This is a genomic window from Pseudomonas sp. ADAK2 TE3594 (assembly GCF_053628675.1).
In genome coordinates, this window is the sequence record NZ_JBRJGV010000001.1 from 3,008,890 (window position 1) to 3,239,575 (window position 230,686).

A 230,686-nucleotide genomic window follows, 5' to 3' on the forward strand; every position below is an offset into this window, starting at 1 on the left:
TCGCCACCTACCCAGAGCTGTTTCTCACCCCGGGCGACGAGAATGATGCTTGGCTCGACCATGCAGACGACGGGCGGCGATGGATGTTCGCGCCTGAAAAAGCCGAGGCCCGCAATGGGCGCTCCGTAATCACCTGGTTTCGGAATCTGCGCGCCGATGATCTGTGCAAGCGTTTCTTGCGGCGATGTCTGTTGCGGCGCGGTGTCGTGTTTGATCGTCATGTTCGTCTTGTACCTCTTCGCTGAACTCTAACTCGCCAGTTCACGACCGTCCTGCAAAAAAACAGAGACTCATAGAATCAGGCAAGTAATCCAGCGCAATGCACTACAGAGAGTCTGGGTCGCGCCGGAGAATGTTCATCCGATACATCCATCTAGGAATTTCCCATGACGACAACGCCACATTGGCTGATTAAGCGCCTGGGTCAAAACACTCCAGCAAACTGCAACTCAATCGAAAGGAATATCCGGTGAAAGGAATTTTTCTTGCCCTGGGGCTTCTCGTTACCTCTTTTTCTTCAATGGGAGCCGATATGTCAAACGGCGCGGACAATTTTTATAAAAGCGAGAAAGTGACCATTGAAAAGGTCACCTTCAAAAATCAATACGGTATGAAGGTGGCGGGCAACCTGTTCACCCCGAAAGACCTCGGCCCCAAATCCAGGAACGCCGCCATCATCGTCGGCCACCCCATGGGGGCGGTGAAGGAGCAGAGTGCCAACTTGTACGCCACTAAAATGGCCGAACAAGGATTTGTCACGCTGTCTCTGGATTTGTCCTTCTGGGGCGAAAGCGAGGGCACGCCTCGCCATGCAGTCTCGCCAGATATCTACGCGGAAGACTTCAGTGCCGCTGTGGACTTTCTCGGCACTCGACCGATTGTCGACCGTGAGCGAATCGGCGTCCTGGGCATCTGCGGAAGTGGCAGCTTCGCTATCAGTGCCGCCAAGATTGATGCGCGTCTGAAAGCCATCGCCACCGTTAGCATGTACGACATGGGCGCGGCCAATCGAAATGGCCTCAAGCACGGCGTAACGGCCGAACAACGCCAGCAGATCATTCGCGAAGCGAGCCTGCAGCGCTATGCAGAGTTCCAGGGCGGTGAAACCCGCTACACCGGCGGCACGCCGCTCAAACTGACCGGCAATGCCGTGGGCGACGAGTTCTTCGATTTCTATCGCACGCCACGAGGCGAAGTCACGCCGGCTGGAGCATCGGCGCAGACGACCACCATGCCGACGCAGACCAGCAACGTGAAGTTCATGAACTTTTATCCGTTCAATGACATCGAGAGCATCTCACCGCGCCCACTGCTGCTCATTGCCGGCGCCCAGGCACACTCACGCGAGTTCAGTGAGGATGCCTACAAGCGAGCCGCCGAGCCTAAAGAGCTGCTCATCATTCCAGATGCCGGACACGTGGATCTTTACGACCGGGTCAACCTCATTCCATTCGCCAAGTTGACTACGTTCTTCAAAAGCAACCTGAAGTAGCCTGATCGTGCCCTTGCCGGGCACCGGTTCTCTCGTAGCCTCGTTCCCGAGGCTGCAACGCTTCGCGCAATACAGGATTTAAACAATGACTGATCACCTCCTCCCGGTGCCTCATAAATCATGGGGCGCCGTGTTCGCCATGTCGCTCGCCGCCTTCGTGCTGGTGGCATCGGAGTTCATGCCCGTCAGCCTTCTGACACCGATTGCCGCAGATCTACACGTCACCGAGGGACAAGCCGGCCAGGGAATCTCCGTCTCGGGTTTGTTTGCCTTGTTTACCAGTCTTCTGATCGCATCGGTGGCTGCGCGGGTTGACCGCAAACCGCTGCTCCTTTCACTGACACTGCTTATGATTCTCTCTGGAACAGTGGTCGCGTTCGCGCCGAACTACTGGGTGTTCATGATCGGCCGCGCGCTGATCGGTGTGGCGATAGGTGGGTTCTGGTCATTGTCCGCGGCGACCGCCATGCGCCTGGTGCCTGATGACCAGATCACTCGCGCAATGGCAATCGTCAACGGCGGCAACGCTTTGGCAACAGTGATTGCCGCGCCATTGGGTAGTTTTCTCGGCGCCTTGATCGGCTGGCGCGGTGCATTCTTGTGCGTTATCCCGGTTGCGGTAGTCGCCTCTGTCTGGCTTCTGAATAGTCTTCCAGCGATGAAGTCGCAAAGCGGTTCAGGCACTGGCAATGTCTTCAGGTTGATGAAAAGCCTACCGGTCGCATTAGGCATGGTGGCGGTCGCCGTCTTCTTCATGGGCCAGTTCATGCTGTTTACCTATTTGCGCCCGTTCCTTGAAACGGTCACGCACGTCAGTGTTTCCATGCTGTCGCTGATGTTACTTGTCCTGGGGCTGGCGGGCTTCGCGGGAACCCTCCTGATTGAAGCGCTGTTGAAAAATGGCCTGCATCGAACCCTCGTCGTCATCCCGATCCTGATGGCGGTGATTGCACTGGCACTTGTTGCATTCGGTAGCTCAGCGGCCACCACGACTGTCTTGCTTGGCCTCTGGGGACTGGTTGCGACGGCTGCACCCGTGGGATGGTGGACATGGCTGGCCAGAACGCTGCCAGACGCCGCTGAAGCGGGAGGCGGCTTAATGGTGGCGATCATCCAACTGGCAATAGCGTCTGGCGCAACCGTTGGCGGGCTGGTCTTTGACCTGAGCGGCTATCGAGCGACCTTTGAGTTGAGCGCCACGTTGCTGGGCGTGGCAGCCGTTCTTGCCTTCCTGGCTGCACGGGCAGCATCGCGGGAACGCCACAAGATGCGCCAAGGCATGTCTTGTGGTTTCGGTTGAGCATACGCTTGGTGCAGATAGCCGTAGATATAGATCCTCAGGAGGACAGCAGGATGGTAAACCGGCCAACCAGTATCTGCCGATATGGCGCTTTCAAAACTCGGCTTGACCAAGTCGAGTTCGTCTGGCGATCTATGTCAGCGATACCCATCCGGTGCGCGTAGTTCGCAGCTATAACCTGTTTACAGCAATCGCATGCGTTTAATGTCCCGCTGCGGCGGCTCTCCGAACAGGCGGCTGTATTCTCGACTGAACTGCGACGAGCTTTCATAGCCCACCAACCCTCCCGCACTGCTCGCGTCGACATTCTGACTCAGCATCAACTGTCGAGCCGCTTGCAGCCGCAATTGCTTCTGATACTGCAGCGGACTCATGCCGGTTACGGCACGGAAATGCTGGCGAAAGGTAGACGGACTCATGTGGGCATTCGCCGCCAAGTCGTCCATGCGTAGCGCATGGCGAAAGTTGAGTTTCAGCCAGGCAAGTGTCTTGGCGATGTGTTGGCTCGGTGAGCCCGCGGCGACGACATGTAGCAACTGCGAACCATGAGCACCGCTTAACAGGCGAGCAATGATCTCTTCCTTGATCAGCGGCGCGAGTGTTTCAAGCAGTTCCGGCTCGCTGAGTAATCCGACCAAACGCCCCAGTGCATCAAGCACCCCGGCGTCCAGTGCCTGTACGGTGATTGGCCGGAACCCTTCATCCTTCATGCGCTGTGACAACCGCATGCGCTCGGCGAGCTGTATCACCGTGGCGCTGTCGAACGTGAGCATCATGCCCAGGAACGGTTGTGTGCCGCTCGCCTGAGTCACATGTGAAATGACCGGCAGGTCAACGCTGGTAACCATGGACTGACCAGGCGCGTAACCAAGCACCTCCTCCCCCACCATGACCTGCTTGCAGCCTTGCAAGGTCACACCAATGCCCAGTCCGTAAATACAGTGCACAGGCGCAGTGGCAGATTTGCGTCGATGCAGGCTCAGGCCGGGAACAGCGGTGAGCAGGTCGCAATCACTGCGCACAATCTGGCTGACGACGCCGGCGAGACGACTTGTGTCGCTGACAATTTGGTGACTTTTGGTAGCAGGCTGCACAGTGGTCTCCTTGAAAACACGAGGTCTATAGCGGGTCTCGAACGACACCATTTCTGACACGAGCAATGTCTGCCATGACCGCCAGGGCAAACTCAACTGGCCCAGTTCTCCAGCCAATACGCATAAGGGGTTGGCAGTACCGCCGAAGGATTCTGAATGCTCAGGGCTCGTGCCGCCTGAAACGGCCAATGCGGATTCGCCAGTAAACTGCGAGCGAAACACACCAGGTCGAGCTGCCCATTACGCACAAAATCATCCGCTTGCCTGGCATCGGTGATCATCCAGCTGGTGCCCACCGGCAGGCCTGCTTTCGCGCGAACCTTCTCGGCATAAGGCACCATGAAGTTCGGTGCCCAAGGCACGGGTTCACCTGCGGTAGAGAGCGCCAGAGAGACGTCGACAAAATCGACCCCTGCCCCTTTCAGCCAATCCAGCACCTGAATCGACTCGGACAAAGACTGCTCAGCCTCCTCACCAAATTCCACCACGCCCAGACGTACCGCCAGGGGTAAATGGGCCGGCCAGACTCGCTTGACCGCGGCCACGGTCTCAATCAGGAACCGCGCCCGGTTCTCCAGGTCTCCCCCGTAGCGGTCGGTGCGAAGGTTAGCGTGCCGAGACAAAAAGCTCTGGCCAAGAAAGCCGTGAGCGAAATGCAGCTCCAGCCATTCAAACCCCGCCTCCAACGCCCGGACTGCAGCTCTGGCGAAATCGTGTTGTGTGCGCTGAATGTCTTCGCGTGTCATCTCCCCGGGAATATGAGGGGTACCGGGCATAAAGGGCAATGCGCTAGGTGCGATCGGCTGCCAGGCATGAGGATCGGATTCCGGCAGGGGTGCCCCGCCTTGCCAAGGCGCTGTGCAACCGGCTTTACGTCCAGCATGCCCCAGCTGAATGCCTGCCACTGCTCCAGCCGCCTTGATGGAATGTGCCACAGATGCAAAACCAGGTATTTGTGAGTCACTCCATAGCCCGGCATCACCCAAGGTTATCCGCCCCCTCGGTGAGACGGCCGTAGCCTCGACCATCACCAGACCAACGCCACCCTTGGCCAGGGTTTCATAGTGAGTCTGATGCCATTCATTCAGCACCCCGTCACGTGCCTGGTACTGACACATCGGCGAAGCAACGATACGGTTACGCAGAGTGACGTCTTTCAGGGTATAGGGCGTGAAAAGAGAGGTCATCTTGCGGTCCTGCTTCGTTGATCAGAATGGCCACAGTATGAGGCGGCTCCGGCATCAGCCGATTGCCTGATTGACGCTTTTGTTTGCACGATTCAACGGGGTTTTGTAACGCTGACTTGCCATAGCCATATATTACAAAGTAATTCAGGCCGTCTTAATGCCTAATCCAATGAATCCGCTCTACAGTCGATGAAAGATGTAGTCGACGTGCGGCCGATCATCCAGAGCAACACCCGCCGCTTGCAGTTGCCGGTGTAACTCAGGGTCATCGATTCGTATTTTCCAGTCGTGGCTTGTCGGTGCCCTCATCCCGACGTCTTAATGATGAATTGCCGTCAGGCAATGTGCTTGTCGAACCAGTCCAGGATCCGTTGAGGGTGCTGCCCGAAGTAGTTGTAACCCTGAAATCTAAGGTCTGTTCCTTCGATCCAGAACAGCTCTTTGTCTTTGGAAGACAAGGTGTCGAAGATCTCCTGAACGTTGGCGGGCTTGGTCAGGAAGTCATTGCGCACTTGAGCGACAAAGGTCGGCAAGGTCACAGCCTTGGCATATTCCATGGGCCAGACATCCGCCAGGTGGTAGCCGGTGCGCCGGTGCAGCGCGGCATCGAAGCGTTCGACGCCATTAGCAATTTTTTGCCGCTCCACCGCAGTTTCCACAAACACCCTTGGCGTTACCGGCTGCAGCGCCACCAGCGCTTTGACGTGTTTGAATTCTTTCGGGTGCTTCTTGATCCCGACGATGGTGGCGTTGGCACCCAGACAGCGGCTGTACAGCACCGTCTTCATGTTTTTTGTATCCGGTCGGGATTTGGCGTAGCGCAGCGAACCCACCACATCGCGGTATTCCAGCACTCCGTGACCGTTGACGCCGCCACTGCCCATGCCGCTACGACCATGATTGCGCAGGTCGTAGGCAATGATGTTGTAGCCCGCATCATGCAAGGCCTTGTACTCCGGGAGGAAGTTCACCTCGAAGCCGCCGAAGTCGGTCCAGGGCGCCAGGTGCCCAGGGTAACCATAACGGTTGCACGGCATCGGATGATTGCAGATCACCAAACGGTTGGATTTACCAGGAATGAACCAGCCTTCAATGGTCACGCCATCCATTGCCGGGAAGAAGATTTCCTCGTACTCCATGCCGTATTCGTTCGGCCAGCGCAGAATCGGCGTACGTGTCGAGTGCGCCATCAAATCGGCGAGACCGTTAATGAACGCGTCGGATGGGTCTTGTGTGGTGACGGTCATGTTTTGTTGCTCCGCAGCTTGGGCAAAGGACAGTGTCGAGGCGATCACAGGCAGTGTGGCCAGCGCTGCTCCGACTTTGAGCATGTTGCGACGGCTTTGCGAAGGCGCGTTGGCGGGGGGAAATAGCATATCGAGTGGCTTGGCCATATCAGGCTCCGGACATCTGCTGAAGGGGTTGGGACTGCAAAGACCTGGCGTCGGATTACTGTGGTGCAGGCACATAACCTTCGGTTATCACGACGGAGCCTTCAGTCGCGGCCATTCGTAGTTTTTTAGCCGCGGTGTACTCCGGCGAGTTGTAGAACCGCTGAGCCTCGGCAAGGCTTGGAAACTCGGCAATGGCCATCACCGACTTGGGTTGTCCTTCAACAGCCGTGGCATTGAGGTTGAAAACAATCACCTTGCCACCGTACTTCGGTGCCAGCGGACCTGCGGCTTCCATGTAGCGTTGGAAGGTCGCCTGATCGTTGATCTGGTAGTTGGCGATCATGTAGCCGTGCGGCGTTGGATCCTGCGCCAGACAGAGACCGGCAAACGCGAACGTGATTGCAGCGACAGAAGCCGTGACCCGTTTTTTCATCGTAAGAACTCCCATGAATTTGAATAACAGAACGAAACCCCAGATGAGCCGGATCGGTCATCGATGAGGCCATCGTGGTTTTCAAAGTATGTGAGGGTGTGCCAGGAGGGAGTTGCCGGTTCTGCTGCTTCTACTGTCTGATTCAGCGAATTGACGCTAAACAGGTGTCCGCTTACGGATGCATGGACACCTGAGGTCGACGGTGAACCTATAGCGGTACTGCACCGATCTGCTGAAGCAGACCCAGCAGGTCAGGCTGACCATGCTCTTCAACTATTTGACCATCGGCGAACCGATAGAAATTGACCGCCTTGACCTCGATAGTCTTTCCGGAAGGTGGAACACCCAGGAAGCTGCCAAGATGCGTACCGCGCATGGTAAAGCGCGCGGCCACCCTGTCACCTTCAACAATCAGTTCTTCAAGCGTCCACTGAATATCCGGAAAGCCTGCGCGCATCATCGCAATGATCTCCTGATAGCCGTCCGGCCCCTGCAAAGGCTCAGAACGCCCCGGAACGAAAAACGTCGCCTGCGGGGAGATCAGCTCCCCGGCCAACTCATCGCTCGCGGTGTTTATGAAATCAGTGAAGCGCTTCATCAGAAGCTTTTTTGATCCCGTTTGCATGTTGGTTTCCTCTTTCTATGTCAGTCGCTTGTAAACGGCCGGCGATGGATGAGATGTTGACGAGAGTCACGCATCATCGTGAGCAAGAGAGGACGACAATTTACGATAGGCGTCGGCCTGTGCCAGTAGCGTATTGGCCTTGGCTTCGAAGGTCTGCAACGCATCAGCGCCCGCGGCGAAACGAACCGGCGGCTCGTCGAGCCCTGCAAGCTGCACAATCGCGTCGGCGAGCTTGGCAGGATCACCGCCCTGCTTGCCGTCCATGCCACTCCAGGCCGTGACGGTCTCGCGCGTCCGCTGGGCATAGTCGTTGATGGAGGGGAGCGCGTAGGTGGTGGAATCGGCTGTCAGCAGTTCTGTGCGGAAGAACCCGGGCTCGACCAACATCGTGCGAATGCCGAAGGGGGCGATCTCTGGCGCGAGCGACTCGATCCAGCCTTCGAGGCCGAACTTCGCCGCCGCATAGGCCGTGCAGAACATGCCGCCAGCGATGCCCGCCGTGGAGGAAATGGTCAGCAACAGACCGGAGCGCTGCTTGCGCATCACCGGCAACGCTGCACGAGCGACGTTCATCGGCCCGAACAGCAACGTTTCTATCTGGCTGCGCACCTGTTCCGGGCTGAGCTCTTCGAAGAAGCCCGCATAGAAGTTACCCGCGTTGTTGACCAGTACGTCAATCCGCCCGAACTTGCCGATGGCGGCCTTGACCGCGTCTTGGGCATCATCGGGACGGGTAACGTCGAGCTTGAGGGTCAGCAAGTCTTCATGCTCGCCGATTGCCGCCAGCACTTTGCCGGCATCACGACCTGTGGCAACGACGGCATGGCCGACAGCGAGCGCCGCTTTGGCGATGTCTACACCCAGTCCACGGCCTGCACCGGTGATGAACCAAACTTTTTTCTCAGTCATGTGATTGTTCCTTTTCTAACGAGTGCCGCTATCGATGTGGTTTTCGTGGAAGAAGGCCGGGGCAAGAAGTTCAGACGGGCGATTACAAACCGCAAGTAACGACAGTGTAGCGATTCGGATCTCCTGGTCCTCCACCAGGTTTTGAAGTATGCGTCGACCAATAGCTCAAAGAGTTGCCCGATCTACCTCTTTCATTGCCTGATTCAATCACCGATTGAAGAGTTTCAAGCGTCTTGGTCGCGCTCGTGACGCTTAGCTCATTCGTCAAATTGGGCAATCATTGAAGCGGATCGCGCAATCGATCCAGGAAGTATGGCGCTACAGTAGGCAAACGCCCGGAACACGGATCCCACTCATTCATGGAGAGCTGTCCCACTATGAGCGTCCTCAACATCAATGGCCGTGACTACACGGTTGACGTAGACCCAGGCACCCCGATTCTCTGGACTCTGCGTGACGTGCTGGGCATGACCGGCACCAAGTTTGGCTGCGGGGCAGCACTGTGCGGCGCTTGTACTGTTCACCTTGATGGCCAGGCCATTCGTTCCTGCGTCACGCCTATCGTGGCTGCTGAGGGCAGGAAGATCACCACCATCGAAGCAGCAACCAATGGCAGTGACCCGGTGGGTACAGCCGTACACGAGGCATGGGTCAAACACGACGTCGCGCAATGCGGTTATTGCCAGAGTGGCCAGATCATGAGCGCGACGGCTTTCCTCAAGGCCCAACCCAAGGGCAAGCAGCCCACGGCAGCCGAGATCGACTCGGCCATGGCTGGCAACATCTGCCGCTGTGGCACTTACGCTCGTATCCGCGCGGCGGTGGCCGACGCCGCCAAAGCCCTCGCCTGACTGGAGCTTGCCATGTTCAACGACCTCTACCCGGACGAGCTCCCCCGCGTATTGCAACACATGCTCGAGCGCGACCAGATCGACGGCCCCACCACACTCCCCCGCCGCAGCTTCCTGAAAATCCTTGGTGTCGGCGGCCTGGCGCTGGGGGCATTTCCGCACCTGGCCCTGGCGCAACAGCCTGGCGACAACCGCGCAGCGCCTCTCAAGCCGAGTCAGCAACCCTCGGCATTCGTGCAGATAGCGCCCAATGGGGAAGTCACCGTAACCATCAACCGGTTGGAGTTCGGCCAGGGCGTGCAGACTGGCCTACCGATGATCCTCGCAGAAGAGCTTGATGCCGATTGGAATCTCGTGCGCAGCCGCAATGGTACAAGCGACATCGCCTACCAGGACCCACTCTTTGGCATGCACCTTACTGGCGGTTCCAACTCGATCAAGAACAGCTATACCCAGTACCGCGAACTGGGTGCCCGCGCTAGGGCCATGTTGCTCGCCGCGGCGGCCACGCGCTGGAATGTGGATGTCGCCAGCCTGAGCACGCAATCTGGAATGGTGTTCGGCCCGGCGGGCCGCAAAGCGGGCTATGGTGAGTTGGCCGAGGCCGCGATGGCGCTGCCCGTGCCCGATACGATCACGCTCAAAGACCCCAAAGACTTCCGAATCATTGGCCATGCCACCACCCGCATCGATGCCAAAGCCAAGAGCAGTGGCCAGCAGGATTTCGGCATCGACATGAAACTGCCGGGACAGCTAACTGCCGTGGTGGCCAGACCGCCGGTATTCGGTGCCAAAATTGCGTCTTTAGATGACAGCGCTGCACGTGCCATTAAAGGCGTGAAAGCGGTGCTGCGCGTCCCACTCGATGGGGGGGCCGAAGGCGTGGCCGTCATCGCTGACGGTTACTGGCAAGCCAAACAAGGGCGTGATGCACTGAAACTGCAATGGGATACGTCGACTGTTGAGAAAGTCGATAGCGAAAAGCAGCTGGTCGACTACCGGGAGCTCGCGGGTCGTCCTGGTCCAACGCTATTCGAGGCGGACATGGCGCCATTGGAAACAGCACCGCATCGATTAGAGGCCGAGTTCGTGTTTCCTTACCTGGCCCATGCGCCAATGGAGCCGTTGAACTGCACAGTCAAACTGTCCGAAGAACGCTGCGAGTTATGGGTGGGCACCCAGTTTGCCGGGGCCGACAGCGCCGCGGCCGCACGTGTACTGAACCTCAAGCCCGAGCAAATTCAAATTAATGTGCAGACGGCTGGCGGCGGCTTTGGCCGGCGCGGCATAGCCACCAGCGACATTGTGGTGCTGGCATGCGAGGTGGCCAAGGCCGCGCGAACGGCCGGTTTGAATGTACCGGTGCGCACGCTGTGGAGCCGCGAAGACGACATCAAGGGCGGCTATTACCGCCCTATGCATCTACACCGCGCTCATATCGGTTTTGACGATACCGGCAAGGTGCTGGCGTGGGATCACGTCGTGGTAGGACAGTCCATCATCAGTGGCACCATGTTCGGTGGACGGGTGAAGAACGGCATAGACCCCACGGCAACGGAAGGTATGCGCGATCCCTACCCACTGCCAATGCGCCTGACGGTGCATCACCCAAAACTCAACGTGCCGGTGTTGTGGTGGCGTAGTGTGGGCTCCACCCACACAGCCTTCGTGATGGAGACATTGATCGATGAGATCGCCCGAACCACCAAACAGGATCCAGTGGCTTACAGGATGAAACTGTTTGCCGATAAAAGTCCGCGTCATCGCGCTGCGTTGCAACTGGCGGTGGACAAGAGCGAGTACGGCAAACGCGAGCTGCCTGCTGGTCGAGCTTGGGGCATTGCGGTACACGAGTCATTCAGTTCGGTAGTCGCATACGTTGTGCAAGCCTCGGTGCAGAACGGCCGTCCGGTACTGCACCATGTCACCGCAGGCGTCCACTGCAACCTCGTCGTCAACCCGCGCAGTGTCGAGGCCCAAGTACAAGGGGCCGCCCTTATGGGGCTGTCAATGTGCCTGCCGAGCGGAGCCATCACCTTGAAAGAGGGTGTCGTGCAACAGAGTAATTTTGCTGATTTCAGCGTTCCGCGCATCACCGATATGCCGGAGTTTTCCATTCATGTCGTGCCAAGCGCCGAGCCACCCACCGGGATGGGCGAACCCGGCCTGCCGCCGTTGGCCCCCGCCTTTGCGAATGCGCTCGCACGCCTCACCGGTAAGCCGGTGCGTGAGTTGCCTTTCAAGCTGACGTGACAGGGCTGGGGGGTATGGCCTATGGCTAAAGCTTTGTGGTGAGGTGAACGGCGAGAGGACGCGGTGGCGTCCTATCCACCAGGCTTGCTTGCTTATCCGCTGTTTCGGTTTGACCCGTATTGTCAGGACGGATCTTGAACCAGATGGCGTACATCGCCGGCAGGAACACCAGCGTCATGATGGTGCCGACGAACGTACCTCCGATCAGCGTGTAGGCCAGCGTCCCCCAGAAGACGGAATGGGTCAGCGGAATGAACGCAAGGATTGCCGCGAGTGCTGTCAGCAGTACCGGGCGGGCACGCTGTACCGTGGCTTCGACCACTGCGTGAAACGGGTCCAGCCCTTCTTGCGCGTTGTGATGAATTTGCCCAATCAGAATCAGCGTATTGCGCATCAAAATGCCCGACAGCGCGATCAGCCCGACCAGCGCGTTGATTCCAAACGGCTGATGGAAGATCAGTAGCGTCGGCACCACGCCAATCAATCCCAGCGGCGAGGTGAAGAACACCATGATCATTGCCGAGATCGAACGCACCTGGACAATGATGATCAACAGCGTCAGGGCAATCATGATGGGCACCAGCGGCACTATCGCCTGGCCGGCCTTGCCCGATTCCTCGATCGCACCCGCCTGCTCGATCCGATAGCCGCCGGGGAGCGTGTCGATAATCGGCTGCAGTTGCTTGCCGATCACACCCGATACATCGGGCGGCTGAAGGCCTTCGGCAATGTCGCCGCGCACGGTGATAGTCGGCGTGCGGTCACGGCGCCTAAGGATCGGATCCTCCATACGCACATCCACCTCTCCAACCTGGGACAGAGGGATACGCTGCCCCGCCGCTCCCACCAATGTGAAGCCCTCAATCCGGGCGGGATCGAGCCGGATGTCACCCGCGGCGCGACCAACCACCTGCACTGAACGAATGTCTTCACGAACCGCCGTGATCGGCACCCCGGCCAGCAGGAATTGCAACTGCTGGGCGACTGCACTGGATGTCAGTCCAACCGCCTGCAAGCGATCCTGATCCAAGCTGAAATGCAGCGTCGGCGTCAGAGGGCCCCAGTCGCTGTTGACCGTCCTCATCATCGGGCTGGCTTGCATGACATCTTGTACACGGCCCGCAATCTCGCGCAGCTTCGTCGGGTCAGGCCCCATTACCCGGTAGGCCACCGGGAATGGTGAATAGGGACCAAACACAATTTGAGTCGCCCTGACTCGGGCCTCTGGAGCGAGCCCTGCAGCGACCGCTTCGCGAAGACGGAACTTGAGGGTTTCACGTGCCTCCTGACTGTCCGTCAGCACCACGATCTTGGCGAACGATGGGTCGGGCAGTTCTGGCGCCATCGCCAGGAAGAAACGCGGCGCGCCCTGCCCGATATAGGCCGTGATGACTTTTGCCTCTTCCTGCTTTTGCAGCCAGGCCTCGACCTTTGCGGCAGTGGCACTGGTCTGCTCGATGGAGGTTCCGTAGGGCATTTGCACCTCGACCATCACCTCGGGACGGTCCGAGGTCGGGAAGAACTGCTTCTTCACCAGGCTCATGCCCAGAACTGCCACGAAAAACAGCGTGATAACCGTGCCAGCCACCAGCCATTTGCGGGCGATGACGCGTGTCAGAACCCGACGGAAGCGGTTGTAACGGGGGGTGTTGTAGATAGCCGCATGCCCACCCTCTACCTTCTTGATGTCTGGCAACAACTTCACTCCCAGGTAAGGGGTGAAAGCCACCGCGACGACCCAGGAAGCGATCAGAGCAATACCGACGATCCAGAACATGTTGCTGGTGTACTCGCCGGCAGTGGACTGGGCGAAACCGTTGGGCATGAAGCCAATCGCCGTTACCAGCGTACCGGAAAGCATCGGCGCGGCCGTATGACTCCAGGCATACGCGGAGGCTTTGATTCGGTCGTAGCCCTCCTCCATTTTCACTACCATCATTTCGATAGCAATGATCGCGTCGTCCACCAGCAGTCCGAGCGCCAAGATCAACGAGCCAAGGGTAATACGATCAAAGTTCTTTCCGGTGGCCGCCATCACCACAAACACTATCGCCAGCGTCAACGGTACCGCCGCAGCGACCACGACGCCTACACGCCAGCCCATGCTGAGAAAGCAGACAAGCATCACCACGAGCAGCGCGACAAAAAATTTGACCATGAACTCGCCGACAGCCGAGTCAATGTTCACGGCTTGATCAGTGACCTTGGTCAGCGTCATGCCCAGCGGCATGCCTTCATTTATCTTCGTCGTTTCGGCGTCCAGCGCCTTGCCCAGGTCCAGGCCATTCCAGCCCTCGCGCATTATGACCCCCAGCAACAAGGCCTCTTCGCCGTTGTTGCGCACCAGGAAGGTGGCAGGGTCTTCGTAGCCTCGTTCAACCGTCGCCACGTCCGAGAGCTTCAACGTGCGCCCCTGAATCGCCAGGGGCGTGTCACGAATTTTCTCCAATTTATCGAAAGCGCCATCCAGCCGGAGGAAGACCTGTGGCCCATTGGTTTCGATCGAACCGGCGGGCGTGAGCACGTTTTGATTATTCAGAGCGGCAAAGATGTCCTGAGGTGATACGCCCAAGGTGGCCAATCGATCATGCGAAAAGGAAACAAAGATACGTTCGGGCTGCTCCCCAATAATGTTGACCTTCTTCACGCCCGGCACATGCAACAGTTGTTGGCGCAAGGACTCAGCATCACGCACCAACAGTCGCTGCGGCTCGCCCTTGGCTTTCAAGGCGAACAGCGCAAACGTCACGTCCGAATACTCGTCGTTGACCAATGGCCCGATCACACCCGCCGGTAGCTTGGTGGCTTCGTCGTCCAACTTTTTGCGCGCCTGATAAAACTCTTCCTGCACCTGTGAGGGTGGCGTGCGATCCAACAACGACACCATGGTGAAAGCGAGACCGGGCCGTGTATAGGTTTCCGTGCGGTCGTACCATTTCAGTTCTTGCAGGCGTTTTTCAAGTGGCTCTGCTACCTGATCCTGCATCTCCTGCGCCGTGGCGCCCGGCCACGCGGTAATGACCGTCAACTGCTTGACCGTAAACGGAGGATCTTCCGCACGCCCCAGCTTGAAGAACGCCAGGGTGCCTGCAACGGCAATCAGGAAGATCAGAAATACCGTGATCGATCGCTCGCGAACGGCGATCGCGGAAAGATTGAAGCGCCCCTCGCTCATGGACGACCCCCGGCGACTTTGACGTCATCCTGTTGAGGCAATCTCACCTCTTCACCTTCGCGCAACAGATGTGCGCCTAACGCTACGATCTGCTCGCCGACTTTGAGGTCGCCCGCGACTCGCACTGTGTCGTCGCTCAAGCCCAGGACTTGTACAGGTCGCCAGGCCACCTTCGCCGGTGTACCGGCGATCACCCACACACCCGTGCCGTGGCCTGGGTCATAAACGGCAGCGATCGGTACTTGCAGCCCCTGCCCTTGCGTGGCGCCTTCAGCGATCCGAAGCGTGACGGTCGAACCTATCGGTGCATTGGCCAGCGCACCCTCAAGCACATACCGCGCCTCGAAGGTGCGTGTCATGCGGTCGGCCGAGTCAGACAGCAGCCTCAGCTTCGCTGTAACAGCATCCGTGGTATTGCCATAAAGCGTCGCCTGAGCGGTGGATCCTGCTGCGGGGCGCAACGTCTCGGGCAGGTGCACGATGGCTTCGCGCTGCCCTGCCCGCGCCAGTCGAACCACGGGCTGTCCCGGGCTGACAACTTGTCCGGGCTCGGCGAGCGTCTCCACCACCACGCCGTCGGAATCGGCAAGCAGCACCGCATAACCAGAAGCGTTACGGGCAACGTCAGCCTGCGCTTCAGCGGCGCCAAGCTGCGCCTTTGCGGTATCCGCTGCGGCTTTGATCTGGTCATAGGCCGATGCAGAAATAGCGCCTGCGGCAACCAGACTGCGGTATCGCGCCTCGTCATCTGCTGTCTGCTTGGCTCGGGCCCGAGCGGCTATGACCGACTCTTGCTGTGCTCGCGCCTGCAACCCCAGGTCGATTGGGTCGAGGCGCATGAGTGGCTGACCACGTTTAACGGTCTGGCCGGTATCCACCAACCGCTCAAGGATCTTGCCCGAGACCCGAAAGCCCAGGTCGCCCTGCACACGGGCAGCCACCACGCCCGTGAAAGAACGTGAAGTGTCGGAGGAACCCTGAACCGTTCCAGGCCTTACCAGAGGAGCATGCGTGCGCGGATCGTCAACGTTGGATGAGTCGCCACATGCCGTCACGACGAGAGGCAACAAGCAAACGGCAATGGGGAAAGGTCGAAGCCGGCGCATAGGTTCCCTTACTTGAAAATAGGACGAGCACCAGATTCTCAGCCTAGTGACCATATATGTCAACAGTCACAAACCATGAAACATCCAGCTTCTCAAACTCAATACAGGAACCGCCGCTGCAAAGGATAAAGCCAACAATCCGCTCAAATCGCCTTAATTGACAGGATGTGACTATTGCGTAATATGGTCACAAATATCCTCGATTGAAGGAATCTCAATGCCTCCCCTCCGTCCAATTGCTCTTTTGGTCATCGCCGGCTTATTGGCAGGTTGCGCGGTCGGTCCGGACTACCATCGTCCCGACGCTCCGCTTTCGGATCATTACTTGGGTCAGCCTGCTGTCGAACAGCGACCTGGAGCGACGCCGACCAGCCTTGTAGCGTGGTGGGAAGGCTTTGGCGATCCAGTGCTGACCGACTTCATCTCCAAGGCGCTTGAGCAGAACCTGGACCTGGCACAGGCGTCGGCGCGAGTCACGCAGGCACGGGCCGGACTCGGTGCTGCAAATGCCGCTTTACTGCCCTCGGGGAACATCAGCGGACAGGCCGCGCGCTCCTACCAGTCAATCGAGACGCCACTCGGCCAGGTGTTGAACTCAACGCCTGGCTATGATCGGTACGGAAGTTCCTACGAGGCCAACCTCGATGCCAGCTGGGAGGTGGACGTCTTTGGCGGACTGCGACGCGGACGCGAGGCTGCACTGGCCGAGTACCAGGCTTCCGAGGCGGGCGTCGCTGCCACACGATTGGCCATCGCCGCGCAGACCGCCGATATCTACATCACTATCCGCGGATTGCAGACCCGGCTGGACATTGCGAACCGACAAGTCAAAACGCAGCAGGAGCTACTAGAGAAAGTCCAATTGCTCTACAGCAAGGGGCTCGCCGCCAACTATCAGGTTCGTCAGACCGAGGGGGCGCTATCGCAGGTCCAGGCGACAGTGCCGGTCCTGCAGACCGGTCTGGATGCTGCCATGAATGCACTGGATGTCATGCTCGGCACGCCGCCAGGCACTCATCGCACGCAACTGGCAAGTACGGGGAGCATTCCTGTAGCGCCGCAGTTAAAGGCCATGGGAACGCCGGCCGATTTGCTGCGCCGCAGGCCAGATCTCATTGTGGCCGAGCGCCGTCTTGCGGCCTCAAACGCACGCATCGGGGAGGCGATTGCCGAGTACTACCCGAAATTCTCCCTTAGCGCATTGCTGGGCAGTGCCACAGCTGTATCCGCAGGCAATCTTTTTACCGGCGGCGCCAGCCAGTCGGCGGGCGTATTGGGACTGCGCTGGAGACTCTTCGACTTCGGTCGCATAAACGCCCAAATCGACCAAGCCAAGGGACAGGAAGCCGAAACCCTGGCCGCTTACCGTCAGTCTGTGCTGCGCGCCACCGAGGATGTCGAGAACGCATTCTCCGCACTGGTGAATCGGGAAGCTCAAGCAACCACCCTCACCGGGGGGGAGGCATCTCTGACACAGGCTCGCCAATCGTCGTTCATTGCCTATGAGAAAGGCACGGCCAGCCTGATCGATGTCCTGCACGCTGACGAGACGATGCTGCAGGCTTCTGATGCTCGGGCGCAAGCGCGAACGGAATCGGCACGGGCGGCGGTCGCGGCATTCAAAGCGCTTGGTGGTGGTTGGCAACCTCCTGAAGCCCAGCCTGTTGCGACACGATGACCTGACCAGGTGAGCTCAATAGAAACCAACCGGAGTACAGCGAAAATGAAATTGAACGAGAATTCCTGGGTGCTCATCACCGGAGCATCAAGCGGATTTGGCGAGGAGTTTGCCCGGCAATACGCAGCGCAGGGAAAATCGCTCGTTCTGGTAGCAAGAAGGCTGAGTAAGCTCGAAGCGCTATCGGCGCAGTTGCGCGAACGCTTCGGTGTTGATGTGATCGTCGAACAAGTAGACCTGTCCTCGATCCCGGCGATTATCGATCTGCATGAGCGACTCAGCGAACGCAATATAGTGATCGATGTGCTCATCAACAATGCGGGTCATGGATTGCAGGGGCCTTTCCTGGATCAACCTCTGGATGAGTCCCTGACCATGATTGATTTGGATATCGCCAGCCTGACAGCCCTGACACGCCTTTTCGCGGCCGACATGCGAGCCCGCAAACGTGGGCAAATCCTGATGGTCGCAAGCTTGCTGTCCTTCCAGGGCGTGAAGAATTTCGCCGTTTACTCTGCCGCGAAAGCCTATGTTTTTCGCTTCTCTGATGCGCTTCATCGTGAACTGAAAAATGACGGTGTCGTCGTTACCGCACTTTGCCCTGGGATGTCAGATACCGGATTTGCAGAAAGCGCCAAACAACGGATCACACCGGCCTTGAAAATGGTGATGATGCAGCCTCAACCCGTCGTGCGTGCAGGAATCCGCGCACTGCAAGCCGGACGCATGAGTGTGGTGCCGGGTTTTGGCAACAAGGCCATCACTGTCTTGACGTGGGCCACGCCACGTCGGTTTCATCAGAGCCTTATGGCACAGGTGATGGGAGTCTGAGGGGGGTGACAAAGAGGTCTTTTACCTCAGGGGAAAGGCCCGAGATGTGTTCTTGAAGGTCGGGAGGCAACACGTGCTCCCGACAGGACATTTATCGTGTAACAGCACTCAATTAGAAGCGGTAACTAACAGACGTACCGAGCCCGCTCGCACTGTTCTTATATTTGGCACTGTATGCACCTCTGTTCGCAGAGGCGTCGTTGATCTGCACGCTCTCCTCCCATAGGTAGGAATAAGCAACATCGATCGTGACATTGCCCACCGGCGTCCAGCCAGCACCGAAGCTGACAACCTTCCGATCGCCCGTAGGAATGCGCGGTCCACGATGGGTGTTATTGGCCGGTGACTGATCGACCGAAAAGCCTGCGCGAAGTACCCATTGGTTGTTCAGTTGATATGCCGCACCGATAGCATGAGCCCACGTATCGTGCCAATTCTGTTCTTCGGTAATAGTGCCCAGCGCGCCGCTCAACGCAGGGGGTAAACCCGTGTTCTCAATAGTTAACGCTTTGAAGCGGCTCCAGCGAGTCCAGGTGCTCCCCACGTATAGGGTCCAGTCGTCATTAAGCTGATGAGTCACCGAGAAATCCACTGACTCCGGGGTATCCACATCCAGCGAAGCGTCATAACTGCGGCCGCTGACCCCCAACACGCTAAAGATGCCGTCAGTGACCTTGGTCTTGGCATCCAATTGATAACTGACCTTGGAATGGTAGGTCATGCCCAAACGGGTTCGGTCTGTAGCCTGCACCAAGATACCGGCGTTAAAACCCAGGGCCGTGTCGTCACCCGTGCTTTTGAGTTTTCCGTCATTGCGACCAGGGCTAAGCGGATTGGGCACCATGCCGGAAATTTCACCACCGATACGGTTGATGGTCGGACCGAACCCGATCGAAACGTTGTCGTTGAAGGCATAGCTGACAGTGGGCTGGAACGTAAGGGTCGTGACTTCGCTTTTGTTGGCGTAGTAACGCCCGGCGAAACCGCTGCCATAGTCAGTCATCAGACCGAAAGGCACATAAAAACCTACACCGAACGCCCAATGCTCATCGATCGGTTTGACGTAGTAACCCATAGGCACGGTGGTGGTTGGCACCATGTCGCCGTCTTCCTCGCCGCCGAATGTACTGCGGGTGTGGCTTATGTCGGACTTGGCGAAAAGAGTCGCCGCCCCCACGCTGACCTGTTCTCTTTTCAAGCGAGACATGCCCGCAGGGTTACCGAAGACCGTACTCGCATCTTCAGCGGCGGAAGAGCGACCGGCAAACCCGGATCCCATCCCGCTGATGCTTTGTTCATTGAGAGCGAAGCCACTTGCAAAAACGTTTGAGGATGCGAGCACGACAGCAAGGCCAAATGGGGTCTTGAGCACTATTTTTTTCATTGTTTGAACTCTATGGGTATCACTGAGATGAAGCATTAGAAGCGATGGATCACCATATTTATTCATGTGACCATATCAGTCAATGGTCACATCACGGATAAATAAAATGCCCTTCGACGGATGGAAGAAGGGCAAAGTGAAAAGCCGTTCGGGATCTGACGCGTACCGCCGTATGCGATAAACCTTTAGTCAAAGGTCAAGGCATGAGGCTACGCAAGATGAGGTTGGAGGTTAGCGTGGGCGCCTCCTCGACGAAATCGAGGTTGTACTGCAGCAGCAAAGGGTTGACGAATGGCCGCAGCGCGAGATGTATCGCTTCTACTGTCTCGTCCAGCGGAGTCTTGCGTTCAAATTCGCCACTCTCTCGCCCCTCTCGCACGATTTGCAACACGAAGCGTTTGATGCGTGCGTCATAAGCCTGCGAACTGGGCCAGCTTTCCGACGCCGCGAACGCTGCGATGTCATAGAGTTTTCGGTCGTTGAAGAACAGATTCACACCGGTGGCGATCACCGTTTTGACCAAACGTCGAAAACGCTCCGTCGGCGACAGGTCTTCTACATTGATAGCCTGCTCCACAGCCGCGACGATTTCTGCCAGACAATTTGCGCAGATGGCTTCACCGATCGCCTGCTTGGAATCAAAAAATTTGTAGATGTAGGCCTTGGAAAACCCGATGGCCTTGGCCAGATCGGAAACCGTGGTTTTGCCGTAGCCGTATTGACTGAAGTGTTCGTTGGCCGCCGCGACAATCTGGTCTCGAATGTCGTGATCGACTGGGCCACGGGGGCTGGGCGAAGATGAAGATATCGATGGCTGATTCATGGGAACAGCTTACTCACCCTATCGAAGACTGACAACTTGTGACCGATAAGATATATAGTCACAAATCAGCCGGCAATCCGCTAAACGCTCTTGTAGATCCTGCGCCATGCGTGCTGGTTCGTATGAATCAATCGCCGTGTTGACGCCTTATGGGACTGCATCAGGCGTTTGACGAGTGTCGGGGTCTATACTGATTTCGCCCTTTTAATCAGATCCCCCCTTAACCACCGCACAGCCCACCAGGCAGAACACGTGAACCATTCGACACTTACTGCCGCGCTGCTCTGTCTATTACTCGGCAATCCCGTCAGGGCCGAGCAGTATCAAGTCGTTACTGAAGAGTGGGCGCCGTACAACTACCAGGAGAACAATCAGCTCACTGGCATGGCCACGGAGATCGTTCGGGGCATAATGGCGATGACCGGGGATGACTTTGAGGTGCTGCTGCTGCCCAGTATGCGAAGCACCCTCGCATTGAAGACCCGGCCCAGGACCATAATGTATTCCCTATTCCGCACGGCGGAGCGCGAACCGTTATACAAGTGGGTCGGACCGATCGTGGAAGAGTCCATTCACCCCTATCAGTTAGCCAATGCGCAGCAGCCGGTGAATTCCTTGGAGCAGCTACTGCACGCCCCACGGATCACAACGAGACATGCCGGCCTGATACCCGAGATTCTGCAGGCGCGGGGCTTCAACAACCTCGAAAAAAGTGCGACCGAGAGCCAGCAGCTCTATCGCATGCTGCTAGCCGGGCGCACCGACATCATCATTGGCGACACTGATGCGGGGGTGGCTTATTACAGCCGCCAATTGAACATCGCCCCCGGTACGCTGCGGCAGATTCCCATCGAGCTCTATCGCTCATCGCTGTACATCGCCTTCAGCCGCGACTGTGACGACGAACTGGTAGCCGCCTGGGCCAGCGCCCTGGAGCAACTGCGCCACTCGGGCGAGTTGCGGCGCATCCAGGATCGATACAATCACCCCATAGGGCAATGAAAGCGCGGAAGCGCAAATCGGGCATCCTGCGTCCCCTCGGTGTCTCGGTGCCAAGTAAGCTGAGCCATTAATGCCCGGGCATTGGACTTCTTGGGCGTTTTACATCGCGTTTTCTCCTTACCGAGTCAGGGCTCGCAATGCGGCTCGGTTGAGGCAACCGGGGCGTACGCAGTAACAGACTGATTTCCGCTGCGCTGACCGCTCTGCTGAAAAAGTGGCCTTGAATTTCATCGCAGCCGTTTTCACGCAGGAAGGTTTGCTGCTCTTCGGTTTCGACACCTTCGGCAATGACCTTCAGGTTCAGTTTGTGCCCCAACGAAATCACTGCGGTGGCGATGGCTTTGTCGTTCTCGTTGTCGGGCAGATCGCGCACGAAAGACTGGTCGATCTTGAGTCTCGCGATCGGGAAGCTTTTCAATGCTGCGAGGCTGGAGTAGCCAGTGCCGAAGTCGTCGATCGAGAGACTGATCCCCATTGATTGCAGTTCCTTCATTTTGCTGATGGCTTGCTGAAGGTCTTGCATGATCAGACTTTCGGTCAGCTCCAGCTCAAGGTACATCGGGTCCAGTCCGGTTTCTTGCAAAGCATGCCTCACCCGGTCGATCAGGTCCCTTTCGATGAACTGGCGTGCTGAAATATTCACCGACATGGTGATCGGCGGCCAGCCCGCATCCTGCCAGTCCTTGTTCTGTCTGCACGCGGCATGAATCACCCAGTCGCCAATGGGCACGATCAACCCGGTCTCTTCGGCCTGCGGAATGAATTTGATTGGAGACACCATGCCGAGCTCGGGGTGCTGCCAGCGGATCAGTGCCTCTACGCCGATAATCTGACCTGACTGCAAATCCACCTGTGGCTGGTACAGCAGCAGGAACTCGTCATGGTTGAGTGCGTTTCGAAGCCCGTCTTGCATCGCGAGCTTGCCCTGAACCTTGTTATTCATCTCGCTCGTATAGAACTGGTAGCTGTTGCGACCCAGCTCCTTGGCCCGGTACATGGCGGCGTCCGCGTTGCTGAGCAACGTCTCGGTATCGCTGCCGTCGGCGGGATAGGTGGCCAACCCCATGCTGCAGGTGACGTGGAGTGTATGTCCGCTGAGCTGAATCGGCCGCAGGATGGCTTCCTGGATTTTGTGCAGGGCTGGAGTAACGCCGTCGAGGTCTGAGGGCTGGTCGAACAGGACGATCACAAACTCATCGCCACCCAACCGCACGACGGTGTCGGTGCGGCGTACACACCCCAGCATGCGCTGGGCGACGGTTTTCAGCAGTTCGTCTCCAGCACTGTGCCCAAGGCTGTCATTCACCAGTTTGAATTTGTCCAGATCGAGAAACACCACCGTCACCAACCGGCTGTAGCGCTGAGCATAAAGTATTGCCTGCTTGAGACGGTCTTCGAGCAGTGTGCGATTCGGTAGCCCGGTCAGTGCGTCATGGTCGCCCATATAGCGAATGCGCTTTTCGGTAAGTTGGCGTTCTATCGCAATGCCGGCAAGCGGTGTCGCCATGTCGATCAGACGAGTCTCGGTCGAGCTGGGGCTGCGTACGGTGTTGGAATACAAGGCAAACGTACCCAATACCTTTCGCTCATGGGACAGAATCGGCGTCGACCAGCAGGCGCGAAATCCATAGGGCGCAGCGGCTGAACGGTACTCCTCCCACAGCGGATCCAGCTCGATATCCGTGACGATGACCGGTTCTCGTCGATACACCGCGGTGCCGCATGAACCGACGTTCGGACCAATCGCAATCCCGTCAATGAGCTGGTTATAGGCTTTCGGCAAACTGGGCGCAGCCCCGTGCAGCAGGTGCTTGCCATCCTCATCCAGCACCAGGATGGACACCATCATCCCCTCCAGTTGGGACTCGACCAGGTGAGCCAGGCTGTCGAGGACTTCTGCAAGCTCGGTGCTCCTGGCGATCAGCTCCAGGACATGACCTTGTCCGGCACGGATGACGGCTTCTTGCTCTAATCGGCTGTTTTGCAAGGCGAGCCGTTCTGTGGCGATACTCAATTGAACCGTTCTTTTTTCCAGCTGAAGTCGGTCTTTGAGGAATTGATTCACCGCGCGAGCCATGTTGCCGATCTCGTCCTTCCTATGTTCCGCCATCATCAAATGCGTTTTGTCAGTGCGTTCCTGACGCAATTGCCGGCTTATTTCATTCAGACGCACGAGAACATGACGGCCCATGAAGACTCGGGTCACGAACCAGGCGAACACCAGGCTGGCGCCCAACATGATCAGCACCCATTGCTGGCTACGATTTGAGTCCTCGACCAGGCGCTGCAGGGCTTCGCGATAGTCTTCGGTGTAAGCACCGGATTGCGCACGGGCCACCGCGACCAGAACCCCGGCCTCGCTCTTCAGTTCCTCATTGACGCGCTGTATGACGTTGTGCTGATTGATGAGCCTCAGGCGCAGGGAGAAGAGATCGGGCGTCTCCACATTAACGTCGGGTAACTTGCCTGTGGTGCGTGACAGGCGCTCATATCGGATCCGCAGCCGTTGCACGGCATCACTGTCGACAGCCTGCGGCAGATCGAAAAGTAACACCGCCAGTTCCAGGCTGGCCCGGGTCTGGGTCGCGGTTAACCAGGCGGTGTGATCCTCCATGGTTTGCTTGAAGGTGACCTCGGTTTGCAGCAGGCTTTCTCGCAGCTGCGCAACGATGTTGGCGGTATTGCGGAACATCTGACTCGACTGATGCATGTCGAGTATCGCCACGCCACTGTTCGCGGCAGTCAGCTGCTGCACCAGTTGATCAAGGGCTTCAAGCTGTTCGACGGTCGCCGCATAGCTTGAACGCAGGGTGTCGGGGGATCGGGTTGTCAGAAGCTGATCGGTCTGGCGTTCGATCAGCAAGGTGCGCTGCAGCATGTCTTGCCCATTTTGCATGCGGACCAGTCGTTCATCCGTCAACTGGCGGGTGGCGCTGTTTGACGTGCGCAAGGCGTAGACCGCAGTTGCACCCATCGCCAGGATCAGCAGCGCCAGCGTCAGAAACGCCAGTGTGAACTGTGCGCGTAGCGATTGCGGCAATAGCTGGCGTCCGAGCCGGGAAGAAACGTCCAATGTCAGGGATTCCATTGGTGGCGATAGATATCTCGATAGCCATTGTCAGGGTCGTACTGGAATTTCTTCCCGCCGTCGAAGGCAATATTGTCGGCATTGACCAGGTGAATCGGCGCAATGAAGCCGCTCACCGGCTGGCCTGCAAACAGCCGGTTCAATTCATCCATCACTTGCCAGCCATGCAGGTTGAGCGGCTCGGCCACGGTGACGGTCTGGTAGGTTTTTGCCTGTATGCGCAAGAAAGCCGAAGCGCTGCCATCACCGGCAGACAACAGACTGATGCCGTCACTGGGTATTGCCGCGTTGGTCAATGAGGCAATCGAGTAGTCGAAATAGATATCGTTGATGGCCAGCGTGTGGGTCCAGCGCTTGCCATAGCGCTGAAGCAGCTCCCTGGTGATCGCCGGCATCTTCTCGCCGCTTTCGGAGATCGCGACATCGCGCACTTCCAGCAACGTACATTCCCGACAGGCCCGAATGACGTTTTCCATGGCCTTGGCTTTCGCCATGGCGATGCTGTACCTGGAGTCGGTCAGGATGACCACGCCGGCGTGTCCATTTGACTGTGCCACTGCCGCCATGGCCGTGAGGCGAGCCACTTCGAGCGGGTCGGTCGTGACGTTCATGGCCACCGGCGTGCCGTCAATCGGACCGGGGCTTGCCCCGGCGTGCCAGCCAACCACCGGCACATCCCTGTTGGCGAAGAGGATCAGCGCCGCATTGTTCTCAAGGGCATCGGAGCCGCACAGGATGAGGCCATCGGGTTTGGCTGCCAGGGCATCGGCAAAGGCCTTTGCGCGCCCGGCCGATGATCCGGCGCCATCGAATATCTTCAGCGTCCAGCCCATCACCTTGGCTGCCTCGCGAGCGCCCTGCGCGACACCGACAATTCCTCCGTTACGCAAATCTTCTGCGACAAGGGCAATGCTCTTGCCCCGCAGGGCTTGCGGGCCGGACTCAGGGCCGCTCCAGCGAATGGCTTCGAGGGTGGACCTGGAAACGATTTCCTGCGCTTGCATCACCGTAACCGTGGTGTTTTCGACACCCATTGCGGTTGGCAGGTTCTGGCCGTATCCCGGAGTTGCCGCGAATAGACTGAAAACCGTAATTGAAGCCATCCAGAGTAGCCAGGGCCTGGGTAAACAGGGCCTGATCAGACAGGTTCGATCACCGCATGTGATGCCGGGTCTGGAGCTGATGGCGCGATCATAGTCTGGCATGGCGTCCCTTTTTGCCAAGAGTGCAGCGTTAACTATCCGAAAGGATAGTCGGTTCTGCTGTCATCAGGTCTTTTGTGGGAAAAGTACGCGATATAGCCTGATACAAGCTTCTTATTCTTTTAAAGAAGTACAAATTGATTTTATAGTGCGTTTCAATCTATGCGCTGGAGTTGATGCAGAAACGTCCCTTCAATTTGTTCAGGAGCCATGATGTCCGATCCAAAACCTCTGTTGTTTGCACTCTACGAACAAGCCAGTGTGGGCTGTGGAGGTGCGCCGAGCCTCTGGACGCATCCGGCTGACGAGCGCCTGGCAATCAACTCGTTGGGCTACTGGTCGAACCTGGCGCGCATTGCTGACCAGGCCAACCTCGATATGCTGTTCTTCGGCGACGTGCTGGGTTTCTACGACGTCTTTGGCGGCAATGCCGATGCCGCGATGAAATGGGCTGTGGAAGCTCCGGCCAACGATCCGTTGATGATCATTCCCGCCCTGGCCGCGGTCACCGAAAACCTTGCGTTCGGCGTCACGGTCACCACCAGCTATGAACACCCCTTCTCCCATGCTCGGCGTTTCAGCACCCTGGACCACCTCACCAATGGCCGGGTGGGCTGGAACATCGTGACCTCTTATCTGTCCAGCGCCGCGCGTAACTTCGGCCTTGAACAGATGATCAAGCACGATGACCGCTACGAACGCGCCGAAGAATTTCTCGATGTGGTGTACAAGCTGTGGGAAGGCAGTTGGGCCGACGATGCGGTGGTCGCGGACAAAGCTCATCAGCTGTATGCCCGGGGTGATCGGGTACGGCCGATCAACCACGTCGGCGAGCACTATCGAGTCGCCGGGCCGCACCTCACCTCACCGTCGCCGCAGCGCACACCGCTACTGATCCAGGCCGGCTGGTCGGGGCGCGGTCGCGAGTTCGCCGCCAAGCACGCCGAGCTGATCTTCATCGCCAAATCCAACCCTGAGGAAATCCGTCAGGGCCTGGAGGACATATGGGCCAAAGCCCAGGCTCTCGGTCGCCAGCGTGAGGATGTGAAGTCCCTGACCGTATTGCGCATCGTCACCGCCAAAACCGAAATTGAAGCCCAGCGCAAATATGACGCGTTGCAAAGCAACTACCATCTTCAAGCGCAACTGGTCAGTTATGCGGGCGACACGGGCATCGATATCAGTCGCTATGCCGACAGCGATGCATTGTCGACCCACACCGAAGGGCTGACGTCCTATGTCATGCACCCCGATGGCAGTGGTAAGCCGTTGACCGCCGGGGATGTGAAGCAACGTTTTGCCAAGGTCACCCGCGGCAGCGATCTGATCCTGGTGGGCACCCCGCAACAGGTAGCCGACCGGATCGAAGAACACGCACGCATTTCCGGCACCAGCGGCTACATGATCAATCCGTTGATCAGCCCTGGCACACTCGAAGATTTCGTGGAGTTGATCATTCCCGAATTACACAAGCGCGGCCTCTACAGAACCCAGCCGCAAAGCGGTACCTTCAGGTCCAGGTTAAGGGAGGACGGCAGCAGCCATTTACCCGACTCGGCTTATGGCGCTTCATTCCGCTTCGGCAAGGCGCTTTAGCCCGAAGGCGACTGCTCGAGCGTTATCAAGCGCGCAGAATCACCGATGCCGCCATGAGTGCTCAGCGCTGTTCTTTTCACACCAATCGAATGAGCAAAAACACCAACAGCACATTCAATACGGCCAGCGAACTCAGGCCCGCCAGCACACCGCCAGCGCCCCAGGTCTGTAACAGGTAACCGCCCGCAAGGGGGGTCAAGGCCTGACCGATGAGCGAAGGCCGAGCCATGCGTCCCATCAGCAAAACATAATGGGTGGGCGACATCAGGGCCAGTGGCAGCAGGCCTCGAACGATCGCCCGCAAACCATTACCCGCGCCGTAGATTACCAGCCCCAGCGCGGTCATTGCCGGCGCGATGGTCACCAGCAACAGACCGATTGCCACGAATACCACGCTGATCAATGTCGTCCAGATCGGGTGTCGCTTTCGCGAAAAAACTTGTAGAACGCGTGAGCCGACCTGGCTCGGCCCCAGCAAGGCGCTCAGCCCGATGGCGGCTGCAAGCGAGTAGCCCTGCCCCTGCAACAATGAAATCAGCTGGACAGATATCGCCGTCATGATCACTGCACCCAACGCGAAAATCAGCGTAAGCAACAGGTAGATCCGCCGGTCGATTGAGAGGTTTTCATCACTCATTGCACGGCTTTTTGCGAATGGCCCCGCGCCACGCGCCAGCACCCAGAGATAAAGCGGTGCCACGGCAATGACCAATAGCACCCCATAAGCCACGCACGTCGTGCGCCAGCCAACGTGCTCGATGACCAGCGCAACCGCGGGCCATGACAGCGTTGTCGCAAACCCTGAAATAAGCGTGATCCCGGTAATCGCACTGCCCGCCCGCTCCCCGTATAGAGAACCTAACGCGGCGAATAGCGCTTCATACAGCCCCAGCGCCATACCGACGCCAATCACTGCCCAAGACAAAAGAAACATCGGCAACGAGGTCGAACTCGCCATCAGAAACAGCCCGATGGCGACGCCCAGGCCGCTACTGGCCAGGATGGGGCGGCCGCCATAGCGAGCAATAAGCCGGCTGGTCAATGGCGCCAGCATTGCAGAAACCAGAATGCTCAGCGACAGCGCGCCATACACCCATTGGCTGGCCCAACCGGTCTCTTTCATGATCGGATCGGCCATGACGGCCATCAGGAAGAACGAACCTCCCCAGACCAGCACTTGCAGCATCCCCAATATAAAAATGCCGAATACGCTTGGCAGTCGCGTTTGATGGTTCAAGACAGTGTCATCAGTGGTGAGAAAAAGCAGAAGTCGTGAGCAGTTGCGCAACTACGGGTAGGGGCTAACCGATTGGTCGATGGCTCAAAGCATGTGTCCAGCCCAGATCTTGCGATTGACCAGGTCGACAGCAATTTCGATGAAGGCGTCTCCAACGAATTTGGCAGCCGGGCTGACGCGCCTGTCCGCCGGAAAAACCTGAACCAGTTTGCGCATGGGCACTGGATCGATCAGCGGCGCCGCACACAGCACGCCGGCTTCGACTTGGGCGTAAATCGACGCCAGTGGTAACGCCGTCATACCGAAGCCATTGCGAACCAGATCGATCATCGCGCCGAACGAGTCGGCCTCAACACTGGTCTTGAGCTTGATCCCGACCTCTCTGGCACAGTTATCCAGAATGACCCGAAGGCCATGCCGGGCACTTGGCAATACCAGTTGCTGCTCGGCCAGGGAGGCAAAGGTTACCGGCGTGTCGATGCGCAGGTTGGCGCTGGCGGGGCCGACCAGTAGCAGGTTTTCCATCATCACCGGCACAATCCTGAGCGTATGCAGGGGTTGCGGATCGTAGGAAATGGCCAGTTCCAATTCGCCGCGCTGCACCCAGTCCAGCAGATAGCCGCTGTAAGCCGAGGAAAATCGGACGGCCAGATTGGGATGCGCCTCGCGGATCTTGCGCACCAGCGGTACGGTGACAATCTCGGCAACCGTCGGCGTCGTACCGATGACCACCGTTCCACGAAAAGACGATCGGCCACCGACAACCGAGCTTCTGATCGATTCCATTTCCTCCATGATTCGGGTGGCATGGGCCAGCACTTCCCGACCGACGTCGGTAATTTCCATCCCGCGCCCGTGTCGTTCGAACAGGTAGGCGCCGAGCTCTTTCTCCAACATTCTGATTTGGCGGCTAAGGGCCGGTTGCGCGATGTGAAGCCGATCCGAGGCCTTGCTGAGACTGCCCAGCTCGGCCACATGAATCAGGGTTTTGAGTTGAACGACATCCATTACCAGGCCAGTCAGCATCGAGGTCGGCGCGATATGCGTCGAAAGTGCTGTGAGTGTAATCGCATTTGCGCACCTTGGAATGCCCCGCAAACCGCGTGTCATGAGGCCTCAAGGCTTTCGAGCAGCCTGTATACCCCAGCCCGCCGGGGCTGCACGCCAAGCTATAGAATTTAGGTATATCAGTTAGGCCCGCCTGACGACTTATTACCCTCCTCACTCTGCGGTAGCGTGCAATCAACGTCGGCGCCAAAGAGCGCTCGACTCACTACAAGAATAAGATTCGAGGGCTCGCGCCATGATGTTCAATGCTTCGCCTTACCTGACTTGTCCGATTTCCCCGGGCCACGTACAGCTCACCACACTCGTGCATCCTCCCTCCTCCTTCCCTTCAGAAAACCCGGCAGTGAGCGGGTTCGCGCCTCTTCGTTAAGCCCAACAACCCATCGAGCCAGTCACGTCGGACACGCATCAGCGTGCTCCTCGTATCGCCTCGCCTTGAAGAAAGGGTGAACAACATGTCCGCATTAATCACAGACGCCAAAGACCACGCAGCCGAAACCGCTCCGATGAAAGCGCCAAACCGCGTAAAAGCCATCATGGGTGCCTGCTCGGGCAATCTGGTGGAGTGGTACGATTTTTTCATTTACGCCTACACCGCCATTTACTTTGCCGCTTCGTTTTTCCCCAAAGGCGACACCACCAGCCAACTACTGGCAACCGCCGGGGTTTTCGCCGTTGGCTTTTTCATGCGCCCGCTCGGTGGCTGGATTTTCGGCTGGATCGCTGACACTCGCGGCCGCAAGGTATCGATGATTATCTCGGTGTTCATGATGTGCGCCGGCTCACTGCTGATCGCCGTCATGCCAACCTACGCGACCATAGGGGTCGCGGCACCGATTCTGCTCGTGGTGGCCAGGCTGATCCAGGGCCTGTCCGTCGGTGCGGAGTACGGCACCGGCGCCACCTACATCAGCGAAATCGCGACACCGGGCCGCCGCTGTTTCTATGGATCGTTCCAGTACTTCACCATCATTGCCGGGCAGCTGTTGGCCTTGATGACCGTGGTCATTCTCCAGCAAACCCTGACCGGCGAGGAGTTGCGCGAATGGGGCTGGAGGATTCCGTTCTTCATCGGCGCCCTGAGCTCGATCGTCGTGGTGTATCTGCGGCGCGCCATGCATGAAACCGCGACCAAAAAAGACATGAACCGTAAAGATGCCGGCTCTCTGCGCGGCATGTTCAAACACAAACGGGCGGTCGCCCTGGTAGTGGCGTTCACCATCGGCGGTTCGCTGTACTTCTATACCTTCACCACCTACATGCAGAAGTTCCTGGTGATCTCCGCTGGCTTCAGCCCGGAAACGGTGAGTTTCATCATGACCGCCGCCCTGGTCGGCTTCATGCTCTGCCAGCCACTGTTTGGCTTGCTCGCTGACCGTATCGGGATCAAAGCGCACATGCTGATGTTTTCCGGATTGGCCATGCTGCTGGTGATCCCCCTGCTCTATTCGCTGCAGTCAGTCAGCAGCCCGTTTACGGCGTTCCTGCTGGTGTTTGGCGGCCTGGCCATTGCGTCGCTCTACACTCCGATTGCCGGGATCGTCAAAGCTGAACTGTTCCCGCCTGCGGTGCGTGCGCTGGGCGTAGGCTTTCCGTATGCCGTCGGCAACGCGGCATTCGGTGGCACTGCCGAGTACGTGGCCCTGTCACTCCGATCACAGGGTGTCGAGGCGTATTTTTTCTTCTATGTCGCCGCGGTAGTGACCATCACCTTCATCGCTGCGATGTTGATGCCGAATCTGTCGCGCTATGGGTACATCAGCGGTAGCGGTGAGATCGAAGAGCGCACAGGGCTAAAGAGTTGTTCAAAACCGAGTGCCGCCAGGGTCTGACCATTACAACAGCAGATTGAAAAGCACCCATCGGGTACCCGGCCATGGCCGGGTTTTGCTGTTTATCAGTCGCGCCAACTCGATGCTCTTGGTCAATAATGGCGCACTTTTTCTCAACTGAGCCCGAGTGATGATCACGTTCAAGCAACTGGAATCCATCTACTGGATTGTTTGGAAGCCTTACAGAATGTAGTCACACCACATATCAGCGACAACCTGGGGCGTCACATCGGTACCCGGAGTCTGACGCGCTACAATGTCCCGGTGTCCATCGGCGGGATGATCATCAACCCGGGCGACATCATTGTCGGTGACGAAGATGGACTGGTTGCCCTCTCTCCCGAACACGCCGAACACGCCGAACAGGTTCTGTTCAAAGCGCGAGAGCACGATGCCCACGAACAACAGGTCATAGCCGAAATCGCCACTGGCGCCATCGACCAGTCATGGCTGGACAAGGTGCTGGAAAAGGCCGGCCTGGCGAACTGAAAAACGCTTCGCAATCACGTTCTGCACAGACTTCACAGCGCCATCCAGCCGGGCCCCCAGCCTAATGCCGGTAAGTTAAGAGGCGACGAAATCCTGTGGGAGCGTGGCTTGCCCGCGAAGAATGCACCGCGGTTTTTCAGGTACTGCGCGTCATCGTTCTTCGCGGGCAAGCCGCGCTCCCACAGGTTCTGCGTCTTAACTTGCCGGCATTGGTCCCCTGCCCGGTTTTTTATGTGCTGTTGCATCCAGTGCCTTTGCGAAACAAGTGGCCGCCCCTTACGTTCGAATAAACGACAAAGGGTGAGCAGCCACGTGTGTGAATGCTCACCCTTTGATCTTGAAGACGCACCGATAACAGGTCAGACCGTCAGCGGTTTTTCTCCTGTGTCACCCTGAACATCCAGTGCAGCGGCATGACGCTCAGCCTCGTCCTCACTCACCAACTCGCCCTCCCATTTGGCCACCACCGCCGTGGCGATGGAGTTGCCCACCGCGTTGGTGGCCGAGCGGCCCATGTCGAGGAAGGTGTCGATTCCCAGAATCAGCAGCAAACCGGCTTCGGGAATATCGAACTGGGTCAGGGTCGCGGCAATCACTACCAGCGAAGCGCGCGGCACGCCGGCCATGCCTTTGGAGGTCAGCATCAACGTCAACAGCATGGTGATCTGCGTACCGATGGACATCTCGATGCCATAGGCCTGAGCGATGAACAGCACAGCAAACGTGCAGTACATCATCGAGCCATCGAGGTTGAAGGAGTACCCCATGGGCATGACGAAACTCGAGATCCTGCGCTTGACCCCGAAACGATCCAGCGCATGAAGAATCTTCGGGTAAGCCGACTCGGAACTGGCCGTGGCGAAAGACAGCAGGAAAGCTTCCCTGATCAGCACCACCAGTTTGAACACGCGCCGCCCCAGGAACATCCAACCGGCAAACATCAGCATTGCCCAGAGCACGATCAACCCGAAATAGAAGTCACGCATGAAGACCGCGAATTTCACCAGAATGTAGAGTCCGTTGACCGCCACGGTCGCGGCCATGGCCGCCATCACCGCCAGCGGCGCGAGTTTCATCACGTAACCGGTGACTTTCAACATCGCGTGAGACAAATCCTCTATGACATTGATCAGTCCTTGGGCCTTCTTGCCTAGAGAGGCCAACGCCACGCCAAAAAACAGCGAGAACACCACGATCTGCAGAATTTCATTAGTGGCCATGGCCTCCGCGAAAGACCTGGGCACCAAATGCGTCGCGAAATCCTTCAGGGTGAACACTGACGTTTGCAGGTTGGTCGCACTCGTCACCTCTGGTAATGGCAAGCCCAGGTTGTGCCCGGGTTGCAGCAGGTTGGCCATGACCAACCCCACCGACAGCGAAATCAACGACGCGGTGACGAACCAGCCCAGCGCCTTGCAAAAGACCCGGCCCACAGCGCTTGCATCGCCCATGTGAGCGATGCCCACCACCAGCGTAGAAAACACCAAGGGGCCGATGAGCATTTTGATCAGACGTAGGAAAATGTCGGAGATGATCGAGATGTAACCGGCGACTCGGGTCGCCGCCGCTTTGTCCGGGAAGTTGAGGAAAATCATGTAGCCGATAACGATCCCCAGCAGCATGGCGATCAAGATGCCTGCCGCAGCCGGTAACCTGTTTTTCATAACGCACCTGTTGTCGTATTTTCTGGAAAGTAGCCTGGACAAGCGCCCGCGTGATCACGCGATGGCGCTGAAAAACGCAAGGTCAGCCGCAGTGCTACGGAATGAAAAAGGCAAGTGCAAAGTGCCTGTAACGGCAGGTCGAGGATGGATGCGGGCGGAACAGGTCATGGACAGAGGACAGGACGGGGCAAGCCAACTGCAGGAAGCTGTCATACATAGGTGCAATCCTCGGATCTTATAGTTGTGGTTGCATCGGTTACGCGCTGTACCGACGTAGCCGGAAAACTACGCGAGTCCTGTTCCCCCAATAAGAGCCGATCGCGCTCTACCAGATATGCCCAAAAGCTATGGCGCCGTGCTCAAGCTCAGCGTTTTCGTGAATGGCAAACACTCAGTTTTCCTCTTCCCATAATTCGTGGTTATCGCCGATCACTGCTGCGCACGCATCCGCCGTCCAGCTATACAAAACGGGCATATCTCAAAGACAAAAACGGTAGTCGTCGTTCTCCTCCAGCGCTCCCAGAATGAGTGAAAACACAAAAGCAGCACTGCTTGGGAGATAGGCATGTCAACAGAAGCTGAACAAACCGTGGGGCAGGATTGGCAGGAGGACGTGTTCCGCGTGCTCAAGGCCCACGACGTCAAACACGTGGTCTTCGTACCGGACGCAGGTCACTCGGCGGCGATCCGCATGTCGTACGCAGACCCGGACATCAAGGCCGTTGTCCTCACCACTGAAGAAGAAGGCATCGGCTACCTCGCCGGCGCCTGGTTGGGCGGTGAGCGCGGCGCCCTCTTGATGCAGTCCAGCGGTGTCGGTAACTGCATCAACACCCTGGCCCTTCAAGTCTGTGCCGGCTTCCCGCTGCTGATGGTGGTCACCATGCGCGGCGACTGGGCCGAATTCAACGCGTGGCAGAACCCCATGGGCCAGGCCACCGAAGCCTCCCTGAACCTGATGAAAGTGATGACCTGGCGCGCGGACGTTCCCGAAGACGTCGCCCCGTTGCTGCACGGTGCCGCGACCATGGCCTTCAACGGTGATTCCGCCACTGCCCTGCTGCTCGGCCAGCGCCTGATTGGAGAAAAGAAATGGGTCAAGTAAGCGCAAACCACACCCTGTGCCGTCGCGAAGTGGTCAAGGCCTTGCTGGCCGACCGCAAAGACGTGCTGGTCGTGACCGGCCTGGGATCGGCGTCCTATGACGTCATGGCGGCCGGTGACAATGATCTGAATTACTACCTCTGGGCCGCCATGGGCAGTGCGATCACGGTGGGCCTGGGCCTGGCCAATGCCCAGCCGGACAAATCGGTGGTGGTGGTCACCGGTGACGGTGAGTTGCTCATGGGCTTCGGCGCGCTGGCGACCGTCGCGCTGCAAAAGCCCGCCAACTTGACCATTGCTGTGTTGGACAACGGTCACTTTGGCGAAACCGGCATGCAGGTCAGCCACGCGGGGTTTGGCATTTCCCTGGACCAGGTGGCGAAGACTTGCGGCTTCAGCTGGACCGATGAAATCCGCGATATGGAAGGCGTACACGACTTGCGCGAGCGCTTTGCAACTCGCGATGGCGTCAAGCTCGCGACGATCAAGATCAAAGCGGAAAACCCGCCACGTGTACTGCCACCGCGCGACGGTCACTACATCAAGAATCGCTTTCGTGCTGCCCTGGGTTTCAACCCGATCTGATTGCTCTATGCCGGACCCGGTCACGCAGGGCAAATGCCGTGCGTGACGCACTGAGGAGAATAATAATGACCGACCGCAACGCTGAAGAACTCAATGCCATCCGCGAAGGCGTACGTGCCCTGTGCGCCGAATTCGATGCCGCCTACTGGCGCAAAGTCGACGAAGAAAAAGGCTTTCCGGAAACCTTCGTCAAGGCCCTGACTGATGCCGGTTGGCTGGCTGCGATGATCCCGACCGAATATGGCGGCTCTGGCCTTGGGTTGGCCGAGGCCTCTGTGATCCTTGAAGAAGTGAACCGCTGCGGCGGCAACTCCGGCACCGTTCACGGCCAGATGTACAACATGTTCACCCTGCTGCGACACGGCAGCGAAGCACAGAAAAGCTACTACCTGCCGAAACTCGCCAGCGGTGAATTGCGCCTGCAATCGATGGGCGTGACCGAGCCCACCACCGGCACCGACACCACCAAAATCAAGACCACCGCCGTACGCAAAGGCGACAAATACGTGATCAACGGGCAGAAAGTATGGATCTCGCGGATCCAGCATTCCGACCTGATGATCCTGCTGGCGCGCACCACACCGTTGGCCGATGTACAGAAAAAATCCGAAGGCATGTCGATCTTCCTCGTGGACCTGCGCGAGGCCATCGGCAACGGTCTGACCGTGCAACCCATCGCGAACATGGTCAACCACGAGACCAACGAGTTGTTCTTCGACAACCTGGAAATTCCCGCCGACAGCCTGATCGGCGAGGAAGGCAAAGGCTTCAGGTACATCCTCGACGGCCTGAATGCCGAACGCACCCTGATCGCTGCCGAATGCATCGGTGACGGTCGCTGGTTTATCGAGAAGGCCAGTGCTTATGCCCGCGACCGCGTGGTATTCGGGCGCCCGATCGGGCAGAACCAGGGCGTGCAGTTTCCGATTGCCGAAGCGCACATCGAAATCGAGGCGGCCGACCTGATGCGCTGGCGTGCCTGCGAGGAATACGACAGCGGCATCAACGCCGGGGCCAGCGCCAACATGGCCAAGTACCTGGCGGCCAAGGCCTCCTGGGAAGCCGCCAACGCTTGCTTGCAGACCCACGGCGGTTTTGGCTTCGCCTGCGAGTACGACGTCGAGCGCAAATTCCGTGAAACCCGCCTGTATCAGGTCGCGCCCATCTCCACCAACCTGATCCTGTCATACGTGGCCGAACACCTGCTCGAGCTGCCGCGCTCTTTCTAATAACAAGAGAGATAACACCATGAGCCAGCCCAAAGGCATCCGCCCGCTCGATGGCATTACTGTCGTCAGCCTTGAGCATGCCATTGCAGCGCCCTTCTGCACCCGACAACTGGCCGACCTTGGCGCCCGCGTGATCAAGGTCGAACGTCCGGGCACAGGCGATTTCGCCCGGGGTTACGACCAACGCGTCAACGGTCTGGCCTCGCACTTCGTCTGGACCAATCGTTCGAAAGAAAGCCTGACCCTGGACTTGAAGCAAGACTCGGCCACCGAGGTACTGGACAGTTTGCTGACCACCGCCGATGTGCTCGTGCAGAACCTGGCACCCGGTGCCGCCGCACGAATGGGGCTGTCATTCGAGGCTTTGCATCAGCGCTTTCCGCGGCTGATTGTCTGCGACATTTCCGGCTATGGCGTCGGTGGCCCCTATGAAAAGAAGAAAGCCTACGACCTGTTGATTCAGAGCGAAGGTGGTTTTCTGTCGGTGACCGGCGGCCCGGGCGAGGAAGAAATGGCCAAGGCCGGTTGTTCGATCGCCGACATCGCGGCCGGCATGTACGCCTACACCGCAATTCTGTCGGCGCTGTTGTTGCGTGAACGTACCGGCGAAGGCAGCCACCTCGATGTGTCGATGCTGGAAAGCCTGGTCGAGTGGATGAACTACCCGATGTACTACGCCTACGACGGCGCCCCTCCACCACCTCGCGCCGGCGCCGCGCACGCCACTATTTATCCCTACGGCCCCTTCCCGATCGGCGACGGCACCACCGTGATGCTGGGTTTGCAGAACGAGCGTGAATGGCAGCTGTTTTGCGAGAAGGTGCTCCTTACACCCGAACTGGCCAAAGACGAGCGTTTCTCGGCCAACTTCAAGCGGGTCGAAAACCGTCACGCGCTACGGCAACTCATCGTTGAAGCGTTCTCCACGCTCAATTTCGATGCCGTGTTTGATCGGCTGGAGCATGCGCAGATCGCCAACGCCCGGGTCAATGACATGCAGGGGGTTTGGGACCATCCACAACTCAAGGCACGTGATCGCTGGCGGGAAGTCGAGACCTCTGCCGGCACCGTGCCAAGCCTGATACCGCCCGGCAGCAACAGCGCTTTTGAACCGCGTATGGATGCTGTGCCCGCCCTTGGTCAACACACCGAACAGGTGCTCAGGGAACTGGGGCTGGGAACGGGCCGCATCGAACAAATGCGCGCAGCCGGGGCTATCTGACAGCAACGATCAACTATTTTCGAGTGAACACTGCCCAATGAAGATCCTGGTAGCTGTGAAACGCGTGGTCGATTACAACGTGAAAGTTCGCGTCAAGGCGGACAATTCCGGCGTCGACCTTGCCAACGTCAAGATGTCGATGAACCCGTTCTGTGAAATCGCCGTGGAAGAAGCCGTACGTCTGAAAGAGAAAGGCGTTGCGACTGAAATCGTCGTCGTCTCCATCGGCCCGTCCACCGCTCAAGAGCAACTGCGCACCGCGCTGGCTCTGGGTGCCGACCGCGCCATCCTCGTCGAATCCGCTGAAGATCTGACTTCCCTGGCGGTTGCCAAGTTGTTGAAAGCTGTTGTCGACAAGGAACAGCCGCAGCTGGTGATCCTCGGCAAACAAGCCATCGACAGCGACAACAACCAGACTGGCCAGATGCTCGCTGCACTGAGCGGCTACGGTCAGGGCACGTTCGCTTCGAAAGTCGAAGTGTCCGGCGACAGCGTTGCCGTGACCCGCGAAATCGACGGCGGCGCGCAGACGGTTTCCCTGAAGCTGCCGGCCATCGTCACCACCGACCTGCGTTTGAACGAGCCGCGCTACGCGTCTCTGCCAAACATCATGAAAGCCAAGAAGAAGCCTCTCGAAGTAGTGACTGCGGGCGCTTTGGGCGTTTCCACCGCCTCCACCCACTCGACCCTGAAAGTCGAAGCGCCGGCTGCACGCAGCGCGGGTATCAAGGTCAAGTCGGTGGCTGAACTGGTGGAAAAACTCAAGAACGAAGCGAAGGTAATCTAATCATGACTATCTTGGTAATCGCTGAGCACGACAACAAGGTTGTGGCTCCTGCCACTCTGAACACCGTAGCTGCCGCCGCCAAAATCGGTGGTGATATCCATGTGCTGGTTGCCGGTGCAGGTGTTGGTGCAGTGGCTGAAGCCGCTGCGAAAATCGCGGGTGTGGCAAAAGTGCTGGTGGCCGACAACGCCGCCTACGCGTATCAACTGCCGGAAAACGTTGCCCCGTTAGTAGCAGGTCTGGTTATCGAGCAGCGCACGATTTACAGCCATGTGCTGGCCTCGGCTACCTCCAACGGCAAAAACATCCTGCCGCGCGTTGCCGCTCAGCTGGACGTTGACCAGATCTCCGAGATCATCTCGGTCGAAAGCGCCAGCACCTTCAAGCGCCCGATCTACGCCGGTAACGCCATCGCCACTGTTCAATCGAACGCTGCGGTCAAAGTGATCACCGTGCGTGCCACCGGTTTCGACCCGGTGGCTGCTGAAGGTGGTTCTGCGGCTGTTGAAGCCGTTGGCGCTGCTCACGATGCGGGTATTTCCAGCTTCGTCGGTGAAGAATTGGCCAAGTCCGATCGTCCGGAACTGACCGCTGCCAAGATCGTCGTTTCCGGCGGTCGCGGCATGCAGAACGGCGATAACTTCAAACACCTGTACGCCTTGGCTGACAAGCTGGGCGCTGCCGTCGGTGCTTCCCGCGCCGCGGTCGACGCAGGTTTTGTACCCAACGACATGCAGGTCGGCCAGACCGGCAAGATCGTTGCTCCACAGCTGTACATCGCGGTCGGTATTTCCGGCGCGATCCAGCACCTGGCCGGCATGAAAGACTCCAAGGTGATCGTTGCGATCAACAAGGACGAAGAGGCGCCGATCTTCCAGGTGGCTGATTACGGCCTGGTGGCGGACTTGTTCGAAGCGATTCCAGAACTCACCTCGGTGGTCTGAAAGGAGTAAACGCCATGAGCAACCTTGATATTTCTGCTTGGATCGGCCGAGTCGAAGAAAGCCGCGACCAGATCAGCTACAACTTGGTCAAGCGCATTGCTGCGACACTCGGCGAAGCTGCACCGCAACCTGGTGAAACGCTGCCACCCCTGTGGCATTGGGCATTCTTCCAGGAGCCGGTTGCCGAGGACGGACTCGGCCAGGACGGCCATCCGGCGCGCGGTGGTTTCCTGCCACCGGCAGACAAGCGCAACCGCATGTGGGCAGGCAGCCGGCTAACGTTCAACCGCCCCTTGCGCGTCGAAGCCCAGGTCGATCACCTCTCAACGATACTCAAGGTCGAGGAGAAACACGGACGCACCGGCTCGCTGCTGTTCGTCACCGTGCGCCATGAATTTTTCCAGGAGGGTGAGTGCGCATTGGTCGATGAGCAGGACATCGTCTACCGCGAACCCACCCCACCCAAGCTTGGCGGCACCGAACCACTGGCGGCCGGTCAGTGGCGCGAGCCGGTAGTTCCCAGTGCAACACTGCTGTTTCGTTATTCCGCGGTGACCTTCAATGGCCACCGGATTCACTATGACTGGCCGTACGTGACCGAGACCGAAGGGTATCCGGGCCTGGTGGTGCACGGCCCGCTGATCGCCACCTTGAACCTGCGCGCGTTCATGCGCACACACCCTGGGGTAACCCTCAAGCGCTTCAGTTTCCGTGGTGTGCGGCCACTGATTTCGCCTCAGCCGTTCGAAGTCGGCGGCCGGGTGATCGAGCCAGGCAAGGCTGAGGTCTGGGCGGGCAATCAGGACGGCACCGCGCAGATCGGTGAAGTCGAGTTCAGCCAGGGAGAAACACCATGAGTCCATCGATTGTGCGCTCCGCCCTGTTTGTGCCGGCCACCCGTCCAGAGCGCATCCCCAAAGCCATCGCCACTGGCGCGGACCGGGTGATTGTCGACCTGGAAGATGCCGTGCAGGAAAACCTCAAAGAGCAGGCCCGGGATAACCTTGAGCGCTTCTTGAGTGAGCACCCCGAAGCTCAAGTGCTGGTTAGGGTGAATGCCCCGGAGCACTGGGCGCACACTGCGGACCTGGATCTTTGCCGTCGGCATGCCGGCGTGACCGCCATTCTGCTGCCCAAAGCAGAAAGTGCGGCGCAGGTGTCCACCGCCTTTAGCACCGGCAAACCGGTCTGGCCAATCATCGAGAGCGCCAAAGGCCTGGCTGCACTCCACTCGATTGCCGGCGCCCAAGGCGTTGAGCGCTTGTCGTTCGGCAGCCTCGATCTGGGCCTGGACCTGAACCTGACCACCAGCAGTCGTGCCGCCGAAGAAGTGCTCAGTCACGCCCGCTACGCCGTGTTGCTCTGCACGCGTGTCGCTGGACTGGCCCCGGCGCTGGATGGTGTCTTTCCCTCAATCGCAGATACCGCGGGCCTGCACAATACCGTTCAATTTGCCCGCGACATGGGCTTTGGCGGCGCACTGTGCATCCATCCGAGCCAGGTGGCGATCATCCATCAGGCGTTAAAGCCCAGCCCTGAAGAACTGCTCTGGGCGCAACGCATTGTCGAAGCCGCCAGCTCAGGTGACGGCGTCTTCGTGCTGGATGGGCAAATGGTCGACGCTCCAGTCATTGGTCGCGCGCATTCCATCTTGGCGCGCGCGACTTGACTCAACGGCGGCGCTTTTGCTTTGAAGCTGCGTACTCATTCCTACCTCACAGGACGGTGTCATGACTAACGTTTCTGGCCTTACCCATGCCATTTCGATCAACCCCGCCAACGGCGAGCAGATCGGTCACTACCCTTTCGAATCCGCCTCGACACTGGACGCCGCCCTCACCCGCGCCGCTGCCGGGTTCCGCGTTTGGCGCAGCAAACCCGTTGATCAACGCTCGCAATTGTTGATCGCCTTGGCACAGGCATTGCGCGACAACGCCGCCGCGATGGCGAATATGATCACCCTGGAAATGGGTAAGCCCACCACACAGGCACGCGGTGAAATTGAAAAGTGTGCGCAGCTCTGCGAGTGGTACGCCGAACACGGCCCCGCCATGCTGACCGCCGAACCGACACAGGTCGAGGGTGGCAAGGCACGCATTGAATATCGTCCACTGGGCCCGATTCTCGCCGTGATGCCGTGGAACTTTCCCATCTGGCAGGTGCTGCGTGGCGCCGTTCCAGCGTTGATCGCTGGCAACACTTACGTCCTCAAGCATGCGCCCAACGTGATGGGCTGCGCCTATCTGCTGCTGGATGCCTTCAAGCAAGCCGACTTCCCCGAAGGTGTCTTCGAGGTCATCAATGTCACGCCGGACGGCGTCTCGACCGCAATCGCTGATCCACGCATCGCCGCGGTGACGCTCACCGGCAGTGTTCGCGCCGGCATGGCCATCGGCGCACAGGCCGGAGCAGCCTTGAAGAAGTGTGTATTGGAATTGGGCGGCTCCGATCCGTTCATTGTGCTCAACGATGCCGACCTCGACGAAGCGGTCAAAGCTGCCGTCATCGGCCGCTATCAGAATACCGGGCAAGTCTGCGCGGCCGCCAAACGTCTGATTGTCGAGCAAGGCGTTGTCGAGGCGTTCACCCACAAGTTCGTTGAAGCAACCCGCGAGTTGGTCGTCGGCGATCCATTGGCTGTAGACACCTACATCGGCCCCATGGCTCGCTTCGATCTTCGTGATGAGCTGGATCGTCAGGTCCAGGAGACCCTGGAAGAAGGCGCGACATTGTTAATGGGCGGCAAGAAGGCTGAAGGCCCTGGCAACTTTTATGAGCCCACCGTATTCGCAGATGTCACCGACCGGATGACCTCGTTCAAACAGGAGTTGTTTGGGCCGGTCGCCTCGATCATCACCGCGCGCGATGCAGCCCACGCGCTAGAGCTGGCCAATGATAGTGAGTTCGGACTTGCCTCAACGATTTACACTCGCGATGTCGAGCTTGCCAAAAAGCTGGCGGGCGAACTGGAAACCGGCGGTGTGTTCATCAATGGCTATTGCGCAACCGACCCACGTGTCACCTTCGGCGGCGTGAAGAAAAGCGGCTTCGGCCGGGAGCTTTCACATTTCGGGGTCCGTGAGTTCTGCAATGCGCAGACGGTGTGGCTGGACCGCCGCTGATTGCATCGACGATCAATGTTTTGCGACTCAATCAACATCCCAACGACTCTATCTGGCTTACCTGCGAGCCGATGGAGGTTCGCGCCGGCACCGACACCTCGCTTACGCGGGTCGGTGCCGGTGTTCGGTGCGGCGAAACCGCACTTCGCTTATCTGTTCGTCCCCTCCTGCATCGTGGCGCGCTCAGTCAATTCTGGCCGTTGCGCTCAAGCACCACAAACGCCCCAGAATTAAAGTCGAAGCGCCAGGGGTAGCTACCCCGCTCACAATTCCAAGAATAGAGCCACTTCGATGAGCCTGACAAAATCCCTGCCAGCATGCCTGGCACTCAGCTTCGCATCGTTTGCTACCTATGCAGCAGATGGCCCTCCACCACCTTCGGTGAATGAGCCAAGCGGTATCAACCTGGGCGGCACCAGCTTTTACGACGGTTTCGCGGGACCGCCCGGCTTATCACATCTGACCTATCTGAAATTCAGCACCGCACGCAGCATCAAGGACAACGCAGGCAAGGATAATGGCGCCTTCGATAACCCGAAGATCAACATCATCACGCTGATCAATCAGCTGAGCTATTACTCGCCTGACTCCATCGGAGGCGGTGCGCACCTGGGTTGGAGTCTGTTGGTGCCAATCGTCTCCCTGGACGGTGACTTTGGTGACAACGGCCCCAAGCTCCAGGATAACGGCACCGGCCTTGGTGATATCGTCGTGGGGCCTCAGATCCAGTTCGATCCGATCGTAAATGCCCAAGGCAGGCCCGTCTTTGTGCAGCGCCTGGCCTTCGATACCATCCTTCCAACCGGTAAATACGACAAACATAAAGACCTGAACCCAGGCTCCAACTTCTTCTCTCTGAACCCTTACTGGGCAGCGACCTGGATGCCAGCTCCTCGTTGGGAGGTGAGCTGGCGGCTGCATTACCTGTACAACTTCAAGAACAACGACCCCGCTAGTAGTTCAACGCAATCCTTCGAAGGACAGCCTGTACGCGACACCCAGGCAGGACAGTCGGCGTGGGCCAACTTCACAGCCTCCTATGAAGTGGTCCCCAACGTATCGGTCGGCATCAACGGGTACTACTTCAGGCAACTATCAGATGACGATGTCAACGGGAGTCGGCTGAGCGACTCTCGGGAAAAGGTTTTGGGCATCGGCCCGGGCCTGTTCTGGAAAATCAGCGATGGCCAAGGCTTTTGGCTGAACACCTATAAAGAGACCGGCGTCGAGAACCGCGCCGGAACGGATTACGCCGTCCAGATTCGTTACGCCCACAAGTTCTGACTGACGTGTGCGCCCGCCCATGCATGAGGAGCGGGCTCCTTTACCCGAGGTGATGCTTCATGAACGCGCTCGAATCCATCGACAGCAAAAAATCATTGGCCGCTGTTTGCCTGATGATGGTCATATCTCTAGGAACGCTACAGATCCAGCCTATCCTGGGCGGAGCTTTTATCGATCAACTCGACTTGCCGCTTAATGCAATAGGCGCCATTTTCGCAGCAGAACTTATGGCAATGGCGGTCGCTTGCGGCGTTTGCGCCATGTTGATGGTGAACGTCGACCGACGCCGCTTCGCCTTGGTTGCCTTGCTGATCCTGGTATCAGGTAATCTAGCCAGTACTCAGTTCCACAGCCAGACTTCGTTACTCATTTGCAGAATGATCTGTGGCGCAAGCGGTGGCGCTGTCATGGCGGTTGTCTACGCCACGGCAGCCCTGCGCACATCTAAAGATGCCACTTTCGCGGTCATCAATATCGGCAACCTCCTCTGGGGCATGCTGCTCGTGACCTCCATGCCTATGATCCTGAAATCATATGGCGTGAATGGTGCGTTTTCCCTATTGGCTATCACCAGCGTGCTCTCGGTGCCGGGTTGCTTGAGAGTGCCCAAGCGCTACCCTGAAACACATCGCTTGGCGATCGGTTCGGTCCAGCCATTTGGTCTCACATCCATGCTGTTAATCATGCTTTTTGTGCTTCTGTTTTTTGGGCATTCCGCTCTGTGGGTTTACCAAGAGCGCATCGGCAAAAGCATTGGCCTGGAGCCGCAGCAGATTGGCGGGATTCTGGGCGGCAGCATCCTTGCCGGTGCCCTTGGGGCAGGTCTTGCCGGGCTAATCGGACGGCGCCTGGGTTTGCTGTTTCCGCAGCTATTAAGCTTCGGTACAGCCTTGTTGGCGACACTGGTCATGGTCTATGGCAATAGTCCCATTGCTTTTGTCGCCACTGCCTGCCTGATCCATATGGTGTGGTTTTTCAGCCTGCCTTACCTGCTTTCCATGGCGGCCGAACTGGACCCTTCCGGCCGACTGGCCGGACTAGGTAACGCCGCCATTTTTATCGGCCAGGGGCTCGGCCCGTTTGGTGCAGCACTTGTCGTCGGTGAGGGACATTTCCGGGCAGTCGGATGGCTGGCTGCCTCAGCCTATTTGATAGCCCTGGTTATCTCGTGCCTGGTCGTTGCGCGCTTTCGTCGAGGCGTGAAGCCTTCCGGGCCAGCAATCCCCTCAGTCAGCCTGAAATCACCCGGGAGGATGGTGGCTGCTGATGACCCATCCCATCAATGAACAAAGATGCCCATCTTTAGAGGTTGTCCTGATGACCAGCCAATTTCCCCAAACCCCTGAATTTTCCGGCGCTCTTTATACGCCCAGCCGCGTGGAAGCAGAGGTGTTCGACCTCGAGATTGAAGGCTCCCTTCCCGCCTCGATCCGTGGGACTTTTTATCAGGTCGCGCCAGACCCGCAGTACCCGCCGATGCTGGGCAACGATATCTTTTTCAACGGTGACGGGATGGTCAGCGGCTTCAACTTCGCCGACGGCGGGGTCTCGATGCGACGCCGCTACGTGAAGACTGATCGTTTGCTGGCTCAGCGCCGTGAAGGTCGTTCGCTCAATGGCATCTATCGAAACGTCTACACCAATGACCCGCTCGCGGCGAAGAACAACACGACCGCGAACACCACCGTGGTGCCGCACAATGGTGTCCTGCTTGCGCTCAAAGAAGATGCCATGCCCTGGGCAATGGATCTCGAAACGCTGGAGACCCTTGGCGAATGGAATTTTGACGACCAAGTCAAATCAGCGACATTCACAGCCCATCCCAAGCTCGACCCGGCAACAGGAAACCTCTTGGCATTCAGCTATGAAGCCAAAGGGGACGGCACGCCTGACCTGGCCTATTTCGAAATCTCGCCGGACGGGAAACTACTGCATGAGATCTGGTTCCAGGCACCATATTCCGCCATGGTTCATGATTTTGCGGTGACCGAACGCTACGTAGTGTTCCCATTGATTCCGTTGACGGTGGACGTCGAACGCATGAAAAACGGGGGGCCGCATTTTCAATGGCAACCCGATCTACCTCAGCTTTTCGCCGTGGTGCCACGGGATGGCCGCGCGGAAGATGTTCGTTGGTTCAAGGGCCCGAAGGACGGCTTCCAAGGCCATACGCTCAATGCCTTCGATGACAATGGCAAGGTTTATGTAGACATGCCGGTTACCGGCGGGAACATCTTCTACTTCTTTCCACAGGCGGACGGTCATGTCCCGCCACCCGAAACGCTGGCGGCCTGCCTGATGCGCTGGACCTTCGACCTGAGCGGTGCGCAGGATGACATTCAACCGCAGCCATTGACTGACTATCCCTGCGAGTTTCCAAGGTGTGATGACCGCTACATCGGTCGAAAGTACGAACACGGCTTCATACTCGCCTTTGATCCAGAGCGCCCATACAACCCTGCGAATGGACCGATGCCGTTTCAATTCTTCAACCTGCTGGCTCACGTGAACCTGAAAACAGGAACCACCGACGCCTGGTTCCCCGGTGACAGCGGATGCTTCCAGGAGCCCATTTTCATTCCGCGCTCCCCTGATGCGGCGGAAGCAGATGGCTATGTCGTTGCCCTTCTCAATCTCATCGCAGAAGGTCGTAGTGAGCTCGTGGTTCTGGATTCTCGTGACATGGAGAGCGGCCCCATTGCACGAATCAAAATCCCATTCCGGATGCGCATGTCGTTGCACGGTTGCTGGGCACCGAGCAAAAAATGAAGCAATGAACTGTCCGCTGAAATGACCAGAAGTCTGTGATTAACCCAGCCGGAATGCGGCTTCTATTCTTCTGAGTCACAGCATCGCCGACCGCATGACATGTCCCGTATTGCCTGTTCCTGAGGGTCGGCAAAGCGCTGCCTATAACGCACAAAAATGCATTATTTCTGTATTGTGGGATTTATTAGAAATCCCACTTTACAGGATTAAATTACACAACTAGATTGAACCTCAGCCGCCGCGACTTACCCACGGCCATAGTCGCATGAGCAATGCCGAGCCTTTTTGCACCCCGTGCGCATGCACTGATCCTCTATCAAGGAGCACTCAATGAAACTCGCGAGCTTTATTGTTCAAGGCCGTAGCACTTACGGTGTTGTCAACGGCGATCAGGTTGTTGACCTGGAATCGCTCAAACACACCTTCGGCACCGATCTCAAGCAAGCCATTGCCAACAACCGTCTGGCCGATCTGACCAGCGTCGTCCTGGCGAGCCTGCCGCGCATCCCTCTGGCTGAAGTGACCTTTCTGCCCGTTATCCCGAACCCGGGCAAAGTGCTGTGCATTGGCATCAACTACGCCACTCATGTGCGTGAAACCGGTCGTGAGATGCCGACCTACCCGATGATTTTTACCCGCTTCGCCGACAGCCAGACCGCCCATCTGCAACCCATCATTCGGCCCAAAGCCTCACACAAGCTTGATTTTGAAGGCGAGCTGGCGGTGGTGATCGGTAAACCGGCGCGTCACGTCAAACAAGCCGACGCGCTGGACTACGTAGCCGGTTACGCCTGCTACAACGATGGCAGCGTTCGCGACTGGCAGAAGCACACCATTCAGTTCATACCGGGCAAGAACTTCCCGAACACCGGCGGCTTTGGCCCTTGGCTGGTTACCAGCGACGAGATCGGTGATCCGCAGGACTTGGAGCTGACCACCCGCCTGAATGGCGAAGTGATGCAGCACACCAGCACCAGCGACATGATTTTCGATGTCCGCACGCTGATCGAATACTGCTCCACCTTCACCGAACTGGCTCCCGGCGACGTGATAGTCAGTGGTACCACCGGTGGCGTCGGCGCTTTCCGTGAGCCGCCGGTATGGATGAAGCCGGGCGATGAAGTCGAGATCGAGATTTCACGAATCGGCATCCTGCGCAACAGCATCGTCGACGAGCACTAAGCAATGGACAGACTACCTGAATCACAACAACTGCCAGATCAGGATACCGACACCAAAGGGTCGAGCCTGGAACGCATGCTGCGGGTACTCGATCTGTTCACCGAAGAGAGTCCGATCTGGGCTGTCGACGACATGGTCTGCGCATTGGGGTTTACCCGCTCTACCGTCTACCGCTATGTGCGTGAACTGGCCGAGGCGAACTTGTTGTTCCAGGTCGAAGCTGGGCGTTACGCGCTGGGTGCCCGGATCATTACCTGGGACCGCCAGTTGCGGCTGAGCGATCCGCTGGTGCGCGCCGCACAATCACTGGAGCCGGGCTTCCCACGCTGGAGCGAGCAGCAAGTCTGGCTGATCTGCCGACTGTTCAAAGACCAGGTGGTCTGTATTCATCAGCACGGCGACTTGTTCAGCGAGGTCAGCTATTCACGCGGTTCACCGAGGCCGTTGTTCCTGGGCGCGACCTCCAAGGCAATCCTCGCCAACATGAATGCGCGCCAGCACAGTCAGCTATTTCTTGAAAACCCCGATGAGGTGCGCGCCAGCAACCTTGGCCAGACCTGGGAACAGTTCCGCCGTTCGCTGCAGCAATTACGTCGTCAGGGATATGTTGCCAGCGCAGGCGAGGTCGACCCGGGCGTCTACGGGTTGGCCGCCCCCATATTCGATGGCGATGGCAAAGTCGTCGGCAGCATCAGCTGCGTTCGCCCGATTCAAGAACGTCACAGTGCTCAGGAAGAAGGACAGGGACAGCAAATCCTTGCCCTGGCGCAGAAGCTGTCGCAGCTCATGGTGGCACTCGCCAACCGTCCCAAGCAATTGGACTGAGCCCTCCGTAAGGGAATAACAATGACAACCCTCAACAGTATCAACACCGACGTGCTGATCATCGGCGCCGGTCCTACGGGACTGACCCTGGCTAACCTGCTTGGCCAGGCCGGTGTGAACACATTGATCATTGATCGCAAGCCCGGGACCGTGACCGAACCTCGTGCTGTCTCGATCGATGATGAATCCCTGCGCACCATGCAGGCCGTCGGGCTGGATGAAGCCGTATTGCGTGATGTGGTGCCTGGCTACGGCGTGCACTATTTCACTCGGCCCGGTGGCCGCTGCTTCGGCAAAGTCGAGCCTACTGGCAAGTTGTATGGGTTCCCCAAGCGCAATGCCTTTCGCCAGCCACTGTTCGAGGGCACCCTGAAGACAGGCCTCGAACGCTTTGCCAGCCTGATGGCGCGGTTCAGCCACGAGCTGCTGGAATTCAGTCAAGACCACCACGGCGTGCGCGCGCTGATTCGTGACGCCGATGGCGAGATGATGGAAGTCAACGCGGCCTATCTGGTCGCCTGCGACGGCGGCCGTAGCCCAGTGCGCAAGCAACTCGGAATCGAGATGGTTGGCTCGAGCTTCTCCTCGCGCTGGCTGGTGGTCGACACCGATCAAGATGACGATCCATTCTGGCAAACACGCGTGTACTGCGATGCACGCCGTCCTGTCGTAGAAGTGCCAGGCCCCCACCGTACCCGCCGCTTCGAGTTTCTGCTCAAGCCGCAAGAAACGGATGAACAAGTGCTCAGCGACACTCGCCTGCAAGCGTTGCTTCAGCCCTTCAAGGGCAACACCCCGGCATCCATCGTGCGCAAGACCGTTTACACCTTCCACGCCCGGGTTGCCGAGCGCTGGCAAGTGGACCGCGTGTTTCTCGCCGGCGATGCCGCCCATCTGACCCCGCCTTATGCCGGACAAGGCATGAACAGCGGTGTTCGCGATGCCCATAACCTGGCCTGGAAACTGATTGGCGTGCTGAAGGGCAAAATGGCTGAAACGGCTCTGCTGTCTTACGAAAGCGAGCGTCGCAATCACGCCTGGGCACTGATCAGACTGGCCTTGAACCTCGGCGTGGTCATGGCGCCGGCAACCGTCTTGCGCGCTCGCTTGATCAGCGGTGCATTCGCGCTGATCGGCCTGTTGCCACCGTTGCGGGACTATTTCCTGCAAATGCGCTTCAAGCCTAAACCTCGATTCACCAAAGGGCTGGTACTGACCGAAGGTGAAGCCGGAAAACTGTCCTGCGGGCACATGTTCCCTCAACCGATGCTCACCGATGCCCAGGGCCAGGCATCTCTGCTCGATGACTCGATCGGCGCCGGCTTCGCCTTGATTCAGTACGGCGACCACACCCGCCAACGCATCGATGAACTCCAGCATGGCTTCTGGTTCCACCTGGAAGCCAAACGCATTCTGATCCTTCCCGAGCATGTCAAAACCATGCCTTCGATGCCTGGTTGCACGGTGCTTCATGACCGCCAGGGGTTGCTCAAAGAAATACTGGGTGATTCAAGCAAGTTTTTGCTGCTGCGCCCGGATCGCTATATCGCCGCCATCTTCGACAAGGCCGGCGAAACGAAGGCGGCCGAGTCGTTGCAGTCGTTGTTCGGCATCGCCTCGGCGATCCCCCCCGAAGCCGAGACGCGCATCACGCCAGTCTTTCATTGACCCCTTAAAGTCACCGAGGTGTTTATGCAAACCCTACAGACCTGCACCCCTGCGCGCCTGTGCTACCTGCACCTGGCGAGCAAAGAGCCGCAACGACAAATCGATTTCTATCGGCGGATGCTGGACATGGACGGCCTGGCGCAACCCGATGGCAGCTGGATACTCAGCGGCCCAAAACGCGCCATGCTCGTGTCGCCCGCCGATCACAGTGGCCTGCTCGCAACGGCCTATGACCTGGGCGATCAGGCTCGGCTGGGAGAACTGCGCGCTCGCCTGATCGAGCACGACTGTGCTGTCGAAGACATCGACTCACCGTTGCTCGAACCGGGTGCCTTACTGATTCGTGACCCTCAGGGCCGGCAAACGATATTTGGCGTATCTCGCACTGATTCCGGTGTCGACCGACAAGGCATGCCGGGCCGCCTGCAGCATGTGGTATTCCAAACCACTGAACTGGAGGCCATGATCGATTTCTACGTCAATACGGTCGGGTTTACCGTCTCGGACAATGTCGTCGATGAGCAGACCGGCCAGCTCATGGTGTGCTTCCTGCGCTCGGATGATGAGCATCATTCTCTGGCGTTTTTCCGCGGTTCGAACAACGAATGGGATCACCACTGTTACGAAACCAACGAATGGAATGACATCCGCGACTGGGGTGATCGCTTCGCCAAGGAACGTATCACCATCTTCTTCGGCCCCGGCCGACATGGGCCGGGCAACAATCTGTTCTTCATGGTGGTCGATGCCGATCGTAACCGTCTGGAGTTTTCGGCCGAACTGGAAATGACCGATGCCGCCCGCCAACCCGGTGTCTGGCCGCAAGGGGAATACACGCTCAACTCCTGGGGACGCGCCTGGATCAGGAGCTGAGCACTTTTTTACAGACAAGGTTTTGCATCATCAACTTCCTTAATCGACGCGGCCACCTGCCTCCAAAGGTAAGACTATGACGACTCGACATTTCACCCCCTACTCCATCAACGGCGACCAATACATCAACGGCACCTGGCGTGCCGGTCGCTCCTCACGGCGCCTGGATGACCGCAATCCCTTCAATGGCGAACAACTGCTGGAAATGCCGCTGGCGTCGATTGCCGATCTCGATGATGCCTATCAGGCTGCACATCGTGCGCAAACGGCGTGGGCACAGCTGCATCCAACACAGCGCAGCGCCCAACTGGAAAAACTGGCTCAGGTCATCCAGAGCCGCCGCGACGAAATCATCGACTGGCTGATTCGGGAGTCCGGCAGCACGCGCATCAAAGCGAGCATGGAATGGCAATTCACCCTGAACCTTGTTCGTGAGTGCGCAACGTTGCCGATGCAGGTTGAAGGACGGATCCTGACCAGCTACAAGCCCGGCGAACAGAGCTTTGTCTTTCGTGAACCACTGGGTGTGGTCGGTGTTATCAGTCCGTGGAATTTTCCTTTGTATCTGAGCATGCGTTCGGTGGTACCGGCACTCGCGCTCGGCAATACGATAGTGCTCAAGCCCGCCAGCGACACGGCGGTGACCGGAGGCCTGCTGATTGCCCACCTGTTCGAAGAAGCAGGCTTCCCGAATGGATCGCTCAATGTCGTGGTAGGCGCAGGTTCGGAGATTGGCGATGCCTTCGTCGAACACCCGGTACCGAGCCTGATCTCTTTCACCGGCTCAACGGATGTGGGTCGCAATGTCGGCCGTATCGCAACCGGTGGCAAACACATCAAACGCGTTGCGCTGGAGCTGGGCGGCAACGCTCCGCTGGTGGTCCTGGATGATGCGGATATTGAAATCGCGGCGCACGCCGCGGTGGTTGGGCGCTTCCTGCATCAAGGCCAGATTTGCATGAGCGTCAACCGGGTGATCGTCGACCGCTCGCTGTATGCAGACTTCACGGCGCTGGTCGTGGAGCGAGTGCGCAATCTCAAGACCGGCGACCCGGCCAATGCAGACACGGTGATTGGACCCGTGGTCAATCAGAACCAGCTCGATGGCCTGCTCCGTAAAATCGATACTGCTGAAAACGCGGGCCTCAAACGGCTCTGTGGAGGCCCGGTATCCGGGCTGGTGCTGCCTGCCCATGTCTTCGGTGAGGTGGGGGCCGATCAGGAACTGGCGCGCGATGAAACCTTCGGGCCCTTGCTGCCGCTACTGATCGCAGAAAACGAAGCCCATGCCCTGGAATTGGCTAACGCCAGCGAGTATGGCCTGTCCAGCGCGGTGTTCACCCGGGACATGGCCCGCGGCTTGAACTTTGCCCGTGGCATCGTGGCGGGCATGACCCATATCAACGACATCACCGTCGATGATCAGCCCAATGCGCCCTTCGGTGGTGAAAAGAACTCAGGCCTCGGACGCTTCAATGGTCACTACGCCCTGGATGAGTTCACCCGTGCCCATTGGGTCACCTGGCAGCCCGGGGGCCATAACTACCCCTTCTGATCATTTGCTAATACTGATTCGGCCAGGATTGGGCAAGCTCCTTTGCCCAATCGACAAAAAACAATAAAAAAATAGAGGCGAAAAATGAGCAATTTAGCCTGTGTGTCCACCGATCAAATCGTTCACTCCGACCGGCTGATGAAGTGGAAAGAGTTCATGAGTGATCACCTGGGCCGCACTCCGGACTACATCAAGCGCCTTGAATCTACGTTCATCGACCCGTTGCATAACAACAACTTTCAGGGGCGGCTGGAATATGGAGACCTGGGTCAGCTGCGTTTCTGTCGAATGACCGCCAGTGCCCATCGATATTCACGCCATCTGAGCAAAGCGGTCGACTCGCTCGACACCCCGCGCATGTTGATACTGCAGATTGCCGGTGTCAGTCATTTCGAGCAAGGTCGACACACCAGCGCGTTAGCGCCTGACGAGATGCTACTGGTCGACAGCGGCCAGCCTTTCAGCGTCACCAGTACTCAAGGCTGCGAACATTTCATCCTGCTTTTCCAGGGGAGGAGCGAACTGCTCACGCAAGCGGGCGATGTTCATCTTAACGGTCGCAATGGGCTGGGCCGAATGCTGATGCATCTCGTCAGTGATGCTTACAACCAATACCCCCTGCTCAATAACAACTCGGCCGGGCTGATCGGCGACAGTATCGTGGGGCTTCTGGATAACGTTCTGAAGAATAAACAGGAAGAAAAGCAGCTCGAACACGACTTCCGCTTCTTCAAGCAGAACCGCCTCAAGGCCTATATCGAGCGCCACCTGGCCGACCGCGACCTGACCATCGAACGCATCGCCAACGCAGAGCAATGCTCGGTGCGCAGCTTGCACCGAGCGTTTCAAGATGAGCTTGGCTGCAGCATCAGCGAATACATCTGGCAACGGCGTTTGTCGCGTTGCGCCGAAGATCTGCGCAACCGGGAACATGCCCATCGCTCACTCACCGAGATTGCCTTTGCCTGGGGCTATGGCAGCAGTGCGCACTTCAGCAGACATTTCAAATCGGCGTTCGGCATGTCGCCTCGGCTGTTCCGTGATACCGCGAGCGACATCAGGGTGGAATCGACCGCTGCATAAGTCTGTTTCCTTGCAAGTTGCGGGGCTGCCCAGGAGCATATGGCGCCGAACGTCACAACGTTCAGCGCCATCCACCTCACGCCCGAGAGGCTTTTTCAAGACTTGGCAGCAAGGAACTGGCCGACACCGATGACGGAGCCGAGATAACTTCTGCCCGCCCTGCCTCGGACTTCTCCTCTTCGACCTCGCCATTCAGCGCCTTGTGCATTTTCACGGTGTCCAGCGCCCCGACCCATTTGGCGATGGCCATGGTGCCGACGCCGTTGCCGATGGTGTTGGTGATCGCCCGTGCTTCCGACATGAACCGGTCGACACCCAGCAGCAACACCATACCCGCCACCGGAATGGTGCCCAGGGAAGATAACGTCGCTGCAAGAATGATGAATCCTGAACCGGTGACGCCCGCAGAGCCTTTGGACGTGAACATCAACACCGCCAGTACGATCAATTGATCCGTCAGGGTGAGCGGCGTGTTCGTTGCCTGGGCGATGAAGATCGCGGCGATGGTGTAGTAGATCGCCTGACCATCCGGGTTAAAGGTCAAACCGGAGGGAATGATCATCCCGGCAACGGGCTTGGAAACACCGGCCTTTTCCATCTTGGAAATCATCTGCGGCAACACCGATTCCGAAGAGCTGGTGCCCAGCACGGTGAACAGTTCCTCCTTGATGAATTTCAGAAACTTCCACAGGCTGAAACCGCTGTAACGGCAGATCGGCCCGAGTACAAAGATCACGAACACCGCGCAAGTCAGGTAGACGCAGGCCATCAGCTTGCCAAGGGAGAACAGCGAGCCGAAGCCGTATTTGCCGATGGTGAAAGCGATTGCGCCAAATGCACCGATCGGGGCCAGGCGCATGACCATGTTGACGATGCGAAACATCCCCTGCATCAGGCTATCCAGCGTGTCGACGAAAGCTTTGCCGCGAGGCCCCGCATGCGCCAGAGCAACGCCAAGCAGGATGGAGAACAGCAAGATTTGCAGCACGTTGCCCTTGGCGAAGGCATCCACGATGGTGTCGGGGATGATGTTCATTACAAAGTCCATGAACGACGCGTGTTTCACCGCTGTGGTGTAGGTGGCCAGGCTGGAAGTGTCCAGCGTGGCGACATCGATGTTCATGCCTGCACCGGGTTTGAACACATCGACGACGACCAGGCCGACGACCAGCGCCAACGTGGACACCACTTCGAAATAGAGCAGTGCACGAAAGCCGACACGGCCCAGCTCCTTCATGTTTTCCATGCGTGCAATACCAGTGACGACCGTCAGGAAGATCACCGGCGCAAGGAGCATTTTGATCAGTTTGATAAAAGCGTCGCCCAAGGGTTTGAGCGCTGTTCCGGTTTCGGGAATGAGCACCCCGACAATAGCGCCGAGGATCACGGCGATAAGAACTTGTACGTAGAGTTTGCCAACTATTCTTTTCATGACAGGGCCCTGATTTTTTATTGTTGTCAGGAAATGCCAAGGGGTCCGATCAGTGATCAGCCCCTTGGTGTTGTGCCGCAGTACTACTTTGAATCAGCGAAAAACATCAGCGATTGATCAACTCGATCACGGCATCGGTGACCTGCCGGGTGGTGGCCTTTCCGCCCAGATCAGGGGTATGCAAACCGCTTTCGGTCACGGCTTCGATGGCCGACATCAGCTGTTTCGCCGCAGCCGCTTCGCCGAGATGTTCGAGCATCATGGCGGCCGTCCAGAACGTCGCGATCGGGTTGGCAACACCTTTGCCGGTGATGTCGAAGGCCGAGCCATGGATGGGTTCGAACATCGACGGAAATTTGCGCGAGGGGTTCAAGTTGGCGGTCGGCGCAATGCCCAGGCTGCCCGACAGGGCCGCGGCCAGATCGGACAGGATGTCGGCGTGCAGGTTAGTGGCGACGATCACATCCAGCGTCGACGGCTTGAGCACCATGCGCGTGGTCACGGCATCGACCAGTTCCTTGTCGATCTTCACATCCGGAAAATCCTTGGCGACCTCGTAGAAAATCTCATCCCACAGCACCATGCCATGACGCTGAGCGTTGGATTTGGTGACCATGGTCAGGTGTTTGCGCGGACGGCTTTGTGCCAGTTCGAAAGCAAAGCGATGAATGCGCTCTACCCCGACACGGGTGAACACCGACACTTCGGTGGCGACTTCTTCAGGCAGCCCCCGATGGACACGACCGCCGTTGCCGGAGTACTCGCCCTCGGAGTTTTCACGCACCACCACCCAATCGATTTGATCACCATTGAGCAGCGGGCTTTTTACCCCCGGCAACACGCGAGCCGGGCGCACGTTGGCGTATTGGTCAAAGCCCTGGCAGATCGGCAGGCGCAGGCCCCACAGCGAAATGTGATCCGGTACGTTGAGCGCACCGACAGCACCGAAGAAAATGGCGTCGAAGGTTTTCAGTTCTTCCAGGCCACCCTCCGGGATGTAGTAGCCGTTTTTCAGGTAGTTATCGGAGTTCCAATCGAAGTGTTTGAAATCCAGCTCAAAACCGGATTTTTTCGACAGGGCTTGCAGCACCTCGACGCCAGCAGCGATCACTTCCACACCAATACCATCACCGGGTACCGCAGCAATTTTGTATGCGCTCATTGGTCAACTCCACTCTCGTTACGTTCTTGTTGTTTCCGTCGGACCGGACTGTCCAAGCGGTGTGTGAACGGAGTATATGTAGTGAACAAAGAGGTGTGAGTTACTCCAAATCACTACATCCATAACTTTGAGTTACGAATGAGCCAGACACTGGATTTGTCTTTTTTCTACCTGTTGGCCAACAAGGGAAGCCTGGCAGCGACCGCACGCGAGCTGGGTGTTACGCCGCCGGCGGTGAGCAAACGCTTGAGCGCACTGGAGGCCCGGCTTGGCATACGCCTGGTCAACCGCACCACGCGGTCGATGAGCCTGACCTCGGAAGGTGAGCTGTATTTCTCCCACGCCGCGCGCATCCTGACGCAGATCGATGAGGTTGAGCAGCTGATCAGCAACAGCCGCGCAACCCCCAAGGGTTTGATTCGCGTCAACGCTTCGCTGGGGTTCGGTCGTCGTTACATCGGCCCGGCATTGGCCGCGTTCTTCGCCCTCTACCCTGAGGTGGAAATTCAGCTGGAGATCAGCGACCACCCGCTGGATCTGGCGACTCACGGGTTTGATCTGGGCATCCGTTTCGGCACGCTGCCGGACGCCACTTTTCACGCACGAAAGATTGCCTCCAATCGCCGTTTGTTATGTGCCTCGCCGCTGTACCTGGAAAAGCATGGCGTACCCCTGCGCCTGACGGATTTACAGCAACACAACTGCATCTTCCTGCGGCAAAACGAAACGCCGTACGGCGTGTGGAGTTTTGCCCACGGAGGGCGCACACAAAACATCAAAGTACGCGGCGCCTTAGGCTGCAACGACGGTGAAGTGGCCTTGAATTGGGCGCTGGAAGGCTACGGAATTCTGCTTCGCGCCGAATGGGACATCGCCCGTTACGTGCGCAGTGGCCGCTTGCGCCTGGTCCTGGAGGACCAGACACCGACCCGTGCAGATGTCTACGCCGTGTACCCGCAACAGCTGCACCTGTCGGCACGCGTGCGCTGCCTGATCGACTTCCTGGTCGAGCGCTTCAAGCACATCGATCACCTGGATGAAGCGCAATAGTCTATGCATCGCATTGGACCTGACAGCTCGCCGACGTCTGAGCGTCGTCGAAATGACCGTTATTGATCCGCCGCATAGATGATGGTTTGCGCACTGTCGGATGTAACAAGGCGGCGGGTGAAGTAGGTATCGCCTTCATCTGTCTGGATCTCGTAGTCGACCTTGCTGGCGACACGGCCCGATGCGCCGCAATGCTTGATGATTTTCAGCACCCGCTGAAACTTCACGCTCTGAGTACCGTTCTGGGCAGGGCCAGTGAGTACATTGACCGTTTGAAACCAGCCCTCATTCTTCTTGTTCGACACGAGGGTGCCGGTGAGTGCCTCAAAGCGCTCCAGACGGGTAAAGCCCCAGAGTGTCTGTTCCTCAACCGCTTTGCCTTGGGCTGTGGAGCCAGTGAATACAAACAGATTGATGGCCGGATTGTCTTCGCAAAAGAAGTCATAGGGCACAAGCCCGTCAACCATTTTCTTGCCGGGAACGAAACCCTTTTTATGAACCAGAAACATGACCACCTCCACTCTAAAACACCAGCAAACGCTGAGTAAGTTTGAGCGGGAAGTCTACTGAGACGGGGCGTACAGAGCCGTCAAGCCAATGTAATATCGTGTAAAGATCACGCCCGATGGGGCAAGCTGATTTCCACCATCAACCCACCGGATGGCTCGTTGCGCGCCATGATCGTGCCGCCGTGTATTTCCACAGCCCTTGAAGCAATCGCCAGGCCCAGCCCGAAACCGGCACTGGCCTCGTTCAGGCCGCGCTCGAACGGGTGGAAAATGTCCTGCAGTCGCTCGTTTTCAACACCCGGCCCCCGATCGGTAATCTGCACCGTCAGGTAGTCTGCATCGGGATTGACCTCAGCCACTACAACAACAGCCGTGTTCGGCTTGGTATAGCGCACCGCGTTTCGAATGACGTTCTCGAAACACCGATACAGCAGTTCGCCGCTGACACGACTGACAAAGGCCGGGCTCGCCTGCAGGCTTACCCGACAACCTTTCATTTGCGCCTCGAATTGAGCGTCCTCGACGATCACCGACAGCAACTCGACGATATCGATTGGCTCGCGCTCGATACTCTCGGGCCGACCCTGCATGCGCGCCAGGGTCAACAACGCCTCGATCAGCGTATCCATACGCACCGATTCGCGCTGGATGCGCTCCACCATTTCCTGGCGTGCCGGATCTTGCTGCAACAGCCCGATGGCCGCTTGCATGCGCGTCAACGGTGAGCGCAGTTCGTGAGAGATGTCGTGCAACAGGTGTTGCTGGGCCTCCACCAGCAGTTTCAGCTGGTTGGCCATTCGGTCGCAGTCCTCGGCCAGATCGACGATTTCATCGCGGCGCCCACCCATCATCGGCTTGACCCGGGTTTCGAAGCGCCCCTGGGCCACGTCGCTCATTGCTCGCCGAAGATAGGCCAACGGCCATGCCAGGTAGTACGCCAGATACCCACTGAACAGCGCACTCATCACCGTGCCGATGATCAGCGGAATCGAGCGCCCTGGCCCTCCTCTATCACCTTCTTTGCCAGGGGACTGTGAAGACCTGAGCGACAGCGTGGCACCGTCCTTGCTGATGACCGATCGCTCATAAGCCGGATGCGGAACCGGCGATCCCGCCAGCAGTTGACCTGCACTGTCATACACGCCAATGGTCTGGTCATCCGGATGCTCCCACACCGTCAGCAACTGCCGGCCGGACTCGGCACCAAACTGTCGCAGCAGCTGTTCTTCGCTGGCCAGGATAGCCTCCAGATGAGGGTCTCCCGGCCCGAAACTGCCCAGCACCAGAATGCCCAGCCCGACCAGAAACGTCAGGCTGGTGGCCAGCCAAAACGCCAGGAACAGCTTCCAGAACAGCCGGCTGGGCTTGGTCATTCGGCGATCAACAAGTAACCGAGGCCACGCACGCTCTGAATCCAGGCCTTGGTGTCGGGGCGCGGGCCCAGCTTCTGGCGAATGCTGCTGATGTGCACGTCGATGCGCCGGTCGTAGCGGGTCAACGGACACCCCAAGGCATTGAGCGACAGATCCTGTTTGCTCACCACCTGCCCGGCACAACGGGCCAGCTCTTCGAGCAAGCTGAACTCGGTACTGGTCAACCCCGGGTCGCGCCCCAGCCAGAGGGCCTGGCGCTTGCCGGGCCACAAAACCAGCGGGCCGGTCCTGATCACTTCGGTGGTTGGCTGATCCGCCGGCTGCGTCCGGCGCATGATTGCCCGCAAACGCGCCACCAATTCCCCCGGCGAGCTGGGCTTGGGCACATAGTCATCGGCGCCCAGTTCCAGGCCGGTGATCTTGTCTATGTTGTCGCCTCGGGCGGTCAGCAACACGACCGGCACCTGGCTCGCAGCCCGAATGCGCCTGAGCACCTCGATACCCGACAGCCGCGGCAGCATCACGTCAAGCACCACAATGCTGTAGCGCCCGGAAAGCGCTTGAACCTCGCCCTCCTCGCCCGTGTGCACCGCAGTCGCCTCAAAGCCTTCACGCTCCAGGTATTGGCTGAGCATTCCAGTCAGTTCCTGGTCGTCGTCGACTAGCAATACGGAGATCATGGGGAGCTCTTGAGTGTGTGTCCGCGCATTATCGCCATTGCACTGCGCACCGTCATCGCCCCGGGTCAACCTTTACCTAACTTGACACTTGGTTAACCGCACCAAACGCACCGAGCTTTTATGCTTCACCTCCACCAGCCTGCTCGCTCAGCGGACTCGTCTTGCTGCGAGATATCCGCGCCCGCCTACGCTGCTTGTCGATGTGTTCTGGATAAGATCTTGATGAATTTTTCGCGCCTGCTCTGCTCGGCTGCACTGCTACTCAACGCCACACTTGTGCATGCTCAAGGCTTCAAAATTTCCGATATTCGCATCAACGGCCTTCAGCGGGTTTCCGCTGGGAGTGTGTTCGGTGCCTTGCCGTTGAACGTCGGTGATGACGCGGATGAGCGCCGCTTGGTGGAGTCCACCCGCGCGCTGTTCAAGACCGGTTTCTTTCAGGATATCCAACTGGGGCACGAGGGTAATGTCCTGGTCATCACGGTGGTCGAGCGTCCTTCGATCGCCAGTATCGAGATCGAAGGCAACAAGGCGATCTCCACTGAAGACCTGATGAAGGGCCTCAAACAATCCGGTCTGGCCGAAGGCGAGATCTTCCAGCGCGCCACCCTCGAAGGTGTGCGTAACGAGCTGCAGCGTCAATACGTCGCTCAGGGCCGCTATTCGGCTACCGTCGATACCGAAGTGGCGCCGCAGCCGCGTAACCGTGTGGGCCTGAAGGTCAACATCAACGAAGGCACCGTTGCGGCCATCCAGCACATCAACGTGGTGGGCAATACCGTCTTCACCGAAGAGCAATTGACCGATCAATTCACCCTCAAGACCAGCAACTGGCTGTCGTTCTTCAAGAACGATGACAAGTACGCCCGTGAAAAACTCTCCGGTGACCTGGAGCGTCTGCGTTCCTACTATCTGGATCGCGGCTATATCAATATGGATATCACGTCGACCCAGGTGTCGATCACCCCGGACAAGAAACACGTCTATATCACCGTCAACATCAACGAAGGCGAGAAGTACACCGTTCGTGACGTCAAGCTCAGCGGCGACCTGAAAGTGCCTGAAGACCAGGTCAAGTCCCTGCTGCTGGTTCAGAAAGGCCAGGAGTTCTCGCGCAAGCTGATGACCACCACGTCCGAACTGATCACCCGTCGCTTGGGCAACGAGGGTTACACCTTCGCCAACGTCAACGGCGTGCCGACCCCGCACAATGACGACCACACGGTCGACATCACGTTCGCTGTCGATCCGGGCAAGCGTGCCTACGTGAACCGCATCAACTACTGGGGCAACACCAAGACCGACGACAAAGTACTGCGCCGTGAGATGCGTCAGATGGAAGGTGGCTGGGCTTCGACCTACCTGATCGACCAGTCCAAGACCCGTTTGGAGCGTCTGGGCTTTTTCAAGGAAGTCAACGTCGAAACCCCAGCGGTAGCGGGTGTGGATGATCAGGTAGACGTGAACTACAGCGTTGAAGAGCAGGCGTCCGGCTCGATCACTGCCAGCGTCGGTTTCTCCCAGAGCTCCGGTCTTATCCTCGGCGGTTCGATCACCCAGAACAACTTTCTCGGCACCGGCAACTATGCCAGCCTGGGCCTGACTCGCTCGTCTTACCAAAGCAAGTACAACGTCGGCTTCACCGACCCCTACTTCACGCCGGACGGGGTGAGCCTGGGCTACAACCTGTTCTACAACGCCACTGACTACAACGAATATTACGATGACGACTATTCGTACTATTCCATCAATAGTTATGGTGCCGGAACAACAGTCGGCTACCCGATCAATGAAACCTCACGGCTGAGCTTCGGCGTGACGGTGCAACATGACAGCATCGAACCAGGCACCTACAGCGCCGATGAGATCTATGACTTCATCGAACGTGAAGGCAAAGAATTCAACAACCTCAAGGCTAACCTCGGTTGGTCGGAGTCGACCCTGAACCGCAGCGTACTGGCCACCCGCGGCCATTCGCAAAACCTGAACCTGATGATGACAGTGCCCGGCAGCGACCTGAATTTCTACAAGCTCGACTACACCGGGCAAGCCTTCTTCCCGGTCACCGACGCCACCTCGCTGCGGTTCCATACCAAGCTCGGCTACGGCAACAGCTACGGCTCGACAGACGGCCTGCCGTTCTATGAAAACTACACCGCCGGAGGCGAAGGTTCGGTGCGCGGCTTCGAAAGCGGCACCCTCGGCCCACGCAACACGCCGGCCACTGGCACCTATGCCAGCGCCGGGCAGGCGTATTATTCCGACCGGGACACCGATTCGCTGGGCGGCAACATCCTCATCACCGGCGGCGTTGAATACCTGTTTCCGATGCCCTTCATCAAAGACAACAAATCGGTGCGCACTTCGGTGTTCTGGGACGTTGGCAGCGTCTACTCCAACAAATGCCACCTTAGCACCACCCAGGGTTGCGACGGGGTCGACCTCGACCAGATGGCCAGTTCGGTAGGGGTTGGGGTTACCTGGTATAGCCCGTTGGGGCCATTGAGCGCTAACGTGGCATTCCCGGTGCGCACACCCGAAAATGCTGATACACAGGTGTTTCAGTTTTCCTTGGGGCAGACGTTTTGAGCTGAGCAATGCAGGCATGGGTGAATGCGCCTCAACCCATGCAGTTGCGGTATGGCCGTCGGGGTTCCATGCGCTAGCGGAGATCGCTCGCCAAACGCGGCCTCCCCCATAATTCACCGCCCCCCATCCAATGCAATAAACCCGAATCCTATTTCGCCGTAATCACCGACAGCCTGGTAATCCCCGCCCGCTCGATCGAGGCCATCGCCCGCGCTACTTCGCCATAATTCACCCCGTTGTCCGCCTGCAGCTGCACGCGCACATCGGGGTTTTTCGCCTTGGCCGCCTGCAGGTTGAACTCGAGCAGATCCGCCTGGATCTCGTCCTTGTTGATAAACACCTTACCCTTATCATCGATGCTCACCACCAGCGGGTCTTTCTGTTCCACCGGTGCCACCGACTCGGTCTTCGGCAGGTTGATCGGGATTGCGTTGGTCAGCAGTGGCGCGGTGACGATAAACACCACCAGCAGCACCAGCATCACGTCCACCAGTGGCGTAACGTTGATCTCGCTGAGCACTTCATCGCTGTCTTGTGTGGAGAAGGCCATTTCAGGAGGCCTCCTTGACTTGCTGTCCGGCGACGGTCGCGCCTGATTTGCTCAGGACCGGGTGCAGTAGCACGCGGAACGCGTTTTTTTGCGCCAGGCTGTAGAAGTCGTGGGCGAAGTCGTCGAGGTCGGCGGCGGTCAGCTTCAGGCGACGCAAAAAGTAGTTGTAGACCAGCACCGCGGGCACCGCGACGGCAATCCCGACACCGGTAGCGACGAGTGCGGCACCGATGGGCCCAGCCACGGTTTCCAGACTCGCCGAGCCCGCTGCACTGATGCCTTTCAACGCCGACATGATCCCCCACACAGTGCCGAAAAGACCGATAAAGGGCGAGGTGCTGCCGATACTGGCGAGGATCGCCAGGCCGCTTTCCAGCGAGCGACGTTCCCGCACGATCTGCTGGCGCAGCGCGCGTTCGAGGCGGTCTTGATGGTTGATCGACTGACTGAGATCGGTGTTCTGGTTGTCGCTGACTTGAATCGCCGCATAACCGGCCAGCGCGACGCGGGCTGCCGCGCCGGGTTGGTTGTGGGCAAGTTCGGCTGCCGAGTCGAGGCTGGAGGCCGCCCAAAAGTGTTTATGGAATTTTCGATCCTGCGTCTTGAGCCGGGTGAACTGCACGCCCTTGAGCAAGGCCAGGCCCCAGGTGGCCACGGAAAAGAGGATCAACAGCCAGATGACGGTATGTTCGATGGATTCGAAGGGGGATGCGATCAGGTTCATGGTCAGGCTCTCCAACAAGGCTATGGATCGGTTGTAGCGATGCGCCTTTTGTCAGGTGGCCCGCGGTTCTATCGATGGGGTTGAGTCACTTGATTTTGAAGTCGATGGGCACGCTGACCCAGCCGTCCTGGGCAATATCGCCCTGCTTGGCCGGGACGAAACTCCAGCGCTTGACCGCCGCCAGTGCGGCGTCATCGAGTTGATCTCGGCCACTGCTTTTCTGGATCTGGATTTCACCGGGTTTGCCGCTGGCCAGGACATGCACCCGCAGCAGCACCGTGCCTTCCCAGCCGCGACGCATCGCCAGCGAGGGGTATTCCGGCGCCGGGTTCTTCAGGTAACCGGCGCTGGCCGACGCCGGGGTCACCGGTTTCGGTGCAGGCGGTGCTGGGGGTGCAGGCGTGGCGACCGGTTGTGGCGGCGCGGGCGGCGCCGGTGCTTGCTCTACTGGCTTGGCCACGGGTTTAGGCAGCGGTTTAACCACGGGTTTTGGTTTGGGAATGGGCTTGGGTGGCGGTGGTTTCACAGCCAGCTCATCTTCAACCGGCGGTGGTGGTTCGACCACGGGCAGGGGAATCGGCTCGGGCGGTGGCGGCACCACCACCGGTGGTGCCGGCTGCGAGAACTCGATAGTCATCGGCGGAATTTCCGGTGGCACCACTGGCAATGTCGGCGGCGGTGTCTGGTTGACCCAGACAATCACCGCGCCATGCAGCACCAGCGCGAACACGCCCAGCAAGACCCCTTCACGACGACTCAACACACGCTTGGGCGTGCTGTGCAGCCGCGACAGTGCCAGGGGTTCGCGGAAAACCCGGCCAAGGTCGAGCAGCTCGCCACCGGGTGCCGGGTGCCGAAACACCTCTAGGGCACTTGCAGCGCTCTGGACATTGCCCATTCATTGACTCCTGTAAACATTCAAATTGAACACGCGCCTGGACCCGGACTAACGTGCCGGCTCCGATTGCGTCAATGTCAAAGGCACCAGGGAAAACACTTGATCATCCGTCAGCTTTTGCACATCGACACGATGGGGGAAAATGTTCTTTTCCACGAACAAGTCATCGACTTGCTGTAGCGCCTGAACATCCCGTGGTTCGAGCGGCAACAGCGCTTCGTCACCCCAGCTGCGTAGTCGCTGCGAGACTTCCAGTGGAATATCGTTGACCTTGGCGAACACCCGCGCATATTCGTCGGGGTGTTGCCGGGCCCATTCGAAGGCCTTGGCGAAACGCTGCAACACGTCGCTAAGTGCTTTGCGCTTGAGTGGGTCGGTGAGCACTTCATCGGAAGCCGTGATGAAGGTCAGCCCGGTGTTGATCCCCTCGCCGCTGATCAATACCCGTGCGCCCTGCTGCTCGGCAAATGCCTGATAGATACCGAAGGTGGCCCAGGCTTCGATCTTGCCGGCATTGAATGCGGATAAAGCGTCGGTCGGCAGGACGAACCCGACCTTGACGTCCTGTTCATCAACGCCCGCGTTGGCCAGCGCGCGAATCAACAGGTATTGGGAAATGCTGCCGCGGGCCGAAGACACCACGACATTGTGGCCTTTCAAATCGGCAACGGTGCGGATATCCGAATCGGCTGGAACCAGGATCGCAATGCCCCTTGATTGACTGCGCCGTACCGCGACGATGCGCAGTGGCGTGCCCCCGGTCGCGGCGGCAAGCACCGGGGTGTCACCGGCCGGCCCCAGATCGACGGCACCGGCGCGCAAGGCTTCGAACAAGGGAGCGGCCCCCTGGAAGTTCGCCCATTCAACTTTGTAGTCGATGCCCTCCAACGCATTCGCCGCCTCGACCACGGTGCGCAAGCCCTTGGCTTGATCGCCCAGAATCAGCTTCACACCGGACAAGTCTGACTTGGCAGCGAATGCAGATTGGGGCACGACCGTGTCACCGCAACCGCCGAGCAACAACGCGACGCTGGACAACAACACCAACGCAGATTTCCGAACGAGGATCGGCATAACAGAACATTCCCGTATCAATGAATTGGAAGCTGCGTCAGCCATGGGCAAAACGCCGGACAGTGCTGTTCGTGAGCTGACGTTCAGCCACGGCAACGGTTTCCACTTCAACCCCCAACAAACTCAGCAAGCGCGCGCGGATTTCCTGAAAACCCTCCTGACCGGTGTCTCGAGCTCGCGGCAGATCGATCGACAATTGTTCGGCGATCTTGCCGTTGGCCAGCACGATCACCCGGTCGGCCAGCAGGATGGCTTCGTCCACGTCATGGGTGACCAGCAGCACCGCCGGGTTGTGTTTGCGCCACAACTCGATGATCAGCCGATGCATGCGAATCCGGGTCAGTGCGTCGAGCGCGGCGAAGGGTTCGTCGAGCAGCAACAGCTTGGGCTCGCGCACCAGCCCACGGGCCAGTGCCACGCGTTGCGCTTCGCCACCGGAGAGCGTGGCCGGGTAAGCTTCAAGCCTATGGGCCAGGCCCACTTCCGTCAGCGCCTGCACCGCACGAGCCTTGGCGTCCGGGGTGTGCAGACCGAGAATCACGTTCTTCCAGGCGCGCTTCCACGGCATCAATCGGGGCTCCTGAAATACCGCGGCCCGTGCCTTGGGCACCAGCAGCTGACCGCTGTCGATACTGTCCAGGCCGGCCAGGCTGCGCAGCAAGGTGGTCTTGCCCGAACCGCTGGCCCCGAGCAGCGCGACGAATTCGCCCGGTGCGATGTCCAGGTCCAGGCCATCGATGACCCGTTGCTGGCCGAATTGGCGCACCACATTACGCAGTTGTACCGGTGCTTCCGACTGCAGGTTTTTTGCGGCGATAGTCGACATGTCAGTTCCTCACAAAAGAAGGGCGCCAGGCCAGGGCAAAACGCTCGAGCGTGCGGATCAGTCCGTCGATCAATAAGCCGAGGACGCTGTAAATAAGCAGGCAGATAACAATCACGTCGGTGCGCATAAAGTCCCGCGCATCACTGGCCAGAAAACCGATGCCGGCGGTGGTGTTGATCTGTTCGACGAACACCAGGGCCAGCCAGGAAATCCCCAGCGAGTAACGCAAGCCAACAAAGAATGAGGGCAATGACCCCGGCAGGATCACATGCCAGATCAACTCGCGACGATTCAGGCCCAGGGTGTTGGCGGCCTCGATCAATTTGGGGTCGATGTTGCGAATCCCGGCGAACAGGTTCAGGTACACCGGGAAGGTCGTACCGGTGACGATCAGCGCGATCTTGGTGAACTCGCCGATGCCGAACCAGAGGATGAACAACGGCACCAGTGCCAGGGAAGGAATGGTGCGCAACATCTGCATCGGCGAATCGAGGATTACCTCACCGCGCTTGGACAAACCGGTGATCAGTGCCGCGACGACGCCGACGCTGACGCCGATACTCAGGCCCAGTAGCGCGCGCTGCAGCGACACCAGCAAATGCTTGCCCAGCTCCCCGGAGACGATCATCGCCCAGAGGGTGCCGCCGATTTGCGAGGGTGCGGCGATGATCCGTTGTGGGATCAGGCCGAGCTGCGACGCCAGTTCCCACAAGAGCAGCAACGCAATCGGACTGAGCAAGCGCAGAAAGACTTCGGGAGTTCGCCAGTTGTGTAGCCAGCCGGGGATCAGCTTCGACGCACCCTGGTTTTCAATAGCCTTGCTGACGGAAAACGAGCTACTCGTGCTCTGCGTATCGAAGGTCTTTTCGGTCATCAGGCTTCCTTCCTCATCAAGAATATGGCTTCGGATTCATGCTATTCGCATAAAAAACGCCAGTGAAATTCTTTTTGGGAATAACCTAATATGATTAAAAATCAGATAGAAAATAATCCAGATAAATTATTTGCATAATTAAACCCTGCAACGCACGTCCTGTGGCGGATGCATTCCTGACGCCGATTAAAATGCGTATTGCTGATATCTGCAATTTTGCATGATTCATTTAATTAATAATTAACTTAGAACAAAACGGCATTTCACAGCCCTGCCCCGCGGCGCCTACTTTCGACGTCACAGACCGACCCCCTGCCCGGTGGAGGCTTGAATCACGCCTATCCAAAGACAAGGAACCCAGCATGAGCATCGAATTTATCGGTTACATCGGTGGCCACCAATCCTCGGAAACCCAGCCGCGCAGCGGCCCGGTGTTGCAGCCCGAATATGTGGAGACCGTCGCCCGCGCCCATGAGGAAGCCGGCTTCGACCGCGCCCTGGTGGCGTTCCACTCCAACAGTCCGGACAGCACGCTGATTGCCTCCCATGCCGCCAGTGTGACGAAAAAGCTGAAGTTCCTGATTGCCCATCGACCGGGATTCGCCGCCCCTACCCTGGCCGCACGACAGTTCACCACCCTCGACGTGTTCAATGGTGGGCGCACTGCCGTGCATATCATCACCGGCGGCGATGATCGCGAATTACGCGCCGATGGAAGCTACATCGGCAAAGACGAGCGCTACGCCCGTACCGATGAATACCTCGACGTGCTACGCCAGGAATGGACCCACGAAAAGCCCTTCGACTATCAGGGCAAGTACTACCAGGTCGAGGGTGCGCACTCGCAAGTGAAGTCGCCACAACAGCCACACATACCGCTGTATTTTGGTGGCTCATCGGCGGCGGCCATCGCGGTGGCGGGCAAGCATGCGGACGTTTACGCACTGTGGGGCGAAACCTATGAACAGGTGCACGAAGTGGTGAATCAGGTGCGCGCCGAGGCGGCCAAACATGGGCGCAGCATTCGCTTCAGCCTGTCGTTGCGACCGATTCTGGCCGACACCGAAGCGCAAGCCTGGGAACGTGCCGAACGCATCCTGCAACAAGCCACAGCATTGGCCGAACAGAACGGTTTTGTTCGTCGCGAACCACCGAACGAAGGCTCCCGGCGCTTGCTGGCGGCCGCAGCCCAGGGCTCGCGTCTGGATAAGCGCCTGTGGACCGGGATCGCCGGCCTGCTCGGCGCACAAGGCAATTCGACCTCGCTGGTCGGCACCCCGGAACAAGTGGCCGAAGCCCTGCTCGACTACTACGACCTGGGCATCACCACGTTCCTGATCCGCGGCTTTGACCCACTTGATGACGCCATCGATTATGGCAAACGCCTGATCCCGCTGACCCGTCAACTGGTGGCCGAACGTGAACGGCAAGCGGCGGAAAAAGTCGCGTAAAGCACTGAGCATGTAGGGTGTTCGCAAGGATTGTGTTCACCACCAATCCCTGTAGGAGCAAAGCTTGCTCGCGAAGACGGTCTGTCAGTCAACATCTCTGTTGAATGTGCCGCCGTCTTCGCGAGCAAGCTTTGCTCCTACATATTGATCGGCAGTGATCACAAGTTTGGTGTCTGACACATCACCTCTGTGTTCACCTGGGATATCTGGCTCAGTTCTTGTAATCGGTATCACTGCGCTCCAACTGCCGAATCAGCGCATCCCAGTGCCGCGCAACACCCGGCCCGTCACCACTTTTGAATACCTCGGCCTGCTTCTCGACCTTGGCCACCACTTCGGCCGGCGGGAAGATCAAGTCGGCATTGCCACCGGCCTGCGCCGCGATCTGAATGTTGCAGGCACGTTCCAGGCCGTGCAGTTGCTGGAAGGCGTGTTCAACGCTGACACCGGCGGTCAGCAGCCCGTGGTTGCGCAGGATCAGCACGCTTTTGTCCCCCAGGTCCGCTACCAGTCGTTCACGCTCGTCCAGGTCCAGGGCGATGCCTTCGTAACCGTGATAGGCCACCCGCCCGGAAAAACCGATGGAATGCTGCGAGATCGGCAACAGCCCATCGCGTTGCGCCGATACCGCGATGCCGTCGCGGGTGTGGGTATGCAGGACCGCTTGCAGGTCGGGACGCGCGCCGTGAATGGCGCTGTGGATCACATACCCGGCGTAGTTGATGCCCAGGCCGGTCGGGTCGTCGACGATAGTGCCGTCGATGTCGACCTTGACCAGGTTGGACGCAGTAATTTCATCGAACAACAACCCGAAGGCATTGATCAGGAAATGTTCCTCAGGCCCCGGCACCCGCGCGGAAAAGTGCGTGTAGATGTGGTCAGTCCACTTGAACAACGCCGCCAACCGATAGGCTGCGGCCAGTTTGACCCGCACTTCCCATTCTTCGGGAGTGACGCGTTGGCGAACATTTTTCGAGACGCTGGATAACGGGCTGACGCTGCTCATGGCTAAACTTCCTGGATGGCCTTAAGGATTTCCAGCCAGCCTAGGGGATGTCAAAAAATAATAAAAAGCACATTTTAATCTAAGCTAATTATTATTTTTTTTTATTATAAACCGCCCTCCACGCTGATCACGCCGCGCTTTTGATCTTCTGCAACGATCCAGCGACCAGTTTGCCAAAGGCATCGACCGGCCCTTGCAGGTTGCCGAGAAAGTGCGGGTAAATCAGCCACAGGTCCATCAGCGGTTTGAAATCCTTGAGCGGCATCACCGCCAACTGATCGAAATGCGCACTGCGCTCCAGCAACGGACGCGGTACCAGGCCGAGCCCCATCCCGTCGGCGACCAGGCCCAACTGCAACTCGGTACCGAAGGTTTCCAGATTGACCCTCAGAGCCAGCCCCTGGTCAGACAAGGTTCGTTGCAACCCGGCGCGAAAACCGCAGCCGTCAGGGTTGAGAATCCAGCCACTCTGGTAAACGTCGGCGAGTTTGCACGCACGCTTGGACACTTGCGCCTTGGCGCAGACCACCACCAGCTCCATCTTGCCGATGGACTCACCGACGATGTTGTCCGGGAAAATCTTGCCCGCCGGGAACAGCGCCGCCGCAGCATCCAGTTCACCGCGCTCGATCTTGCCGACCAGTTGACTGCCCCACCCTGTTGCCACCTGCGCGCGCAATTCGGGGTATTCGACGCGCAGGTGCTTGAGGGCATCGAGCAGCACCACATCGCCTATGGTTTGCGGAACGCCCAGGCGCAACAGCCCGGTGGGCGGCGCGTCGGTGGCCACCAGTTCGCGCAATGCGTCCATTTCCCGCAGGATCAAACGGCACTGTTCGTACACCCGCGTGCCGATCAACGTGGGCTTGAGCGGCTTGGTGTTGCGGTCGAAAAGCTCCACGCCCAATGCTTGCTCGAAGTTCTGCACACGCCGGGTAATGGCCGGTTGGGTCAACTGCAACGACTCGGCCGCATGGCTGATGGACTGGCAACGAATCACTTCGACGAAGGCATCGATATCATCAATTTTCATTTGGCCCGCACATAGAGAACAGTCAATAAAATGTCTGAAAAGCATAGTTCTATTGCCTGAATCTGGATAGCCCGGAGCGCTCCCCTGCCCCTATCGATAACGTCTAACGCTATTCAATCGAGTTCTTAATTCCTTTCAGCTATAACCTAATTATTAAAAAATAGCATATTAAGCACAATCATTATGCTTAGATAATCACAACAACCTTCGAAACGAACGATGGAATCGCCATGACCCAGGCCCGACACCCAGAGAGACTCAGAGCATTCATAGGCGCCCTGGCTGAACTGATCGACAGCCACCCGCGCGAGGGTGACCTGTTGCATCGCGGTGGCAAGTTGCTCAGCCAACTGGTCAGCCACGACGACTGGCTGCCGGAAGACTTTGCCCGCCCTGATCCGCAGCATTATCAACAATACCTGTTGCATGCCGATTCACGGCAGCGCTTCAGCGTCGTCAGTTTTGTCTGGGGGCCGGGGCAACGCACGCCAATCCACGATCATCGGGTCTGGGGCCTGATCGGCATGTTGCGCGGTGCCGAATATTCCCAAGGTTTCGCCCGCCACACCGATGGCACGCTGGTGGCCGAGGGCAACCGGATTCAGCTGCAACCCGGTCAGGTCGAAGCGGTGTCGCCCAAGATTGGCGACATTCATCAAGTCAGCAATGCCTTTGATGATCAGGTGTCCATCAGCATCCATGTCTATGGCGCCAACATCGGCGCCGTGCGCCGCGCGGTGTATCAGCCCGACGGCAGCGAAAAACTGTTTATCTCCGGTTATTCCAACGCCTTTCTCCCCAACATCTGGGATCTGTCCAAAGAGAGCCAAGCCTTATGAGTACAAGCCCTGTAAAAAAAGAGCTGATCCGCTCCTTCGCCGAGATTCGAAAGGCACTGTTGAACAAAGAAGAACTGGCCCTCGTCGATGTGCGTGAAGAAGCGCCCTTCGCTGAGGCGCACCCGTTGTTCGCCGCCAACATTCCACTGTCCAGGCTTGAGCTGGAGGTGTACTCGCGGATCCCGCGGCTGGATACCCCGGTGACCATCTACGACAACGGCGAAGGTCTCGCACAGATCGCCGCTCAGAGCTTGCAAGAGCTCGGCTACATCAATGTCGGCTTGCTGGAGGGTGGCCTGGACGGTTGGCGCCGCGCCGGTGGCGAGCTGTTTATCGACGTCAACGTGCCGAGCAAAGCCTTTGGCGAACTGGTGGAGAGCCAGCGTCACACGCCATCCCTGGCGGCGGAAGAAGTGCAGGCACTGCTCGACAGCGAAGCCGATGTGGTGGTGCTCGACGCCCGGCGTTTCGATGAATACCAGACCATGAGCATTCCCACCGGGATCAGCGTACCCGGGGCCGAATTGGTCTTGCGCGCTCGGGAACTGGCGCCGGACCCGGCAACGCGGATCATCGTCAACTGCGCCGGTCGCACCCGCAGCATCATCGGCACTCAGTCGTTGATCAATTCCGGTATCGCCAACCCGGTTTCAGCCTTGCGCAACGGCACCATCGGCTGGACCCTGGCCGGTCAAAAACTACAACACGGCCAGTCACGCCGGTTCGCGCCGACCAGCGAAGAACACCGACACATCGCCGCCCAGGATGCCCGTCGCGTCGCCGACAAAGCGCTGGTCGGTCGCGCAACCCTGGCCGACTTGCAAGGCTGGCAACAAGAAGCAACCCGCAGCACCTATCTGTTCGACGTCCGCACCCCGGAGGAATTTGAAACCGGCCACCTGCCCTCGTCCCGCTCGACACCGGGCGGCCAACTGGTGCAGGAAACCGATCACTTTGCCAGCGTGCGCGGCGCGCGCCTGGTGCTGGTCGATGACGATGGCGTGAGGGCCAACATGTCGGCGTCCTGGCTTTCGCAATTGGGGTGGGAGGTGCATGTGCTGGATGACGTGCAGCCTGCGCATTTCAGCGAAAAAGGTGCCTGGCAGGCGCCGGTCCCCACGCCGCGGCAAGCCGAGGAAATCAGCCCCGAAACCCTGGCCGAATGGCTGACCCATGGCGACAGTGTGGTGCTGGATTTCACCAGCAGCGCCAACTACGTCAAACGCCATATCCCCGGTGCATGGTGGGCACTGCGCGGGCAATTGCGCGAAGCCCTGGCCAACGTACCGGCCGCACAACGCTACGTGCTGACCTGTGGCAGCAGCCAATTGGCACGGCTGGCTGTCGCTGATGTCGAGGCCCTGACCGGCAAGCCGGTGTTCCTGCTCAAGGGCGGCACGGCCAGCTGGATCGCTGCGCAACTGCCACTGCAAGACGGTGAAACTCATCTGGCTTCATCGCGCATTGATCGCTATCGCCGCCCCTATGAAGGCACCGACAGTCCTCGCGAAGCAATGCAAGCCTATCTGGACTGGGAATATGGATTGGTGGCGCAACTGGCCCGCGACGCCACCCATGGCTTTTTTGTGATCTGAGCCCTTAAGGCTTCTGCACCGTATACCGGGCAGCGCCGTTTGATACGCCCAACGTTGAATTCAGCCCGACCCCTTTCTCCAGGCGGAGGTGACAAGAAGCATCAAGACCCGCCTGGAGCATGCAATTATGAGTTTCACCCAGCCGTTCAAACATCTGCTGATCGCCACCGCCCTCACCTTTGGCGCCGTCACTAACGCCGCCGACCTGCAACCGCTGTTGGTGGCCAATCAAAAGTCCACGATCAAGGTACTGCTGGAGGTTTCCGGTGAACTGAAAAATGTGCCCTACCGGATCCAGTTCTCCGAGTTCCCCGCCGCCGCGCCGTTAGGTGAAGCGTTGAACGCTGGAGCGGTGGACATCGGCGCCCTGGGCGATGCGCCTTATGTGTTCGCCCTCGGCGCCGGTGCGCCGCTCAAAGTGGTCAGCATCATTCATGCCGAGGGGCGCAATACCACTGCCATTCTTGTGCCCAAGGATTCACCGATCAAGGATGTCTCAGGCCTCAAGGGCAAGCGCATCGTCACCACGCGCGGCTCGATCGGGCACTACCTGGCCATCAAGGCCCTGCGCGACGCCGGCCTGAGTACCCAGGATGTGCAGTTCGTTTTCCTGCTGCCCAGCGAGTCAAGACTGGTGCTGGATAACGGCACCGCGGATGCCTGGTCCACGTGGGATCCCTACACCACCGTCGTCACCTCTCAGAGTCAGGCCAGGATCCTGGTCAGCGGCAGCAACCTGCTGAGCAATCACCTTTATCTCGCAGCCACCGACCAGGCCATCGTCGACAAGCGCCAGCAACTGGACGACTTCGTCGCCCGGGTCGACCGGGCCTATCGCTGGAGCAACGAGCACCCCAATGAGTACGCCGCCGCCCAGGCCAAAATCACCGGCCTGCCCCTGGCGGTGCATGTGGCCGTGGCCAAGGCGACCCACATGCAACCGGTGGTGATTGACGACGCGGTCGTCAGCGGCTTGCAGGCCACCGCCGACATCTATCAGGAAGAAGGCTTGCTGACCCGACACATCGACGTCTCCCAAGGCTTCGACAAGAGCTTCAACACCAAACGTCCCCCACTTACCCAGGCTTCGCGCTAAAGGAGTAGAACCATGAGCAAACAACGCCAACTCAAACTCGGGGCGATGGTCCATGGCGTCGGCCATGGTTGGGGCGAATGGCGCCACCCGCAAGCCCTGCCCAATGCCAGCGTGAATTTCGGTTTCTATCAGCAGCAAACGCAATTGGCTGAAGCGGCGAAGTTCGACTTCGTGTTTATCGCCGACAGCCTGCACATCCATGAGAAGTCGAGCCCGCACTACCTCAATCGCTTCGAGCCGCTGACCATCCTCTCGGCGCTGGCCGCGACCACTCGCCACATCGGTCTGGTGGCAACCGTCACCGTCAGCTACACCGAACCGTTCCAGGTGGCGCGCCAGTTTGCGTCCCTGGACCACATCAGCGGCGGTCGTGCCGGCTGGAACGTGGTGACCTCCTGGCTCAGCGGCACCGCCGATAATTTCGGCAAGGCCGAGCACCCGCCCCATGCGGTGCGCTACCGCATCGCCAAGGAGCATGTGTATGTGGTCAAGGGGTTGTGGGATTCCTGGGAGGACGACGCCTTCGCCTACAACAAGCAAAGCGGCGAGTTTTTCACCCCCGGCAAACTGCATGCGCTGGAGCACAAAGGTGAATTTTTCTCGGTGAAAGGCCCGCTCAACATCGCCCGCTCCCGGCAAGGTCAGCCGGTGATTTTCCAGGCCGGCACCTCTGAGGACGGACGTAATTTCGCCGCGGCGAATTCCGATGCGATTTTCGTCAGCCCCGAGGGGTTCGACGAAGCACGCGCCTATTATCAGGACCTGAAAAAGCGCGCCAGTGGCTTCGGCCGGGATGCACAAAAGCTGTCGATCCTGCCGGGCATCCGTCCGATCGTTGGCCGCGATGAAGCAGAAGTTGAAAGCCGCTATCAGCAAGCGGTGGAACTGGTGAGTATTGAGGATGCGATTGTCGCCCTCGGCAGGCCGTTCAATGACCATGATTTCAGCCAATACCCATTGGATGCGCCATTCCCCGAGCTGGGTGACTTAGGCTCCAATAGCCAGAAAGGCGGTTCGGACCGGATCAAACAACTGGCCAAAGACGAAGGCCTGACCTTGCGCGAAGTGGCCCTGCGTTTCTCCCGGCCACGGCGGGATTTCGTCGGCACACCCGAGCAGGTTGCCGATGCCATTCAAATTTGGTTCGAAGAAGGCGCATCTGACGGTTTCATCATTAATTCGGTGCTGCCGGACGGTCTGCAATATTTCACCGAGCTCGTGGTGCCGGTGCTGCAACAGCGCGGTCTGTTTCGCGATGAATACAGCGGCACGACCCTGCGCGACAACCTTGGGCTTGAGGCACCCGCCAACCGTTACACAACCGCCCAGGTTCACCAGAAGAGCGAGGCACTGGCATGAGCGAATCCTTTAATCGCCTGCCAGGGCAGTTCAATCGTCGCGGCTTCCTGACGGCCAGTTCGATTGCCCTCGGGGCGCTGGGGCTGTCCTCGATGGGATTGGCTTCGCGTGCGTTCGCGCAAAACACCTCGCTTTCGGAACTGACCCTGGGCGTCGCCACTTATCGCGGCCAGGAGTCGTATTTCACCGAAGACGCCGGCACCGCTAACCGCCCTTACAAAGTCGATTACGCGGAATTTGCCGGCGGCAACCTGATCGTCGAAGCGCTGGCCTCGGGCAGCCTGGACATTGGTTCCATGAGTGAGATCCCACCGATCTTCTCTATCCAGAGCCATCGCCAACCGCGACTCATCGCAGTGATACAAGGCGACGTGAACAACCAGGTGTTCCTGATTCCCAAGGACTCGAAACTCGAATCGGTCGGGCAGTTGCGCGGCAAACGGGTCGGGTACGTGCGCTCGACCACCTCGCATTACTTTCTGATCAAGGCACTGAAAGAACAGGGCCTGACGATGAACGACATCACGGCGGTAGCACTCACGCCGCAGGATGGTTTCAGTGCTTTCCAGAGCGGTCAGCTCGATGCCTGGGTGATTTATGGGGTGTTTATCCAGTTGGCGAAATTCCGCAGTGGCGCCCGGGTGTTGAAAACAGCTGAGGGTTATTTGTCCGGCAACTACTTGATGGCCGCGCGCCCCGCAGCCCTCGAAGACCCGCTGCGCAAACAAGCGATTCAGGACTACTTGCAGCGCACGGCGCGCACGCTGGAATGGATCAATAACAACCCCGAACCCTGGGCCGCCAAATCCGCGCAGCTACTGGGCGTCGACAAAGCGGTGTTTCTCGACATGTACAACAGCCGCAGCCAGCCGTGGAAAGTCATCGAGGTGGACGACCAGGCGATAGCCTCGCAACAGGAGGTCGCGGATTTGTTCTTCGCTGCGGGTGTGTTGAGCGAACGGCTGGATGTCAGTCCGTTGTGGGACCGGCAGTTCAAGTTGTTGCCGATATGAGCCCTAAAGTCGCCCCCTCGCCACAGTTGGTTACGGTGGCCCCCAACCATTGCTGCTCACACTTTTTGATCGAGTGAATCCACCATGAGCCTTTCTTCTCAACACCCGCCCTTGCTGCGATCGGTCGAGGCGGCGAACTTCGAAGCCTTGCTGGAAACCATCGGTGCACAACTCGGCGCCACGGCGCACCTTTATGACGAAAGCGGCGCCTTCCCCCAGGACAATTTCAAGCTGCTGCAGGAGCACGGCCTGGTCGCGCTGACCGTGCCCAAAGCCCTCGGCGGTGGTGGCGCGAATCTGGCCCAGGCACGCAAGGCGATCAGCGCAATCGCCAAGGGTGAACCCTCGACGGCGTTGATCCTGGTGATGCAGTACATCCAGCACGCACGCCTGCAAGACAGTAAAACCTGGCCCGAAGCATTGCGCCTGCAAGTGGCGCAAGACGCCGTCCAGCAAGGCGCGTTGATCAACGCCCTGCGGGTCGAGCCCGACCTCGGCACCCCGGCTCGCGGTGGCTTGCCAGCGACCGTTGCCCGGCGCACCTCCGCCGGTTGGCGCATCAGTGGCCGAAAAATATACTCCACCGGCAGTCATGGCCTGACATGGTTCAGCGTCTGGGCGCGCAGCACCGATGAAGATCCGCTGGTCGGTGCCTGGCTGGTGCACAAGGACACACCCGGCATCAGCATCATCGAGGATTGGGACCATCTGGGTATGCGCGCCACGTGCAGCCACGAAGTGGTGTTCGACAATGTGCTGGTGCCGCTGGATCATGCCGTCAGCGTCAGCCCCTGGAGCGCGCCGCAACCCGAACTCGATGGCGACGGCTTCCTGTGGATGTCGGTGTTGCTCTCGTCGGTTTACGACGGCGTCGCCCAAGCCGCTCGCGACTGGTTGGTGGGTTGGCTGGAACAACGCAAGCCATCCAACCTCGGCGCGTCGCTCTCCACCCTTCCGCGCTTTCAGGAAACCGTCGGGCACATCGACACGCTGTTGTTCGCCAACCGCAGCCTGCTGGATTGCGCCGCCGAAGGACGCACGCCGGCCATTAACGCCGCGCAACTGAAGTACCTGGTGACCGGCAACGCCATCCGCGCCGTCGAGTTGGCCATCGAGGCGTCTGGCAACCCCGGCCTGTCCCGCACAAATCCGCTGCAACGGCATTACCGCGATGTGCTGTGCAGCCGTGTTCACACGCCGCAGAACGATGCCGTGCTGCAAGGTGTCGGCAGAGCGGTCTTCGCCCAGCACCAGCAAAAGGAACGCCCATGAGCCAGCTCATTATCGCCAGCCAACTGGATGAAGACTTCAACGATGTGATTCGTCAGCGCCTCGCACACACGCATCCTGACGCCCGATTAATCGATGTGCCAAGCGGCGTACCCAGCGACCTGCCGACTGAAGTCAGTATTTTGCTGGCGCGGCCAATCAATGTTCGCGGCTATCTGGCGCCGGACACACCGCCGCCGGGTTGGCCCTACGGTTTGAAGTGGGTTCAGGTGGTGTCTTCCGGCATCGACTTCTACCCCCAATGGCTGTTCAACGGCCCGCCGGTGAGCACTTCCCGGGGCAGCGCCGCCGAGAACATCGCCGAGTTCGCCCTGGCCGCGATCTTCGCTGCCGCCAAGCGTCTGCCGGACATTTGGGTGCATGACTCGCAATGGAATTTCACCGCACTGACGCCGCTCAAGGGCACCACCTTAGGGATTCTCGGCTTCGGTGCCATCGGCCGCAGCCTGGCGAGCAAGGCCCACGCCTTGGGCATCAATGTGCTGGCGTTGCGTCAGAGTCAGACGCCGTTCGAGGTGGAAGGCGTCGAAGCCGCGCGCGATATCCATGACCTGTTTGCCCGTTCCGACCATCTGGTGCTGGCCGCGCCGTTGACCGGCGCGACCCGGCATATCGTCAACAGCGCGGTGCTCGCCAGCGCCAAACCCGGCCTGCATCTGATCAATATCGCCCGCGGCGGTCTGCTGGATCACGGGGCGTTGCTTGAAGCACTGGACAGCGGAGCGATCGGCCTGGCTTCGCTGGACGTCACCGATCCCGAGCCACTGCCCGAAGGACATCCGTTCTACACCCATCCACGGGTGCGCTTGTCACCCCATACCTCGGCGATTTCCACCAACAGTGGCCATGAGATAGCTGACAGTTTCCTGGCCAACCTTGAGCGTTATCTCAACGGTTTGGCGTTGCAGAATCAGGCGAACGTACAACGCGGGTATTGAATCCAGCTGGTCTACCGTCTTCGCGGGCAAGCCACGTTCCTGTAGGAGCGAGGCTTGCCCGCGAATGCGTTTTAACTGCCCACATAAACATCAGCTTTACGCATTTCAAAACAATACTTAATGTCAATTTTTTATAATTAACTTATAACCAATCGGACTTTTACAGCGCCTTATTATACAAATACTGTTACAACCATCACCGACCCCTGACCAGGTGGAGGCCCACGGAACTGCACGTTTTTCCGGCCGACACCACTCCACGGTCAACTGCCACACCCACAACCTGAAAACGGCTCAAGCCCCCCGCCGCCATGGCTTTCGAAACATGGCCCCGGCAACGCTTTGCCCAAAAAAACATAACGACGCCAACGCTGCGCTTACACACTTGGGGTTCACCATGCACAACACCTTCACTGCAAACCGTTTGACGCTGGCCGTGTCGCTGGCGATGTTCGGGTTGTCGGCCCACGCCGAAGAAAACACCATGGATGGTGCCCTCCCCGTTGTCACAGTCACCGCCGAACACCACAGCGAAGACCTGCAAAAAACCCCGCTGGCGATTTCCGCGTTCGACGAAAAAGCCCTGGACGACAAGCAGATCAAAAGCATCCGCGACCTCTCCGGGCAAGTGCCGAACCTGACCCTCAGCCGCCAGTCGATCTCCTACAGCGCCCAGACCTACGGGATTCGTGGCATCGGCGAAACCGATCCGATCCAGGAATCCGCCGTCGCGGTGTACGCCGATGACCTGTACATCCCGCGCGCCATTTCCTCGATGCTCGACTTCAACGACGTCGAGCGCGTCGAAGTGTTGCGCGGCCCGCAAGGCACGCTGTATGGACGCAACAGCAGCGCCGGCGCGATCCGCGTGATCACCCGCGATCCGACCCAGGAAACCCGGGGTTTCTTCGAGCTCGGTGCCGGCAACTACAACGCGCAGAACGGCCGATTGCTGATCAGTGGCCCGCTGGTGGACAACGCGTTGTTCGGCAGTTTTTCGGCGATTCGCCTGACCCGTGACGGCACCGTCTCCAACCCGACCCGTGGCGAGGATGTGAACAACGTCGACATCCAGTCCTACCGCGGCAAGTTGCGCTTCAACCCGATCGATTCGCCGTGGGATGTGCAACTGACCCTGGCCGGTACCTTCGACCGTGGCGACACCACCAGCTATACACCGTTCGATGCCGACGGCCACTTCGATAAATTCAAGAGCTACAGCAGCCTCGACCCGAAGAACCGTCTCGACCAAGGCAGCTCGGTGCTGCGCGCAATCTACGCCATCGACGACCACTTGAACTTCAAATCGGTGACCGCTTATTCGGCGTTCAACCAGCCGGTGGACTATGACAACTCGGGCCAGGCAGCACTGATCCAGCAAAACCTGATCACCTACAAGCAGGACTACGCTACCCAGGAATTCCAGCTCAACGGCGACTACGACAAATTCAGCTTCAGCACCGGCCTGTACCTGTACCGCGAAAAATTCGAAGCCGACCGCGACAACCTCACCTATTCCGTGGCGCGCAATCGGGTGATTGGCCAGGGTCAATACAGCACAACCAACACTGAAAGCTACGCGTTGTACGGCCAGGGCAGTTACAAGATCACCCCACAGTTGTCGCTGATCGCCGGGCTGCGCTTCACCCGCGAACACAAGAACTTCGACTACACCAACTACGCGATCAACACTAACCGGCAGATCACCGGAACCAACTTCAGCGCCAATTCGAGCAAATCGTGGCAGTCCACCAGCCCCAAACTCGGCTTCGAATACGCCTGGACGCCGCACCTCAATCAGTACGCCTACGTCGCCAAAGGCTTCAAGGCCGGCGGCTACGACAACCGTGCGCCAACCCGGGCCGCCGCTGAGCAAGCGTTCTCGCCGGAAGACGTGACGACCTGGGAAACCGGCTTCAAAGGTGACTTCTTCGATCAGCGCCTGCGGGCCAACGTCGCGCTGTTCTACAACGACTACAAGGACTTGCAGACCAACGCCTACGACCCGGCGCTGGGTGTCAGCCTGCGGACCAACGTCGGCCAGGCACACACCTATGGCGTAGAACTGGAAACCCTGACTGCGCTGACCCGCGATCTGCAACTGACCGCCAATGTCGGCTACCTGGAAAGCCAGTACGACGACTTCGAGAATGCCAGCGGCGCCGGTGTCGATGCCAACGGCAAGCAGTTGGTGTTCTCGCCGCGCTGGAACGCCAGCGTCGGCCTCAACTACACCATCCCGGCCGGACTGCCCGGTACCTGGCTGGCGGGCACCGATGCGCAGTTCCAGACCAAGTCCTACGCCAACGCGCTCAACGACGACGTCCAGGAAATCCCCCAGCAGACCTTCTGGAACGCCAACACCCGTTACCTCTCCGGCGACGGTCACTGGACCACCACGCTGGCCGTGAAAAACCTGCTCGATCGCGCCTACCCGCAGTCGGTCGGCTACGTGCCCTCCAGTGGCGCCCGCTTCTACTCCATCAACGACCCGCGAACCCTCTTGTTGTCCGTGCGCTACGACCTCTGATCCCTGACGCGCCCCTACACCGGATTCCTTACCGCTTGAACGCAAGGAGCACCACGATGGCTGTTACCCGTAGAGAACTGATTTCCCGTATTGCCGCCGTCGGTGGCTATTCCGCCGCTGTCAGCGCCCTCGGTGCATTGGGGCTCACGCCTCAGGCCGTGGCGGCAACATTCAATCCGCTGCAACTGGGCAGCAGTGGCAAAGGCAAGCACGTGGTGGTGGTCGGTGCCGGTATATCCGGACTGGTCAGCGCCTACGAGCTGCGCAAGGCTGGCTTCACCGTGGCCATTCTCGAAGCGCGCGAGCGAGTGGGTGGACGCAACTGGACGCTGCGGCGCGGCACCAAGGTCGATTTCGACGATGGCATCAGCCAGACCGTCGACTTCGATGACGGGCAGTTTTTCAACGCCGGTCCCGCGCGTATTCCCAGCCATCACCAGACGATCCTCGGCTACTGCCGCGAACTGGGTGTCGAGCTGCAAGTGCTGGTCAACAGCAGCCGCAATGCGCTGGCCTTGCCCGATCCGAGCAAACCGGCATTCCAGTTACGCCAGGCGGTCAACGACACCCGCGGCCAACTGTCTGAATTGCTGGCGCGCACCGTCAGCCGCAAGGCCCTGGACCAGGACTTGAGCGTCGATGATCGCAAGGCGCTGCTCAATTTCCTCAAGGTCTATGGCGATCTCAACGCCGACTTCAAATACAAGGGCTCGGTGCGCTCGGGGTACACCCGCATTCCAGGTGCCGGCGATCAAACCGGCATCACCCGTGCGCCGCTGGAGCTACAGACCCTGCTCAATCCCAAGCTCTGGGGCGCGTTGGTGTTCGATGAGATCCCGGAGTTTTCCTCGACCATGTTCCAACCGGTTGGCGGCATGGACCGGATTCCCTACGCGTTCTACGACAAGCTCAAGGATACGGTGCGTTTCAACGCCGAGGTCAGCGACATTCAGACCTCCGAAAACGGCAGCCGCATCACCTACCGGGACCGCAAGACCGGCACCACCCAGACGCTGAGCGCCGATTACGCCATCGTCACGGTCCCCTTGCCGTTGCTGGCCAAGCTGCCGAGTAACTTCAGCCAGCCGTTCAAGCAAGCGATTCTCAGCGCGCAAAGCGATCAGGCCAACAAAGTCGCCTGGCAGTCGCCGCGTTTCTGGGAAACCGACTTCAACATCTACGGCGGATTGTCGTACCTGGACCATGAAGTCAAAGGTTTGTGGTACCCCAGCGACCGGTTGAACAGCGCCCAAGGGATTCTGGTCGCGGCCTACAACACCAGTGAATCGGCCCAGGCCTTCAGCAAGAAATCCCTCGCCGAGCAGTTCGCCTCCTCGCGGCAAGCGGTCGAACTACTGCACCCCGGCCACAGCACCAAGCTGCAAAAACCGGTGGCCATCAACTGGGCCAAGGTGCCCTTCAGCAAAGGCCCGTGGATCGTCAACGACGAGGTCGGCGAGAGCGCTTACCAAATCCTCAACGAGCCTCAGGGCCGCACGTACCTGGCCAGCGACGCCCTCGCCCATGGCGGCGTCGGCATTTGGCAGAACAGCGCAGCCGACTCGGCGCGACGCATCGTTTCCCTGATCGGCCGCCATGCCGAACGCCAGCAACCGGGCGTTGCCGCCTGATTTTTTCAATAAGGAACTGACCGATGAAAACCATGACTTTGCTCACAGGACTCCTCATGACCGCCACCGCCCTCAGCAGCCACGCCGACGAGATCAAACGCATCGCCCTGCCCAACTCCAGTTTCCCGATTTCGCTGGCGGTGTCGGTTCCGGCACAGACCGACCTGCTGTTTGTCAGCGGCCTGCTCGCCGACCTGCACGACCCGAAAGCACCGAAGGATTCCTTCGCTGCCTATGGCGACACCGCGACCCAGACCACCTCGATTCTCAACAAGCTCAAAGGCGTACTGCAAAGCCAAGGACTGGACCTGGGTGATGTGGTGCAACTTCGGGTGTTTCTGGTGGGCGATCCGGCCAAGGGCGGCAAGCTCGATTTCGCCGGGCTGCAGGAAGGCTATACGCCGTTCTTCGGCAGCGCCGCGCAACCGAACAAACCGGCACGCACCGCCGTGCAGGTAGTCGCCCTGCCGCTACCGGGCGGGCTGGTCGAAATCGAAGCCGTCGCCGCTCGCAAGAAGTGACACGGACCTTAGCCGACATTCAGGAGCTTCACTCTCATGCTCAACTGCCAAACACGCGCCGCGCCTGCCTACCGCCCGTTATTGCTGCCGCTGTCGATTGCCTGTGGCCTGGCCTCGTTCAACATCGAGGCCGCCGAAAGCAGCTCACCGACTCTCGACACGGTAGTCGTCACGGGTAACCGTGGCACCGTCCAACGCACCGTCACCACCAGCCCGACTCCGATCGACGTGGTGACCGGCGAACAATTGCGTTCGGTGGGCAAACCGAGCCTGTTGGAGGCGCTGAGCAAGTTCATCCCATCCTTCAACCTGCCCGACCGCGCCGGTTGGGATGCCAGCGGCGTGGTTCGCTCGGCTACCCTGCGGGGGCTGACAGCGTCCCATGTGTTGGTGCTGGTCAACGGCAAGCGCCGGCATACCAGCGCCACGTTGAACATCAACGGCATCAACAGCGGCGCGGCACCCAGCGACCTCGACCTGATCCCGGTGGCGTCCATCGATCACATCGAGGTGTTGCGCGATGGCGCAGCGGCACAGTACGGCTCGGATGCCATTTCCGGGGTGATCAACATCATCCTCAAGCAAACCACCGGCGGCAGTTCCGACACCACCCTCGGCCAGGGCTATGACGGCAAACGCGGGACCGCGCAGGAGGCGCTCAATTATGGTTTTCAAGTCGGCGAAGCCGGTGTACTCAATGTCTCGCTCGACACCCGCTATCAGGAACGCGACAACAAGGCCGGCAGCAACGGCTACAGTGCGCATTACTATCCGCAAGCCGACGGTTCGCCCGACCCACGCGAGGCCGATGCCAGCCACCACACTTACAAGGGTTACGGACTGCCCCGCAGCCAACTGGCCGATGTCGCCTACAACTTCGACCTGCCGTTGAACGATGCCGTCACGCTCTACTCGTTCTCGACCCTGGCCACCCGGGAGAACAATGACGGCCAGAATTTCCGCCTGCCCAGCGGCCGCAATACCATCACCACCGGTCCCAACGGTTACCCCGACGGTTACAGCCCCTACTGGCTGATCAACGAAACCGACTTCCAGTCCGCCTTCGGCGCCAAGGGCGAGGATTTCGGCGGCTGGGCCTGGGACCTGAGCAGCACCTACGGGCGTAACTACGCCAAGCAACGCACCTACAACAACCAGAACCCGTCGCTGGGCGAAAACACCCCGAACAAGTTCACCTCCGGCATTTACATCGCGGATCAATTGACCAGTAATCTGGATCTGAAAAACAGCTATGAAATCGGCCTGGCCAAGCCGCTGGATGTCGCCTTCGGCTTCGAGCACCGACGTGAAAGCTACGAGACCCGCGCCGGCTCCGAAGCCTCGTATATCGATGGCGGTTACGTGTTCCCCGCCGGCCATCCGCGCGCCGGGCAGCGTCCCGATCCGGGCGCCCAGGTCACCAACGGCATTACTCCTGAAGACGCACAGAAAGTCAGCCGCAACAGCGTCGCCAGCTACATCGACCTGGGTTTCTACCCCGTCGAGCAGTGGTACCTCGGCGTCGCCGCACGGTACGAGCATTACAACGAAGGCGTCGGTGGCACCCGCAGCGGCAAACTCAGCACCCGCTACGAATTCAACCCGGTGTTTTCGGTGCGCGGCACCGTCAGTAATGGCTTTCGCGCGCCGTCGCTGGCCAATCAGATTTTCACCGCGCGCTCGACCGGGTTCGACACCATTAATGGCGTCTACCAGTCTTACAACTACGTGGTTCTGCCGGTGGATTCGGCCGGCGCCCAGGCCCTTGGGGCCGAGTCGTTGAAACCCGAACGCTCGACCAACTTCAGTCTCGGTTTCGCCCTGACTCCCAGTGAAGACCTGAGCCTGACCGTGGACGGCTACGTCATCAACCTGCGCGACCGCCTGGTGCTCAGCGAACGTTTCCAGGGCCCGGGCGTCGCCGCCCTGCTCGACAGCATTGGCGTGCCGGCCACCGCCGGTGCGCAGTACTTCACCAACGGCGCCAACACCCGGACGTCCGGGGTCGATGTGGTCGGCAATTACCGGCAGAACCTGAACCAGTTCGGCTCGGTGAGATGGACTGCGGCACTGAACTACAACCACACGAAAATCCTCAGCGTCAACGACACACCGTCACAACTGACCGCCCTGGGCGACTTCCAGCTGCTCGGACGCCAATCGCGAGCACTGATTACCAAAACCTCCCCCAGCAGCAAGATGATCTTCTCCGCCGACTGGGCGATCAGCGACTTCGACGTCAACCTGCGGCTGACCCGTTATGGCACCTACACCGAGGTCAACAGCTCGAGCGATCCAAGCCTGGATCGCGAGTATTCGGCCAAATGGATCACCGACCTCGACGTGGCCTATGCGCTCAACAAACAACTGACCGTCGCCGTCGGCGCGCAGAACCTGTTCGACAAGTACCCGGACCATATCGGCGTAAGCAACTCTTCGTTCGGCGATAACTGGGGCAGTTTTTCACCCTTCGGCTTCACCGGCGGTTACTACTACACCCGCGTGCAATACGCGTTCTGATGCCTGCAAAGTCGCCTAAGCTAATACTCAAAAAATATTTATAAATCGGTTTTTAGAACAATAGGATTCATAGGTGGTTACCCCTCCCTTACTAATTGTCGAGCATGCCATGTCGAAACTCATCAAGAACCCCGGGGCGATATTCCGTCGTCCTGTCCTGGCCGGCCTGGTCGTTGCGCTGGCCTTGTCGTCTCTGACACTCCCGGCTCAGGCCCGGGAAAAGCTACGCATCGGTTACCAGAAGTCATCGACCCTGATCACTCTGCTGAAAACCCAAGGCAAGCTGGACAAGGCACTCGCCCAGGCGAACATCGACGTGAGCTGGCATGAGTTCCCCAGTGGCTTGCCACTGCTGGAGGCGTTGAATGTCGGCAATATTGATGTCAGCGCCGACGTGGCGGATACCGTGCCGATATTTGCTCAGGCTGCACAGGCCAGGCTGACTTACTTTGCGCAAGAGGCACCCTCGCCTTCAGCCCAGGCAATCGTCGTGCGAAACGATTCGCCGTTGCAGCAACTGGCAGATTTAAAAGGCAAAAAAGTCGCGGTAACCAAGGCGGCCGGAGCCCACTATTTGTTGATCGCGGCCCTGAATAAGGCGGGCCTGAAGTTTTCTGACATACAACCTGCATACCTGTCACCCGCCGATGGCCGGGCGGCTTTCGAAAATCAGAAGGTCGACGCCTGGGTCACATGGGAACCCTTCCTCAGCGGCGTGCAGCGTCAACTACCGACGCGCACCCTGGCCGACGGCAGTGGCTTGGCCAGCTACAAGCGTTATTACCTGACCAGCACGAGCTACGCCAAGGCGCACCCTGAAGTCCTCAAGCTGGTTTACGAGCAACTGCATGAAGCCGGTAATTGGGTTAAAAACCATCCCCGTGATGCGGCTCAAGTCCTGGGGCCGCTGTGGGGCGACCTCGATGTGGAAACAGTCGAAGCAGCCAACGCCCATCGCAGTTACCAGATACAACCGGTGAAAGCCGATCAGTTGGGCGAACAGCAGAAAATTGCCGATGCTTTTTTTGCCGCGGGCTTATTGCCCAAGGCGGTAGATGCCCACGATGTAGAGATCTGGAAACCCGTTAGCCAATAGTACGGCCGAGCGCGTCCGAAGCATTGTGCAAAGGTAACGAATTCATGTGGCCTCGATCGATTCTCGATGGAATGACAATCCAGGGTGTCGACCCAAAGGCTTCCTTCCTGGATATCCTTGTTTGGGCGATGGCGGCCACGCACTGACGAAAATACACCCCCCATCCGTGCGGGCTGCGATGCATCGTTCAACTCAGTCTGCGGCGATCTGCGCTCCTCCCTTGCGCGGCTCGGCACTGAAAAACAGAACTTTGATCACGATGACAAATACGGCCAGCGCCGCAAATAGCAAACCACTGTACAGGGTGCCCTGCAAACCCATGCGCGCCAGGAACCACCCACCCGTCGTTGACCCGATCGTCACCCCCAGGTTGATGAACGAGATATAAATGCCGGTGGCGAATTCGGGCGCTTCCGGCGCTTCGGAGGTCAGCCATATCTGCGTGACGATCAGCCCGCTGGTATGGGTCGCGCCCCAGATCACCACAATAATCAACATTGTCATCAGGGACGGACCGGCGAACAGGTACAACAGCCCATAGGCACCGGCCAGCAGGATCGGGTGCAGGAGCGTTGTCCGGACCATGTTCTGCCCGATCAGCTTGCCGGCATACAGATTGCCCGCGACGCCGCCAATACCGAAGATCACCAACAGGATGCTGATCATCTGCGCGCTCATGCCCGCTTCCTTGGCCAGGTACTCGGCCGAGTAGCTGTACGCGGAAAACATCGCGGCGAAAATCAGCGTCGAGGCGGTGATGTTCAGCCAGAGTGGAAATTTACGCAAAATAGCCAACTGCTCTTTGTAGGAAATGCGGGTTTTATCGGGGGCGTCCGGCAGCCGGGCAATGATCCCCAGGCCGGCAATGCAGTTGACCACCGCACAGAACAGAAACGAGGCCTCATAGGAAAACTGCGCCGCGATCAGTGTCGTCAACGGCACCCCCAACACCATGCCCATACTGGTACCGACAAAGGCCTTGGCGGCTGCACGGGTTGATTCCTGCGGTGGGTACAGCGAAACGGCTGCGACAAAGGCCAGGGAAAAGTACACAGGGTGAAACAGCGCCGGGATGATGCGCAGCACCATCAGCGACTCAAAGTTGGGCGCATAGGCCGACAACACACTGGTGCCGGCAAAAATGAACAACGCAATAGTGAGGATTTTTTTACGGTTGAAGCGTGACAGCAGCAGCACCATGATCGGGCCGAATACCGCAATGATCAGCGCGAACAACCCCACCAACAGGCCGGCCTGGGATGCACTGATCGAGAAGCGCTCGATAATCACCGGAAGAATCCCGACGACACCGAACTCAATGGTGTAAACCCCAAACAGGCCCAGTGCGAGAAAGTAGATCGGATGGAGCATTTTCATGATTCGGACTCCAGCGTGACCACGACTTTGCCAAACTGCTCGCCCGCTTCCAGGTACTGATGGGCGGCGACGACCGGCACCACCGCCAGTTCGGCATAGCTGCCCCATTGCGCGATAGAGGCGGCTAACCGCACAACGCGCGTCATTGTCTGTCCTCGTATTCCCCGTAAACGGCGTTGCAAAGGTCAACGGTGAACTGACCGAACATGCCTTCGAAGGCGGTATTGGTGAAGGCAACGACCGTCAATTGTTCGACCGGGTCGACAAACCAGGAGTGTCCGTAGGCACCGCCCAACCGCCAGCTGCCAACCGATTCGGCTGTCTGTGCGGCGGTCGGGTCCTTGAGCACGGTAAAGCCCAGACCGAAGCCGCGACCGGGCCAGTTTTCCAGTTCGAGCTCGCCGGTCTGGTTGCTGGTCATTTCCTCGACCAGCGCTTTAGGTAACAACGGCGCGCCCCCTTTGCGCAGGGTTTCGAGCAACTGGAGGAATTCACCGGCGCTGCCGATCAAGCCCGAGCCACCTGAGTTGAAAGCCTGTGGATCGAGGGCCCGGCCCGGCTCCAGCTTGATGCCGGCAGTGCCTTCAAAAACCGGCACCACTTCCAGTTCTTTCATGCGCCGCGGTTGAGGCTGATCATTCAGGTATGCCGGGCTCAGGCGGCTGGCGTCAGACACGCTGAAACCGACATCGCCCAAGCCCAGTGGCTTGGCAATCAGTGTGTCGATGGCGACAGCCAGCGAAGTACCGGTGACCGCCGCGATCACGCCACCCAGCACATCGGTCGCAATCGAGTAGCCCCACGAGCTGCCCGGTTTGTACAACAAGGGCGCGTGGCTCAGGCGACGCAGGTTTTCTTCCAGCGTCAGGTTGCTGCGCTCCATGCCATCGGACACACCGGCATCGCGATAAGGGCCACCTTGATCGCTTTCCAGAAAACCATACGTAAAGCCGGCGGTATGGCTCAGCAACTGGCGCACCGTGATCGTCGCCGGCTGGCCGTCGCTCAGCGTTGGCTTGAAGTAAGGCAACCAGCGGGTGATATCGTCATCCAGGTTGAGTTTGCCCTGGCCGATCAGTGCCAGTGCCGCCACCGAAACGATCGGCTTGGATACCGAAGACAGCCTAAACAAGGCATCCTCACGCATCGGTAACTGCGCCTCACGGTCGGCCAACCCGGCCGCGCGCTGGTAAATGAGCTTGCCACGGTGAGCCACCAGTACCACCGCGCCCACCAGGCGCTGATCGTGCAGGGTCTGCTCCAGCACCGTGTCGATGCGCGAAGCCAGCTGGACGGGTGCAAACGAGCGTAGAGACTGTAATGGGCGAAGCGGTTCGTTGACTGACATTGGCGGACCTGAATAGTTGAATGAATGACTCGATGTCTCGATGGTAGAGCCGGCCGTTGTCGGGAAACAGAGGTTACAATTCCGAGGTCCACGGACCTTTTTGTCCGCAATCAAAGGAGTGAGTGTTGGATAAGCTCAATGGCATCACGGTGTTCGTGCAGGTCGCCGAAAGCCTCAGTTTTGTTGGGGCCGGCCGCTTGTTGGGGATCTCCGCCTCGGCGGTGGGCAAGAGCATCGCGCGCATGGAAGAGAAACTCGGTGCACGCCTGTTCCATCGCAATACCCGCAGCATCAACCTGACCAGCGAAGGCTCGTTGTTTCTGGAGCGCTGCCGTCGGGTGCTCAACGAACTGGAAGCTGCCGAGCAGGAACTCTCCAGCGCCAGCGAGACACCCCGAGGTAAATTGCGCATCAGCCTGCCGCTGCTGGGTAACGTCCTGTTCATGCAGCTCTCGCGATTCATGCAGCGCTATCCGCAAATCCAGCTGGAACTGGACTTCACCGATCGGCTGGTGGACGTGGTCGAGGAAGGTTTCGACGCCGTGGTGCGTACCGGTCAGTTGCACGACTCCCGGTTAATGGCCAGGAAACTCGACAGCTTCAGCTTCTACCTCGTCGGCGCCCCCCGTTACTTTGCGAGCCACGGCTACCCGCAGAATGTCGAGCAACTGCAGGAACACCACTGCCTGCATTACAAACTGCCCTCCACGGGCAAACTGGAAAAATGGCCACTGTCGGGGCTTGCCGAAGGCACCGAGTTGAAAGTACCGGCCACGATGGTCTGCAATAACCTTGAAATGCTGATCCACATGGCCCGCCAAGGACTGGGCCTTGCCTGCGTCCCGGAGTTTGCGGTGCGCGAGGCACTGGCGGCCGGAGAGCTGGTGTCGATACTGTCCGATCAAGTGCTGCGCACGCTGGACATCCAGGTGGTATGGCCGTCAAGCCGCTACCTGACGCCGAAGTTGCGAGCGTTTATTGATTTTGTTTGTGATGGGGGTATTTGAGACCAGGCTGATTTGCATTTGCAAATCCGATGTCACGCCGCAGCTTTTAAACCGCCACTATTTATCCGTGAATGAAACACCCCATCGGTTGCATCCAGCCTTTGGGGTGCAATTCATCAAACATCCAGCCGCAGAAGCAACCATCAGGCTGCCGGCATCAACTCCCGCGTAAGCCACGTCGCCAGCCGCGAAATCATCAGCGTCCAGTCAGATCATGTTCATTGAGCAACGGCCGGAAAAATGCCATGGCCGCCTCGCGGGCCTGCAACAAGGTGAGCGTAAGGGACGGTCTGGGGGTCAGGATGGTTCACGCGGAAAAATAGGTCGAACGCTACGCCGGCCTGGAATACAAACACCAGGAGATGGGCCAGCCCAACCTCAGCACTGAGCGTCGCGATCTGGTGGTGCGCTGGATCAGCACCGTCGGCAACTACGACTACATGGCCGAAGCCTATTCGTTGGGCTGGAATAGCGGATGCAGGTCCTTCTACTTAGCAAAAAATAGATAGTCAGAGGATGTCGCGCAACTCAAGGGGCAAGCGTTCTTCTCTCGATAGGGACTGACAAAACAATGCTTGTACGTGTTTCACCGTACGCGTTGATCCTCGCAATGACATTCTCGATATCGGCCATTGACTTGGCATAGATCCTGATCAGGTAGGAGTCGTTACCCGTGATGTGTAGACACTCAACGACTTCGGGTATGTCGTTGAGCGTCGCTATCAATTTGGATTTCGCCGGCTTGAGGGTGGTGATGCCGACGACAGCAGATATGCCAAACCCTAGCTTGGTTGGATCTAACTGAGCGCTATAGCCCTTGATGACCCCGGAGTCTTCGAGTTTTCGCAGCCGATCAGTGGTGGCGGGAATAGAAAGACCCGCGTGCCTGGACAGCTCTGTGATGGAAATGCGACCACAGTCCTGCACCTTTCCCAGGATTTTTGTGTCTATACGATCCATGTACGTTTCCCCAGTAAAAAGTATAAATTTTAATGAAAAGCATGTGTTTTTCATTAAAAAATAATGCACCAAAATAAAGCGCAGTGCTAGTCTATTTACAGCCCGACAAAGCCTAAAAAGAATCCGGGAAATCAATAGCCCTAATCTTTAGCGTTACGCACCGCATAATAAAAAATTTCCTTCAGGGATGGTGTTCGTATGGAAGATGAAAAAATAAAGTGTGCAAAAAAGTCCTGTCCATCATTCACCAAGTATATTGGGACGGAAGTCCTAGGTTTTCGCAACTTCAAGATGGATCAGGTGTTCATGTATCTGGCTGGCGTCACCCTGTTCTCGGTGGGCGCCAAGTTTTTCATAGTCAGTCGACTGGGAACTGATCCTTTAGATGTCCTGATCATTTCAATCAATAAAATACTCATCCTCGGAATGGGTGTTTGTTCGGGCATCGTTGCTATATTCTTTCTGCTGTGGTGGATGCTCTGGAACAAGAAATACCCTCCGATAAGTCCCTTTATTACAACTACGCTTACCGGCCTGCTAATAGACCTCTGGTCTGTGCTGGGGCTTGGAGAGTATTTGATTGCCAGAGTGGATGAGTACACGATATTAGCGATGGGACTGATCTTGTGTGCTTATTCATCCGCACTGATCATCATGAGCGGTATTGGTATCAGAATCATGGACCTCGTGGTGCTTACCATGGTTTCCAAATGGGCGTGGTCATTCACCAAGGCTAAAATGATCATTGAAGTTGGAATCTTTTCGACCGGGTGGCTTTTAGGTGGGCCGTTCGGTGTGGGAACGATTGCATTTTTGTTGGTCATAGGCCCTCTAATACAGCCGTTCATGAATATAAATACCAGGCGCTTTTCACTTAAGAATTATGGATTAACCAGCGCTTCTTCTGCCTACCCATAACGACGAGAGGTATTGCGGCCACCGTGGCTGTGGGATTATTTTGCCTCGACAATTTTAACCGGTGATGTTGACAGTAACTTCCGAGATGAGGAGTGAGTAATGGAAAATACAAAAAATAAAAACTGGACCTTGGAAAGCATGCCCGCAAAGCTGGAAGAAATACTTCCTGACGGTAGTGTAAAGTGTCATCTTTCCCCTCGAAACTGTGTCATCCAGGAAGGTAAGGTAGGTTTTTGCAAGGTGCGCGGAAACAGAGGGGGTCGGTTAGTTACATTGAATTATGGTAAAGGCGTTCACAGTACCGAAGAGACGATCGAAACCGAGGCGGTATTCCACTTTGCTCCCGGAGAGCGAATCCTTTCCTTAGGCAATATCGGCTGCATGCTTAACTGCGGCTACTGTCACAACTGGAAGACCTCCCAGGCCAAATATGTGACAGACAAAGACGTGTACTACTATACCCCTGAACAGGTGGTGGAAACTGCACTAAAGCATGGTATACGCGTCATCTCCTGGACTTATAACGACCCTGTTGTCTGGCATGAGTTCATCCTCGACACGGCAAAGCTGGCAAAGGAAGCGGGGTTGATCAACTTATATAAATCTGCATTTTTTATCAGTGAAGAAGCCATTGATGAACTATTGCCGGTCATTGATATATTCTCCATTTCGCTAAAATCCATTTCCCCTGAATACTACCGAAAAGTCACAACAGGCTGGGTAGAGCCCGTTCTGGCCGGCATCAAGAAAGTATACGATGCGGGTAAATATGTTGAAGTCAGCACTTTGATGGTGACCGACATCAGTGACGATGAGGATACCGCCAGGAAGATTAGCCAGTGGGTATTGGATGAACTGGGCCCGAATGTACCGCTCCACTTTGTAAGGTTTCACCCCGATTATAAAATGAGTAATAGCATCCGGACCCCCGTGGACAGACTCCTGAAGGCTCGAGACATCGCTCGGAGCATGGGGGTTGAGCATGTTTATCTGGGAAACGTGAATGATGTCGAGGGCACCAATACCAGTTGCAATAACTGTAACGCTCTACTCGTTACCCGCTACGGTTTGAATGCTGACATCATCGGACTGGATAGCAATGGTTGCTGTACTCAGTGTGGGCACGATGCACATTTCAAGTTACTTGGCGAACACAAAGTGAACATTCCTGTTGAACTGCAAGAGGATGCGTTGACCGCTTACGAGAAGCGAAAGTTCGAGTGGCATGGGGATATCGTATCGCTGCATGCCCAAGTGCTGAATACTGAAGGCTTTGAACAGACCGTCTACCTGCGGCGCAATTATACCGACGGGCTTAACAGTGATTGGAAATCACTGACATTGCGGCCGTACGAAAGCTATCGATTCATTGTCGCCAAGGCGCGAATTGATGAATCCGGCCCTGAGGTCTGGCTTCCCAAGGGAGTTAACTCAAATCTTCATGAAGTATTCGACAGGGCCCACTTCCCCACCGAGTCGATTGAAGAGATTGGTATTTCGCAAAATGACATCACACCGACAATTGGTTATGAAGGCAAGCAGAACATGTATGAGCAGATTATCAAACTGGTCAACAAGTCATGAATGTGTCTACTGAAATACTCCATATCAAGGTCGATGACCGAGAGGCCCATCCATCTGTGACGCCTATTTATCAGTGCAGCGCTTTTAGCGCTGACTCGGCGTTCTTCTACTCGAGAAAAGCCAATCCCAACGTGACTGAGCTGGAACAGGTTGTCGCTTCCTTGGAAGGCAGCGAATACGCCTTGGCCTACAGCACCGGAATGAGTGCCATCTACATGGTTTTGGAGCTGCTGAAACCGGGTGGGTCGCTGGTGATCAACAAATACATCTATGGCTGTTCTTATAAACTGTTTCAGCGATATGCTGCACGTATCGGTGCGCAGCTGACGATTCTGGATCTCACCACAGAAAGTGGGTTGGAAGCGTTGCCATCAAACGTGGATATGGTCATTTTCGAAACGCCGACCAATCCCTTCCTGAAAGATATTGATATTCATGCGGTCAGCAGGGCGGTTAAGCAAAACAACCCACAGGCCCTGGTAGTCGTTGATAACACTTGGGCCACTCCAATCTTTCAAAAACCTCTAAACTTTGGCGCCGACATTTCTCTGTACAGTGCAACGAAGTATTTCTCCGGGCATAGCGATGTCATGGGTGGCCTGGTGCTTATCAACAGTGAAATGATTTATAAGCGCCTGCTCGAAGGTCGTTTTTATTCAGGCTCAATATTAGCCCCTTATAGCGCATGGTTGCTTCGCAGAAGCATGCAGACGTTTAACCTACGCATGGAGAAACACAGTAATACTACCTCCAGCATGCTCAACTACCTGCAGGAACTGCCCTTTATTGAGCATGTTTATTATCCGCGAATCGATGGCAAACAATTGACCGGATATGGTGGCATTGTGTTTGTTGATATTCGGCCCGATCTGGTTCCCTTTTACAAAATCTTCACCAGCGCCCTCAAATGGTTTGGAACGGGCACGGGAATGGCCTGTGTCACGTCGATGGTTGCTCAACCCTTTAGTGGGAGCCATGCCTCAATGACTGAGCAGGAAAAAGCGGACATGGGAATTGAAAAGGGTTTGGTTCGATTGTGTTTTGGTTTAGAAGCCCTTGAGGATCTTAAAGAGGATCTGCTTCAAGCATTCGAAACCATGGAAAACATGGCGAATCGAGAACATGCACTTAAACCTGCGTAGTTGATGTTAATCATGAGCAACGAGCTTTCAACGGCTCGTTGCTTTTTTTATGGAGACGCGAAATTGTCCATTGCATTCGAAAAAACGATATTCGAAGACCCTACTCTGAACGTTATCCATCTTCTAAATTCCATTTCCAATGAAAATCCAGAGGCTATTTCTCTGGCTTCCGGTCGACCTGATGATGAGCAATGCGACCACTCCCTCATCGATAAGGGCCTGGCCAGCTATGCACGATACATCGCCGATACGGAACATTCACTTGCGACACACCTTTGCCAATATGGAAAAACCGCCGGGATTATCAATGAGATAATCGCCAAATACTTGCAGGTGGATGAAGGGATAAAAATTTTCACCCCTGAAAGTATTGTCGTGTGTATGGGGTTTCAAGAAGCTGCCACCTTGACACTGTTAGCCATTTTTGAAGGGGGCGGGGTTTTATTAGTGCCTGACCCTGTGTTTTCCGGGATAACCGGTATTGCGAAATTATTAAGAATAAAAATTGTACCCGTTCCCATGGACACCCTCCTCGATCCCTCTGCCCTGCGTAAGGTAGCTAAGGAGCTGGAGTCCAGAGGGGAAAAGATAAAAGCGCTGTACGCGATTTCAGATTTTAGTAACCCTACTGCTGACAGCCTTTCCTATGAAGACAGGAAGGCTATGCTCTCCTTGGCCAATGAAATTGACTTTTTAATCCTGGAGGACAATGCCTACAGCTACTTCAGGTACGAGGGAGATAAAATCCCTTCGATGAAGTCGATCGACAGTAGTCGAGTGTTCCTTCTTGGCTCTTTTGCAAAGTCGATTTTTCCGGGATTGCGTATGGGCTATATAGTCGCTCCGGAGGGCGCCGGGGTGATGTCCTTTAGCAGTAGATTATGCAAAGCCAAAAGCTTGATCACGGTCAATACACCTGCCCTGTGTCAAGCGGTTGTTGGAGGTTTGTTGATAGAGAACAATTACTCTTTAAAAAACCTGAACCAACCAAGAGTGTTGTCTTACACGAAAAAAAGAAACTGCATGATTGAATGCCTTGAACGTGAATTCCCGTTCAAGGATAATTCTCGAAGAACTGTCACCTGGAACCATCCGACTGGTGGTTTTTTCATCAATGTACAGTTGCCTTTCGCCTTTGAATATTCTGAAATGTGCGAGTGTGCCAGGAGTTTCAAGGTTATTGTATTTCCCACTTCCTTGTTTTCACTGACGAATGAGGCTGTTACTCAGGTCAGATTGTCGTTTAGTAATGCGACAGAATCAGAAATCCAACAAGCGATAGGCCGCCTCAGGGCGTACATTGAATTTAGAATGCAGTAAAGCATCCTCCCGTGGGCCTTGGGGATTGATGCCAAGGCGTGTTGATCAGTCAATGAGAAACAAGCCTTGTATGACTTTCCGCTCAGGTACCTGTGGCGAGTATAACGCCAGTGGCTACCTGATAGGCGCCCAGGATGCTTATGGTTGACCCGGAAAAATAGTTGATCAACCTAAGCTTTGATTGGGAGATCCGGGTCTTGAATATGGAGGAGAATCCGCTCAACCCCAGCCACCAGACAGCCGAGCCTAGAAATATACCGATCACCATAGGCAACACTGAGTGCTGACTGCTTTGATCATTGACCATGCCGTCACTCATGGCGGCAAATATCGCAATAAACGACAAGATGGTCATTGGGTTTGACAGTGTCAAAAACAGTGTAGTCGAGTAGGCTTTGAACATGTTGGCTCGCTCACCCGCCAGGGCTGTTGTGCTCCCTTTCGATCTTATTGTTTGATAACCAATGTACGCGAGGAACACTCCCCCGAAAATACACAACCATGGTTTGAAGCTAATGAGCGTCGCTATGATAGCTGTAATCCCCAGCGCACCGATAAATCCATAGATCGAATCAGCGGTAGCCGCCCCCAATCCTGTCGCGAAACCTGCTCTCCATCCCAGCATAAGGCTCCTCTGTATGCACAACAGCCCAATGGGCCCCACAGGGGCTGCAATACAAAGCCCAATGACCATTGACTTAACGAAAATCAACATAGATGCACCTCCGTAATTGATGCTGAAAGGTTAGGGGAAGTGCACTTTTTTATGAATTAATTATTAATCTTCACACAGGCTTTTCCGATAATTTTGCACGAAGTATTCTTGTTTTTCCTTCATTACTAAGGTGCAGCGGTGTCCTGGGCACCGGATACTCTCGATACCTATCCGGCACTGGAAGTCCGTCCGATGGACACTTGAAGTGGCTGGCGGATGCTGATCCGAAGACCTGAAATTAGCTTACGAGATGCTCGTGCTCAGCGTGATGTTGCGAGGGCGCTGGTCGCCAGGGGCATCGATCCGCGTGTCCATCGGCAGCTGGCAATCGATAGATCGGTTTCGTCTCTGAAGCATTGGCTGGTGCAGGATAGGTACCGAGAGAAATACGCGGTTGTTTATCGGGTTTGGCGTGTCGGACCGCGGTCTTGGTGAGAGCCATCGCACACGCCACGAGAAAGCCGATCTGCCGAACACCGGATTGATGTACTGGAGAATGTGCCCATGGGGCTGGATCTGAGTGTTTTCAGGGGGAACGCGGCAAAAGTCAAAGAAAGACTTTTCTCTGGACGAAAAAAATGGACCTCTTTTCAGAGATCCATTTTTTAATGCTTGGAGCGGGAAACGAGACTCGCATCTAGCGTCCGACCCATTGAAATCTAAGGGGTTTCTTTTCTTGCCGAAGCCGGAAAAGACTCAATTCTGGACTTGTTTTCGGGGTGTTTCAAGAGCGAAAAATGGGTAATTCTAAGCAAGGCTATTGGATTCTACCCATAGCCAATGGACGAATGATCATCAAGCTGGCAGTGTCATTTTCACAGGATCAATAGGGTATGAGCCCCCCCGAAAAGACGTCCCAACCTCCCACGCTCACCAGTCAACTCACAACCGACGAATATCGACCACCGCAGGCAACTCTTCGGGCTGGTAGACCATGAGCAGATGTTCTGGAGCCCTCTCCCGCTCAGGATCGATGGCCGCTCGGAAGGATTGGATTAAATACTTGGCGATAGGGGCGCGGACGTTAAAAACCGTTGCTGCAGTACCCCCCATGTATTCCTCACGGACCATACGGGCCTGCTCGGCCGACAGATCCCTGTGTGGCACCAGACGCACTGCAACTATCCTGTGCCAATCTACGTCTCGATCCAGCCCTGGGAGGTCGGCGTCTTCAGATGCACTTACCGCCGAAATTCGGCCAAGATTTAGGTCGCAGAATGCCTCGGCTTTCGAACAGTACGCCCGGATGTGCCACCGCGGTCCCGTTTGAATAAGCGAGTGCGGGCGAATTACTCGTTCATGTGCTTCAGGATTACTCATGGAGCGATAGAGCACTCTGATGCAGCGTCCTAACCGCATTGCACGGTGAACCTGAGCGAACAGCGGGTGCCGGATCGATGTGGCATCGACCTGAATGCTTTCAACCGCCACACCTGCGGATACTGCATCTAGGCTTCCAATCGCTCCGATGAGTCTCTGGTACTCATCGAAAGTGCCACGGGTGAGTGTAGGACGTAGGCTCCAAGAACCCACATAGCTCTTGCTACCACTATCGGGCTCGCAAGCATCCGGATACTCTGCCCGAAACCCCGCAATGTCCCGGCTGGCCAACGTCTCGTGGATGTTGAACAGGTCAAGCAGTCGGGAGCGCGAAACGCGCCCTTCCCAGAGGAGCAGAATCTCGATAGGGTTCGATCAATCTTCCTCAACTTACGCGAGGTCTCTGCCGGGAAGGCTCCCATTCTTGAAGCACTGTGTCAGGCGACCTGAATCGGCGTCATGGATCTGAGCACGGTCGCTTTACTCAACCGAATGAAGGGGATCTGGAATACATTGAGGAGTTGAGCCGAAAGCATTACCCCGGCGAGAGATTCACGCTAAGCGTGCCGCAGTATAGATTTCCCGCGCAGAGCCCGGCGACTCTTATGAGCATTCATAGGTTCTCAGCCTCCCGTCATGAACGGGGGTTCACCTTGATAACGCCACCGAAGGCCACTTTATGCTTGGGCTTGACCAACCGAATAGCCTTGTACTGACCATCCGCCGTTGTTTCAACGAGCATGCCGTCCATGACTTCCATCACAGTGAGTCCGGCAGCCAGCGCATTGATATAGCACCGTATTGATCGCGCCTTTCACCATGGCTGGAATTTTTTCTTCCAGCCGACTCACCAGTTCATCAACTAACGTTTGATTGACGCTCATAACGAGCTCCGCATCCTAGGCCAGCACGGAGCCAGCCATCGTGTTGTTGCTGCGTTCTGGGACAAGCACCGCCCCTTCCTTGGGACGCATACGAGACGTGTTTGACCGTCGATGCTACATCAAGCTTGTACGGAAATTACTACCAATGCCCCCCATAAAAGCCCGCCGTCTTCAGCAAGATCTAATGACTAAGGGGTGGCAGTTCCGGCCTCAGAGAAGCGAATTCCACGGGCACTGCTCGGTCATTTTGACTCAGCTTTTTCCCGCGATGATGACGACCCCAATCCGGTCTGCCAGATCTAGCACCGTGTCGAACACAGTCGAGTCTTCGGTCAAGCTGCGTGACGCCCCCTGCGGATGGAGCGCACCGTCAGGAATCCGGTCACCGAAGAGAACCACCGCACGTGCCGAATCATCTTGTCGCGATACCCAAGACAGCCCCTGCACATCCGGGCATTGACGGTGGATCGCCTGAGCCCATTTGCGCGTCGCAGGGTACTGATCTTTCTCAGTGTCGATCAATTGTTTGCGCGTGATGCCCAATTTGCGCAGGGGGACACTGGACAGATCAACCAGGTGCAGCGGTTGGCTAACCTGGACGGCTGAATGCACCTGCCCAGCCAACTTGCCTTTATCGAAGCTCTTGAAGCCAGCCGTGTGGGGGACGTCGTGGAAAACGGTCTCCATCAAGGCGCACTCGACTGTCGTGCCGCCATACAAGGTGGGAATCGCTCGCCCCTGATCATCCTGGATCGGGCTGAAGCGTGCATTGCCGTGCACACCGGGATTGAATTGATCGGGCTTATATTTATCCTGATGCACACGATGGAGCACGTCGCCTTTAGCAAGCACCGTGAAAGTAACGTGCAGTGTAGCCGCGGGAGCCGGGCTGAGGGCCGACGCCAAATCGGTGGCCGGTGTCGCCATGCTATCGCTGGACTCGGTAAGCTGCTTAGCCATGGACAATGCCCTGGATCTCATCCAGCGCGGCAGCAATCACCTGATCAGGCGCCGATGCCAGCAGGTCCTGGGGCCTTTTGCCGCCCAGAAAACTGTTATCTGAACGGAACCAGTAAGCCATACCCCAGCCGTCCTTGTGTCCAGCGAAAGTATCAATGACTTTGGCTAATGCCTTGAGCGGCCGATAGCCCGCGTCCGGATCCAAGCCGTAACCAGGGAAATAATCGACTCCCCCGTGATTGATGGCAAAAATCTGCCCCTGCTTTTTCCACTTGTTGGGCTGGGCACTTGGGTTGCGGGTACTCAGCTGGGCCACTTGCGCGATGTCCGCGGCGTTCAACCAGTCACCGCTTTCCAACACTGCCTTGCGGGCCTGGACCAGCATTGCCGCTTCCTTGAGCAGGCGAGGCGAAGGCGGCTTACGCGTCACAAACACCTCGGCCAGTCGCTCTAGCGACTTCGGGTCCTGACGCTCCTGTAGCACTTCGTACATCGAAGAAGCCACATTGGCGAAGTTTTCCGCCAACGCCTCAAATACATTGAGGTTGACCTGATCGAAAGACACGACCAGCACTCGATCCGCATGTGAGCGGCTCAAGCTAGCCCGCGCCTCCTTGGGCGTACCCACCAAAGTGGAGACGCCCGATTGCTCTGTAACGCTCATGGAAAATCTCCTCACCAGTTATCTACATTATCCAATCCTAGCATATCTTTGATAACCCTAGCTCTGACCTAACCCCCATTCGTCTGCATGTATAGATAGGTTTGAGGGGAGCGCGCCGTGCCGTCGATCAGCGCCGATGGCTCAGGGGCAAGAAGCTTAAAGACACGATCGACTTTCAGGTGTTGCGAGCGATCTCGCTCAAAACCTGCAATGCTGAATCGAAAGAGTTGGCATAACCCAATTCAGCACTGCTTGGATTCACAGCGCACCACGACGTCAAATCTTCCGGCGGGCCCGCCCCCTCCCCCCCCCTAGGACTGAAGACCTGCACCACATCGACCTAGAAAGGTGCTTTCCGGTCACGCTGATCGCGGGGAACCATACCCTTCGCGTCCAGCTCGTACACCGACGGATCCTCAATCAAGTTGCATAAAACCCCTGTGAAACAAGCGCCCCCTCAGAAGCACTCTCTCAAAACAACTTTTCGTAGCAGCGCACTGGCAAATGGGCGCATTGAGCAATACCCTGCCCGTACCGACCCAACGTTACGAGCTGAAACATGTCAGGGATTGCCATATTTGAAAGCCCACGTTGGCTACGAGATCTTCTCCGCTTTCTGCCGCTGAAGAGCCAATTCGTCTTGTCAGGCAACATCCGCGACCTGCAGGCCAGTGAAGTGGCGCCCGGCACGGTGACCGCACAGAGCTTCAACCAAACCCTCTGTAATGCCCTGCTCGATGCCGGCTACGCCCAGATCATCGCCTGGGATCCGGTGGCCGGTTTCCGTGCAGTCGGCAAACCTGGCTCCGACCCTGAGGCCGGCCAGACGTTGCTGCAGGAACTTGGCCTGACTCCGGTAAATGGCGCAGCACCCGCAGGTATCGACCTGCTGGGCGCCACCCTGCCGCGGCTGGTGGGTCGTGCTGGCGAACCTGTCGCACTGATCATTGATTTTGCCTCACGGCTGGTGGTTCGCAACGACTCCCTCAGTGCGACTGAACACCAGCTCTTCACCCAGGCCCTGGTGCAATCCCATCAGGCTCGCAGCCGTCCGGCCACGGAGCAGCGCAAACCGTTCTTCAATACCCTACTGTGGCTGGTGGAAAAAGAAGGTGATTTGCCCGACTGGTTGTTGGTCGATAACCCCCGCCTGCGCCACATTCCCGTGTCCAAACCCGATCAACTGGCCCGCCGCGCATTGGCGCCGGCGCTGCTCAAAGGGCTCAGTGGCAGCCAGGGCGCTAGCGAAGAGATCATGAATCAAGCCGTGGATGCCTTCGTACAGAACACCGAAGGATTGCTACTGCTCGATCTCAGTGCCATTGCGCAACTGGCGCGGGTCGAGGGCGTATCCATGCCGCAGATTGCAGACGCAGTGCGCCGCTACAAGATCGGTGTCACCGAGGATCCGTGGCTGAAGATCGACCGTCAGCGTATCCGGCATGCGGACGCGCTCGTCCACCAGCGGGTCAAAGGCCAGGAACATGCAGTGACGCACATGCTCGACATCGTCAAGCGCGCGATGACAGGCGTCGGCGCCAGTCGCAAGGGTAACCGGCCCCGGGGCGTAGCCTTTCTTGCTGGACCGACCGGCGTGGGCAAGACCGAACTCGCCAAAACGATTACAAGCCTGCTGTTCGGCGACGAAAGTGCATACATCCGCTTCGACATGTCGGAGTTCAGCGCCGAACATGCCGATCAACGCCTTATCGGCGCACCGCCCGGCTACGTCGGCTATGACGTCGGCGGCGAGCTGACCAATGCCATCCGCGAGAAGCCATTCAGCGTGGTGCTCTTCGATGAAATCGAAAAAGCCCACCCGCGAATCCTCGACAAGTTTCTGCAGATCCTCGATGACGGCGTGCTGACTTCAGGACGCGGTGATCGGGTGTATTTTTCAGAGGCCCTGATCGTATTCACCTCCAACCTGGGCATCTATCGCCAGGGCGACAATGGCGAACGTGTCGCCAACGTCCTGCCGGGCGAAGCCTTCGAGCAGGTCCAGGACAAGGTGCACAGCGAGATCGACCGCTATTTCAAGCTAGTGCTCAACCGACCGGAAATCCTCAATCGAATCGGCGAGAACATCATCGTCTTCGACTTCATCCGCGAAGACGTTGCCGTGCAAATCTTCGAACAGATGGTTAACGCCACCTTCGACGACCTGCAGGGACAGAACCTGTTTATCGAATTGGCCCCCCAGGCGCGCCAGACCCTGCACGACCTCTGCCTGCAGGACCTGTCCAACGGTGGCCGGGGCATCCGCAACCAGTTAGAGGCACGCCTGCTCAATCCCCTGTCCCGGGCGCTGTTCGATCAGGACGCGCAACCGGGCGAGCACTTCACGATCACCGAGTTGGACATCACCGGACTGAAGATGGAACGTCGCTGAACATGGACCTTAGCCTGTCGCGCATGCATTTTCCGGTCACTACCCTCGGGCCGGGGCGACGTATTGGTATCTGGTTCCAGGGCTGCAGCATCCGCTGTCCAGGCTGCATTTCTGCCGATACCTGGGGCCCCGGGCACCGACGTTTGTCGCTGGAGCAACTGCTTGAACAGATAACCCCTTGGCTGCACGAGGCCGAAGGAATCACCATTTCCGGAGGGGAACCGTTCGACCAGTTCGACGCCCTGCGATCGCTGCTCGAAGGCCTGCGTCGGTTCAGCGAGCTCGACATCCTGGTCTACAGTGGCTACTCCCTGGAGCAACTCGACGAGCCGTTGCTACAGACCAAGGGCTTGATAGATGCCTTGATCAGCGATCCCTATATCGAAGCACTCAGTCAGACCATGGCCTTGCGCGGCAGTGACAATCAACGCGTGAGCCTGCTCACGCCACTGGGCCGGGCACGCCTGGGTCATTACGAACGTCTGCTCGAACCCACCGACAAGGCGCTCGACTTGATGTTTGACGAAAATGGCAGCGTCTGGATGGCCGGCATCCCGCGACGTGACGACCTATTGCACTTACGCGATCTGCTGCATGAACAAGGCCATCATTTACAGATCAGCGCACACGCGTCGCGACGCCGCTGAGTGGAGCACACCCCATGATACGTTTTTGCCCCAACTGCAAAACCGAGCGCGCCCTCCAGGAAATGTTCTGCGAAGGGCTCATTGAGCACCAACCCTGTGGTTGGGACCTCGCTGGCGAACCCATTCATGCCGCCGGTTGGCGGCCGCAAGCCGTCGTCACTGAGGAAACCCTCCCGCCGGTCAGTCCGACTCAGGGGAATCCCCCTGACCTGCTCTGCGAAAATGGTCACCCGATGGTCGATGGCGACCTGATGTGCCTTGAATGTGGCAGCTCACCTGCGCAAGCAACGTCCTACGACGCACAGCCAGACAGCAGCGAACCAGAGGGCACCCCCCAGACCCTGATCGATCGTTGGCGCCTGATCCGTCAGATCAGCAGCACCGACGGCATGCGAGAACGATACCTCGCCAAGCACGAGGAAACAGCGCAACAGGCGGTCCTGACCCTGTATCGACCCGGCGCCGAACCGGACCCGGCGATCTATGATGTGATCCGCCGACTGCCACGCGAGCACGTACCCGAAATCATTGCCACCGGCCGCTGGGATGACCGTGCCTATGAGGTCATTGAAGAACTCACCGGCGGGACCCTGGCAGAACTTGGCAGCGTGATCCGCGACAGCGACAGCGTGCACCATGTGGTCAACGAACTGGGCGTAGCGCTGCATGCTTTCAATGAGGCCGGCCTGCGCCATCGTGACCTGCGCCCAGCCAGCCTGCTGGTACGTTCCCGCCAACCGCTGGACCTGGTTATCAGCGGCTTCGGCTCGGCACGCCTGTCTGAGTTCGACCTGGACATCGTGTCGCCACTGGAAACCAGCCGCTACATGGCGCCCGAAGCCATCGCAGGCGGCGTTGCGGCTGCCTCGGACTGGTGGAGCCTGGGCATGATCCTGCTCGAGCAACTGACCCAGGGCGCCTGCTTCGACGGCATCAATGCCAATGCATTTCTTATTCACGTACTGGCTAACGGAGTACCGATCCCCGACGACCTCGATCCGCGTCTGAACCTGCTGCTGCGAGGTCTGCTGGCACGCGACCGTCATCAGCGCTGGCAATGGCTGCAGGTCGAAGGCTGGCTCAACGGTGTTACGGTCGAGGCTCCAGCCTCTTCCGTCCAGCAAACGGACGATGGTGAAGGCGCCACCCTACTGCTGGGCGATCGCCGCTTCCACAAGCCCGGCGTATTCGCCCTGGCGGCAGCCCAGGCGGATAACTGGCAACAAGCTCTGGACCATTTGCTGCGCGGTGTGATCGTGACGTGGGCCGAGCAGGCCGGTCTCGCCCCTTCTCTGGTCGCCGGCTTGCGTCAGGTCGTTCAGCACGAGGGGATTGAGGACGACTTCCGTCTAATGCTGGCGCTGAGAATCCTCAATCCGGAAATCCCGTTGATTCATCGTGGCGACATCGTCACACCAGGATGGCTACTGGAGCACCCACTGGAAGGCTATCGCCTGATCAGCGGGTCGGTCCCGGACCTGCTGGAGCAATTGCAGACCGACAACTGGCTGTCGCGTCTCAAATCCCGCGCCGAAAACGTACGTCAGCGTGCCCTGCACCAACACATCGAATTGGTCGAAGAGCAACTGCGGATATTCCTGCTGTCGACCTCGCGAGCCAAGCTGTCCACGCAATGGCAAGAGCGCCAACGCCTGTTTCCAGACACCGACCATCCGGGACTGGGCTCTCTGTCGGAGCGTCGGGTGATCGCCGAAGAAGACCTGATCGTGCTGCTCAGCGCGGCGATCAGTCAGTTCCGTTCGGGGGCTTCGATTGTAGAGGCCGCCGCCGAGCTGGCCAGGGCTGCCGATGTTGGTTGGTTCGACTCCGAAGCGGCGACCCAACTGCTGTTGCATTCGCGACTTGAGCTGTACCGCAGTGTCGATGAGCGCATCCAAGGCTTTGCACGTTGTGGCGTGCCGGTAGTAGACGAGTGGGCCGAGCAGTTCCGTCTGGAGCGACGTATGCCGTTGGCCCAGGCACTGGTGTTGCTGGCCATCCCGTCCAGTCATTGGCTGGAACCACAGAAACAGCAGTACGTCTCACAGATCCTCGACTTCTTTGAGAAGAAGGTGGTGACCGCAGTGATGCGCGGACCACTGGTGCGTATGAGCATCGGCAAGACCACCGCACGGGTCGACATCAGTGAACTGAACAGCGAGCGCAGTCCGGCGGCGGCTTTGCTAGATCACCTGTTGCAACGTAATGCCCGGGCAGTGAACCTTGACCCAGAGAGTTTTCAGCTCAACGGCCAGCTGGAATCGCGCCTGCATGCCCTGTACCGGCAAAGCGCGCTGTACAAACGCGACACCGGCATCGACGGCCTGTACCTGGGCTTCCCTTTCCTGCTCAATCGCGACCCTCGCGGCACCACGCGTACGCGGATTATCCCACTGCTGCTGTGGCCAGTGAAGCTGCTGCTGGAGCTGGGCTCTCGTGGTCACGCCGCCTTGGCGTTCGACAGTGAGCGTGAGGAAGTGCGGCTCAACCCCGCGCTGGAAAGCGTGCTCGGTGCCGAAACCTGCAAACGCTGGCGCAAGACCGCCGATGAACTGCTGGGCCGCTCGTCAATTCGTGCGGCGGATGTGATGGACGCCTTCGGCATGCTCGCCACCATTCGCTCACGCACCCTTGGCAACCTGCCCGCCAGCACCGTGGAGATCGCGCCCTACCAAGACGAGCTGGACTGCGCGGCGGTGCTGTTTCACGTGACCTTCATGGGGCAAGCCATCGGTGAAGACCTGCGCCAACTGAAAACCCTGTCTCCCGCCGGTACCGGCCTGGAAACGGCGTTGCGCCTCAAGACTGCCGACGAAACCGGCCACGAGACACCGCCAGGCGAGCTGCAACGCTACTTCACCGTGGCCAGCGATCCCTCCCAGGAAGCGGCCGTGATCCAGGCCCGACAAAGCCCGGGACTGCTGGTCGAGGGACCGCCCGGAACCGGCAAGAGCCAGACCATCGTCAATATGGTCGCTGACGCCATCGGCCGCCAGCGCAGCTTGCTCATCGTCTGTCAGAAGCATGCGGCGCTTGAAGTGGTGTACAAACGCCTGGTCGCCGAAGGCCTTGGCCAACGCATCGTCATGCTCAATGACGTCAACCGCGACCGAGAGCCCGTCATCCGCGGTATTCGAGAACAACTGGAAAGCCTGTTCACGAACGGCAGCCAGGCGCAGGGCTGGCAGCGCCAGCGCGAACAGGTCGCGGCTCGCATCGAGGCCCTGGAGGGTGAGCTCGACCGCTTCCACCAGAGCCTGCATCGCCTGGATGAAAATACCGGCCTCAGTTATCGCAGGCTGCTCGGCGAGCTGATTGAATTGGAATCCGGCCCTGCCCCGCTTGAGTTTCCGGCCCTGCGCCAACGCCTGGCCTCCCTGGAGCTCGCTAGCCTGACCCGCTTGGAAGAAAGCTGCGCCCCTCTGATTCGCCTGTGGTTACCCGCACGCTACGAAGGCAGTCCATTGGCCCAGTTGCAGTCGTTCGCCGCCGACCGGGCGACTTTGCAGGCCTTCACCGACAATCTGCAAAGTTTCACCCAAGCCGAACACAACCGTCAGGCCACGCTGCAAGCACACCCTGCCAGCTTCGAAATCGACGACCCAGCGCCGTACCGTAACTGGATAGCGGCCCATGTCGCAGCTCTACTCGACCTGGAGCAAGAGCAACGTCTGCGCCTTGCGCGGTGGCTACCGCTTTTCCGCAGCCGCGAAGCGGGCCAACCCCCACGGGGAGAGTCTATTCTCGGCGAACTACAGCAACTGGATCAGCAACTCGGCCAACTGGATCAGGACCACTACGCGCCCGCCTTATCACCGGCCCTCTGCCTGCTCGAAAACAAGGCCCTCAGGCATCTGGATCAAGACTGTACCAAGGTTATGGCTGCCCGATCCTGGTTGGCGAACATCAATCCGCTGCATCTGCTGCGGCGCAAGCGACTGCGCAACTTCCTTCAGGGCCAGGGGGAAAGCCGTGTTATTGAAGCACTACCAGCCCTACAGGCAGCCATCCGCCTTGAAAGCCAGTGGCGACCATTGCGCGCCGAGCTGAGTACCCTGCGTCAGGCGTTGGAGCTGGAAACGGTGAGCAGGCAAGCCTGCCTGGAATTAATCAGCTTCGTGAAGAGTGACATCCGCCACCTCCTGGAAATTCAGGCACTGGCCCTGGCCTTGGCGCAATCGCCCCGCGACCGGCAGGCAGACGAGGCCGCCCTCGCAGGCGACAAGCAACATCTCGAGGCGCTGCTCAGCGATCTCGATGCTTCGCTGATGCGCCATGGCGTTCGCCAATCCAGCCTCGAGCAACTCAAGGTACTCGGCGATTGGCTGGGCGAAGAACTGGTGCAGCAACTGCAGCACGCCATCGAGCACAATCTGAGCAATCAACTGCCTCTTGATCGGGTGCATGAAGCTCTGCCCTTCCTGGCCGCCTACCAGACATTCCGCGGGCGCGCCGCTCAGTTGACAGCCGCCGACCTCGAGCTGCTCGCATTGCTACGCCAACGCCAGGGAGAGTTGGACAACATTGCGCCCGAGCAGCTTGAAGCCTCGGTGCGGCGCCTGCTCAACCGCGAAGCTCGCCTGGGTTGGAAACACCGCGTCGAGCAAACCAATCCCGAACTGCTGTTCAGCCAGGACGAAGCCCGCGCCAAAGTCGCCAGCCTCGCGCAAGCCGATGCGCAGATGCGGTTGCTCAATCGCGAGCTGCTGGCCAAAGCCATCAACCTTGATCACCTGGGTAATCGCAAACAATGGGAGGATGTCACTCGCCTGACTGGCAAACGCTCGCGGCGCCTGCGTGAATTCATCGAACTGGGCAGTAACCTCGGCTTGATGAGCCTGCGTCCGGTGTGGCTGATGAACCCGGACGTCGCCAGTCGTGTACTGCCACTTAAGGCAGGCCTATTCGATACTGTCATCTATGACGAAGCCTCGCAGATGCCGGTTGAATTCGCCCTGCCGACCCTGTTCCGCGGCCAGGTCACTGTTGTCAGCGGCGATGAGAAGCAAATGCCCCCGACGGCATTCTTTTCCAGTCGTATCGAAAGCGACGAAGCCGAAGTGTTCGACGGCGACACTCCTGATGAAGACGCGGATGAGGAACAGCGCGAAGCGTTCGAAGATACATGGAACCGTCGTGAGATCAAGGATTGCCCCGACCTGCTGCAACTGGCGCGCAACGCCCTGCCCAGCACCACATTGCAGATCCATTACCGTTCGGCCTACCGTGAACTGATCGGCTTTTCCAACGCCTCATTCTATGGCAATCGCCTGAACGTTCCGGTCCGTCACCCGCAGGCGAACATCCAGCGCATTAAGCCGCTGGAGCTGATCCAGGTCGGTGGGCTGTATCAGAACCAGAGTAACGCCCAGGAAGCCGAACGGGTCGTCGAGTACCTGAGCGAATTGTGGCAGGAGCCCTACGACCAGCGCCCTTCGGTGGGTGTCGTCACCTTCAACCGCAAGCAGGCCGACCTCATCGAGGAGCACTTGGAGCAGCGTGCAGAACAAGATGAACTGTTCCGTGCCGCCTACGCCCAGGAACGCGAGCGCAGCGAAGACGGCGAGGACATGTCGGTGTTCGTCAAGAACGTGGAGAACGTGCAGGGGGATGAACGCGACATCATCGTCTTCTCCTCCACCTTCGGTCGCAACAGCCAAGGCACATTCCGCCGTAGCTTCGGCGTACTGGGGCAGACGGGGGGCGAACGACGCCTGAACGTGGCGGTGACCCGCGCGCGGCGCAAGGTGGTGATGATCACGTCGATGCCAATCGCCGATATCTCCGACATGCTCAACACGCACCGTGCCCCCAACAGCCCGCGAGACTATCTGCAAGGCTATCTGGAATATGCTCGCGCGCTCTCCTCGGGCGAGTTCAGCAACAGCACCAAGTTGCTGGAGCGCCTGCAGACCGACCGCAGCAGCAGACAGCATCGTGAGCAAGGTCAGCAAAGTGATGGCTTTGTCAGGCTGGTCGGTGAATTCATTCATTCCCTGGGATGGCAGGCCGCTCCCGCCAGTGAAGGCGACGCTTTCGGGCTCGATTTCGCCATCGAGAATCCAGGCACGGGCCTGTATGCCATTGGCATCGAGTGCGATGCGCCTTGCCACAATCTGCTGGAACGTGCCCGCGCCCGGGAAATTTGGCGCCCATCCGTGCTGCACCGCGCCATCCCGCACATCCATCGTGTGTCATCGCAAGCCTGGTATCACAACGGCGATAGCGAGCGATCAAGGCTGCGTGAAGCAATCGAACACGCCATGAAGGTTGAGCAGCCACTGCAACCCAATCCTGTTTTAGTTGATACGGAAATCTGCCAATGAGTGGTCCCAAGGTCGTTCGCATTGTTACCCGCGAAGAAATCATCGCCATCTGTGAGGGCCACCTGCAACGTCTGGAGCGCGCCGTGGAGCGCTGGCAGACACAAGCTACGAGGCTTGGCGAACTCAGCGAACAGGAACGCTCCGCCACCCTGGAGCGACACGCTCGCCTTCGCGCTCTGCTGGCAGAAGACCGATTAGCGGAACTGCAGAAGGCCGTGCCAGTGGAGATCGAGCACCTGCGCCGTGACTTGGAGGACCGCGAAGAACGCGCGATCATTCGCGCTGCCGGGCGACGCCAACGCGACCGACGCGTCCAGGAAAACGCAGAAACCCTGCTTAACGCTTTGCAAGCCAACCCCGAAAGCGTCGATCAGGCCTTGCTGGAGTCCCTCTCACGATTGGCCAGCGGTGCCAGTCGGGAAGATGCCGAACGTCTACTGGCCGAGGGTTTCGCCCACTTGAGCAAGGCAAGCGAGAAGCCACCCCTCAGCGATACCCAACGCGCCCTGGCGCAGCAACTCAAGGTCGACGAACCCGAGGTTTCCCTGCACGAATGGATTGCGGCCCGGGAACCGGATGCAACGCGCGACGTACGGCTGCTACGCATTGACCGCCACATAGTGGAGCTGCAACTGCTGCATGGCGCTGAGCGTACCTCGCCGTTCCTCCTGGCACTGGAAAGAGCTGAAACGGAAACCGATGCCAAGCGGCGCAACCTGCTGCTCGACAGCCTAGTACTCGACCTCGCCGCGTCCACCCGAAACTTCCGACACCAACGCGAGTGTCTCGAACAACTGCAGAATCTGGCCAGCGAAGTCAAAACCTACACAGGCATCGAACACGCGACCTTGCTCGGTCATATTGGCGCTTGTACAACCGACACCGAACTCTCGGTAACGACCGGACTGATCGAGCAGTGCAAAACGCTTATCGCTTCTCACTTACAGGACCAGGCCGCCCTCGCCCGCCGCGAAGCCGTGCTCAACGGCTTGTCCAGCCTCGGCTACGAAGTGCGCGAAAGCATGGCGACTGCCTGGGCAGAAAACGGCAAGGTCGTGCTGCGCAAAGCCGCTACCCCCGGCTACGGAGTGGAAGTAGGTGGCAAAGCCGACAATGGCCGTCTGCAGGTTCGCGCCATAGCCCTCAGCAGCGATCGCGACAAGGCGCGGGATCGCGACATTGAAACCATCTGGTGCGGCGAATTCCAGCGGCTGCAGGCCTTATTGAAAGACAAAGGCAGCGAGTTACTAATCGAGCGTGCGCTTTCGGTAGGTGAAGTCCCACTTAAAGAAACGAATATTTCCGAGCCGGGCGTAGAAACAATCGCTGCTCAACAAAAGACACTTCATTAGCGAACCACTCACTCTCATCCCACCACAAGCTATTGCCAAGCCGTGCTACCGAGTGCTCTCTACAGCTACTCGGAGAAGCAACCATAAAGCCGCTGTTGTGGAGGGCCGCTCCGGATCGAGGCCTCTGTTTTTTAAATGCCACCTCGATCCAGGGCAATGGTGTCCTCAGCGGCATTACCTCAAAACTATTTCTGACCTATTCGAGTTGGTAATTCAACCAAATATGGTGCGTGCCATCGGTGTCGATTTTGATCCCTCCTGATCCCGATATCCCTCTCAAATCACCTGTACCACTGCCTCCGACTATGCAGAAAAATTCATCTGCCCGATCAGTGCCGGTTGTGGAGGCAGAGTGGATGAAATTGAAGGCGCCTTCTTTTCCATTCACCGCACCTTTGAAGCTCTCAATTGCGATGTAACTGCCCGTCCTGGTCGTCTGGTCGAACGCCGCAGTAAAAACTGTTGAGGAAACACCGTCGATAGCACCCGAGTAGCATTTCTCCATGGTGCTGATAGACACTGGCAAGAAGGTAGTAATCTCGGGGGTTGGGCTCAGGCCTGTTGGTTTGAAATTCTTAGTAGAAAAAGTGGCTAACGCTTCCATTCACATCCGCCTCTATCCAAATGAGTGAGGTTCTCACTCTACTCCGTACAGCACGTACAGAGCCAAATGTAGTGATCAACTAATCCCAGACACGACGTTAAATTTTTCTTCGGCCCGAGCTGGCGCCAGTCCGCCGTTGAATTGATCGGGCCTTGGAAAACGAAAACGAGCGACGTACGGACTTCTACTACCACCCGGTCGGGCGCCTGCTGGATGAGACCGGTTTCGATGGCCGCACCACCCGTTATCAGGAAGCCATCGAGTAAGTGAAGATCGAGACTTAAACCGGTCGCCCTGAATGGACGCCCGGTTTGCCTGATTTACCAGGTAGTGCCGGGAACCCTATTTCAGCTACCCCCTTCCAGAAATACCTCTATAAGAAAGATCCGTACAAGCACTTAGTATGTTTTATTCTCCTGATCCCATGTTCCTTCGTCGGCAGCCAAACCCTCTAGCAAGCGACAGTAGTCGGCAAACATTGCGTCAACCAGCGTCGAAGTCAGGCGGTTAGCCGCGAGATCCCAGTGGATCAACAAACCTTCTGCCTGCTCGATACTCAGATTGTCCAGCGCCACACCGTGAGTGCGACTCGCACTTTTAACGAGTGTTACTCCCTCGGGCAGGTCCAGTGGACCTTGTGGGTTGAGTCGGGTAAACACCACAGGGAAATCAAGTTTGCGTGGTCGTTGTTTATCCGTCGCCACCTTACGAAGTGCTTGCAGGCCATTGGTCATGCTGTGCTGTTGATCCTCGGTGAAGATCCGTTCGCAACGCCGGGCCTGCTCTATAAAAGTCATAGGCTCATTGTTGAAATCGATCCAGCTCAACGTAGTGAAGTCGCCGACCAGCGCGTCGATCTGCGGGTGTACTGCAGGCCTCTTCCAACCAGGGGCAACCAGAGTAAAGGCCGGCTGGGCGCAATGTTTCGTAATGCTCCAGGCATAGGCAGAAATCAGTACCGCGTCGGCAGAGATTCCTGTTCGTGCGATACGATCACGCAGCGCTGGCCAACAATCAAGGTAGTGCTCATATTCCAGGTACAGGCCATTGATATCCCTTTCGTCATTCACCTGCGGCCCTTGGGGCAGCAGTCGGAATTTTTCCTGCCAGTAAAGAGCTGCGTTTTGTGCCGCAGGTGTGCGGTTGTACTGTCCGAGAGCCTCCATATAACTACCAAAATTGATGACCAACGGCGTCTGTGGTAGACCGTGGTAGAGATTCAGTAGTTGATGGATCAACAGATCTCGACTGGGAAGGTCGACGAGCAGCAGGTCCACCGCCAGATGCACCAGGCTGCGTTGTTCATCCAGTGTACTGACCCGCAGTTCAGCGTAAGGCCACTCTCCCAGCGCCGTCACCCGGCCAAGCATCTCTTCGGCGATCCGCGATCCACTGATATTCTTCTCGACTGTTTCGAGTTTCATCAATAGCGGTGCTTCCATGATCTGCTGGGTGCCACTGGGCAGAATCCGCGTCCGCAGCATCGGATGGTGCGTCACTAACTGCTGCCAGGTTTTTTCCAGTCGAGCAATATCCAGCGCTTCGATAGCAACGGCCATATAGAGATGTGAACTACCCTGCCCCCGGTGCAAAGAACGGTTGAAAGCGTAGGCCTGCTGCTGATCAGTCAATGCAAAAGGTGTCTTTGGCGGCGCATCGGGCGCCAGCTCAAAAGGCGCCGCATGAACCAGCGTTGATGTTTTGAGCGCCGACCAGTCGTTATCACCGTTCGCCAACGTGACCAGCAACTGGCAATAGTCGCCAAACAGCTGATCGATCATGCCGACGGGATAGCAGTCGATGGCGACGTCCCAGCTGAAACTCAACGCCCCGCCACGCTCGCGCAATTGGTGATCGAGGTTGATCTGTGGCGTCTGAGTGACGCAGTAGTGTTGGGCGTCGCCAAAGCTCGGCGCGCCGTCGATTACCGGGTTGTTGAGCATCGAGGTGAAGACCACCTCGCCACCGTTGAACAGCCTCGATTTGTCGCCACGCTGACGGACTTCGCGAAGTGCAGAGATGCCACTGACGCTGGCGTGATCAAGGTCCGCCAGCAACTGGCGCTGCACCTGTTGCGCCAGTTCGGCCAGGGTTTGTTCCGCCGCGCCGGCAAAGACAAAGAATTGCGTGGAGATCAGCGGCCCGACCAGCCGATCAATGTCCGGGTGCACCGGGAGTCGGCCATAACTGGTCGAGATCAACGAAAAGGCCTTGCCGGCATTGGCCTGTTGCAGGATCAACCCGAACAGACTCAACAGCAGTGCAGTGCCTGAAACCTGCAAAGCATCGCCCCGCGCTTTCAATCGCTGCCAGCAGCTCTGCTCAAGGGTTGAGGTCAATCGACGACGCTCGCGGCCAGCAGGTCGCGATGCCTTGGGCAAGGACAAGCCAGTCGGTGCCTGCGCCAGCTTGTCGACCCAGTACTGCAAATCACGCTGGTAGCGTGGCGACTGTTTGAAAGCCTCCAGCGACAGCTGATAATCACGCAACGACACGCCCTGATCCGGTAACTCGGTGGCAGACTGCTGATAAATCATCAGCCATTGCTGCAACAGCACCTCCAAAGAAGTGGCATCGACAATCAACTCGTCAATGCTCAGGTGAACCCGGTTGACTTGGTGATCCAGCAGCGAAACGACTATTTCAAACAGCGTTTCCTGGCCGCTCAGATAAACCTTGTGCGACATCGATGCGCGAAGGGCTACCAGCGAATGCTCGCATTCGGCGGGTTCGCTGCGGCGCAAGTCGCGGGTCTTGAAACGATAAGGCATCGGTTCGCCGACCTGCTGGCGACCGTCCGCCAGCAACCTGAGCCGTAGCGCATCGTGGCGAATCATCAGCCGATTCCACGCCTGATTCAGCCGGTAGACGTCCAGCTCCGGCCAGTCGAATTCCAGATAGATATGGCAGCCGACCCGCTCAGCCTCGGCCAACAGCGTACGACCTGACAAAAACGATTGCTGGATATCATTGAGGGCAAAAGGCAGATGGCGGGCGTCGGGCGCCACCTGCAACGCCGGCACCAGTTGATCGTCACCCTGCCGTTCCTGCACCGCCAGATTGGCTTCGACTTCACCGAGACTCAAGTACGGACTCAGCTGTGACAGCGATACCGACCGTTGCAGTTGCTGTTCCAGCCTGGCCTTGAGGCCCACGGCGCCCAGAGAGCTGAGGCCGAGGCTGGCCAGGCTGCGCGTTTCGCACCCCGTCAGTGCCTGCGGCTCACACCCCAGCAGTTCGGCGAGGATCTGGCGCACATTTTTTTGGCACGGCGTTTCGCCCTCACTTGGGTGGCTCAGGGGTTCAGCCCGCCGCGGTGCCAGCCAGTGCCGCGATTGCGCAAAGGCGTAGCCCGGCAATCCAATTCGCTGTGGTTCACCGAGACGCGGCATTTTGCGCCAATCCGGTTCCACGCCCTGGCGCCAGTAATCGGCCAGCGCTGGCAAGTCTCGCTTCGCCAGTGCCTGAGTGATCGCGTCGGCATCTGCATCCGACTGCTCATCGGCCAGCACGATGTCATCGCGCATGCCTCGGGCAAGCTCGTCCAGTTGCAGTTGCAGGGACGCAATGCTGTCCGCCACACGCGCCCAGCGGCAAGCCATCGCCGTTCGGCCCACTTGCAGCGTATAGGCGATGTCGGCCAGACACAGGTCCGGGCGTTGGCAAATGGCACGGCTCAGTCGTGCAGCCTGCTCCTTCAGCCTGTCAGCATCGTGTGCCGACAACAGGATCAGTTGCGGCCCGATATCAGCTGCAGTTACACGCTGATGATCAACAAATTCCTCCACCACCAGATGGGCATTGACGCCGCCAAAACCATAACTGTTGATGCTCGCCCGACGTGGCAGCTCGTTGCCGTCGGCATCCCGCACCGCCGGCCATGGCCGGTTCCCGGACGCGAGCGACAGTTGCTGCGGATCGAGCGTGATCGCCGGGCTGAGTTGTTGATACCCAGGTATGCCCGGCAGTTGCTGCTGTTTTACCGCATCAATCACCTTGAACAACGCCGCCATGCCGGACGCCAACTCACAATGCCCGATCAGCGGCTTCAAGGTGCTGAGGCTCCACGCAGCGCCGGGTTTGTCATCGCCATTCAATTGCGTGCGCGCGGCCTGAATCGCGTCGATTTCGATGGCATCGCCCATCGCCGAACCCGTGCCATGGGCTTCCAGGTAACTGACAGTGTGCGGCGCAACCCCGGCGCTGCGGTAAGCGGCCACCATCGCCGCCTGCATGCTCTCGTGATCGGGGGCGGTCAGTGAAATCCCTCGACCGCCATGCCCGACACCGCTGCCCTTGATCTTCAAATGAATCCGGTCACCGTCGCGCTGAGCATCGGCCAAAGACTTGAGCAACAGCACGCCCACCCCTTCGGAGCGCACATAACCATCAGCGCCAGGCTGGAAAGAACGGGTGTGCATCTGTTCGCTGAGAAACCCCATCTGCCGGTAGCCGGCCGTTTCAGCAGGCGACAGCAACAGATTGACCGCGCCGATCAGCGCCTGTTGACACTCGCCGGCCCTGATCGCCTGCATGGCTCGATGCAGCGCAACCAGCACCGACGAGCAGGCGGTGTTGCAATACTCGCTGGGCCCGCGCAGGTCGAGGAACCAGGAAATCCGATTGGCGTACATGCAGGGCGAAGAAGACGTCAGCAAAAACGGGCTGTCGCGGGGGACCTCGACAATGTCGCGGTACTCACTCGGCGCGGCGGCGACAAACACGCCGGTTTGGCGGCAGGCAAACGCTGCGGCAGGAATCGCGGCATCGTCGAGTGCCCACCAGGCATGCTGCAACAGCAGCCGCTGCTGCGGGTCCATCAGCGCCGCTTCCGCTGCCGAAATGCCAAAAAACTGATGATCGAAATACTCGATCCCGTCAATGTAGCCGCCCGCAGGTCCAGCCGTTGCGCGCTCCTTTGGCACTTCGCGTATCAGACTGGCACCGTGGCGAACAGCAGCCCAAAATCCCTCCAGTTCGCCACCGGGAAAACAGCCACTGATGCCGATGACGGCGAAATCATCCTCTTCTTTGACTGGAGTCGATGGCGGTCTTGCCGCCTGAATCTCTTTCGGCGGCGGCATTTGCCTTCCGAGGCGCTCTTGCAACGCCGCGACGATTTTCTCGATGCTGTTGTAGCGAAAGAAAAAGCTCGGTTCCAGCGCCAGACCGAACGTCATTCCCAGCTGTTCGCTGAGCGCGAGCAGATCAGCCGAGTCCAGTCCCAGCTCCATCAGGCTATGACGTGATGACACTCGGCTGTCTTGCGCTTGTCCCAGGCAGCGATTGACGCCCTGGCGCACCGCGTCGTCGATGGAGATCGCCGGCTGCTCAACCATTGCCGTGGTCAGCTGAATTTCCTGGCGCTGACGGCGGGCCAGGTCATAACGCACCAGAACGCCGTACCCTGCATTGTCGGCATCGGCGGGACGATAACCGGGCACCAGCCGCTCGATTCGCGCGCCGTGCAATTCGTGGAAACGCAACACTGGGTCCAGCAGCACGCCCCGCTCGCAACGGCTATGAATGTAGTCCGCCTGGGCGATGTCGCGGTACTTCGGATAGTCCTTGCAACGAGTCACGCCGACCACCGTGTCGACGCCGTTGAGCAGCGTGCAATATTGCAGCATGAACTCCAGCAACTGATCGCCGTAACCGCTGTACTGATGCGCCGGCAGGATGTTCAGGCTCTGGATTTGTACGGTGCTGCCATTGCCGTGAAACAGCTGATCGACCGTGGCGAAATTGACCCCGAACAGCGCTTCGATCCGGGTGATCCGCTGGGAATAGATGACACCGACCACTTCGCCCTTGAACTCCAGCGCCAGTTGACCGGCAGGGTCCTGGCCCAAACGGCGGCGCAGAATGTGTTCATCCACCCGGCCACCTTCGGGCCAGCAGGCCTGTTCCAGCGTCAACAGCGCGGGCATGTCCGCCAGCGTCACATGCCGGACGCGGTATTCACGCGCCCGGTAACAACCGCTGGTGGCCGCGCAGTCGATGCCGTCTAGCGGCAGCCTGTGCAGCATCCCCGGATCGGCAAACAGCCCGGCACCGGCCAGCGCCATCAGGTAGTGCGCTGCTTCAACCGGGTAATGACAGGCAAAGTGATCCACCTTGGGACCGTCGGGGCGCCAGTGACTTTCGCTGAGCACTATCGGTTGCTCGCCGATCAGCGCTGCCAGCGCTTTTGCCGAGGTCTGCAGACTGCCAAGCACGCTGGCGCCTTCCGCCGCCAGGCCGTCGGGCCGCAAGTAATAACGCTGCGGCGCTTGTAAGGCTGATTGCTGCGGCGCCGTCCCCGGCGGTTGCAGATTCTGCTGGCCGATGCCCAGCCACAACACTCGCTGACCGGCACCAACACCCGCGTCCCGAATCCGCTGGCGCAGCGCCGCCGGATCGCTCACTGCTGCGTCAAGCACCAGCAATTGCAGGGGCTTGCTGTCCAGTACCTGGCCCCGGGCCGTATGGTGTCGCACCCATTGCCCCAGCTCGCTCAATGAAACGCCGGGATGGCTGCCCAACTCGACGATCCAGTCCGGTTGCGTGGACAACGGCTGCGCATCGAAGACCTTGCCCAGCAGCTGTTCAAGCGCGGGTCGGTCACCTGACCAGACGTGTTGTTCACCTGCACCCTTCAGCCATTGCAATACGTCTGCCCACCGCTCGCCCTTGCCGAACAACAGGCCATCTAGGGTCGTGGGCAAACTGGCGTAGTACGCCAGAAAAGGCTCGCTCAGACGTTCCGAGAGGAGCGCGCGCCGCTCGGGATTGAACACCAGGTGCCGTTCTTCGCGGCGAATCCACTGCTGAGTGCGCAGAAAATCGCTCAGCAGCCGAGTTTGCTCATGGCCGGTCTGGCCGTCGTCGATGCGCCGCGTATCCACCTGGCCAGTGTCAGTATTGATTGCCCCGTTCAGTTGCAATCGGCGCAACAGCACCAGCGACAACAACTCGTTCAGGCCACGGATAAACGCCGGACAGTGCAGATTCCAGTCCAGCGCCGACAGCTCCAGCCAGCGCCACAGGCGCGGTATATCCTGCGCGTCCGGCAATCGCTGCGGCGCCAACCACGAAAACAGTTCGGCCATCTGCGTGGGCAATGTGTCGATTGCCGAGGCCCGACCCGTGAAGAAATACTCGTCGCCATTCGACGGATTCAGCCAGCCAAACGCCTTGAGTCCGTCGAAGGCCACCCGTAACGGACCAGGATTGATCGAAGCCGCGGCGGCAAACCGCTCAAACCCGAACGACTGGTTGATCCCGCGACCGGAGATCAGCTGACGACTTTCCAGGCTCAGCACACTGGCAATGAAAAACAACTGATCGGTCAATGTGGCGTTCATCGTCTTTTCCATGACAAGGCATCCATTCGATTGTGCAGTCACGAAAAGGCGGCAGCGTTTCGCACGGTTTTGACGAGTTTTGTCAGCACCTCGCCCGGCCCGAGTTCCTCGAATTCGAATGCCCCTTGGCGCATCAGGTACTGCACGGTATCGAGCCAGCGCACCGAGCCGCAGATCTGCCGGGTCAGGTTATCGACCAACTGATCATCGCGATAAGGCGCGGCGTCGATGTTGGCGATCACCGGGGTGTGCAGCGGTGAATACTCGAACGTGGCCAGGTACTCGCCGAATGCCCCCATCGCGCCTTCCATGTAGCGGGAATGGAATGGCGCGCTGACTGGCAGCGCTACAAAGGTAATGTCCATCGCCTGGAAAATCTCCTTCGCCTCGCTGAGTGCCTCGACCGGACCGGCAAGCACCACCTGGGAGGGTGAGTTGTAGTTGGCAACGTCCAGCGCACCGAGGCCGTGACGGGCCAGCAGCTCGTTGACTTCGTCAGGACTGCGACCGATAACAGCGGCCATGCTGCCGCCAGTGGCCAGGGCCATCAGCTCGCCGCGTTTTTTCACCAGTTTCAGCCCGGTCTCGAAGGAGAACGCACCCGCGGCAAACAGCGCGCAGTACTCGCCCAGGCTGTGACCGGCGAGAAAGTCGGCTTTACGCGGGTCCGCCTGCTGTTTGGCGAGGAACGCCAAGGCACTGACGGTGTACAGCGCCGGCTGGGTAAACCGGGTGTTGGACAGCTGTTGATCGGGGTCTTCCAGGCACAGTGTTTTCAGCGAATAGCCGAGGATTTTGTCGGCCTCGGCCAGATGCTCGGGGAACTGTTCGAACAACGCCGCCCCCATTCCCAGTCGCTGCGAACCCTGCCCCGGAAACCCATAGACGCGTTTCGGCCCGGACGGCATTGGCGTCGATGGGCGCTGTACCAGGCGGGTCGGCTGCTGGACCTGAAATGTCGCGGGCGGCGCGGCCACCTGAGCCGGTGCTGCTGTCGGCGGTGTTGTCAGCGCAGATTTCGCCGGCAGCGGCTGCAAGGCACGACCGAGGGTCAGCACCTCGTCGAATTTCTCCAGGTCGCGGCCGAACGGGCTGAGCACCGGGAAAATCGGCGGCAACGCACGGTCACGAATATTCTGTTTGATCAGGTTGGCCAGCGTGCCGCTCGGACCAAGGTCCAGGTAGATCATCGATTCGCCGCGCTCGGCGGCCTCACGCTCGATCCGCGCCAGGGTCTGGGAAAAACGGATCGGCTGGCGGATGGTCTGCCAGAAGTGATCGGCGTCGAGCTGCTGCAAGGTTTCGGTGTTGTGGCAGGAGATCACCGGAATCTGCGCCTTGTGCAGGCTTGTCTGGCGCAACAATGCCTCGACCTCCAGCCTGAGAAAATCGATATGGCGCGAATGAAAGGCCTGATTGACCGGCAGACGCTGGAACACGATGTCCCGAGCGCTGAGGTGGCGTTCGGCATCGGCAACCGCGCTGGTCGGACCGGCGACGACGATCAGCGAAGGCGCGTTGTGGGCCCCGATATCGCAGTGCTCGCGCAGCAACGGCGTCTGCTGATACAGCGACTCTTCGGCCAGGATCGCCAGCATTGCACCCTCGCCTGCCGGTGACTGGCGCTGGTGAAACAGTTGCCCTTGACGTACAACAAGACGAATGGCGTCGGACAGAGAAATGACGTCTGCCAGCGCAGCGGCGGCAAGTTCACCCAGGCTGGTGCCCAACAGATAATCAGGGGTGATGTGGTGCTCGATCAGCGTCTTGCCGAGGGCGTACTCGATCATGAAGATCGCCGGGTGGCTCAGGCGAATATCATCGAAGGCCTTTGAACGCGGGCTGTTGTCGTGATAAATCCCGGCAATCACCGACTGCCCCAGTTCGGCGTGGATCAGTGTGTCGAGTTCGTTCATCCAGCGGTGGAACACTGAGTTGTTCTGATAGAGCTCGCGGCCCATCTGATAGAACTGGCAGCCCTGACCGGGAAACATGAACACCACGCAAGACGTCTGTCCCTGAAAAAGATAAGGCATAAATTTCGTCCTGAAATAGATAGCTGACGTTACGGCTCGCAGTATAGGAGCCGATCTGGAACGGTCTGCGACATCGATGAAAAATTTTTCGGAGCCTTAGCCCATGACCGCTATGCTCCTCAGGCGGCCGCATCAGCGCCATGCAATCGGCGCTGTTATCGCGAATACAGTGAAATGCAAACTCTGCAGTTTTTTTTCGACACGGAGGTAGACATGACGACGCAAGGACAAGAAACCGTATCGCCAATCAGTCAGTGGTACGACATGATGACCCGGATGTTCCCCGACAGACGTCTGACCTTCCTCAACTACGGCTACTTGGCCAAAGACAGCAGCTTTGACTGGATCAATGACGAAGATCTTGAGCAAAAATGCTCGGCAAACCTGATTCGCACCCTGCTGGGCGATACCGATCTGCGCGGCAAGAAGGTCCTCGAAATCGGCTCGGGACGCGGCGGCAACTGCTCCTACCTCGCCCGCTATACCGGCGCCGCGTCTATAACCGGGCTGGATTTCTGTCCGGCGCATATCGAGTTGTGCAACCGGGTACACCGTATTGAAGGGCTGACCTTCGTTGGCGGCGACGCGATGGCACTGCCCTTTGCCGATAACAAATTCGATGTTGTGATCAATATCGAGTCGTCCCACTGCTACCCCGACCTCAACACGTTTGGTGAAGAGGTGCAGCGTGTGTTGAAAAAGGATGGCTTGTTTTTTTATGCCGACACCATGAAAGGCGACAACACCAGTGCCCTGTCCGAGCGTGACAGCATTGGTGTCGACTTCTTCACCAACGTGCTGGAGCAGCACCAGGCAATGATTCGCCACACAGGCTTCAAGGTTGAGGAACATGCCGACATTTCCGAAGGCGTGATCAGGGCGTTTGAAAGCGAGCAAGGTCACCTCAAGCACCTGCTCAAGAGCCTGGTGGACGAGAAAAAACAGCACAGTGATTCGCTGCCACCCGAGGTCTGGCACGCGTTCGACACCATGTTCCATTTTTTCGACGATAGCGGCGTCAAGGCCTATAAAAACGGCCATCTGGCGTACAAGTTCTGGCGCCTGAAACAAACCGCCTAGCCCCTTCGGGCCGTGGGTGGGGACGCCGCTTTGGGTATTATCCAACGGCATTCTCCACCCGCTTTTCGCCATACAGGGACGCACAGAACTGCGCGATCACCCTGAACACTTCCGGCTGGGTCAACAACGTCATGTGGTTGGCCGACGCCACCTCGATCATCTCGAAATTCGGCAATTGTCGCTGCCACTCCTGCCAGTATTCGGCGTGGTTGAAAGCGGCGAACTCCTGGCTGTCGGTGGAGAAAAACGGCTCCAGTTCGCCCATCCACAAACCGCTGGCGTTGCGAAAGTAATAGCAGGCAACGTCCGAGGCTTTGGGCAATGGCTGGATTCGATAATGCTCAACCTGATACGCCTGCTGGATCTGCGTCACTTGCGCCAGCAGTTGCTGCAAACGCTCGTCGCTGGTCTTCAGACCCCGCTGCCGGGCCAGTGCCGTCAATTGCTGCTGGTAGTCCGCTGGCGCCAGCGACAGATCGACTTCATCGCGATGGATCAACACCTCGGCGAAGCGCTCCGGGGTCTGGCCGATGGTCATCTGCAAGGACATGTTGACGGTCTGCAACAGGCGGGTCTTGTCGCACAGGCGTGCGGTGCGTTCGCCGGTCACGTCCGGTGAATCGAGCATCACCAGGCTGGTGACGGTCTCCCCCAGTTCCTGCAACTGCCGGGTCACTTCATACGCCAGCATGCCGCCCAGCGAATAGCCGCCCAGATCGTACGGGCCCTGCTGCAGAACCGACTGGATGACCTGGACGTAATAGGCGGCCATTGCCGAAATCCCCAGCAACGGCGCACGATCAGTCATCCAACCTCTGGCCTGAAGCCCGAAGAACGGGCGCTGTATGTGCTGGGCCAGGCCCTTATAGATTTCACTGCCGCCCAAGGCGCCATGGAACCAGAACACCGGCCGGCCATGTTGCACCTGATTGAGTCGTTGCAACTCCGGGAAGCGCGTCGTCGAACCGCTCAACAGGCCGATGATTTCCGGGGGCAGCACCGGCTTTTTGAAACTGGCCGTTGCGCTCAGCAATTGCAGGACGTCACCGAGGGTCAGGCACTGCTGGATATCAGCCAGGGTAAGTCCGGGATCAATCTGCGCTTGCACCTGCATGGCCCACTGCAGCATGACGATAGAGTCGGCGCCGTAGGCGTTGAGTGGCTTGGCAGGCGACAAGTCGTTGGGTTGCATGCCCAGCAAGTCGGCCAGCAGACGCAGGCCCTGTTCGGCAGCGGTGTGGTGTTTGCCCACTGCCGGGCTGGCCGGGCTCGCGTCCGTGACCTCCTCACGCAACGCCTTGTTTGACTGTTCCAGCCAGTAACGCTGCTTGTCGAAGCCATAGGTGGGCAAGGCGATAAGGCGTGCACCGTTATTTCGCGCGAGCCTGTCCCAGGCAATCTCGCCGCCCTGGGTCCAGAGCAGTGCCAGTTGTTTCCGGTCATCAGCCTCGATCAGGCCGTTGCTCAGCGCCACGGCACCCGCACCGGACAGCAAGCTGGCCAGTGCCGCCGACACTTCGTCGACATTGCCGAAGGCCAGTGGCAAATCGAGTGTTTCCAGTACGGTCATCGGTTCGCCCTGCTCCAGTGGCCGCAGGATATCGGCCAACACCGTGCGCAATTCGCCGGTGCTGCTCACTTGTAACGCCAGCCGCAGCGGCATCGCTTCCCGGCCGGTTTGCAGAGTGTGGGCCAGATCCTTGAGCCGAAGATCCGGATGGGCATCCAGATGCCGCGCCAACCTGGCCACCGCCTGCTGCAACGAACCGCTGCTGTTGGCTGACAGCGGCACGATATGCACAACACCGTCTTCTGGCGGCACTACGTCGGGCGCGGACGCTGTCGGATATTCCTCGATAATCAGATGGGCATTGGAGCCCCCGGCACCAAACGCGCTGAGTGATGCCCGGCGCGGAACGGATTGCCACACGCCATCGATCTCGACCACCGGCTGAGGCCAATCGGCCAGGGTACGTTGCAGCACGAACGGCGAGTGTTCGAAATCCAGCTTGGGATTCAGTGGCCCCAGCACCAGCGACGGCGCCAGCTGCCGGTGTTGCAGTTGCAGCACCAGCTTGCTGAGCGCGGCCATGCCCGAAGCCGCTTCGGCATGGCCGATGTTGGATTTGACCGAGCCAATGGCGCAGGACTGACTGGCAACCCCCGCTTCGCTAAAAATGCGGCTCAGCGCGCTCAGCTCGATGGCGTCGCCCATCGCCGAACCATTGGCCGCCGACTCGACGTAACTGACGGTGCACGGGTCAATCCCCGCGCGCTTGAAGTTGCGGTCGATCAGCGCCGCCTGCACCTTGGCGCTCGGCACCGAGAAGCCATGGGTGTGGCCGCCGTGGTTGGTAGCGGTCGACTTGATCACCGCCAGGATGTGGTCGCCATCGCGCTCGGCGTCGGCCAGGGTCTTGAGCAACACCGCCCCAACGCCCTCTGCCGGCAGATAACCGTCGCCGTCGGCAAAGCTGCGGCTGCCGGCATGACTGCCCAGCACCTGGCCGACGCTCAGGCCAATGTACTTTTTCGGATGCAGGGTCAGGTTGACGCCGCCGGCAATCGCCAGCCGACAGTCGCCATTGCGCAGCGCTTCGCCAGCGGCATGGATCGCCGAGATCGACGAGGAACACATGGTGTCGATTGCCAGGCTCGGCCCCTGAAAATCGAAGAAATAGGACACCCGGTTGGCAATCGCGCTGTAGGACGTCACCGACACCAGGGACTCCCGGACCAGATCCGACTCGAACGCCTGGTACTGCTGGTACATCACACCGACAAACACACCCACCTGTTGTTGATAGCGTTGCTTGATCTGTTGCCGGGTGATCCCGGCGCTTTCCAGCAGGTTCCAGCAGGTTTCCAGGAACAACCGGTCGTTGGGGTTGATGATTTGCGCCTCTCGGGGCGAGAGGTTGAAAAACAGCGGATCGAAGTCTTCGACCTCGTCGAGAAAGCCACCCCACTTGCAGTACGTCTTGTCGAAGCGGTCGCGCGCCTCGTCAAAGTACGCCTGGTGATCCCAGCGCGCGGTTGGCACTTCGCTGATCAGGTCTTCACCGCCAGCAATTTTTTGCCAGAACGTTTCCAGGTCTTCGACACCGGGGTAGCGGCCACTGAGGCCGATGATCGCCAGATCGCGGTTGTTGCTGACCGCTGGCACGGTTACTGGCGGTTGACGGCGGTTGTGCTGGCGCCGGAGCTCTTGTGCCGTGGCTATCGGTATCGGCGGCGCTTTTTCGGTGGGAATGCTGCGCCTGGCCGGCTCGGCCATCAGCAACTGCCGCATCATTTCGGGGTGCTGCCGGATGAAGTAGTCGCTCAGTTCGCGCACGGTCTGGTGTTCGTACAACAGGGTGTTTGGCAAGGAGCCAAAGGTGCGTTCCAGTTGAGTGGTCAGCTCGGTAAGCATGATCGAGTCGACCCCGTAACGCTCGAACGAGCCGTCACTGTCGATCTTATCCAATGGCCGCTTGAGGGTTTTCGACAATAGTTGCTTGAAATGCCGGATCGCCAGCGCGTTCAGGTCGCCCTCCACGGTTTGCGCCAAGGGTGCCGCCTCGACCGGCGCTTGGGTGATTGGCGCAGCTGGCGGCTCCTGCCACTGCCCGGCGATAAACGTTTTGATCCTGGCGATATCCCCTTCCAGCACCATCCAGCGTTCGGCCCCCTGAGCATCGGCCAAAGCCCGGCGTAAAAAATCCAGGCCGCCACTGTCACTCAAGGGTTGAATCCCGGTCTGCTCGACCATCTGTTGCTCGCGTTGAGCATCGATCTGCATCCCGCCGTTGCGCCACAGCGGCCAGTTGATCGCCAGGGTGCGGCCCTGACGGCGACCAGCCTGGGTCTCGCGATTACGCCAGCCGGCCCACTCGTCCATGAACGCGTTGGCCAGCGCATAGTCGCCCTGCCCCGGATTGCCGATCACGGTGCTGACCGATGAGAACAGCACAAAACAGTCCAGCGGCAGATGCGCGCTGGCGCGATCCAGGTTGAGTACGCCCGCCACCTTGGGTGCCAGCACCGCCGTCAGATCGGCCTCGCTTTTGTTCTTGAGCAAGCTGTCGCGGGTGATGCCGGCGCAGTGGAAAATCCCGTTGATTGTGCCAAACGCTTGCTCGCACCGTGCAATCAGCACCTCGACTGCACTTGGGTCGGCGACATCCAGCGCTTCAACTTGCACCTCGGCACCCAGTGCCCTGATCGCCTCGATTCGTCCGCTGACTTCGGCTGAACGTTGACTGGCCGAACGGCTGGCCAGGACCAGCCTCACGCCCCGTGCCTGCCGGGCGATGCTTTCGGCCAGCAACAAGCCCAGGCCGCCTGTGCCACCGGTCAGCAGGTAGACCCCGCCATCGCGCCATGGCGTGGCGTCAGCATCCGGCAGCAACGTCTCCTGCCAGGATGCCACCTGACGGCGACCGCCCTGGTAACGCACCCGCTCATCGTCCTGCTGGCCATTGTCGATCAGCCACTGCAGCGAGAGGCTACCGCGCACTTCGATTGATTGGGCGGCAGCGATCAGTCCTTCGTTTTTTGCGGTCTTCAGCAGCGCCAACAGCGAGGCGAAGACCGGGGCGGTTTCATCAAGGTCGGCAAGAACCAGTTGCACCAGCGTGTCCGCAGGGCAGGTTTTCAAAAGGTTGATCAGGAAACCCGCCAGCAATGGCAGCGCGACAACGGGGTCATCCGAAACCACGGGCAGCCGTTCGATATCGATCTGCCGACTGTCACCCACCAGCGCCCGACAGCGATCCACCAACTGGTCCAGCGCAACGGGTTGATCACCGGCCAACACCATCACCTGCCGCGCGAACTTTCGCTGAGCCGTATTGACGAGTTCTTTATCGCGCCAGACCGGTGTCATGGTCAGCACGGGCGTGGCTGCCGGTTCAAGTCTTCTCGACGAAAAACCTTGCAGGCGCAGTGCGATGCGGCCCTGCTCATCGCAAATATCCACGTCCAGCTTGTTGATACGCCCCGGCTGGTGGCTGGCGCTGTAGCGCACCCACGCATGGCAGGGCTGGTTGAGCAGGTTCAGGTCGCCAAAAATCACCGAGTCCAGCGCAAACGGCACCAGCGGTTGGCGCTGCTGGTCCGGCGGAGTCGGCTCCAGTAGCGCCAGCCCTAATGCCGCCTGCAATGCAGAATCGAGCAGGCCGGGAGACAGGCCGAGCTCAGTGCCTTCGTCCGCGAATACCAGCTTGGCCAACACTTGGCCATTGCCCGCCTGCAACGCGCTGAGCCGGCGAAAGTGTTCGCCGTATTCCAGCCCCATCTCACCGAAAATCTCGTAGCACTGCTGTGGCGCCAGTCGTTGCTCGGTCGTGGCGGCAGCGATGGCTTGCAGGTCCAGCGGCGCCAGACTCTCGGCGGCTCCGACCGTCGCCACACCGGCGCAATAGCTCGGGCCGTCGGCCGGCGTGCCACAAATTTCAAAACGAATCTCGCCGTTGTCCTGCTCCGCCAACTCGATGTCGATGGCCAGCACGCCGCCGTCATGGCGCATGGGTTGGCGCCAGGCGATGTTCTTCAGGCGAACCACTGCGCGCTCATTGGCCAGCGACAGCTCAAGCGCCACCCTGGCGATTTCCAGATAAGCCACACCCGGCAGGATCTTCAAACCACTGACCCGATGTTCGGCAAAAAACCATTCATTGCCGTCAAACCGGCTGCTGAAACGTTGTCCTGCCAGATCCGACGTATTGCGCTGTACCAGTGGATGCAGCCACGCCTCGCCCGTGCGCTCGAGCGCAGGAGATTCGCTGATCCAGTACCGCTCGCGGCTGAAGGGGTAAGTCGGCAGCGAGATTCGGCGCGGCTGGCTTTGTTGATACAGCTGACGCCAGTCCACGGTTGCGCCCCGGCGCCACAGCGTCAGCACGCTGTCGATATTTTGTTGTTGCAGGGCCCGAAGCACCTCGTCCGGCGCAATCTTGCTGGCAGGCTTACCGCCTTCGCCGGGGCCGCTGGCATGCAGTTGGCTCAACAGACTGTCGCGGCTGTTCGCCACAATCACCCGTCGGTATTCCATCGCCTCGCGACCCAGTTGCAGGCTGGCGGCCAGATCCGCAAGAACCACCTGAGGCTGGCGTTGCAGAAAATCGATCAACTGCTCAACCCGCGACTGCAGCGCTTCGAGGGTTTTGGCAGACAGCGGAAATATCGTCGCGGCGACCCCGTGTTCCGTCATCACAGGAACAAGTTCAACCGCCTCCAGCACAACATGAGCATTGGCCCCGCCAAACCCGAACGAGCTGACACCCGCCCGGCGCGGCGCCTTGTTGCCCTGGCTGTCGGATAATTGCGGCCACTCCCGGCCAGCCTGCAGGACCTCGAACGGACTGCCGGCCAGATCGATATACGGATTGAGCTGTTCGCTGTGCAGGCTCTTGGGCAGATAACCCTGCTTTAGCGCCAACAACGTCTTGATTACCCCGGCAATGCCGGCGGCGGATTCGAGGTGGCCGATATTGGTTTTCACCGAGCCGAGATAACAGCGCTGCCCAGCACTGGCGCCCAGTTCGGCAAAGGCCTGCTTGAGTCCACTGATCTCGATCGGGTCGCCCAGGCGCGTGCCGGTGCCGTGGACTTCGATGTAACCGAGGCTGTTGATGTCGATGCCCCGGCAGGCCTGTTTGATCAGGTCGGCCTGGGCCTTGGGATTGGGTGCTGTCAGCGAGTTGGCGTGGCCGCCATGGTTTTCTGCCGAGCCGATAATCGTCGCGACAATGTTGTCGCCATCGGCCAGTGCCTGCTGATAGTCCTTGAGGATCAACACCCCGACGCCTTCACCGCGCACATAGCCGTCGGCATCGGCGGCAAAGGCCTTGCAGCGCCCGGTGGGGCTGAGCATGCCGGCCTTGAGCGCACCCATGAACACCATCGGTTCAAAACACAGATTCACCCCGCCGGCAACGGCCACCGTGCAGTCGCCATTGAGGATCGACTGCGCGGCCTTATGCACCGCCACCAGAGAGCTGGAGCAGGCGGTATCGATGGGCGCGCTGGGGCCATGGAAATCGAACAGATAGGAGATGCGGTTGGCGATGATCGAGTGCGCATTGCCCGTGGCGTCGTGTGCGCCGGCTTCGGAACGGGCCAGCAGGCCGTTGTAGTCGGCGGAAGAGACGCCGATATACACCCCGGTGTTGCTGCCGCGCAGGTTGTGCGGGCAGATGGCGGCATCTTCGAAAGCCGCCCAGGTCTGCTCCAGCACCAGCCGGTGCTGTGGGTCCATGGCCTCGGCTTCGCGGGCGGATATCTTGAAGAAGTCGGCATCGAACGCGGTCGGGTCATTGATGAAACCGCCCGGGCAGGTGAATGTCTCGCGCAGGTGAGCACGCTCGGCAATGCCCGGCAGATGCCAATACGGCAGCTCGCTGATCTGCGAGCGCTCCTCCATCAGCAGTTGCCAGAATTGCTCGGCGTTGTCGGCACCGGGAAAACGCCCGGAAAAACCGACAATCGCCACCCTGGCAGTCGGCGCTGGCGATGGCGCGCTGCCTTGTGTTGGTTCACCGATCTGCCGCCGGGTGCGTGGCGCCGGCGTGGTCGGGTGTTGTTGAGTGGGCCGCTGATTAGGCAGGCGGATGTCATGTGCATCGTTCGACGTAGTGTTGTTCATTGTTCTGAATGCCCTTACCGTCCTGGTTTACCCGGCGGCATCGCCTGCCAGGTCAACTCTTCAGATCAATTGAATGGTTTCTAGACGGCTTGCAGCTTTGCCGCCAGCTCGCCCAGTTGCTGCTTTTCATAAAACAGGTCTGGCATCAGTTTGGTGCCGAAGCGTTTGTTCACGCTGTCCGTCAGTTGCACCACCATGATCGAGTCCAGCCCCAGATCATGAACCTGGGCCGACTCGCCAATCTCCTGCGGTGCAAACCCCAGCTTGTGCTGCAACTCTTGCTGGATAAACGCGAGAATCCGCTCGCTGAGGGCGGATTCGCCATCACCGTCCTGCGCTGGCAAACGGGTGCTGACAGGCTGCGTCGTCGGCTCAGACAATGGCCGAACGACTGCTGCAACGGTCCCTGCCAGCCACTGGTGATCGCGGCGGATATTGACCAGTTCCTGCGCGCCAAGATGCAGGCTGACCCGATCAGCCTTGAGGCAAATCCGCGCCTGCTCATCCAGCACCAGCACGCTGAACGCCAGTGCATCAGCGTTGAGTCCGATCTGCGTCAGGATCACCGAGAACTGGCCAGCAGGCTGCTCGTAGCAACACAGCTGCTCGATATTGCGCACGATGACCCGGCCTTGCGGCAGCCCCAGCTCTTCGAGCAACAGGTAAAACGCCTTGTCGAGGGTGGTCGCCAGATACGGCGACAGTTGAAGAGTGTCGGCATGGTGATTGTGCCGATTGACCGGTGGCCGGCCTTCCAGCAACAGGCCGCTGCGGCTGATGACCAACTCGCCCTGGTTGTCGAGGTACGGCGAAAAATCGTAACCGGCTTGTGCCAGTCGCTGGCTGACATCGGCGGCCCCCCTGTGCCCCGACCGGCCATTCAACAGCTCACTGGCCGCGTCCAGCAACGACTGCGCCAGTGCGGGTTCGTTGCCGGTCAACGGGTTGATCAGGGCAAAGCCCAGGTTGACCGACTGCTCGCCCTGACGCCGCACATCGAACTCCAGCTCCAGCTGCCCGTCATCAATTTCCAGCAAACGGTACGCCAGCCCGCTGACCGTCGCCCAGTCGGCGATAAAGTGCTCGAACGCGCAAGACACCGACAGCGTGCACCCGTCAAACCGCGACACCAGCGCCGGCATCGCCAGCGCGACGTCGGCAAAGTTGAAGGCGCTGATACGCTGCCCCTCTGGCGCCCGGTAAACGTAATCAAGCAATTGCGCCGGGACGAAGTCGGTGCGAAACAGCGCGCCCGATTGGGTTGTCGAGCAGTTCTCGGCCACCAGTGGGTGCAGTTTTCGAGTGAATGACAGTGGATTGATGATTGCCGACTCGTAGCCTGGCTCGGTGTACCAGCAGCGGTTCTTTTCGAAGGCGTAGACCGGCAGGCTGATGCGCTGCGGCTGCTGGCCATACAGGCCTGCCCAATCGACATTATTGTCGCCGCTCAGCCACTGGCTCAGCAGCGGCGACAATGGGCCGTCCGTGTCTGGTAACTGCGCCGCATCGGTTTCCTGAAAGCGGTAGAACGTCGTGCTGCCGTACCGCCCGTCGATACAGGCGGTCAGCGTGTCCAGCAGCGCCTGTCGGCTGTCGCAGCGGATGACCAAGCGGTTGCGCAGGTTGTTCTTGCCGACCTGCAGCGTATAGGCGATCTGTGCCAGCGACGCCTCGCTGCTCGCCAGCCAGTCTCTGAAACGGGCCAGGTTTTCCACCAGCACCGAGAGCTTGTGCACCGAAAACACAAACACCAGGCGGTCATCGACAATCTGCCCGGCGCTGTCCTCTGGTTGCGGATACTCCTCGACGATCATGTGCGCGTTCATGCCGCCGGCGGCAATCGAGGTCAGCCCGGCACGACGTGGAAACTGTTGTTTTTCACCGTTGATCACGCGCTCCGGGCGCCGCCATTGCGTCAACTGCTGCGGCACCATGAACGGCGTATCGGCGAAATCAATGTCCTGATTGAGCAGGCCCGAATGGATCGACGGCGCAATCTGCCCGTGCTTGAGTTGCAACAGAGTCTTGGTCAGCCCGGCCACGCCCGATGCGGCCAACAGGTGGCCGATGTTCGACTTGATCGAGCCGAGGTAACAGAACTGCTTGTCGTCGGTGTCGCGGCTGAACGCATTATTGAGCCCCAGTACTTCGATCGGATCCCCCAGCCGCGTGCCCGAACCATGCCCTTCGACATAGGAAATCGACGACGGGTGCACCTTGGCCTGCTCCATCGCCTGACGGATTGCCAGGGTTTGCAGGTCCGGGTTGGGCACGTTGAAACCGTTGCGTTCACCGGCATTGGTGATGGCCGAGCCCTTGATCACGCCGTAGATCTGATCGCGATCGGCAATCGCCCGGTCCAGGCGCTTGAGCAGCACCGCCCCGACCCCTTCGCCGATCACCGTGCCGTCGGCGCCCACCCCATAGCTGTTGACCGACTCGGAGGTGATCGAGGTGAAGTTGCCCTGTGAGGTATTGACCGCCGTATAGGGGTGGTACATCAGGTTCAGGCCGCCGGCCAGCACCATCATGGTCTCGTCGTGGCGCAGCATCTGGAACGCGGTGTGGATGCAGGTCGAGGACGACGAGCACATGGTGTCGATAAACAGGCTCGGCCCGGTCAGGCCGTAGAAATAAGACACGGTCATCGGGATGGTGGCCATGCCCGAACCGGAGGCGATGGCGCCACCGGACAAATTGTGCTCGAAGCCGTAGTAGTGATAGTCGTTGGTCATGGCGCCCAGCAACACGCCGACGTTGCCGCCATAACGGCTTTGCAGGGTTTCACGCGAATAGCCGGCGTCTTCGAAGGTATGCACCGCCGCTTGAAGAAACAGCCTGACTTCCGGCGACATGTGATCGGCATAGACCTTGGGCATCTTGAAATAGCTGTAGTCGAACTTGTCCACGTCCTTGATGAACGAGCCGTTGATGCAGGTGGTCTTGCCCAGCACGTCACGGTTCTTGTAGTAGAGCTTGCTGTGGTCCCAGCGCTCGGCAGGGAACTCGCTCATGCTGTCGACGCCGTTGGCGAGGTTCTGCCACAGCTGGTCCATGTTGTCCGCGCCGGGGTAATAACCGCCCAGGCCGATCACGGCGACGTATTGCGCCAGGTCGCTGTCTTCGACCTGCACAGTGGAGGCAGGCGTGACAGGTGCGAAACGATTGAATACTGGCTCACTTGAAGGCGCCTGGACGACCGGCGCAGGCGCCGCCTGCGGCTCATCACCACCGAACATCGCGGCAAACCGGTCGCGATATTTCACCGCGAAATGATCGACCATGCCGGCAATGTTGACGTGCTCGAACAGCAGGGTCTTGGGCAGCGAGCCGAGGTGTTTTTCCAGCTCATTGGTCACGCCCACCGCCATGATCGAATCGAAGCCATAGACCTCGAATTTTTCCGCCGGATGGATTTTCGCTGCGTCGATCTGGGTGACCTTGGCGATGATCCGGGTGACAAAGGTTTCGATGTGCTTTCGCAGTTCACTGTCGCTGAGGCTCGTCGTTGCGCTTGCCTGTTGCGACGCTGGTTTTGCCGCAGGTTGAGCAGGCGTTGTCTGGCCAATGCTCGCCAGCCGCGATGACTCGCCATACACCACCCAGGCCTGCGCGCTGACCGAGTGCGTCAACAGTTGCCGCAAGCTGTCGATACCTTCTTCCAGCGGCATGGGCACGATGCCGAACTGCTCGCGCATCTGCTGCTCGATCACCGGCGCCAGGCGCATGCCGCCGCCGCGCCACAGCGGCCAGTTGATGCTCAGCGAGCGCCCCTTGCGTTTGCCGTCGGCAGCAAGGTTCTGCCGGTAGTGCATGAACGCGTCCATCCAGGCATTGGCGCAGGCATAGTCCGCCTGCCCCAGATTGCCCAGCGCCGCCTGGGAAGAACAGCACAGCAGAAAATCCAGTGGCCGCTCGCCGATGGCCCGGTCCAGCGCCTCGATACCGGCGACTTTCGCCGCCAGCACCTGTTCGAAGTCAGTGGCGGACTTGTGCATGATCAGACTGTCGCGGATCACCCCCGCGCTGTGGATCACCCCGTGCAGGGCGCCCTGTTCGGCGTAAATGCCGTCAATCCACTGCCTGACGGCCGCTGTGTCGCTGACATCCAGTGGCTGGTAAAGCACACGGGCGCCGAGCGCTTCCAGTTGCTCGAACTTTTGTTGCGCAGGCGAGCTCAGGACCGAGCGCCCGGCCAGGTACAGCACCGGGTTGCGGCAACTGCTGGCGATCTGTTCAGCGAAGATCAGACCGAGACCGCCGGCACCGCCCGTGATCGCATAGACACCGGCATCGCGAAATGGACCCGGCTCAGGGTGTGGCGCCGATTCTGCGGCCAGCTCGCGCCACTGGCTGCCGTAGAGGCTGCCATTGGCGAAGATCCGCACCCGTTGCTGACAATGGAAGCGGCTCTGCTCGGCGATCACGAGACTCATCGCCGTGTCGCCCATGTCAGGGTCCACCGCCACCAGTCGGACCTTCAACTCGCAGTTTTCAATCATCGCGGTACTCAGCAACGCATCCAGTGCACTGAGGCGCAGGTCATCCTGGCCTTGGCCGACATACAGTTGCAGGTAGTCGCCCGCCTTGGCGTCCCGTTGCTGCAAGGACTTGAGCAGCGCCAGCGCCGCCGTCTGGTAAATCGCTGCACTGGTTTCGCCCGGTGCACCGGGCAAGACGCTGACCTGGCCGCCGAACTGCCGACGCAACTCGGCCACCACCGCATCCGGCAGTCCCAACAGCAACAGGTGTGGCCGAACATCAGCCGGCAGCGCTTCGCCGGGACTGTCGAGGGGCTGCCAGAACGGGGTGCGGATCAGGCGACCAAGGGCTTCGCCGGGCTGCGGCGTGACCTGGGCCGGTGTCTGTTCAGCGCCGGTCCGGCGCGAGCTGAAGCCCTCCAGTTGCAGCAGGCATTCGCCAGCGTGGTTGCAGATCTGCAGATCGATTTTCTCAATTGCCGCGCCGTCTGGCATTGCACGTCGAGTCGCGATTACCGTCAGCGGCCCGAGGCGCAGCGATTGTTCGACCGAGCCATACAGGCGCAGGCTTTCCAGGGCAAACGGCAGCGCCGGTTCGGCAGCAGCCTGTTGCCCGCTGCCCAGCGAGGCGGCGATGTGCAGCGCGCTGTCAAGGATGCCCGGAGGCAGCAGTACGCCGTCCATCTTCGGATCAAGCGCTGCGCCGGACAACTGACCTAGTACCCGGTCGCGACCCATGTGGATCTGCCCGGCCGCGCGAAAGCTTTTGCCGTAATGCACGCCAATGGCATCGAAGTCGCGATACAGCGCCTCATGGCTGCGCTCGCCGAGGTTGCAGGCAGCCGCCAGTTGCGCCAGCTCTAGCGCTGGCGGCGTGGCGGCGGCAACGGTTGCCAGCAGCGCGTCGCCCTGGGCGTGCAGTTGCTGCGCAGTGCCATCGAAGCTGTAAATCCTGAAGGACAGGCTGTCACCGGCGCTGGGCGTCAACTCACAGAACAGCTCGACCTCGCGAGTATCGCCGGCCACCGCAAAGGCCAGTGGCCGCAACCAGACCATGTTGCGCAACGTGATGTGCTGCGCTGGCAGTTCACTGGCCCGGACAATCGCTTCGCGAGCCATTTCCAGATAAGCGGCGCCGGGGAAAATCAACTGCTCGCCGATCCGGTGATCGGCCAGAAACGTCTCGCGACCGCTGAAGCGGCTGACAAAACACTGACGTGCCAAGGTCGAGATATTGCGATGCAGCAACGGGTGCAGTCGCGCCACACCCGAGCCAGCATCGGGCTGTGAGCGCTGACAAACTTCGGGCCAATAACGCTCGCGGGCAAACGGATAACCCGGCAGCGATACACGCGGCGGCGTCGCCACAAACAGCCGCCGACCGTCGATATCATAGCCTTGGCGATAACAGTCCGCCAGCCCTGACAACAGCTCGCGCAGCTCGTTTTCATCGGCACTGAGGCTGTCGTCCAGCAACTGCTCGATATAACGCGCAACGGTTTTGCGCGGGGCAAATTCGCGCTCGACTTCGCCGCCAAACAGGTTGGGCCGTTTTTCGCCGGCTAGATAACGTTGCAGGCCGTAGCGCGCTTCCTCCAGGTCCGCCGCCACCAAGGCCAGGCGATAACGGAAGTGGTGCCGGCCTTCGAGCAACGTATGGCTGATCGACGGCAACTGCTGATCAAGGTAACCGCCCTGCTCCAGCGCCACGTTCAATTGCGCGGCTTTTTCCTGCAAGGCTTCGGCGGTTTTGGCCGAGAGCACCAGCAGGTAGCAAGGCCGGCGCAGCGCCGCGCCAGCGTGCTGTGGGCTGTAGCTTTGCAACACCACATGGGCGTTGGTGCCGCTCATGCCGAAGGCACTGACCGCGCCGATCCGCTCACGATCGCGTCCTGCCTGCGGCCAGGCCTTGTTGGCCTTGTTGACGTAGAACGGGCTCTGTTGCCACTGGATATAGTCGTTTTCCTGCTCGCAATGCAGGCTCGCCGGAATAGTTTCGTGACGCAACGCCTGCAACAGGCTGATGACGCTGACCAGCCCCGAGGCGGCAAACGTGTGGCCCAGATTGGTCTTGGTCGAGGTCAGCGCGCAATGGCCCGCCGTATTGCCCCGGAACGCATCGTTGAGGGCGTTGATTTCTACCGGATCACCCAGTTGGGTGCCAGTGCCGTGGGTGACGATGTAGTCCACCGCCTGGGTGTCGATTCCGGCGCGGCGATAAACGTCTTCCAGCAGGCGTTGCTGGGAAACGCCGCTGGGCGCGGTGATGCCGTTGGTCTTGCCGTCGTAGTTGATGCCGCTGGCGCGCAAAATCCCGTAGATGTGGTCGCCATCGGCCTCGGCCCGGGACAGCGGCTTGAGCAACACGCAGCACACTGCCTCGCCCGGCACCATACCGTTGGCCCGGTGATCGAAGGTGAAGCATTTGCCATCGGGCGAGAGCATTCCGGCCTGGGTCATGCCGATAAAGGCGTCTGGCGAGAAGATCAGATTGACGCCGGCGGCGATGACCATCTCGCATTCGTGGTTACGCAGGCTGGAGGCCGCCTGATGCAGCGCCACCAGCGCCGACGAGCAAGCAGTGTTGATCGCCATGGTCGGCCCGGTGAGATTCAGAAAATACGCCAGCCGCGACGCCAGAATACCGTTATGGCTGGAGGTCAGGCTCTCCTCGCCAGCCAGTCGCTGGAAATCGCCCTCCTCGACGCCGACGAACATGCCGACCCGCTGCGCTGCCAACTGACGCGGGCCGATACCGGCGTCTTCCAGGGCGTTCCAGGACTCCTGCAACAGCAGACGCTGTCGGGGATCGAGGTTTTTTGCCTCACGCGGTGAAATCTCGAAAAACAGCGGATCAAATTCGTCGATCCCCGGCACGCTTCCCATCCAGATGCAGCGGGTCTTGGCCGGGTTCTCACGCGGGTCGCCATAATGCTCGCGCCAGTCGTAACGCTCAGCCGGTATTTCGCCGACCAGGTCGCGGCCTTCGGCCAGCAGTTGCCACAGCTCATCGGGCGTGCGGGCGCCGGGGAAGCGACCACTGATACCGATGATCGCGATGGCGTCGGTGTCCGGGCTTGAGGTGATGGTGCTAGTTGCCACGGGTACCGGTTCAGGCGCGCTGGCCACGGTACGCAAGTAGCAGGCCTCAACCGCTTGCCGATACTGCGCCAGCAAATGCCCGGCGAGTTTTGCCAGGGTCGAATGGCTGAAAAATACTTCCGGGGTCAACTTCAGGCCCAAGTGCCGGCTCAGCAGACCGGCATACTCCGCCAGGCTGATGGAGTCGAAACCGAAATCGGCCAGATTGGTGTCTTCGCCGAGCGTCTGGCGTTCGGCATTCAGCGGCCGGCTCGCCAACTCCCGCAGGTCCCACAGCAGCGACCGCTCAAGGCTCAAACCCTTGAGTTCGGGACGGCTGTGCGCGAGGTTGCGTACCGGACTTACTGACGGTGTTTCAGCTGTGGCTTTTGGTGTCGGTTCATTGATCCCGGCGACCATCTGCTGCAACCGCGCCGGTTGCCCGGCCAGCACCAATACCTGCTCGACGTCGCTGCTGACAATCCGACGCAGCAATGCCAGGCCTTCGGTGCTTTCCAGCATCCGCTGACCGCTGGACGTGAGGTAGAACTCGGTCGACTCGCGCTCGCCCACCGCTATGCCGCCGTCACGCCACAGCGGCCAGTTGATCGCCACGACCCGCCGCGTGCGCCCGGTCTGGACATAACGCGCATAGGCCTGCTGGAAACGGTTGGCCATTGCGTAGCTGCAAGCGCCCATATCCCCCAGCAACGCCGAGCTTGAGGAGAAATGGCAGATCAATGCCAGCGGTTGCGCCGACAGCACCTCGCCCAGCACCTGCGTGGCCTTGATCTTGGCGTTGAGCACCGCGTTGAAATCAGCCGCCGAACTGACAAATACACTGCCGCTGGCCTTGAGGCCGGCGGCATGGATCAGGCCGTCGATGGGCCCGCTTTGCGGCAGTATCTCGGCCAATGCAGCCGTCATCGCGATACGGTCGGCGCAATCGGCCTGCACATGGAAAATCTTGCAACGCTCATGGCTCAGTGCATCGATTCGCGCCTGTGTGGCCGTCGACAATGGCGAGCGACCGTTGAGCAGCAGATGCAGTTGACCGCTGCGGCGGTGCCTGGCCTGGTTCGACAGTTCGCTCGCCAGCAGCAAGCCCAGCTCGCCGAGTCCACCGGTGATCAGCAGCGTATTGAGTTGCTCCAGCGTCAGCGGCTCGACGGTGGGCTCGGCGAGGGTCGGCGTCAAGACAGGCCGCAGGCTCAGCATGTCCTGGTACAACCTGCTACCGGCCGCTTTGCCGCTGAGTTGCAGCCACACACGGCGCAGCCAGCGACTGTCGTCGGCGTCACGGTGCGGCAAGTCGATGGCCACTTCGACAGGGCAATCCATCACCGCGCCAAGCGAGCGTTCGATGCCGATCCAGGACTCAAGGTGACAGCGTTCAAGCACATCGCCCGCCCGCCCAGCGAGCAGCAAGCGGTCGATGGGCGTCGCGGTGGCGGCCATGGCCTTGAGCAAGGCGACTATAGGGCTGCTGTCGCTGATCCAGCGTCGGTCATCCATGCCCCACAAGTACAGAATCCGAAAACCATCGTGGGCGGACAGCGCCTGTTGCAGTCCTTGCTGCAACTGTTGCGGGTCGTGCGCCGCAACGCGGTAATGGCCCTCCTCGTCGCGCCCATTGGCGTCAGCGGCAGCGATAAAGACCAGCTCGGTGTGCGGGCTCAGGGCGTGGATTTCGCGGGCCAGTTGTTGGCGTAGACGAGGCTCAGTCAACAGGCAGATCACCCGTTTGATCCCGGTCCCCCCAACCGGCTCCTCAACCGAAAGCCATTGCTCGGTGTACGTGAGCAACGTGCCTTCTGCCACGGCGGGTATCGTCGGTGCTTCCAGCCAGTGGCGTTCCTTGGCAAAGGCATAACACGGCAGGCTGATGCGTGCAGGATGCCGGTTCGCGCTATAGAGCTGCGCCCAGTCGATAGTGTCCTCATCGTCAGCACCCGCGAGCCACAGCGCCGCCAGTTGCCGCAGGTCAGCGGCAGCCAGGGCCTGCTCGGCGCTCATGACCGGCGCGGCAACGACGCCACCGCGCTCGCCCGCGATCCAGGCTTGCAGTTGGTGTTGCAACTGTTCAAGGCTGTCGACCGTAAAAATCGCCCGCACCGCCATCGCCTCCCGCCCGGTTTGCAGGGTGTACGCCAGTGCGGCGAGGTCCGGCGTGTGTTGCTTCAGGTGGTCCAGCAACCGCAGCACCTGCTCTTGCAGACGTTGTTCATTGCGTGCGGACACCGGCACCAGCACCTGCTGGCCCTGATGCGTGGCGAACGCGCGTTGCTCGCGATATTCCTCCAGCACCGCATGGGCGTTGGTGCCGGAAAAACCGAAGGAGCTGATTCCAGCTCGTCGCGGTGTGTCTTGTTCCGGCCAGTCACGGCCCTCGGTGTCGATCAGCAGCGGCGAGTCTTCGAGCTTGATGTGGGCGTTCTGCTGTTTGAAATGCCCCAGCGCCGACAGCTTCCTGTGTTTCATCTGCTGCAACACTTTGAGCACCCCGGCGATGCCCGCTGCACCCTCGGTGTGACCGATGTTGGCCTTGACCGAGCCGATATGGCAGAAGCCCCGGTCGTCGGTATAGCGCGCAAAGGCGCGTTTGAGTGCATTGATCTCGATCGGATCGCCGAGTCGGGTGCCCGTGCCGTGGGCCTCTATGTAGCTCAGGGTGCGCGGATCGATCCCGGCGTTCTGCCAGGCATGCACGATCACGTTTTCCTCGCCTGCCACACTTGGCGCCGTCAGCGAAGGTGTGTAACCGCCATGCAGCGCCGCCGAGCCCTTGATCACACCATGGATCGGGTCGCCATCGGCCAGTGCCTGTGCCAGCGGTTTGAGCAGCAGCGTGGCCACGCATTCACCCGGCACATAGCCGTCGGCGCGGGCGTCGAAGGTGTGGCAACGCCCCGTCGGTGACAGCGCGCGGATCGCCGAAAAATAGCGGTAGTGCCAGGACGACAGCAGCAAGTTACTGCCACCGACAAAGGCCATCCCGCACTCGCCGTTGCGCAACGCCACGCAGGCGGCGTGTAGCGCGACCAGCGACGACGAGCAAGCCGTGTTGAACATCAGGCTCGGGCCTTTGAAGTCGAACCAGAACGAGATCCGGTTGGCCGCGATGGTGCCGCTGCCGGTGGCGATGTACGGGTCCATCGGCAGGCCGAGTTCGCTGATCTTGTCGACGTACTCGTTGAAGCACGAACCGATAAACACCCCGGTATTGCTGCCGCGCAAGCGCTGGATCACCCCGGCATTCTCGGCGCTGCTGTAGGCGCTTTGCAGCAGCAGGCGCACTTGCGGGTCCATCCACTGGGCTTCGCGGCGCGACATGTTGAAAAACCCGGCATCGAACTTGTCGACGTCGTCGATGAAACTGCCCCAGCGCGAATAGGTTTTATCCTTGGCGTCGGGATCGGCATCGAACCAGGGCGTGATGTCCCAGTGGTCCGCCGGCACCTGCTTGATCAGTTCAAGGTCTTGCCAGATGTTGCGCCAGAACTGATCCAGATCGGCGGCCTCGCCGAACTGCCCGTGCATGCCGATGATGGCGATATCGGTCTGCGGCTGTTCAGCCCTAAGCTCGGTCATGGGGCCGGTCGTGAGGCCGGGTTCAGTCACCGGGGCAACCTCGCTCGTCTTGCCCTGCTCGCCCAGCAACGGGCTGAACGCCATGCGGTGCTCCTGCCAGAGAAACGTTGCCAGTTCAGCGATGCTCGGGTATTCAAAAAACACCGTGGGTTCCAGCTCGATCAGCGCTGCGCTGGCGATTCGCTGCGCCAGATTGACCAGTTGCATAGACTCAAGCCCCAGGTCCATCAGGTTGCGCTGGCGTTGTTTTTTACCGACCTGACTGGCGCCGATGGCGTGCAGCTGGGACAGCAAATAGTCTTCGAGCGCAGCGCTGCTGCCGGCAATCTCTACGGCGTGCGGCTCAGCCTGATCAACCAGACTGGCACCGCGCAGCCGCTTCAACGAGCAGCCATTGAATTGGGCAATCAATGCGCCGTCGTCGCCATACAGCTCGGCGTCAAACAACACCAGTTCGCCGGAGTTCTTCACCAGACGGGCATGGATCCAGCCGGTTGCCGGTGCCTGGCGCTGATGAAACGTCAGGGATTTGATGCCCAGGGGAATGTAATGACTGGCAAGTTGTTCCCCGGCCAGCAGTGGAACGATGGTCAGGAAAGCGCTGTTGATCAGCAATGGATGCAAACCGTACTGGCGCGCATCGCTCAGCGACACCCGTGACAGCGCCTGACTGCGGTCCGCTTGCTGGTAGAGCGCTTGCAGGGTGCGATAACTCTCACCAATGTGGATCTGCTCGCTGATCTGGTAGATCGATGCCAGTTCCACCGCCGTCATCCCGGCCATGAGTTCAGCAGGTGCTACTTGCTGGCGTTCGACAGCGACCGCCGACAATTCGCCACTGGCCACGACTTGCCAGGGCGCCAGCGGCGTGCGCCGGCATACCGCCTCGAAGCCAGGCTGAGCGGCACGGATCGCCACTTCAAGCTGCTCGCCTTCGGCCAGGGCCATCGGTGCGGCAAACGTCAGTTTTTTCAGTTGCAGCGCTTCGCCGTCGGCGAGCTGACCCAGGCCGTGCTCCAGCGCCAGGCTGGCATAGGTCAGCCCCAACAGGATCTGCTGGCGATTGAACTGGTGATCGCGCAGGCACGGCTCGTCATGGCGATAGACAGCGGCAGCGATCAGTCCGGCGCTGGCCGGGGGCGCCTCGATCAGACGCGGTGCGGCATCGTGGCGAGCGTCGACTCTGAGCTTCTCGAATTCCAGCGCCGCTTGTTCGATGCTGATTTCCTGCCGTTGGATCTTGCCGTGCAGAACCCTGATTTTACTGTCCACTGCTTTCTCCAATCCCTGGTTCTGATAGTGCTGCAACACCGAATTATGCTGTGCGCCCTGCCCGATCAGGCGCCGCTGAAGTCGAGGAAGGCTTTGTTCGAGGGCCGCAAAAATGGCAGATAGGCCGGCGGCGGCATCTTGCCCACCAGCCGTGGCGTGAGGCCCTTGGGCCCCAGCTCACGAGCCAGCATCGCGATAAACAGGGTGATTTCCAGCGCCGCGACATGTCGCCCAAGGCACGCGTGCGGACCGCCGCCGAACTGGCAGGTTTCCACCTGGTTCAGCGCACGGTCCAGGCCCAGCCAGCGTTCCGGCCGCCAGCTGTCGGGATCGGGGTAGCGTTCGGGGTTGCGTGAAACATGCAGCAGGCTGACCCCGGCCATCACCCCGGCCGGGATGGTGTGGCCCATCAATTCGAACGCAGTGTGCACCTTGCGCATTTCAAACGGTGCCGGTGGATAGAGGCGCATGGTTTCGCGGAATATCCCTTCGGCCAGCGGCACCTGTTTGACCAGTTCCTCGTGGGTAACGGGCATGCTGTCCAGGCCCGCGACCTGCTCGCACAACTGCTGCCAGACGTGCGGATGCTGCGACAGCATCAGCGCCGACCAGGCCATCACAGCGGCGGTGGTTTCCGAGCCGGCAAAGCCCAGGCCGAGGATGTTGTGCACCAGTTCGACTTCGGACATGCCGTTGCCGTGGTCATCGCGGCCAAAGATCATCGCCCCGACCAGACTGTCGTGGTCATTGTTGGCCCGTGTGGTGGCGACAATCTGCGCCACCCGCTGCTCCAGCCAGCCCCGCGCCTTGCGGCAGCGCCAGGCCGGGAAACCGGGCAGGTTGACCTTCAACGGAATCATGCCCAGGAAAAACTCTTCGTACTGGTGACGCCACACTTCCAACTCGTGGGTTTCAATGCCCAGAATGCGAAATACCACTTCGAGGGCGATGTCCTTGGTCTGCGGAAAAATCGCCAGTTTGTTCTCGCGGCTCCAGTGCTTGAGCCGTTGATCGATGGTTTCCACGATGAACTGGCCGACCTGGGCGCGGGTCAGCCCCTTGGGGGTAAACGCATCGGTACTGGCGCGCCGCGCATTGCGGTGGCGCGGGCCATCGAACGCGTTCATGGCCTCGCCGGTAATCACCGGCATCTGTTCGCGCAGGAACGAATTGTCGGTGTATTTGTTCTGCAGGATCGCCAGGCCGGCCTCGTCGAGGATTTGGAGTACCGGCAACTGGGTGCCGAAGTAGGTCCAGAAGATCGGCCCGCACGTGGCCTCGGCCTGACGCAATTCACCGAGCGCATCCTTGCCGATCTTGTGCACATGACCGAGCAAGGGAATTTTGCCAGGCATGACCGGAAAACCGTCTTTCATTTTCACGTTGGCGGCAATCGGATGGGCGGCCTTGTACGCGTGTTGACCGGCGACTGCGTCACTTTGCGTGGGTGTGTCGGTGTCTTGTATCTGGCTCATAACGTTCCCTGTTCATTGCTTGAGGTGGTGAGCAGTCGTTCAAATTGTGCGGCGTCCAGCTCGCCGCAACTGATGCGCCGATACAGTTCGCTGGAGAACAACGCGGGTGGCGTTCTGCCGGATTTCGGCGACGCCAGTGGATGCTCAAACTCATAACCGGGCAGCGCCATTCGATTGCCGCCGCTCGGGTACAGCGCCGGGATATCCAGCCCGGCACCGCGACTCCAGGCTTCGCCCCTTTGCATCAGTGACCCCGACGCGGTCCCAGGCTCGCCCTCTTCAATGCCATCAACCGGTGATAGCCAACAGCCGCTATCTGGTGTGCCCGCCAACAGCAATTGCAAGCGTGCCCGCAGTTGCTGTTTGTCGCCGACCACCAACGCGGCGCGGTGGGCCAGACGGTGTTCACGCAGGGCTAAACTGTAGGCCAGATCTGACAGATCGAAAGTCGAATTCGCATCGATTAAGGTCTGGAGTTTTTTCAGATAGGCCAAGAGGCTGCCCCGGCTGGCTGCGGCGACAATCAACAGTTGCTCACCGCCTGTGTTTCTGAACGTTGCCCGACTCTCCTGATACTCCTCGACCACCAGACTGGCGTAAGTTCCGCCAGCCCCAAAAGAATTGATCAGGCAACGGCGCGGCTGACCGTTGCCATCAGCCGTCCAGGGTGAAGCGTGTTGTTGCAAATAAAAGGCGCTGCCCTCCAGGCGAATATGCGGGTTCAGCGGTTCGGCATTGATCGAAGGCACCAACTGCTGATGTTGCAGTTGCAGCAACACTTTGGTCAGTTGGGAAATTCCCGAAGCCGCCTCAAGGTGACCGATATTGGACTTCACCGTGCCCAGCGCACAGCTGCCGGGCGACAGTTCACCGAAGACCTTTTTCAACGCGGCCACTTCAATCGAGTCGCCGAGTTCCGAGCCGTTGGCCGCCGCTTCAACGTAGTTGATCTGCGCGGGTTGCAGGCCTGCGCGCTTGATGGTCTCGGCGATCAGTCGGGTTTGCTGGCGGGTGTTGGGCGCCGAGTACATCAGTTTGCCGCCGCCATGATTAACACTGGAGCTCTTGATCACCCCGTAGATCCGGTCGCCATCGGCCACTGCCGCCGCCAATGGTTTGAGCAGCACGGCGCCGGCGCCTTCACCCGGCAGCATACCGTCGCTCTGGCCGAAGCCGCGGCTCAGGTCCGAACTGCCGAGGAAACTGGCCAGTTTGAGGGTCTGGTATCGGGACGGATCGAGGATCAGATTGACGCCGCCAGCCATCGCCATCGCACAGTCGCCGGCCAAAATGCTCTGGCAGGCCAAGTGGATCGCCGACATCGAACTGGCGCACGCCGTGTTGACCGCCAGGCTCGGTCCCTTGAGATCGAAGCAGTGAGAAATCCGGTTGGGGATCTGCCAGTCGGTGACATTGGCCGTGATCGCCGCATGCGCAGGATCGCTCTCGCGCAGCGGCGACGGGTTGTACATCGAACCGATAAACACCCCGACCGCCGCCGTATCGCCCTGCTGGAACCGGGCCAGCGCATCACGGTTGTAACCGGCGCTCTCGAAGGTCAGCCAGGCCACTTCGAGCATCTGCCGCAGCTCTGGCGAAACGTGCTGCACCTCGGCGTCTCCGATGCCGAACAGGCCATGATCAAAGGCCTCGACCTGTTCGAGGAAGCCACCGTAGTAGCGCTCATCGCCGTTCGAGGCCATTGACCAGCGTTGACCATCGGCCTCGCTGACGCAGTTGCGACCGTTGCGCAGGTTGTCCCAGAAGGCGTCCAGATCAGCCGCCATCGGGTAGCGGCCATTGACCCCAATAATCGCGATGTCGCGGTTCGCTGCCTGCGCCTCAACGCTGGCTGACGGTTGCGGCGCGGGCCTGACCGGGGCGTGACGACTGACCGCGAGCGGCGCAACCGACTGCACTGCCACCGACCGCTCAACCTGCTGCACGGGTGCAAAATAGCTGGTCAGCGCAGGCCGATATTCAGCCAGCAGGTAATTCGTCAGCTGATTGATGGTGTTGTGTTCGAACAGAATGGTGCGCGACAGCTCGCCGGTGCTTTTCTCCAGCGCCTGAATCAGGCTGATCTGCAAGATGGAATCGATGCCGTAGCGATCGAACGCAGTGTCGCGCTGCAAACGCTCAGGTGCCATGTTCAACAGCTTCGACAGCACCTCGGTGATCAGTTGCCGGCATTGCCCCGCCAGCACTTCTTCATTGATCGCTGCTTTCACAACAGGACGTGGAGCCTGCGGTTCGACGACCACCGCGACAGCAGCAGCCCGCGCCGGCAGGCACACCACACCATCGCTGGCGGCAACGACTATCTGCTGGCCCAACGAATGGCTGGCCGAGGCCGGGAAGGCAATGCTGTCAAAGCCCTGCGCCTGCAACAGTTGCCGCCAGCGCTCGGGATATAGGCCGGGGCATCCGGGAATGCGCAGCGGCGTGTCGTTATGCAACCACCAGCCTTCGAGCAGGCCGAAGGTCAGGTGGGTGAACATCGAACGGTCGCTGATTTCATTGAGCAACAGCAGGCCGCCCTGGCGCAGCGCGGTCTTGGCGTTTTGCAGCGTGCGCCGCAGGTCCGGCGTTGCGTGCAGCACGTTGGTGGCGATCACCAAGTCATAGTGTTGCAGGCTGATGCCTTGCTCGGCGCAGGGTTGGCCGACATCGAAAATCGCCGTGCGCAGGTAAGGAGCCTGGGGCGCGAAATGCGTTTCGGCATGGCGCAGGAACGCCTGGGACACGTCGGTGTAGCAGTATTCACCGATCCCTTGTTGCCACGGGCGCAGCGTGTCGATCAGCCCGGCGGTGGTGCCGCCCGTGCCGGCGCCGATTTCCAGAATCCGCAACGGCCTGCCGCTCTGCGCCTGACGGCGAGCGACATCGGCCACCACCTCGCCGAGCACGGCGTTGAAGTAGTCGCAGACCCGGTTGTTTTTGTAGATGCCCTCCACCAACGCCATCGAACCGTCGGGGAACATCACCCCGGTAGCCGGCTGCTCGCCGCGCAGGATCGCCGGCAGCGCACGGGCGCAGGTTTGCAACAATTGCAACTGAGCGTGCAGATCGGCGTCGCGGCGCCACTGCTCGCTGGCCTGTTGCCATTGCGACCAGAGCGTTGCCGGCTCAGGCAGGGCCGACAACAACTGGCCGTGTGCGTCGATATCAGCATTCTCAGTCAACAAGCGCAGGCTTTCACGCAGCCAGCGACGGTAGAACGGATGGGCTTGCAGATTGGCCGCCACGGCCGGCTCGGCGGCGATCCGTTGCTCGGTCAGCGGCCCGCCAGCGGCCAGTTCGCCGAGGCAGGCGAAGGTCTGCGCCAGCAACAGCCGATTCATCTCGTTGGCCGCCGGGTGATGTTGCGGCGCCGCAGCGCAGCGTTGCGCGACGTGCGCCCAGTCATCGGACGCAAGTGATGCTTGCGCCGGATAGCAATCGAGCTGCCAGCCGCTGTCGATGCCGGCGATGGCCATCGGCTCCAGCAACTTGATCAGCCCCAACTGCGGCAAGGGACTGACCAGCAACCGGTCCAGCGCCGCCATGCCCTCTTGCGGTTCAATCGAGCCCAGGCCCTGCGCGGCCATCCGCGCCCGATAACCCGCATCGGCAACCACGCCCACCGAGCCCCAATAGCCCCAGTTGATGACCTTGACCGGGCATGGGCCGTGCTGATCGAGCTGCGCGGCAAAGACATCGGCGAAGGCGCAGCCAGCGGCGTAGTTGCCCTGGCCAGCGGCTCGGCTGAAGGCAATCATGGAGGAGAAAAATAGCACGAAGTCCAGCGCCGGGTTGTCCGCCGCCGTACAGACCTGGGCCATGGCGAGACTGGTCAGGCGCTTGGCGTCGAACGCGGCGCTGAACTGCGCCTCGTCCATCTGCGCAAGCCGCGCATCATTCAGAACCAGCGCCGAATGCACCCAGCCATTGATCGGCCCGCAGGTCTCGAGCACTTGCTGCCTGGCCCATGTCAGTTGCCCGGCATCGGTAGCGTCGGCCTGGAGATACACCGGCGCCGCCGCATTGTGTTGGCGGGCAAACTGCGCCAACGTCGCGAGTTTTTGATTGATCTGATCGTCAGCAACGCGGCGGCCCAGCCAGACCACTTGCGCACGCCAATGGCTGATCAGATGGCGAGTCCACACTTCGCCAATACCACCGGCGCCGCCGATCACCACGTACACGCCGCCCTCGCGGTAATGCACAGCGCCAGCGTCTGTTGGCACACCCTCGGCCAGCGGCAACAAGCGTTGGCGAAACCATTCACCCTGACGCCAGGCCAGGCATTCAGCGGGCAATGTTGGCTCGGGCATTGTCTGTGGCAGCGGTTGGCCGTCCGCTGGCAGATCGATCAGCTCAACCCGCCATTGCTCCTGTTCCTTGGCCAACGACCCGGCCAGGCCATGACAAGCCCCCTGCTCCGGCACCAACGGTTCGTCGGGACGCAGGGCGATGCTGGCAGTGAAGATCAGTTGCAGGTGCAACGCTTGTTGGGCCAAACCCAGCTGCAACAGCGCCTTGATCATGCGGAACAGCATCAGCGTGCTGTGCTCCGCTGGCGCCAGCCAGATCAGGCGTTGGAACGGTGCGCAGGCCGACAACTGGGCGGCGATCCCATCGATAGTGGATGACGGCGACGGCAGAAACTCGATCTGTGGATGTAACCCGGCCAGCCAGTCATGGCGCTCACTGGATGCGCCAATGGCCAACGTGGGCAACGCTTTCGCTGACATCGACGGGCTATCGGCGATAACCCATTGAGGCGCCAGCAGGCTCAGGCCCGCCGGCAGCAACTGATCGGTGGGACGTTCACGCCCGGTCCGAATGGGCCGCGAGCTGAACCCGCGTAACGCCACGGCAATCTGCCCGTGCTCATCGCACAGATCGATATCGATCCGTTGCACCGCGCTACCCACATTGCGCCCATCGACGCTGATCAGTGCCCACATCTGCGGCTGGCAACGCCCGAAAACGTTAAGTTGCTCAAGGGCAAAGGGCAACAGTGTCTCGCCAGTCCCATCGCGGTTTTGCAGCAGGCCAATCGAAGCCTGAACGGCGGAATCGAGCATGCCCGGATGCAGCACCCAATCACCGTCAAACAACCCCGGCGCCAGTTCAAGCCGGGCCAATACCCGGCCCTCACCCAGCCACAGACGCGAAACACCGCGATGGCCGGGACCGTAGTGGATGCCCATCGCTTCAAACAGCGGATACAGCTCGGCCGCTTCAAGGCTGCGCTGCCAGGGCGCGGCGCAGAGAGTGTCGAGATCCAGCGGTTGCACATGGCCTGCCGGGATCACCTGCGCACTGCCCTTGCAGTGCTCCAACACTACACCGTCAGCTTGCGAGTAGATCTTGAAGTCGACTTTCTGTTGTTCCAGCGTCAATTCGATATGCAGTTCGTTGTCTTGCGTAGTCGGCGTGTAAGGCGTCAGCCAGACGATGTTCTTCAATTGCAGCGAGCCGGCATCCAGTACCTGCGCATCCAGCGACCGGGCAATCGCCGCCCGGGCCATTTCCAGATAACCGACGCCGGGCATGGTGTTGCGGCTGTCGACCTGATGGTCGGCAAACCAGCTCTCGTCACCCTGCCAACGGCTGCTGAAACGCTGTTGATAAAAGTCCGAGGTATTGCGTTCGAGCATCGGGTGCAGCCACATGCCACCTTGAACAGGGCTGGCCACCTGGCCGCTGGCAAGGTCCGTGACCCAGTAGCGCTCCTCGGCAAAGGGATAACCTGGCAGGCTTAGGCGGCGCATCGGCCGAGCGTCACGGTAGAACTGACGCCAGTCGATCGTCAGGCCCTGGGCCCACAGTTCCAGCAACTTGTGGTACTTGCGTTTGTCGATCCAGGCCGCCAGCGCGGCGGCCATGTCCTCGTCCTGACGAAACAGCGCCAGTGCCGGATTATCGCCCTCACTGGTGCCGCGATAGAGCGCTTTGCCAGTCGCCGCGAAGTCGCCGAGCTGGCGTTGCAGATCGCCCAGGGAATCGCTCAACAGCGCCACCCGCTCCTGCATCACATCGCGGCCCACTTGCAGCGTATACGCCAGATCATCGAGGTAGCGCGGGTCTTGCGCAGGCGCGGTGGCGATGAAATCTGCCAGGCGACGGGCAGACTCACGCAGCCGTTCCGGGTTTTTGGCCGACAGCAGAAACGCTCGTACGCCTGAAGTCGCTTCGTTGCGAGCTTGCTGTGGCGCGCAATATTCCTCCAGCAGAATATGCGCATTCGCGCCGCCAAAACCGAACGAGCTGACACCAGCCCGACGCGGCAACTCATGGCCGTGGCGGTCCTTGAGGGCGGCCCAGGGTCGGCTTTGCTGGACCACGTAAAACGGGCTGTCGTCGAGTTCGATATAAGGGTTGAGCTGTTCGCAGTGCAGGCTCTTGAACAGGGTCTTGTGCTTGAGTTGCAGCAGGACCTTGATCACTCCGGCAATCCCGGCCGCCAGTTCCAGGTGGCCGATGTTCGACTTCACCGAACCGACGCCGCAATAGCCCTGCCCCGGCGCATCGCTGCTCAGCTCTTCGGCCAGTTCGCGGAAGGCCATTTTCAGGCCGTTGATTTCAATCGGGTCACCCAGCTCGGTACCGGTGCCATGGGCCTCGATGTAGCCGACGCTACGCGGATCGACCCCGGCCTTGCGCCAGGCCGACTTCAGCAGCTCGGCCTGGGCCCGTGGGTTGGGTGCCGTCAGCGAGTTGGCCTTGCCGCCGTGGTTTTCCGCGGTGCTGCGGATCAGCGCATAGATGTGGTCGCCATCGGCCTCGGCCTGGGCGCGTTTTTTCAGCACGATCATCCCGATGCCTTCACCACGGGCATAGCCGTTGGCCTGGGCCGAGAAGGTCTTGCTGCGCCCGTCCAGCGCCAGCATGCCGGCTTTGCTGAAGCTGATCTGCGCCTCGGGCGCGATCAATGTGTTGACGCCGCCGACCACCGCCATCCGGCAATCACCGCTGCGCATCGCCTGGACCGCGCGGTGGATCGCCACCAGCGACGACGAGCAGGCGGTTTCCACCGGTTCGCTGGGGCCGTGGAAATCCAGCAGGAAACTCATGCGGTTGGGGCCGACCGAGGGCACCATCGCCGTGGCGCTATAGCCTTCGACCGGTACGCCGGCCTTGGCGATCAGGCTGCTGTAGCCGGTCACCCCGGTGCCGACGAAAATTCCGGTGTCGCTGCCCGCCAGATCAGCGGTGGCGTAGCCGGCGTCTTCGATGGCCAGCCACACGTACGTCATCAGCAGGCGCTGCTGCGGGTCCATCAATTGTGCTTCGCGTGGCGAGATGGCGAAGAACAGCGGATCAAAGTGATCGACGCCGTGAATAAAGCCGCCCCACTTGACGTTGGTCTTGTCGACCTCGCGGTGCGGATCGCCGTAGTAGTGGCGCCAGTCCCAGCGGTTGGCGGGAATCTCGCTGATGCAGTCGCGTCCGTCGTTGAGATTATGGAAAAACTGCTCGACGTCATCAGCCATCGGGAAACGTCCACTGACGCCGATCACCGCGATGTCATCATCGGCTTCGGTGGCAGGCGGTTTAGTCAGGGCAACGCTGGCGGTTGGCAGCGGGCGCAAGGCTGCTGCCTGCGGCTGTGTTTGCCGGGGTTGCACTACCGGCGGCATTGTTTGCGGCGCGAGTCTGGCGGCCAGTGCGCTGCGGTGCTCGCGTTCCAGGTACGCGGCGAAACGGCCGACCGTGGCGTGTTCGAAAAAAATCGTCGGCGCCAGATTGAGTCGCCATTGCTGTTTCAGTGTGTTGGCCAGCGTGGTCAGGCTGATCGAGTCGAAGCCGTACTGACTGAACTCCACATCGAGCCGGATTTCGCCAGCGGGGATTTTCATCTGCGTGGACACTAGCTCGATCAATGCCCGGTGCAGCGCTTCGGTCAGTGGTGCGTCACTGTTGGGGGCAACCTGCGAGGCAGGTTGCGGCATTGAGACATGGGTTGCACCGCTGACCAACGCGGTAATCGGCTCACGCCAACCGTGCATCACCAGCACCTGCGGCAGCGCCAACGCAACGCACTGGCGCAGGGCGTGAATCCCGGCGTTGCTCGGCATGGCGACCATGCCGGTGCTGTGCGCCATCTGCTGCGCGGTCGCTTCATCGACCTGCATGCCGCCCTCTTTCCACAGCGGCCAGTTGATCGCCAGGCTCTGACCACGGCGCAGACCTTGGGCGGTCAATTGGTTGCGATACACGGCGTAGCGGTCGACAAAAGCGTTGGCTGCCGCGTAGTCAGCCTGACCGGCATTGCCGACGACGCCGGTGCCGGAGGAAAAACAGATCCAGAAATCCAGCGCCAATCCGGCGGTGGCCAGGTCCAGGTTGCGGGTGCCGGCCACCTTGGCCGCCATCACCTGTTTCAGTTCGTCATCCTGTTTGTTGATCAGCAGGCTGTCGCGGATCACCCCGGCGCTGTGCAACACGCCGTTGAGGCCATGATGCCCGGCGACAATCCCGTTGATCAGGCGCTGCACCGCCTCGGCGTCGCTGACATCCAGCTGGCGGTATTCGATCTGGTTGCGGCCCGGGTCAATTCCGGCCAGCAGGTGCGGGGCCAGCGCTGAACGGCCAGTGAGAATCAAGGTGGCATCGCTGACACTGGCGGCGATGGCCTGGGCGAACAGCCGGCCGAGGCCGCCGAGGCCACCGGTAATCAGGTACACACCACGGTCCTTCCACGGAGCGTCAATCGCCAGATCGACCGCCGGGCAAGGACGCCAGTATTGCACTTGGCGACGACCCGCCTGGTAGCGAATCCCGACATCGCCGGCAGCGGCGTTGTCCGCTAGCCGTTGCACCAGTGATTGCTGTTCGTCCAGCTCGATCACCTGGCCGGTCACGTCCGGCACTTCCAGCTGCAAACTGCGCAGCATCGCCGCGAGGCCGCCGGTCATCCGGTCGTTATTCGGGTTATGCACGGCGAGCTGCAGCAACCGCCGTCCGCCGCCCGCACCGAGCAGCAACCGGATTTGCTGCAACAGCGCGAGTGCCGTCTGCTGATAATCAACGGCGCAATCCTGCTCGGGAACGTCCAGCACCGTGCAGCAGCCAGCGGCCAGTTGTTGCACCTCGGCGGTGATCGTTGAATCAAAGCCACTCAGCAGGATCAGCCGCTGGCTGAAGTTCGGCGCTTGAGCCAATGGCGGCACCTCGTCAATCCACTGTGGCTGGAACAGCAGGGTTTCCATCAGCGGCTGGTCGCTGGTTGCCGGTTCGGTCGGGTTTCCCAGCACGCGCGAAGTGAAACCCTGCATCAACACACAAAGCTTGCCCTGCTGATCGAACAGCTCGATGTTCAAGCGCTGCAAACCGCTGTCGGCCTGCTGATCGTCGCGGCGTTCGGCGTAGCTCACCCGGGCCCACATCGATTCGCTGCAACGATCCAGAATCTGCAAGCTTTCAAGGGCAAACGGCAGTGTCGGGCGCGTCAACGGCGGCAGGTGCTGCCGCTCGTCTTCACTCAGCACCACCTCGGCACCGAGACTCAGGGCGATGGCCGCCTGTAGCGCCGAATCCATCAGCGACGGGTGCAGCACATAGTCCTCCAGGCTGTCGCGCTGGCAGGCGGGCAGCAACAGTTGCGCCAACACCTCGCCCCGCCCGAGGTCCACCGCTTGCAGGCCCTGATAGGCCGGGCCGTGCTCGAACGTCATCGCCTGATAGGCGTCGTAACACTGCTTGGCGCTTAACTGGCCGCCGGTCATCCGTGCCTTGAGCGCCGCCAGATCCACCTGTTGCGGCGCCGATGTTTCAGCAAATCCGGCCAGCCCCTGACTGTGAAGCAGCGGTTCACCCTTGGCTTGCCCGGTCAACAAATCAAGCTCGCGGCTGGAGATCTCGAAGCGGATCTGCTCATCGTCTTCCAGTGTCAGCTCGATATCGACCTGCCGAGGCTGGGCGCCAATGATCAATGGCCGCAGCCACACCACCTGACTGAACGATGGCTGCCGCCCCGCCGTGGCCATCACCACCGCCGCCCGGGCCATTTCCAGATGCGCGACACCGGGAAAAATCCGTTGCCCGCCGACCACATGCTGCTTGAGGAAAAACGCCTCGCCATCAAACACGCTGCTGAAGCTCTGACGCTGTAGATCGGAGGTGTTTCGCGCCAGGAACGGATGCAGATTGCGTTCTGTAATGCCTGGGCCGACCTGAGCTTCGCCTCCCGCCGCGCCACGGTGCGCGGGCGCTATCCAGAAGTTCTGCCGGGCAAACGGATAGACCGGCGCGTGCACACGGCGGGCATCGCCACGGTGCTGACGATTGAATTCGGCCCAGTCGAGTTTGCCGCCCATGACCCAGGCCTCGGCCAGCGGTTGCAGGCTCGTTTGATCGACAATGGCAGGCAGCTCGATGTCCGCACGTTCAGCCGTGTCGATCTGCCCGGACCAGCAATGTCGGGGCGAACGCCCGTCCAGCCAGTCATTCAATTGTTGGCGCAACTGGTCCTTGTCGGAACACAGGAAGATCAACCGATGCGCCTGCGCCAGCCGCCCTGTTTGCAGGGTGTAAGCGAGGTCCGGCAGGCGCAGTGCCGGGTCCAGCAGTGCCTGACGCACGCGGCGGGCATAGCGTTTGAGGCTGTCGGCGGTACGTGCCGACAGTGGCAGCAGGCAGGGCCGCGCCTCGTCGGTGACTGGGGCGGCGGCGACTTCGGGCGCCTCGCGGATGACCATGTGCACATTGGTGCCGCTGTGGCCAAAGGAGTTGAGCGCCGCCATTTTCGGGCCGCTGCCGAGCCATTCCCGAGGTTCGGCATGGATATGAAACGCCGAGCCCGCCAGTTCGATCCGTGGGTTGAGCAGTTCGAAATTCAACAGCCCTGGCAACTGGCGGTGCTTCATCGACAGCAGGATCTTGATCAGGCTGACCACGCCGGCCGCCGCCGAGGTGTGGCCGATGTGTGCCTTGGCGCTACCCAGCGCGCAATAACCTGTGTCGTCGGTAAACTGGCGGAAAGCCCGGGCCAGCGCGTTGACCTCGACCGGATCGCCCAGCGGTGTGCCGGTGCCGTGGGCCTCGACGTAGCTGATCTGCCGCGGATCGATGCCAAAACGCGAATACACCTCGCTGATCAGCCGTTCCTGGGCCTGGCCGCTGGGGGCGGTAATGCCGTTGCTGGCGCCGTCCTGGTTCATGCCCGAGGCACAGATCACCCCGTAGATCGGGTCGCCGTCGGCCAGCGCCTGGGACAGGCGCTTGAGGGTCAGCATGCCTACCGCCTCGGACAGCACAATGCCGTCGCTGCGCTGATCGAAGGTATGGCAGTGCCCGGTTGGCGAGAGCATGTCCATTTGCGCCAGGCTGATCAGGCCGGGCTCGCCGAGGGTGGCGAACACACCGCCGGCCAGCGCCAGGTCCGCCTCGCCATTGCGCAGGCTTTCGCAGGCCAGGTGAATGGCCGTGGCCGAGGATGAGCAACCGGTGTTCACCACCAGCGCCGGGCCTTTGAAATCGAGGAAGTAGGACAAGCGCGAAGCAATGATCGCGTCGGAGGCGCCGATAAAGGTTTCGTGGAAATAGCCGGTCGGTTCGGCGCCGACAAAGATGCCCACCGACTGGTCGCGAAAACTTTTCGGGTTGTAGCCGGCATCTTCCAGCGCCTTCCAGCTTTCTTGGAGGATCAGCCGTTGATGCGGGTTCATCGACTCGGCATCGCGGGGCGAAATATTGAAAAACAACGGATCGAAATCATCGCGCTGCTCAAGGACACCGCCCCATTTGCAATACGTCTTGCCGGGCTGACGCTCGGCCGAATAGCTGCGCTCAGCGTCCAGATAACGCTCGCCCAGTTCAACCACACCGTCGGCACCGGTGCTGAGGTTGTGCCAGAAGCGCTCGACGTTGTCGGCGGCGGGAAACTGCCCCGACATGCCGATCACGGCAATCTCGTCATGCACCTTCGGGCGAGTGGCTGACGGTGTTTCTGTTGTGGCCTGCGCGCCGGCCTTGAGTTGTTGCAGCAGCTGCCGGGCTTCGTCAGCGGTGATCTGGCGCTGTTGAAGCCGGGCGATGATGGATTGAAATGCTTGGCTGCTCATGATTGTCCTTTCCCCGCCGTGGCCTGCGCCGTGCCGTGGTTTGCCGTGGCGCTGTCGTTGATGATTTTCAGCAATTCATCGATTGCCAGTTCGCCGCACAAAAATGCCGCCTCAAGTCGCTGGTCAGATGCCGGTGGCTCAGGCACAACAGGCTGTGCTGCCCCGCCGCCCAGCCGGGCACATTGGGCCGGGTATTGGCCGAGCAGGTAGTCCACCAGGCTTTGCAGCGACGAATAGTCGAACAGCAACGCAGTGTTTAGCTCCGTGCCCAGGGCCTCGCCGATGTGGCTGACAAAACTCACGCCAAGGATCGAGTCGATGCCGTAGTCGGCAAATGGCTGATCCGCCTGAATGCGACCGGGCTCCAGTTGCAACGTCTTGGCCAGGCCGTCCAGCACCAACGCGGTCAGCACCTCGCGGCCGCTGCCGGTTGCCGCAGGCACCGTTTGCAGGGTTGGTGCGGGGCTGCCGAGTGGTTTTTCGATTTGATCCAGCACCGCCACGCGCTCCATACCATCGCTGTGCGCGACGATAATCTGCTGGCCAAGGCCATGGGCGCATTGCGCCGGGAAGGTGACGCTGTGGAAGCCGGTTTCGCCCAGCACGCTGGCCCAGCTTTGCGGATACAGAGCCGGTGTGCCGGGGATGCGCAGCTCGGGGTCTTCGTACAGCCACCAGCCCTTGAGCAGACCGAAGGTCAGGTGGGCGAACAGCGAGCGGTCGCTGATTTCATTCATCACCACCATCGCGTCACGGCGCAGCAACGCACCGGCATGCGTCAGCGTGCGGCGAATGCTGCCGGTGGCGTGCAGCACGTTGGCGGCGATCACGATGTCATAACTGCCCAGCTCCAGACCCTGGGCTTGCGGCGGTTGCTCGACATTCCATACCTGATAGGTGAGGAACGGATTGGCCTCGCCATAGGTTTTCCTGGCGTACATCAAAAACGCCTTGGAGATGTCGGTGTAGCAATACTCGGCGATCTGCCCGCGCCACGCTTGCAGCGCCGGCAACACGATGGAGCTGGTGCCGCCGGTGCCGGCACCGATTTCCAGAATGCGGATTTGCCGCTGCGGCTCGCGGATCAACAGCGCTTCGATGTGCTGTTGCACCACGCCTGCGACCACCTGATTGAAGTAGTCGGACAAGGCGTTGTGGCGATAGACGCCCTCGACCTTGTCCATCGAGCCGTTGGGGAACATGACATCGGTGGCCTGGGTTCGTCCGCCAAGTATCGCCGGCAGCTGTTGCAGGCAGGCGTCAACCAACTGCACCTGGGCCTTGCGTTGCGGCACGGCGATCAACTCCTCCCTGAGCAGGCACCAGCGTTGCTCCAGTGGCTGAGAATCCACTTGCTCCGTGACCGCGACCTGGGTGCCCCGGCGCTGCACCAGCCCCTGCTGTTGCAGCAGTTCGAGGCTGGTCGCCCACCAGCGGCCATAGTGCTCGCCGATGCCGGCCTGACGGCGCAGGACTTCGCTGTCCTGAAACTGCCCCGGTTGGGTGAACAGGCCCATGCGACGCAGTTGCACCAGCGTCATCCCGGCCATGGCCTGGTCAAACGGCAGTGGATCATGGGCCGCAAGCAACGGCGCGGCAGCGATGCGGTAGCGCTCAAAGCCATCGTCGGGCGACTGAATGCCGGTCTGGCCAAGGATGATGGGCTGCGGTTGCAGTTGCATCAACTGCTGGACCGGCGCCGAAGCGGCCATGCACAGCACCTGATCGAGCTGGCCGTGACTCAGGGCTTCGACAAAGCGGGCAAAGCATCCAAAGCCCTCGCGGTCCTCCAGGGCCCCGGCGTGGCGGCTCATTGGTTGCGCCAACGGGTCCGCCGCCTGTTGTTCGGTCAGCGATGACAGCCAGAACCCCCAATTGATCGCACCCACCGGGAACGCCGCGTGCCGACGCAGGCTGCGCACCAGCGTGTCGCCGAAGGTGATGCCGGCGGCATAGGCCCCCAACCGCGCCGCGCCGGAGAAGGCAAAGCTTTGCCCGGACGAGAAGTAGCACATGAAATCCAGCGGCTCATCAGCCAGCGCCCGGTAGAACTCGATACCGCCACGGCTTTTCACTTGCAGGATTTCGTCGAACTGCGGTTCGGGGATGCGCGTGATCGGATCTTCATGGTTGAACACCACGGCGGAGAAAATCGCCCCGTTGATCGCGCCATGACGCTGTTTGATCTGCGCCATGGCCCGTTGCAGCGATGCAGCGTCGTTGGCATCGGCTTGCAGGTAGTGCAACTGCGCCGGATCGACCGTGCGGTCAACGCATTGCAGGCAGTTCGCGAGCCGTTGTTGCACCTTGGGATCGGCGGCGCCGCTGCGTCCCAGCCAGATGACCCGGGCCTGATAATCGGCCAGCAGGTAGCGGCTGATGATCGAGCCCACCGTGCCGCTGCCGCCAAGAATCACATAGACACCGCCCCGCTTGAGCGCCGGGGTGACAAAACGGCCGTCGGCCAACGGCACCTGGGGTTGCCAGCTCAGGTTGAAAATACGCTGGCGATAACGCACGCCGTCGCGCAGGCACAGTACCTCGCCCCGCGCCAGGCCGCCCTCGCCCTGCACCTGGCGCAGTAAGCCTGGCCGGCGCCGGTGGTCGGCCAGCTCACGGCTGTCGACATCCAGGTTGCGTACCCGGAAGCGGTGCTCACCCTGGGCAATCGCGTAGGCCATGCCCGTCAGGCCGCCACCCACGGCGCTGACTGGCTCGCCGCTGATGTCGAAGTTGTCCTGGCTGATGATGTAGCTGTCGATCGCCTGGCAAGGGCTGTGCAGTTTGAGCCATTTGATCAACCGCAGCAGCAGGATTTCATTGGTTTTCGGGCTGTCGAGCTGCGCTTGCCAGTCAGTGGCCTGGGCGTTGCCGCCGAAGAAATACAGGCAATCGATGGCAGGACAAGCGCTCAGGCAGTGTTCCAGCGCTTGCGGATCGGCGACGTCCAGCGACCAGTGATCCGGCGTCAGACAGACCGTTTGCGTGCCGGGCTGCAGACGGATCACCCGGCCGGCACCCGTGGCAAAACCGGCGCTGAGCAGGTAGTGCGCGGTGATCGCCTCTGCCACTGGCCGGATCGACGCATCGCCGACAATCAGCACGCAACGGTGCTCGGCGGTCATGGGTTCGCCGCCCTGCCCGTCGGCCTGCCAGCGTGCCAGATAGCTCAGGTGGTCGCTTGAGGTGGAGGCCGCAGCCTCAGCGCTAACGGTCTCAGGCGTCGCCACAGGCTCAATACCCGGTAACCAGAACGTTTCGCGGGCAAAGGGATAGACCGGCACGCTGATCCGGTACGGCAGCGGCCCGGCCCGCAGAGCATGCGGCAGTGTCCAGTCGACGACTTCGCCGTTGACCCACAGCTCCAACAGCTTGTGCAGTTTGCCGCTCTCGGCCCAACGGCGAATCACCGGCACCCGCTCGGCATCGGCTTGGGCGCAGAGTTGTTTACGCTGGATGTCGCCGACGTAAAGGCCTGCGTCCGGCTCGGCACCACGCTCGATAAACCTGCGCAATTGCGTCGCCAGCGCGGCAGGCGAATCGACCACCAGGCCCAGCCGCGCCGCCATCATTTCCCGACCGGTTTGCAGGGTGTACGCCAGGTTCGCCAGGTCGGCGCCCGACAGCGATGGCCAGGCAACCACATAGGCCAGCAGCGCCTGCGCATAGTCGCGCAGGCGTTCGCCGTCCCGGGCCGACAGCAGAATCACTTCGGCGCCGCTGGCGGTTGGCAACTCGCGATACTCGTCGTGCTCTTGCAACAGCACATGGGCATTGGCACCGCCAGCACCAAAGGATGAGACCCCGGCGATACGCGGCCCATCGCCTGCCGGGCACCAATCGCCCAGCGTCTGTTGCAGGTAGAACGGTGTCGCGTCCAACGTCAGGTTGGGATTGATGGTGGTGGCATGCAGGCTTGGCACCAGCTGTTTGTGTTTGAGCTGGAGAATGACCTTGCTGACGCCGGCGATACCGGCGGCGCCTTCCAGGTGCCCGATATTGGCTTTGACCGAACCCAGCGCGCAGTGGCCGAGCTCGACGCCATCAAGCGCAAAGGCCTGGCTCAGGCCGCTCACTTCGATGGGGTCGCCCAACTCAGTGCCGGTGCCGTGGGCCTCGATGTAGCTGATCTGGCTGGCATCGAGCCCGGCCTGATCGATGGCCAGGCGAATCACCTTAGCCTGGGCCTGGGGATTGGGCACGGTGTAGCCGTTAGTCTTGCCGCCGTGATTGACCGCCACGGCGCGGATCAGCGCGTGGATGTTGTCGCGGTCCGCCAGCGCCCGGGATAACGGTTTGAGCAGCACTGAACCGACGCCCTCACCCGGTACAAAGCCGTTGCCGCCTTCGCCGAAACTGCGGCAGCGACCGTCCTTGGAGAGCATCTGCCCGGCGCTCAATTCCACGTAGTTGGAGGGATGCAGGTACAGATTGACCCCGCCGGCAAAGGCCATCCGGCACTCGCCGCGACGCAGGCTTTCGCAGGCCCGGTGCAGCGCGCTCAGCGACGAGGAACACATGGTATCCACCGGTTCGCTCGGCCCGTTGAGGTCCAGCACATAAGAGACACGGTTGGCGGTCGAGCCGAACGAGGTGCGCGGAAAGACCATGTGCCCCTGCTCCCGCAACGCCGGCCCGTAGAGGCTGTAGCCGGTCTTGGTGATGCCGGCAAAGACCCCGACGTTGCCCTGATACTGCTCGGCCAGATCGGCCTTGGTGATCCCCGCGTCTTCCAGCGACTGCCAGCACGATTGCAGGAACAGCCGTTCCTGCGGGTCCATGTTGACCGCCTCACGCGGCGAGATATTGAAGAACAGCGGATCGAAATCGGCAAAGCCGTCGATGAAGCCACCCCACTTGCTGTAACTGCGAGCCTGCTTCAGCGCCTCGGACACCGAGTCGACGTAAAAGCCCTCAAGTGACCAGCGTTGCGACGGAATCTCGGTGATGCTGTCGCGACCTTCCTTGAGGTTGCGCCAGTATTCGTCAAGATTGGCGGCCTGCGGATAACGACCACTGATGCCGATGATCGCGATGGGTTCGGCGGCTGACATCGGCGCAGGTGCCTGGGTGGTCTGAGTGACAATCGGCGCAATTGGCACGGGAACGTCGGCCAGACCGCTCCACAACAGGCAGGCGCGGTGATGTTCGGCCACCAGATAACCGGTCAGCGCGTCCAGGCTGTGGTATTCGAAAAACAGCGTTTTCGACAACAGGCGTTCTGCCGGACGCAGCTGGGTCATCGCCGAAAACACGTCCTCCAGCGCCTTGTTGAGCCGGGTGATCATGATCGAGTCGATACCGTACTGCTCAAGCGGCGCAGCGCTTTCGACCCGGTCGGGCGGCAGTTTGGTAACGGCACAGAACACCGCCTTGAGTCGTTCGAGAATCGCGGCAGTGAGCCGCGTGCGCTCGACCGCGACCGGGGCCGACATCAGTGCTGGCTCAGTGTCGGTTTCTTCGGTGGCGCCAAAGTGCGCACGAATCTGCGCCAGATCGCCCTCGATCACCAGCAGCCGTTCCAGGCCGGCGTTCAACCCCAGTTGCAACGCCTGGATGCCATGCACCGACTGCATCGGCGCCATACCGGTCTTGTGGCGGATGTGCGCACGGTCGGCGGCGCTGACCTGCATGCCGCCATCGCGCCACAGCGGATAATTGATTGACAGCGTGTGGCCGAAGCGCAAGCCCTGTTCGACGCGCTTGTTGCGTAGCCCGGCAAAGTGATCGACGAAGCCGTTGGCGGCGGCGTAATCCGACTGACCGATGCTACCCAACACCGCCGAACAGGATGAAAACAGCACAAAAAAATCCAGGTACAGCCGACGGCACGCACGGTCCAGCAGTTCGGTGCCGATCACTTTGGCGGCAAACACCTCGATAATGTCTTGCGCGGTTTTATGCGCGAGCAACCGATCGCGGTTGATCCCGGCGCCATGCAGCACACCGTTGAGGCCGCCGTGGTTGGTGCAGATGTCGTCGATCAACTGCGCCAGCGCTTCGGCGTCGGTCAGGTCGACCTGCTGATAAATGACCACCGCGCCGGCATCACGAATGGCCTGCAACCGCGCCTGCTGACGCGCATCGAGGGCCGAGCGGCCAATCAGGATCAAGGTGGCGTCGCTGCATTGCTCGGCAATCGCGTCGGCAAAGATCAGCCCCAGGCCACCGGCGCCACCGGTAATCAGGTAGACGCCGTGATCTTTCCAGATGATGCGGTCGTGCTCACGGCGGGCGGCGACATCGTCCGCCAGTTCCTGCCATTGCAGTTCCTGGCACTCGCCTTGTTGGCCGCTGCGTTGCAACACCGAGCTGGCGCGCCGGCGGTTTTCGCCGAGTGTGGTGGTCAGCTGTGCGAGCTGAGTCGCCGACAATGGCTGGTCGGACTCGACCTCGATCATCAGGCAGCGGGCACTCAGTGCCGGTTGTTCCAGGCACGCGGTTTTCAGCAAGCCGTCGAGACCGGCGTACAGCAAGTGCTCCGGTGCCTGTTCGGCGATCATCAGTTCAACGTGAACCCGGCCCTTGAGCGTCTGCAACCGCAGCAACAGCGCAATCGCCAGTTCCTGATAACGTGCTGCCGGTGCGGTCCTGGTGCAGGGCAGAATTTCACCGCGTACGCCTACGCCAGCAGCGTTGGTCAGGGTTTGCAACTGTGCCACTTGCGCACTGCTGAAACCAACCCACAACAGCAGGCGCTGGCCGATGTCATCGTCTGCATCAGCGCTTGCCCCCAGCGGCTCCTGCCACACGGGACATGCCAGAAACAGGCCGTTGGCGGGTTCATCCACTGCGTCTTCGGGCGTGTCCTGTTCGACGATGGGCTGCGGCGTCTGATCGACCCAGTAGCGCTCTTTGGCAAACTGGTAAGGCGGCAGGTGAATGCGCTTGGCCGAGCCGGTCGGCCAAAGCGCCGCCCAGTCGATGTCGCTGCCGGCGACCCACTCACTGGCCAGCCGGCCGTTGTCGTCCGCCGCCACAGGCAGTGCGTCGCCATTGGCCAGCAGGACCAGTTGAATGCGCAGTTGCGCGAGATCATTGACCATCAGCGCCGCCCTCACCCGCATCGGCTCCCGGGCGGTCTGCAAGGTAAAGGCAATGTGGCTCAGTGGTGCTTCGGTCTTGTCCAGCCAGTGCGCCAGTGCCCGGGCGTTGTCGCGCAGGCTGGCGGCGGTTTTGCCGGACAACGGAATAACCCGGCTCACTGCCGGCGGCGTTGCGTCTTGGTCTGTGCTGTGGGCCGTTGGGTATTCGCCGATCACCAGATGCGCATTGGTGCCGCTATGGCCAAAGGAGTTGAGTGCCGCGATCAGACGTTCGCCGCCACTGGCCTGCCAGGCTTGCGCCTGATGGTTGATGTAGAACGGCGAGTGTTCAAGTTCGATCAACGGGTTGATCTGCACAAAGCCCGGCATGACCGGCAAAGTGCATTGGCGGATCGACAGCAGGACTTTGATCAGACCGATGACCCCGGCCCCCGCCGCCGCGTGACCGAGGTTGGCCTTGGCGCTGCCCAGCACGCAATAGCCCTGGGCGTCGGTGAACGCGCGGAACGCACGGATCAATGCGTTGGCCTCGACCGGATCACCCAGCCGGGTGCCGGTGCCATGCGCTTCGACGTAGCTGATCTGCGCAGGATCGACACCGAACTTGTGCCAGGTGTCGCGCAGCAATTGCTCCTGAGCGTCGCCGTTGGGCGCGGTAATGCCGTTGCTGGCGCCGTCCTGATTCACCCCCGAGGCCTCGATCACGGCGTAGATCGGGTCGCCAGCGGCCTCGGCGTCTTCCAGGCGTTTGAGCACGACCATGCCCACGCCTTCGGAAATCACCGTGCCGTCGGCTGCCGCATCGAACGCATGGCATTGGCCGCTGGGGCTGAGCATGTCGATGGCTGACAGGCTGATCAGCCCGCGTTGATCCAGCAGCGCATACACCCCGCCCGCCAGTGCCATGCGGCTTTCACCGTGGCGCAGGCTTTCACAGGCCTGGTGGATCGCCACCGCGGAAGACGAGCAACCGGTGTTGACCACCATCGCCGGGCCTTTGAGGTCGAGGAAGTACGACAGGCGAGAGGCGACGATGGCCTCGGAGCTGCCGGTAAAGGAGTCGTGGTGATAGCCCCCCGGCTCGGCGCCGACATAGATGCTGACCGCCTCGCCGGCGAGGGTCATCGGGTTACACCCGGCATCTTCCAGAGCCTTCCAGCTTTCTTGCAGCACCAGCCGCTGATGCGGGGTCATCGACTCCGCTTCGTGGGGGGTGAGGTTGAAAAACAGCGGATCGAAGCAGTCGCGGTCCTTGAGGATGCCGGCGCGATTGCAATAGCTTTTGCCGGGTTGCTTGTCGGCGCTGTAGGCACGGGATTGCAGATAGTCCGGTCCCAGCGCCTGCACGCCGTTGCGACCGGCCAGCAGGTTGTCCCACAGCTCATCAACGTTATCGGCGCCGGGGAACTGCCCGGCCATGCCGATCACGGCAATTCGCCCGGTGTTGCGGGTCTGCGGACGTGTGCTCGGGGATTCTTCTTCACCCGCCAGCGCAGCCGCCATGACCGGGTTGATCAGTGCCGCAGCTGTCTGCGGCCCGTGCGCGGCGGTTGCCGCCAATGGCTCGGCCAGCGCCCGCTCGATCTGCGGGCCATAAGATTTTTGCAGGTAACTGTGCAATTTGCTCACCGTGGCCTGTTCGAACAGGATCGCGCTGTTGAGCTTGATCCCCAACTGGTTGCCCAGTTGTTTGACGAAACCCACCCCGAGAATCGAGTCCACGCCGTAATCGGAAAACGGCGTGCGCAGCGCGATGCTCTGGCCGTCGGCCTTGAGGGTTTTGGCAAGGGCCTCGATGATCACTTGTTGCAGTCTGTCTGCAACGTCCACGGACGCTCCAGGCCCGCTGGCAGGATGCTGGTTCAACGTAAACTCCTTGTTTTGTGCGGACCTGGCGGGCCGTTGCGGCTCAAAGACTTGCAGGGTCAGTGCATCGCCATGGGCGGTGATGATCTGTTGACCCAGGGCGATTTGCGCCGGGATGTGCAGATCGACCTGTTCAAAGCCGCTGCTCCACAACAGCTCAAGCCAAGTCTGCTCGGCGATCAACGGCGAGCCGGGGATTCGCAGCGCCGGGTCCTCATACAACCACCAGCCATCGAGCAGGCCGAAGGTGACGGTCGCGGCGGAGGTTTTGCGGTTCAGTTCGTTCAGCGCCAGCAGGCCTCCGCTGCGCAACAGCGACCGCACATGGACCAGGGTGCGGCGCATGTTGGCGGTGGCGTGCAGCACGTTGGTGGCGACGACAATGTCATACGGCTGAAGGCTCTCCGCGGGCTGGCTGATGTCGAGAATTTGCGTGGTGAAGTAAGGTCGGCCTGCGGCGAAGCGGGCTTCCCCGTGCTGCAGAAATGCCCGGGACAGATCGCTGTAGCAGTATTCGCCGATCTGCCCCGCCAGCGGTTCCAGCGCAGCCAGCAGCGCGGCGGTGGTGCCGCCGGTGCCGGCGCCGATTTCCAGGATGCGCACCGGGCGCCCCGGCTCGGCCAGAACTCGCCGCCGCACATGCGCGGTCACCTGCGACGCCAGTTGCTCGTTGAAGAAATCCGACAGGGTATTGTGCTGGTAGATGCCCTCGACCTTGTCCATCGAACCGTCGGGAAACAGCAGGTCCGTCGCCTGAATCCGGCCTGTGAGAATCTGCGGCAACTGCTGCAGGCAATCGTCGATCAGCGTCACTTGAACCTGGCGTTCGCGGTCCTGAAAATAGTGATCGCGCTGGGTTTTCCAGGCGGCCAGAATCGCGGCGTGTCGCGTCCGGGCAACAGGCGTTGCCACGGCAAAGACCTCACCGTGCTGCTGCAAGTAGCCGTGTTCAACCAGAATCGCCAGGCATTCCTGCCACCAGCGCCGATAGCGCTCGCTGATCCCGGCCTGCTGGCGCCAGACTTCAGCGCTGTGGGCGCCGGGCGCGGTGAAGATGCCCAGGGTCTGCAACTGGATCAACAGCAGCACGGCAATCGATTGATCGAGCGTTTGCGGATCAAAGATCTGCTGCAACCGCTCGCGCTCGGCGGGCTCCAGTTCGACGCCCGGCGCCGTTTCTGGCACCAGCACCATTGGATCGAGCCGCAACTGCTGGCCCTCGGGCACGGCCATCAACTGACGCACCGCCGGCGAGGCCTTGAGGCACAGCAGGCGACGCAGCGAACCGCTGGACAGCTGCGCGACAAAGCGGCTGAAACAGGCAAAGCCCTCATCGTCATCAAGCGCGTCCAGATGCTGGCTGACCTTCTGCGCTTGCAGCGAAGCGCGCCAGAAGCCCCAGTTGATTACGCCGACCGGGAAACCCGCCGTCGGCCCGATGGCCTCGGCAAAGGCGTCGGCGAAGGTGATGCCGCAGGCATAGGCCGACAGCTTGGCCGCGCCGGAAAAGGCAAAGCCCTGCCCGGAGGAGAAATAGCAGAGGAAATCCAGCGGTTGCCCGGCCAGCGCCTGATAAAAATGCAGGCTGCCACGGCTCTTGATGTCGAGAATCTGCTGGAACTGCGCCTCGGTGGTGTGCTGGATGCTGTTCTCGAAGTCGAAGACCATTGCAGAGAACACGGCGCCATTGATTCGCCCGTAACGCTGATTGACCAGTGCCACGGCCTGTTGCAATTGCACCAGATCTGTCGCATCGACCTGAAGATAATCGACCCTGCCCCGGAACTGCTCGGCCTTCAGGCTGTGCTGTACCTGCTCGCTGTCGGCAGGTTTGCGCCCGAGCCAGATCACCCGGGCCTGATAGTGCTCGATCAACTGACGGCTGATCACCTGACCGATCACGCCGCTGCCGCCGAGGATCAGGTACACCCCGTTCTGTTGCAGCGCCGACGTGCTGGTGTGGGTCGGCGGCAGCGCCAGCGGGATCAACTGCTGGATAAAGCGCTCGCCACGGCTGAGTTTGATCAGCTCACCGCGCGGCGAAGCAGGCTCGGCAAGGATCTGTGCGAGCAGCCGTTGCCGGCTGTGTGGCGTTTCAAGTTCGTCGAGATTGAGGTCCAGAGTGCGTAGGTGCACCCGGTGTTCGCTCTGGGCCATGGCGTAACCCAGCCCGGCCATGCCGGCCCCCAGCGGATTGCCCCGTTGCGGCGCACCAGCAAAGGCGTAGCGGCCGAAGGACAACAGGAAACAGTCGGCCGAGCTGGCGTCGTCCTCTGCCGTTTGCAACGCCTTGAACAGCCGCAGCAGCGGTAACTCGTGGTGTTGCAGGCTGTCGGCCAGCGCCAATGGCGTCATGTGGTTGGCCGTTTGCGCGCCGATCACCAAGATCTGCGCCACCGGGCCGAGGGCCGACAGAATGTGCGCGAAGCCTGTCGGATCATCGTCGCCGCAATGCCAATGGCCTGTCGCCAATTCGGTGGTGGCGCCAATACCGCCGTCGATCCGCAGCACATTCCGGCTGCCTTGATTATGCTCGGCCAATGCCGCCCATAGCAGCCCGGTCGCAGAGGTGGATTCGCCCAGGGTCACCAGCACAACCGCTCCGACGCCTGGCACTGTGGCCTGCTCGTCTGCAGTTTGAGCCTGCCAGCGCGGCAGGTAGCAGCAATCGGTCGGGTCCTGCTCAATGGGCGTTTCGACGAGGGCCGCGTCAGCTGGTGGATGTGCCAGCCCCGGCATCCAGTAGCTGTTTCTGGCGAAGGGATAACCCGGCAGGCTGATCCGCTCAGGGCGTCGATACGCTTTGTCGAGATAGAACTGCTGCCAGTCGATGGCTTCGCCCTGCACCCACGCTGTCGCCAGTTCGGTCAACTGTTGGTGTTGCAGCCAGTGATCGATTGGCCGCGAAGTCGGTTCATCCATCGTCGGGTCATAAGGATCGCTATGGCCGTGGAACACGTTGTCTAGCGCTTCGCCTGCCAGCCACGACGCCAGACAACGCTGCACATCGGCAATGGAATCTACCCGCAGCGCCAACCGCTCGGCCATCGCTTCGCGCCCGGTCTGCAGGGTCCACGCCAGGTCGGCCATTTCCGGCTGTTCAGTGTCCAGCTCTTTGTTTAGAAAAGCCTGCAAGCGCGACGCCGATTCCATCAAGCGTTGCGGATCACGTGCCGATAACAGGATCAGCCAGGGGCCGGGCATCGCCGGGCGTGTGTCGGTCACGCCGAGGTGTTCCTCGACAATCAGCGAAGCATTGGCACCGCCTGCGCCAAACGAGGAAATGGCGGCTATGCGTGTCGCACCATTGGCGGTCCAGGGCGCCAGTTGCTGTTGCAGGCGAAACGGGGTCTGTTCGAAATCAATGCTCGGGTTGGGTTGCGCGGCATGCAGCGATGGCACCAGTTGGCGGTGTTGCAGTTGCAGCAGGACCTTGCTCAACCCGGCGATACCGGCTGCACTTTCACAGTGGCCGATATTGCTTTTGATCGAGCCGATGGCGCAGCGGGCGTCGTCGCTATGGGCAAAGACCCGGCTCAGGCCGCTGATCTCGATCGGATCGCCCAGCGCGGTGCCGGTACCGTGGGCCTCGATGTAGCTGATGCGGCGGGCATCGACGGCTGACCGTGCCAAGGCTTTTTCCAGCACACGCTGCTGGGCCCCGGCGCTCGGTACGGTATAGCCATTGGTCTTGCCCCCGGCGTTTATCGCACCACCACGAATCACTCCGTAGATCCGGTCGCCGTCGGCGAGCGCCTTGTGCAGCGGCTTGAGCACTACCGCGCCGACGCCTTCGGCATCGACAAAGCCGTCAGCATCATCGCCAAAGGCGCGGCAGTGTTCGCCGGGCGACAGCATCATCATTTCGCACAGACTGAGGTAGTGCTGTGGATTGATGATCAGGTTGATGCCACCGGCAATCGCCACGTCGCAGCTGCCACTGCCCAGGCTCTCGACCGCCAGGTGGATCGCGGTCAGCGATGACGAGCAGGCACTGTCGACCACGAAACTGGGGCCTTGCAGGTCCAGCTGATAAGACACCCGGTTGGCAATCGACCAGTAGTTGCTGATGGGGTTGTAGCTGCCGTTCATGACCCCGACAAACACCCCGACCTCGCCCTGTTGATGCAGGGTCGCCGGGTTGTAGCCCGCGTCTTCGATGCTGTGATAGGCCACTTGCAGGAACAGCCGTTCTTGCGGGTCCATCCGTTCGGCTTCGGTGCGCGAGATGCGGAAAAACGCCGGATCGAATTGATCGATGCCTTCGATAAAGCCGCCCCAACGCGTATACAGATGCCCGGACTTGCCCTTCTCCGCAGCAAAGTAACGCCGCCAGTCCCAGCGCTCGGCGGGGATTTCGTCGATGGCGCAATGGCCGTCGGCGAGGTTGCGCCACAGGTGGCTCATCGACTGCGCACCGGGATAACGGCCGTCGAGACCGATGATGGCGATGTGGCTGGCCTGGTCCTTCTCGACCGGTACGGTGGCTTGTTCCTGGCGGGTGGTGTCTGCCGTTGTCTCGCGCAATTGAGCCTCGGCTTGCCCCAACAGCGCTTCAAGTTCTTCGCCGCGATGCTGGATAAAATGCTCGGTCAGCGCCGTCAGGGTCGGCACTTCAAAAAACAACGCGCTGTCGATGGCGGCAAAATGCTCGCTGAACGCATGGGTCAACCGGACCACCAGAATCGAGTCCAGGCCATAGTCTTCCAGTGGCCGCGACAGGCTCATCTTCTCGGCCGGGATCTTCAACGTGGTGCTGACCAGATTGCGAAGGTAGTCGGCGACCCGACGACGCCAGCCGTCCGGGGCGGTCTCTTCCTGCTTCGGTGTGAACCTGTCTTGAGGCACGCGGCTATCGACGGGCGATGCTGCTGGCCGTTCGTTGCGGGCGACCGGCTGACGGACGATGCCGTCGCTCTCGGCCAGGATAATTTGCTGGCCCCGGTCATGTGCCTGCCGGGCCGGGAACAACACCGGGCTGAAGCCCTCTTGCGCCAGCACCGCCTGCCAGCCTGCCGGCGAAAGTCCGGGGCAACCGGGAATGCGCAGGGCGCCATCGCGGTGCAGCCACCAGCCTTCGAGCAGACCGAAACTCAGGTGGGTGAACAGCGACGCTTCGCTGATTTCATTGAGCATCAGCAATCCGCCTTTGCGCAGCACGGCCTTGGCGTTGCGCAATGTCTGGCGGATTTCCGGGGTGGCGTGCAGCACATTGGTCGCCACCACCAGATGATAGTGGTCGGCGTCAATGCCCTGCTCGGCGCACGGGCGCGACACATCGAACAGTCGGGTTTGCAGAAACGGGTTATCACGGCCAAATTGATCGACGCCGTGTTGCAGGAACGCACGCGACAGATCGGTGTAGCAGTATTCGCCGATCTGCGACCGCCAGGGTGCCAGCGCCGCCAGCAAGCCCGCCGTGGTGCCGCCCGTGCCAGCACCAACTTCGAGAATGCGCAGCGGTTCGGCGCCCGCTGGACGGCTTTCGATATAGGCCAGCGCTGCCTCGATCAGCACCTGATTGAAGTAGTCGGAAATCCGGTTGTTCTTGTAAACGCCTTCGACCAGCGTCATCGAGCCATCAGGAAAGAGCACGCGAGTCGCGGTCTGCTCACCGCGCAGCAGCGCCGGCAGCCCTTTGAGGCAGGCGTCGAGCAACTGCGCCCTGGCGGCCAGATCCGGGTCCTGGCGCCAGAGCGGCAAGCGCTCGTGCCACTGCTGCCACAGCGCATCGGCAGCGTCGGTTTCGATACCGGCGACGTAGTTGAGACTTTCAGCCAGCCACAGGTGCAGATAATCCGGCGTGACATGGCCGTGCTGCATAGCGAGGCGTTGCAGGTCCTCGGCGCCAGCCAGCCCAAGCGCCTGCAACTGGCTCGCCAGTAGGTGGCGCGCCAGGGCATCGATTTCGTCGGAGGCGGCGGCGGTGGTCTGATGTGCGGCTGTTTGCATGCTTCAACTTCCCTGTGACGCGTCTGCTGTGGGTGAAATGGATTGTTTCTCTGGGGCGTTACGTGATCGCTGCCAACGCCGCCAGCCTTTCCCCTAACCTGTCCTGCATCGCCGCCATGGCGCCGGATGTGTGCGCGGAGAGCGCGATGTATTCGTGACCGAGCAAACCGGCCAGGCTGTCGAGCCCGTCGATTTCGTCACTCTGCAAAAGCTTCAACAGCCCCAGCTGGTGCAGCTCGCCCGCCAGCAATTGATCGAGTGCGCGCAGGCCTTCCTCGGGTTCGATGGAGCCCAGGCCAAGCGCGCTCATGCGCTCCTGGTAACGGGCGTCACTCACCGTGCCGACACTGCCCCAATACCCCCAGTTGATGACCTTGACCGGGCACGACCATTCGCTCCTGAGTTGATCGGCGAAGGCGTCGGCAAAGGTGCAGCCCGCTGCGTAGTTGCCTTGGCCGGCAGCCGTGCTGAAGGACATCATCGAGGAGAAAAACAGCACGAAATCCAGCGCGTCGGCGCTGTTCCCGAACGTGCGGGCCAGGGCCACGCTGGTGGCGACCTTGGCGTTCAGCACGCGGGTGAAGGTCTGCTCGTCCATGTTGGCCAGGCTTTGGTCCTTGAGCACAATCGCCGAATGCACCACGCCATTGATCGGGCCAAACCGCTCGGTGATCTGCTGTTTCGCCGCAGCCAGTTGCTGTTCGTCGGCGGCGTCGACTTGCAGGTAAACCGGCGCCGGGGCGTCATGCATCAGGCTGATGGCGGTGAGATCGTCAAGCTTGGCTTCGATCTGCGCATCCCGCGCACGGCGACCGATCCAGATCACCCGGGCGCGATGCTGGCTGATCATGTGGCGGCTCCAGACCGCGCCAATCCCGCCGGCACCACCAATGACCAGATAGACGCCGCCGTCGCGATACACCGGCAGACGGGCTGGCATTGTGTCGGCCTTTACCCGCGCCAGTTGGCGGAACCACCATTGGCCCTGACGCAGCGCCAGCAGTTCGCCGCAAGCGATGCCGGCGAAGGGTGCTGAGCGCAACAGGGACAATTGCGAGTCGGGCAGGTCCGCGAGCTGCACGGTCCAGTGCGGATATTCCTTGGCCAGTGAACCGGCCAGGCCATGCACCGCTGCGTGAGTCGCACGGCAGGATTCGCCGGGGCGGATGCTGATCGCCTGATCGGTGATCAGGGTCAAGCGCAGCGGGCGAGGACCGTAGCCCTGATTCAGCAGCGCCTTGATCAACCGGAACAGCGCGAGGACACCGTGCTGTTGCGCCGCGACCAGGTCCGCGCTGCCGTCGTCGGACGGCGCCAGCCACATCACGTCGGTCAATCCGGGCCGGGCGTGCAGTTCGGCTTCGTAGTCGGGCTCCGAGTCGTCCAACCGTGCGGCCAGAGGATAGAGTTCAGCCAGCGTCTGCTCACGAGCCGGGGTCGCGCCGAAGATCAGCATCGCGCCCTGGACTTCCTCCCGTTCGCTGATCACCCCATCGACCACTGACCAGATCGGCGCCAATAGCTGTTGTGTTTTCTTCAGTTTTTTTGGCCCTGCCGTGAGCGGTCTTGAGCTCAATCCTGTGAATCGCGCGCAGAGCTGTCCCTGATCGTCACACAGCTCGATAGTGATCCGGCCAGCGGGATTGTCGGCAAGGTCGCTGCGCAACAAGGCCCACATCCGCCGCTGACACGGCGCGATGATTTCCAGCCGTTGCAGGGCAAACGGCATCACCAGTGACAACGGTGCGGCGGCGCTATCGTTCAGCGGCAGTAACATGCCGATGGCGGCCTGCAACGCGCTGTCGGTCATGCCGGGCTCCAGCCACCAGCCACCGCCGGGATGGATGCCCTCAAGGTTCAACTGCGCCAACACTTCGCGCTGGCCGCCCTGCTCCGCGATCAACAACTGGCGAATGGCGCGGTGGCTGGCGCCGTACGCCAGGCCCATCTGGTCGAACAGGCAATAGACTTCTTCGCCGTCCAGGCGTCGTTGCCAAGTGCGGTCGCGCCAGTGCGCCAGATCCAGTCGCTCGGCAACCGACTGCACATCCGTAATCACGCGAGCCTGACAATGCACTTGATCGCCGTCTTCGCCGAGCAACGTCACCGCAAGCTGACCGTCTACGCGCTCCAGGTTGACCCACAGGCGGCGCGGTGTGGATTCCACCGTCAGCGGTGCCAGCCAGTTGAGCCGCTCGATGACCATGGGCTGCGCCTCGCCGTCCGCCCGCGAATGCGTCACCGCGGCCCTGATCATTTCTAGGCAGGCCGCACCGGGCAGGGTTTTGCGCCCGTTCACCACATGGTCGCGCAGCCACGGCTCGTCACCGCTGAAGTCACTGGTGAATTGCTGGCGGTCGAAGGTCGAGCTGTTGCGGTGCAGCAACGGATGCAAGACCGCCGCTGCCGAAGGCAGGCGATTGGCGCCAACAGGCGCCCAATAGCGGCTGGTGGCGAAGGGATAAGTTGGCAGGCTGATGCGCTGGCGTTGTTCACCGCTGGCGGCCCACAGCGCAGCCCAGTCGATGCGCAGCCCCGCGCTCCACAGCGCCAACAGTTGTTGCTGCTCACCGTTGGCAAACAGCCTGGCCAACTGCTCGCGCCACTGGCTCGGGAAGCGGTTTTTGAACTGTTCGACGTGGTCGCTGCTAGCGTTCGTGTCACCGCAAATCCAGCCACGGCTGTCGCCGCCGGCCAGAGCGCGCAAGGCGTCCAGCAGGCTTGCCGTCGAAGACGCGATGAACGCCGCACGATGCTCCATCGCCTCGCGACCTACCTGCAAGGTGTAGGCAATAGCGGCCAGGCTGTCAGTCGCCGGCGACTGCTCCAGTCTGGCAAGCAAACGGCTGGCGATCTGGCGCAATTGCTCGGGCTCGCGGGCAGACAGCAGAATCATTTCGGGCTTGCCGTCATGACCGGGTAAAGGCTTGGCCTGTGGGTACTGCGCAACGATCAAGTGAGCGTTGGAACCGCCCGCGCCGAACGAGGAAATCCCGGCGATGCGCGGCATCGGCTCACCGCCCTGAACCGGCTGCGGCCAGTCGCGCAGGTGTTGATTGACCTCGAACGGGGTCGCGGCAAAATCGATAAAGGGGTTGAGCGTACGCGAATGCAGCGAGGGCACGATCTGCCCGTGCTTGAGCTGCAACAGCACCTTGGTCAGGCCGGCGATGCCAGCGGCCGCTTCGCAGTGACCGATGTTGGATTTCACCGAACCGATCCAGCAGCTCTGCCCAGGCGTACGCTCACCCAAGGCATTGGCCAGACCGGCTATTTCAATCGGGTCGCCCAGACGGGTGCCGGTGCCGTGAGCCTCGATGTAGCTGATGGCCGCCGGGTCAACCTGCGCGTCCTTGAGCGCGCCGCTGATTGCGGCCTGCTGCGCCCGTGGATCGGGCACGCTGTACCCGGTGTTCTTGCCGCCGTGGTTGAGGTAGCTGCCCTTGATCAGCCCGTAGATCTGATCGCCGTCACGCTCGGCATCCGCCAGGCGCTTGAGGACCACCACGCCCACGCCCTCGCCCGGCACATAACCGTCACCGCCCTCGCCGAAGCTCGCGCACTGGCCCTGATTGGAGATGAACTGGCCGCTGCTGAGCATCAGGTACTTGTTGGGGTGCAGCGTCAGGTTGACGCCACCGGCAATGGCCATGGCGGTACGGCCACTGTGCAGGTCCTGGCAGGCCAGATGGATGGCGGTCAGTGAGCTGGAGCACATCGAATCGAGCGACAGGCTCGGGCCTTGCAGGTTGAGGCAGAACGACACCCGGTTGGCGATGCTCGCGCTGGAGCCGGCAAAGCCCATGCGCTCGCCGCGCAGGCTGGCTTCGGCGCCTAGCAGTTGGTATTCGCTGTACATCACGCCGGCATAGACACCGACCTGCCGGGTCTTTTCGGCCTGCTCGGCGCCAAGCTGGCGGCTGTAGCCAGCGTCTTCCATGGCCGCCCAGGCGGTTTGCAGAAACAGCCGCTCCTGCGGGTCGATCAGCTCGGCTTCCAGCGGCGAAATATTGAAGAACAGCGGATCGAACTGATCGATGCCCTCAATAAAGCCGCCCCACTTGCTGTTATGCACTCCGCTATCGCTGCGATTGGTGCTGTAGTAGTCGCGCCAGTCCCAGCGTTCGGGCGGGATTTCGCCGATGCTGTTTTTGCCCTGGCTGAGGTTGTGCCAGAAGGCGTCAAGGTTGTCGGCGTCCGGGTAGCGACCGGCGATGCCGATGATGGCGATATCGTCGCGCTGTGGCGCGATCGGCTGCTGAATTTGCGCAGGTTGGTCGAACAGCCGGCGCTGTTGATCACGGGGTGTGGCGACGAGTTCGGCGACCGCTGTGGCGTCTCTTGATGCCAAGTGGTTCGCCAGGGCCCGGAGGCTGGAATGCTCGAACAGCAGCGCCGGTGATAGCGTGCCAAAACGTTGTTCGAGGCGCCGTGTGAGGTCGAGGATCTGCAACGAGTCGATGCCGTAATCCTCGAAACACTGCTGATCATCGAGCTGCTCCGGCGGCGTATTCAAGACACTCGACAGCAGGCTCCGCAGCTGGGTTATCAATGGCGCCTGTGCCGCTTTTCGCGGCTGTCGCGTGGCCAGGTGATCGGCCAGGCTTTGCAGGCTCGGGTATTGGAAAAACAGGGTTTTGGACAACGCACCGAAGCGCTTTTCCAGCGCGGCGGTCATCTCCATGATCATCAGCGAATCGATGCCGTACTGCTCGAACGGCACGTCGTTATCCAGTCGCGACTGGGCGATCTTCACCGTATTGGCCAGCAACTGACGCAGCCAGGTCAGCAGGTTTTCACCGTCTATAGGTACCGCCTCCACAACAGGGGGCGGTTCATCGCTGAGCAGTGCGAGCAGTTTTTCGGTGTCGCCTGCCAGCACCATCAGCTGGTCTTCGTCGCTGTGCAACGCCTGATAGAACGCCTGAATGCCGGTGGCACTGGCCATCGCTTCGATGCCGGTGCGTTGCGCCAGAAGGCGCCGCGCCGTATCACTCATGTGCAGGCCACCTTCGAGCCACAGCGGCCAGTTGATCGACAGCGTGCGACCCTGCCGCATCCCGGCTGCGACCTGTTGATTGCGCAGGCTGGCGAAGGCGTCCAGATAGCCGTTGGCGGCGGCGTAATCGGTCTGCCCGGCGTTGCCCATGACGCTGGCAATCGAGGAATACAGCACAAAGAAATCCAGCGCCGAGCCGGCACTGAAGCGGTCGACATGGTGCACGCCGTCAACTTTGGCGGCGAACACGGCGGCAAAGTCCGCCTTGGGCTTGTCTGCCAGCAAAGCGTCGCGGGTGATGCCGGCGCAATGGATGATCCCGTGCAATGCGCCGTGACGGCTGACGATGTCAGTGATCAGGCGTTCGACCTGATCGGCATCGGCCAGATCCACGGTGCGGTAGTCAACGCCTGCGCCCAGTTGCGCCAGCTTGTCGAGCACCGACGGTGCATCGGCTGGCGTACGGCCACAGAGCACAACACGGGCCTGAGACGTGGCAGCGATGATCGCGCGCGCCATGACCGTGCCGACACCGCCCAAACCACCGGTAATCAGGTAGACACCCTCTGGCCGCCAGGGCGCAGGAGCGTTTTCCAGCGGCTGGTGGCGCCAGCTCAGTTGCTGACGGCGCAATGTACCGGCCTCGGCCAGATAGCGTAGTTGGCGCTCGCCTGGGTTAGCGGCCTCGGCTGACAATTGCGTCAGTAACTGCTGTGTGTCGAGCCCCGGTGCCACTTCAATCAGCTGGCTGATCAGCGCCGGCTGTTCACGACTGACGCTGCACAACAGGCCGCCGAGGCCGCGATAACCGTGCGGATCGTCGGCCGGGATCAGCAGTTGAATCAGGCAGGGTTGGCCGGTGCGCAGCAAAGGTTTGAACTGTTCGGCAAGTGCCAGCGCTGCGTGCTGATAGTCACCCTCTGGCAGCGTGAAACTCAGGATGCCTCGCGCCTTTAGAGGCTCCACCAGGTTGGAAAACCCGTGCGTCAGCACCACCTGTGTAAGCCCCGGTGCGGCTGTCGCGCCGGCCGGTTGAGCGTCGAGCCATTGTTTGTGACACAGCAGTCCGCTGCTGGCGCCCGGACGGGTGCCGGAAACGGTCTTGAACGACAGCTGATTCAGCATCGCGCAGCACTGGCCATTGTCGTCGAACAACGCCAGATCAAAGCGATGGCCGCCCGGCGTGGTCCCTGCGCTGCGGATCTGCACCTGCAAGGTCGCCGGACAGTCGGCAAACAACACGCATTCACCCAGCCCGTCGGGTAGCAACAGCGCCGGGCGCTCGCCCAGTTCATCAAACAGCAAGGCCATCACGCCTTGCATGGCGGCATCCAACAGCGCCGGATGCAAGGCGAAACCGGCGTTAAGCGCCGGGGCTTGCAGTCCGACCCGCGCCAGCGCCTGATCGTCCTGACGCAGCAGCGACTGCAACCGGCGATGACCGACGCCATAGTCGATGCCCATTGCCGCAAAACGCTGGTAGCAGGCCTCGACGTCCACTTTTTGGGCGCCGACATTGTTGAAGTCGAGCCGGGCGGCCTGGACCACGGCGATGAGGGCCAAAGCCCGACAATGCAGCTGCAACTGGCCGGCGCGGTCATAGGAGCAAATCCCGATCTGGTAGTCGCCCTCTGCTTGCACCGACAGTTCAAGGAACAGCTCGCCGTTGTTGGCGGTGTCAACGCTGAACGGCTGGAGCCACGCCAGATTGCGGATCACCAGCGCCCTGTCCGCAGGCACCGCGCCGCCCAGGGCGTCGGTCAATGCCGCGTGGATCATGGCGATCATCGCCGCACCCGGCAACACGCCCTGCCCGTTGACCTGATGCTCGGCCAACACGCTTTCGTCACCGGTGAACCGGGTCAGGTAACGCAAGCCGCGCAGGTCCGACACGTTGCAATGCAGCAGTGGGTGCAGCCGTTGCTCGCCCGCGGTGGCCGACACGACCGCTTGCTGCGGTTCGCGCCAGTAGCGCTCGCGGGCAAAGGGGTAACCCGGCAAGCTGAGCGGCGCGGGCGTGCCCTGCGGGTACATCAGGCGCCAATCCAGGGTGGCGCCGCCGAGCCAGGCGTCGAGCAGCTGTTGCTGTTCGCCGCGCTCGATCCAGCCGCCGATATCGGCGCTCGACGCCTGAGCGTCAGGCTTGAGCCGACCACGCGCCTGAGCGCCGCCGTCGTCGATGAATTCCCGCAACCGGGTGTTCAACTGCGCCTGTGAGCTGATCAGCCAGCCGTGGCGATGCTCCATCGCTTCACGAGCGACCTGCAAGGTAAAGGCCAGCGCCGGCAGATCGGCGTCGCCGAGTGCGCCCTGCGTAAGCACGTCCAGCAACAGACTGGCTTGTTGCAGCAACTGCTCGCGGGTCTTGGCCGACAACAGGAGGATCGCCGGATGCTGCTCATTGACGGCAATCGCTGGCCGCACTCTGTGGTCTTCGTATTCTTCGATCACCACGTGGGCATTGGCGCCGCCCGCGCCGAAGGAGGACACCGTGGCAATGCGCTTGAACGTCTGCAAGACACCGTCGATCAGCACTTGCGGTCGCGACCATTCGGCCAGCGACTGCTGCACCGCGAACGGGCTGTTGGCGAAGTCGATCTCCGGGTTGAGTGCCTCGGCGTGCAGCGATGGCACCAGTTGGCGGTGCTGCAGTTGCAGCAGCACCTTGGTGATACCGGCGATGCCGGCGGCGCTTTCGCAATGGCCGATATTGGATTTGACCGAGCCGATGGCGCAGTACTGTCTGACGGGCGTTGGCACGCCGCTATTGAAGGCCCGGGTCAGACCGGCGATCTCGATCGGGTCGCCCAGCGCGGTGCCGGTGCCGTGGGCCTCGACGTAGCTCACGGCCCGGGCGTCGACCCCGGCCCTTGCCAGCGAATCGATCACCAACCGACTCTGGGCCAAGGGATTAGGCACAGTGTAGCCGTTGGTTTTGCCACCGGCATTGATCATGCTGCCTTTGATCACGCCGTAAATCCGGTCGCCATCCGCCTCGGCCTGAGCCAGCGGTTTGAGCAGCAAGACACCCACGCCCTCCCCCCCGACAAAGCCGTCGGCATCGGCGCCGAACGCCTTGCACTGGCGGCCCGAGGACAACATCTTCATCTCGCTCAGGCCCATGTAATGCACGGGGTCGACCACCAGATTGACCCCGCCGACCAGCACACAGTCGCTGATCCCGCTGTGCAGACTTTCCAGCGCCAGATGAATCGCGGTAATGGATGACGAACAGGCGGTGTCCACCGCGAGGCTCGGACCCTGGAAATTGAACTGATACGACACGCGATTGGCCACCGACCAGTAGCTGGACTGGCGGGCGTAGGTGCCATTCATCACGCCGACAAACACCCCGACCCGATGCCGTTCGGCCAAGCGTGCGGGGGTATAGCCGGCGTCGCTGATGCAGTGATAGGCCTCTTCCAGGAACAGCCGTTCCTGAGGGTCCATCTTCAGCGCTTCGCGGGGCGAAAGATGGAAGAACAGCGGATCGAACTTGTCGATTTCGCGGATGAAGCCCCCCCACGGGGTATAGATGCGGCCCGCCGTGCCCGGCGCCTGATCAAAGTACTGACGCCAGTCCCAGCGATCCGCCGGCACTTCATCGATGCAATTCTCGGCATTTTTCAGGTGCTGCCACAACTCGCGAACGTTGTCGGAGTTGGCGTAACGCCCGGCCAGACCGACGATGGCCACGTCTGAACCGCGTGCCGTTGCCGGCGTGTTATCGGCTGCCTTGGCGGTAAAGCGCGACTTGCCCGGATTGATCAATGGTTCGACGCTTTCGACTGCGGATGGCTGCACGATTACCGCTGTCTGATCCAGCCCCAGCAGTGTCTTGAGCCGGTCTTTCTGCGTGACGACAAAATGATCCGCCAGTGCTTCGACGGTCTGGTATTCGAAGAACAGCGTGCTGCTGATACCCGCCAGTTTGTCCCGTAGCAGGTTGGTCAGTTGCACCACCAGAATCGAGTCGATGCCATAGGTTTCCAGCGCTTCACGGGCGTCAATCTGTTCGGGGGCGATCTTGAACAGACCACCGATGACCTGCTTGAGGTAGCGGACGGTCTCGGCTTTGAGCTGCGTGCTGCTAACTTCGGCCATCGGCGCTGCGATAACGCTGCGTTGTGGCGCTCGCGGTGCCTGAGCCGCGACTTTTGCCTGGATGACAGGCGCCATTCTGGCCGGTTCGAGTTTATCGCTGCGGTCCTGCCAGACCATGCCATTGCTCTGGGCGATGACGATCTGCTGCCCAAGGTCGTGGTCAGCCAGGGCCGGGAAATACACCTGCCTATAGCCTTCGCTTTCCAGCACCTGCTTCCACAGTCTGGGCGCGAGCGCCGGGCCGCCGGGCAAACGCAGTTCCTGATCATCGAACAGCCACCAGCCCTTGAGCAGGCCGAAACTCAGGTGGGTAAACAGGCCGTTGCGTGCAATCTCGTTGATCAATACCAGGCCGTTATGCTTGAGCGCGGCCTTGGCGTTTTTCATCGTCCGGCGCAGGTCTTGCGTAGCGTGCAGGACGTTGGTGGCGATCACCAGATCATAGGCGCCAGGCTGGATGCCCTGTGCTGCCAGCGGCTTATCGACATCGAACAGCCGATAACTGAGGTACGGGGTGTGCGGGCCGTAGACCTGCCGTGCATGCATCAAAAACGCCTGGGAGACGTCGGTGTAGCAGTACTCGGCGATCTGCGCTTGATACGGCCGCAGCTTTTCAAAGGCGCGGGCGCTGGTGCCGCCGGTGCCGGCACCGATTTCGAGGATCCGGATCGGCGTCTGTGGCGCCAGCTCCAGGCGGGCCCTGACAAATTCGAGCATGGCATCAAGCAGCACTTCGTTGAAGAAGTCGGACACCGGATTGTGCTTGTAGATGCCCTCGACCATGGACATCGAGGCGTCGGGAAACAGGATGTCGGTGGTGGCGATCCGGCCATCAAGAATCTGCGGCAATACACGCAGGGTTGCTTCGGCGAGCAGTGTTTCGGCTTTCAGGCTGGGGTGTTCGAGCCAGGCCGACTTTTGTGCATCCCACTCGTGCCACAGCGCTTCAACCACCAGCGGTTGCGGGTGGGTGACACGGCAGCTGTCGCCCTCCAGCTGCACGTAGCCGCGTTGGGCCAGCTCTTGCAGGCTCTTGTCGAGCCATCGTTGATACATCGGCAACAAGCCGCTGCGTTGGGTCATTTCAGCCACGGATTCGCGCTCGCGACTGAACAAGCCCAGTTGCTGCAACTGGGCGTAGAGCAAGCGGACCTGCTGCTCGTCGATAGCCGCCTTGTACGCCTGCACCTGCGCGGTTGCGCTGCGAACCTGCTGATTGTCCACCCGCAGATTCTTCTGCATTCGGCTGATCAGCGATGGATAGGCAGGCGGACGCATTTCGCCGTACTCACCGAAAGGCCCGGCAGGATGTTGGGCCAGCGCCAGGTGGTTGAAGGTGTCACTCAACCGCTGCGAAGTACGCAGGAAGGTCAACTGGCTGAGCGGCACGCCGTCATCAGCCGCGCCGAGCAGTGTTTCCAGCGCCGCCATCGCCTGCTCACCGTTGATTGAACCGAGGCCAACCTCGGCCATCCGGCGCCGATAGTCGTCGCTGGCCACCGAGCCGACCTCGCCCCAATAACCCCAGTTGATGACTTTCACCGGGTAGCTGCGTTGTTGCGCCAGAGAGTGGCCGAAGGCGTTCTTGAAGGTGCAGCCGGCCGCGTAATTGCTCTGGCCTGCCGACTTGGTGAAGCTCTGCAACGACGAGAAGAACAGCATGAAATCCAGCGGCAGGTGTTCAAACACCTCGGCCAGACGTGCGCAGACATCGATCTTGGCGGCGAGGCCTGCGACAAATTTTTGCACATCCATGCGCGCCAGGCTTTGATCCTCAAGCTGGATCGCCGCGTGGATCACCCCGTGAATCCGGCCATGCTCGGCCAGCACTTGCTTCACCGCCTGTTGCAGCGCGGCGTGGTTGCCGGCGTCGGCGCTGATGTAGCGTGGTGCGGGGCCAAACCGGGCCAGTTCGCTGATCGCTGCATCGATTTGGCGGTCCTGCTCGCGACGCCCCAGCCAGATGACCTGAGCGCCACGGCTGCGGATCAGGTGTTCACTCCACAAGCGGCCAATACCGCCGGCGCCGCCAACGACCAGGTACACGCCACCATCGCGGTAGAGACTGTCAGCAGCCGCTTCGGTCGGCGCCAGGCAAGGCACCAGGGATTGGCGATACCAGACGTCGTTACGACAGGCCAGCGCGTCGCCGCGCGGATCGGCGGGCAACGACAACGGATCCAGACTCGGCCAGCTGTCGCCGGCCGGCAGGTCCACCAGCCGCACCTGCCAATGGCTGTATTCCTTGGCCATCACACCGATCAGCCCATGGAGGCTGGCGTGAGCGGGCGCCACCGGTTCGGTGGCGGCCTGATGCAGCGGGCTGGCTTCGCCGAACACTGTCAGCGTGGCGCGGGTGATGACCGTCCATGCCAGTGGCTGCTGGTCCAGTGCCAACGCCAGCAGCGCCTTGATCAAGCGGAAGCAGCTCAGTACGCCGGCTTGCTGGGCATTGATCATGCCGTCGGCGCTGGCGTCCTCGGCTGACGCAGTCGGCGCCAGCCACAACAGATGCTCTACCGGGCCAACTTCGCGCAGCAGCCCGGTGAGTGTTTCGATGGATTCGCTGCCGTCCAGCAACAATGAAGCGGCCTGCGGATAGTGGGCGGTCAACTGTTGCTGGCCTTGGGAATCATTGGCGATCAGCAACAGTCGGGGGCTGCTTGGCGGCAACAATTGAGGACTGACCCGGCGCCATTTTTCCACCAGGTAACAGTCTGTCTGCGGGCGGTCGTCGAGCAGCACCTCCAGCGGCGACGGAACTTTCATTTCCCGCAGGACAAAGCCCTGAAGGGCGACGCAATGCTCGCCCTGCTGATTGTAGATATCGATATCAAAAACCGACTGCCCCGCTTCCGTGCTCTCGGCACCGGGCCGCACCCAGGCCCATGTCTGTTCACCCAGTGCCGCGCCGCTCAGCTGTAGCCGGGCCAGTGCAAACGGCACCCAGGTTTGCCCAAGTTGCGGTGCTGCACCTTGATCGAGCTGATCGGCCACCAGCAGGCCCACGGTCGACTGCAACGCGCCGTCCATCAGGCTCGGGTGCAGGATAAATTGCGTGTGGCCGGCACTCAGGGACTGCGGCAGTTCGATCCTTGCCAACAGCTGGCCGCCGTCAATGCGCAGTTCGCGAACCGGTCGGTGGCTGGGGCCGTAGTGGATGTCGATGCTGTCGAAAACGCGGTACAGCGCCTCGGCGTCGAGGCGATGGCCGTTGATGGCGGCTTGCAGGGAGGCCAGCGATGCAGCCGGTTCGGGCGCGTTTTGCAGCAATACCGCTTCGCCTTGGCAACAAAGGGTTTGTTGTTGCTGTTCGCTAATGTCGAAGGTCAGCCGCTGTGGCTCGACGCTGTTGATGTGGATTTCGACGGTGGCCGGTGTATCGCCCTGCTCGCTGAGCATCAGCGGTTGCGACCACACCAGATTGCACAGACTCACTGTGCCGGAAGTCGCCAGCTCGCCGAGTGAGCGGCTGATGGCTTCTCGCGCCATCTCCAGATAGGCCGCACCGGGCAGCACTTTCTGGTTGCGCACGCGATGATCGCGCAGGAAAAACTCATTGCCGCTGAACACCGAGCTGAATTTCTGTTGCGACAGATCGGACACGTTGCGGTGCAGCAACGGGTGCAAGCGGGCCTCCGCGACCTGCTCGGCCTGAGGCGGAAAATGGAAATCGCCGGACACCCAGATCCGTTCACGGGCGAAGGGATAACCCGGCAGGCTGATCCGTCTGGCCAGGCCCATGGAGGTGCCCAGCAGCGCCCAGTCGAACGTCAGCCCTTTGACCCACAGCTCCAGCAACTTCTGGTATTTGCCTTTGTCGGCCCAGGCCGCCAGCGTCGCCGCCATGTCCTCATCGTGGGCCAGTACCGCCATGGCCCCCTTGTTGTCTTGCACCCGGCCCAGATGCACGCCGTCGAAGCAGCCAAAGTACTCAGGGGCCTTGAGCAGTTGCGCCAGGCTTTGCGCCAAACGCTCCTGCAACTCACTGATCGAGGCGACGCAGAAGGCCAGGCGATATTCCAGGGCCTCCCTGCCCTGTTGCAGGGTAAAGGCCAGGTCCGCCAGGCGCGGCGGCTCGCCCTCAAGGTCGCGTCGTTGCAGGAACTTCTGCAAACGCTCGACTTGCTGTTGCAACTGCGCCGGAGTTCTGGCCGACAGCACGATGATCGCCGGCTGCCCGACAACCGCCTCGTCCCGCTCCGGCGCCACGTACTGGGCGATGATCACATGGCCGTTCGATCCGCCAGAGCCAAACGACGAGACCGAGGCGGCCAGTGGATATTCGCGTTCGCGGCCATCGAGATTGAGCAGCGGTCGGCGCCACGCTTGCAGTTGCTGAGGGATGTAGAACGGCGATTCGGCAAAGGAAATGCCGGGATTGAGCCGACTCGAATGCAGCGACGGCGCCAGCTGGCGATGCTTGAGTTGCAGCAGCACCTTGGCGATCCCGGCGATGCCTGCTGCCGATTCCAGATGACCAATGTTCGATTTGGCCGACCCCAGGGCGCACTGCTGCGCCAATGCCGGCTCGCTGCCGAGGGCCGCGCTGCGTCGGGCAAAACCCTGTTGCAGCCCGCTGATTTCAATCGGATCGCCCAACGCGGTGCCGGTGCCGTGGGCTTCGATGTAGCTCAGCTCGCGGGGGTTCATGCCGGCCTTTTCCAGCGACTCGGCGATCATTGCGCCTTGGGCATTCGGGCTCGGCACGGTGTAGCCATGGGTCTTGCCGTTATGGTTGACCGAGGTCGCACGAATGACGCCGTAGATGTTGTCGCCATCGGCCTGCGCCTGGGCCAGCGGTTTGAGCAACACCGCGCCGGCGCCTTCGCCGGGTACAAAACCATCGCCGCCTTCGCCGAAACTGCGGCAGCGGCCATCGGTCGAGGACATGGTCAGCTGCGACTGGATGAAGTATTTGTTGGGGTGCAACGATAGGTTGACACCACCGGCCAGCGCCACCCGGCACTCGCCGCGTTTCAGGCTCTCGACGGCCAGGTGCAGCGCGGTCAGCGAGGACGAGCAGATGGTGTCGATGGCCATGCTCGGGCCGTTGCAGTCGAAGACGTAGGACACGCGGTTGGCAATCGAACCGAACGATGAATCCACCGCATCGTCGGCGCAGTCTGCGGCGGCAGAGCGCGTGTACAGCAGGTATTCGCCGTGCATCACGCCGACAAAAACCCCCATGTTTCCCTGGTAGTGACGTTGCAATGCGGCGCGGTCGTAGCCTGCGTCTTCGAGGGTGTGCCAGGCGGTTTCGAGGAAGATCCGTTCCTGCGGATCCATGCGCTCGGCGTCGCGCGGCGAAATATTGAAAAACAGCGGATCGAAGCGGTCTACACCGTCGATAAAGCCGCCCCACTTGGTGTTGATCTTGCCTTTGAGGCGGCGGTCGCGGCTGTAGTAATGCTGGTGCTGCCAACGCTCGGCGGGGATCTCGCTGATGCTGTCGACCGCGTTTTTCAGGTTGTCCCAGAAGCTGTCGACGTCCGGTGCACCGGGAAAACGCCCGGCCAGGCCGATGATCGCAATCGGTTCGTCGCGCTCCTGGCGTCGGTTAGTGTCGGGGCGTTGTGCGGTTCTGGCGGGCTGGGTAGCCTGTTTGAGGGGCGCCTGAATCCCCAGCAGTTGCCGGCTGCGCGACGGATGTTCGGCAGCAAAATAAGCGGCCAGTGCGCCGATGCTCTGGTGTTCGAAGAACAGGGTGCTGGACAACGCACCAAACGCCTCGGCCAGCCGTTGGTTGAGCGCGGTGATCATCAGCGAGGTCAAGCCGTAGCGATCAAAGCTTTCAAGGCTGTCGAGGCTGCTCTCGGGAATCGCCGAGACGCTGGAAAAGTGTTGTTTGAGATAGCCCTCCAGCGCAGTGTGCAGCGCGTCATCCCGCGCAGGCGGTGGTGCTGCTTCGTCCCTGGCGGAGGCCGCGATATGACAATCAACGGTTGCAAAGGGGTATGCCGGCAGTGCCACTCGACGAGCGTCATGCCGGGCGATCTCGGCCAGATCGGTTTCGCCGGCGACCCAGCGGCTGGCGATGGCGTTCAGGGCATCGCGGTCGAGGCCGCGCAGATCCTGTTCGATAGCAGCCGGTTGTGCCGCACTGGCGAGAGTGCCTGGCGGCGCTGACTGACCATTGTTGAGCAGCGTCAGCAGTTCGGTTTCGCTGTCGGCCACCAGCGCCAGACGATGTCCCAGTGGCGCTCGGCCGACGCATAGGGTGTAGCTGATATCGCCGAGACTGGCGTCGCCCAGGCGTCCTGCCTGAAGAGCGTTGGCAAATGCCGCCATCAGTTGATCAAGCTGCGCACGGCTGGCGGCGGTAAAGGGAAACAGCCACGGCCCGACAGTCTTCAATGTTGTGGTCTGTGGTGGTGGCGCTTCAAGGATCAAATGACCACCAGAACCGCTGGCGCCGAAGGCGTTGATCAATGCACGTTGCGGCCCTTGCCACTCGCTCAACGTGTCGGCGATGGCAAGGTTGCTGTTCTCAAGTCCAACAAGGGGGCTCAACGGATTGCAGCCGAGGGTCGGCGCTATCTGCCGGTGTTTGAACTGCATCAGTACTTTGGTGATCTGCGACAGAGCCGACGCCGATTCGAGGTGGCCGATATTGGCCTTGATCGACCCGACTTTCAGCGGTGTATCGCCAAGGCGGCTGCCGAAGACTTTGTTGATCGCCGCAAACTCGGCCCCGTCCGCCAGACTGGCACCGGGGGCTGCGGCCTCCACGTATCCAATCGCCTCGGCAGGCAAGCCCGCCTGTTGCAGCACCCGGCGCATCGACGCGGCATGACTGTCGGCGCTCGGTGTGCCGTAGCGAAACGTCTTGCCGCTGTGGCTGATGGCCGTGGTACGAACAACGCCGAGGATCTGGTCACCGTCGCGTCTGGCCTCTGCAAGTGGCCGGATCAACAGCGCACCGACGCCCTCGCCCGCGACCCAGCCGTTGGCGTTGAGGCCGAACGGGTGAGACTGGCCATTGCCGGACAACAGCTCCAGCGACGTCAATAGCTCAAGGTGTGAGGGATGACTGATCAGGTTGACGCCGCCGACAATCGCCGCCTGACATTCACCCTGACGAATACTCGCGCAAGCAAAGTGCAGGGCCGTCATTGCGGATGAACACGAGGTGTCGAATGCGACGCTGGGGCCATTGAAGTCGTTGAAGAACGACACCCGGTTGGCAATCGCCGAGAGAAACGAGGTGGTTCGCTCGCCCTGTTCGCCGGGCTGATGGTGCTGGTAATCGCCCCACATCGCGCCGACAAACACACCGACTCGCTCGGCCTTGCGCCGCAGACCGGCAGCGGTATAACCGCTGTTTTCCAGGCAATGCCAGACCGTTTGCAGGAACAGGCGCTCTTGTGGGTCCAGGGTCTTCGCTTCGGCGGGGGTGATCTTGAACAGTAGCGGATCAAACAGCTGCTTGTCGGCCAGTGCGCCGACGGCCCACTGCGGTGAATCCGCGCTGATGTCGTCGCCATACAGCAGCGATTCGCGGCTGACGGTGTTGATCGCCGAGCGCCCGGCACTGAGGTTCTGCCACAGCTCTTGTGCATTGGCAGCGCCGGGATAACGACCGCTGAGGCCGATGATCGCCAGCGCGCCATCACTCACCGGCTCGGCGGCGACTCGGCTGCCACTGCGGCGTTCCAGCCGTGGCCAGCCTATCGGGAGCAATTGGCTGACGGTGCCGCCGACGAAGCTGTGCAGCAGTTCGTCACCCTCTTCCAGGTCAAAGGCACCGCGAACTTTATCGAAGTACATCGAGCCGATGGGGCACAGCCCGATGCCAAATTCGGTTTGTTTTTCCAGCAGCAACTGGCCGATTCGTCCGGCCTGGAGCAGGTTGAAATAGCGACTTTCATCGCCGTAAGCCGGCGAGCGACCGGCGATGATGAAGATCCGCAACCGGGCCTGCTGCGCGTGTTTGCGGTTGAACGGGGTGTAGCTGCCGTTGAACGCCAGCGGATCGCCTTCGCCGATGTAGCTCAGGCTATGGCTGTCGCTGTGGTAGCGGTAAATGCCGGGGGGCGGACAGTGTTCCTGGCCGTGCTCGGTCGGCCCGGCGAGGTGCAGGTAGATCTTCAGGTCCAGTGCGGCGTCGGCGCTGTACAGGTGACCGCTGCCCTGTCCGTCCCTCAACAGGCTCAACAACCGGCTCAATTGCGCCACGCTCAGCGGATCGCCGCCGTACTGGCGCTTGGCGGCCCGCAGTCGCAGCGCGTCGGCGCTGATCGGTGCGGTGGGCAGTTCGATGACGCTGTCACCCTGCTCCGGCAGATCATGGCGAATCTGCAGTTGTTGGCGGTGCAGTTGCTCCAGCGCCTCCTTGCCCGGCAGGTCAAAACCGTTGTTGTTTTCTGCCAGGAAGTCGGCGAACAAGGGCCTAGGCTGTCCAGTCAGAACGGCTGGTGCGTCACCTTCGATCAGGCAATGCAGCAAACGGTGGCTCGGCTGCAACTTGAACAGCTCGGCAATCGTCGCGACGTCCACGCCACAGACCGGGGTCAACGCGATGTCGAAGTCCGCCTGGTGCGACAGCAACATCTGCTCGATATAACCGGCTTCCAGCACCAGCAACGCCGGGGCGGCATGGTTATAGAGCGGCGTGATGGCGGCGGTTTCGGCGACCAGAAACAGCGCAAAACCGGCTTCGGCCAGTTGCGCGCGCTGCTCGGCACGCAGAGCCTGCGGGTCCAGACTGGCCGGCACACTTACCGGCAACAGGCGATTGAGCCGTGGCTGGTAGTACCAGGCGCCACCCGCCAGTCCCTCGATCCGCCCTTCGGCGACATACAGGTAACACTGGACAGCGTTGAGGCCGCCAGCTGATGAATAGAGGTATTTACCCTCACCCTCCAGCGTCACTTCGCGCAATAACGAGAGCAGGCAGCCCAGCCGTTCAAGGCTGGCGGGTGAAGCGTCGTCGGTTCGCTGATAAGCACGCGGATCAAAGCGCACCCGCTCCAGCCGGATCAGTTTCTGGGCTGTTGGCTGTGGTGGCGGCGCGGCCTCCACCAGCGGCGCCTGCTCGGGTGTCACACCCTTGGCGTCAAGGATAAAGGCCGTGACGGCGGCGATGGTCGGTTGCTCAAGGAACATCTCGACCGGCAGCGTGACCTGGTACTGCTGGTGAATGCTATGGACCGCTTGCACCAGGGTAAAGGAGGTCGCGCCCTGATCAAAAAGATCGTCGTCAACCGCCAGCTCATTGATGCCGAGCGCCTCGATAAAATAGTGTTGCAGCCAGGCCGTCAGTGCCTGGGGATCCACAGCCGGCGCCGGTGAACTGACTGACGAGAGGCCGTCACCGGCCAGCAGCGCCTGACGGTCCGCCTTGCCATGGGGCGTTACCGGGATCTGCTCGACAAAGTGAACCTGATTCGGCGTCATGTACTCCGGCAAGCAGGATTTTACAAAATCACGCACCGCCTTTTTGTCCAATCCCTCGGCGACGACATAGGCCACCAGTTTGGGATCTTCGGAGCCGGGATCCTTGACCAGCACCACCGCATCACTGATCGACAGATGGCTTTTGAGGGTGTTTTCGATCTCGCCCAACTCGATGCGAAAACCCCGCAGTTTGACCTGCGAGTCGAAACGCCCCAGCACCTCGATCTCGCCGTTGTCGAGGAAGCGCGCCTTGTCACCGGTGCGGTAAAGCCTGGCGTCGGGTTCAGTGGAGAACGGATCGCGGATGAACTTTTCAGCCGTCAGCTCGGGCCGATTGAGATAACCCCGGGCCAGGCCGATGCCGCCAATGCACAGCTCGCCAGTCTGGCCGATCGGCACCGGCTTGGACCCGGCATCGAGGATATGGATTTGAATATTGTCGATGGGCCGGCCGATCGGCACCCGTTGATCTTCACGCGGTTCGGCGAGCCACCAGGTGACGTCCACCGCTGCCTCGGTCGGGCCATAGAGGTTGTGCAATTGCGCGCTCAGAAGCGCGCGACACCGCAGCAGCAGGTCGTGGGTCAGTGCTTCGCCGCTGACGAACACCTTGCTCAGTGACCGGCATTCGCCAACCGCCGGGTGCTTGAGGAAGAAGCGCAACATGGACGGCACGAAGTGGCAGATGGTGATCCGCTGCGCCTTGATGATCTCCACCAGATAGTGGGCGTCCTTGTGGCCTTCCGGCCTGGCCATGACCAGGCAAGCACCGCTGAGCAACGGCAGAAACAGCTCCCACACCGACACATCGAAGGTAAAAGGCGTCTTCTGCAAGATCCGGTCAGCCGGCCCCACGGCGTAATGGCGCTGCATCCACAGCAGCCGGTTGCAGATCGCCTTGTGCGGCAACATGCAGCCTTTGGGCCGCCCGGTTGAGCCCGAGGTGTAGATCACATAGGCGAGATCATCAGGGCGGTTGATGGACGCCGGATTGGCATCGTTTTCGTGCGGCACTTCGTTCGCGGGATCGTCCAGGCACAGCACTGCAACGTTATGGGCCTTGAGGCGCTGCTCAAAACGTTGCTGCGTCAACACCACGCTGACCGCGGCGTCCTCAATGATCAGGGCCAGCCGTTCCTCGGGGTAAGCCGGGTCCAGCGGCAGGTAGGCACCACCGGCCTTGAGAATGGCGAGCAGCGCGATCATCAGCTCAAGCGAACGCTCCATCTGCACGCCGACCAAGCTGTCGGGGCCGATGCCAAGTTCGCGCAGGTAGTGGGCCAAGCGATTGGCCCGGCGATTCAACTGGCAAAAACTCAAGCTTTGATCGTCGAAGAGCTCCGCCACGGCGTCAGGGCTGCGTTCCACCTGTTGCTCGATCAGCTGCTGCAGGCATTGCTCCAGCGGATATTCGTGGCGGGTGTCGTTCCAGCCGGCAATGATCGCGCATTCCTGGATTAGATCACCGGGCTGCGCTGCGGGCGGAGTGCTTTGTGGACCGTCATTCGTAGAGTTGTTGTCTGACACTGCGCGACTTCCCTGTCAGGTTGGGCCGACGTCATCGGCAACTTTGATCCGTGTCATCCCGTCAGCGCGGCACGCTCATGTAAGCGTCTTGCCGTGCGAGCCTTCAGTCGATTACCGGGGATTGTTCGGATTTTTTGTGCAGCTAATGATTGAGGGGCGCGTTGCTGCGCAAGCTAACCGTCCTCGAAGGGACGCTTGTGACAAACTCACAGGCGCCTGCCCGTGAGAGAAAAAAGCGGAAAGCAGCCCTCGGCCTTGCCGCGGGGGCAAGAATTTGGGCTGTTCAATGTAGAATCAGCGAGGAGCAAGACCAACACATCCGTGTTCCTGAACACAGTAATTCCCTTTACCAGTGAGCGCCTGAGGCTTGCCAGCGACAACGACGCATACCTTGCGCCATTGTAGATTCACCGCTTGAGATCGTATTTTCTCGCTGGCGCCTGCAGGTCTAGAACTATTCCTACAGAATACCGACACCAGCCTAGTAGGAAGAGATGACCTGTCAAATCCAGATTCGAATACTTTACAAATCACGGATACTGGCCGACCAGACAGGCTCCGCCCCACCAGTTTCGTAGATTAAAAGCTGACTCCCCCCCCAAAAAAACATTCGCAATGGCAATTTTCCAGATCGGTATTAGGCTAACAATCTACGCGCCAGTCGGCGTACGGCACACTGCCATCATGGAAAAGGATGACATTCATGAGCACTCCCAACACGGATCGTTTTCATATTTTTGGCGTCTGTACGCCAAAAAATTACTGCCTGTTCGTCGACTACGTGCTCGACGAAATCAAGGATCGCGAAAGCAGTTTGCTACAGCGCATACAGGAAACACCCGACCCGGCATTACGCGTCTGGCGAGAAACCACACCACTGCAAGGCACGGATGTTTTCGAGATCGAATGCGTGAAAGACCGGGAAACAGCGCAAGAAGCGGTCGAGTTCTGGCGTGCGTATTTTCATTCCTTGGGCGAAACCATTATCGAAGCTGACCACGTATGCGACAGGTTGGATTGAGGGGGAACGCATGGAGTCTGAGTCGAAACAATGCCCACTGAATATTCATTACCTGATGTCCTTGAGCGTCTGTACCAAAATCAGCTCGCCTTAGAGGCGGCCGTGATGGAGTTGACCTTGAGGGTTGAGCGCCAGGGTGCGACGGACACTGGCGACAATGTCCGCGGAGCGCTTCACACGATCGGTGAGAACGCCGGACACATCAAACAGGGCTTGCCCAAAGCTGAGGACCCAACGGCCACCCTAATCAAGGTGGTTCCGACCTCCTTCCTTCAAAAACTCTCTGTCGCGCGGCTCCCGCTTCCCGAATCAGCACGCGCTATCTTGCAGTGCTGATCAACCTTAGACTCCAGCTCGTCAGATTCAAACCCCAAATTATGCTTTTGCAAGCGTAATGGCATAATATGCCAATGATCGAAAGAACCTGTTTGCCGAAAGCTGGAGCTCATTATGGCGACGCGAAACGTTGTGCTCACCCCTCACCAGGAACAGGTTATCCATGACCTGGTGCAGTCCGGCCGCTATCAGAATGCCAGCGAAGTGATGCGAGAAGGTTTGCGTTTATTGGAACAGCGTGTCGCCGAAGACACCGCCAAAATTGAGGCCCTGCGTCAGGCGACCTCGATCGGCATCATGGATCTTGAGCACGGGCGCTTCACGCAGGTGAACGAAGGGGATCTGGAGCACTACCTCGAGGGCTTGAGCCTGGAGGCAAGCATCCCCGTGAGAGAGAAACACTGAGCATGCCGCCGTATCGGATTTCCAACGCGGCGCGCGCCGACATTGTCGACATCCTCAGGCTCTCCCAGACGCAGTTCGGCTATCAAGCACGCCCGCGCTACCAGGCACTGATCCTCGCGGCGCTGCAAGCGATTGCCGACACGCCTTACCGCATTGGCAGCCACGACCTCGATGAGCTTGCATCGGGTCTTCGCAGCTATCACCTCATCTATTCACGCCAGCAGGCCAAACAAACCCATGGAACGGTCAAAAGCCCACGGCATATCGTGTTCTATCGTGTGGCAATCGACGACGTGATCGAGGTCGTCAGACTCCTTCATGACGCCATGGAAGTGCAGTTGCACTTGCCTAATGACTGATCACCGACCTGGCCCAACGACTTAACTGGCCACGAACAGCGAAGGCAAGGCGCCCCCCCTCTACATCTCAACCTGAGCGCCCTCGCTGTCAGCCGACTCGGCGGCCAATTGAAGCGGGAGGTGCTGGGTCCGACCGGATTATCGAGACCCACGACCAGAAACATGATGTTCAACTTTGCGGACCACCTTCAATGCTGAACAACCGATTCTTAGGCGTTTTCCGTGGCCAGACGCCTAACATTACGCTCCAGCTGCCGATAGTTACGCGGATCGATGCCTCTGGCGACCAGGGCCCTGGCAATATCACGTAGAGCGCGAGCATCTCGTAAGCTAATTTCAGGATAGGTACCGAGAGAAATACGGGGTTGCTTATCCGCCCAGGAAAAGCGGAAGTGCCAGCACTTGGCGCCTTTCGTATTCACGAAAAGAGCAAGGCCGTCGTAGTCAGGGAGGGTGTAGTCCTTGGCGCGGGGCTTGGCGTGCCGGACTGCAGTATCGGTGAGAGCCATCGTACAATCTCCGTCTCGTTTGAATAGAGGAAATTTGTACGGCTTCCGATGAGTTAAGTACCACGAAAAAGTGATCTACCAAGTGCCGGATTAATGTACTAAAAAACGTACTAAAAAGTAAGCGTCCGGTGATCACGCCTAGCGAACGGTGCTGTCGGTGTGCTACGGAAAAATGAACTGTTTCATAGCTGCCATTATTGCGATCACCAGAACGGCGAGCCCCACCGCTGAAGTCCACTCGGATTCCGGTGTATAGGCAAACCAAGAGCCCTTCGATGGATGTTTACCTAGCGAGATAAGCCTCATTATGGGCCAACCAATAGGAAAGCAGATGGCGCGAAAAATCACTTCGATCAGTATATCAAGCACGCTTGTACGTCCTTTTTCTGGGCGATAGAAACGATTGTAGCGTCTGGCCATTCCATTAGAGGTTACACGACCGCACCCAATTGGTAAGCGTCCGGCCAAGATCCCAAAGCTAATGGCAAGGGCGTCAGGAAGGCATATTGCTCGGGCGGCTATTGCTTGCGGTTGGTGGACGCGATGATTTCGATGGCCACCCCCCTAGAAAGGATAGTAAGACTCCGGTCGTCGGGTCGCGGGATAGCTGGCCCCGGAAACGAAAGATACTTTGTGTGATCACTACATCAAGGACGACACATGGAAATTACGATTCGCCGGAAGAGTGGTTTTTTTGATAACTCCTATGGACGATGCGTCCCGCTTTTAGTCCTCTTTGACGGCGCGGTTGTGGGCCGGTTGGCAACCGGCGAAATCATGGCCCTGACGCTCCCGGACGTCTGCGGAACATTGCAAGTCGGCCTCCTTGACTCTAGGAAATCGCCTTACATTGGAAATATGGCTGATGACATAGTCTCGACCAGTAGGGGGCTTGGTATTTCCCCGAACCAAGCCGTTCAGGCTTTTTCAGTGAGGACTCGGTGGTGGGTTTTTTTTGATGTCGCTGATTTGGTGTATTTTGGGCCGCTTAGCCGCTGGGTGTTCGCGGTCGAGAAAGAACCGACATAGGGGGCTTGTGAGGCGGTTACTTGGTAAGCCCAGCTATTACCCTTTGCACGGTTAGACGGGCCCCCATCTATTCGGCAGCAGCTCGTTAATCTCGCTCGCCCGCTGCGTCGGCAGGCGTGTGAGAACGTCCTTCAGGTAAGCATACGGATCATGGCCATTGAGCCGTGCCGACTGGATCAAACTCATGATCGCAGCCGCGCGTTTGCCGCTGCGTAACGAGCCTGCGAATAGCCAGTTCGAGCGCCCAAGTGCCCATGGCCGGATTTGGTTTTCGCACCAATTATTGTCAATGGGTACGGCCCCGTCATCGAGATAGCGCGTCAGCGCTATCCAGCGTTTGAGGCTGTAATCCAAGGCCTTGGCGATGGCCGAGCCCTCAGGCACAAGCTGTCTCTGGGCGATCATCCAGGTATGAAGTGCCTCGACTATGGGCGCAGCTTTTTCCTGTCGTATTCGTTGCCGAATATCCGGCTCCAGCTCTCGAACTTCTCGTTCAACTTCGTACAAAGTCGCGATGTAGTGCAGCGCTTTTTCGGCGATCTGGCTCTTGTTGGTCGCATGCAAATCGAAGAATTTGCGGCGCGCATGGGCCATGCAGCCGATCTCCGTAACGCCCAGTTCGAAGCCTGCCTTGTAGCCAGCGAAGTCATCGCAGACCAACTTGCCGTTCCAGTGGCCCAGAAAGGCTCGGGCATGTTCGCCAGCGCGGCTCGGGCTAAAGTCGTAAACGACCGCCACCAGATCGGAGAACGGGCTGGTGGCATAGGCCCAGACGTAAGCGCGGTGAGTTTTCTTCGCGCCTGGCGTCAGCATTTGTACCGGGGTTTCGTCAGCGTGTACGACGTCGTGCGTCAGCACGGCGTCGCGCAGCGCATCAACCAGAGGCTGTAATTGCACGCTGCAGTTGCCCACCCACTGCGCCAAGGTCGAACGGGCGATGGGCAACCCAGCGCGGCCGAAGATTTTCTCTTGGCGATACAGCGGCAGATGGTCGGCGAACTTGGCAACCATGACGTGGGCTAGCAGGCCCGCCGTCGGTATGCCTTTATCGATAACGTGCGCCGGCACTGGCGCCTGAATCAGCGTTTCGCACTGCTCGCAGGCCCATTTCCCACGGACGTGGCGTTCGACAGTGAAGACGCCCGGCGTGTAGTCGAGCTTTTCGCTGGCATCCTCGCCGATGCGTTTGAGGGCGCAGCCGCATTGGCAGTGGCTGGTTTCCGGTTCGTGATGGATCAGCGTGCGAGGGAACTACGGCGGCAGCACAGCGCGCTTGGGTTGCTGGCGTACTTTGCCTTCAACGGTCGCCGGTTGCAGTGCTGCAAGCTCAGCTTCGATGGCGGCAATATCGGTGTCGATCAAGTCGTCAAGCAAGCTAGCTTGATCCGGACTTAGTTGTTCGCTGCGCTTGTCAAACTTGAAGCGTTTGAGCAGTGCGATCTCGTGGGCCAACTTCTCGTTGACCGACTTGTGATGAGTGATTTGCTTGTCCATCGTCTCGACGCGCTGGATCAACTGCGCCGCCAAGGCGCGCAGTTCTTCAGGGTTTAATTGATCGAGATTCGGATGCGAAGTCATGCCGACAGTTTTGCCAGAGAGGGCTAGCGGCGGCGATAGACTGATGGGCTAATTGCGCTGGCAACCGCGCCATTGCAGACGAGTTAGAGCACCTTGATGGCTCCTCCGGCACCGACGCGTTGCCAAGGTAAACCGAGCACCAAGGCTTGAAGTTGCTCAGCATCTAACTCGACTTCAGAGCCGTATCGCACGCCCGGCCAAAAGAATCGCCCTTGATTCAAGCGCCGAGCGGCCAGCCAAATCCCTACACCGTCATGCACCAACACTTTCACACGATTGGCGCGGCGATTGGCGAACAGATAAGCACAGTGCGGCTTCGCCGCACCGAACACGGCCACGACCCGCGCCAGTGCGGTTTCAGTGCCAGCGCGCATGTCCATGGGCTCGGTGGCGAGCCAGATGGAGTCGATGCGGATCATCGCAACAGGTCTCGTAAGAACGCGGAGTATGCCGCTGCATTTCTGCCGGCCAACTCACAACGATTACGCCTTTTGAATGCGGCACTTCGATTCGGATCGTGGCAGGAAGGGTCTGATTCATCGCCACCGGCGGAGATGTCTTGATCGGGATGAAGGCGGTTTGAAGTGTCAGGTTTTTCTGCGCATCCACTCGAATCCATTTATGGACAAGGTTGGCATTGAGATTATGGGGCAACGCGACATTTGCAATGGAGGTGTCAGGCTTAGCGCACTCGGCAATGACCTGGGACTTGAAGGACTTGGAGTAGGAACGGCGTTCTTGTGGCATGGGTGTCCGCTTAAAAAGGCTAAAAATGGTGTCCACTTAAATTTTGGTGGACACCATCGCCTCAAGCGAAGGTGTCAGGAAGGTGTGTTGCCCGGACGGTTACACTAAAAAAACGTGGCTGGTAGTGTTTTCGAGCGGAACTTACTGGAACGAAAAAAGAGGCCGAAGCCTCTTTTTTTCAGTTTCTGCAGACTTCAATAGAAGCCTGTAGAACAATAATTGGAGCGGGAAACGAGACTCGAACTCGCGACCCCGACCTTGGCAAGGTCGTGCTCTACCAACTGAGCTATTCCCGCGTCTTGGTGAGGCGCATTCTATAGAATCCAGATGCCCCGTCAACCCCTTGATTCAAAAAAGTTTATTTCTTTTCCACGTCGGTCTTCAGATGCGGCCAGGCAGCCCGCAGATATTGGACCATGGACCACAACGTCAGGCCAGCAGACACCAACAGCAAGGCGTACCCCATCAGGACCCAGAAGCTGAAGCTCGACGGATTGGCCAGCAGGATCACCAGCGCCAGCATTTGCGCGGCGGTTTTCCATTTGCCCAGGTTCGACACCGCTACATGGGCACGGGCACCGAGTTCGGCCATCCACTCGCGCAGTGCCGAGACGACAATTTCGCGACCGATGATAACGGCGGCCGGCAGCGTGAGCCACAGGTTGCCATGCTCTTGCACCAGCAGAACCAGGGCAACCGCGACCATCAGCTTGTCTGCAACAGGATCGAGGAAGGCCCCGAACGGTGTGCTTTGTTCCAGACGACGGGCCAGATACCCGTCGAGCCAGTCGGTCGCGGCGGCAAATGCGAAGACCGACGCGGACGCCAGATAGCTCCAGTGGTAAGGCAAGTAAAACAGCAAAATGAAGATCGGGATGAGCAGGACGCGTAGAACGGTAATCAGATTAGGGATATTCATCGGCACAACTGGCTACGAGGTGAGTTGGGCATTCTACTCGCTGTGCAGATTTGCATAAATCAACTCTGCGAGCTTTTTGCTGATTCCGGGTGCTTTGGCGATCTCTTCGATGCTGGCACGAGACAGCTCCTGCAATCCACCAAAATGTTTCAACAAATCGCGTCGACGTGTCGGTCCGACGCCGGCAACGCCCTCAAGCGTGGACGTGCGGCGAGTTTTCCCGCGACGTGCGCGGTGCCCGGTAATGGCGAAACGATGAGCTTCGTCGCGAATCTGCTGGATCAAATGCAACGCGGGGGAATCGCCGCGCAAGGTGAATTCATGGGCCGCGTCGTTGAGGTACAGGGTTTCGAAACCCGCCTTGCGCGTCGCGCCCTTGGCCACACCCAAGAGAATCAGGTCTGGCACGGCTAGCTCATTAAGCACGTCACGGGCCATGGACAGCTGACCTTTACCGCCGTCGACCAGCAGGATGTCCGGTAACTTGCCCTCGCCGTCCTTCAATTTGCTGAAGCGTCGGGTCAGGGCCTGATGCATCGCGGCATAGTCATCGCCCGGCGTAACGCCTTCAATGTTGTAGCGGCGGTAGTCGGACTTGATCGGGCCTTCCGGTCCGAACACTACACAGGAGGCCACAGTGGCCTCACCGCTGGAATGGCTGATGTCGTAGCACTCAAGACGTTGCGGTGGCTCGTCCAGTTTCAGCACTTCGGCCAAGGCATCGAAACGTGCCGCAACGTGTTGTCGGTTAGCCAGACGCGCGCCCAACGCCTGCTCGGCATTGGTGACCGCCAACTGCTGCCAGCGCGCTCGGGTACCGCGCACTCGATGGCTGATGGTCAATTCACGACCGCGCAGCTCTTCGATGGCTGCGATCAGGGTCGGAAAGTCTTCGTGAACCACGTTGACGATCAGCTCGCTCGGCAAATCGCGTTCTGGACTGCTGATGAAGTATTGGCCGAGAAACGCTGCCATGACTTCGGAAACGTCTTCCTCGATACCCACCTGCGGAAAGAAGTTCTTGCTCCCCAACACCCGACCACCGCGCACGCTGATCAAGTGCACGCAGGCGCCACCTGGATTGACGAACGCCGCAATCACATCGACATCGCCCGTCCCGCCTTCCATGCTTTGCTGGTCCTGGACCCGACGCAGCAATGAGATCTGGTCACGCAGCTCGGCGGCACGCTCGAACTCGAGGTTGACCGCCGCCTCCTCCATGGCCGCAGACAACTCGTCCGCCAGGGCGTTGCTGCGCCCTTCAAGAAACATCACCGAGTGGCGTACATCTTCGGCATACACCTCGGGCTCCACCAACCCCACACACGGCGCCTTGCAGCGCTTGATCTGGTATTGCAGACAAGGTCGAGCGCGGTTCTTGTAAAAGCTGTCTTCACACTGACGAACGAAAAACGCCTTTTGCAGCAGACTCAGGCTTTCGCGAATCGCACCGGCGCTGGGATAAGGGCCGAAATACTTGCCCTTGGCCTTCTTCGCTCCCCGATGGATGCTCAAGCGTGGGAACTGACCATCCGAGAGAAAGACGTAAGGGTAGGATTTGTCGTCGCGCAGCAGGATGTTGTACGGCGGACGCCATTCCTTGATCAGCGTCTGCTCAAGCAGCAAGGCTTCGGTTTCGTTGGCCGTGATGGTGGTTTCGACCTGGGCGATACGGCCCACCAGCGCAGCGGTCTTGGGGGCAAGACCGGCTTTGCGGAAGTAACTCGCCAAACGCTTCTTGAGATTTTTGGCTTTGCCGACATACAGCAGCCGCGCATCGCTGTCGAACATGCGATAGACGCCCGGCCGCCCACTGACCGTCGACAGAAAAGCACTTGGATCGAAGGTTTCAGTCATTTTCAGAGGCTGGCATCAACCATGCCGTGACGAACCGCCAACAGCGTCAACTCGACATCGCTGCTGATCGAAAGCTTCTCGAAAATACGGTAACGGTAGGTATTTACTGTTTTTGGCGACAGGCACAGTTTGTCGGAAATGATCTGCACTTTCTGACAACCGACAATCATCAACGCAATCTGGATTTCCCGCTCCGACAAGGCGTCGAAGGGCGAATCATTGGTTGGCTGGAACGACTTGATCGCCAGTTGCTGGGCAATCTGCGGGCTGATGTAGCGTTACACCAGGCGAATGGCCTGGACCATTTCCGGCAATCCGGCGCCCTTGGTCAGGTAACCCGCGGCCCCCGCCTGTAACAGCCGGGTAGGAAACGGATCTTCTTCGCACACGGTGACCGCGACGACTTTGATGTCCGGATGACTGCGCAATAATTTGCGCGTGGCTTCAAGACCGCCGATCCCGGGCATCTTGACGTCCATCAGCACCACATCAGGTTTCAACTCACGCGCTTTAAGCAGGGATTCCTCCCCTGACTCAGCCTGGCCGACTACTTGCAGGCCATCGATGTCAGCCAGCATTCGTGTAATGCCTGTACGAACGAGATCATGGTCATCGACTACTAGCACCCTAATCAAGCAGACACCTCGCGATTTGGTCTTATTGGGTTGCCGGACACCTTAGCAAAAAGCAACTGGCAGACCTAGCGGCAAGCCGCATATAAAAAGTTTCAATTCATCTGGCAAGGCTTGCCAGCTGTGTGTTTCAGCGATGCAGTTCATTGATATCACGCTGCATTCTCAGGAAACACTGGTCCTTGCCGACCACCTTCAAGCCCTTTCTCTCGTAAAGTATTTTTGCCGGATTATTTTCAAAAACGGTCAGACGCAATGCCGGGCGTCGTTCCTTGCATGCCATGGCGAATACCTGATCAATCGCCCAGGAACCGGCGCCCTGCCCCTGGAACGCTTCAAGCATATGCAATTCGCGGATATACAAGGCTCTGGCGTCACGGCTCAGGCTGATATACCCCATCAACGTGTCATCACGCACAATCAGCCAGTTTTCGCGTCCCTTCCAGGCGACATCGAAGGCCTCGTCCAGCCACAACAGCTCATGTTGAATGTAGTAGCGAAGCATATTTCGACAAGTCAGATCACGAGCAAAGTCCAGATCCAGAGACGTTGCCGGACGCAATTCGAAACCCATTCAAGCCTCCGCCACAGCCACGACTTGCCCTTTCCAGCCGTCAGCATTGCGGCGAGCAACGACCAGAAGGTTCCCCGTACCCGGCGCCGCCACGATCAACGTCCCGTCCGCCGCCCAGATTGCACTGCGCCCTGCCGACTCCCAGCCACCCGTTGCGCCACCATGGTTGGCCATCAGCACTGCCATCGAGTGGGTGCAAGCATAGCCTTGCAATAGCGCGGTATCTGGAGCGTAGCCGTTTTCTGTGATCAACACGCCCGCGGCGTAAAGATCAGCGCCCTGCCGTGCCGCGGCTGCCGCGTGACCGGCGTGAGAAAAATCGGCGCAGACCGCCAGCGCGACGGTGTCGGTACCGATCTTTAATGTCGAACCGCCCGTTCCCGGCGCAAACGCCACCTCCTCGCCCGGGTGCAGATGCTGCTTGCTGTAAACCTCAAGCGAACCATCGGCGCCCAATACCAGAGCTCCGATCAATACCGGCGAAGCGTCCGACAGACGAATCGGCATCCCGACGACAGTGGTCACACCGACTTCCCGCGCGAAATCGCGCAACGGTTGCAGCACCCCGGCGTCTGGCCTTATGGCCAGTTCCGCCGCCAGGCCGCGTTCATACCCGGTCAGTGACAGTTCCGGAAACACCAGCAATTGCACGCCCTGCTCCGCAGCAACCTGTATGAAGCGCCGATGCCAGGCCATATTGGCGGCAAAATCACCGGCGATGGAGATCGATTGAGCGGCGGCAATGGTCAGTGTCGTCATGGTTTCGTCCTTGTGAAGTTGAGGTTATTGGGCGCAGCGCAAAGTGTGTCACAACACCCGGCGTACTCAAGTGATAGAAAAGCCCATGATCATCGATAGCATTTTCTGATTGAATCCGCGTACCGGCCTCTAGTAAGCTCGGCGCATTCATCGGAGACAGACCATGCTCAACGCCCTCTCACAGCTTCGTACCGCCAGCGCCCCGCGCTCGGTTGCGGCTGCCCGGGTGAATGACGTTTGTGCTTCGATCAGCTTTTATTTTGGGTATTGGTTTAGCCACTGGCGCGCCTGATACCCACACGGCGCCCACTTTAAACGGGTCGCCACCAGAGAATTCTCAACCCCCGGTCGGCCTCCCGACCGGGGGTTTTGTTTTTTCAGCCCTGAACATTTTTAGCGTCACACCAGACAATTTGAGGATTCACGACATGAACTACGCCACTTATTACCGTTACGACAGTTTTACCGCCTGGCGATTTACCAGCCTCCGCTCGGGACAGCCTGCCGCCTCCGATCGGTCACCCACAGGTGGCAAGCACACACACGCAGCCAACCCGGCCAATTGTCGAACACCCCAGTAGGGCCGAGCGCGCGGGAACGAACCCGCCGCCAGCCCAGGAAGCCCGAATATGAACTCGTCCGTCTCTGCTCTGCCGCTGTCCACCTTGAACCCTGCCAATGAAGCGCTGACCTTGCGTCTGCCCAGCTCATTGCAGCTCAAACAACAATTACCCCTCAGCAATGCCCTGACCCGGCAAGTCGCCGACCACCGTCAGGCGGTTCGCGCGATCCTCAACGGTGAAGACTCCCGTCTGCTGGTCATCGTCGGTCCCTGCTCGATTCACGACCCACGTTCAGCCCTCGAATACGCCGCCAACCTGGCCCGGCTGGCCGCTGAAGTCAGCGATGAGATGTTGCTGGTAATGCGCGCCTACGTCGAAAAGCCCCGCACCACGGTCGGCTGGAAAGGCCTGGCCTACGACCCGCATCTGGATGGCAGTGACGACATGGCGGGCGGTTTGACGCTGTCCCGCGAGTTGATGCGCGAAATGCTCCAGCTGGGCTTACCCGTTGCCACCGAGCTGCTGCAACCGATGGCCGCCGGCTACTTCGACGACCTGCTGAGCTGGGTCGCGATTGGCGCCCGTACCACCGAATCACAGATCCACCGGGAAATGGCCAGCGGCCTGGGCATGCCGGTCGGGTTCAAGAACGGCACCGATGGCAGTGTGGCTGTCGCCAGCGATGCCATGCGCTCGGCCGCCCATCCGCATCGTCATTTCGGCGTCGATAGCCAAGGGCACCCTGCAATTATTCAGACCGCCGGGCAACCCCGACACCCACCTGGTTCTGCGTGGCGGCCATCGCGGGCCGAACTATGACCGCGACAGCATCGCCCAAGTGCACAGCGATTTGACCAGACTCAAAATCCCGGCGCGGATCATGGTCGACTGCAGCCACGCTAACAGCGGTAAAGACCCATTGCGCCAACCAGCCGTGTTCAACGACGTGCTCGAACAACGCCTGCAAGGTGATCGTTCGCTGGTCGGCATGATGATTGAGAGCCATTTGTTCGAAGGCTGCCAACCGTTGAGCCCGTCGTTGCGTTACGGGGTGTCGGTAACGGACGGCTGCCTTGGCTGGACCGGGACGGAACAGTTGTTGCTGCAAGCAGCCGAGCGACTTCGTGTGCAGCGCCATACTCAACAGCCAAAGTGACCAGTGCCCGCCTTCCGGTTTTCAATCGAATACCGGAAGGTGGTTGACGTTAAATCAGGTTTACGAGTGCACTTGCACCAACGTGACCTCGGACTGTTGGCTCACATCGTCGAGACGCTCGACCGAATAGGTTACCCGGACCGTCAAGTCCCGATGCTCGCGCCAAAACCTGTAGGGAACGATAAATACCAGCGGTTGACCGGCCATTTCCCTGGAAATTTCACGATCATCGCGATGATTGAAATACTCCCCGTCACATTTCAGATAGACCAGCTCCCCCTCTCCGCCTGAGCATTGTCGATCACGACGGTGACACCATCGATCGCATCCTGCAGATCCAGCCAACCCTCATCGGCTTCCAGCACGGTAGGTGGCAAAAGCGGTCCTCGTTCCAGCGGGCCGATCATCAGCTGTGCAGGCTCCGAGAAGCGTGACGCTTGCCCATTCTGCTCGACGCAGTAGTTGATCGTAACGGCTGCCCCTAGATTGGGGGCAATGCAGTCGGGACTTACCCAAAAAGACAGTTCGCCGCCGACTGCAAAGGATTCGATTTTCAATGTGTCATTGAAACTCGCTTGTGGTGTCACACCTGCCCAAGACAGCAAGACCCGATCTCCTGCCGCCATCCGGGCGTACGGCCTGATGGTTACGCGCGCGCCCTCCCCGACTCTGTCCGGATCGAGCGTGCCGCCCACCGCATCGTTCACAATCACAGGCAGCAAATCTGGCCGGGCATCACCGACGTTCAGGTACAAACGCCCGGACGCCACAGGTTCCTGAAGGCGTGCAGTGTAGAGGGTGTAATAGACCTCGAGTGACCCGCCGTCCAGTGCGGCGATGTGTGCGGCCGACACACAAAAGACAATCGCCCTGCCCACCTGAGCTTCGCTGACAAAACGCGATACCTCATGCCGATACGCAACCCCCTCTGAATCGATACCTGACCAGAACATGACCAGTTTGTCTCCGCAGGCCATGTCCGGGTAAGGAGAGACAGTAATAATGGCCTTATTGTCGGATGGATCGAGCATGGCGTTATCCGCCTGATCCAGCTGTGGTGCCGCCATGCAGTGCTCTACAACATTCAAGTTCTCTGCTTCATAAGTAGTCATTCAACGCTCCAGTCCTTGGAATAAATGCCGCCTTGAGGGCGGCATCGAACGAAGCCTATTGAAACCCGCGGTGCTGATTCGCGCTGCCGGACAATCGCGTCGGCTTGCACGGTAAAAGGACGTTTCAGAAGTAGGTCGTTGCGAGGAAACGTGCAGTCATCGCTAAAAAGATGTCCGGATATTCCGACCAAGACCTCATGCTCATTCGAGCTTTCGTACAATTTCTATTCCGTTTTCATCAGGTTACAGCGGCTTTTTCATACATCGCCGAGCAGGCGGTGTGCTTTAGAGTGCGCCCTTGAGCACACACCTGACCTACTGCGAAAAAGGAATGTACATGCTACGGAATGCAACCACTCAGTATCCGATCCTGCTGGTCCATGGGCTCTTCGGCTTCGATCGCATCGGCAATCTGGAACTGTTCCATGACGTCAAACTGGCCCTGAGAAGTGCCGGCGCGAGGGTTTTCATCCCGCACCTGTCGGCCACCCACAGTAATGAAACCCGCGGCGAACAACTGTTGGCGCAGATCGACCGGGTACTGCAAGGAACCGGTGCAAGCAGAGTCAACCTGATCGGTCACAGTCAGGGCGCACTGGCTGCACGGTATGCGGGGGCGCTGGCGCCAGAGGTGGTCGCTTCGGTGACATCGGTCAGTGGGCCGAACCATGGCTCGGAACTGGCCGACTTCCTGCGCAAGGCGCTGACGCCCGGGCGCCTGCCGGAACAGGTCGCCGGAGCGGTGGCCACCCTGTTCGCCGACTTCCTGTCGTTGCTCAGTGGCAGCCGGCACCTGCCACAGAACGCCATCGCTGCGCTCAATGGGTTGACCACCGAAGGCGTTGGCGCATTCAACGACAAGTACCCTCAAGGGTTACCGAAAACCTGGGGCGGCAAGGGCCGCGAACTGGTGAACGGCGTGCGCTACTATTCCTGGGGCGGCATCCTGCAGGGAAACATTCTCGATGAAGGGCTCCATGCACTCAATCCGCTGCATGGGTTCCTCCGGGCCTTTTCCCACTATTTCACCACCGAAGCCGAGCAGAATGACGGCATGGTCGGCCGATTCAGCGCCCATCTGGGTAAAGTGATCCGTTCGGACTATCCGCTGGATCATCTGGACAGCCTCGGCCAGACAACCGGTCAGGTCCGCAAGGGCATCGACCCGGTCGCCCTGTATGTACAGCATGCCGAACGCTTGAGAAATGCCGGCCTTTAAGCAATGCCTTGATGCCACACGATAGACGGAACTGATCTCCACGGAATTGATATCCACAGAACTTTGAGAGAGAAATAGCCCACTGAATCCGGTAGGCTCCGCACTTTACTGAACATTGAATGGAGTATTTTCCCATGGCCAAAGCCACTGCCCGTCACATCCTGGTTTCCAGCGAAGAAAAGTGCAACGAACTCAAAGCCCAGATCGAGGCCGGTGCCGACTTCGCCGAAGTCGCCAAAGCCAACTCCAGCTGCCCGTCCAGCCGTCAGGGCGGTGACCTGGGTTCGTTCGGTCCGGGCCAGATGGTCAAGGAGTTCGACACCGTGGTCTTCAGCGCACCGATCAACGTGGTGCAAGGCCCGGTCAAGACCCAGTTCGGTTACCACCTGCTGGAAGTGACCAGCCGTCAGGACTGATCAACGCTCGAGTTTGCTACACAACGGCCCGCCTTTTGGTGGGCCGTTGTGTTTTCGTTACGTGATACGGCTGGCGAGGGACGCGCCGCTAGCGTACAAATTGTGGTTATCGACCACCCGGCTCTAAGGCTGACAATGCGACTGGTTTTCCCCACTTTGTTGTTCACTGCCGCGGCCCTGTTATTGGGCACCACCGGTGTGAACGCTGCACCGCAACATGCGTTGACCGTGTACGGTGAACCGGCGAAGTATCCTGCGGGCTTCAGCCATTTCGCCTACACCAACCCGCGCGCGCCCAAGGGCGGCACGATGCGTCGCTCGGCGATGGAAATCGGTCATTTCGACCATATGCTGCCGTACATCGACAAGGGCACGGGTGTCACGCAGATCGACGGCTTGATCTACTCGCCCCTGGCCCAGCGCTCGCTCGACGAGCCCTATACCGTTTACGGCCTGGTGGCCCAACAGATGGAGCGTTCCGACGACGGGCTGTCTATGCGGTTCTACCTGAATCCGAAAGCCCGTTTCGCCGACGGCCAGCCGATCACCGCCGAAGACGTGCGCTATACCTTCGACCTGCTGATGACCCAGGGCAGCTTGCGCTATCGCACGCAATTCGCCGACGTCAAAGGCGTCGAAGTAGAGTCATCACTCACCATTCGGTTCGACTTCAAGAGCAACGAAAACCGTACCCTGCCCCTGGACCTCGCAACCTTGCCGGTGCTTCCCGAGCACTGGTGGAAAACCCGCGACTTTGCCAGCGGCGGTGGTTACGAGCCACCGCTGGGCAGCGGGCCGTACCGCGTGAGCAAGGTCGACTCCGGGCGCAGCATCACCTTCGAGCGTAACGCCGACTGGTGGGGCAAGGATTTACCGGTCAGCCGTGGCCTCTACAACTTCGATCATTTCAGCATTGAGTACTTCGGCGATACCGACGTTGCCCGTCAGGTTCTGCGTGGCGGCGCCTACGATTACAACCGCGAATTCTCCGCCACCGCCTATTCCATCGGCTACGACAGCCCGGCCCTGAGCGACGGTCGCCTGCAAAAGGCTCACCTGGCCAAAGAGGCACCGCAATCGGCTCAGGGCTTTGTGTTCAACCTGCAAAACCCGATGTTCCAGGACCGTCGCGTGCGCCAGGCCCTGGCCATGCTCTGGGATTTCGAGTGGAGCAACCGGCAGATGATGCGCGAGATGTACATCCGCCAGCAGAGCTTCTTTTCCAACACCGACCTCGCCGCACGGCAACTGCCCGACGCCGGTGAACGGGCGATTCTCGAGCCGTTGCGCGGGCAGATCCCCGACGAAGTCTTTACCCAAGTCTTCGAAGCCCCGAAAACCGACGGCAGCGGCGTGATTCGCGATAAACAGTTGCAAGCCCTGGACTTGCTCGAACAGGCCGGCTGGAAACCCGATGGCGATCAGCTGGTCAATGCCCAGGGTCAACCGCTGAGCTTCACCTTCCTGGTCAGCCAGAACGGCATGGACCGATTGCTGCTGCCTTATAAGCGCACCCTGAAACAAATCGGCATCGACCTGAATATTCGCCGCATCGACGCGTCCCAGTACATAAACCGCCTGATGTCCCGGGACTACGACATGATCGTCACCGGCTACCCGGTCACCACCTCGCCAGGCAACGAGCTGTACAACTACTTTGGCTCGGCGGCGGCCAACGATCCCGGTTCCAACAACTACATGGTGCTGAAGAACCCGGCGGTCGATACGCTGGTCAGCGGCCTGGTTCGCGCCACCACCCAGGCTGACATGCTGCGCTACGCCCATGCCCTGGACCGTGTCCTGCAATGGAACTTCTATTGGATTCCCAATTATTACCCGCCAGGCAGCTCGACCGTGTGGTGGAACCGCTTCGGCATTCCCTCTGTACAGGCGAGCAATGACGAAGCTATCGAGAGTTGGTGGGAAGTGAGTTCCACCCCCTTGACCAACCAACAGATGACGGCCGAGCTCATCAAACGCGGCAAACCCGGAGGGCCGCACTGATGTGGGCTTACGTACTGCGGCGCTTGCTGCTGATCATTCCGACACTGGTGATCATTCTTCTGGTCAATTTCGTTATCGTCCAGGCCGCGCCGGGCGGTCCGGTGGAACAGGCCATCGCGCGCCTGCAAGGCATCGGCGGCGCAAGTGTCGGCGGCGGTTCCAGCGAAGCCGTGCAGAGCAGTTCGCGTGCCAGCCGTGGGCTCGACCCGCAGCTGATCAAAGAGATCGAAAAGCAATACGGCTTCGATAAGCCGGCACCGGAACGTCTGTGGCTGATGCTCAAGAGCTACGCCCGCCTCGACTTCGGCAAGAGCTTTTTTCGCGGTGCCACGGTCACCGACCTGATTCTGGAAAAAATGCCGGTGACCATTTCCCTCGGGCTCTGGGCCACGTTGATCACCTACCTGGTGTCGATCCCTCTGGGCATCCGCAAGGCCGTGCACCATGGCAGCCATTTCGATATCTGGAGCAGCACCGCAATCATCATCGGTTACGCCATGCCGGCGTTCCTGTTTGCGATGTTCCTGATCGTGGTCTTCGCCGGCGGTACTTCGTTGAACTGGTTCCCGGTGCGCGGGCTGGTCTCGGACAATTTCGAGTCGCTGTCGACCCTGGGCAAAATCACCGATTACTTCTGGCATCTGGTGCTGCCGGTGACAGCGCTGGTGATCGGCGGTTTCGCCACCCTGACGATCCTCACCAAGAACTCCTTCCTCAATGAAATCACCCGCCAGTACGTGGTTACCGCGCGGGCCAAGGGCTTGAGCGAACGCCGGGTGCTTTACGGCCATGTGTTTCGCAATGCCATGCTGCTGGTGGTGTCGGGAATTCCGCAGGCCTTCATCAGCGTCTTTTTCGCCGGCTCGCTGCTGATCGAAGTGATCTTCTCCCTCGACGGCCTGGGGCGCATGAGTTACGAAGCCGCGGTATCACGGGACTATCCGGTGGTATTCGGTTCGCTGTTCATCTTCACCTTGTTCGGCCTGCTGATAAAAATCATCGGCGACCTTTGCTACACCCTGGTCGACCCGCGTATCGACTTCGCCGCGAGGAACGCCTGATGTTCAAGCTCTCGCCGCTGGGCCGTCGCCGTTTCGAGCGCTTCAAGAAAAACCGCCGGGGCTGGTGGTCACTGTGGTTGTTTATCGGCCTGTTCCTGCTGACCCTGGGCGGCGAGCTGATCGCCAACGACAAACCGCTGATGGTCAGTTATCAGGGCTCGCTGTACTTCCCGGCGTTCAAACGCCACACCGAACAGGAGTTTGGCGGGCAACTGCCGTTCCAGGCCGACTACCGCAGCGATTACGTACAGAAGCTGATCCACAAGGATGGCGGCTGGATACTGTTCCCACCGATCCCGTTCAGCGACGACACGCCCAATTACGACCTCAACCAACCGGCGCCGAGCCCGCCGTCGAAGGTCAACTGGCTGGGCACCGACGATCAGGCCCGCGACGTGCTGGCACGGGTGATCTTCGGGGCACGGGTGTCGATTCTGTTCGCGCTGGCGCTGACCTTCATCAGTGCGTTGATCGGCATTGCCGCCGGTGCCCTGCAAGGCTATTACGGCGGCTGGGTCGACCTGCTCGGTCAGCGCTTGCTGGAAGTCTGGTCGGGACTGCCGGTGCTGTACCTGCTGATCATTCTGTCGGGCTTCGTCGAGCCGAATTTCTGGTGGCTGCTGGGGATCATGGCGCTGTTTTCCTGGCTGGCCCTGGTGGACGTGGTGCGCGCCGAGTTCCTGCGCGGGCGCAACCTCGAATACGTCAAAGCCGCCCGTGCGCTGGGCCTGACCGACCGCAAGGTGATCGTGCGGCACATTCTGCCCAACGCGATGAACGCCACCCTGAGCTATTTGCCATTCATCCTGACCGGGGCGATTTCCACCCTCACGGCGCTGGACTTCCTCGGTTTCGGCATGCCGGCTGGCAGTGCGTCCCTGGGCGAATTGATCGGTCAGGGCAAGCAGAACCTGCAAGCACCGTGGCTGGGGCTGACGGCGTTTTTCACCCTGGCGCTGATTCTTTCTCTACTGGTGTTCATCGGCGAGGCATTACGTGATGCCTTTGATCCACGCTCTTGATCGACAACCATGACACGGACTGGTGATATGACTGACAACCTGATCGAAATCCGTGACCTCACCGTGGCCTTCAGCGGCCAGACCGTGGTGCGCAACCTGTGCCTGGACATCCGCCCCGGTGAATGCCTGGCGCTGGTCGGCGAATCGGGTTCCGGCAAGTCGGTGACCGCCCACTCGATCCTGCAACTGCTGCCCGAGACCGGCACCGAAACCACCGGCAGCATTCGCTATCGCGGGCAGGAGTTGATCGGCACCGACATCAAGACCTTGCGCGAGCTGCGCGGCAACCGGATCGCGATGATTTTCCAGGAGCCGATGACCTCCCTCAACCCGCTGCATAGCGTTGAGAAGCAGATCGGCGAAACCCTGCTGCTGCACCGAGGGCTGGGCGGAAAAGCGGCGCAAGCGCGGATTCTCGAGTTGCTGCAACTGGTGGGCATCCAGAAGCCGGAAGAGCGGCTCAAGGCCTATCCCCATCAACTTTCCGGCGGCCAACGGCAACGGGTGATGATCGCCATGGCCCTGGCCTGCGAGCCGGAATTGCTGATCGCCGACGAGCCGACTACCGCACTGGATGTGACAGTGCAGCGCAAGATCCTGCTGCTGCTCAAATCCCTGCAACAACGGCTCGGCATGTCGCTGCTGCTGATCAGCCACGACCTCAATCTGGTGCGCAGCATCGCCCAGCGGGTGTGCGTGATGAAGGCCGGGGAAATCGTCGAGCAGGCGCCTTGCGAGACACTGTTCACCGAGCCGAAACATCCTTACAGCTGCGTACTATTGAACGCCGAACCGGAAGGCGAAGCCCTGCCCCGGGATGAGCGTGAAAAAGTGCTGGAAGTGGATAATCTGCAGGTGCAGTTCGCCATCGGTGGTGGCCTGTTTCAACGTAAAACTTACCTGCGCGCGGTGGACGGTATCAGCCTGAACGTCCAGCGCGGCAAGACGTTGGGCATCGTCGGCGAGTCCGGTTCGGGCAAGTCCACGCTCGGTCAGGCGATCCTGCGCTTGCTCGACTCGGAGGGCAGCATTCGCTTTCAGGGTGAGGCCCTGGATGGCTTGACGCAAAAGCAGCTGCGGCCGTGGCGCAAGAAGATGCAGGTGGTGTTCCAGGACCCCTTCGGCAGTCTCAGCCCGCGAATGTCGGTGGCACAGATCATCAGTGAAGGCCTTGAGGTTCACAGCCAGTCCACCCCTGACGAATGCGAAGCCCAGGTGATCCGGGTACTGGAAGAAGTCGGCCTCGACCCGCAAAGTCGTCATCGCTACCCGCACGAATTCTCCGGGGGCCAACGCCAGCGCATCGCCATTGCCCGCGCACTGGTACTGAAACCGGCGCTGATCCTGCTCGACGAACCGACCTCGGCGCTGGATCGCACGGTGCAAAAACAAGTGGTCGCCCTGCTCCGCCAGCTTCAGGAAAAGCATGGCCTGACCTACCTGTTCATCAGCCACGACCTGGCGGTGGTGCGTGCCCTGGCCCACGACATGATCGTGATCAAGGACGGCAAAGTAGTGGAAAGCGGCGCCAGCCACGATGTGTTCGACTCGCCGCAGCATCCGTACACCAAAGAGCTGTTGGCGGCGGCGCATCCGGGGTAGGCATAATCCCGTGTACACCGATGAACCGCGTCGCGGCCATCGCGAGCAGGCTCGCTCCCACAGGGGATTTGTGAACGACACAGATCAAATGTGGGAGCGAGCCTGCTCGCGAAAGCGCCCGCACAGACACCACACATCCTGGACATGACACCCATGAACACCACCGAAAGCCTCAAGGACTACCAGCGCGTTCGCACCCTGGCGATCCGTTCGCTGTTCGAAATCATCGAGCAATCGAGCGAAGGCACGGTGATTGTCGACCGCGACGCGAACATCGTCTGGATGAATGAGCGTTATGCCCGGCGTTTCGGTCTGGAGTCGGCCGCCGGTGCGATCGGCAGGGCCTGTGAAAGCGTGATCCCCGGCAGCCTGTTGCGCGAGGTGGTGCGCACCGGACGCCCCATCCTGCTGGACATGCAAGACACCCCCAAGGAACCGCTGGTGGTGATGCGCCTGCCGATTCACGACGATGCCGGCGCGGTGATCGGCGCCATCGGCTTTGCCCTGTTCGATGAATTGCGCAGCCTGTCGCCGATGCTCAAGCGCTACCTGAGCATGCAGGAAGAACTGGCCTCGACCCGCTCGCTGCTGCGAGCGCGGCAGACCAAGTACAACTTCGCCCATTTCATCGGCACCAGCGCCGCCAGCCTGGAAGTCAAACGCCGCGCCCGACGCAGCGCCAGTGCCGAGTCTCCGGTGTTGTTGCTCGGCGAAACCGGTACTGGCAAGGAGCTGCTGGCCCAGGCGATTCATGGCGCCTCGCCTCGGGCGCACAAAGCCTTCGTCAGCATCAACAGCGCGGCGATTCCCGAGTCGCTGCTGGAAGCCGAGTTCTTTGGCACCGCCCCCGGCGCGTTCACCGGCGCCGATCGCAAGGGCCGCACCGGCAAGTTGCAAATCGCTCAGGGCGGCACGCTGTTTCTCGATGAGATCGGCGACATGCCGCTGCCGCTGCAAAGCAAATTGCTGCGGGTGCTGCAGGAAAAAGAATTCGAGCCAGTGGGCTCCAACGAAGTGATCCAGAGCGATGTGCGGGTGATCGCGGCCACTTCCACCGACCTGGAAGCGGCGATCAAACGCGGCGAGTTTCGCGCCGACTTGTATTACCGCCTCAACGTGCTGCCGATTCAGGTCCCGCCCCTGCGTGATCGCCTCGACGACCTGCCGGCCCTCAGCGAAGCGATTCTCGAAGAGCTGCGCAGTCAGCACGAACTGAACCCCGAAGCCCTGGATTTGTTGGGTCAACACGCCTGGCCGGGGAACATTCGTGAACTGCGCAACGTTCTGGAGCGTGCGGCGTTGCTCAGTGATGATTTGATGCTGAACGCGACGGATATCCGCGCGGCGATTGGCAGTTTTACGCCGGTGGAGCGTGTGGCGCCTCTGCCCCTTCAACCGATTGCCCATGAAACCTTCAGCGAAGCTCGTGAACGGTTTGATCGGCAGTTGATTGAAACCACCCTCGCGCAATGCGGCGGGAAGGTTATCGAAGCGGCGGCGCGGTTGGGGTTGGGGCGGTCGACGTTGTACAAGAAGATGGTGGCGTTGGGGATTGCGGAGTCTCCATAACGAGACATTGATCTCCATTGGTAGATATATTTTCAAGATCAAAAAATCGCAGCCTTCGGCAGCTCCTACAGTGGATTTCCGCGCCCCCCTGTAGGAGCTGCCGAAGGCTGCGATCTTTTTGGGCGCCGCACGTCTCAAAATAGAGACCAAAGTCTTCAAAACATTCAAAAAAATCAAAATAAAACCTTATATTTCAATAACTTAATCTTCTGGCACGAAACTCGCTATACCCCTTCCCACAAAGCTTCACCCTACAAAAATAACAATCCAGGAGACACACCATGAGTGTGATCATTGCCTTGGCAGCCCTCACGCTGCTGATGGTGGCTGCTTACCGTGGCTACAGCGTTATCCTCTTTGCCCCGATCGCCGCCCTCGGCGCCGTTCTGCTCACCGACCCTTCCGCCGTGGCCCCAGTTTTCACCGGGGTGTTCATGGAGAAAATGGTCGGCTTCGTCAAACTGTATTTCCCGGTGTTCCTGCTCGGTGCCGTGTTCGGCAAGCTGATCGAGTTGTCGGGCTTCTCCCGTTCCATCGTCGCAGCAGCCATTCGTTTGCTTGGCACTCGCCAGGCAATGCTGGTGATCGTGCTGGTCTGCGCCCTGCTCACCTACGGCGGCGTGTCGCTGTTTGTGGTGGTGTTTGCGGTCTACCCGTTTGCCGCCGAGATGTTCCGCCAGAGCAATATCCCCAAGCGCCTGATCCCGGCGACCATCGCCCTCGGCGCCTTCTCGTTCACCATGGACGCTCTGCCCGGCACGCCGCAGATCCAGAACATCATCCCCAGCACCTTCTTCAACACCACCGCCTGGGCCGCGCCGTGGCTGGGTGTGATCGGCACGATTTTCGTGTTCTGCGCCGGCATGCTGTTCCTTCAGAGCCAGCGCAACAAGGCCCAGCGCAGCGGTGAAGGGTATGGATCAGAGCTGCGCAACGAGCCGGAAACCGCGCCGGACATCAAGCTGCCCAACCCTTGGATCGCGCTCTCGCCGCTGTTGATGGTGGGCCTGATGAACCTGCTGTTCACCCGCTGGATTCCGCTGTGGTACGGCAAGACGCACAGCCTCGCGCTGCCGGGAATGGCAGCACCGGTGACCACCGACATCGCCAAACTGACGGCGATCTGGGCGGTCCAGGCAGCCTTGCTGGTGGGCATCGTCATGGTGCTGGTGTTCGCCTTTCAGACGATTCGCGGCAAGTTGGCCGAAGGCAGTAAAAGTGCGGTCAGCGGCGCGCTGCTGGCGGCGATGAACACCGCGTCGGAATACGGTTTCGGCGCAGTGATTGCGTCGCTACCCGGTTTTCTGGTGCTGTCCGGCTGGCTCAAAAGCATTCCCAACCCGCTGGTCAACGAAGCAATTACCGTGACCCTGCTGGCCGGTATCACCGGTTCGGCGTCGGGCGGCATGAGCATTGCCCTGGCGGCGATGTCCGAGACGTTCATCAGCGCTGCCCACGCCGCCAATATCCCGCTGGAAGTGCTGCACCGGGTCGCCGCGATGGCCAGTGGCGGCATGGACACCCTGCCGCACAACGGCGCGGTGATTACTTTGCTGGCGGTCACCGGTTTGACCCACCGCGAAGCCTACAAAGACATTTTCTGTATTACGCTGATCAAGACACTCGCTGTTTTTGTGGTGATCGGTACTTTCTACGCCACTGGCATTGTGTGAGGTATTCATGACGACTCTTTCGGGCAAGACCGCACTGGTCACCGGTTCCACCAGCGGCATCGGCCTTGGGATCGCCCTGAGCCTGGCCAAGGCTGGCGCCAACCTGATCCTCAACGGTTTCGGCGATGCATCCAGGGTGATTGCCGAAGTCGAACAATTCGGCGGCAAAGTCGGCCATCACCCCGCCGACGTCAGCGACCCGGCGCAGATCGCCGACATGATCGAGTACGCCGAGCGGGAGTTCGGCGGCGTGGATATCCTGGTCAACAACGCGGGCATCCAGCACGTGGCGCCGGTGGAAGATTTTCCGGTGGAGCGCTGGGACTCGATCATTTCGATCAACCTTTCGTCGGTGTTTCACAGTACCCGCTTGAGCCTGCCGGGCATGCGCACCAAGGGCTGGGGACGGATCATCAACATCGCGTCGGTGCATGGCCAGGTCGGTTCGGTGGGCAAAGCGGCGTACGTCGCGGCCAAACATGGCGTGATCGGCCTGACCAAAGTGGTCGGTCTGGAAACCGCTACGACGAACGTCACCTGCAACGCCATCTGCCCGGGTTGGGTGCTGACGCCGCTGGTGCAGAAGCAGATCGATGATCGCGCCGCGACCGGGATCGACCCGCAGCAGGCGCAACATGATTTGCTGACCGAGAAGCAGCCGTCCCTGGAATTCGTGACGCCGCCGCAGCTGGGTGAGTTGGTGTTGTTCTTATGCAGCGAGGCCGGTAGCCAGGTGCGTGGCGCTGCGTGGAATATTGATGGTGGGTGGTTGGCGCAGTAACCCGCCGCTAGCCCCCTGACACTGATCGTTCCCACGCTCTGCGTGGGAATGCAGCCCGGGACGCTCTGCGTCCCAAAGCGGACGCGGAGCGTCCATTGAGGCATTCCCACGCAGAGCGTGGGAACGAGAGAGGCCCAGCCATGTCCGACATCCTCTGGCAACCCGGCACCGAGCGCATCGGCAAGACCCGCATGGAGGCTTTCCGGCGCTTCGTCAATCAGCGACATACCCTTGAGATCGCCGACTACCCTGCCCTGCACCAGTGGAGCATCGATCAGCGGGAAGCTTTCTGGCAGGCCATCGTCGATTTCTTCGACATCCGTTTTCACGATCAGCCAGACGCGGTGCTGATAGAGGGCACGCAAATGCCCAGCGCCCAGTGGTTCCCCGGCGCCACGCTGAACTTCGCCGAGCACCTGCTACGCCGTCGCGACGATGCCGTGGCGGTAGTGGCAATCGGTGAAAACGGCCAACGGGAACAACTGACCTGGGCCGAACTGGCGAGCCATGTCGCCGGTTTTCAAAACGGCCTGAAAGCCGCCGGTGTTGGCCTCGGCGACCGTGTGGCCGCGTGCATGCCAAACACCTGGCAAACCCTTGTGGCCATGCTCGCCACCACCAGTCTGGGCGCGATCTGGTCTTGTTCCTCGCCAGATTTCGGTACTCATGGGGTGATCGACCGTTTCGGCCAGATCGAGCCGAAAGTGCTGATCACCTGCGCCGGTTACCGCTACGCCGGCAAAGAGATCGACCAGACCGCCAAGATCAATGAAATCCTCGGGCAACTGCCGTCCTTGCAGCAGTTGATCGTTGTGCCTTACGCACGACCCCAGGCACGCATCGAAGACTTCCACAGCCAGGCCAACGTGACGCTCTGGGACGATTTCTACGACCCGGGCGGCGAGCCGCAATTCGTTCCCGTGCCCTTCGCCCATCCGCTGTACATCCTCTACTCCAGCGGCACTACCGGCGTGCCGAAATGCATTGTGCACAGCACCGGCGGCGTGCTGCTGCAACATGTCAAAGAACATGGCCTGCACACCGATCTTGGTCCCGGCGACCGTTTGTTCTACTACACCACGTGCGGCTGGATGATGTGGAACTGGCTGGTCTCGGCGCTGGCAGTCGACAGCGCCGTGGTGCTGTACGACGGCTCGCCATTTCATCCAGGCCCGGAGCGTTTGATCGACCTGATCGACGACGAACGCATCAACGTCTTCGGCACCAGCCCCAAATTCCTTACCGCGCTGGAAAGCAATGGCGTGAAGCCGTGCGAAAGTCATGACCTGAGCAGCCTCAAAACCGTGCTGTCCACCGGTTCCGCGCTGTCCCCGCAAAGCTTCGATTACGTCTATCGCGCGTTCAAGTCCGACCTGTGCCTGTCCTCGATGTCCGGAGGCACCGACATCGTTTCGTGCTTTGTGATCGGTAACCCGGTGCTGCCGGTGCGCCGAGGCGAAATGCAGTGCAAGAGCCTCGGCATGGCGGTGGAAGTCTGGAACGACGCCGGCACGCCTGTGATCGGTGAAAAAGGCGAGCTGGTGTGCACCCGACATTTTCCGGCGATGCCCATCGGTTTGTGGCATGACCCGGACGGGGAGAAGCTGCGAAAGTCCTATTTCAGCCTGTTCCCCGGCGTCTGGGCCCAGGGCGATTACGCCGAGCAACTGCCCCAAGGCGGCATGTTGATCCACGGGCGTTCCGACGCCGTGCTCAACCCCGGAGGCGTGCGCATCGGCACGGCGGAAATCTACCGTCAGGTAGAGAAAGTCCCGCAGGTGCTGGACAGCGTTGCCATCGGCCAGCAATGGCAGGATGACGTGCGGGTGGTGCTGTTCGTGAAGTTGCGTGACGGTGTCGAGCTTGACGAAGCGCTGCAACAACAGATTCGCCAGGTCATCCGCGCCAACACCACACCACGGCATGTGCCGGCGAAGATTGTCGCGGTGACGGACATTCCGCGGACCATCAGCGGCAAGGTGGTCGAACTGGCGGTAAGGAATGTGGTGCATGGCCAGAAGGTGAAGAACACCGATGCACTGGCCAATCCCGAGGCGCTGGAGCAGTTTCGTGACCGCACTGAATTGAACGACTGAAACACAGATCCACTGTGGGAGCGAGCCTGCTCGCGATGGCGTCGGGTCAATCAATATTGATGCGCCTGACACACCGCAATCGCGAGCAGGCTCGCTCCCACATTTTTGATCAGCGCCGGCCCCTTCAGTCCACTAATCCCCATTCACCCGGCGGTGTATGGGGCCCGGGCGTAGCCTCGGCGTGCATTTTCAGGCGCAGGCGCAAGTTGTTCACCGAGTCCGCATGTTTCAACGCCTCTGCCTCATCGATCGCGCCCTCGGCAAACAGCTCGAACAGCGCCCCATCAAACGTCTGCATCCCCGCCTCTGACGACTTTTCCATAATCCCCTTGAGCTCGCCAAGCTCATTGCGCCGGATCAGGTCGCCGATGGTCGGCGTTCCCAGCATTATCTCCACCGCCGCCCGACGCTGCCCATCGCGGGTACGCACCAAACGCTGGGAAACAAACGCCTTGAGATTATTGCCCAGGTCATGGAGCAGCTGCGTCCGGCGCTCTTCGGGAAAGAAGTTGATCACGCGGTCCAACGCCTGATTGGCGTTGTGCGCATGCAAAGTGGAAATGACCAGATGACCGGTATCGGCAAACGCCAGCGCGTGTTCCATAGTCTCGCGATCGCGAATTTCGCCGATCAGCACCACGTCCGGCGCCTGGCGCAGGGTGTTTTTCAACGCTGCATGAAAACTGCGGGTGTCTACGCCGACCTCACGCTGGTTGATGATCGACTTCTTGTGCCGATGGATAAACTCGACCGGGTCTTCGATGGTGATGATATGCCCGCTGCTGTGGCGGTTGCGGTAATCGATCAGCGCCGCCAGCGAAGTCGACTTGCCGGAACCGGTCGAACCGACGAACAATATCAGCCCCTGTTTGAGCATGATGGTTTCAAGCAGCACCGGTGGCAGTTTGAGGTCTTCGAAGCGTGGAATGTCGAGTTTGATGTTGCGCGCCACGATAGATACATCGTTGCGCTGCTTGAAGATATTGAGCCGAAAGCGCCCGACCCCGGTCAGGGAAAGCGCCAGGTTCATTTCCAGTTCGCGATCGAACTCCAGGCGCTGTTCGGCGTCCATGATGGACGCGGCAATGGCCGCGATTTCTCCGGGCTTGAACGGTTGCTCGGCCAGGGCTTTGAGCACACCGTCAAATTTCGCGCTGGGTGGCGCGCCCGTGGACAGGTAAAGATCGGAGCCATTGCGGCTGGCCAGAATCTGCAACAGTGCATCGATTTCCATGGCAAAAAACACCCGCGAAGCATTCAATTGAAAAAATGACCCAAGACGGGTCATCCAGCGTCTACCGCCATGCAAGGATAGTAGACGCCGCCACACCGACTGACACGCAGGACATTGTGATGAACGCACCACCGACCGCCAGCGACACCCAGGCCTTGATTGCCCGACTGGACTGGACAAACAACCCGCTGGGCGCCGCTGATCACTGGCCGCAGAGCCTGCGCACCGCCGTGGACATTGTGATTCACTCGCCAATGCCAATGCTGTTGCTATGGGGCCCGCAGCTTACGCAGATCTACAACGACGGCTTCGCCCTCCTCGCCGGCAGCAAGCACCCTCTCGCTTTCGGACAACCGACGCACCTGATCTGGCCAGAACTGAAAGACTTCACCGACCCGATTTACAGCGCCGTCCTACAGGGTCAGGTGCGGACCTACAGCGAACAGCGCTTTACCTTGCAGCGCGACGGGAAAGATTCCGACTTCTGGCTGGATTTGACCTACAGCCCCATTCGCAATGAAAACGCCGAGGTTGCCGGGATTCTGGTCACGGCCATCGAAACCAATGAACGCCGCCGCATCGCCCTGGAGCTCGAGCAACGCTCCGCCGCCAGCCTCAAGGCGCAGCACGAAACCGAGCAGCGTTTGCAATTGGCGCTGGCCGCCACCGATGCCGTTGGCACCTGGGACTGGGACATTGGCGAAGACCGTTTCATCGCCGACGCGCACTTCGCGCAATTGCATGGCGTCGATCCGGCCATGGCCAGCCAGTTGCCCATCAGCGAATACCTCCACGGCGTACACCCGGAAGACCGCGCCATGATTGCCCGCAGCATCAAGCACTGCATCACCCATGGCAGCGAGTACGCCGAGGAATATCGCTTGCTGCAGCCCGACGGCCAATTGCGCTGGGTGTTTGCCCGAGGCCGCTGCTACAAGGATCATCATGGCCGGCCGATTCGTTTCCTCGGCGCGGCACTCGACCTGACCGAACGCAAACACATCGAACAAGCCCTTCGCCAGAGCCAGACCGAGCTGCAACTGATCATCAACGCCATGCCGATCCTGATCAGTTACGTCGACAGTGAGGAGCGCTTTCGCCTCAACAATGCCGCCTATCTGGAATGGTACGGCCTGACGCCCCAGGAACTTTACGGCCGCACCATCCGTGAAGTGCTGGGCGACGAAGCCTATGCCCTGCGCGCCGAATACATTGCCGAGGCGCTGAAAGGCAAGGCTTGCAGTTTCAGCATCAGCGCCGCGCACCGCGACGGCAGCACCCGCCAGGCCCTGATGAACTACCTGCCGCGTCATGGCGCGGACGGCGCGGTGAACGGTTTTTACATCTTCGTGATCGACGAGACCGAACGCAAACAGACCGAAGAAGCCCTGCGCAACCTCAACGAAACCCTTGAAGAACGCGTCAGCGCCCGCACCCAACAACTGGCCGAAGCCAACCAGCGGCTGCAAAACGAGATGTTCGAGCGCGAGCGCGCCGAAGACGCCTTGCGGCATGCGCAGAAAATGGAAGCGGTGGGACAGCTCACCGGCGGCATCGCCCATGACTTCAACAACATGCTCACCGGGATCATCGGCAGCCTCGATTTGATGCAGCGCTACATCGCCGACGGGCGTGCCGCCGAGATCGGTCGTTTTACCGAAGCCGCGGTGTCCTCGGCCCACCGCGCCGCCGCCCTGACCCATCGCCTGCTGGCGTTCTCCCGGCGTCAGTCGCTGGATCGCAAGCCACTGAATGCCAACCATCTGGTGCATTCGCTGGAAGATTTGTTCCGCCGGACCAAGGGCGACCATATCGAGCTCAAAATGCAACTGGCCGATGAAGTCTGGCCGGTCAGTACTGACGTCAGCCAATTGGAAAACGCCCTGCTCAACCTCGTCATCAATGCCCGGGATGCGATGCCCGAAGGCGGCGAGCTGCTGATCGAAACCGCCAATGTTCATCTTGACGGAAGTGACGTCACCCCCCTGGAACCGGTCAGGGCCGGGGATTACCTGATGATTGCCGTCAGCGACAACGGCGCCGGCATGACCCCGTCAGTGTTGGCCAAGGCCTTCGACCCGTTCTTCACCACCAAACCCATCGGCCAGGGCACCGGCCTTGGACTGTCGATGATCTATGGTTTCGCCCAGCAGTCAGGCGGGCACGTCAGCCTTCACAGCCTGCCGGGCCAGGGCACCTGCGTTCGCCTGTATTTGCCACGGCTGCACGTCGCGGTGCCGGAACACACGTTAGTGCCAGTCACCGGCGAAACACCAGCAGCTGTTGCCGGTGAAACCGTGGTGTTGGTGGAAGACGATCCGGCGGTGCGCATGCTGGTGCTCGACCTGCTCAATGAGTTGGGTTATCACGCCCATGAAGCCGAAGACGCGAACGCCGCCCTGCCCTTGCTGGAATCGGACCTGCGGGTCGATCTGTTGGTCACCGATGTCGGGTTGCCGGGCATGAACGGTCGGCAACTGGCGGAAATCGCGCGTCAGCATCGCCCGGATCTGAAGGTGCTGTTCATGACCGGTTATGCGGAGAAAGCCACCGAACGCCAGGGGTTCCTGGAGGAAGGCATGGACATGGTGGCCAAACCCTTTTCCATTGACCTGTTGGCCAACAAGATTCGCACGATGATCGGCCAAGCGGACTGAGTTAAGGCATAATCGCGCGCCCCACGCTGGCACCAACATAGCCACCACCGTTGCAAGGTACTGCCAATGAAAGCCCAAGCCCGCCATATCCTGGTGAAAACCTCGGAAGAAGCCGAGCAGCTCAAACAACGCATCGCCAAGGGCGAAGCCTTTGATGTGCTGGCCAAGAAATACTCCACCTGCCCGTCCGGCAAACGCGGCGGCGACCTGGGCGAAGTACGGCCCGGGCAGATGGTCGGCGTGATCGATGCGGTGATCTTCAAAAAACCGCTGCGGGTGGTGCATGGGCCGATCAAGAGCAAGTTTGGTTATCACCTGGTGCAGGTGTTTTATCGGGATTGATGGATTTGGCTTTAGGGCCTCATCGCGGGCAAGCCCGCTCCCACAGGGATTGTGAATTGCCACAGATTGCAGCCACACCAAAAAACCTGTGGGAGCGGGCTTGCCCGCGATCCGGTTGCGCAGCAAACGGCCATCCACCGCTTATCTCGGGATCAACGCCCCTGGCATTTGAATCACCCGACTCGCCAACCGATGCCCCGCCTCGGCAGCCTCGACCGGGCTGCCACCCTTGAGCCGACACGCCAAATACGCCGCACTGAACGAATCCCCCGCCGCCGTGGTGTCCACCACCCGCTCGACCACCTGTGCCGGCACTTCGAACGACTCTCCATCGCAGCGAATCAGACACGCCTCGGCCCCGCGTTTGAGCACCACTTCCGGTGTGCCCATTTGCTCGTAAGCGGCAAACACCGCCGCGCAATCGGAAAAGTGGAACAGCGCCTGCTCGTCATCAACGGTCAGCAACGCCAGGTCGATATAGGGCAGAACGCTGCGATAAGCCGCCCGTGCTTCCTCGATCGATGCCCACAAGCGTGGCCGGTAATTGTTGTCGAACACGATCCGCGCATCCTGCTGCCGGGCTTCGATCAGGGTTTCCAGGAGTTTTTCCCGACCCTGCACACCGAGCACCGCCAGGGTGATGCCGCTGAAATACAACACGTCGTAATCCGGCAGCGCCGCCAGAATCGGCGCGGCCGCCGGGGTGGTGAAACAATCGCGAACGGCCGCTTCATTGCGCCAGTAGAGAAAGCGCCGCTCGCCGGCCGCGTCGGTCTGGATGCAATACAGGCCGGGCAAACGACCGGGCAAACGCTGAACCATGTCCAAGCCAATGTTTTCGCTGGCCCAGCTCTGGCACATCGCATCGCTGAAACTGTCATCGCCCAGGGCAGTGACGTAATCCACCGTGCCGCCATCGCCCAGCTCACGGGCCAGGTAGACCGCGGTGTTCAGGGTATCGCCGCCGAAGCTTTGTTGCAGCGTGCCATCGGCGCGCTGCTGTAATTCGATCATGCATTCGCCGATCAGGGCGATGCGCGGGGTGTTGGGGCCGAGGGGGCTGATGCTGTTCATTGATGTGGTGTCTCTGGTGTTTCGGTGGTGTCTGGATGGGCGCCTTCGCGGGCAAGCCTCGCTCCTACAGGTTTTGTGTCGAACCCAAAATTCGGCAGCAACCACATACCTTGTAGGAGCGAGGCTTGCCCGCGAAGGCCGCGCCTCGGTCTGGATCCTTAAAAACAGGTTTCCATGGTTTCGATGACATTCAGTTGCTCATCCACCAGGCACCCGATGCGCCATTTGTCGAACGTCAGGCACGGGTGCGAAGTACCGAACGAAATGATATCGCCCACCCGCAACTCAACCCCCGGCGCCACGGTCATGAAGGCGTGCTGGTCCATCACCGCCGTCACCTTGCAGTCACTCACATCCTCGCCGACCGCCGGCACTACACCGGCCTTGTAACGCAGCAACGGCACCGGCAAACCGGCGTCGTAGGCCACGTCGCGTTTGCCCAGGGCGATCACCGCAAAACCCGGCTCCGGCAACGACTGCACATGCGCCCAGACTTCCAGCGCCGGGCGCAGGCCTTCGTGCAGGTCGCTGCGGCGGTCGAGCACGCAGCATTGCGCTTCTTTGTAGATGCCATGGTCGTGAGCCACGTAGCTGCCAGGACGCAGCACGCTGAGGAAACGCCCGCTGGCGTTCTGCGCTTCAAAGGACTCGGCGATCAGGTCGTACCAGGCCGAACCCGACGCCGTGATGATCGGCTTGGGGATGGCGAACGCACCGCTGTCCTGCAATTGCACGGCCAGGCGCACCAAAGAATCAGCGAACGCACGGATGCCGCTCACCGCGTGATCACCGTGAATCACCCCTTCGTAACCCTCGATGCCGGTCAATGCCAGCGCCGGTTGAGCCACAATCGCTTTGGCCAGCGCCAGCACTTCGGCTTCGGTGCGGCAACCGCAACGACCACCGACCACGCCGTACTCGATCATCACGTTCAAGCGCACGCCACGCGAGGCGAAAAACGCGCCGAGGTCGGCGACGTTATCCGGGTGATCGACCATGCAATAGAAATCGAAGGTCGGGTCTGCCAACAGGTCGGCGATCAACGCCATGTTCGGTATGCCGACCAATTGGTTGGCCATCAGCACCCGATGCACACCGTGGGAGTAAGCCGCACGAGTCTGGGTGGCGCTGGCCAGGGTGATGCCCCAGGCACCGGCGTCCAGTTGGCGGCGAAACAGCGCCGGGGTCATGCTGGTTTTGCCGTGGGGGGCGAGTTCGGCGCCGCTGTTGCTGACAAAATCCTGCATCCAGCGAATGTTGTGTTCCAGCGCTTCGCGGTGCAGCACCAGCGCCGGCAGGCTGACGTCGCGTACCAGGTTGGCGCCAGTGTGGGCAAAGCCCTTTTCCACGGCGGCAGTATTTTTGGCGGAATACATGGTCGAACTCCTCACATTCGCGGCCGCAGGCAGCCGCTGTTATTCGTTGATACGCCGGGCGAGGCTGTTGGCGCTGTCGATCAACACCCGGCGATAGTCGTTGTAATTGTTCTTCGCATCGGCCCGCGGGGCGACGATGCACAGGGTCGCAATGGCCACGCCGTTCGGGTCTTTGACCGGGGCGGCGAAGCAATGGGTAAAGGTGTCAGCGACGCTATCGAAGGAAAAGAACCCATCGATACCGGCCTGGCGGATTTCCTCGAGAAACCGCTCCAGCGGCAGGTGTTCACCGCCGGGTAAAATGAAGTCGTCGGGGTCGATCAAATCGACGATCTCTTGATCGCTTAGATGCGCCAGCAGCAAGCGCCCGGAAGCGGTCCAGGGGATCGGCGCGTTCTCGCCGATGTCCGAGGAGATGCGGAAATGTCGCTCGCCCTCCTTCATCAACGCCACGGTGTATTTACGCCCGTTGAGCAGGCACATCTGCGCGGTTTCACGGGTCTGGCTGACGATTTCCTGCAAGGCATGATCGGCCTCGCGGGCCAGGTCGAAATGGCGCAAATGCGCCTGCCCGAGGAAGTACAGCTGACGACCGAGGTAAACGTGACCGTCCTTGCCCACAGGTTCCAGAATCCGCCGTTCCAACAAGGACGCGACCAGTTCGTAGACCGTGGATTTCGGGCTGCCGATGCCGCTGGCGATTTCGTTCGGGCGCAAGGGCTGGCCGATTTCCTTGAGGAAATCGAGAATGTCGAACGCCCGGTCCAGACCGCGAGCCCGGCGCTTGATGGTGTCTTCGGTCATGTCATTCGGTTCCCATTCAGAGTGCCGGGAGTTTACCCAGAGTGCGGTGGCGACTGTAAGGCCGCCTTCGCGGGCAAGCCTCGCTCCTACAGGATCTCGCCGTTTGTAGGAGCGAGGCTTGCCCGCGAAGAATTCACCGCGGTTCAGGCCTTTTTCTTGTACGCGATGCAATCAATCTCGACCTTGCAATCGACCATCATGTTCGCCTGCACACAGGCCCTCGCCGGGGCGTGTTCGCTTTTGAAGTACTCGGAAAACACCTTGTTGAAACTCCAGAAATCCCGCGGGTCTTCCAGCCACACGCCGGTACGGACCACGTCTTCGAGCCCGTAACCGGCCTCCTCCAGAATCGCGATCAGGTTTTTCATGGTCTGGTGAGTCTGCTCGACAATGCCGCCCACAATGATTTCGCCATCCAGCGCCGGCACCTGGCCAGACACGTGCAGCCAGCCATCGGCTTCGACGGCGCGGGCGAAAGGACGGGGCTGGCCGCCACCGGCCGTGCTGCCGGTGCCGTAACGAGTAATGCTCATGAGTGTTTCTCCTGATTGAAAAAGTTAAAAGCGCGTGTTCTTGAGAAATTCCGCCAGACGCGGCGACTGTGGGCGTTCGAACAGTTCCTTGGGCGGCCCCTGCTCTTCGATCCGCCCCTGATTCATGAATACGATTTTGTCCGACACCTCGAAGGCAAAGCGCATTTCGTGGGTCACCAGCAGCATGGTCATGCCGTCTTCGGCCAGACCCTTGATCACGTTCAGCACTTCGCCCACCAGTTCCGGATCGAGGGCCGAGGTGACTTCATCGAACAGCATCAGGCTCGGGTTCATCGCAATCGCCCGGGCAATCGCCACGCGCTGTTGCTGGCCGCCAGACAACTGGCCGGGGTAATGATCGCGCCGTTCCAGCAACCCAACCCGCTCCAGCCATTTTTCCGCCAGCGCCACGGCTTCATCCTTGTGCAGCTTTTTGACCTTGAACAACCCGAGGGTGACGTTCTGCAACGCGGTGAGGTGCGGGAACAGATTGAATTGCTGGAACGCCATGCCGGTCATGGCCCGATGGCGGGCGATGACTTTTTCAGGATGACGCACGCGCTTGCCGTTGACCTCGTCATAGCCGATGGATTCGCCGTCGAGCAGAATCTGCCCGCCCTGGAACTCTTCGAGCATGTTCACGCAGCGCAGCAGCGTGGTCTTGCCCGAGCCGCTGGAGCCGATCAGCGTGACTACATTGCCGCGCTGCATCGTCAGGTCGACGCCCTTGAGCACTTCGAGCTGGCCGTACTGTTTGTGCAGGCCGCGGATGTCCAGGAGCGCTTGATCCTGTGTCGAAACTTGAGCTTGTATCATGGCAAGGCCACCCGCTTTTCAATGTGCCGGCCGAGTAATTCGATGGCGTAGTTGATGACGAAAAACAGCAATCCGGCGAACAGGTAAAACTCCAGGGTCATGAACGTCCGGGCGATGATCTGTTGGGTGCTGAGTAGCAACTCGGCGACGCCGATCACCGACAACAGCGTCGAGGCCTTGACGATCTCGGTGGACGAGTTGACCCAGGTCGGCAGAATCTGCCGCAGCGCCTGGGGCAACAACACGTAGCCCAGCGCCTGGTAAAACGTCAGGCCGATGGCCTTGCTCGCTTCCATCTGGCCACTGGGCAGCGCTTGCAATGCACCGCGCACAATCTCGGCAACGTGGGAGCCGCAAAACAGCGTCAACCCCAAGGTGCCGGCGCCGAATGCGCTGATTTGCCAGCCCAATGCCGGCGCCATGTAGAAGCAGGCCAACACCAATACAAACACCGGCGTGCCGCGAATGATGTCGACGTAAAAGCGGAACGGCGCGCGCATCCAGAACGTGCCATAGGTGAGCACCAGACCGGCAACGATGCCGACCAGCGTGCCCAACAAAATCGCCAGCGCCGAGCACTGCACACTGGTCAGAAAGCCCTGCCACAGGACTTCCCGCGCCACCCATAACTCATGCAACCAACTGGGGGATTCGTACATGAGGGGCTCCTATCGGCGAATCGCCAGACGCTGTTCGAGGTAACGCAGCATCATGGCAATGAGGTAACAGGCCGCAACATAGAGCGCTGTGGTCACCAGCCAGGTTTCAATCACCCGGTAGCTCTCGACATTGATCTTGCGCGCGTAATAGGTCAGCTCCGGCACGGCAATCGCCGCCGCCAGCGAGGTGTCCTTGAACAGTGAAATGAAGTTGTTCGACAGGGCCGGCAGCACATTGCGCAGCATCACCGGCACGGTGACATACGCCTTGACCTGCCACTCACCGAGCCCGATGGCCAGGCCGGCTTCACGTTGCCCCTTGGGAATGCTCAACAACCCGCCGCGGAACACTTCGGTCAGGTACGCCCCGGCATACAGCGACAGGGTGATGATGAACGACGGGATCTTGTCCAGCCGAACCCCTAAGCTCGGCAACGCGAAGTAGATCAACAGGATCAATACCAGGATCGGCGTATTACGGATCACCGTTACATACACCGATGCCAGCACCCGCAACGGGCGGTGCTTTGACAGCAAGGCAAACGCCATCATCAGGCCGATCACGCAGCCGATGGCGATCGACACCAACGCCAGCTCAAGCCCCAGACCGAGCCCCGCGAGCAAGGTGTCGAAGTCGCGCCAGACGGCGGCAAAATTCAACTGATAGTTCATGGTCAGCGGTACCTTGAGCGGGGCGATCGGAACCGCCCCGCTCTCACGGGATCATTTGAATTCAGCGGGAAAACCGATTGCAGGTGTAGGGAGGTCTACACCGAACCACTGCTTGAACGACGCCGCATAAGTCGGGAACTCAACACCGGTCATGCTTTCATGCAGGACGGTGTTAACGAAGTTCAACCAGTCCTGATCGCCGCGCTTGACTGCACAGGAGTAGGTTTGCGGGCTCCAGGCATAGGCCGGGCTGCGATAGCGACCAGGGTTCTGCACCATCAGGTATTTCACCGACGACTGATCGGTGGCCGCCGCGTCGGCACGGCCGGAGTTCACCGCCTGATACATCAAATCCACGCTGTCGTACTGATCGACCTTGGCCTTGGGCAACGCCTGATGCACCAGTTCCTCGGCGTACACGTTCTGCAGCACCGCCACGATAACGCCTTCGCCGGCGGCCTTCAGGTCGTCGATTTCCTTGTACTTGCTGTTGGCCGGCAACAACAGGCCGACGCCTTCGCGGTAATACGGCAGGGTGAACGCCACTTGCTGTGCACGGCTGGCGGTCACGGTGATGAACTGGCAACTCATGTCGACCTTGTCGGTCAGCAGATTCGGAATCCGCGCATCGGACGACTGCACCACGAACTCGACCTTGCTCGGATCGTTGAACAACCCTTTGGCCACCATCCGCGCGATATCAATATCGAATCCCTGCAACTTGCCATCCGCGCCCTGGAAGTGCCACGGCGCATTGGTACTGCCGGTGCCCACAATCAATTTCCCACGGGCCAGCACGCTGTCGAGCTTACTGTCTGCTGCCTGGGCGACACCCACGACAGCAGCCGAAGCCGCGAACAGAAAGACACACGCTTTAAACAAAGAAGGTCGGCGATGCATGGCAAGCACTCCAGAGTTGTGTTTATTCCGCTATACCGGAACAAGGTATGTAACAACGGAATAGACAGCAGAAAGTGTGCCACAGGATGGATAGAAAATCCTGAGGATGTGGAAAGGCTCATTAATTCAAGGGGATATGAAAAGCGTCCAAAACCCTGGCTCGACATCAACAGCCGGTAGAGGCGCTACGGTGGGCAACAGCGGTGGGTAGCAAGGCCACATTTGGGTGCGCGCTACTCAAAAAAAGTAAACATAGCAACTTGGCTCACGAGCCAACCGTCCATCGGATTTATAAGCCGAACTGTCAGATCTGACAGTTGTTGCTCATTTAACTAAAGCGCTAAATCTCTTCACGGTATGACAACGCCGTAGTGAACAACATGGTGATAACCCACGTACAGGAGTTTCCAAATGTCTCAACAATCCGAAAAAGATAATTTTAATCTATTGCTCAACGGTAACTTCTTGGCGGGAGGTGCGAACTGGACAGCAAACTCGTCAAAGAAAGTCGAGTTTGTAAACAACCACTGTGTTTTGCAGGTTGAAGCTGAGATT

Annotated in this window: 134 protein-coding genes, 1 tRNA gene and 8 pseudogenes (2 of these 143 running past the window's edge); 74 read left to right on the forward strand and 69 right to left on the reverse strand. The window is 59.8% G+C overall.

Annotated features, from left to right (window positions below; translation table 11 throughout):
* A protein-coding gene (locus AB7M22_RS13515; RefSeq protein ID WP_454186670.1) for an AraC family transcriptional regulator crosses the window boundary here: on the reverse strand, nt 1–221 show its beginning. It extends 706 nt beyond the left edge of the window; the window shows 221 of its 927 coding nt (coding positions 1–221); it begins with the start codon at nt 219–221; its stop codon lies beyond the left edge, outside the window.
* Nucleotides 222–520: 299 nt separating this feature from the next.
* On the opposite strand from AB7M22_RS13515, the gene AB7M22_RS13520 reads away from it, so the two are divergent.
* Together AB7M22_RS13520 and AB7M22_RS13525 are read left to right on the forward strand one after the other, a co-directional pair.
* Nucleotides 521–1,492: an alpha/beta hydrolase gene (locus AB7M22_RS13520; protein WP_454188805.1), complete on the forward strand. Its 972-nt coding sequence runs from the start codon at nt 521–523 to the stop codon at nt 1,490–1,492.
* A gap of 85 nt (nt 1,493–1,577) precedes the next feature.
* Nucleotides 1,578–2,792 (forward strand): MFS transporter, encoded by a 1,215-nt coding sequence (locus AB7M22_RS13525; protein WP_454186671.1) that lies wholly within the window; start codon nt 1,578–1,580, stop codon nt 2,790–2,792.
* Nucleotides 2,793–2,974: 182 nt separating this feature from the next.
* Here AB7M22_RS13525 and AB7M22_RS13530 read toward each other — a convergent pair whose 3' ends face one another.
* The 6 genes from AB7M22_RS13530 to AB7M22_RS13555 form a co-directional block, all read right to left on the reverse strand.
* A complete protein-coding gene (locus AB7M22_RS13530; RefSeq protein WP_454188806.1) occupies nt 2,975–3,886 on the reverse strand; it encodes an AraC family transcriptional regulator N-terminal domain-containing protein in 912 nt (303 codons plus the stop codon).
* Nucleotides 3,887–3,978: 92 nt separating this feature from the next.
* Nucleotides 3,979–5,073: an NADH:flavin oxidoreductase/NADH oxidase gene (locus AB7M22_RS13535; protein ID WP_454186672.1), complete on the reverse strand. Its 1,095-nt coding sequence runs from the start codon at nt 5,071–5,073 to the stop codon at nt 3,979–3,981.
* Nucleotides 5,074–5,408: 335 nt separating this feature from the next.
* Complete coding sequence (locus AB7M22_RS13540; RefSeq protein ID WP_454186673.1) at nt 5,409–6,467, reverse strand: alpha/beta hydrolase family protein; 1,059 nt, start codon at nt 6,465–6,467, stop codon at nt 5,409–5,411.
* A gap of 55 nt (nt 6,468–6,522) precedes the next feature.
* The gene (locus AB7M22_RS13545; protein WP_454186674.1) at nt 6,523–6,900 is read right to left on the reverse strand and encodes a DUF1330 domain-containing protein; all 378 of its coding nucleotides are present in this window, start codon (nt 6,898–6,900) and stop codon (nt 6,523–6,525) included.
* 208 nt (nt 6,901–7,108) lie between these two features.
* Nucleotides 7,109–7,525 carry an ester cyclase gene (locus tag AB7M22_RS13550; protein WP_454186675.1) on the reverse strand — a complete coding sequence of 139 codons (417 nt, stop codon included), beginning with the start codon at nt 7,523–7,525 and terminating at the stop codon, nt 7,109–7,111.
* Nucleotides 7,526–7,591: 66 nt separating this feature from the next.
* Nucleotides 7,592–8,434: an SDR family oxidoreductase gene (locus AB7M22_RS13555; protein ID WP_454186676.1), complete on the reverse strand. Its 843-nt coding sequence runs from the start codon at nt 8,432–8,434 to the stop codon at nt 7,592–7,594.
* Between the two features lie 377 nt (nt 8,435–8,811).
* Here AB7M22_RS13555 and AB7M22_RS13560 point away from each other — a divergent pair, with 377 nt between their 5' ends.
* Both AB7M22_RS13560 and AB7M22_RS13565 read left to right on the forward strand, forming a co-directional pair.
* Nucleotides 8,812–9,285 carry a (2Fe-2S)-binding protein gene (locus tag AB7M22_RS13560; protein ID WP_454186677.1) on the forward strand — a complete coding sequence of 158 codons (474 nt, stop codon included), beginning with the start codon at nt 8,812–8,814 and terminating at the stop codon, nt 9,283–9,285.
* A 12-nt stretch (nt 9,286–9,297) separates the two neighbouring features.
* The gene (locus tag AB7M22_RS13565; RefSeq protein ID WP_454186678.1) at nt 9,298–11,538 is read left to right on the forward strand and encodes a molybdopterin cofactor-binding domain-containing protein; all 2,241 of its coding nucleotides are present in this window, start codon (nt 9,298–9,300) and stop codon (nt 11,536–11,538) included.
* 25 nt (nt 11,539–11,563) lie between these two features.
* On the opposite strand, the gene AB7M22_RS13570 is transcribed toward AB7M22_RS13565, so the two are convergent.
* Nucleotides 11,564–14,713 (reverse strand): efflux RND transporter permease subunit, encoded by a 3,150-nt coding sequence (locus AB7M22_RS13570; protein ID WP_454186679.1) that lies wholly within the window; start codon nt 14,711–14,713, stop codon nt 11,564–11,566.
* A complete protein-coding gene (locus tag AB7M22_RS13575) occupies nt 14,710–15,819 on the reverse strand; it encodes an efflux RND transporter periplasmic adaptor subunit (RefSeq protein ID WP_454186680.1) in 1,110 nt (369 codons plus the stop codon). The genes AB7M22_RS13570 and AB7M22_RS13575 overlap by 4 nt, the downstream gene beginning before the upstream one ends.
* A 217-nt stretch (nt 15,820–16,036) precedes the next feature.
* Between AB7M22_RS13575 and AB7M22_RS13580 the strand changes: the two genes are divergently transcribed.
* On the forward strand, nt 16,037–17,497 hold the full coding sequence (locus AB7M22_RS13580; protein WP_454186681.1) for an efflux transporter outer membrane subunit: 1,461 nt from the start codon (nt 16,037–16,039) through the stop codon (nt 17,495–17,497).
* Between the two features lie 45 nt (nt 17,498–17,542).
* On the forward strand, nt 17,543–18,328 hold the full coding sequence (locus AB7M22_RS13585; protein WP_454186682.1) for an SDR family NAD(P)-dependent oxidoreductase: 786 nt from the start codon (nt 17,543–17,545) through the stop codon (nt 18,326–18,328).
* A 112-nt stretch (nt 18,329–18,440) separates the two neighbouring features.
* Here AB7M22_RS13585 and AB7M22_RS13590 read toward each other — a convergent pair whose 3' ends face one another.
* Entirely contained in the window at nt 18,441–19,712 is a 1,272-nt protein-coding gene (locus tag AB7M22_RS13590) for an OmpP1/FadL family transporter (RefSeq protein ID WP_454186683.1), read from the reverse strand.
* Nucleotides 19,713–19,908: 196 nt separating this feature from the next.
* Entirely contained in the window at nt 19,909–20,535 is a 627-nt protein-coding gene (locus AB7M22_RS13595) for a TetR/AcrR family transcriptional regulator (protein WP_454186684.1), read from the reverse strand.
* Nucleotides 20,536–20,787: 252 nt separating this feature from the next.
* On the opposite strand from AB7M22_RS13595, the gene AB7M22_RS13600 reads away from it, so the two are divergent.
* Nucleotides 20,788–21,537: a substrate-binding periplasmic protein gene (locus AB7M22_RS13600; protein WP_454186685.1), complete on the forward strand. Its 750-nt coding sequence runs from the start codon at nt 20,788–20,790 to the stop codon at nt 21,535–21,537.
* A gap of 67 nt (nt 21,538–21,604) precedes the next feature.
* On the opposite strand, the gene AB7M22_RS13605 is transcribed toward AB7M22_RS13600, so the two are convergent.
* Complete coding sequence (locus tag AB7M22_RS13605; protein WP_454186686.1) at nt 21,605–24,625, reverse strand: EAL domain-containing protein; 3,021 nt, start codon at nt 24,623–24,625, stop codon at nt 21,605–21,607.
* The gene (locus AB7M22_RS13610; RefSeq protein WP_454188807.1) at nt 24,613–25,632 is read right to left on the reverse strand and encodes a substrate-binding domain-containing protein; all 1,020 of its coding nucleotides are present in this window, start codon (nt 25,630–25,632) and stop codon (nt 24,613–24,615) included. The genes AB7M22_RS13605 and AB7M22_RS13610 overlap by 13 nt, the downstream gene beginning before the upstream one ends.
* A gap of 408 nt (nt 25,633–26,040) precedes the next feature.
* Here AB7M22_RS13610 and AB7M22_RS13615 point away from each other — a divergent pair, with 408 nt between their 5' ends.
* Complete coding sequence (locus tag AB7M22_RS13615) at nt 26,041–27,423, forward strand: LLM class flavin-dependent oxidoreductase (RefSeq protein WP_454186687.1); 1,383 nt, start codon at nt 26,041–26,043, stop codon at nt 27,421–27,423.
* A gap of 76 nt (nt 27,424–27,499) precedes the next feature.
* On the opposite strand, the gene AB7M22_RS13620 is transcribed toward AB7M22_RS13615, so the two are convergent.
* Complete coding sequence (locus tag AB7M22_RS13620) at nt 27,500–28,609, reverse strand: MFS transporter (protein WP_454188808.1); 1,110 nt, start codon at nt 28,607–28,609, stop codon at nt 27,500–27,502.
* Nucleotides 28,610–28,744: 135 nt separating this feature from the next.
* The gene (locus AB7M22_RS13625) at nt 28,745–29,686 is read right to left on the reverse strand and encodes a LysR family transcriptional regulator (protein ID WP_454186688.1); all 942 of its coding nucleotides are present in this window, start codon (nt 29,684–29,686) and stop codon (nt 28,745–28,747) included.
* A gap of 497 nt (nt 29,687–30,183) precedes the next feature.
* Here AB7M22_RS13625 and AB7M22_RS13630 point away from each other — a divergent pair, with 497 nt between their 5' ends.
* Nucleotides 30,184–31,560 (forward strand): MFS family transporter, encoded by a 1,377-nt coding sequence (locus AB7M22_RS13630; protein ID WP_454186689.1) that lies wholly within the window; start codon nt 30,184–30,186, stop codon nt 31,558–31,560.
* Between the two features lie 162 nt (nt 31,561–31,722).
* The gene (locus AB7M22_RS13635; RefSeq protein ID WP_454188809.1) at nt 31,723–32,049 is read left to right on the forward strand and encodes an RraA family protein; all 327 of its coding nucleotides are present in this window, start codon (nt 31,723–31,725) and stop codon (nt 32,047–32,049) included.
* Nucleotides 32,050–32,408: 359 nt separating this feature from the next.
* Here the strand turns inward: AB7M22_RS13635 and AB7M22_RS13640 are convergent, their stop codons facing one another.
* Nucleotides 32,409–33,713: a dicarboxylate/amino acid:cation symporter gene (locus AB7M22_RS13640; RefSeq protein WP_008073707.1), complete on the reverse strand. Its 1,305-nt coding sequence runs from the start codon at nt 33,711–33,713 to the stop codon at nt 32,409–32,411.
* A 565-nt stretch (nt 33,714–34,278) separates the two neighbouring features.
* On the opposite strand from AB7M22_RS13640, the gene AB7M22_RS13645 reads away from it, so the two are divergent.
* From AB7M22_RS13645 to AB7M22_RS13730, 18 genes are all read left to right on the forward strand, one after another.
* On the forward strand, nt 34,279–34,818 hold the full coding sequence (locus tag AB7M22_RS13645) for a thiamine pyrophosphate-binding protein (RefSeq protein WP_007896342.1): 540 nt from the start codon (nt 34,279–34,281) through the stop codon (nt 34,816–34,818).
* Complete coding sequence (locus AB7M22_RS13650) at nt 34,806–35,402, forward strand: thiamine pyrophosphate-dependent enzyme (protein WP_429532366.1); 597 nt, start codon at nt 34,806–34,808, stop codon at nt 35,400–35,402. Before AB7M22_RS13645 ends, AB7M22_RS13650 begins: the two co-directional genes overlap by 13 nt.
* Nucleotides 35,403–35,467: 65 nt before the next feature.
* Entirely contained in the window at nt 35,468–36,631 is a 1,164-nt protein-coding gene (locus AB7M22_RS13655; protein WP_454186690.1) for an acyl-CoA dehydrogenase family protein, read from the forward strand.
* A 19-nt stretch (nt 36,632–36,650) separates the two neighbouring features.
* Nucleotides 36,651–37,853 (forward strand): CaiB/BaiF CoA transferase family protein, encoded by a 1,203-nt coding sequence (locus AB7M22_RS13660; protein WP_454186691.1) that lies wholly within the window; start codon nt 36,651–36,653, stop codon nt 37,851–37,853.
* Nucleotides 37,854–37,890: 37 nt separating this feature from the next.
* Nucleotides 37,891–38,640 carry an electron transfer flavoprotein subunit beta/FixA family protein gene (locus tag AB7M22_RS13665; protein ID WP_454186692.1) on the forward strand — a complete coding sequence of 250 codons (750 nt, stop codon included), beginning with the start codon at nt 37,891–37,893 and terminating at the stop codon, nt 38,638–38,640.
* 2 nt (nt 38,641–38,642) lie between these two features.
* Nucleotides 38,643–39,584 carry an electron transfer flavoprotein subunit alpha/FixB family protein gene (locus AB7M22_RS13670; RefSeq protein ID WP_454186693.1) on the forward strand — a complete coding sequence of 314 codons (942 nt, stop codon included), beginning with the start codon at nt 38,643–38,645 and terminating at the stop codon, nt 39,582–39,584.
* Nucleotides 39,585–39,598: 14 nt separating this feature from the next.
* Nucleotides 39,599–40,441, forward strand: a complete 843-nt coding sequence (locus AB7M22_RS13675) for an FAS1-like dehydratase domain-containing protein (RefSeq protein ID WP_454186694.1) — start codon at nt 39,599–39,601, stop codon at nt 40,439–40,441.
* Entirely contained in the window at nt 40,438–41,253 is an 816-nt protein-coding gene (locus AB7M22_RS13680; protein ID WP_454186695.1) for an HpcH/HpaI aldolase/citrate lyase family protein, read from the forward strand. The genes AB7M22_RS13675 and AB7M22_RS13680 overlap by 4 nt, the downstream gene beginning before the upstream one ends.
* Before the next feature lie 61 nt (nt 41,254–41,314).
* Complete coding sequence (locus tag AB7M22_RS13685; protein WP_454186696.1) at nt 41,315–42,706, forward strand: aldehyde dehydrogenase family protein; 1,392 nt, start codon at nt 41,315–41,317, stop codon at nt 42,704–42,706.
* A 291-nt stretch (nt 42,707–42,997) separates the two neighbouring features.
* Nucleotides 42,998–43,990, forward strand: a complete 993-nt coding sequence (locus AB7M22_RS13690) for a SphA family protein (protein WP_454186697.1) — start codon at nt 42,998–43,000, stop codon at nt 43,988–43,990.
* 59 nt (nt 43,991–44,049) lie between these two features.
* Entirely contained in the window at nt 44,050–45,276 is a 1,227-nt protein-coding gene (locus AB7M22_RS13695) for an MFS transporter (protein WP_454186698.1), read from the forward strand.
* Between the two features lie 31 nt (nt 45,277–45,307).
* Entirely contained in the window at nt 45,308–46,759 is a 1,452-nt protein-coding gene (locus AB7M22_RS13700; protein ID WP_454188810.1) for a carotenoid oxygenase family protein, read from the forward strand.
* Between the two features lie 330 nt (nt 46,760–47,089).
* A complete protein-coding gene (locus tag AB7M22_RS13705; RefSeq protein WP_454186699.1) occupies nt 47,090–47,941 on the forward strand; it encodes a fumarylacetoacetate hydrolase family protein in 852 nt (283 codons plus the stop codon).
* Nucleotides 47,942–47,944: 3 nt separating this feature from the next.
* Entirely contained in the window at nt 47,945–48,766 is an 822-nt protein-coding gene (locus AB7M22_RS13710; RefSeq protein WP_454186700.1) for an IclR family transcriptional regulator, read from the forward strand.
* A 21-nt stretch (nt 48,767–48,787) separates the two neighbouring features.
* Complete coding sequence (locus AB7M22_RS13715) at nt 48,788–50,434, forward strand: bifunctional 3-(3-hydroxy-phenyl)propionate/3-hydroxycinnamic acid hydroxylase (protein ID WP_454186701.1); 1,647 nt, start codon at nt 48,788–48,790, stop codon at nt 50,432–50,434.
* 24 nt (nt 50,435–50,458) lie between these two features.
* Entirely contained in the window at nt 50,459–51,307 is an 849-nt protein-coding gene (locus AB7M22_RS13720; RefSeq protein WP_454186702.1) for a VOC family protein, read from the forward strand.
* Nucleotides 51,308–51,383: 76 nt separating this feature from the next.
* Nucleotides 51,384–52,862, forward strand: coding sequence for an aldehyde dehydrogenase family protein (locus AB7M22_RS13725; protein ID WP_454186703.1), 1,479 nt, complete (start codon nt 51,384–51,386; stop codon nt 52,860–52,862).
* A gap of 84 nt (nt 52,863–52,946) precedes the next feature.
* Nucleotides 52,947–53,945 (forward strand): helix-turn-helix domain-containing protein, encoded by a 999-nt coding sequence (locus AB7M22_RS13730; RefSeq protein WP_454186704.1) that lies wholly within the window; start codon nt 52,947–52,949, stop codon nt 53,943–53,945.
* A 76-nt stretch (nt 53,946–54,021) separates the two neighbouring features.
* Here AB7M22_RS13730 and AB7M22_RS13735 read toward each other — a convergent pair whose 3' ends face one another.
* Together AB7M22_RS13735 and AB7M22_RS13740 are read right to left on the reverse strand one after the other, a co-directional pair.
* Nucleotides 54,022–55,377, reverse strand: a complete 1,356-nt coding sequence (locus tag AB7M22_RS13735; RefSeq protein WP_454186705.1) for a dicarboxylate/amino acid:cation symporter — start codon at nt 55,375–55,377, stop codon at nt 54,022–54,024.
* A 106-nt stretch (nt 55,378–55,483) separates the two neighbouring features.
* On the reverse strand, nt 55,484–56,539 hold the full coding sequence (locus AB7M22_RS13740) for a tartrate dehydrogenase (protein WP_454186706.1): 1,056 nt from the start codon (nt 56,537–56,539) through the stop codon (nt 55,484–55,486).
* A gap of 138 nt (nt 56,540–56,677) precedes the next feature.
* On the opposite strand from AB7M22_RS13740, the gene AB7M22_RS13745 reads away from it, so the two are divergent.
* Complete coding sequence (locus AB7M22_RS13745) at nt 56,678–57,589, forward strand: LysR family transcriptional regulator (protein ID WP_454186707.1); 912 nt, start codon at nt 56,678–56,680, stop codon at nt 57,587–57,589.
* A 59-nt stretch (nt 57,590–57,648) separates the two neighbouring features.
* Here AB7M22_RS13745 and AB7M22_RS13750 read toward each other — a convergent pair whose 3' ends face one another.
* The 3 genes from AB7M22_RS13750 to AB7M22_RS13760 all read right to left on the reverse strand — a co-directional run bounded on the left by AB7M22_RS13750 (nt 57,649) and on the right by AB7M22_RS13760 (nt 60,151).
* Entirely contained in the window at nt 57,649–58,098 is a 450-nt protein-coding gene (locus tag AB7M22_RS13750) for a hypothetical protein (RefSeq protein ID WP_454186708.1), read from the reverse strand.
* 107 nt (nt 58,099–58,205) lie between these two features.
* A complete protein-coding gene (locus AB7M22_RS13755; RefSeq protein WP_454186709.1) occupies nt 58,206–59,471 on the reverse strand; it encodes an ATP-binding protein in 1,266 nt (421 codons plus the stop codon).
* Nucleotides 59,468–60,151: a response regulator gene (locus AB7M22_RS13760; protein WP_454186710.1), complete on the reverse strand. Its 684-nt coding sequence runs from the start codon at nt 60,149–60,151 to the stop codon at nt 59,468–59,470. Before AB7M22_RS13760 ends, AB7M22_RS13755 begins: the two co-directional genes overlap by 4 nt.
* 222 nt (nt 60,152–60,373) lie before the next feature.
* On the opposite strand from AB7M22_RS13760, the gene bamA reads away from it, so the two are divergent.
* Nucleotides 60,374–62,740 carry an outer membrane protein assembly factor BamA gene (bamA, locus tag AB7M22_RS13765; RefSeq protein WP_454186711.1) on the forward strand — a complete coding sequence of 789 codons (2,367 nt, stop codon included), beginning with the start codon at nt 60,374–60,376 and terminating at the stop codon, nt 62,738–62,740.
* A gap of 148 nt (nt 62,741–62,888) precedes the next feature.
* Here bamA and AB7M22_RS13770 read toward each other — a convergent pair whose 3' ends face one another.
* From AB7M22_RS13770 to AB7M22_RS13795, 6 genes are all read right to left on the reverse strand, one after another.
* Nucleotides 62,889–63,290, reverse strand: coding sequence for an ExbD/TolR family protein (locus tag AB7M22_RS13770; RefSeq protein WP_007896211.1), 402 nt, complete (start codon nt 63,288–63,290; stop codon nt 62,889–62,891).
* A 1-nt stretch (nt 63,291) separates the two neighbouring features.
* Entirely contained in the window at nt 63,292–64,014 is a 723-nt protein-coding gene (locus AB7M22_RS13775; RefSeq protein ID WP_008006104.1) for a MotA/TolQ/ExbB proton channel family protein, read from the reverse strand.
* 85 nt (nt 64,015–64,099) lie between these two features.
* A complete protein-coding gene (locus AB7M22_RS13780; RefSeq protein WP_454186712.1) occupies nt 64,100–64,912 on the reverse strand; it encodes an energy transducer TonB in 813 nt (270 codons plus the stop codon).
* Between the two features lie 48 nt (nt 64,913–64,960).
* Nucleotides 64,961–65,986: an ABC transporter substrate-binding protein gene (locus AB7M22_RS13785; RefSeq protein ID WP_454186713.1), complete on the reverse strand. Its 1,026-nt coding sequence runs from the start codon at nt 65,984–65,986 to the stop codon at nt 64,961–64,963.
* 37 nt (nt 65,987–66,023) lie between these two features.
* Nucleotides 66,024–66,812 carry an ABC transporter ATP-binding protein gene (locus AB7M22_RS13790; RefSeq protein WP_454186714.1) on the reverse strand — a complete coding sequence of 263 codons (789 nt, stop codon included), beginning with the start codon at nt 66,810–66,812 and terminating at the stop codon, nt 66,024–66,026.
* 1 nt (nt 66,813) lies between these two features.
* Nucleotides 66,814–67,686: an ABC transporter permease gene (locus AB7M22_RS13795; protein ID WP_454186715.1), complete on the reverse strand. Its 873-nt coding sequence runs from the start codon at nt 67,684–67,686 to the stop codon at nt 66,814–66,816.
* 362 nt (nt 67,687–68,048) lie between these two features.
* Between AB7M22_RS13795 and AB7M22_RS13800 the strand changes: the two genes are divergently transcribed.
* Nucleotides 68,049–69,137: an LLM class flavin-dependent oxidoreductase gene (locus AB7M22_RS13800; RefSeq protein ID WP_454186716.1), complete on the forward strand. Its 1,089-nt coding sequence runs from the start codon at nt 68,049–68,051 to the stop codon at nt 69,135–69,137.
* Between the two features lie 211 nt (nt 69,138–69,348).
* Here AB7M22_RS13800 and AB7M22_RS13805 read toward each other — a convergent pair whose 3' ends face one another.
* Both AB7M22_RS13805 and AB7M22_RS13810 read right to left on the reverse strand, forming a co-directional pair.
* Complete coding sequence (locus AB7M22_RS13805; protein WP_454186717.1) at nt 69,349–70,143, reverse strand: class II aldolase/adducin family protein; 795 nt, start codon at nt 70,141–70,143, stop codon at nt 69,349–69,351.
* A gap of 127 nt (nt 70,144–70,270) precedes the next feature.
* The gene (locus AB7M22_RS13810; RefSeq protein WP_454186718.1) at nt 70,271–71,176 is read right to left on the reverse strand and encodes a LysR family transcriptional regulator; all 906 of its coding nucleotides are present in this window, start codon (nt 71,174–71,176) and stop codon (nt 70,271–70,273) included.
* Between the two features lie 230 nt (nt 71,177–71,406).
* Here AB7M22_RS13810 and AB7M22_RS13815 point away from each other — a divergent pair, with 230 nt between their 5' ends.
* From AB7M22_RS13815 to AB7M22_RS13870, 12 genes are all read left to right on the forward strand, one after another.
* Nucleotides 71,407–72,015: a cysteine dioxygenase gene (locus AB7M22_RS13815; RefSeq protein WP_454186719.1), complete on the forward strand. Its 609-nt coding sequence runs from the start codon at nt 71,407–71,409 to the stop codon at nt 72,013–72,015.
* Nucleotides 72,012–73,610: a rhodanese homology domain-containing protein gene (locus AB7M22_RS13820; protein WP_454186720.1), complete on the forward strand. Its 1,599-nt coding sequence runs from the start codon at nt 72,012–72,014 to the stop codon at nt 73,608–73,610. The genes AB7M22_RS13815 and AB7M22_RS13820 overlap by 4 nt, the downstream gene beginning before the upstream one ends.
* Nucleotides 73,611–73,737: 127 nt before the next feature.
* Nucleotides 73,738–74,706, forward strand: a complete 969-nt coding sequence (locus tag AB7M22_RS13825) for an ABC transporter substrate-binding protein (RefSeq protein ID WP_454186721.1) — start codon at nt 73,738–73,740, stop codon at nt 74,704–74,706.
* A gap of 12 nt (nt 74,707–74,718) precedes the next feature.
* On the forward strand, nt 74,719–76,065 hold the full coding sequence (locus AB7M22_RS13830; protein ID WP_454186722.1) for an LLM class flavin-dependent oxidoreductase: 1,347 nt from the start codon (nt 74,719–74,721) through the stop codon (nt 76,063–76,065).
* Nucleotides 76,062–77,078, forward strand: a complete 1,017-nt coding sequence (locus AB7M22_RS13835) for an ABC transporter substrate-binding protein (RefSeq protein WP_454186723.1) — start codon at nt 76,062–76,064, stop codon at nt 77,076–77,078. The genes AB7M22_RS13830 and AB7M22_RS13835 overlap by 4 nt, the downstream gene beginning before the upstream one ends.
* Nucleotides 77,079–77,162: 84 nt before the next feature.
* Entirely contained in the window at nt 77,163–78,350 is a 1,188-nt protein-coding gene (locus AB7M22_RS13840) for an acyl-CoA dehydrogenase family protein (protein WP_454186724.1), read from the forward strand.
* Nucleotides 78,347–79,306: a D-isomer specific 2-hydroxyacid dehydrogenase family protein gene (locus tag AB7M22_RS13845; RefSeq protein ID WP_454186725.1), complete on the forward strand. Its 960-nt coding sequence runs from the start codon at nt 78,347–78,349 to the stop codon at nt 79,304–79,306. Before AB7M22_RS13840 ends, AB7M22_RS13845 begins: the two co-directional genes overlap by 4 nt.
* Before the next feature lie 397 nt (nt 79,307–79,703).
* Nucleotides 79,704–81,836, forward strand: coding sequence for a TonB-dependent receptor (locus AB7M22_RS13850; RefSeq protein WP_454186726.1), 2,133 nt, complete (start codon nt 79,704–79,706; stop codon nt 81,834–81,836).
* A 56-nt stretch (nt 81,837–81,892) separates the two neighbouring features.
* Nucleotides 81,893–83,467, forward strand: coding sequence for a flavin monoamine oxidase family protein (locus AB7M22_RS13855; RefSeq protein WP_454186727.1), 1,575 nt, complete (start codon nt 81,893–81,895; stop codon nt 83,465–83,467).
* Nucleotides 83,468–83,490: 23 nt separating this feature from the next.
* Nucleotides 83,491–83,988, forward strand: coding sequence for a RidA family protein (locus tag AB7M22_RS13860; RefSeq protein WP_008006142.1), 498 nt, complete (start codon nt 83,491–83,493; stop codon nt 83,986–83,988).
* Between the two features lie 36 nt (nt 83,989–84,024).
* On the forward strand, nt 84,025–86,508 hold the full coding sequence (locus AB7M22_RS13865; RefSeq protein WP_454186728.1) for a TonB-dependent receptor plug domain-containing protein: 2,484 nt from the start codon (nt 84,025–84,027) through the stop codon (nt 86,506–86,508).
* A 109-nt stretch (nt 86,509–86,617) separates the two neighbouring features.
* On the forward strand, nt 86,618–87,604 hold the full coding sequence (locus AB7M22_RS13870; RefSeq protein WP_454186729.1) for an aliphatic sulfonate ABC transporter substrate-binding protein: 987 nt from the start codon (nt 86,618–86,620) through the stop codon (nt 87,602–87,604).
* A 192-nt stretch (nt 87,605–87,796) separates the two neighbouring features.
* On the opposite strand, the gene AB7M22_RS13875 is transcribed toward AB7M22_RS13870, so the two are convergent.
* Genes AB7M22_RS13875 through AB7M22_RS13885 form a run of 3 tightly spaced genes read right to left on the reverse strand, consistent with a single transcriptional unit; the run spans nt 87,797 to nt 90,329 of the window.
* Complete coding sequence (locus AB7M22_RS13875; protein ID WP_454186730.1) at nt 87,797–88,981, reverse strand: MFS transporter; 1,185 nt, start codon at nt 88,979–88,981, stop codon at nt 87,797–87,799.
* Complete coding sequence (locus tag AB7M22_RS13880) at nt 88,978–89,127, reverse strand: hypothetical protein (RefSeq protein WP_454186731.1); 150 nt, start codon at nt 89,125–89,127, stop codon at nt 88,978–88,980. The genes AB7M22_RS13875 and AB7M22_RS13880 overlap by 4 nt, the downstream gene beginning before the upstream one ends.
* Entirely contained in the window at nt 89,124–90,329 is a 1,206-nt protein-coding gene (locus AB7M22_RS13885) for a serine hydrolase domain-containing protein (RefSeq protein WP_454186732.1), read from the reverse strand. The genes AB7M22_RS13880 and AB7M22_RS13885 overlap by 4 nt, the downstream gene beginning before the upstream one ends.
* A gap of 125 nt (nt 90,330–90,454) precedes the next feature.
* Between AB7M22_RS13885 and AB7M22_RS13890 the strand changes: the two genes are divergently transcribed.
* Nucleotides 90,455–91,336, forward strand: a complete 882-nt coding sequence (locus AB7M22_RS13890) for a LysR family transcriptional regulator (protein ID WP_454186733.1) — start codon at nt 90,455–90,457, stop codon at nt 91,334–91,336.
* Between the two features lie 205 nt (nt 91,337–91,541).
* Here the strand turns inward: AB7M22_RS13890 and AB7M22_RS13895 are convergent.
* Nucleotides 91,542–91,640 (reverse strand): annotated as a pseudogene (locus AB7M22_RS13895) (homoprotocatechuate degradation operon regulator HpaR); the annotation flags it as partial.
* A gap of 22 nt (nt 91,641–91,662) precedes the next feature.
* Between AB7M22_RS13895 and AB7M22_RS13900 the strand changes: the two are divergent.
* Nucleotides 91,663–91,779 (forward strand): annotated as a pseudogene (locus AB7M22_RS13900) (copper amine oxidase); the annotation flags it as partial.
* Nucleotides 91,780–91,864: 85 nt separating this feature from the next.
* Here the strand turns inward: AB7M22_RS13900 and AB7M22_RS13905 are convergent.
* Nucleotides 91,865–92,296, reverse strand: a complete 432-nt coding sequence (locus tag AB7M22_RS13905) for an Lrp/AsnC family transcriptional regulator (protein WP_367375302.1) — start codon at nt 92,294–92,296, stop codon at nt 91,865–91,867.
* A gap of 198 nt (nt 92,297–92,494) precedes the next feature.
* On the opposite strand from AB7M22_RS13905, the gene AB7M22_RS13910 reads away from it, so the two are divergent.
* From AB7M22_RS13910 to AB7M22_RS13925, 4 genes are all read left to right on the forward strand, one after another.
* Nucleotides 92,495–93,214 (forward strand): YczE/YyaS/YitT family protein, encoded by a 720-nt coding sequence (locus tag AB7M22_RS13910; protein ID WP_454186734.1) that lies wholly within the window; start codon nt 92,495–92,497, stop codon nt 93,212–93,214.
* A 99-nt stretch (nt 93,215–93,313) separates the two neighbouring features.
* Nucleotides 93,314–94,798, forward strand: coding sequence for an AmmeMemoRadiSam system radical SAM enzyme (gene amrS, locus AB7M22_RS13915; protein ID WP_007896262.1), 1,485 nt, complete (start codon nt 93,314–93,316; stop codon nt 94,796–94,798).
* Entirely contained in the window at nt 94,795–95,940 is a 1,146-nt protein-coding gene (locus AB7M22_RS13920) for a trans-sulfuration enzyme family protein (protein ID WP_454186735.1), read from the forward strand. Before amrS ends, AB7M22_RS13920 begins: the two co-directional genes overlap by 4 nt.
* 63 nt (nt 95,941–96,003) lie before the next feature.
* Nucleotides 96,004–97,260: an aminotransferase-like domain-containing protein gene (locus tag AB7M22_RS13925; protein ID WP_454188811.1), complete on the forward strand. Its 1,257-nt coding sequence runs from the start codon at nt 96,004–96,006 to the stop codon at nt 97,258–97,260.
* A gap of 82 nt (nt 97,261–97,342) precedes the next feature.
* On the opposite strand, the gene AB7M22_RS13930 is transcribed toward AB7M22_RS13925, so the two are convergent.
* Nucleotides 97,343–97,975: a LysE family translocator gene (locus AB7M22_RS13930; protein ID WP_454186736.1), complete on the reverse strand. Its 633-nt coding sequence runs from the start codon at nt 97,973–97,975 to the stop codon at nt 97,343–97,345.
* A gap of 216 nt (nt 97,976–98,191) precedes the next feature.
* On the opposite strand from AB7M22_RS13930, the gene AB7M22_RS13935 reads away from it, so the two are divergent.
* Nucleotides 98,192–98,410, forward strand: coding sequence for an integrase arm-type DNA-binding domain-containing protein (locus AB7M22_RS13935; protein ID WP_454186737.1), 219 nt, complete (start codon nt 98,192–98,194; stop codon nt 98,408–98,410).
* 447 nt (nt 98,411–98,857) lie between these two features.
* Here AB7M22_RS13935 and AB7M22_RS13940 read toward each other — a convergent pair whose 3' ends face one another.
* The 5 genes and pseudogenes from AB7M22_RS13940 to AB7M22_RS13960 form a co-directional block, all read right to left on the reverse strand.
* A complete protein-coding gene (locus tag AB7M22_RS13940) occupies nt 98,858–99,091 on the reverse strand; it encodes a hypothetical protein (RefSeq protein ID WP_323568958.1) in 234 nt (77 codons plus the stop codon).
* A 78-nt stretch (nt 99,092–99,169) separates the two neighbouring features.
* Nucleotides 99,170–99,508: pseudogene (locus tag AB7M22_RS13945) on the reverse strand (WYL domain-containing protein); the annotation flags it as partial.
* A 421-nt stretch (nt 99,509–99,929) separates the two neighbouring features.
* Nucleotides 99,930–100,055, reverse strand: a complete 126-nt coding sequence (locus AB7M22_RS13950; protein WP_454186738.1) for a hypothetical protein — start codon at nt 100,053–100,055, stop codon at nt 99,930–99,932.
* A gap of 376 nt (nt 100,056–100,431) precedes the next feature.
* The gene (locus tag AB7M22_RS13955) at nt 100,432–101,139 is read right to left on the reverse strand and encodes an RES family NAD+ phosphorylase (protein ID WP_454186739.1); all 708 of its coding nucleotides are present in this window, start codon (nt 101,137–101,139) and stop codon (nt 100,432–100,434) included.
* Nucleotides 101,132–101,704, reverse strand: a complete 573-nt coding sequence (locus AB7M22_RS13960) for a hypothetical protein (RefSeq protein ID WP_454186740.1) — start codon at nt 101,702–101,704, stop codon at nt 101,132–101,134. The genes AB7M22_RS13955 and AB7M22_RS13960 overlap by 8 nt, the downstream gene beginning before the upstream one ends.
* 658 nt (nt 101,705–102,362) lie before the next feature.
* On the opposite strand from AB7M22_RS13960, the gene AB7M22_RS13965 reads away from it, so the two are divergent.
* Genes AB7M22_RS13965 through AB7M22_RS13980 form a run of 4 tightly spaced genes read left to right on the forward strand, consistent with a single transcriptional unit; the run spans nt 102,363 to nt 112,520 of the window.
* Nucleotides 102,363–104,195: an AAA family ATPase gene (locus AB7M22_RS13965; protein ID WP_454186741.1), complete on the forward strand. Its 1,833-nt coding sequence runs from the start codon at nt 102,363–102,365 to the stop codon at nt 104,193–104,195.
* A gap of 2 nt (nt 104,196–104,197) precedes the next feature.
* Nucleotides 104,198–104,842 (forward strand): 4Fe-4S single cluster domain-containing protein, encoded by a 645-nt coding sequence (locus tag AB7M22_RS13970; RefSeq protein ID WP_454186742.1) that lies wholly within the window; start codon nt 104,198–104,200, stop codon nt 104,840–104,842.
* Between the two features lie 14 nt (nt 104,843–104,856).
* The gene (locus AB7M22_RS13975) at nt 104,857–111,168 is read left to right on the forward strand and encodes an AAA domain-containing protein (RefSeq protein WP_454186743.1); all 6,312 of its coding nucleotides are present in this window, start codon (nt 104,857–104,859) and stop codon (nt 111,166–111,168) included.
* The gene (locus AB7M22_RS13980; RefSeq protein ID WP_454186744.1) at nt 111,165–112,520 is read left to right on the forward strand and encodes a hypothetical protein; all 1,356 of its coding nucleotides are present in this window, start codon (nt 111,165–111,167) and stop codon (nt 112,518–112,520) included. Before AB7M22_RS13975 ends, AB7M22_RS13980 begins: the two co-directional genes overlap by 4 nt.
* A gap of 196 nt (nt 112,521–112,716) precedes the next feature.
* Here the strand turns inward: AB7M22_RS13980 and AB7M22_RS13985 are convergent, their stop codons facing one another.
* The 3 genes from AB7M22_RS13985 to fabD form a co-directional block, all read right to left on the reverse strand.
* Nucleotides 112,717–113,124 (reverse strand): DUF3224 domain-containing protein, encoded by a 408-nt coding sequence (locus AB7M22_RS13985; protein WP_134660731.1) that lies wholly within the window; start codon nt 113,122–113,124, stop codon nt 112,717–112,719.
* 398 nt (nt 113,125–113,522) lie between these two features.
* Nucleotides 113,523–120,470 carry a beta-ketoacyl synthase N-terminal-like domain-containing protein gene (locus AB7M22_RS13990; protein ID WP_454186745.1) on the reverse strand — a complete coding sequence of 2,316 codons (6,948 nt, stop codon included), beginning with the start codon at nt 120,468–120,470 and terminating at the stop codon, nt 113,523–113,525.
* A gap of 38 nt (nt 120,471–120,508) precedes the next feature.
* Nucleotides 120,509–122,506: an ACP S-malonyltransferase gene (fabD, locus tag AB7M22_RS13995; protein ID WP_454186746.1), complete on the reverse strand. Its 1,998-nt coding sequence runs from the start codon at nt 122,504–122,506 to the stop codon at nt 120,509–120,511.
* Between the two features lie 213 nt (nt 122,507–122,719).
* Here fabD and AB7M22_RS14000 point away from each other — a divergent pair, with 213 nt between their 5' ends.
* Entirely contained in the window at nt 122,720–123,586 is an 867-nt protein-coding gene (locus tag AB7M22_RS14000; protein ID WP_454186747.1) for a class I SAM-dependent methyltransferase, read from the forward strand.
* A gap of 37 nt (nt 123,587–123,623) precedes the next feature.
* On the opposite strand, the gene AB7M22_RS14005 is transcribed toward AB7M22_RS14000, so the two are convergent.
* From AB7M22_RS14005 to AB7M22_RS14030, 6 genes are all read right to left on the reverse strand, one after another.
* The gene (locus tag AB7M22_RS14005; RefSeq protein WP_454186748.1) at nt 123,624–131,216 is read right to left on the reverse strand and encodes an SDR family NAD(P)-dependent oxidoreductase; all 7,593 of its coding nucleotides are present in this window, start codon (nt 131,214–131,216) and stop codon (nt 123,624–123,626) included.
* Between the two features lie 80 nt (nt 131,217–131,296).
* Entirely contained in the window at nt 131,297–143,641 is a 12,345-nt protein-coding gene (locus AB7M22_RS14010) for an SDR family NAD(P)-dependent oxidoreductase (protein WP_454186749.1), read from the reverse strand.
* Nucleotides 143,642–143,706: 65 nt separating this feature from the next.
* The gene (locus AB7M22_RS14015; RefSeq protein WP_454186750.1) at nt 143,707–145,116 is read right to left on the reverse strand and encodes a cytochrome P450; all 1,410 of its coding nucleotides are present in this window, start codon (nt 145,114–145,116) and stop codon (nt 143,707–143,709) included.
* Nucleotides 145,113–157,172, reverse strand: coding sequence for an SDR family NAD(P)-dependent oxidoreductase (locus AB7M22_RS14020; RefSeq protein ID WP_454186751.1), 12,060 nt, complete (start codon nt 157,170–157,172; stop codon nt 145,113–145,115). Before AB7M22_RS14020 ends, AB7M22_RS14015 begins: the two co-directional genes overlap by 4 nt.
* Nucleotides 157,169–172,036 carry an SDR family NAD(P)-dependent oxidoreductase gene (locus AB7M22_RS14025; RefSeq protein ID WP_454186752.1) on the reverse strand — a complete coding sequence of 4,956 codons (14,868 nt, stop codon included), beginning with the start codon at nt 172,034–172,036 and terminating at the stop codon, nt 157,169–157,171. The genes AB7M22_RS14020 and AB7M22_RS14025 overlap by 4 nt, the downstream gene beginning before the upstream one ends.
* Nucleotides 172,037–172,094: 58 nt before the next feature.
* Nucleotides 172,095–192,065, reverse strand: coding sequence for an amino acid adenylation domain-containing protein (locus tag AB7M22_RS14030; protein WP_454186753.1), 19,971 nt, complete (start codon nt 192,063–192,065; stop codon nt 172,095–172,097).
* Between the two features lie 703 nt (nt 192,066–192,768).
* Here AB7M22_RS14030 and AB7M22_RS14035 point away from each other — a divergent pair.
* From AB7M22_RS14035 to AB7M22_RS14050, 4 genes and pseudogenes are all read left to right on the forward strand, one after another.
* Nucleotides 192,769–193,086, forward strand: coding sequence for a hypothetical protein (locus AB7M22_RS14035; RefSeq protein ID WP_218569379.1), 318 nt, complete (start codon nt 192,769–192,771; stop codon nt 193,084–193,086).
* A gap of 30 nt (nt 193,087–193,116) precedes the next feature.
* A pseudogene (locus AB7M22_RS14040) lies at nt 193,117–193,308 on the forward strand (hypothetical protein); the annotation flags it as partial.
* 228 nt (nt 193,309–193,536) lie between these two features.
* Nucleotides 193,537–193,827 carry a type II toxin-antitoxin system ParD family antitoxin gene (locus AB7M22_RS14045; RefSeq protein ID WP_454186754.1) on the forward strand — a complete coding sequence of 97 codons (291 nt, stop codon included), beginning with the start codon at nt 193,537–193,539 and terminating at the stop codon, nt 193,825–193,827.
* Between the two features lie 2 nt (nt 193,828–193,829).
* On the forward strand, nt 193,830–194,186 hold the full coding sequence (locus tag AB7M22_RS14050) for a type II toxin-antitoxin system RelE/ParE family toxin (protein ID WP_454186755.1): 357 nt from the start codon (nt 193,830–193,832) through the stop codon (nt 194,184–194,186).
* Nucleotides 194,187–194,395: 209 nt separating this feature from the next.
* Here AB7M22_RS14050 and AB7M22_RS14055 read toward each other — a convergent pair whose 3' ends face one another.
* Nucleotides 194,396–194,695 carry an Arm DNA-binding domain-containing protein gene (locus tag AB7M22_RS14055; RefSeq protein WP_454186756.1) on the reverse strand — a complete coding sequence of 100 codons (300 nt, stop codon included), beginning with the start codon at nt 194,693–194,695 and terminating at the stop codon, nt 194,396–194,398.
* A gap of 660 nt (nt 194,696–195,355) precedes the next feature.
* On the opposite strand from AB7M22_RS14055, the gene AB7M22_RS14060 reads away from it, so the two are divergent.
* Nucleotides 195,356–195,724 (forward strand): hypothetical protein, encoded by a 369-nt coding sequence (locus AB7M22_RS14060; protein WP_454186757.1) that lies wholly within the window; start codon nt 195,356–195,358, stop codon nt 195,722–195,724.
* Between the two features lie 51 nt (nt 195,725–195,775).
* Here AB7M22_RS14060 and tnpC read toward each other — a convergent pair.
* From tnpC to AB7M22_RS14105, 9 genes and pseudogenes are all read right to left on the reverse strand, one after another.
* Nucleotides 195,776–197,302, reverse strand: a pseudogene (gene tnpC, locus AB7M22_RS14065) (IS66 family transposase).
* An 83-nt stretch (nt 197,303–197,385) separates the two neighbouring features.
* Nucleotides 197,386–197,721, reverse strand: coding sequence for an IS66 family insertion sequence element accessory protein TnpB (tnpB, locus tag AB7M22_RS14070; RefSeq protein ID WP_454186758.1), 336 nt, complete (start codon nt 197,719–197,721; stop codon nt 197,386–197,388).
* Entirely contained in the window at nt 197,660–198,049 is a 390-nt protein-coding gene (locus AB7M22_RS14075; protein ID WP_454186759.1) for a transposase, read from the reverse strand. The genes tnpB and AB7M22_RS14075 overlap by 62 nt, the downstream gene beginning before the upstream one ends.
* 220 nt (nt 198,050–198,269) lie before the next feature.
* Nucleotides 198,270–198,345 (reverse strand) — tRNA-Gly (locus AB7M22_RS14080).
* Nucleotides 198,346–198,407: 62 nt separating this feature from the next.
* Nucleotides 198,408–198,968 (reverse strand): CDP-diacylglycerol--glycerol-3-phosphate 3-phosphatidyltransferase, encoded by a 561-nt coding sequence (gene pgsA, locus AB7M22_RS14085; protein WP_007896267.1) that lies wholly within the window; start codon nt 198,966–198,968, stop codon nt 198,408–198,410.
* A 33-nt stretch (nt 198,969–199,001) separates the two neighbouring features.
* Nucleotides 199,002–200,825 carry an excinuclease ABC subunit UvrC gene (gene uvrC / locus AB7M22_RS14090; RefSeq protein ID WP_454186760.1) on the reverse strand — a complete coding sequence of 608 codons (1,824 nt, stop codon included), beginning with the start codon at nt 200,823–200,825 and terminating at the stop codon, nt 199,002–199,004.
* Nucleotides 200,826–200,827: 2 nt separating this feature from the next.
* A pseudogene (gene gacA / locus AB7M22_RS14095) lies at nt 200,828–201,460 on the reverse strand (response regulator transcription factor GacA).
* A gap of 127 nt (nt 201,461–201,587) precedes the next feature.
* Nucleotides 201,588–202,031 (reverse strand): GNAT family N-acetyltransferase, encoded by a 444-nt coding sequence (locus tag AB7M22_RS14100; RefSeq protein WP_454186761.1) that lies wholly within the window; start codon nt 202,029–202,031, stop codon nt 201,588–201,590.
* Complete coding sequence (locus AB7M22_RS14105; RefSeq protein WP_454186762.1) at nt 202,032–202,790, reverse strand: carbon-nitrogen hydrolase family protein; 759 nt, start codon at nt 202,788–202,790, stop codon at nt 202,032–202,034.
* A 629-nt stretch (nt 202,791–203,419) separates the two neighbouring features.
* Between AB7M22_RS14105 and AB7M22_RS14110 the strand changes: the two are divergent.
* Nucleotides 203,420–204,509: pseudogene (locus tag AB7M22_RS14110) on the forward strand (3-deoxy-7-phosphoheptulonate synthase).
* A gap of 60 nt (nt 204,510–204,569) precedes the next feature.
* Here AB7M22_RS14110 and AB7M22_RS14115 read toward each other — a convergent pair.
* Nucleotides 204,570–205,621: pseudogene (locus AB7M22_RS14115) on the reverse strand (hypothetical protein).
* 337 nt (nt 205,622–205,958) lie between these two features.
* On the opposite strand from AB7M22_RS14115, the gene AB7M22_RS14120 reads away from it, so the two are divergent.
* The 10 genes from AB7M22_RS14120 (at nt 205,959) to AB7M22_RS14165 (ending at nt 219,064) form a co-directional block, all read left to right on the forward strand.
* Nucleotides 205,959–206,840, forward strand: a complete 882-nt coding sequence (locus AB7M22_RS14120; protein WP_454186763.1) for an esterase/lipase family protein — start codon at nt 205,959–205,961, stop codon at nt 206,838–206,840.
* Nucleotides 206,841–206,974: 134 nt separating this feature from the next.
* A complete protein-coding gene (locus AB7M22_RS14125) occupies nt 206,975–207,256 on the forward strand; it encodes a peptidylprolyl isomerase (RefSeq protein ID WP_007898306.1) in 282 nt (93 codons plus the stop codon).
* Nucleotides 207,257–207,391: 135 nt separating this feature from the next.
* Nucleotides 207,392–209,260 (forward strand): extracellular solute-binding protein, encoded by a 1,869-nt coding sequence (locus tag AB7M22_RS14130; RefSeq protein ID WP_454186764.1) that lies wholly within the window; start codon nt 207,392–207,394, stop codon nt 209,258–209,260.
* Entirely contained in the window at nt 209,260–210,321 is a 1,062-nt protein-coding gene (locus AB7M22_RS14135) for a microcin C ABC transporter permease YejB (protein ID WP_454186765.1), read from the forward strand. Before AB7M22_RS14130 ends, AB7M22_RS14135 begins: the two co-directional genes overlap by 1 nt.
* On the forward strand, nt 210,321–211,343 hold the full coding sequence (locus AB7M22_RS14140; protein ID WP_030130640.1) for an ABC transporter permease: 1,023 nt from the start codon (nt 210,321–210,323) through the stop codon (nt 211,341–211,343). Before AB7M22_RS14135 ends, AB7M22_RS14140 begins: the two co-directional genes overlap by 1 nt.
* Nucleotides 211,344–211,370: 27 nt before the next feature.
* Nucleotides 211,371–212,945, forward strand: a complete 1,575-nt coding sequence (locus AB7M22_RS14145) for an ABC transporter ATP-binding protein (protein WP_454186766.1) — start codon at nt 211,371–211,373, stop codon at nt 212,943–212,945.
* 153 nt (nt 212,946–213,098) lie between these two features.
* Complete coding sequence (locus AB7M22_RS14150; protein WP_454186767.1) at nt 213,099–214,514, forward strand: sigma-54 interaction domain-containing protein; 1,416 nt, start codon at nt 213,099–213,101, stop codon at nt 214,512–214,514.
* Between the two features lie 281 nt (nt 214,515–214,795).
* A complete protein-coding gene (locus AB7M22_RS14155; RefSeq protein WP_454186768.1) occupies nt 214,796–216,187 on the forward strand; it encodes a GntP family permease in 1,392 nt (463 codons plus the stop codon).
* A gap of 7 nt (nt 216,188–216,194) precedes the next feature.
* Nucleotides 216,195–216,968 carry a 3-hydroxybutyrate dehydrogenase gene (gene hbdH, locus AB7M22_RS14160; protein ID WP_454186769.1) on the forward strand — a complete coding sequence of 258 codons (774 nt, stop codon included), beginning with the start codon at nt 216,195–216,197 and terminating at the stop codon, nt 216,966–216,968.
* Between the two features lie 140 nt (nt 216,969–217,108).
* Nucleotides 217,109–219,064 carry an acetoacetate--CoA ligase gene (locus AB7M22_RS14165; protein WP_454186770.1) on the forward strand — a complete coding sequence of 652 codons (1,956 nt, stop codon included), beginning with the start codon at nt 217,109–217,111 and terminating at the stop codon, nt 219,062–219,064.
* 124 nt (nt 219,065–219,188) lie between these two features.
* Here the strand turns inward: AB7M22_RS14165 and AB7M22_RS14170 are convergent, their stop codons facing one another.
* On the reverse strand, nt 219,189–220,298 hold the full coding sequence (locus tag AB7M22_RS14170; RefSeq protein WP_454186771.1) for a PilT/PilU family type 4a pilus ATPase: 1,110 nt from the start codon (nt 220,296–220,298) through the stop codon (nt 219,189–219,191).
* Nucleotides 220,299–220,417: 119 nt separating this feature from the next.
* Between AB7M22_RS14170 and AB7M22_RS14175 the strand changes: the two genes are divergently transcribed.
* Together AB7M22_RS14175 and AB7M22_RS14180 are read left to right on the forward strand one after the other, a co-directional pair.
* A complete protein-coding gene (locus tag AB7M22_RS14175) occupies nt 220,418–222,955 on the forward strand; it encodes a PAS domain S-box protein (protein ID WP_454186772.1) in 2,538 nt (845 codons plus the stop codon).
* A gap of 66 nt (nt 222,956–223,021) precedes the next feature.
* Nucleotides 223,022–223,297 carry a peptidylprolyl isomerase gene (locus tag AB7M22_RS14180; RefSeq protein WP_007898282.1) on the forward strand — a complete coding sequence of 92 codons (276 nt, stop codon included), beginning with the start codon at nt 223,022–223,024 and terminating at the stop codon, nt 223,295–223,297.
* A gap of 141 nt (nt 223,298–223,438) precedes the next feature.
* On the opposite strand, the gene AB7M22_RS14185 is transcribed toward AB7M22_RS14180, so the two are convergent.
* The 8 genes from AB7M22_RS14185 to AB7M22_RS14220 all read right to left on the reverse strand — a co-directional run bounded on the left by AB7M22_RS14185 (nt 223,439) and on the right by AB7M22_RS14220 (nt 230,131).
* Entirely contained in the window at nt 223,439–224,371 is a 933-nt protein-coding gene (locus AB7M22_RS14185; RefSeq protein WP_454186773.1) for a sugar kinase, read from the reverse strand.
* A 158-nt stretch (nt 224,372–224,529) separates the two neighbouring features.
* Nucleotides 224,530–225,747, reverse strand: a complete 1,218-nt coding sequence (locus AB7M22_RS14190) for an amino acid deaminase (RefSeq protein WP_454186774.1) — start codon at nt 225,745–225,747, stop codon at nt 224,530–224,532.
* 39 nt (nt 225,748–225,786) lie between these two features.
* Nucleotides 225,787–226,551 carry an IclR family transcriptional regulator gene (locus AB7M22_RS14195; RefSeq protein WP_008006899.1) on the reverse strand — a complete coding sequence of 255 codons (765 nt, stop codon included), beginning with the start codon at nt 226,549–226,551 and terminating at the stop codon, nt 225,787–225,789.
* A 143-nt stretch (nt 226,552–226,694) separates the two neighbouring features.
* Entirely contained in the window at nt 226,695–227,084 is a 390-nt protein-coding gene (locus AB7M22_RS14200; protein WP_007898265.1) for a RidA family protein, read from the reverse strand.
* 24 nt (nt 227,085–227,108) lie between these two features.
* Entirely contained in the window at nt 227,109–227,900 is a 792-nt protein-coding gene (locus AB7M22_RS14205) for an amino acid ABC transporter ATP-binding protein (protein ID WP_454186775.1), read from the reverse strand.
* Complete coding sequence (locus AB7M22_RS14210) at nt 227,897–228,559, reverse strand: amino acid ABC transporter permease (RefSeq protein WP_007898262.1); 663 nt, start codon at nt 228,557–228,559, stop codon at nt 227,897–227,899. The genes AB7M22_RS14205 and AB7M22_RS14210 overlap by 4 nt, the downstream gene beginning before the upstream one ends.
* 9 nt (nt 228,560–228,568) lie before the next feature.
* Nucleotides 228,569–229,231: an amino acid ABC transporter permease gene (locus AB7M22_RS14215; protein WP_454186776.1), complete on the reverse strand. Its 663-nt coding sequence runs from the start codon at nt 229,229–229,231 to the stop codon at nt 228,569–228,571.
* 51 nt (nt 229,232–229,282) lie between these two features.
* Complete coding sequence (locus tag AB7M22_RS14220; protein ID WP_454186777.1) at nt 229,283–230,131, reverse strand: transporter substrate-binding domain-containing protein; 849 nt, start codon at nt 230,129–230,131, stop codon at nt 229,283–229,285.
* Nucleotides 230,132–230,542: 411 nt separating this feature from the next.
* Here AB7M22_RS14220 and AB7M22_RS14225 point away from each other — a divergent pair, with 411 nt between their 5' ends.
* A protein-coding gene (locus tag AB7M22_RS14225) for a hypothetical protein (RefSeq protein WP_454186778.1) crosses the window boundary here: on the forward strand, nt 230,543–230,686 show its 5' portion. Its footprint extends 282 nt past the window's final position; 144 of the gene's 426 nt are visible here — the first part of the coding sequence; the start codon lies at nt 230,543–230,545; its stop codon lies beyond the right edge, outside the window.

Bases quoted from the DNA above. Each gene is read 5' to 3' on its own strand.
- AB7M22_RS13650 (WP_429532366.1), top strand. From the start codon at position 34,806: ATGGGTCAAGTAAGCGCAAACCACACCCTGTGCCGTCGCGAAGTGGTC.
- AB7M22_RS14035 (WP_218569379.1), top strand. From the start codon at position 192,769: ATGAGCACTCCCAACACGGATCGTTTTCATATTTTTGGCGTCTGTACG.
- AB7M22_RS13565 (WP_454186678.1), top strand. From the start codon at position 9,298: ATGTTCAACGACCTCTACCCGGACGAGCTCCCCCGCGTATTGCAACAC.
- AB7M22_RS14150 (WP_454186767.1), top strand. From the start codon at position 213,099: ATGAACACCACCGAAAGCCTCAAGGACTACCAGCGCGTTCGCACCCTG.
- AB7M22_RS13700 (WP_454188810.1), top strand. From the start codon at position 45,308: ATGACCAGCCAATTTCCCCAAACCCCTGAATTTTCCGGCGCTCTTTAT.
- AB7M22_RS13660 (WP_454186691.1), top strand. From the start codon at position 36,651: ATGAGCCAGCCCAAAGGCATCCGCCCGCTCGATGGCATTACTGTCGTC.
- AB7M22_RS13630 (WP_454186689.1), top strand. From the start codon at position 30,184: ATGTCCGCATTAATCACAGACGCCAAAGACCACGCAGCCGAAACCGCT.
- AB7M22_RS13730 (WP_454186704.1), top strand. From the start codon at position 52,947: ATGAGCAATTTAGCCTGTGTGTCCACCGATCAAATCGTTCACTCCGAC.
- AB7M22_RS14005 (WP_454186748.1), bottom strand. From the start codon at position 131,216: ATGAACAACACTACGTCGAACGATGCACATGACATCCGCCTGCCTAAT.
- AB7M22_RS13975 (WP_454186743.1), top strand. From the start codon at position 104,857: ATGATACGTTTTTGCCCCAACTGCAAAACCGAGCGCGCCCTCCAGGAA.
- AB7M22_RS14100 (WP_454186761.1), bottom strand. From the start codon at position 202,031: ATGGGTTTCGAATTGCGTCCGGCAACGTCTCTGGATCTGGACTTTGCT.
- AB7M22_RS13870 (WP_454186729.1), top strand. From the start codon at position 86,618: ATGTCGAAACTCATCAAGAACCCCGGGGCGATATTCCGTCGTCCTGTC.
- AB7M22_RS13670 (WP_454186693.1), top strand. From the start codon at position 38,643: ATGACTATCTTGGTAATCGCTGAGCACGACAACAAGGTTGTGGCTCCT.
- AB7M22_RS13535 (WP_454186672.1), bottom strand. From the start codon at position 5,073: ATGACCTCTCTTTTCACGCCCTATACCCTGAAAGACGTCACTCTGCGT.
- pgsA (WP_007896267.1), bottom strand. From the start codon at position 198,968: ATGAATATCCCTAATCTGATTACCGTTCTACGCGTCCTGCTCATCCCG.
- AB7M22_RS13805 (WP_454186717.1), bottom strand. From the start codon at position 70,143: ATGAGCAGCGTCAGCCCGTTATCCAGCGTCTCGAAAAATGTTCGCCAA.
- AB7M22_RS13705 (WP_454186699.1), top strand. From the start codon at position 47,090: ATGAAACTCGCGAGCTTTATTGTTCAAGGCCGTAGCACTTACGGTGTT.
- AB7M22_RS13625 (WP_454186688.1), bottom strand. From the start codon at position 29,686: ATGCTGACTGGCCTGGTAATGGATGTCGTTCAACTCAAAACCCTGATT.
- AB7M22_RS13935 (WP_454186737.1), top strand. From the start codon at position 98,192: ATGCTGATCCGAAGACCTGAAATTAGCTTACGAGATGCTCGTGCTCAG.
- AB7M22_RS14125 (WP_007898306.1), top strand. From the start codon at position 206,975: ATGGCCAAAGCCACTGCCCGTCACATCCTGGTTTCCAGCGAAGAAAAG.
- hbdH (WP_454186769.1), top strand. From the start codon at position 216,195: ATGACGACTCTTTCGGGCAAGACCGCACTGGTCACCGGTTCCACCAGC.
- AB7M22_RS14060 (WP_454186757.1), top strand. From the start codon at position 195,356: ATGGAAATTACGATTCGCCGGAAGAGTGGTTTTTTTGATAACTCCTAT.
- AB7M22_RS13680 (WP_454186695.1), top strand. From the start codon at position 40,438: ATGAGTCCATCGATTGTGCGCTCCGCCCTGTTTGTGCCGGCCACCCGT.
- AB7M22_RS14175 (WP_454186772.1), top strand. From the start codon at position 220,418: ATGAACGCACCACCGACCGCCAGCGACACCCAGGCCTTGATTGCCCGA.
- AB7M22_RS13775 (WP_008006104.1), bottom strand. From the start codon at position 64,014: ATGAACCTGATCGCATCCCCCTTCGAATCCATCGAACATACCGTCATC.
- AB7M22_RS13580 (WP_454186681.1), top strand. From the start codon at position 16,037: ATGCCTCCCCTCCGTCCAATTGCTCTTTTGGTCATCGCCGGCTTATTG.
- AB7M22_RS13685 (WP_454186696.1), top strand. From the start codon at position 41,315: ATGACTAACGTTTCTGGCCTTACCCATGCCATTTCGATCAACCCCGCC.
- AB7M22_RS13955 (WP_454186739.1), bottom strand. From the start codon at position 101,139: ATGGCTAAGCAGCTTACCGAGTCCAGCGATAGCATGGCGACACCGGCC.
- AB7M22_RS13755 (WP_454186709.1), bottom strand. From the start codon at position 59,471: ATGACCAAGCCCAGCCGGCTGTTCTGGAAGCTGTTCCTGGCGTTTTGG.
- AB7M22_RS13675 (WP_454186694.1), top strand. From the start codon at position 39,599: ATGAGCAACCTTGATATTTCTGCTTGGATCGGCCGAGTCGAAGAAAGC.
- AB7M22_RS14140 (WP_030130640.1), top strand. From the start codon at position 210,321: ATGTTCAAGCTCTCGCCGCTGGGCCGTCGCCGTTTCGAGCGCTTCAAG.
- AB7M22_RS13605 (WP_454186686.1), bottom strand. From the start codon at position 24,625: ATGGAATCCCTGACATTGGACGTTTCTTCCCGGCTCGGACGCCAGCTA.
- AB7M22_RS13590 (WP_454186683.1), bottom strand. From the start codon at position 19,712: ATGAAAAAAATAGTGCTCAAGACCCCATTTGGCCTTGCTGTCGTGCTC.
- AB7M22_RS13990 (WP_454186745.1), bottom strand. From the start codon at position 120,470: ATGAACGCCACATTGACCGATCAGTTGTTTTTCATTGCCAGTGTGCTG.
- AB7M22_RS13645 (WP_007896342.1), top strand. From the start codon at position 34,279: ATGTCAACAGAAGCTGAACAAACCGTGGGGCAGGATTGGCAGGAGGAC.
- AB7M22_RS14055 (WP_454186756.1), bottom strand. From the start codon at position 194,695: ATGGCTCTCACCGATACTGCAGTCCGGCACGCCAAGCCCCGCGCCAAG.
- AB7M22_RS13760 (WP_454186710.1), bottom strand. From the start codon at position 60,151: ATGATCTCCGTATTGCTAGTCGACGACGACCAGGAACTGACTGGAATG.
- AB7M22_RS14205 (WP_454186775.1), bottom strand. From the start codon at position 227,900: ATGATACAAGCTCAAGTTTCGACACAGGATCAAGCGCTCCTGGACATC.
- AB7M22_RS13665 (WP_454186692.1), top strand. From the start codon at position 37,891: ATGAAGATCCTGGTAGCTGTGAAACGCGTGGTCGATTACAACGTGAAA.
- AB7M22_RS13845 (WP_454186725.1), top strand. From the start codon at position 78,347: ATGAGCCAGCTCATTATCGCCAGCCAACTGGATGAAGACTTCAACGAT.
- AB7M22_RS13865 (WP_454186728.1), top strand. From the start codon at position 84,025: ATGCTCAACTGCCAAACACGCGCCGCGCCTGCCTACCGCCCGTTATTG.
- amrS (WP_007896262.1), top strand. From the start codon at position 93,314: ATGGAAAATACAAAAAATAAAAACTGGACCTTGGAAAGCATGCCCGCA.
- AB7M22_RS13910 (WP_454186734.1), top strand. From the start codon at position 92,495: ATGGAAGATGAAAAAATAAAGTGTGCAAAAAAGTCCTGTCCATCATTC.
- AB7M22_RS14130 (WP_454186764.1), top strand. From the start codon at position 207,392: ATGCGACTGGTTTTCCCCACTTTGTTGTTCACTGCCGCGGCCCTGTTA.
- AB7M22_RS13950 (WP_454186738.1), bottom strand. From the start codon at position 100,055: ATGGAAGTCATGGACGGCATGCTCGTTGAAACAACGGCGGATGGTCAG.
- AB7M22_RS14185 (WP_454186773.1), bottom strand. From the start codon at position 224,371: ATGAACAGCATCAGCCCCCTCGGCCCCAACACCCCGCGCATCGCCCTG.
- AB7M22_RS13815 (WP_454186719.1), top strand. From the start codon at position 71,407: ATGACCCAGGCCCGACACCCAGAGAGACTCAGAGCATTCATAGGCGCC.
- AB7M22_RS13745 (WP_454186707.1), top strand. From the start codon at position 56,678: ATGAGCCAGACACTGGATTTGTCTTTTTTCTACCTGTTGGCCAACAAG.
- AB7M22_RS13725 (WP_454186703.1), top strand. From the start codon at position 51,384: ATGACGACTCGACATTTCACCCCCTACTCCATCAACGGCGACCAATAC.
- AB7M22_RS13520 (WP_454188805.1), top strand. From the start codon at position 521: ATGGGAGCCGATATGTCAAACGGCGCGGACAATTTTTATAAAAGCGAG.
- AB7M22_RS13620 (WP_454188808.1), bottom strand. From the start codon at position 28,609: ATGCTGCAAGTGCTGGTCTGGGGAGGTTCGTTCTTCCTGATGGCCGTC.
- AB7M22_RS13965 (WP_454186741.1), top strand. From the start codon at position 102,363: ATGTCAGGGATTGCCATATTTGAAAGCCCACGTTGGCTACGAGATCTT.
- AB7M22_RS13555 (WP_454186676.1), bottom strand. From the start codon at position 8,434: ATGACTGAGAAAAAAGTTTGGTTCATCACCGGTGCAGGCCGTGGACTG.
- AB7M22_RS13905 (WP_367375302.1), bottom strand. From the start codon at position 92,296: ATGGATCGTATAGACACAAAAATCCTGGGAAAGGTGCAGGACTGTGGT.
- AB7M22_RS14145 (WP_454186766.1), top strand. From the start codon at position 211,371: ATGACTGACAACCTGATCGAAATCCGTGACCTCACCGTGGCCTTCAGC.
- AB7M22_RS13790 (WP_454186714.1), bottom strand. From the start codon at position 66,812: ATGTCGACTATCGCCGCAAAAAACCTGCAGTCGGAAGCACCGGTACAA.
- AB7M22_RS14195 (WP_008006899.1), bottom strand. From the start codon at position 226,551: ATGACCGAAGACACCATCAAGCGCCGGGCTCGCGGTCTGGACCGGGCG.
- AB7M22_RS13715 (WP_454186701.1), top strand. From the start codon at position 48,788: ATGACAACCCTCAACAGTATCAACACCGACGTGCTGATCATCGGCGCC.
- bamA (WP_454186711.1), top strand. From the start codon at position 60,374: ATGAATTTTTCGCGCCTGCTCTGCTCGGCTGCACTGCTACTCAACGCC.
- AB7M22_RS14165 (WP_454186770.1), top strand. From the start codon at position 217,109: ATGTCCGACATCCTCTGGCAACCCGGCACCGAGCGCATCGGCAAGACC.
- AB7M22_RS13750 (WP_454186708.1), bottom strand. From the start codon at position 58,098: ATGTTTCTGGTTCATAAAAAGGGTTTCGTTCCCGGCAAGAAAATGGTT.
- AB7M22_RS13970 (WP_454186742.1), top strand. From the start codon at position 104,198: ATGGACCTTAGCCTGTCGCGCATGCATTTTCCGGTCACTACCCTCGGG.
- AB7M22_RS14170 (WP_454186771.1), bottom strand. From the start codon at position 220,298: ATGGAAATCGATGCACTGTTGCAGATTCTGGCCAGCCGCAATGGCTCC.
- AB7M22_RS14050 (WP_454186755.1), top strand. From the start codon at position 193,830: ATGCCGCCGTATCGGATTTCCAACGCGGCGCGCGCCGACATTGTCGAC.
- AB7M22_RS14215 (WP_454186776.1), bottom strand. From the start codon at position 229,231: ATGAACTATCAGTTGAATTTTGCCGCCGTCTGGCGCGACTTCGACACC.
- AB7M22_RS13800 (WP_454186716.1), top strand. From the start codon at position 68,049: ATGAGCATCGAATTTATCGGTTACATCGGTGGCCACCAATCCTCGGAA.
- AB7M22_RS13810 (WP_454186718.1), bottom strand. From the start codon at position 71,176: ATGAAAATTGATGATATCGATGCCTTCGTCGAAGTGATTCGTTGCCAG.
- AB7M22_RS13720 (WP_454186702.1), top strand. From the start codon at position 50,459: ATGCAAACCCTACAGACCTGCACCCCTGCGCGCCTGTGCTACCTGCAC.
- AB7M22_RS14200 (WP_007898265.1), bottom strand. From the start codon at position 227,084: ATGAGCATTACTCGTTACGGCACCGGCAGCACGGCCGGTGGCGGCCAG.
- AB7M22_RS14045 (WP_454186754.1), top strand. From the start codon at position 193,537: ATGGCGACGCGAAACGTTGTGCTCACCCCTCACCAGGAACAGGTTATC.
- AB7M22_RS13820 (WP_454186720.1), top strand. From the start codon at position 72,012: ATGAGTACAAGCCCTGTAAAAAAAGAGCTGATCCGCTCCTTCGCCGAG.
- AB7M22_RS13930 (WP_454186736.1), bottom strand. From the start codon at position 97,975: ATGTTGATTTTCGTTAAGTCAATGGTCATTGGGCTTTGTATTGCAGCC.
- AB7M22_RS13785 (WP_454186713.1), bottom strand. From the start codon at position 65,986: ATGCCGATCCTCGTTCGGAAATCTGCGTTGGTGTTGTTGTCCAGCGTC.
- AB7M22_RS13880 (WP_454186731.1), bottom strand. From the start codon at position 89,127: ATGACGCGCGTTGTGCGGTTAGCCGCCTCTATCGCGCAATGGGGCAGC.
- AB7M22_RS13850 (WP_454186726.1), top strand. From the start codon at position 79,704: ATGCACAACACCTTCACTGCAAACCGTTTGACGCTGGCCGTGTCGCTG.
- AB7M22_RS13835 (WP_454186723.1), top strand. From the start codon at position 76,062: ATGAGCGAATCCTTTAATCGCCTGCCAGGGCAGTTCAATCGTCGCGGC.
- AB7M22_RS14220 (WP_454186777.1), bottom strand. From the start codon at position 230,131: ATGCATCGCCGACCTTCTTTGTTTAAAGCGTGTGTCTTTCTGTTCGCG.
- AB7M22_RS14135 (WP_454186765.1), top strand. From the start codon at position 209,260: ATGTGGGCTTACGTACTGCGGCGCTTGCTGCTGATCATTCCGACACTG.
- AB7M22_RS13735 (WP_454186705.1), bottom strand. From the start codon at position 55,377: ATGAAAAGAATAGTTGGCAAACTCTACGTACAAGTTCTTATCGCCGTG.
- AB7M22_RS14190 (WP_454186774.1), bottom strand. From the start codon at position 225,747: ATGTATTCCGCCAAAAATACTGCCGCCGTGGAAAAGGGCTTTGCCCAC.
- tnpB (WP_454186758.1), bottom strand. From the start codon at position 197,721: ATGATCCGCATCGACTCCATCTGGCTCGCCACCGAGCCCATGGACATG.
- AB7M22_RS14020 (WP_454186751.1), bottom strand. From the start codon at position 157,172: ATGAGCAGCCAAGCATTTCAATCCATCATCGCCCGGCTTCAACAGCGC.
- AB7M22_RS14000 (WP_454186747.1), top strand. From the start codon at position 122,720: ATGACGACGCAAGGACAAGAAACCGTATCGCCAATCAGTCAGTGGTAC.
- AB7M22_RS13525 (WP_454186671.1), top strand. From the start codon at position 1,578: ATGACTGATCACCTCCTCCCGGTGCCTCATAAATCATGGGGCGCCGTG.
- AB7M22_RS13830 (WP_454186722.1), top strand. From the start codon at position 74,719: ATGAGCAAACAACGCCAACTCAAACTCGGGGCGATGGTCCATGGCGTC.
- AB7M22_RS13545 (WP_454186674.1), bottom strand. From the start codon at position 6,900: ATGAAAAAACGGGTCACGGCTTCTGTCGCTGCAATCACGTTCGCGTTT.
- AB7M22_RS13780 (WP_454186712.1), bottom strand. From the start codon at position 64,912: ATGGGCAATGTCCAGAGCGCTGCAAGTGCCCTAGAGGTGTTTCGGCAC.
- fabD (WP_454186746.1), bottom strand. From the start codon at position 122,506: ATGCCTTATCTTTTTCAGGGACAGACGTCTTGCGTGGTGTTCATGTTT.
- AB7M22_RS14075 (WP_454186759.1), bottom strand. From the start codon at position 198,049: ATGCCACAAGAACGCCGTTCCTACTCCAAGTCCTTCAAGTCCCAGGTC.
- AB7M22_RS13550 (WP_454186675.1), bottom strand. From the start codon at position 7,525: ATGCAAACGGGATCAAAAAAGCTTCTGATGAAGCGCTTCACTGATTTC.
- uvrC (WP_454186760.1), bottom strand. From the start codon at position 200,825: ATGACTGAAACCTTCGATCCAAGTGCTTTTCTGTCGACGGTCAGTGGG.
- AB7M22_RS13540 (WP_454186673.1), bottom strand. From the start codon at position 6,467: ATGGCCAAGCCACTCGATATGCTATTTCCCCCCGCCAACGCGCCTTCG.
- AB7M22_RS13710 (WP_454186700.1), top strand. From the start codon at position 47,945: ATGGACAGACTACCTGAATCACAACAACTGCCAGATCAGGATACCGAC.
- AB7M22_RS13840 (WP_454186724.1), top strand. From the start codon at position 77,163: ATGAGCCTTTCTTCTCAACACCCGCCCTTGCTGCGATCGGTCGAGGCG.
- AB7M22_RS13640 (WP_008073707.1), bottom strand. From the start codon at position 33,713: ATGAAAAACAGGTTACCGGCTGCGGCAGGCATCTTGATCGCCATGCTG.
- AB7M22_RS13825 (WP_454186721.1), top strand. From the start codon at position 73,738: ATGAGTTTCACCCAGCCGTTCAAACATCTGCTGATCGCCACCGCCCTC.
- AB7M22_RS13885 (WP_454186732.1), bottom strand. From the start codon at position 90,329: ATGTCAGTCAACGAACCGCTTCGCCCATTACAGTCTCTACGCTCGTTT.
- AB7M22_RS13860 (WP_008006142.1), top strand. From the start codon at position 83,491: ATGAAAACCATGACTTTGCTCACAGGACTCCTCATGACCGCCACCGCC.
- AB7M22_RS13570 (WP_454186679.1), bottom strand. From the start codon at position 14,713: ATGAGCGAGGGGCGCTTCAATCTTTCCGCGATCGCCGTTCGCGAGCGA.
- AB7M22_RS14015 (WP_454186750.1), bottom strand. From the start codon at position 145,116: ATGAGCCAGATACAAGACACCGACACACCCACGCAAAGTGACGCAGTC.
- AB7M22_RS13795 (WP_454186715.1), bottom strand. From the start codon at position 67,686: ATGACCGAAAAGACCTTCGATACGCAGAGCACGAGTAGCTCGTTTTCC.
- AB7M22_RS14105 (WP_454186762.1), bottom strand. From the start codon at position 202,790: ATGACGACACTGACCATTGCCGCCGCTCAATCGATCTCCATCGCCGGT.
- AB7M22_RS13695 (WP_454186698.1), top strand. From the start codon at position 44,050: ATGAACGCGCTCGAATCCATCGACAGCAAAAAATCATTGGCCGCTGTT.
- AB7M22_RS14025 (WP_454186752.1), bottom strand. From the start codon at position 172,036: ATGCAAACAGCCGCACATCAGACCACCGCCGCCGCCTCCGACGAAATC.
- AB7M22_RS14180 (WP_007898282.1), top strand. From the start codon at position 223,022: ATGAAAGCCCAAGCCCGCCATATCCTGGTGAAAACCTCGGAAGAAGCC.
- AB7M22_RS13980 (WP_454186744.1), top strand. From the start codon at position 111,165: ATGAGTGGTCCCAAGGTCGTTCGCATTGTTACCCGCGAAGAAATCATC.
- AB7M22_RS13985 (WP_134660731.1), bottom strand. From the start codon at position 113,124: ATGGAAGCGTTAGCCACTTTTTCTACTAAGAATTTCAAACCAACAGGC.
- AB7M22_RS13855 (WP_454186727.1), top strand. From the start codon at position 81,893: ATGGCTGTTACCCGTAGAGAACTGATTTCCCGTATTGCCGCCGTCGGT.
- AB7M22_RS13690 (WP_454186697.1), top strand. From the start codon at position 42,998: ATGAGCCTGACAAAATCCCTGCCAGCATGCCTGGCACTCAGCTTCGCA.
- AB7M22_RS14155 (WP_454186768.1), top strand. From the start codon at position 214,796: ATGAGTGTGATCATTGCCTTGGCAGCCCTCACGCTGCTGATGGTGGCT.
- AB7M22_RS13575 (WP_454186680.1), bottom strand. From the start codon at position 15,819: ATGCGCCGGCTTCGACCTTTCCCCATTGCCGTTTGCTTGTTGCCTCTC.
- AB7M22_RS14210 (WP_007898262.1), bottom strand. From the start codon at position 228,559: ATGTACGAATCCCCCAGTTGGTTGCATGAGTTATGGGTGGCGCGGGAA.
- AB7M22_RS13920 (WP_454186735.1), top strand. From the start codon at position 94,795: ATGAATGTGTCTACTGAAATACTCCATATCAAGGTCGATGACCGAGAG.
- AB7M22_RS13560 (WP_454186677.1), top strand. From the start codon at position 8,812: ATGAGCGTCCTCAACATCAATGGCCGTGACTACACGGTTGACGTAGAC.
- AB7M22_RS13615 (WP_454186687.1), top strand. From the start codon at position 26,041: ATGTCCGATCCAAAACCTCTGTTGTTTGCACTCTACGAACAAGCCAGT.
- AB7M22_RS13875 (WP_454186730.1), bottom strand. From the start codon at position 88,981: ATGAAAATGCTCCATCCGATCTACTTTCTCGCACTGGGCCTGTTTGGG.
- AB7M22_RS13655 (WP_454186690.1), top strand. From the start codon at position 35,468: ATGACCGACCGCAACGCTGAAGAACTCAATGCCATCCGCGAAGGCGTA.
- AB7M22_RS13585 (WP_454186682.1), top strand. From the start codon at position 17,543: ATGAAATTGAACGAGAATTCCTGGGTGCTCATCACCGGAGCATCAAGC.
- AB7M22_RS13740 (WP_454186706.1), bottom strand. From the start codon at position 56,539: ATGAGCGCATACAAAATTGCTGCGGTACCCGGTGATGGTATTGGTGTG.
- AB7M22_RS13770 (WP_007896211.1), bottom strand. From the start codon at position 63,290: ATGGCCTTCTCCACACAAGACAGCGATGAAGTGCTCAGCGAGATCAAC.
- AB7M22_RS13595 (WP_454186684.1), bottom strand. From the start codon at position 20,535: ATGAATCAGCCATCGATATCTTCATCTTCGCCCAGCCCCCGTGGCCCA.
- AB7M22_RS14120 (WP_454186763.1), top strand. From the start codon at position 205,959: ATGCTACGGAATGCAACCACTCAGTATCCGATCCTGCTGGTCCATGGG.